226 protein-coding genes, 2 tRNA genes and 1 riboswitch (1 of these 229 only partly in view) are annotated in these 230,686 nt (G+C 52.3%); of the genes, 100 read left to right on the top strand and 128 right to left on the bottom strand.

The genetic code is table 11. The features are described 5' to 3' along the window. Window positions 1-443, top strand: partial view of an HlyC/CorC family transporter gene (locus PJE062_RS16590; RefSeq protein ID WP_008550296.1) — the 3' portion only. The gene continues 856 nt to the left of window position 1, outside the view; 443 of the gene's 1,299 nt are visible here — the last part of the coding sequence; its start codon lies beyond the left edge, outside the window; it ends in the stop codon at window positions 441-443. Window positions 444-616: 173 nt separating this feature from the next. Here PJE062_RS16590 and PJE062_RS16585 read toward each other — a convergent pair whose 3' ends face one another. After that, entirely contained in the window at window positions 617-877 is a 261-nt protein-coding gene (locus tag PJE062_RS16585) for a BolA family transcriptional regulator (protein ID WP_008550622.1), read from the bottom strand. A gap of 131 nt (window positions 878-1,008) precedes the next feature. Here PJE062_RS16585 and PJE062_RS16580 point away from each other — a divergent pair, with 131 nt between their 5' ends. The 4 genes from PJE062_RS16580 (at window position 1,009) to PJE062_RS16565 (ending at window position 5,719) form a co-directional block, all read left to right on the top strand. Next, window positions 1,009-1,629 carry a J domain-containing protein gene (locus PJE062_RS16580; RefSeq protein WP_008550542.1) on the top strand — a complete coding sequence of 207 codons (621 nt, stop codon included), beginning with the start codon at window positions 1,009-1,011 and terminating at the stop codon, window positions 1,627-1,629. A gap of 85 nt (window positions 1,630-1,714) precedes the next feature. Continuing rightward, window positions 1,715-2,701 (top strand): cobaltochelatase subunit CobS, encoded by a 987-nt coding sequence (cobS, locus tag PJE062_RS16575; protein WP_008550179.1) that lies wholly within the window; start codon window positions 1,715-1,717, stop codon window positions 2,699-2,701. A 10-nt stretch (window positions 2,702-2,711) separates the two neighbouring features. Next, window positions 2,712-4,601, top strand: a complete 1,890-nt coding sequence (gene cobT / locus PJE062_RS16570; RefSeq protein ID WP_008550628.1) for a cobaltochelatase subunit CobT — start codon at window positions 2,712-2,714, stop codon at window positions 4,599-4,601. A 110-nt stretch (window positions 4,602-4,711) separates the two neighbouring features. Next, window positions 4,712-5,719 (top strand): esterase-like activity of phytase family protein, encoded by a 1,008-nt coding sequence (locus tag PJE062_RS16565; protein WP_208982355.1) that lies wholly within the window; start codon window positions 4,712-4,714, stop codon window positions 5,717-5,719. Window positions 5,720-5,801: 82 nt separating this feature from the next. Here the strand turns inward: PJE062_RS16565 and PJE062_RS16560 are convergent, their stop codons facing one another. Together PJE062_RS16560 and rpmB are read right to left on the bottom strand one after the other, a co-directional pair. Next, window positions 5,802-6,404 carry a VUT family protein gene (locus PJE062_RS16560; protein ID WP_008550233.1) on the bottom strand — a complete coding sequence of 201 codons (603 nt, stop codon included), beginning with the start codon at window positions 6,402-6,404 and terminating at the stop codon, window positions 5,802-5,804. Window positions 6,405-6,473: 69 nt separating this feature from the next. After that, window positions 6,474-6,761 carry a 50S ribosomal protein L28 gene (gene rpmB / locus PJE062_RS16555; RefSeq protein ID WP_008550259.1) on the bottom strand — a complete coding sequence of 96 codons (288 nt, stop codon included), beginning with the start codon at window positions 6,759-6,761 and terminating at the stop codon, window positions 6,474-6,476. A gap of 339 nt (window positions 6,762-7,100) precedes the next feature. On the opposite strand from rpmB, the gene PJE062_RS16550 reads away from it, so the two are divergent. The 4 genes from PJE062_RS16550 (at window position 7,101) to PJE062_RS16535 (ending at window position 11,409) form a co-directional block, all read left to right on the top strand. Continuing rightward, window positions 7,101-7,964, top strand: coding sequence for a DUF3108 domain-containing protein (locus PJE062_RS16550; protein WP_008550147.1), 864 nt, complete (start codon window positions 7,101-7,103; stop codon window positions 7,962-7,964). Between the two features lie 177 nt (window positions 7,965-8,141). Continuing rightward, on the top strand, window positions 8,142-9,098 hold the full coding sequence (locus PJE062_RS16545) for an acetyl-CoA carboxylase carboxyltransferase subunit alpha (RefSeq protein WP_008550517.1): 957 nt from the start codon (window positions 8,142-8,144) through the stop codon (window positions 9,096-9,098). A gap of 242 nt (window positions 9,099-9,340) precedes the next feature. Then, window positions 9,341-10,510, top strand: a complete 1,170-nt coding sequence (locus tag PJE062_RS16540) for a transcriptional regulator (protein ID WP_008550308.1) — start codon at window positions 9,341-9,343, stop codon at window positions 10,508-10,510. 74 nt (window positions 10,511-10,584) lie between these two features. Beyond that, complete coding sequence (locus PJE062_RS16535) at window positions 10,585-11,409, top strand: FkbM family methyltransferase (RefSeq protein WP_083793267.1); 825 nt, start codon at window positions 10,585-10,587, stop codon at window positions 11,407-11,409. Here PJE062_RS16535 and PJE062_RS16530 read toward each other — a convergent pair. From PJE062_RS16530 to ispG, 3 genes are read right to left on the bottom strand one after another with little or no spacing between them, the layout of a single operon-like run. Then, window positions 11,406-12,152 carry a DUF429 domain-containing protein gene (locus PJE062_RS16530; RefSeq protein WP_037037319.1) on the bottom strand — a complete coding sequence of 249 codons (747 nt, stop codon included), beginning with the start codon at window positions 12,150-12,152 and terminating at the stop codon, window positions 11,406-11,408. The two genes, PJE062_RS16535 and PJE062_RS16530, sit on opposite strands and share 4 nt — an antisense overlap. After that, on the bottom strand, window positions 12,145-13,062 hold the full coding sequence (gene pdxY, locus PJE062_RS16525) for a pyridoxal kinase (protein ID WP_050773939.1): 918 nt from the start codon (window positions 13,060-13,062) through the stop codon (window positions 12,145-12,147). Before pdxY ends, PJE062_RS16530 begins: the two co-directional genes overlap by 8 nt. Next, window positions 13,063-14,340 carry a flavodoxin-dependent (E)-4-hydroxy-3-methylbut-2-enyl-diphosphate synthase gene (gene ispG / locus PJE062_RS16520; RefSeq protein ID WP_008550310.1) on the bottom strand — a complete coding sequence of 426 codons (1,278 nt, stop codon included), beginning with the start codon at window positions 14,338-14,340 and terminating at the stop codon, window positions 13,063-13,065. 371 nt (window positions 14,341-14,711) lie between these two features. On the opposite strand from ispG, the gene PJE062_RS16515 reads away from it, so the two are divergent. Together PJE062_RS16515 and PJE062_RS16510 are read left to right on the top strand one after the other, a co-directional pair. Continuing rightward, window positions 14,712-15,494, top strand: coding sequence for a 3-hydroxybutyrate dehydrogenase (locus tag PJE062_RS16515; protein ID WP_008550696.1), 783 nt, complete (start codon window positions 14,712-14,714; stop codon window positions 15,492-15,494). Between the two features lie 52 nt (window positions 15,495-15,546). After that, window positions 15,547-16,587 (top strand): patatin-like phospholipase family protein, encoded by a 1,041-nt coding sequence (locus PJE062_RS16510; RefSeq protein WP_008550652.1) that lies wholly within the window; start codon window positions 15,547-15,549, stop codon window positions 16,585-16,587. A 574-nt stretch (window positions 16,588-17,161) separates the two neighbouring features. On the opposite strand, the gene PJE062_RS16500 is transcribed toward PJE062_RS16510, so the two are convergent. Together PJE062_RS16500 and PJE062_RS16495 are read right to left on the bottom strand one after the other, a co-directional pair. Then, window positions 17,162-17,596 (bottom strand): L,D-transpeptidase, encoded by a 435-nt coding sequence (locus PJE062_RS16500; RefSeq protein ID WP_037037408.1) that lies wholly within the window; start codon window positions 17,594-17,596, stop codon window positions 17,162-17,164. A gap of 313 nt (window positions 17,597-17,909) precedes the next feature. After that, window positions 17,910-18,692: a MipA/OmpV family protein gene (locus PJE062_RS16495; RefSeq protein ID WP_037037313.1), complete on the bottom strand. Its 783-nt coding sequence runs from the start codon at window positions 18,690-18,692 to the stop codon at window positions 17,910-17,912. A gap of 445 nt (window positions 18,693-19,137) precedes the next feature. Between PJE062_RS16495 and PJE062_RS16490 the strand changes: the two genes are divergently transcribed. Then, a complete protein-coding gene (locus PJE062_RS16490; protein WP_008550566.1) occupies window positions 19,138-20,553 on the top strand; it encodes an L-serine ammonia-lyase in 1,416 nt (471 codons plus the stop codon). Window positions 20,554-20,557: 4 nt separating this feature from the next. Here the strand turns inward: PJE062_RS16490 and mnmD are convergent, their stop codons facing one another. Continuing rightward, window positions 20,558-21,259 (bottom strand): tRNA (5-methylaminomethyl-2-thiouridine)(34)-methyltransferase MnmD, encoded by a 702-nt coding sequence (gene mnmD, locus PJE062_RS16485; RefSeq protein ID WP_008550725.1) that lies wholly within the window; start codon window positions 21,257-21,259, stop codon window positions 20,558-20,560. A gap of 68 nt (window positions 21,260-21,327) precedes the next feature. On the opposite strand from mnmD, the gene PJE062_RS16480 reads away from it, so the two are divergent. The 3 genes from PJE062_RS16480 to PJE062_RS16470 all read left to right on the top strand — a co-directional run bounded on the left by PJE062_RS16480 (window position 21,328) and on the right by PJE062_RS16470 (window position 23,303). Further along, window positions 21,328-22,446: an FAD-binding oxidoreductase gene (locus PJE062_RS16480; protein WP_008550596.1), complete on the top strand. Its 1,119-nt coding sequence runs from the start codon at window positions 21,328-21,330 to the stop codon at window positions 22,444-22,446. A gap of 245 nt (window positions 22,447-22,691) precedes the next feature. Next, on the top strand, window positions 22,692-22,982 hold the full coding sequence (locus PJE062_RS16475; RefSeq protein ID WP_008550528.1) for a YggT family protein: 291 nt from the start codon (window positions 22,692-22,694) through the stop codon (window positions 22,980-22,982). Window positions 22,983-22,985: 3 nt separating this feature from the next. After that, window positions 22,986-23,303 (top strand): DUF167 family protein, encoded by a 318-nt coding sequence (locus PJE062_RS16470; RefSeq protein ID WP_008550648.1) that lies wholly within the window; start codon window positions 22,986-22,988, stop codon window positions 23,301-23,303. A gap of 12 nt (window positions 23,304-23,315) precedes the next feature. Here PJE062_RS16470 and PJE062_RS16465 read toward each other — a convergent pair whose 3' ends face one another. The 5 genes from PJE062_RS16465 to PJE062_RS16445 all read right to left on the bottom strand — a co-directional run bounded on the left by PJE062_RS16465 (window position 23,316) and on the right by PJE062_RS16445 (window position 27,115). Continuing rightward, window positions 23,316-23,507, bottom strand: a complete 192-nt coding sequence (locus PJE062_RS16465; RefSeq protein WP_008550557.1) for a Trm112 family protein — start codon at window positions 23,505-23,507, stop codon at window positions 23,316-23,318. 33 nt (window positions 23,508-23,540) lie between these two features. Beyond that, the gene (locus PJE062_RS16460) at window positions 23,541-24,221 is read right to left on the bottom strand and encodes an LON peptidase substrate-binding domain-containing protein (protein ID WP_008550327.1); all 681 of its coding nucleotides are present in this window, start codon (window positions 24,219-24,221) and stop codon (window positions 23,541-23,543) included. Between the two features lie 43 nt (window positions 24,222-24,264). After that, entirely contained in the window at window positions 24,265-25,260 is a 996-nt protein-coding gene (trxA, locus tag PJE062_RS16455; protein ID WP_008550693.1) for a thioredoxin, read from the bottom strand. 121 nt (window positions 25,261-25,381) lie between these two features. Further along, on the bottom strand, window positions 25,382-25,909 hold the full coding sequence (locus PJE062_RS16450) for a prolyl-tRNA synthetase associated domain-containing protein (RefSeq protein ID WP_008550710.1): 528 nt from the start codon (window positions 25,907-25,909) through the stop codon (window positions 25,382-25,384). 141 nt (window positions 25,910-26,050) lie between these two features. After that, window positions 26,051-27,115 (bottom strand): cytochrome-c peroxidase, encoded by a 1,065-nt coding sequence (locus PJE062_RS16445; protein WP_008550521.1) that lies wholly within the window; start codon window positions 27,113-27,115, stop codon window positions 26,051-26,053. 777 nt (window positions 27,116-27,892) lie between these two features. On the opposite strand from PJE062_RS16445, the gene PJE062_RS16440 reads away from it, so the two are divergent. Both PJE062_RS16440 and PJE062_RS16435 read left to right on the top strand, forming a co-directional pair. Then, window positions 27,893-27,967, top strand: a tRNA-Gly gene (locus tag PJE062_RS16440). Between the two features lie 48 nt (window positions 27,968-28,015). Further along, window positions 28,016-28,090 (top strand) — tRNA-Gly (locus tag PJE062_RS16435). Between the two features lie 64 nt (window positions 28,091-28,154). On the opposite strand, the gene PJE062_RS16430 is transcribed toward PJE062_RS16435, so the two are convergent. Further along, window positions 28,155-29,258 (bottom strand): NAD(P)/FAD-dependent oxidoreductase, encoded by a 1,104-nt coding sequence (locus PJE062_RS16430; RefSeq protein WP_008550655.1) that lies wholly within the window; start codon window positions 29,256-29,258, stop codon window positions 28,155-28,157. Window positions 29,259-29,463: 205 nt separating this feature from the next. Here PJE062_RS16430 and PJE062_RS16425 point away from each other — a divergent pair, with 205 nt between their 5' ends. Next, window positions 29,464-29,871, top strand: a complete 408-nt coding sequence (locus PJE062_RS16425) for a YchJ family protein (RefSeq protein WP_008550584.1) — start codon at window positions 29,464-29,466, stop codon at window positions 29,869-29,871. Window positions 29,872-30,347: 476 nt separating this feature from the next. Further along, window positions 30,348-30,743 carry a hypothetical protein gene (locus PJE062_RS26390; RefSeq protein WP_128647530.1) on the top strand — a complete coding sequence of 132 codons (396 nt, stop codon included), beginning with the start codon at window positions 30,348-30,350 and terminating at the stop codon, window positions 30,741-30,743. 179 nt (window positions 30,744-30,922) lie between these two features. Here PJE062_RS26390 and PJE062_RS16420 read toward each other — a convergent pair whose 3' ends face one another. The 4 genes from PJE062_RS16420 to PJE062_RS26920 form a co-directional block, all read right to left on the bottom strand. Further along, window positions 30,923-31,276 carry a TfoX/Sxy family protein gene (locus PJE062_RS16420; RefSeq protein ID WP_008550339.1) on the bottom strand — a complete coding sequence of 118 codons (354 nt, stop codon included), beginning with the start codon at window positions 31,274-31,276 and terminating at the stop codon, window positions 30,923-30,925. Between the two features lie 103 nt (window positions 31,277-31,379). Continuing rightward, complete coding sequence (locus PJE062_RS16415; protein WP_008550161.1) at window positions 31,380-34,733, bottom strand: error-prone DNA polymerase; 3,354 nt, start codon at window positions 34,731-34,733, stop codon at window positions 31,380-31,382. A gap of 68 nt (window positions 34,734-34,801) precedes the next feature. Further along, window positions 34,802-36,247: a DNA polymerase Y family protein gene (locus tag PJE062_RS16410; protein WP_083793271.1), complete on the bottom strand. Its 1,446-nt coding sequence runs from the start codon at window positions 36,245-36,247 to the stop codon at window positions 34,802-34,804. 7 nt (window positions 36,248-36,254) lie between these two features. After that, on the bottom strand, window positions 36,255-37,232 hold the full coding sequence (locus PJE062_RS26920; RefSeq protein WP_083793266.1) for an ImuA family protein: 978 nt from the start codon (window positions 37,230-37,232) through the stop codon (window positions 36,255-36,257). Between the two features lie 202 nt (window positions 37,233-37,434). Between PJE062_RS26920 and PJE062_RS16405 the strand changes: the two genes are divergently transcribed. Further along, window positions 37,435-38,856: a lipopolysaccharide biosynthesis protein gene (locus tag PJE062_RS16405; RefSeq protein ID WP_008550158.1), complete on the top strand. Its 1,422-nt coding sequence runs from the start codon at window positions 37,435-37,437 to the stop codon at window positions 38,854-38,856. Further along, entirely contained in the window at window positions 38,843-39,970 is a 1,128-nt protein-coding gene (locus PJE062_RS16400; RefSeq protein WP_008550320.1) for a GNAT family N-acetyltransferase, read from the top strand. Before PJE062_RS16405 ends, PJE062_RS16400 begins: the two co-directional genes overlap by 14 nt. A gap of 3 nt (window positions 39,971-39,973) precedes the next feature. Here PJE062_RS16400 and PJE062_RS16395 read toward each other — a convergent pair whose 3' ends face one another. From PJE062_RS16395 to ccrA, 6 genes are all read right to left on the bottom strand, one after another. Further along, entirely contained in the window at window positions 39,974-41,617 is a 1,644-nt protein-coding gene (locus PJE062_RS16395) for an AMP-binding protein (RefSeq protein WP_008550678.1), read from the bottom strand. A gap of 108 nt (window positions 41,618-41,725) precedes the next feature. Further along, the gene (locus tag PJE062_RS16390) at window positions 41,726-42,238 is read right to left on the bottom strand and encodes a CAP domain-containing protein (RefSeq protein ID WP_008550633.1); all 513 of its coding nucleotides are present in this window, start codon (window positions 42,236-42,238) and stop codon (window positions 41,726-41,728) included. Window positions 42,239-42,383: 145 nt separating this feature from the next. Continuing rightward, window positions 42,384-43,658 carry a glycine betaine/L-proline ABC transporter ATP-binding protein gene (locus tag PJE062_RS16385; RefSeq protein WP_008550735.1) on the bottom strand — a complete coding sequence of 425 codons (1,275 nt, stop codon included), beginning with the start codon at window positions 43,656-43,658 and terminating at the stop codon, window positions 42,384-42,386. A 9-nt stretch (window positions 43,659-43,667) separates the two neighbouring features. After that, on the bottom strand, window positions 43,668-44,525 hold the full coding sequence (locus tag PJE062_RS16380; RefSeq protein WP_083416910.1) for a proline/glycine betaine ABC transporter permease: 858 nt from the start codon (window positions 44,523-44,525) through the stop codon (window positions 43,668-43,670). A gap of 107 nt (window positions 44,526-44,632) precedes the next feature. Further along, window positions 44,633-45,658 carry an ABC transporter substrate-binding protein gene (locus tag PJE062_RS16375; RefSeq protein ID WP_008550338.1) on the bottom strand — a complete coding sequence of 342 codons (1,026 nt, stop codon included), beginning with the start codon at window positions 45,656-45,658 and terminating at the stop codon, window positions 44,633-44,635. A gap of 577 nt (window positions 45,659-46,235) precedes the next feature. Then, window positions 46,236-47,531 (bottom strand): crotonyl-CoA carboxylase/reductase, encoded by a 1,296-nt coding sequence (gene ccrA / locus PJE062_RS16370; protein WP_008550587.1) that lies wholly within the window; start codon window positions 47,529-47,531, stop codon window positions 46,236-46,238. 300 nt (window positions 47,532-47,831) lie between these two features. On the opposite strand from ccrA, the gene PJE062_RS16365 reads away from it, so the two are divergent. After that, on the top strand, window positions 47,832-49,829 hold the full coding sequence (locus PJE062_RS16365; protein WP_008550213.1) for a protein meaA: 1,998 nt from the start codon (window positions 47,832-47,834) through the stop codon (window positions 49,827-49,829). An 11-nt stretch (window positions 49,830-49,840) separates the two neighbouring features. Here the strand turns inward: PJE062_RS16365 and PJE062_RS16360 are convergent, their stop codons facing one another. Then, entirely contained in the window at window positions 49,841-50,779 is a 939-nt protein-coding gene (locus tag PJE062_RS16360) for a LysR family transcriptional regulator (RefSeq protein WP_208982352.1), read from the bottom strand. A gap of 108 nt (window positions 50,780-50,887) precedes the next feature. Between PJE062_RS16360 and PJE062_RS16355 the strand changes: the two genes are divergently transcribed. Next, window positions 50,888-51,868, top strand: coding sequence for an MBL fold metallo-hydrolase (locus PJE062_RS16355; protein ID WP_008550638.1), 981 nt, complete (start codon window positions 50,888-50,890; stop codon window positions 51,866-51,868). A 36-nt stretch (window positions 51,869-51,904) separates the two neighbouring features. On the opposite strand, the gene PJE062_RS16350 is transcribed toward PJE062_RS16355, so the two are convergent. Together PJE062_RS16350 and PJE062_RS26385 are read right to left on the bottom strand one after the other, a co-directional pair. Next, window positions 51,905-52,474 (bottom strand): SH3 domain-containing protein, encoded by a 570-nt coding sequence (locus tag PJE062_RS16350; protein WP_208982351.1) that lies wholly within the window; start codon window positions 52,472-52,474, stop codon window positions 51,905-51,907. A 28-nt stretch (window positions 52,475-52,502) separates the two neighbouring features. Then, the gene (locus tag PJE062_RS26385; RefSeq protein ID WP_008550576.1) at window positions 52,503-52,943 is read right to left on the bottom strand and encodes a hypothetical protein; all 441 of its coding nucleotides are present in this window, start codon (window positions 52,941-52,943) and stop codon (window positions 52,503-52,505) included. A 240-nt stretch (window positions 52,944-53,183) separates the two neighbouring features. On the opposite strand from PJE062_RS26385, the gene xth reads away from it, so the two are divergent. Then, window positions 53,184-53,987: an exodeoxyribonuclease III gene (xth, locus tag PJE062_RS16345; RefSeq protein WP_198136873.1), complete on the top strand. Its 804-nt coding sequence runs from the start codon at window positions 53,184-53,186 to the stop codon at window positions 53,985-53,987. A gap of 68 nt (window positions 53,988-54,055) precedes the next feature. Here the strand turns inward: xth and PJE062_RS16340 are convergent, their stop codons facing one another. Next, entirely contained in the window at window positions 54,056-55,030 is a 975-nt protein-coding gene (locus PJE062_RS16340) for an NADPH:quinone oxidoreductase family protein (RefSeq protein WP_008550577.1), read from the bottom strand. 170 nt (window positions 55,031-55,200) lie between these two features. Between PJE062_RS16340 and PJE062_RS16335 the strand changes: the two genes are divergently transcribed. The 6 genes from PJE062_RS16335 (at window position 55,201) to PJE062_RS16310 (ending at window position 60,826) form a co-directional block, all read left to right on the top strand. Further along, window positions 55,201-55,761, top strand: coding sequence for an RNA methyltransferase (locus tag PJE062_RS16335; RefSeq protein WP_008550159.1), 561 nt, complete (start codon window positions 55,201-55,203; stop codon window positions 55,759-55,761). A gap of 612 nt (window positions 55,762-56,373) precedes the next feature. Beyond that, window positions 56,374-56,853 (top strand): invasion associated locus B family protein, encoded by a 480-nt coding sequence (locus PJE062_RS16330; RefSeq protein WP_008550537.1) that lies wholly within the window; start codon window positions 56,374-56,376, stop codon window positions 56,851-56,853. A 301-nt stretch (window positions 56,854-57,154) separates the two neighbouring features. After that, window positions 57,155-58,411 (top strand): 23S rRNA (adenine(2503)-C(2))-methyltransferase RlmN, encoded by a 1,257-nt coding sequence (rlmN, locus tag PJE062_RS16325; RefSeq protein ID WP_037037405.1) that lies wholly within the window; start codon window positions 57,155-57,157, stop codon window positions 58,409-58,411. Between the two features lie 136 nt (window positions 58,412-58,547). After that, entirely contained in the window at window positions 58,548-59,666 is a 1,119-nt protein-coding gene (locus tag PJE062_RS16320) for a hypothetical protein (protein ID WP_008550488.1), read from the top strand. Between the two features lie 108 nt (window positions 59,667-59,774). After that, a complete protein-coding gene (locus tag PJE062_RS16315) occupies window positions 59,775-60,275 on the top strand; it encodes a metal-dependent hydrolase (RefSeq protein ID WP_037037402.1) in 501 nt (166 codons plus the stop codon). Between the two features lie 11 nt (window positions 60,276-60,286). Then, window positions 60,287-60,826, top strand: a complete 540-nt coding sequence (locus tag PJE062_RS16310) for a hypothetical protein (RefSeq protein WP_008550163.1) — start codon at window positions 60,287-60,289, stop codon at window positions 60,824-60,826. Window positions 60,827-60,870: 44 nt separating this feature from the next. Here the strand turns inward: PJE062_RS16310 and PJE062_RS16305 are convergent, their stop codons facing one another. Continuing rightward, a complete protein-coding gene (locus PJE062_RS16305; RefSeq protein WP_208982350.1) occupies window positions 60,871-63,333 on the bottom strand; it encodes a cation-translocating P-type ATPase in 2,463 nt (820 codons plus the stop codon). Window positions 63,334-63,479: 146 nt separating this feature from the next. Then, on the bottom strand, window positions 63,480-63,926 hold the full coding sequence (locus tag PJE062_RS16300) for a MarR family winged helix-turn-helix transcriptional regulator (RefSeq protein ID WP_008550726.1): 447 nt from the start codon (window positions 63,924-63,926) through the stop codon (window positions 63,480-63,482). 94 nt (window positions 63,927-64,020) lie between these two features. Here PJE062_RS16300 and PJE062_RS16295 point away from each other — a divergent pair, with 94 nt between their 5' ends. Further along, window positions 64,021-64,542: a cytochrome b gene (locus PJE062_RS16295; RefSeq protein ID WP_008550669.1), complete on the top strand. Its 522-nt coding sequence runs from the start codon at window positions 64,021-64,023 to the stop codon at window positions 64,540-64,542. Between the two features lie 115 nt (window positions 64,543-64,657). Here PJE062_RS16295 and folK read toward each other — a convergent pair whose 3' ends face one another. The 6 genes from folK to PJE062_RS16265 all read right to left on the bottom strand — a co-directional run bounded on the left by folK (window position 64,658) and on the right by PJE062_RS16265 (window position 69,685). Next, window positions 64,658-65,149: a 2-amino-4-hydroxy-6-hydroxymethyldihydropteridine diphosphokinase gene (gene folK, locus PJE062_RS16290; RefSeq protein WP_008550687.1), complete on the bottom strand. Its 492-nt coding sequence runs from the start codon at window positions 65,147-65,149 to the stop codon at window positions 64,658-64,660. Beyond that, window positions 65,149-65,970 carry a dihydropteroate synthase gene (gene folP, locus PJE062_RS16285; protein ID WP_008550501.1) on the bottom strand — a complete coding sequence of 274 codons (822 nt, stop codon included), beginning with the start codon at window positions 65,968-65,970 and terminating at the stop codon, window positions 65,149-65,151. The genes folK and folP overlap by 1 nt, the downstream gene beginning before the upstream one ends. Before the next feature lie 156 nt (window positions 65,971-66,126). After that, a complete protein-coding gene (locus PJE062_RS16280; RefSeq protein WP_208982348.1) occupies window positions 66,127-66,453 on the bottom strand; it encodes a putative quinol monooxygenase in 327 nt (108 codons plus the stop codon). A 56-nt stretch (window positions 66,454-66,509) separates the two neighbouring features. After that, the gene (locus PJE062_RS16275) at window positions 66,510-67,427 is read right to left on the bottom strand and encodes a helix-turn-helix transcriptional regulator (RefSeq protein ID WP_208982347.1); all 918 of its coding nucleotides are present in this window, start codon (window positions 67,425-67,427) and stop codon (window positions 66,510-66,512) included. A 23-nt stretch (window positions 67,428-67,450) separates the two neighbouring features. Beyond that, window positions 67,451-68,683 carry a multidrug effflux MFS transporter gene (locus tag PJE062_RS16270; RefSeq protein WP_008550489.1) on the bottom strand — a complete coding sequence of 411 codons (1,233 nt, stop codon included), beginning with the start codon at window positions 68,681-68,683 and terminating at the stop codon, window positions 67,451-67,453. Window positions 68,684-68,857: 174 nt separating this feature from the next. After that, the gene (locus PJE062_RS16265) at window positions 68,858-69,685 is read right to left on the bottom strand and encodes an AraC family transcriptional regulator N-terminal domain-containing protein (protein WP_371256337.1); all 828 of its coding nucleotides are present in this window, start codon (window positions 69,683-69,685) and stop codon (window positions 68,858-68,860) included. 291 nt (window positions 69,686-69,976) lie between these two features. Between PJE062_RS16265 and PJE062_RS16260 the strand changes: the two genes are divergently transcribed. Then, the gene (locus PJE062_RS16260) at window positions 69,977-70,357 is read left to right on the top strand and encodes a hypothetical protein (protein ID WP_008550598.1); all 381 of its coding nucleotides are present in this window, start codon (window positions 69,977-69,979) and stop codon (window positions 70,355-70,357) included. A 319-nt stretch (window positions 70,358-70,676) separates the two neighbouring features. Next, entirely contained in the window at window positions 70,677-72,494 is a 1,818-nt protein-coding gene (gene typA, locus PJE062_RS16255; RefSeq protein ID WP_008550498.1) for a translational GTPase TypA, read from the top strand. A gap of 65 nt (window positions 72,495-72,559) precedes the next feature. Here the strand turns inward: typA and PJE062_RS16250 are convergent, their stop codons facing one another. From PJE062_RS16250 to PJE062_RS16230, 5 genes are all read right to left on the bottom strand, one after another. After that, the gene (locus PJE062_RS16250) at window positions 72,560-73,522 is read right to left on the bottom strand and encodes a sterol desaturase family protein (RefSeq protein WP_008550134.1); all 963 of its coding nucleotides are present in this window, start codon (window positions 73,520-73,522) and stop codon (window positions 72,560-72,562) included. 604 nt (window positions 73,523-74,126) lie between these two features. Then, complete coding sequence (locus PJE062_RS16245) at window positions 74,127-74,732, bottom strand: superoxide dismutase family protein (protein WP_008550681.1); 606 nt, start codon at window positions 74,730-74,732, stop codon at window positions 74,127-74,129. A 200-nt stretch (window positions 74,733-74,932) separates the two neighbouring features. Beyond that, window positions 74,933-75,868 carry a prephenate/arogenate dehydrogenase family protein gene (locus PJE062_RS16240; RefSeq protein WP_008550117.1) on the bottom strand — a complete coding sequence of 312 codons (936 nt, stop codon included), beginning with the start codon at window positions 75,866-75,868 and terminating at the stop codon, window positions 74,933-74,935. An 18-nt stretch (window positions 75,869-75,886) separates the two neighbouring features. Continuing rightward, complete coding sequence (hisC, locus tag PJE062_RS16235; RefSeq protein WP_008550351.1) at window positions 75,887-76,984, bottom strand: histidinol-phosphate transaminase; 1,098 nt, start codon at window positions 76,982-76,984, stop codon at window positions 75,887-75,889. Window positions 76,985-77,016: 32 nt separating this feature from the next. Then, window positions 77,017-77,865 (bottom strand): chorismate mutase, encoded by an 849-nt coding sequence (locus tag PJE062_RS16230; protein WP_008550578.1) that lies wholly within the window; start codon window positions 77,863-77,865, stop codon window positions 77,017-77,019. Between the two features lie 191 nt (window positions 77,866-78,056). On the opposite strand from PJE062_RS16230, the gene PJE062_RS16225 reads away from it, so the two are divergent. Both PJE062_RS16225 and metW read left to right on the top strand, forming a co-directional pair. Beyond that, window positions 78,057-79,298, top strand: a complete 1,242-nt coding sequence (locus tag PJE062_RS16225) for a homoserine O-acetyltransferase (protein ID WP_008550115.1) — start codon at window positions 78,057-78,059, stop codon at window positions 79,296-79,298. A gap of 43 nt (window positions 79,299-79,341) precedes the next feature. Then, the gene (gene metW / locus PJE062_RS16220; protein ID WP_008550705.1) at window positions 79,342-79,965 is read left to right on the top strand and encodes a methionine biosynthesis protein MetW; all 624 of its coding nucleotides are present in this window, start codon (window positions 79,342-79,344) and stop codon (window positions 79,963-79,965) included. 6 nt (window positions 79,966-79,971) lie between these two features. Here the strand turns inward: metW and PJE062_RS16215 are convergent, their stop codons facing one another. Next, complete coding sequence (locus tag PJE062_RS16215) at window positions 79,972-80,772, bottom strand: class I SAM-dependent methyltransferase (protein WP_008550409.1); 801 nt, start codon at window positions 80,770-80,772, stop codon at window positions 79,972-79,974. Between the two features lie 186 nt (window positions 80,773-80,958). On the opposite strand from PJE062_RS16215, the gene gloB reads away from it, so the two are divergent. The 4 genes from gloB to PJE062_RS16195 all read left to right on the top strand — a co-directional run bounded on the left by gloB (window position 80,959) and on the right by PJE062_RS16195 (window position 84,969). Beyond that, on the top strand, window positions 80,959-81,729 hold the full coding sequence (gloB, locus tag PJE062_RS16210; protein WP_208608950.1) for a hydroxyacylglutathione hydrolase: 771 nt from the start codon (window positions 80,959-80,961) through the stop codon (window positions 81,727-81,729). Further along, window positions 81,729-82,169 carry a cupin domain-containing protein gene (locus PJE062_RS16205; protein WP_008550400.1) on the top strand — a complete coding sequence of 147 codons (441 nt, stop codon included), beginning with the start codon at window positions 81,729-81,731 and terminating at the stop codon, window positions 82,167-82,169. Before gloB ends, PJE062_RS16205 begins: the two co-directional genes overlap by 1 nt. A gap of 496 nt (window positions 82,170-82,665) precedes the next feature. Further along, the gene (locus tag PJE062_RS16200) at window positions 82,666-83,910 is read left to right on the top strand and encodes an argininosuccinate synthase (RefSeq protein WP_008550711.1); all 1,245 of its coding nucleotides are present in this window, start codon (window positions 82,666-82,668) and stop codon (window positions 83,908-83,910) included. A 207-nt stretch (window positions 83,911-84,117) separates the two neighbouring features. Next, window positions 84,118-84,969, top strand: coding sequence for a class I SAM-dependent methyltransferase (locus PJE062_RS16195; protein ID WP_008550642.1), 852 nt, complete (start codon window positions 84,118-84,120; stop codon window positions 84,967-84,969). A 19-nt stretch (window positions 84,970-84,988) separates the two neighbouring features. Here PJE062_RS16195 and PJE062_RS16190 read toward each other — a convergent pair whose 3' ends face one another. Then, a complete protein-coding gene (locus tag PJE062_RS16190; RefSeq protein WP_008550410.1) occupies window positions 84,989-85,522 on the bottom strand; it encodes an MAPEG family protein in 534 nt (177 codons plus the stop codon). A 124-nt stretch (window positions 85,523-85,646) separates the two neighbouring features. Here PJE062_RS16190 and PJE062_RS16185 point away from each other — a divergent pair, with 124 nt between their 5' ends. From PJE062_RS16185 to PJE062_RS16175, 3 genes are all read left to right on the top strand, one after another. Further along, complete coding sequence (locus PJE062_RS16185) at window positions 85,647-86,858, top strand: winged helix-turn-helix domain-containing protein (protein ID WP_008550666.1); 1,212 nt, start codon at window positions 85,647-85,649, stop codon at window positions 86,856-86,858. Between the two features lie 87 nt (window positions 86,859-86,945). Next, window positions 86,946-87,839: a hypothetical protein gene (locus PJE062_RS16180; RefSeq protein WP_208982346.1), complete on the top strand. Its 894-nt coding sequence runs from the start codon at window positions 86,946-86,948 to the stop codon at window positions 87,837-87,839. Window positions 87,840-87,980: 141 nt separating this feature from the next. Then, window positions 87,981-88,418, top strand: a complete 438-nt coding sequence (locus PJE062_RS16175) for a hypothetical protein (protein WP_037037293.1) — start codon at window positions 87,981-87,983, stop codon at window positions 88,416-88,418. Between the two features lie 3 nt (window positions 88,419-88,421). On the opposite strand, the gene PJE062_RS16170 is transcribed toward PJE062_RS16175, so the two are convergent. Continuing rightward, complete coding sequence (locus PJE062_RS16170) at window positions 88,422-89,651, bottom strand: hypothetical protein (RefSeq protein WP_008550621.1); 1,230 nt, start codon at window positions 89,649-89,651, stop codon at window positions 88,422-88,424. A gap of 109 nt (window positions 89,652-89,760) precedes the next feature. Beyond that, window positions 89,761-90,951 (bottom strand): O-succinylhomoserine sulfhydrylase, encoded by a 1,191-nt coding sequence (locus tag PJE062_RS16165; RefSeq protein WP_008550496.1) that lies wholly within the window; start codon window positions 90,949-90,951, stop codon window positions 89,761-89,763. 67 nt (window positions 90,952-91,018) lie between these two features. Then, a riboswitch (SAM riboswitch) is annotated at window positions 91,019-91,096 on the bottom strand. A 123-nt stretch (window positions 91,097-91,219) separates the two neighbouring features. Here PJE062_RS16165 and PJE062_RS16160 point away from each other — a divergent pair. From PJE062_RS16160 to PJE062_RS16150, 3 genes are all read left to right on the top strand, one after another. Beyond that, entirely contained in the window at window positions 91,220-92,326 is a 1,107-nt protein-coding gene (locus tag PJE062_RS16160) for a 2'-deoxycytidine 5'-triphosphate deaminase (protein ID WP_008550719.1), read from the top strand. Between the two features lie 5 nt (window positions 92,327-92,331). After that, window positions 92,332-92,880, top strand: a complete 549-nt coding sequence (locus PJE062_RS16155; RefSeq protein WP_008550198.1) for a YigZ family protein — start codon at window positions 92,332-92,334, stop codon at window positions 92,878-92,880. 158 nt (window positions 92,881-93,038) lie between these two features. Then, window positions 93,039-93,449 (top strand): hypothetical protein, encoded by a 411-nt coding sequence (locus tag PJE062_RS16150; protein ID WP_008550271.1) that lies wholly within the window; start codon window positions 93,039-93,041, stop codon window positions 93,447-93,449. Between the two features lie 725 nt (window positions 93,450-94,174). On the opposite strand, the gene ggt is transcribed toward PJE062_RS16150, so the two are convergent. Continuing rightward, a complete protein-coding gene (ggt, locus tag PJE062_RS16145; RefSeq protein ID WP_083793265.1) occupies window positions 94,175-95,842 on the bottom strand; it encodes a gamma-glutamyltransferase in 1,668 nt (555 codons plus the stop codon). 47 nt (window positions 95,843-95,889) lie between these two features. Here ggt and PJE062_RS16140 point away from each other — a divergent pair, with 47 nt between their 5' ends. The 3 genes from PJE062_RS16140 to PJE062_RS16130 all read left to right on the top strand — a co-directional run bounded on the left by PJE062_RS16140 (window position 95,890) and on the right by PJE062_RS16130 (window position 97,844). Beyond that, on the top strand, window positions 95,890-96,321 hold the full coding sequence (locus PJE062_RS16140; RefSeq protein ID WP_008550174.1) for a heme-binding protein: 432 nt from the start codon (window positions 95,890-95,892) through the stop codon (window positions 96,319-96,321). An 83-nt stretch (window positions 96,322-96,404) separates the two neighbouring features. After that, the gene (locus PJE062_RS16135; RefSeq protein ID WP_037037290.1) at window positions 96,405-97,019 is read left to right on the top strand and encodes an HAD family phosphatase; all 615 of its coding nucleotides are present in this window, start codon (window positions 96,405-96,407) and stop codon (window positions 97,017-97,019) included. 120 nt (window positions 97,020-97,139) lie between these two features. Continuing rightward, the gene (locus PJE062_RS16130; protein ID WP_208982345.1) at window positions 97,140-97,844 is read left to right on the top strand and encodes an isoprenylcysteine carboxylmethyltransferase family protein; all 705 of its coding nucleotides are present in this window, start codon (window positions 97,140-97,142) and stop codon (window positions 97,842-97,844) included. A gap of 53 nt (window positions 97,845-97,897) precedes the next feature. Here the strand turns inward: PJE062_RS16130 and phaR are convergent, their stop codons facing one another. Next, a complete protein-coding gene (gene phaR, locus PJE062_RS16125; RefSeq protein ID WP_198136872.1) occupies window positions 97,898-98,515 on the bottom strand; it encodes a polyhydroxyalkanoate synthesis repressor PhaR in 618 nt (205 codons plus the stop codon). 352 nt (window positions 98,516-98,867) lie between these two features. On the opposite strand from phaR, the gene PJE062_RS16120 reads away from it, so the two are divergent. From PJE062_RS16120 to PJE062_RS16110, 3 genes are all read left to right on the top strand, one after another. Next, window positions 98,868-100,052: an acetyl-CoA C-acetyltransferase gene (locus PJE062_RS16120; protein WP_008550599.1), complete on the top strand. Its 1,185-nt coding sequence runs from the start codon at window positions 98,868-98,870 to the stop codon at window positions 100,050-100,052. A gap of 169 nt (window positions 100,053-100,221) precedes the next feature. Continuing rightward, window positions 100,222-100,950 (top strand): acetoacetyl-CoA reductase, encoded by a 729-nt coding sequence (gene phbB / locus PJE062_RS16115; RefSeq protein ID WP_008550593.1) that lies wholly within the window; start codon window positions 100,222-100,224, stop codon window positions 100,948-100,950. Window positions 100,951-101,117: 167 nt separating this feature from the next. Further along, on the top strand, window positions 101,118-101,750 hold the full coding sequence (locus PJE062_RS16110; RefSeq protein ID WP_008550282.1) for a LysE family translocator: 633 nt from the start codon (window positions 101,118-101,120) through the stop codon (window positions 101,748-101,750). Between the two features lie 123 nt (window positions 101,751-101,873). Here PJE062_RS16110 and rpmF read toward each other — a convergent pair whose 3' ends face one another. The 3 genes from rpmF to PJE062_RS16095 form a co-directional block, all read right to left on the bottom strand. Further along, window positions 101,874-102,059, bottom strand: a complete 186-nt coding sequence (rpmF, locus tag PJE062_RS16105) for a 50S ribosomal protein L32 (RefSeq protein WP_008550278.1) — start codon at window positions 102,057-102,059, stop codon at window positions 101,874-101,876. A 140-nt stretch (window positions 102,060-102,199) separates the two neighbouring features. Continuing rightward, window positions 102,200-102,916, bottom strand: a complete 717-nt coding sequence (gene mtgA / locus PJE062_RS16100) for a monofunctional biosynthetic peptidoglycan transglycosylase (protein ID WP_037037287.1) — start codon at window positions 102,914-102,916, stop codon at window positions 102,200-102,202. Beyond that, window positions 102,913-103,857, bottom strand: a complete 945-nt coding sequence (locus PJE062_RS16095; protein WP_037037283.1) for a hydrogen peroxide-inducible genes activator — start codon at window positions 103,855-103,857, stop codon at window positions 102,913-102,915. Before PJE062_RS16095 ends, mtgA begins: the two co-directional genes overlap by 4 nt. A gap of 247 nt (window positions 103,858-104,104) precedes the next feature. On the opposite strand from PJE062_RS16095, the gene PJE062_RS16090 reads away from it, so the two are divergent. After that, window positions 104,105-104,656, top strand: coding sequence for a peroxiredoxin (locus PJE062_RS16090; RefSeq protein WP_008550709.1), 552 nt, complete (start codon window positions 104,105-104,107; stop codon window positions 104,654-104,656). A gap of 169 nt (window positions 104,657-104,825) precedes the next feature. Further along, on the top strand, window positions 104,826-105,368 hold the full coding sequence (locus PJE062_RS16085) for a carboxymuconolactone decarboxylase family protein (protein ID WP_008550462.1): 543 nt from the start codon (window positions 104,826-104,828) through the stop codon (window positions 105,366-105,368). A gap of 139 nt (window positions 105,369-105,507) precedes the next feature. Here the strand turns inward: PJE062_RS16085 and PJE062_RS16080 are convergent, their stop codons facing one another. The 3 genes from PJE062_RS16080 to PJE062_RS16070 form a co-directional block, all read right to left on the bottom strand. Then, window positions 105,508-105,867 (bottom strand): TM2 domain-containing protein, encoded by a 360-nt coding sequence (locus PJE062_RS16080; protein WP_008550429.1) that lies wholly within the window; start codon window positions 105,865-105,867, stop codon window positions 105,508-105,510. A 132-nt stretch (window positions 105,868-105,999) separates the two neighbouring features. Continuing rightward, window positions 106,000-106,362, bottom strand: a complete 363-nt coding sequence (locus PJE062_RS16075; RefSeq protein ID WP_008550659.1) for an NINE protein — start codon at window positions 106,360-106,362, stop codon at window positions 106,000-106,002. A 127-nt stretch (window positions 106,363-106,489) separates the two neighbouring features. Then, on the bottom strand, window positions 106,490-107,731 hold the full coding sequence (locus PJE062_RS16070) for a cyclopropane-fatty-acyl-phospholipid synthase family protein (RefSeq protein WP_008550129.1): 1,242 nt from the start codon (window positions 107,729-107,731) through the stop codon (window positions 106,490-106,492). Between the two features lie 298 nt (window positions 107,732-108,029). Here PJE062_RS16070 and PJE062_RS16065 point away from each other — a divergent pair, with 298 nt between their 5' ends. Then, complete coding sequence (locus PJE062_RS16065; protein ID WP_008550402.1) at window positions 108,030-108,935, top strand: polyprenyl synthetase family protein; 906 nt, start codon at window positions 108,030-108,032, stop codon at window positions 108,933-108,935. Here the strand turns inward: PJE062_RS16065 and PJE062_RS16060 are convergent. Further along, window positions 108,932-109,483 carry a cysteine hydrolase family protein gene (locus PJE062_RS16060; protein ID WP_008550502.1) on the bottom strand — a complete coding sequence of 184 codons (552 nt, stop codon included), beginning with the start codon at window positions 109,481-109,483 and terminating at the stop codon, window positions 108,932-108,934. The two genes, PJE062_RS16065 and PJE062_RS16060, sit on opposite strands and share 4 nt — an antisense overlap. Window positions 109,484-109,642: 159 nt before the next feature. Between PJE062_RS16060 and PJE062_RS16055 the strand changes: the two genes are divergently transcribed. Further along, the gene (locus PJE062_RS16055) at window positions 109,643-109,855 is read left to right on the top strand and encodes a hypothetical protein (protein WP_008550503.1); all 213 of its coding nucleotides are present in this window, start codon (window positions 109,643-109,645) and stop codon (window positions 109,853-109,855) included. Between the two features lie 4 nt (window positions 109,856-109,859). On the opposite strand, the gene PJE062_RS16050 is transcribed toward PJE062_RS16055, so the two are convergent. From PJE062_RS16050 to PJE062_RS16040, 3 genes are read right to left on the bottom strand one after another with little or no spacing between them, the layout of a single operon-like run. Then, the gene (locus PJE062_RS16050; protein ID WP_008550559.1) at window positions 109,860-110,333 is read right to left on the bottom strand and encodes a YbaK/EbsC family protein; all 474 of its coding nucleotides are present in this window, start codon (window positions 110,331-110,333) and stop codon (window positions 109,860-109,862) included. Window positions 110,334-110,360: 27 nt separating this feature from the next. After that, entirely contained in the window at window positions 110,361-111,032 is a 672-nt protein-coding gene (locus PJE062_RS16045; RefSeq protein WP_008550286.1) for an alpha/beta hydrolase, read from the bottom strand. Window positions 111,033-111,042: 10 nt separating this feature from the next. After that, complete coding sequence (locus PJE062_RS16040) at window positions 111,043-111,684, bottom strand: DNA-3-methyladenine glycosylase (RefSeq protein WP_008550690.1); 642 nt, start codon at window positions 111,682-111,684, stop codon at window positions 111,043-111,045. Between the two features lie 71 nt (window positions 111,685-111,755). Here PJE062_RS16040 and gluQRS point away from each other — a divergent pair, with 71 nt between their 5' ends. Then, window positions 111,756-112,622 carry a tRNA glutamyl-Q(34) synthetase GluQRS gene (gluQRS, locus tag PJE062_RS16035; RefSeq protein WP_008550110.1) on the top strand — a complete coding sequence of 289 codons (867 nt, stop codon included), beginning with the start codon at window positions 111,756-111,758 and terminating at the stop codon, window positions 112,620-112,622. Window positions 112,623-112,632: 10 nt separating this feature from the next. Here the strand turns inward: gluQRS and PJE062_RS16030 are convergent, their stop codons facing one another. Genes PJE062_RS16030 through PJE062_RS16020 form a run of 3 tightly spaced genes read right to left on the bottom strand, consistent with a single transcriptional unit; the run spans window position 112,633 to window position 115,245 of the window. Next, complete coding sequence (locus tag PJE062_RS16030) at window positions 112,633-113,256, bottom strand: HAD-IA family hydrolase (RefSeq protein WP_008550223.1); 624 nt, start codon at window positions 113,254-113,256, stop codon at window positions 112,633-112,635. A gap of 33 nt (window positions 113,257-113,289) precedes the next feature. Then, on the bottom strand, window positions 113,290-114,252 hold the full coding sequence (locus PJE062_RS16025) for an AEC family transporter (protein WP_008550215.1): 963 nt from the start codon (window positions 114,250-114,252) through the stop codon (window positions 113,290-113,292). Window positions 114,253-114,282: 30 nt separating this feature from the next. Beyond that, the gene (locus PJE062_RS16020; protein WP_008550672.1) at window positions 114,283-115,245 is read right to left on the bottom strand and encodes an AEC family transporter; all 963 of its coding nucleotides are present in this window, start codon (window positions 115,243-115,245) and stop codon (window positions 114,283-114,285) included. Between the two features lie 165 nt (window positions 115,246-115,410). Here PJE062_RS16020 and PJE062_RS16015 point away from each other — a divergent pair, with 165 nt between their 5' ends. After that, on the top strand, window positions 115,411-116,538 hold the full coding sequence (locus PJE062_RS16015) for a hybrid sensor histidine kinase/response regulator (RefSeq protein WP_008550707.1): 1,128 nt from the start codon (window positions 115,411-115,413) through the stop codon (window positions 116,536-116,538). On the opposite strand, the gene PJE062_RS16010 is transcribed toward PJE062_RS16015, so the two are convergent. Further along, on the bottom strand, window positions 116,535-117,137 hold the full coding sequence (locus tag PJE062_RS16010) for a 2-hydroxychromene-2-carboxylate isomerase (protein ID WP_008550511.1): 603 nt from the start codon (window positions 117,135-117,137) through the stop codon (window positions 116,535-116,537). The genes PJE062_RS16015 and PJE062_RS16010 overlap by 4 nt on opposite strands. 211 nt (window positions 117,138-117,348) lie before the next feature. Between PJE062_RS16010 and PJE062_RS16005 the strand changes: the two genes are divergently transcribed. Then, a complete protein-coding gene (locus PJE062_RS16005; protein WP_008550500.1) occupies window positions 117,349-118,188 on the top strand; it encodes a phosphatase PAP2 family protein in 840 nt (279 codons plus the stop codon). 66 nt (window positions 118,189-118,254) lie between these two features. Here the strand turns inward: PJE062_RS16005 and PJE062_RS16000 are convergent, their stop codons facing one another. Next, on the bottom strand, window positions 118,255-118,740 hold the full coding sequence (locus tag PJE062_RS16000) for a low molecular weight protein-tyrosine-phosphatase (RefSeq protein WP_008550626.1): 486 nt from the start codon (window positions 118,738-118,740) through the stop codon (window positions 118,255-118,257). A gap of 155 nt (window positions 118,741-118,895) precedes the next feature. Here PJE062_RS16000 and PJE062_RS15995 point away from each other — a divergent pair, with 155 nt between their 5' ends. Beyond that, window positions 118,896-119,189, top strand: coding sequence for a 4a-hydroxytetrahydrobiopterin dehydratase (locus PJE062_RS15995; protein WP_014283165.1), 294 nt, complete (start codon window positions 118,896-118,898; stop codon window positions 119,187-119,189). Between the two features lie 21 nt (window positions 119,190-119,210). On the opposite strand, the gene PJE062_RS26915 is transcribed toward PJE062_RS15995, so the two are convergent. After that, window positions 119,211-119,435 carry a sulfurtransferase TusA family protein gene (locus PJE062_RS26915; RefSeq protein WP_014283166.1) on the bottom strand — a complete coding sequence of 75 codons (225 nt, stop codon included), beginning with the start codon at window positions 119,433-119,435 and terminating at the stop codon, window positions 119,211-119,213. Window positions 119,436-119,529: 94 nt separating this feature from the next. Between PJE062_RS26915 and PJE062_RS15985 the strand changes: the two genes are divergently transcribed. The 4 genes from PJE062_RS15985 to PJE062_RS15970 all read left to right on the top strand — a co-directional run bounded on the left by PJE062_RS15985 (window position 119,530) and on the right by PJE062_RS15970 (window position 122,874). After that, window positions 119,530-120,102, top strand: coding sequence for a DUF924 family protein (locus PJE062_RS15985; RefSeq protein WP_008550359.1), 573 nt, complete (start codon window positions 119,530-119,532; stop codon window positions 120,100-120,102). 365 nt (window positions 120,103-120,467) lie between these two features. Next, window positions 120,468-120,806 carry a P-II family nitrogen regulator gene (locus PJE062_RS15980; RefSeq protein ID WP_037037275.1) on the top strand — a complete coding sequence of 113 codons (339 nt, stop codon included), beginning with the start codon at window positions 120,468-120,470 and terminating at the stop codon, window positions 120,804-120,806. 22 nt (window positions 120,807-120,828) lie between these two features. Continuing rightward, window positions 120,829-122,145, top strand: coding sequence for an ammonium transporter (locus PJE062_RS15975; protein WP_008550424.1), 1,317 nt, complete (start codon window positions 120,829-120,831; stop codon window positions 122,143-122,145). Between the two features lie 363 nt (window positions 122,146-122,508). Next, window positions 122,509-122,874, top strand: coding sequence for a nuclear transport factor 2 family protein (locus PJE062_RS15970; RefSeq protein WP_008550341.1), 366 nt, complete (start codon window positions 122,509-122,511; stop codon window positions 122,872-122,874). A 58-nt stretch (window positions 122,875-122,932) separates the two neighbouring features. On the opposite strand, the gene PJE062_RS15965 is transcribed toward PJE062_RS15970, so the two are convergent. The 10 genes from PJE062_RS15965 to PJE062_RS15920 form a co-directional block, all read right to left on the bottom strand. After that, window positions 122,933-123,340 carry a hypothetical protein gene (locus tag PJE062_RS15965; protein WP_008550468.1) on the bottom strand — a complete coding sequence of 136 codons (408 nt, stop codon included), beginning with the start codon at window positions 123,338-123,340 and terminating at the stop codon, window positions 122,933-122,935. A 103-nt stretch (window positions 123,341-123,443) separates the two neighbouring features. Next, a complete protein-coding gene (locus PJE062_RS15960; protein WP_037037272.1) occupies window positions 123,444-124,262 on the bottom strand; it encodes a carbohydrate ABC transporter permease in 819 nt (272 codons plus the stop codon). A 212-nt stretch (window positions 124,263-124,474) separates the two neighbouring features. Beyond that, window positions 124,475-125,362: a cation diffusion facilitator family transporter gene (locus PJE062_RS15955; RefSeq protein ID WP_008550623.1), complete on the bottom strand. Its 888-nt coding sequence runs from the start codon at window positions 125,360-125,362 to the stop codon at window positions 124,475-124,477. 168 nt (window positions 125,363-125,530) lie between these two features. Continuing rightward, window positions 125,531-126,274, bottom strand: a complete 744-nt coding sequence (locus PJE062_RS15950; RefSeq protein ID WP_008550708.1) for a thioredoxin family protein — start codon at window positions 126,272-126,274, stop codon at window positions 125,531-125,533. Between the two features lie 122 nt (window positions 126,275-126,396). Further along, window positions 126,397-126,990: a DsbE family thiol:disulfide interchange protein gene (locus PJE062_RS15945; protein WP_008550575.1), complete on the bottom strand. Its 594-nt coding sequence runs from the start codon at window positions 126,988-126,990 to the stop codon at window positions 126,397-126,399. Between the two features lie 5 nt (window positions 126,991-126,995). After that, the gene (gene ccmD / locus PJE062_RS15940; protein ID WP_008550536.1) at window positions 126,996-127,226 is read right to left on the bottom strand and encodes a heme exporter protein CcmD; all 231 of its coding nucleotides are present in this window, start codon (window positions 127,224-127,226) and stop codon (window positions 126,996-126,998) included. A gap of 5 nt (window positions 127,227-127,231) precedes the next feature. Next, window positions 127,232-128,011: a heme ABC transporter permease gene (locus tag PJE062_RS15935; protein WP_008550314.1), complete on the bottom strand. Its 780-nt coding sequence runs from the start codon at window positions 128,009-128,011 to the stop codon at window positions 127,232-127,234. 178 nt (window positions 128,012-128,189) lie between these two features. Continuing rightward, on the bottom strand, window positions 128,190-128,849 hold the full coding sequence (gene ccmB, locus PJE062_RS15930) for a heme exporter protein CcmB (RefSeq protein ID WP_037037391.1): 660 nt from the start codon (window positions 128,847-128,849) through the stop codon (window positions 128,190-128,192). A gap of 11 nt (window positions 128,850-128,860) precedes the next feature. Further along, window positions 128,861-129,565, bottom strand: a complete 705-nt coding sequence (gene ccmA, locus PJE062_RS15925; RefSeq protein WP_083793269.1) for a heme ABC exporter ATP-binding protein CcmA — start codon at window positions 129,563-129,565, stop codon at window positions 128,861-128,863. Between the two features lie 150 nt (window positions 129,566-129,715). Beyond that, window positions 129,716-130,156, bottom strand: a complete 441-nt coding sequence (locus PJE062_RS15920; protein ID WP_008550446.1) for a cupin domain-containing protein — start codon at window positions 130,154-130,156, stop codon at window positions 129,716-129,718. Between the two features lie 467 nt (window positions 130,157-130,623). On the opposite strand from PJE062_RS15920, the gene acnA reads away from it, so the two are divergent. Then, complete coding sequence (gene acnA / locus PJE062_RS15915; protein WP_008550162.1) at window positions 130,624-133,299, top strand: aconitate hydratase AcnA; 2,676 nt, start codon at window positions 130,624-130,626, stop codon at window positions 133,297-133,299. Between the two features lie 309 nt (window positions 133,300-133,608). Here acnA and PJE062_RS15905 read toward each other — a convergent pair whose 3' ends face one another. Next, window positions 133,609-135,045: a PIN domain-containing protein gene (locus PJE062_RS15905; RefSeq protein ID WP_008550547.1), complete on the bottom strand. Its 1,437-nt coding sequence runs from the start codon at window positions 135,043-135,045 to the stop codon at window positions 133,609-133,611. Between the two features lie 295 nt (window positions 135,046-135,340). On the opposite strand from PJE062_RS15905, the gene PJE062_RS15900 reads away from it, so the two are divergent. After that, entirely contained in the window at window positions 135,341-136,288 is a 948-nt protein-coding gene (locus PJE062_RS15900; RefSeq protein WP_008550281.1) for an IS110 family transposase, read from the top strand. Between the two features lie 413 nt (window positions 136,289-136,701). Continuing rightward, entirely contained in the window at window positions 136,702-136,974 is a 273-nt protein-coding gene (locus PJE062_RS15895; protein WP_008550570.1) for a hypothetical protein, read from the top strand. 178 nt (window positions 136,975-137,152) lie between these two features. On the opposite strand, the gene PJE062_RS15890 is transcribed toward PJE062_RS15895, so the two are convergent. Together PJE062_RS15890 and PJE062_RS15885 are read right to left on the bottom strand one after the other, a co-directional pair. Continuing rightward, window positions 137,153-137,731 carry a hypothetical protein gene (locus tag PJE062_RS15890; protein ID WP_208982344.1) on the bottom strand — a complete coding sequence of 193 codons (579 nt, stop codon included), beginning with the start codon at window positions 137,729-137,731 and terminating at the stop codon, window positions 137,153-137,155. Between the two features lie 135 nt (window positions 137,732-137,866). Further along, the gene (locus PJE062_RS15885) at window positions 137,867-138,796 is read right to left on the bottom strand and encodes a LysR family transcriptional regulator (protein ID WP_008550355.1); all 930 of its coding nucleotides are present in this window, start codon (window positions 138,794-138,796) and stop codon (window positions 137,867-137,869) included. 101 nt (window positions 138,797-138,897) lie between these two features. Here PJE062_RS15885 and PJE062_RS15880 point away from each other — a divergent pair, with 101 nt between their 5' ends. Then, window positions 138,898-139,731 (top strand): NAD(P)H-binding protein, encoded by an 834-nt coding sequence (locus PJE062_RS15880; RefSeq protein WP_008550574.1) that lies wholly within the window; start codon window positions 138,898-138,900, stop codon window positions 139,729-139,731. A 562-nt stretch (window positions 139,732-140,293) separates the two neighbouring features. Here PJE062_RS15880 and PJE062_RS15875 read toward each other — a convergent pair. The 8 genes from PJE062_RS15875 to htpX all read right to left on the bottom strand — a co-directional run bounded on the left by PJE062_RS15875 (window position 140,294) and on the right by htpX (window position 150,375). Then, the gene (locus PJE062_RS15875) at window positions 140,294-140,746 is read right to left on the bottom strand and encodes a GNAT family N-acetyltransferase (RefSeq protein WP_008550120.1); all 453 of its coding nucleotides are present in this window, start codon (window positions 140,744-140,746) and stop codon (window positions 140,294-140,296) included. Window positions 140,747-140,757: 11 nt separating this feature from the next. After that, window positions 140,758-141,501: a carbonic anhydrase gene (locus PJE062_RS15870; protein WP_235861646.1), complete on the bottom strand. Its 744-nt coding sequence runs from the start codon at window positions 141,499-141,501 to the stop codon at window positions 140,758-140,760. A gap of 114 nt (window positions 141,502-141,615) precedes the next feature. Further along, the gene (locus PJE062_RS15865; protein WP_014283183.1) at window positions 141,616-142,083 is read right to left on the bottom strand and encodes a GNAT family N-acetyltransferase; all 468 of its coding nucleotides are present in this window, start codon (window positions 142,081-142,083) and stop codon (window positions 141,616-141,618) included. Window positions 142,084-142,182: 99 nt separating this feature from the next. Continuing rightward, window positions 142,183-143,709 (bottom strand): glycosyltransferase family 39 protein, encoded by a 1,527-nt coding sequence (locus PJE062_RS15860; protein ID WP_008550132.1) that lies wholly within the window; start codon window positions 143,707-143,709, stop codon window positions 142,183-142,185. 159 nt (window positions 143,710-143,868) lie between these two features. Further along, a complete protein-coding gene (purH, locus tag PJE062_RS15855) occupies window positions 143,869-145,485 on the bottom strand; it encodes a bifunctional phosphoribosylaminoimidazolecarboxamide formyltransferase/IMP cyclohydrolase (RefSeq protein ID WP_008550346.1) in 1,617 nt (538 codons plus the stop codon). Between the two features lie 165 nt (window positions 145,486-145,650). Further along, the gene (locus PJE062_RS15850; RefSeq protein ID WP_050773936.1) at window positions 145,651-147,309 is read right to left on the bottom strand and encodes a heparinase II/III family protein; all 1,659 of its coding nucleotides are present in this window, start codon (window positions 147,307-147,309) and stop codon (window positions 145,651-145,653) included. Window positions 147,310-147,582: 273 nt separating this feature from the next. After that, window positions 147,583-149,031: a 16S rRNA (cytosine(967)-C(5))-methyltransferase RsmB gene (rsmB, locus tag PJE062_RS15845; RefSeq protein ID WP_037037263.1), complete on the bottom strand. Its 1,449-nt coding sequence runs from the start codon at window positions 149,029-149,031 to the stop codon at window positions 147,583-147,585. A gap of 318 nt (window positions 149,032-149,349) precedes the next feature. Beyond that, window positions 149,350-150,375 (bottom strand): zinc metalloprotease HtpX, encoded by a 1,026-nt coding sequence (gene htpX / locus PJE062_RS15840; protein ID WP_008550435.1) that lies wholly within the window; start codon window positions 150,373-150,375, stop codon window positions 149,350-149,352. A gap of 265 nt (window positions 150,376-150,640) precedes the next feature. Between htpX and PJE062_RS15835 the strand changes: the two genes are divergently transcribed. After that, window positions 150,641-150,850: a DUF1674 domain-containing protein gene (locus PJE062_RS15835; RefSeq protein WP_208982369.1), complete on the top strand. Its 210-nt coding sequence runs from the start codon at window positions 150,641-150,643 to the stop codon at window positions 150,848-150,850. Here the strand turns inward: PJE062_RS15835 and PJE062_RS15830 are convergent. After that, complete coding sequence (locus PJE062_RS15830; protein ID WP_008550239.1) at window positions 150,847-151,851, bottom strand: CorA family divalent cation transporter; 1,005 nt, start codon at window positions 151,849-151,851, stop codon at window positions 150,847-150,849. The genes PJE062_RS15835 and PJE062_RS15830 overlap by 4 nt on opposite strands. Window positions 151,852-152,053: 202 nt before the next feature. Here PJE062_RS15830 and PJE062_RS15825 point away from each other — a divergent pair, with 202 nt between their 5' ends. The 5 genes from PJE062_RS15825 to folE all read left to right on the top strand — a co-directional run bounded on the left by PJE062_RS15825 (window position 152,054) and on the right by folE (window position 158,875). After that, window positions 152,054-153,250: an aminotransferase class I/II-fold pyridoxal phosphate-dependent enzyme gene (locus tag PJE062_RS15825; RefSeq protein ID WP_008550251.1), complete on the top strand. Its 1,197-nt coding sequence runs from the start codon at window positions 152,054-152,056 to the stop codon at window positions 153,248-153,250. 4 nt (window positions 153,251-153,254) lie between these two features. Further along, window positions 153,255-156,167, top strand: coding sequence for a DNA translocase FtsK (locus PJE062_RS15820; RefSeq protein WP_008550591.1), 2,913 nt, complete (start codon window positions 153,255-153,257; stop codon window positions 156,165-156,167). Between the two features lie 209 nt (window positions 156,168-156,376). Next, the gene (locus PJE062_RS15815) at window positions 156,377-157,066 is read left to right on the top strand and encodes an outer-membrane lipoprotein carrier protein LolA (protein WP_008550309.1); all 690 of its coding nucleotides are present in this window, start codon (window positions 156,377-156,379) and stop codon (window positions 157,064-157,066) included. 72 nt (window positions 157,067-157,138) lie between these two features. Then, window positions 157,139-158,191 carry a cyanophycin synthetase gene (locus tag PJE062_RS15810; RefSeq protein ID WP_008550635.1) on the top strand — a complete coding sequence of 351 codons (1,053 nt, stop codon included), beginning with the start codon at window positions 157,139-157,141 and terminating at the stop codon, window positions 158,189-158,191. Window positions 158,192-158,251: 60 nt separating this feature from the next. Beyond that, window positions 158,252-158,875: a GTP cyclohydrolase I FolE gene (gene folE, locus PJE062_RS15805; RefSeq protein ID WP_008550607.1), complete on the top strand. Its 624-nt coding sequence runs from the start codon at window positions 158,252-158,254 to the stop codon at window positions 158,873-158,875. Between the two features lie 58 nt (window positions 158,876-158,933). Here folE and PJE062_RS15800 read toward each other — a convergent pair whose 3' ends face one another. Together PJE062_RS15800 and PJE062_RS15795 are read right to left on the bottom strand one after the other, a co-directional pair. Next, window positions 158,934-159,140 (bottom strand): DUF1737 domain-containing protein, encoded by a 207-nt coding sequence (locus tag PJE062_RS15800; RefSeq protein ID WP_008550451.1) that lies wholly within the window; start codon window positions 159,138-159,140, stop codon window positions 158,934-158,936. A gap of 90 nt (window positions 159,141-159,230) precedes the next feature. Beyond that, window positions 159,231-160,133 (bottom strand): CoA ester lyase, encoded by a 903-nt coding sequence (locus PJE062_RS15795; protein ID WP_008550356.1) that lies wholly within the window; start codon window positions 160,131-160,133, stop codon window positions 159,231-159,233. Window positions 160,134-160,457: 324 nt separating this feature from the next. On the opposite strand from PJE062_RS15795, the gene PJE062_RS15790 reads away from it, so the two are divergent. Further along, window positions 160,458-160,919 carry a GNAT family N-acetyltransferase gene (locus PJE062_RS15790; RefSeq protein ID WP_008550746.1) on the top strand — a complete coding sequence of 154 codons (462 nt, stop codon included), beginning with the start codon at window positions 160,458-160,460 and terminating at the stop codon, window positions 160,917-160,919. A 14-nt stretch (window positions 160,920-160,933) separates the two neighbouring features. Here PJE062_RS15790 and PJE062_RS15785 read toward each other — a convergent pair whose 3' ends face one another. Next, entirely contained in the window at window positions 160,934-161,977 is a 1,044-nt protein-coding gene (locus PJE062_RS15785) for a DUF2125 domain-containing protein (protein WP_008550581.1), read from the bottom strand. A gap of 37 nt (window positions 161,978-162,014) precedes the next feature. Here PJE062_RS15785 and PJE062_RS26120 point away from each other — a divergent pair, with 37 nt between their 5' ends. Continuing rightward, window positions 162,015-162,596 carry a gamma-glutamylcyclotransferase gene (locus PJE062_RS26120; RefSeq protein ID WP_306303373.1) on the top strand — a complete coding sequence of 194 codons (582 nt, stop codon included), beginning with the start codon at window positions 162,015-162,017 and terminating at the stop codon, window positions 162,594-162,596. A 13-nt stretch (window positions 162,597-162,609) separates the two neighbouring features. On the opposite strand, the gene PJE062_RS15775 is transcribed toward PJE062_RS26120, so the two are convergent. The 5 genes from PJE062_RS15775 to ftsE form a co-directional block, all read right to left on the bottom strand. Beyond that, window positions 162,610-162,981, bottom strand: coding sequence for a hypothetical protein (locus tag PJE062_RS15775; protein WP_208608887.1), 372 nt, complete (start codon window positions 162,979-162,981; stop codon window positions 162,610-162,612). 157 nt (window positions 162,982-163,138) lie between these two features. Then, window positions 163,139-163,918: a 1-acyl-sn-glycerol-3-phosphate acyltransferase gene (locus tag PJE062_RS15770; RefSeq protein ID WP_008550395.1), complete on the bottom strand. Its 780-nt coding sequence runs from the start codon at window positions 163,916-163,918 to the stop codon at window positions 163,139-163,141. 64 nt (window positions 163,919-163,982) lie between these two features. Then, on the bottom strand, window positions 163,983-164,690 hold the full coding sequence (locus PJE062_RS15765; RefSeq protein ID WP_208608888.1) for a YdcF family protein: 708 nt from the start codon (window positions 164,688-164,690) through the stop codon (window positions 163,983-163,985). Window positions 164,691-164,791: 101 nt separating this feature from the next. Then, window positions 164,792-165,832 (bottom strand): ABC transporter permease, encoded by a 1,041-nt coding sequence (locus PJE062_RS15760; protein ID WP_037037258.1) that lies wholly within the window; start codon window positions 165,830-165,832, stop codon window positions 164,792-164,794. Window positions 165,833-165,857: 25 nt separating this feature from the next. Continuing rightward, complete coding sequence (gene ftsE / locus PJE062_RS15755; RefSeq protein WP_037037255.1) at window positions 165,858-166,517, bottom strand: cell division ATP-binding protein FtsE; 660 nt, start codon at window positions 166,515-166,517, stop codon at window positions 165,858-165,860. 269 nt (window positions 166,518-166,786) lie between these two features. Here ftsE and PJE062_RS25835 point away from each other — a divergent pair, with 269 nt between their 5' ends. The 4 genes from PJE062_RS25835 (at window position 166,787) to PJE062_RS15735 (ending at window position 170,370) form a co-directional block, all read left to right on the top strand. Then, a complete protein-coding gene (locus PJE062_RS25835) occupies window positions 166,787-167,902 on the top strand; it encodes a zinc-ribbon domain-containing protein (protein ID WP_157039193.1) in 1,116 nt (371 codons plus the stop codon). Further along, window positions 167,899-168,444 carry a hypoxanthine phosphoribosyltransferase gene (gene hpt / locus PJE062_RS15745; RefSeq protein ID WP_008550534.1) on the top strand — a complete coding sequence of 182 codons (546 nt, stop codon included), beginning with the start codon at window positions 167,899-167,901 and terminating at the stop codon, window positions 168,442-168,444. Before PJE062_RS25835 ends, hpt begins: the two co-directional genes overlap by 4 nt. 15 nt (window positions 168,445-168,459) lie before the next feature. Continuing rightward, on the top strand, window positions 168,460-168,858 hold the full coding sequence (locus tag PJE062_RS15740) for a response regulator (protein ID WP_008550372.1): 399 nt from the start codon (window positions 168,460-168,462) through the stop codon (window positions 168,856-168,858). 183 nt (window positions 168,859-169,041) lie between these two features. Further along, window positions 169,042-170,370 carry a S41 family peptidase gene (locus PJE062_RS15735; RefSeq protein WP_008550604.1) on the top strand — a complete coding sequence of 443 codons (1,329 nt, stop codon included), beginning with the start codon at window positions 169,042-169,044 and terminating at the stop codon, window positions 170,368-170,370. On the opposite strand, the gene PJE062_RS15730 is transcribed toward PJE062_RS15735, so the two are convergent. From PJE062_RS15730 to argH, 5 genes are all read right to left on the bottom strand, one after another. Then, window positions 170,367-170,990 carry a TetR/AcrR family transcriptional regulator gene (locus PJE062_RS15730; protein ID WP_008550357.1) on the bottom strand — a complete coding sequence of 208 codons (624 nt, stop codon included), beginning with the start codon at window positions 170,988-170,990 and terminating at the stop codon, window positions 170,367-170,369. The genes PJE062_RS15735 and PJE062_RS15730 overlap by 4 nt on opposite strands. 131 nt (window positions 170,991-171,121) lie before the next feature. Continuing rightward, a complete protein-coding gene (locus PJE062_RS15725; RefSeq protein WP_008550318.1) occupies window positions 171,122-173,767 on the bottom strand; it encodes a TIGR02302 family protein in 2,646 nt (881 codons plus the stop codon). A 96-nt stretch (window positions 173,768-173,863) separates the two neighbouring features. Beyond that, window positions 173,864-175,135, bottom strand: coding sequence for a diaminopimelate decarboxylase (lysA, locus tag PJE062_RS15720; protein WP_008550368.1), 1,272 nt, complete (start codon window positions 175,133-175,135; stop codon window positions 173,864-173,866). A gap of 48 nt (window positions 175,136-175,183) precedes the next feature. Next, window positions 175,184-175,453, bottom strand: coding sequence for a lipoprotein (locus PJE062_RS15715; RefSeq protein WP_008550189.1), 270 nt, complete (start codon window positions 175,451-175,453; stop codon window positions 175,184-175,186). Between the two features lie 139 nt (window positions 175,454-175,592). Beyond that, window positions 175,593-176,993: an argininosuccinate lyase gene (gene argH / locus PJE062_RS15710; protein ID WP_008550290.1), complete on the bottom strand. Its 1,401-nt coding sequence runs from the start codon at window positions 176,991-176,993 to the stop codon at window positions 175,593-175,595. Between the two features lie 29 nt (window positions 176,994-177,022). Here argH and PJE062_RS15705 point away from each other — a divergent pair, with 29 nt between their 5' ends. After that, a complete protein-coding gene (locus PJE062_RS15705; RefSeq protein WP_008550307.1) occupies window positions 177,023-177,706 on the top strand; it encodes a TlpA disulfide reductase family protein in 684 nt (227 codons plus the stop codon). A gap of 86 nt (window positions 177,707-177,792) precedes the next feature. Here PJE062_RS15705 and PJE062_RS15700 read toward each other — a convergent pair whose 3' ends face one another. Both PJE062_RS15700 and tesB read right to left on the bottom strand, forming a co-directional pair. Beyond that, on the bottom strand, window positions 177,793-178,173 hold the full coding sequence (locus tag PJE062_RS15700) for a VOC family protein (protein WP_008550624.1): 381 nt from the start codon (window positions 178,171-178,173) through the stop codon (window positions 177,793-177,795). 88 nt (window positions 178,174-178,261) lie between these two features. After that, the gene (gene tesB, locus PJE062_RS15695; RefSeq protein WP_008550619.1) at window positions 178,262-179,143 is read right to left on the bottom strand and encodes an acyl-CoA thioesterase II; all 882 of its coding nucleotides are present in this window, start codon (window positions 179,141-179,143) and stop codon (window positions 178,262-178,264) included. A 127-nt stretch (window positions 179,144-179,270) separates the two neighbouring features. On the opposite strand from tesB, the gene PJE062_RS15690 reads away from it, so the two are divergent. The 4 genes from PJE062_RS15690 to PJE062_RS15675 all read left to right on the top strand — a co-directional run bounded on the left by PJE062_RS15690 (window position 179,271) and on the right by PJE062_RS15675 (window position 184,399). Then, window positions 179,271-180,512 (top strand): ubiquinone biosynthesis hydroxylase, encoded by a 1,242-nt coding sequence (locus PJE062_RS15690; RefSeq protein ID WP_008550227.1) that lies wholly within the window; start codon window positions 179,271-179,273, stop codon window positions 180,510-180,512. A 20-nt stretch (window positions 180,513-180,532) separates the two neighbouring features. After that, a complete protein-coding gene (locus PJE062_RS15685; protein WP_008550477.1) occupies window positions 180,533-181,384 on the top strand; it encodes an SDR family oxidoreductase in 852 nt (283 codons plus the stop codon). A gap of 152 nt (window positions 181,385-181,536) precedes the next feature. Further along, window positions 181,537-182,496, top strand: a complete 960-nt coding sequence (locus PJE062_RS15680; RefSeq protein WP_008550497.1) for an SEL1-like repeat protein — start codon at window positions 181,537-181,539, stop codon at window positions 182,494-182,496. A gap of 97 nt (window positions 182,497-182,593) precedes the next feature. After that, window positions 182,594-184,399 carry an SEL1-like repeat protein gene (locus PJE062_RS15675; protein ID WP_008550733.1) on the top strand — a complete coding sequence of 602 codons (1,806 nt, stop codon included), beginning with the start codon at window positions 182,594-182,596 and terminating at the stop codon, window positions 184,397-184,399. A 36-nt stretch (window positions 184,400-184,435) separates the two neighbouring features. Here the strand turns inward: PJE062_RS15675 and PJE062_RS15670 are convergent, their stop codons facing one another. The 3 genes from PJE062_RS15670 to PJE062_RS15660 are packed head-to-tail and all read right to left on the bottom strand — an operon-like array spanning window position 184,436 to window position 188,841. Then, window positions 184,436-187,204 (bottom strand): DEAD/DEAH box helicase family protein, encoded by a 2,769-nt coding sequence (locus PJE062_RS15670; RefSeq protein ID WP_008550119.1) that lies wholly within the window; start codon window positions 187,202-187,204, stop codon window positions 184,436-184,438. A 19-nt stretch (window positions 187,205-187,223) separates the two neighbouring features. Next, window positions 187,224-187,667 carry a GNAT family N-acetyltransferase gene (locus PJE062_RS15665; RefSeq protein ID WP_008550280.1) on the bottom strand — a complete coding sequence of 148 codons (444 nt, stop codon included), beginning with the start codon at window positions 187,665-187,667 and terminating at the stop codon, window positions 187,224-187,226. Between the two features lie 19 nt (window positions 187,668-187,686). After that, a complete protein-coding gene (locus tag PJE062_RS15660) occupies window positions 187,687-188,841 on the bottom strand; it encodes an MFS transporter (RefSeq protein WP_008550686.1) in 1,155 nt (384 codons plus the stop codon). A 184-nt stretch (window positions 188,842-189,025) separates the two neighbouring features. Here PJE062_RS15660 and PJE062_RS15655 point away from each other — a divergent pair, with 184 nt between their 5' ends. The 6 genes from PJE062_RS15655 to PJE062_RS15630 all read left to right on the top strand — a co-directional run bounded on the left by PJE062_RS15655 (window position 189,026) and on the right by PJE062_RS15630 (window position 193,413). Beyond that, window positions 189,026-189,556 (top strand): TspO/MBR family protein, encoded by a 531-nt coding sequence (locus PJE062_RS15655; RefSeq protein WP_208982343.1) that lies wholly within the window; start codon window positions 189,026-189,028, stop codon window positions 189,554-189,556. A 41-nt stretch (window positions 189,557-189,597) separates the two neighbouring features. Beyond that, the gene (locus PJE062_RS15650; protein ID WP_014283219.1) at window positions 189,598-189,792 is read left to right on the top strand and encodes a twin transmembrane helix small protein; all 195 of its coding nucleotides are present in this window, start codon (window positions 189,598-189,600) and stop codon (window positions 189,790-189,792) included. A 24-nt stretch (window positions 189,793-189,816) separates the two neighbouring features. Further along, window positions 189,817-190,392, top strand: coding sequence for a cob(I)yrinic acid a,c-diamide adenosyltransferase (locus PJE062_RS15645; RefSeq protein WP_008550399.1), 576 nt, complete (start codon window positions 189,817-189,819; stop codon window positions 190,390-190,392). A gap of 290 nt (window positions 190,393-190,682) precedes the next feature. Then, the gene (locus PJE062_RS15640) at window positions 190,683-191,432 is read left to right on the top strand and encodes an electron transfer flavoprotein subunit beta/FixA family protein (protein WP_008550195.1); all 750 of its coding nucleotides are present in this window, start codon (window positions 190,683-190,685) and stop codon (window positions 191,430-191,432) included. A 23-nt stretch (window positions 191,433-191,455) separates the two neighbouring features. Further along, a complete protein-coding gene (locus PJE062_RS15635) occupies window positions 191,456-192,385 on the top strand; it encodes an electron transfer flavoprotein subunit alpha/FixB family protein (RefSeq protein ID WP_008550538.1) in 930 nt (309 codons plus the stop codon). Between the two features lie 146 nt (window positions 192,386-192,531). Then, window positions 192,532-193,413, top strand: a complete 882-nt coding sequence (locus tag PJE062_RS15630) for a 3-hydroxybutyryl-CoA dehydrogenase (RefSeq protein ID WP_037037379.1) — start codon at window positions 192,532-192,534, stop codon at window positions 193,411-193,413. A gap of 67 nt (window positions 193,414-193,480) precedes the next feature. On the opposite strand, the gene PJE062_RS15625 is transcribed toward PJE062_RS15630, so the two are convergent. Then, window positions 193,481-194,581, bottom strand: a complete 1,101-nt coding sequence (locus PJE062_RS15625; protein WP_008550214.1) for a GTP-binding protein — start codon at window positions 194,579-194,581, stop codon at window positions 193,481-193,483. A gap of 70 nt (window positions 194,582-194,651) precedes the next feature. After that, window positions 194,652-195,995 carry a D-alanyl-D-alanine carboxypeptidase family protein gene (locus PJE062_RS15620; RefSeq protein ID WP_008550617.1) on the bottom strand — a complete coding sequence of 448 codons (1,344 nt, stop codon included), beginning with the start codon at window positions 195,993-195,995 and terminating at the stop codon, window positions 194,652-194,654. 486 nt (window positions 195,996-196,481) lie between these two features. Between PJE062_RS15620 and PJE062_RS15615 the strand changes: the two genes are divergently transcribed. The 3 genes from PJE062_RS15615 to acs all read left to right on the top strand — a co-directional run bounded on the left by PJE062_RS15615 (window position 196,482) and on the right by acs (window position 199,769). After that, on the top strand, window positions 196,482-197,084 hold the full coding sequence (locus tag PJE062_RS15615) for a glutathione S-transferase family protein (protein ID WP_008550553.1): 603 nt from the start codon (window positions 196,482-196,484) through the stop codon (window positions 197,082-197,084). 160 nt (window positions 197,085-197,244) lie between these two features. Then, a complete protein-coding gene (locus PJE062_RS15610) occupies window positions 197,245-197,643 on the top strand; it encodes a DUF1761 domain-containing protein (RefSeq protein ID WP_083416806.1) in 399 nt (132 codons plus the stop codon). Window positions 197,644-197,819: 176 nt separating this feature from the next. After that, the gene (acs, locus tag PJE062_RS15605; RefSeq protein WP_037037237.1) at window positions 197,820-199,769 is read left to right on the top strand and encodes an acetate--CoA ligase; all 1,950 of its coding nucleotides are present in this window, start codon (window positions 197,820-197,822) and stop codon (window positions 199,767-199,769) included. Between the two features lie 78 nt (window positions 199,770-199,847). Here acs and PJE062_RS15600 read toward each other — a convergent pair whose 3' ends face one another. The 10 genes from PJE062_RS15600 to ffh all read right to left on the bottom strand — a co-directional run bounded on the left by PJE062_RS15600 (window position 199,848) and on the right by ffh (window position 209,927). Further along, entirely contained in the window at window positions 199,848-201,272 is a 1,425-nt protein-coding gene (locus tag PJE062_RS15600; protein WP_198136871.1) for a TadE/TadG family type IV pilus assembly protein, read from the bottom strand. 126 nt (window positions 201,273-201,398) lie between these two features. Next, complete coding sequence (locus PJE062_RS15595) at window positions 201,399-202,004, bottom strand: HNH endonuclease (RefSeq protein ID WP_008550319.1); 606 nt, start codon at window positions 202,002-202,004, stop codon at window positions 201,399-201,401. A gap of 224 nt (window positions 202,005-202,228) precedes the next feature. Further along, on the bottom strand, window positions 202,229-203,635 hold the full coding sequence (gene leuC / locus PJE062_RS15590) for a 3-isopropylmalate dehydratase large subunit (RefSeq protein WP_008550589.1): 1,407 nt from the start codon (window positions 203,633-203,635) through the stop codon (window positions 202,229-202,231). A 304-nt stretch (window positions 203,636-203,939) separates the two neighbouring features. Next, window positions 203,940-204,800 (bottom strand): metallophosphoesterase, encoded by an 861-nt coding sequence (locus PJE062_RS15585; protein ID WP_008550293.1) that lies wholly within the window; start codon window positions 204,798-204,800, stop codon window positions 203,940-203,942. Window positions 204,801-205,571: 771 nt separating this feature from the next. Beyond that, window positions 205,572-206,033 (bottom strand): 50S ribosomal protein L19, encoded by a 462-nt coding sequence (gene rplS, locus PJE062_RS15580; RefSeq protein ID WP_037037373.1) that lies wholly within the window; start codon window positions 206,031-206,033, stop codon window positions 205,572-205,574. Window positions 206,034-206,234: 201 nt separating this feature from the next. Beyond that, entirely contained in the window at window positions 206,235-206,939 is a 705-nt protein-coding gene (gene trmD / locus PJE062_RS15575; RefSeq protein WP_008550267.1) for a tRNA (guanosine(37)-N1)-methyltransferase TrmD, read from the bottom strand. A 105-nt stretch (window positions 206,940-207,044) separates the two neighbouring features. After that, window positions 207,045-207,602, bottom strand: coding sequence for a ribosome maturation factor RimM (rimM, locus tag PJE062_RS15570; RefSeq protein WP_008550221.1), 558 nt, complete (start codon window positions 207,600-207,602; stop codon window positions 207,045-207,047). A 36-nt stretch (window positions 207,603-207,638) separates the two neighbouring features. Further along, window positions 207,639-208,031 (bottom strand): 30S ribosomal protein S16, encoded by a 393-nt coding sequence (gene rpsP / locus PJE062_RS15565; RefSeq protein ID WP_008550428.1) that lies wholly within the window; start codon window positions 208,029-208,031, stop codon window positions 207,639-207,641. Window positions 208,032-208,052: 21 nt separating this feature from the next. Next, window positions 208,053-208,370: a chorismate mutase gene (locus tag PJE062_RS15560; RefSeq protein ID WP_014283236.1), complete on the bottom strand. Its 318-nt coding sequence runs from the start codon at window positions 208,368-208,370 to the stop codon at window positions 208,053-208,055. Next, complete coding sequence (gene ffh, locus PJE062_RS15555) at window positions 208,371-209,927, bottom strand: signal recognition particle protein (RefSeq protein WP_008550724.1); 1,557 nt, start codon at window positions 209,925-209,927, stop codon at window positions 208,371-208,373. A gap of 387 nt (window positions 209,928-210,314) precedes the next feature. Here ffh and PJE062_RS15550 point away from each other — a divergent pair, with 387 nt between their 5' ends. Next, the gene (locus tag PJE062_RS15550; protein WP_008550156.1) at window positions 210,315-211,313 is read left to right on the top strand and encodes a carboxylesterase; all 999 of its coding nucleotides are present in this window, start codon (window positions 210,315-210,317) and stop codon (window positions 211,311-211,313) included. 79 nt (window positions 211,314-211,392) lie between these two features. Beyond that, the gene (locus tag PJE062_RS15545) at window positions 211,393-212,376 is read left to right on the top strand and encodes a carboxylesterase (protein ID WP_008550461.1); all 984 of its coding nucleotides are present in this window, start codon (window positions 211,393-211,395) and stop codon (window positions 212,374-212,376) included. Window positions 212,377-212,440: 64 nt separating this feature from the next. On the opposite strand, the gene PJE062_RS15540 is transcribed toward PJE062_RS15545, so the two are convergent. Further along, entirely contained in the window at window positions 212,441-213,118 is a 678-nt protein-coding gene (locus PJE062_RS15540; RefSeq protein ID WP_008550315.1) for a YggS family pyridoxal phosphate-dependent enzyme, read from the bottom strand. Window positions 213,119-213,330: 212 nt separating this feature from the next. On the opposite strand from PJE062_RS15540, the gene leuS reads away from it, so the two are divergent. The 4 genes from leuS to PJE062_RS15520 all read left to right on the top strand — a co-directional run bounded on the left by leuS (window position 213,331) and on the right by PJE062_RS15520 (window position 218,023). Then, entirely contained in the window at window positions 213,331-215,943 is a 2,613-nt protein-coding gene (gene leuS, locus PJE062_RS15535; RefSeq protein WP_037037227.1) for a leucine--tRNA ligase, read from the top strand. Next, window positions 215,930-216,541 (top strand): LPS assembly lipoprotein LptE, encoded by a 612-nt coding sequence (gene lptE / locus PJE062_RS15530; RefSeq protein ID WP_008550682.1) that lies wholly within the window; start codon window positions 215,930-215,932, stop codon window positions 216,539-216,541. The genes leuS and lptE overlap by 14 nt, the downstream gene beginning before the upstream one ends. Window positions 216,542-216,548: 7 nt before the next feature. Next, on the top strand, window positions 216,549-217,589 hold the full coding sequence (holA, locus tag PJE062_RS15525; RefSeq protein WP_008550720.1) for a DNA polymerase III subunit delta: 1,041 nt from the start codon (window positions 216,549-216,551) through the stop codon (window positions 217,587-217,589). Between the two features lie 77 nt (window positions 217,590-217,666). After that, the gene (locus tag PJE062_RS15520; protein ID WP_008550217.1) at window positions 217,667-218,023 is read left to right on the top strand and encodes a hypothetical protein; all 357 of its coding nucleotides are present in this window, start codon (window positions 217,667-217,669) and stop codon (window positions 218,021-218,023) included. 125 nt (window positions 218,024-218,148) lie between these two features. On the opposite strand, the gene PJE062_RS15515 is transcribed toward PJE062_RS15520, so the two are convergent. The 5 genes from PJE062_RS15515 to mnmE all read right to left on the bottom strand — a co-directional run bounded on the left by PJE062_RS15515 (window position 218,149) and on the right by mnmE (window position 224,181). Continuing rightward, window positions 218,149-219,048: a ParB/RepB/Spo0J family partition protein gene (locus PJE062_RS15515; protein ID WP_008550316.1), complete on the bottom strand. Its 900-nt coding sequence runs from the start codon at window positions 219,046-219,048 to the stop codon at window positions 218,149-218,151. Between the two features lie 107 nt (window positions 219,049-219,155). After that, window positions 219,156-219,983, bottom strand: coding sequence for a ParA family protein (locus PJE062_RS15510; RefSeq protein ID WP_008550276.1), 828 nt, complete (start codon window positions 219,981-219,983; stop codon window positions 219,156-219,158). Window positions 219,984-219,994: 11 nt separating this feature from the next. Further along, window positions 219,995-220,660, bottom strand: a complete 666-nt coding sequence (gene rsmG, locus PJE062_RS15505) for a 16S rRNA (guanine(527)-N(7))-methyltransferase RsmG (protein ID WP_247643127.1) — start codon at window positions 220,658-220,660, stop codon at window positions 219,995-219,997. 1 nt (window position 220,661) lies between these two features. Then, window positions 220,662-222,545 (bottom strand): tRNA uridine-5-carboxymethylaminomethyl(34) synthesis enzyme MnmG, encoded by a 1,884-nt coding sequence (gene mnmG, locus PJE062_RS15500; protein WP_008550252.1) that lies wholly within the window; start codon window positions 222,543-222,545, stop codon window positions 220,662-220,664. Between the two features lie 286 nt (window positions 222,546-222,831). Next, window positions 222,832-224,181, bottom strand: coding sequence for a tRNA uridine-5-carboxymethylaminomethyl(34) synthesis GTPase MnmE (gene mnmE, locus PJE062_RS15495; RefSeq protein WP_008550470.1), 1,350 nt, complete (start codon window positions 224,179-224,181; stop codon window positions 222,832-222,834). 98 nt (window positions 224,182-224,279) lie between these two features. Between mnmE and PJE062_RS15490 the strand changes: the two genes are divergently transcribed. Then, window positions 224,280-226,286 (top strand): thioredoxin domain-containing protein, encoded by a 2,007-nt coding sequence (locus PJE062_RS15490; protein ID WP_008550444.1) that lies wholly within the window; start codon window positions 224,280-224,282, stop codon window positions 226,284-226,286. A 114-nt stretch (window positions 226,287-226,400) separates the two neighbouring features. On the opposite strand, the gene PJE062_RS15485 is transcribed toward PJE062_RS15490, so the two are convergent. From PJE062_RS15485 to rho, 6 genes are all read right to left on the bottom strand, one after another. Next, window positions 226,401-227,009, bottom strand: coding sequence for a GNAT family N-acetyltransferase (locus PJE062_RS15485; protein WP_008550445.1), 609 nt, complete (start codon window positions 227,007-227,009; stop codon window positions 226,401-226,403). Continuing rightward, entirely contained in the window at window positions 227,002-227,592 is a 591-nt protein-coding gene (locus PJE062_RS15480; protein WP_008550703.1) for a GNAT family N-acetyltransferase, read from the bottom strand. The genes PJE062_RS15485 and PJE062_RS15480 overlap by 8 nt, the downstream gene beginning before the upstream one ends. Next, window positions 227,585-228,175 (bottom strand): GNAT family N-acetyltransferase, encoded by a 591-nt coding sequence (locus tag PJE062_RS15475; protein ID WP_008550588.1) that lies wholly within the window; start codon window positions 228,173-228,175, stop codon window positions 227,585-227,587. Before PJE062_RS15475 ends, PJE062_RS15480 begins: the two co-directional genes overlap by 8 nt. Beyond that, the gene (locus PJE062_RS15470; protein WP_157039191.1) at window positions 228,168-228,752 is read right to left on the bottom strand and encodes a GNAT family N-acetyltransferase; all 585 of its coding nucleotides are present in this window, start codon (window positions 228,750-228,752) and stop codon (window positions 228,168-228,170) included. The genes PJE062_RS15475 and PJE062_RS15470 overlap by 8 nt, the downstream gene beginning before the upstream one ends. Next, the gene (locus tag PJE062_RS15465) at window positions 228,745-229,335 is read right to left on the bottom strand and encodes a GNAT family N-acetyltransferase (protein ID WP_008550474.1); all 591 of its coding nucleotides are present in this window, start codon (window positions 229,333-229,335) and stop codon (window positions 228,745-228,747) included. The genes PJE062_RS15470 and PJE062_RS15465 overlap by 8 nt, the downstream gene beginning before the upstream one ends. Before the next feature lie 118 nt (window positions 229,336-229,453). After that, on the bottom strand, window positions 229,454-230,686 hold a 1,233-nt coding region (gene rho, locus PJE062_RS15460), incomplete at its 5' end, for a transcription termination factor Rho (protein WP_037037222.1).

Below are 230,686 nucleotides of genomic sequence, written 5' to 3'. Positions count from 1 at the left end.
CGGACACCACCAGCCTCCAGAACCAGCTCAACGCCTTCCTGAAGCGCAAAACTCACTTTGCCCTCGTCGTAGACGAGTACGGCGAAGTGATGGGCCTCGTCACGCTGGAAGACATTCTGGAAGAGATCGTCGGTGAAATCGCAGACGAACACGATATCGAACTGCCAGGCCTCAAACCTCAGGCAGATGGTTCCGTCATCGTCGAAGGCTCAGTCCCGATTCGAGATCTCAACCGCGCAACCGATTGGAACCTGCCAGACGACGAAGCAACCACCATCGCTGGTCTGGTTATTCACGAAGCCAAGATGATCCCTGAAGAGCGTCAGATCTTCACCTTCCACGGCTTCCGCTTCACAGTTCTGAGCCGGGAAAAGAACCGCATCACGCGTCTGCGCATGATGGCGCTCAACCCACTTCAGGACGCGAAGAAAGCATCCAAATAAAAATGGGCCCTGCGGGGCCCATTTCTGTCTCTGCGGTTCAATAAAGAACGCAGAAATAACGCAAAGCGCTCAAATCAACGCACACAACAACGCAAACGCGTGAAAGGCTAATGTCTACAATGTACTAGCCATTTGCCGCATTGATTTAGTGCCGCCAATATACCAAATATGACTTAGTGAGATTTGGCCTCAATGGCGAGCGCATGAATGCCTCCGGCGATCTCCTCAGCCACGCATTCGTTTACTGCACGATGCATAGCGACGCGGGACATACCCTCAAAGGCTGTGGATATGATCTTGATCCGGAAGTGGGTTTGTCCCCCTTCGCGCCAGCCGCCATGGCCGCGGTGGCTCTCGGATTCGTCGGTGACTTCAAGAAGCTGCGGCTTGAACGCGGCTTCCAGTTTAGTGATCATGATGTCTCTTGTGCTCATGTTTTCTGTATCTCTCACGAAGGAAACCGTCGTCAAGGCCTTGCCTAACAGGGTCACTTTTTTCTATTTATACCGGCTACCTGCTTTAAGGCAGGTGCTGTTCCAATCGCAAGGCAACTGAAAACCGAAAAATGAAGCAAACTTCCTCCATTTTCGACAGCATTCGCGTTAAGTCAAACAAAGACCGCACTCAGAACACCGACGGGCCTAAGTGCGAATGGGACGGCTGTGACAAGCCTGGCACCCACAAAGCACCGAAAGGTCGCGACCGGGAAGGCCAATACTTTCACTTCTGCGTAGACCACGTAAAGGCCTACAACAAATCATATAATTACTTTTCTGGAATGGATGACGACAGCGTTCGCCAATATCAGCGCGAAGGCATGACCGGCCACCGTCCAACCTGGAAAATGGGTGTTAACTCCAAAGCAGACGCCGCCAACGCCCGCGATGGCAGCCGTTCCAGCATTGGTGGAGACAACGTCAACGACCCGCACGACTTCTTTGCCGGAGCCGCCGGAGGCCGCCGCCAACCACAAGAGCCGCAACGTAAGGTGCTGGCACTTGAGAAAAGGTCATTTGAAACTTTGAACCTTAGGGTAACTGCCCGTGGCGCCGAGATAAAAACCCGCTATAAAGAGCTGGTAAAGATTCATCACCCTGATGCCAACGGCGGAGACCGCTCCTCGGAAGACCGCCTACGCGAGATTATTCAGGCCTACAACGTGCTCAAGAAATCCGGTTACTGCTAGGTCATCCGTTCGACTAGTTCCCAGATCTCTTATGATTTTCTAGATTTTCATTACCCCGATTTCGACGTGGGGCCGCGGAGGAAAAATGATAGATACGATGCAGACCGCTCAAACCCTGCCGACCGAAACTATTTCTGTACGTGAAGTCTTTGGCATCGACAGCGACATGGAAGTGAAAGCATTCGCTGAACCGAATGAGCACGTCCCTGAAGTTGATCCGGACTACCTCTTTGATAAAGCGACAACTCTCGCAATTCTGGCAGGTTTCGCAAAAAACCGTCGCGTGATGGTCTCCGGCTACCATGGTACTGGTAAATCAACCCACATCGAGCAGGTCGCTGCCCGCCTTAACTGGCCTTGTGTGCGCGTAAACCTCGATAGCCATGTCTCTCGTATCGACCTGGTTGGTAAAGACGCCATCGTCGTAAAAGACGGCCACACCGTAACCGAGTTCAAAGACGGCATCCTGCCATGGGCGCTGCAGAACAACGTTGCCCTCGTCTTCGACGAATACGATGCAGGCCGCCCAGACGTGATGTTCGTGATCCAGCGCGTTCTAGAGGTTTCCGGTCGCTTGACCCTCCTCGATCAGAACCGCGTGATCCACCCTCACCCGGCTTTCCGCCTGTTCGCGACAGCAAACACCGTCGGTCTTGGCGATACATCCGGCCTCTACCACGGTACACAGCAGATCAACCAGGGCCAGATGGACCGCTGGTCTATTGTGACCACCCTGAACTACCTGCCTCACGACAACGAGGTAGAGATCGTTCTGGCGAAATCTCCGCACTACAGCGGCGCAGAAGGCCGTTCCATCGTTTCCAAGATGGTCCGCGTGGCAGACATGACGCGCAGCGCCTTCATCAACGGTGAACTGTCTACCGTGATGAGCCCGCGTACAGTGATCACATGGTCAGAAAACGCTGAAATCTTTGGCGATATCGGCTTTGCCTTCCGCCTGACCTTCCTGAACAAGTGTGACGATACCGAGCAAGCGCTGGTTTCTGAGTTCTACCAGCGTTGTTTCGGGGAAGACCTTCCTGAATCAGCGGCAAACATCGTCATGAGCTAAGGGGAGTTATATGGCAGGTACCAGCAACTCCTCTAGTAAGAACAAACCTGCCAGCCAGCCATTCAAGCAAGCGATGGGCTCTACAGTCAGAGCCATCGCAGGCGAACCTGAGCTGGAGGTTGTTTTCTCACCGGATAAACCGGGCATGACCAGCGGGCGCGTACGCCTGCCGGAACCATCCCGTACGATGACAAAGGAAGAAGTCGCGATCACCCGTGGTCTCGGCGACTCCATGGCATTGCGCCTTGCTTGTCACGATCCGGCAGTGCACTCCAAGCACGTCCCACAGGGCGAAAATGCGCGCGCCATCTTCAACGCAGTCGAGCAGGCGCGCGTTGAAGCTCTTGGCGCTGTCCGCATGCCGGGCGCTGGCGACAACATCGACGCCATGCTCGAAGACCGCTACTTCAAAGGCAACTTCGCTGAAATCACCGCCAAAGACGAAGCTCCTATGCAAGATGCGATCGCTTTGCTGGTGCGCGAACGCCTGACAGGACGCGAAGTCCCGAAAAGCGCTCAGCGTATGGTCGATCTCTGGCGTCCTTTCGTTGAGGAAAAAGCTGATCACGAGCTGAACAAACTCGTTACTCGCATGGATGATCAGATCGCATTTGCCAAGCAGATGCGCGATCTCCTCACCTCTCTCGATATGGCCGATGAACTCGGCGAAGAGCCAGAGGACGACGACGAGAACAACGACGAAAGCCAGCAGGATCAGGAAGATCGCTCCGATACGTCCGGTGACATGCAGGAAGATCAGGGTGATCAGGAAGGCGCTCCTGAAGAGATGGAGCTTTCCGGTGAAGAGCAGGAAAGCGGCGAAACCGAAGGCGTGGACAGCGAGATGCAGGACATATCCGAAGAGGATATGTCCGATCAAGCTGAAGAGCCGGGCGAACAGGAACGCCGGGATCATCCGTTCTCCAACCAGCCTTCTGCTGACGAGTACCGCGTCTTCACACAGGCCTTCGATGAGATCATCGCTGCCGAAGATCTCTGCGATCAGGAAGAGCTGGATCGCCTCCGTGGTTTCCTGGATAAACAGCTGGCATCCTTGTCCGGTGCAGTCTCCCGTCTGGCCAACCGCCTACAGCGTAAGCTTATGGCGCAGCAGAGCCGGTCCTGGGACTTCGATCTGGAAGAAGGCATCATCGACAGTGCCCGTCTCCATCGCGTCGTAATCGACCCATTACAACCTCTTGCGTTCAAATGGGAAAACGACACCGAGTTCCGCGATACCGTTGTGACACTGGTGCTCGATAACTCCGGTTCCATGCGTGGTCGCCCGATCACCGTTGCAGCCACATGCGCAGATATTCTAGCGCGTACGCTGGAACGTTGCGGCGTGAAAGTGGAGATCCTCGGCTTCACCACGAAGGCGTGGAAAGGTGGTCAGTCACGTGAGGCTTGGCTCAAGGATGGCAAACCATCCAACCCAGGTCGCCTGAACGACCTGCGCCACATCATCTACAAGTCCGCAGATGCTCCTTGGCGCCGCGCCAAGCGCAATCTAGGCCTGATGATGCGTGAGGGCCTTCTGAAGGAAAACATCGACGGTGAAGCTCTGGATTGGGCACACAAGCGCTTGCTTGCTCGTCCGGAACGTCGCCGCATCCTGATGATGATCTCAGACGGTGCTCCGGTAGATGACTGCACACTCTCTGTGAACCCAGGCAACTATCTGGAAAAGCACCTGCGCAATGTGATCGCCGAGATTGAGAACAGATCTCCGGTCGAACTGATCGCAATCGGCATCGGCCACGACGTGACCCGCTATTACAAACGCGCAGTAACAATCGTGGACGCTGAAGAGCTGGCAGGCGCTATGACAGATCAGCTTGCTGATTTGTTTGACGAACACAGCAGCCAAGATCACGGCAGACGTCGCGGACGCCGATGAAGCTATCTCGACGTATATTTTTGACAGGAGCAGCGGCCGCAGCAACAACTGCAGTCGCTGCTTCTTTGCCTTTTAGCGAGAGTGAAGCTCAACAAAGCGGTTTTCAGCCAATGAAAATCCGCTCCAAGGAGATCAAACGCTTCAAGTTCTCTGGTGGCCAATCAGAGCAATATGGCCCTCTCCTGTTTCTGGGTGGACTTGAGCTGAGTAGCTCCAATGGGCGTTTCGGCGGCTACTCCGGTCTGCTGACACTCAACAATGGCACAGACATCATCGCCGTGTCTGATCGCGGGCACTGGCTGCGTGGCCAGCTCTCACAGTCATCTCGCGGAAAGCCTATAAGGCTCCTCAACGTTGAAACAGCTACTTTGCTGGACAGCAAGGGCAGAAAACTCAAAAAAACCTCCAGAGCCGATACAGAAGGCCTGAGCATTGGCGGCTCCGCCAGCGCACCTCGCATCTTCGTAAGTCACGAAGGCAAAGGTGGTATCATGACGTACCCTCTGAACCTGAAAACAGGCGAAGAGCGCGCAAAACATCTGCTAATCCCGAAAGAGATCAGAGGCCTTGCCAGAAACAAAAGCCTTGAGTCCGTCGCAGTTGGCCCACCAAACTCTCCTTTATCAGGATCGATTATCACCATCGCTGAACGTGGAAAGTCGCTGGGTCACCACAGACCCGCATGGATCATCGGCGGCCCTAAGGAAGGCAAGTTCTGGATTAAAAAGCAAGGCAACTACGATGTCACGGACGCAGCATTCCTGCCCAACGGCGACCTGTTGATCCTTGAGCGCCTGTTCAACCTCTCAGAAGGCCTTGGGATGCGCATCAGGCAACTGGATGGCTCTAACCTGAGGCCGAACCACCTCCATACAGGAAAGACGCTCCTGACCGCTGATTTCAGCTATCAGATTGACAACATGGAGGCTCTGAGCGTTCACAAGAACGCCTTCGGAGAAACTGTTCTCTCCCTCATGTCAGATGACAACAGATCATTCCTGCAACGCACAGTCCTCCTGCGCTTTGTTCTGACAGACAATGATCCTTTCAGAGAACCTTTTAAACGCGCACCCAAAGACGCGAAGATCGTTCCTAAGCCCAAGTCCAAGCCAAGGTAAGCAGGCTTTAACCGCACCCTGAAAACAAAAAAGGCACCGGAGCAAATCCGATGCCTTCTCAAATTCTTTTAAAACGATCAGCTTATCCGCGCTGCGGAGCAGGTACCGCGCCGATTACTCCCAAAGCGATGCGGTAAGGAACAAGCATGCTCATCGCTACGAGGATCTTCACGCTGAAGTCGCCAACTGCCCAGGAAACCCAACGAGGAACTTCCAGAGCGAACACACCAAACAATGGCGCAACCTCTACCGCAAACGCATCGTGATAACCCAGAAACGCAAACTGTGTTGCAAAAGCAAGGCTAAAGAACAGCGCTGTATCGAGCATGGTGCCGAGCGTGGAGGAGACTACAGGAGCCTTCCACCAGCGACCATCACGAAGACGATGGAACACAGTCACGTCTAGCAACTGAGCAATCAAGAATGCACTTCCTGATGCAATTGCAATGCGTGGCGTTGCCAGAACGATAGAGAGAGCAACAGCAACAGCGAAGCCCGCATACACGACTTTGCGCGCAGCAGCAGGACCAAACTGTCGGTTAATCAAATCAGTTACAAGGAATGCCACCGGATAGGTGAAAGCACCCCATGTAAGCAGGTCTGCCAGATTAACAGCCCCGAGCATTCCCTGAACAGGAAATTGAACGAGGTAGTTCGAAGCGACGACCACTGCGGTCATTGCCATAATGGCAAGAGCCAGTGGTCGAGCAGTATTCGACTTAGTCACGCTCAATCCCTTTCAAGAATGATGTGATTAAGCAGCTGCCTGACGACGCTTGATTTCAGTGCGCAGCAGACGTGCTTTTGGAGAAAGTTCAGCTTCTGCAGCTTTCATCAAGAATGCGTCCAGACCACCTCGGTGCTCAACAGAACGAAGAGCGTGTGCAGAGATACGCAGCTTGTAGGTTTCGCCGAGAGTATCGCTCATCAGAGAAACGTTGCAGAGGTTTGGCAAGAACCGACGACGGCTCTTGTTGTTTGCGTGAGACACGTTGTTGCCGGTCATCACGTCTTTACCGGTAAGTTCGCAGCGGCGTGCCATGAGGGTCACCCTTTTAATTTGTAGGCGCCCTCATTTTTGGGCGCATTCTGTTAAAACCGGCAGGTCGCGGACGACATAGTCACGCGGAACCACCTCCGGCCCTGTACGGAAAAGTTGGCTTGCTATAATTAGTACAGCAGAATTCGTCAAGGCTTTGCTGCCTATTTGCCTGTTCGAAGCCCATATTTCAATCAAAACTCGAACAAACTCACATCTCTTAACCACCGTGTTACCATGTTTAGGTAGTTTCATATTTCAATGACTTTGAATTTTTTGTTCAGTTTCCTGAGTTCTCAGGCTGTCAGGCGCCAATGTCTGCGGCTGCGGAGGTACAGTATCGTGCGAGTATCAGTTTCTAAGATTTGCAGTTTTGCAGGCAAATCGAGCGTAATAGCCGTCGCAGCACTTTCATTTGGCACACTATCCACAGCTGCACTGGGGAAAACAGAACGCCTCGGCGGTGTCTACAATATTTCTTATGCAGGTTTCACTGTGGGAAAAGGGTCTTTCTCACTCATCCTCCGAGACAACGCCTACTCCGCAAAAGTCGGCATGGAACCAGCAGGCATCGGAACTCTCTTCTCCACAGGCAAAGGTGGAGCGCAGGCCACAGGCTGGATGAAGGGCGGTAAAATTCTGCCAAGCACCTACACCATGGCCTCCCGCGCATCTAACCGTGACTTCTATGTAAACCTCGGTCAGGGCTCAGGTCACGTCCGCACTACTCAGGTCACTCCGAAATACAAACCTTCCAAGACCCGCGTTAAGGTTACCGGCCAGCACAAACTCAATGCGATAGACCCATTGAGCGCAGCAATCGTTCGCGCACCGTCCCGCTCTAAAGTGCTTGATCCATCAGTATGTAATCGCAAACTGCCAATCTATGATGGCTGGGCACGCTTCAACATCAACATGAAGTTCAAGGAAGTACGCGAGGTCTCCGGCAACGGATACAACGGCCCTGTCGTCGTCTGCTCTGCACGCTGGGAGCCGATTGCCGGGCACCGCCCGGAAAGAAAGTCAGTTCAGTATCTGGCCAACAACGCCAATATTGAGACATGGCTGGCACCGATTGGAAACACGCGCGTTCTCATTCCTTATAAGGTCTCTATTCCAACTGCAACGGGCACACTCGTTCTGGAGGCTTCAAAGCTGAACATGCCGCAAACGTCAGGACTCCGCAAAAAAACAGCTTCCCGCTAGGATTTGCACTTTAATCCAAGATCTTCTTGTTTGAAGGGGTTCAAACACCCACATTTGTGCTGCAAAGCCTTGACAGATGACCCAGCTGTCGCCAGTGTCGCGCCAAAATTATAGCGCGGTCCAACGCCTTTTAGTCGGCGGGTCAAGCCCGCTGATTGTTACGAGTGAATATCCAATATGCGCAGTTACCTCGAATTCGAAAAACCAGTTGCTGACCTTGAAGGCAAAGTACAGGAGTTGAAGATCCTGGCTGAAGGTGGGGAAGCGGTTGATGTGGAAGACGAGATTGCCCGTCTCCAGGAAAAAGCAGATCAGGCACTCAGCGACATCTACTCTCGCTTGACGCCTTGGCAGAAAACTCTGGTGGCCCGCCACCCAGATCGTCCACATTCACTGGACTACATCAACGCTCTGATCACAGACTTCACACCTCTTGCCGGTGACCGTAAATTCTCCGAGGATTGCGCAATTATTGCAGGCTTTGGTCGTTTCCGCGGTCAGTCCGTTGCAATTCTTGGCCAGGAAAAAGGTAACGACACCGAAAGCCGCCTGAAGCACAACTTCGGCATGGCTCGTCCGGAAGGTTACCGCAAAGCCGTCCGTATCATGGAACTGGCTGACCGCTTCAACATCCCTGTTGTCTCCTTCGTAGACACCGCAGGCGCATACCCAGGCATCGGCGCTGAAGAGCGCGGTCAGGCGGAAGCAATCGCTCGCTCTACCGATATGTGCCTTGGCCTTGGCGTTCCAAACATCTCCATCGTCATTGGTGAAGGCGGCTCCGGCGGCGCGATCGCGATCGCAACCACCAACCACGTGGCAATGCTGGAACACTCCATTTATTCTGTGATCTCTCCGGAAGCAGGCGCATCCATTCTGTGGCGCGACAGCACCCGGGCGCAGGACGCAGCCACTAACATGAAGATCACTGCTGAAGACCTCTCCGGCTTCCGCATCATCGACGAGATCATCAAGGAACCAATCGGTGGTGCACACCGCGCAAAAGAGATCGTTATCGATCGCGCAGGATCCAGCATTGAGAACGCCCTGAGCAAGATGGCTGGTCAGTCTGCAGACGACCTTAAGAAGCAGCGTCGGGAGAAGTTCTTACGCATAGGTCGTGAACTCGGCTGATTCGAACCTACGATTTATTGTGGGTATCCACTAAATTTTTTATAAAAGGCATCAGATATACGTCTGATGCCTTTTTTGTTTGATCCAATCAAACTCGGGGGAAAGTGCATCTTGGGGAATACCCCTCAATCTCAGAGAGAATGATCTGTGGTAAGATTCGATCAACCTTAACCCAGATAGTCTAAGTGTAGAGTCGAGATTGGGGTTCGGGCAAACTAGCCCCAGCATGGTGGGTCAAGCACATGATTAAAGTGTTTCAGGGAGAGTCTGGCAAGAACGTAAAGCGTGCCGCTGCGCTTGCGCTGGCACTAACGCTAGCCGCTTGTCAGGGAACAGAGTTTGGCGCTGAAAAGCACCAGCAGCCTGTCAGCAAAAGCCTTTCCAACCGCATGAAGTCCAAGGACATGGAGCTCAAGTCTCCAATCATGGTCCGACTGTTCAAGCAAGAGTCCGAGCTGGAAGTCTGGAAGCAGACCAAATCTGGCGAGTATGCACTGCTTGAAACATTCGATATCTGCAAATGGTCAGGCAAACTCGGCCCGAAATTCAAAGAAGGTGACCGTCAAGCCCCTGAAGGCTTCTATGAAGTCACTCCGGGCCTGATGAACCCGTTCTCTTCTTACTATCTGTCATTCAACCTTGGCTTCCCAAACAAGTTTGACCGTGCACACGATCGCACTGGCTCAAACCTGATGGTCCATGGTGCCTGCTCTTCTCGTGGCTGTTACGCCATGACCGATGAACAAATCGCCGATATCTACGCTCTTGGCCGCGACAGCTTCCTGGGTGGTCAGAGAAAGTTTCAGGTGCAGGCATTCCCGTTCCGCATGACACCAGAAAACATGGCAAAGAACGCAAGTTCCGAGCACTACGAGTTCTGGCGCATGCTGAAGCGTGGTTACGACCACTTTGAGGTCACGAAACGCCCACCAGCCATTGAAGTCTGCGATAAGAAGTATGTCTTCAACGCGAAAGCAGACCGTCGTGGCACCAAGTTCAATTCCCGCGCAGCCTGCCCGGCTTACACAGTGCCTGAACACATCGCAGTCGCAGTTGCTGAAAAGCAGGCCAGAGACGCGCGTAAGACAGCTGAAATCCAGATCGCAATGGAAAACAGCAAACGCCGCAAAGAGAAGATTGCAGCATTCTTTGGTGGTACCTCCACAACCGATGTTGCAAAGGCAGAAGCACCAAATGCAACACCTGTGAATGTTGAAGCCGCAAAAGTTCTAGCACTTGCAGCTGAAGAGCCATCCCCGGTTCCAAAGAAAGCATCTGAGACAGAGCGTGCCTTCAACTACTTCACATCCCTGTTCTCAAATAGCCGTATTGGCGAAGAGAACAAGGTTGTTGCAGAGGTCAAGGATCCGTTCCCGGCTGCCCCTGCACCACGCATCAAACCACAATTGTGACGCTGCGTTAATCGAAACCTAGCCTGGCTCATGTACGCTGATCTCAACGAAGATCAACAAGTCAGGTTAGGCAGATGCCAGGCTCAAAAACCTTCTTTGGCAAGTATCACAGCAAAGAGTACATCAACGAACGCCGCCATTTGCGCGGCCTTCTGGGCTATTACATCAAGTACATCCCCATGTCGTGGGGTGTCCGGCTTGGCCTCTCCTCCGGCATCCTGACCAGATATGGGGTTGAATTCACCCCCAACGTCTTCGACGCAACCTTCCGCATGTGCTGCGAAGGCGGTTACGGCACATTTCTCTCCAGCTATATGGTGGACTACGAAAAGCCTTTCATCATGCTGGACATCGGTGCCAATCAAGGCCTCTTTAGCCTGCTTGCCGCTCAAAACACCAAATGCCAGCAAGTCATAGCCTTTGAACCTGTTGCCACCACATTTCAGCTGCTGGAACAAAACATCGAACTCAACCTTGCCGCCTCTCGCATTAAGGCAGTGCAGGCAGCAGTTTCTGACCATGCCGGACAAGCCCGGATCTTCCTCAGCAAAACCCACAGCGGCGGCGCATCACTCAGCCAAAGCACAGTTCACTCCTCCGGCAAAACAGAAGAGATCGAAACCGTATCAGCGCAGCAACTCAATGATATGGTCACGGATGACGTTGATGTGGTGGTTAAGCTGAACGCAGAAGGCCACGAAGAAACCGTCGTCAAAGAACTCATAAAGACGAACTTCTTCCCACAGGTTCAGGCGATCTTCTATGAAAGAGATGTTCGGTGGGCTGATCCCAACATGCTCAAGAACCTGTTGGAGGAACAAGGTTTCAAGAGCTTCAAACGCGTTGGTAAGGAGCCGCGCCTTGATGTCCTTGCAAGTCGGGAAGCTGACGAAGCTTAAGCCCAGATAGCCATCCGCAGCCCGCGCTCATCACGCCCAAAGTCAGTGGGAAATGGCTCCGCTTGCCCAGTCAACAACCGCTCTGCAATCACTGAATTAACAGCAGCATCCATCAGATCATCTCGTGCTGCCCCTTTAGGTGGCTTCTGATCCAGAAAGCTGGCGGTATAGCCATACTGCACAAGCAAGTCCCGCCGTGCATCTAAGCCCGCAGGATAGCTGCTTCCTTTGACCTTCTTAGGGATCGCAATCGCTTCCTGGCCGTTTAAACGCCAGAAGGCCACCTCGGGATGAACTTCAAACACCCGCTCTTCCAGCTCAGGTGTCATCAACTGATCAATCTCGCGGATTTTCGGAAAGATATGGAATGCCTGTTTGGAGACCTTCTTCGGCGGCGTGGAATGCGCCAAAGCAGCTGAACATGCCTCGCGATAATCTTCGCAATAGATCGCAGCTCGTGCGGGAATGGAAAATACCGTTGATTGCCGCATCCCAAGAAGCGGGCGAACCGCCTTCTCCGGTCCACGCCCAACACTGCCAATCTGCTCAGGCAGTCCAATCGGCATATCGACTGCTATCTTTTGAGGCTTAAACTCTGAAGCCAGCAAATCAGCAAAATGCGGGAAGATTTTCACTTCAGAAGGTCTGTCAGAACCAACCCACCGGAAAACAGCAATCCACCCGGCTTTGCAACCATCAACTCCAGCCACACAGGCTGGCGTAGATTGAGCTGTCTCAGGCACGCTCAGGCGCCTCAACCACGCGGCGACTATTCACCAAAGCCATAGGCTGGATCAGTGGATCCTGATGCTCAGAATAAAGCAAATCGTCCGAACCGACTTTTACAGAGCGAGCAACCAGCTCAAATGTTGAAGCAGTCGCTTTCTTCAGCGCCTCTTCATCACTCTGGCCACTCAAACTGCGCGCCAGATAAAGCGCTGCCAGCAAATCGCCAGTCCCATGCGGAGCGCCCTGCACTTCTGCATGCTCAATCGCCAGACTTCCGCGCGGGCCAACCAACAAGTTGGAAATGGAATTACGCCGGATCGCAGGAGAAGACGTCACAATCGTCCGCTCCACCTGCAGTGTACGCGCTGCAGCAACAGCTTCATTTTCCATCTCAGTACCAAACCCACTCAGCCACGCAAGCTCATAGCGGTTTGGCGTGATGACATCTGCCAGAGGCAGCAGCTGATCACGAATAGCTTCAGCGATAGGCTCAGCAACATAAAGCCCGCCCTTGTCACCGATCACAGGATCGCAGAGATAAACCGCATCATCATTACGGCTCTTCACTTCTTCCACGATCTTCGCCACCTCAGTAACCTGAGCGGCGTTTGCCATGTAACCAGAGATGACACCTTTGACGGAGCTGAGCCGGTCACTGGTACAAATCTGCTGGGCAATCTGCGTAAACGCTTCTTCACTGGCAGAAATCCGCTCACCAGCTCCTTGTCCCGGATGCCACGGCAGCAAAATCGTAGGCAACATCCAGACATTGAAGCCCATGCGCTCCAGTGCAAACACAGCGCTACGCGTGCCAACACAGCCACTGACGACCTGCGAGGAGATCACCAGAACCGAAGGCTTTTCCTTCGGGGCATTATCTCTGATTTTGTGCTCTACTTTTCTGACAAACCGCTCAAGCGACATCTAGGAAATCTCGTGTTCTGAAGAAACGCCGGTACCATAGCGCTTCTCGATATAATCCAGAACCATCGCTTTAAATTCATTAGCGATGTTCGGCCCACGCAGGGTAACAGTTTTAACACCGTCAACAAACACAGGTGCAGCAGGTGTTTCACCCGTACCCGGCAGCGAAATACCAATGTCAGCATGCTTGGATTCACCTGGACCATTCACGATACAGCCCATAACCGCAACGTTGAGCTCTTCGACACCCGGATACTGCTCACGCCACTTCGGCATGCTCTCGCGAATATGTTCCTGAATGTCCTGCGCCAACTCCTGAAAGACGGTGGAAGTTGTACGGCCACAGCCCGGACATGCCGCAACAATCGGCACAAAGCTGCGGAAACCCATAGTCTGCAACAGTTCTTGAGAAACCTGAACCTCACGGGTACGATCTCCACCCGGCTCAGGTGTGAGAGAAATACGAATAGTATCACCAATACCCTGCTGCAGCAGAATGCCCATGGAGGCAGAAGAAGCCACAATACCCTTCGTTCCCATGCCAGCTTCAGTCAGGCCAAGGTGAAGCGCATAATCACAGCGCTGCGCCAGATCGGTGTAAACAGCAATCAGATCCTGAACCTGAGACACCTTCGCAGACAAGATGATCTTGTCACGACCAAGTCCCAGCTCTTCAGCACGTTGAGCAGACAGCAAACCAGACTGACAAATCGCTTCGCGCATCACTTCCTGCGCAGTCAGCGGAGAGCCCTCTTCCTGGTTCTTATCCATCAGATGGGTCAGCAGCTCCTGATCAAGAGAGCCCCAGTTCACGCCGATGCGCACAGGCTTATCGTGCTTCATCGCCATTTCGATGATCTGACCGAACTGCTTATCCTTCTTGGTTTTGAAACCAACGTTCCCCGGATTGATCCGGTACTTGTCGAGCGCCTCAGCACAATCAGGATGATCTGCGAGCAGCTTGTGCCCGATGTAATGGAAGTCTCCGACCAGCGGAACATTGACGCCGATGCGCTGCAAACGCTCTTTAATGCGTGGCACAGCAGCGGCAGCTTCATCACGGTCAACCGTAATACGCACCAGCTCAGAGCCAGCACGTGCCAATGCAGACACCTGCGCGACAGTGGAGTCCACGTCTGCAGTATCGGTATTGGTCATGGACTGAACAACAACAGGCGCTTCACCGCCAACAATCACCCCACCAACGTCGACAGCCACAGAACGACGGCGCGGAAACGGGGAAGAAATATAGGTTTGGCTCTTGTTAGTCATGATCATTCCACTGGGATAAATCTTTAGGCAAGCAAGTGCAGCATGCAGCCCGCCCTGTCAACTTTTTAGCGCACTCTCAACTCAGTTTGATGTCATCTTCAGACACCATCATGCTCCCCAAGATTTCACAGTAAACCTCTCCTCGGATTGATGCTAGGTCCTCAGCATCATCGGGAAACACAAAATGCCAGAGAGCTTTTGACGCAACGCACGCATCTCTAACCTTACATTAAGGACAAAAGACAGATTGGCGGTCACTTCTGACCTTTTTGCACTGCACGCTAGATAACTATGCTTTTTGCTAATGCAACCAGACTAAAAAGTGGCGCAAGCTCACACCAACTCATTTTTCAATACATTTGGTCAGGAGACTCAAAATGCTCTCAGGGAAAACCGCTGTAATCACTGGCTCCACCTCCGGCATCGGCCTTGCCTATGCCCGTGCAATGGCGGAGCAAGGCGCCAACATCATGATCAACGGCTTTGGGGATGCAGACGCAATCGAGAAAGAGCGCGCAGGTATCGAAGCCGACTTTGGCGTGAAATGCGTTTATTCTTCAGCAGACATGACCAAGCCTGACGAAATTCACGCTATGATCCACGAGGCCCACAAAACCCTTGGCTCTGTCGATGTTCTCGTCAACAACGCAGGTATTCAGCACGTTGAAGCGATTGAACATTTCCCGGTCGAAAAATGGGACGCCATCATCGCGATCAACCTGTCTTCCGCATTCCACACCATCCGCACGGCAGTGCCTTACATGCGCGAAGCAGGCTGGGGCCGTATCATCAACACCGCCTCCGCACATGCTCTCGTCGCGTCTCCGTTCAAGGCAGCTTACGTCTCAGCCAAACACGGCATCGCAGGTCTGACCAAAACAGTTGCGCTGGAAGTGGCAGAAAACAACATCACAGTGAATGCCATCTGCCCGGGCTATGTCTGGACCCCTCTCGTCGAGAAGCAGATCCCAGACACTATGAAAGCACGCAATATGACTGAGGAGCAGGTGAAAAAGGAAGTCCTGCTGGCCGCTCAGCCAACCAAAGAGTTCGTAACAGTAGATCAGGTTGCTGGTCTTGCCGTGTTCTTGTGCTCTGATACGGCAGCTTCAATCACTGGCACATTGTTGCCAATCGATGGTGGCTGGACAGCTCAATAACCAAACCTACGATTTCCCAGCTGTTCTAATCTGGCGACCCACGGAGGTCCATATGGCAACGCCTCGGAAGACTGCGAAGAAAGAACGGAAGAAAATCAATCTGGCCTTACAAGGTGGAGGAGCCCATGGCGCCTTCACCTGGGGCGTTCTGGATTGGCTCCTGGAAAACGAAGACTGGGAAATCATCGGCATTTCTGGCACCAGCGCCGGAGCCATGAACGCCGTTGTAATGGCAGATGGCCTCGTGGAAGGCGGTCAGGAAGGTGCTCGCAAAGCCCTCACTCGCTTCTGGAAGTCTGTCAGCGCCGCGGGTGAAACCAGCCCGTTCCAGCGTAACCCGCTGGATGTGTTCATGGGAAACTGGAGCTTGGACAACTCTCCCATGTATCTCGCTTGGGACCTCGCTTCACGCGTTGTCTCGCCATACCAGCTCAATCCCATGAATTACAATCCGCTCCGTGATCTAGTCGAACAGCAGATCAACTTCGAACGTGTTCGTAGCTGTAAAGAAGTGGATGTCTACGTCGCTGCCACCAATGTGCGCACAGGTAAGATCAAAATCTTCGCTAATGAAGAGCTGACACTCGACGCTGTTATGGCCTCCTCTGCCTTGCCACACATGTATCAGGCCGTCGAAATTGGAGACGAAGCGTATTGGGACGGCGGTTTCATGGGCAACCCACCACTCTTTCCTCTGTTCAAGCAAGGCGGACACACGGACGTTCTGCTCATCCAGATCAATCCGGTTGAAAGAAACGAGCTGCCGCACACGGCCCAGGAAATCTCAGAGCGCCTGAACGAGATCACATTCAACTCCACCTTGTTACGCGAGCTGCGTGCGATCGAGTTTGTGACACGACTGATTCAGGAAGGACGTCTGGACACGGACAAATATACCCGCGTGTTCATGCATCGCATCGAAGCAACAAAGGATTTAGCCCCATTTGGCGCCTCATCAAAATTAAATCCACAATGGGAATTTGTGGAACTGCTCCACGACATCGGCAGGCAGGCAGCTAAAAAATGGGCCCACGATAACTACGACCATATCGGCAAACAAAGCACGCTCAACCTCGATCACGAGTTTAACTGAGCGTAAATGTAATGGTTAACACCCCCAAACCGCGTTGCAAATTGCGAAGCGGCAAAGGTAATCAAGCTGTAAAATTAACCTGCATTTTGGATGAAAACGACGCAGTCACCCCAGATCTTGTGCCAAATTTTTCTCGCAAAACTGGCACAGCTTTTGCTCTTAAATAAGCAGCTGATATCAAGGTACTGCGTAATCAGCTTTAGAGAATATAGAGAGGGTTTTTGAGCGTTCTTTCAAAGCCCTCTTTTTCTTTGGCCAATGCATCCACGCTACACACAGGCCTATTCGAAAAAAATCGTTTTATCCCTAAAAAACTCTTTCAAAAAAATCAGCGTGCCAACCTTTTGGCAAGATTTTGGCGTTAGGAAAGACACGCTGATTGTTGAGTTATGCGTATTCAGCGCTACGGCGGGAGAAGCAGGCGTTTGCGACCCGACTTGCTTCTTCCGCTCACAAGCCTTCAAGCACATCTCTTAGCCCTTGATTTAGTAAGGAACCCTCGCTCTAGCAAGGGCAAAGGGCCTTATTCGACGGATATCACACCACGATCCGCGTTGCACGTAAAGCGTGTTCACTATTTCACGATTACAATCCTGGCGTTTGAAGGCCCATTCGCCTGAATCAAACTGAACAGCCTCTTCGCATTTTTCGGGTGCAACCGAACACAACCATGCGACGCAGGCGCACCCAACCGCTTGACCACATCCGTTCCATGAATGGCATAGCCTTTGTAGAAGAACACTGAGTAAGGCATCGGAGCGCCGTTGTATTTCCTGGAGAAATAACGCTTGTGCATCCGGGTTGGTTTGAAGGTTCCAACTGGCGTCCTGTACCCACGCCGCGCAGTCGAGACAGGCCATGAATGACGCACCTTCCCATCGACAAAAATCCGCATGGTCTGTTCGGAGATATCAATTTTGGCCAGCACTTTGGAAGACGAAGCCTTCGCTGGAACCATAAGAAGTAAGCAAATAAACAATAGTCCAGAAATAGTAATTATTGTACGCATACTGAAGCCCCCCTCACTCAACGCAATACTCATCGTGAACTAACACGAGCCCTAACCTGAGTCTTTCATTAAGTTATTCTAAGGGGATTATTACCGACGGCGACAAAGCTGATACTTCAATAATGAGGTAATACAACTCTCAATATCAATACTGCATGCATGCTTATATTTTCATGAATATACACCCAGCTTCACTTCAAGCAGCGTTTTATTTTTAGATAGCTAGATGAAAACTCACCACGGGCAGCAAAAAGAAAAGCCCGGAACCAAGTCCGGGCTTAATTCGTAAATCGATCTATATGCGCTAGTCGCTCTAGAACATGTCCCAGGCAAAGCGATAGGTTGCACCAAATCCAACGGACCACATGTTGTCGTTCTGCGTGATCGGGCTATCCGCAGCCTCACCAATCAAACGGTCATATCCACCCTGCAGGTGCAGACCAATTGTGTCGGTAAGCGCATAGCTGGCACGAACAACACCGCCAACGCTCTTAAAGCCACCTTCAGCAGTAAATGGACCGCCAGCTGCTCCAGCCGGTACGCTGAAATAAGTGTTCATGTAAGAACCGTCCGCCGCATCAACACGCGGACCGAACACAAATGTCAGGCGGTCAGTTACCTCAGTAATCACATCGATACCGGCACGGCCAACAAAACCGCGGTGACCGTTAAAGCCATGGCGCACTTCAATAAAGGCACGGAACCAATCATGACGGAAACCACCACCAAGACCAATTTCACCGGCCCAAGGCACTCGGCTCGTACCATCCAAAGATCTGGAATCTGAAGGATTACGCTCCCCTACAAAGCCAAAGGATGGGTAGATGAAGACACCCTGCGTTTCCCCTTCCTTCACCTGACCAAATCCTGGCAAATAAAATCTGGAGAAAGCAATCAACGGCAACGGGTAGATGATGTACTCATCGGCGCCGTCATATTTTGGATTAACAAATCCAGCAACGCCGATATCCATTACGTATCTCTTGCTGGCTTGCTCGTCAGTCAGGTCGCCCGGCGTGAAATTATCTTCTGCCAGCGCGTGACTGGAAACGGAAGCAAGCGCTAAGCCTGCAAGAATACGAAATGAGGCGGTCATAGGTGCAGCCTTGATCGGAAGAAACAATTACCACCTATGATATACGTTTTGCCCCGATTTGCAGACCTGTAGTTTCAGGAGTTTTCTACAGACTGTTGCGCATAGGCACCACAAAAATGAACCAGAGACAGTTTTTTCATCTCAATTCACATTGGGTGAGTAAAACATGGTCATCAATTCCACGTGAAGCTGGCGTATTTTCTTCAAAATCTTCAGTAAACACCTCGATAAAAAGCCCAGTTGAATCAACAGGCACACGATCTTTGTAGATATTTTCCTAGGCTTCTGGACAAACGCAACGTCAATTTCAAATATCGGGAAAAATAATCCGCTTGGTTTCAGAGCCTTTGCCGATTATTCCTAGAAAATTCAGTGATAGTGGCTGTTTCTCTATCCAACACGAAACAAAAACAAAGCCCCCAGCCATTTGAAAGGTGCCAAACACATGTTTCTCAGCGTCTTTGAAATTTTCAAGATCGGCATTGGCCCGTCATCATCCCATACCATGGGCCCGATGACCGCCGCTGCACGTTTTCTGGATGAACTGAGAGACGGTCGACGGATATGGCCCGGTGCCGGCGCACCAAAGCGCCTCCGCTGCACGCTTCACGGTTCCCTGGCATGGACCGGCAAAGGCCACGCAACCGACAGAGCCGTTGTGCTGGGTTTAGCAGGCTGCACCCCAGAAACATTGGATCCGGATGAGGCTGAAGCCCTTGAGAAGAAGATCGCCGAGGAAAAGAAAGTCCATCTGCCAGACCTGCCTGAGCTGGACTTCGATCCCGACAAAGACGTGATCTTTGACTTCGAAAAGAACCTACCCGGCCACGCAAACGGCATGGTGATCGAAGCGTACGATGCGCAGGATCGCCTCCACCTGCAGGAAACCTTCTACTCCATCGGCGGTGGTTTCGTTCTGACGGAAGAAGAGCTTGACCGCATGAAAGCAGCGGAAACTGCTGGCAATGACGCTCCCGATGAAATAAAAGGCATGCCTTATCCATTTGCCACAGCAAAAGAAATGCTGGAGATGGGTCAGAATTCCGGCAAGACCATCGCTCAGATGAAACGCGCCAACGAGATCACCTCGCTTGATCCACAAGAGTTGGACAACAAGCTCTGGCAAATCTGGGAAGTTATGGACGGCTGCATGGAGCGCGGCCTCAACACCGAAGGCGAGCTACCGGGTGGCCTGACCGTGAAACGCCGTGCAGCAGCCATCAAGCAGCAGTTGGAAGATGAACGCGGCAACAACATGAGCATGCCGCACGTCGCCAACGACTGGCTCTCCGTTTACGCTATGGCGGTGAATGAAGAAAACGCAGCAGGTGGCAAAGTCGTCACCGCACCAACAAACGGTGCAGCAGGCGTAATCCCAGCAACCGTCAAATATTATCGCGAACACTGCCCGGGTAGCAACGACGAAGGTATCAAAACCTTTCTGCTCACCGCAGCAGCAGTCGGTGGCATCATCAAACACAACGCCTCTATTTCCGGTGCAGAAGTGGGCTGTCAGGGCGAAGTCGGCTCAGCAGCAGCCATGGCAGCAGCAGGTCTCTGTGCAGCTCTTGGCGGCACCAATGAGCAGATTGAAAACGCTGCAGAAATTGCTCTGGAGCACCACCTCGGCATGACCTGCGATCCAGTTGGTGGCCTCGTTCAGGTGCCATGCATTGAGCGCAATGGCCTTGGTGCCATCAAAGCAGTTTCAGCTGCCTCACTGGCACTGCGCGGCGACGGCTCTCACTACATGCCACTCGACAATTGCGTTGAAGCCATGCGCCAGACCGGCGTTGAAATGAACGACAAGTACAAAGAAACCAGTAAAGGCGGTCTGGCAGTCAACCTGCCAGAATGCTGATCGATCAGGTTTCGGTGGCGGCAGGTTTCTGCCCCACCATCATCTGGCGTTTTGTGCCATAGCCTTTGATGCGCTCAACATCAAAACCCGCGGTTTGCAAATTGCGGCGCACCCATCCAGCAGCTGTATAGGTGCCAAACGTACCGCCAACAGCAGTTTTCTCACCAACAGCCAACATCAGATCTCTGCCCCAAAGTTCCGGGTTCCGTGCTGGATTGAAGCCATCCAGGAACCAGGCATCCACCGGGAATGACAGAGTAGGCAGCATCTCGCGCGCATCACCAACACCCAACAGCAACCGCACCCCATCAATGGTAATCGGGTTCCAACCCGGCTGAGGGTTCCAGGCTGCCAGCAGCTTGTCTTTGAGAGTTTTAAGCTCAGGCCATTGAGAAAGCGCTTTGTCAATCTCTGCCGCATCCATCGGATAGAGCTCAAACGAAACATAAGTCAGTTTCGTCCGCTCCGCCTCAGGCAAGCTTAGCAAAAGCTCCAGAGTGGCCAGAAAATTAAGTCCGGTTCCAAATCCCAACTCAGCAATGGTAAATGACGGGGCACTCTTCCAGCGTTCTGGAAGCTTGTTACCCTGCAGAAATACGTAGCGCGTTTCGCCTAATCCACCGGCTTTGGAGTAATAAGTATCTCCAAACTGCGACGCATACGGCACATTCGCATCATCCCATTCCAATTTTGGGCGCTCTGTCATATGTCTAAGCCAAATCTCTAACGTACAAATCGGTTGGGCTTATACCCCAACCTGGGAAATAAAAAAACATGACCTACGATATAGTTGTTGTTGGTGGGGGAATTTTCGGACTCAGCGTCGCTAAAGCCGCACTCGGAAAAGGCTTGAAAGTCGCTCTTCTGGAAAAGAACACGATTGCTTCAGGTGCAAGTGCTGGTCTCGTCGGCGCTTTGATGCCTCACGTTCCTAGTCAATGGAACGATAAGAAGCAGTTTCAGTTAGACGCCCTAATCGAACTCTCCGATATCGTAGCAGAGCTTGAAGAAGCCACAGGCATGTCCGTCGGCTACAGCCGCGCAGGCCGATTGATCCCGCTCTACACCGAACACAAGCTCGAACATGCCCTCTCCCGCGTTGAAGAAAGCAAGCAGCGCTGGAGAAGCGATGAAACCGGCTTCACCTTCAACGTGGTGAAAGAAACACCGTTCAGCGACTGGCTCACACCGGACGCAGCCCCCCTCGGCATCATCTGGGATACTCTGGCAGCACGCGCCAATCCGCGCCTCGTATCAGCTGGCCTCAAAGCTTTCCTCGAAACTCGCATCGATATCATGGAACACACTGAGTTCCTCGGCTTTGATGAAACCACCGGCACAGTCTCTCTCGGCAACGGCGAGACCCTGACAGCAGATCGCATCGTTCATTCCGCAGGCTATGAAGGATTTGGGCCGCTCAGCGAAATAGCAGGCAAAACCATCGGCATGGGCGTAAAGGGACAATCCCTTCTGCTGGAATACAAAGCTGAAAAGCCTCTGCCGGTAATCTACGATGATGGTATCTACGTTGTCTCCCACGCCAACGGAACTGTCGCAATCGGCTCTACTTCTGAGCAAGAGTGGACCAGCAAAGAGCCTATAGAAGCTGACATCCAGACTATGCTCAAAAAAGCAACTGGCTTCTGCCCGACCCTCAAAGGCGCTCCAATCATCACCCGTTGGGCTGGCATCCGTCCAAAATGCAAAAAACGTGATCCATTGGTTGGCCTCATTCCGGGGACTGAAAAAACTTGGGTGGCAACCGGAGGCTTCAAAATTTCCTATGCCATCTCCCACCGCATCGCAGCTTGTCTGATGCAGGAAATGTTCCCGGAACAGGGCAAACCAATTCACCTGCCAGAGAGCTTCAAGCCTACCTTCCACTTTGGCTAAAGCAACTCACCATAACCCGTAAGCGGTTTCCCCCTCTATTTCAGGGGCATACCGCTACCGGCAATTGGCATTTTTTCATGGGCTCATTGCGGAAATTAGCTCTAAATATAGAAAAATGAGGCATACTGGATCTTGCAGGTGCCTCAGTTCAAAGTTACATGAAGAACAACTCTGTTTCCTGAGCTCTGTCTTAAAGGAAGCAATTTAGAAAGTTCATCTCCGCAAACTTGGAGTTTAACCAGTCCATGCGCGCTATTCTTGATGTCGTTTTCATCATCTTAAATCTTTACACGTGGGTCATTATTGCAAACGTGATCTTCTCGTGGCTCTACGCGTTCAACGTGGTGAACTCGAACAATCAGTTCATCGCCATGATCGGACAGACGCTCTACAATCTGACTGAGCCGCTCCTGCGCCCAATCCGCCGGTTCCTGCCTGCAATGGGTGGACTGGATCTTTCACCGATTGTGCTGCTGCTCGGCATCTTTCTCATCGAGCGCGTCATTGGCCTCTACATCTACCCCTACGTATTCTAAGTAGTGGCAGACGAACACCCTTGGAAACTGCAGGCTGACGGAATTCTCATTACCGTCCGCCTCACCCCCAAATCCTCCAAAGATCAGATTGAGAAAATCGGCGCACAGTCTGACGGACGTCCGCTTGTTTTGGCGAAAGTTCGCGCAGTGCCGGAAAAGGGCGCAGCCAACAAAGCCGTTGCAGCCCTGTTTGCAAAAGCACTCTCTGTTCCAAAATCTTCAGCTGAATTAATTGCAGGCTCCACGGCCCGTATAAAAACGCTGCGCGTTCTGGGTGAACCGCAGGATCTGGCAAAAAGGCTAGAAGATCATCTCTCCTAGCCTTTAAAGCATTTAGTCTTCTAGCTTACGTGCTTCTTCTTCCAACATGATCGGAATGCCGTTCCGAATTGGGTAAGCCAGCTTAGCAGCGCGAGAAATCAACTCCTGGTTCTCAGCGTTGTACTCAAGCGTTGTCTTCGTCACAGGGCAGACCAACAACTCCAGAAGGCGTCGGTCCAGCTGTGGCGCTTCAAATTCGCTCATAGAGCCCTCATTCATCTCTTATCATTACTTGCATTACTGAAGAGTGCTACCAGCACCACCGTTGCCTCGTGCCAGCTCCACTTCAGCCAGCGCAATCAGCGTATCCGCACGCACTTTCAGATTCTCTGTTTCCAACAGAGCCTGCTTCTCTTTAGGTCCATAAGGACTCATCATGCACAGTGCATTGACCAATACCTCGGTCGAAGCAGAATTCACGCTATCCCAGTCCGCTTCCAGATCATTCACGCTCAAATACTCCTTGAGCGTTGAAAGCAGCAGCTCGCGGTCTACATCGTCTTCACCAAGACCTGTCTTCAGGTCACTGGCAAATCGGGTCGGATCCACATGCCCACGACGAAACGGCGCACGTTCTTCCAACTCACCACGAAGCTCAAAGCGGGAAACACCGGAAAGCGTAATCAGATAGCGGCCATCACCACTCTCCTGGAAACCGGTAATACGCCCCATACAGCCAACGGTGCAAAGCTTTGGCCGTCCGGCCAACTCTTCATCGCTTGTATCAAACTGCGGCTGAATAACACCAATCATCCGGTCAGTGCGCAAAGCACTGTCGATCATCGCGGTGTAGCGCGGCTCAAAAACATTGAGAGGCATATGGGAGCGCGGGAGCAAGATAGCTCCCGGCAAAACAAACAACGGCACAACCTGCGGCAGATCATCCAGACCTGCGTAGGTCGCATTTCCAACAGTCATCGAGGCCACTTAAGTGCTCTCCGCTCTTATCATTAGGCCAAGATTACGAGAATAAAATTGAGGAGAGTTTACGGCGACCGTAAACAGCACCTGCATCTTTGAAGCCCCAGGCCTCAAAAAACTGCAGCAACTGTTTGCGTGCACCATCTTCATTCCACTCGCGGTCACGGCGAATAATTTCAATCAGCTCATCAACAGCACCGGTCTTGTCGCCTTTACCGCTCAATGCAAGCGCAAGGTCAAAACGGGCCTGATGATCATCTGCATTTGCTTCCACGCGCTCACGCAGTTCAGCAAGGTCGTCCAGTCCTTCTGACTGTTCAGCAAGTTCCAGCGCAGCCTTAGCCGCAATAAACTGCTGAGAATCCTGCTTGTCTTCCGGAACCATGTCGAGCATCTGCTTGGCATGTTCCTTCTCACCAAGAGCGAGATAGCACATAGCAAGGCCACTCAGTGCATGCACGTTACCAGCATCAATAGAAAGCGCTCCGCCGTAAAGCTGCGCTGCTTCCGGATAACCTTCCGCATCGCGAAGCTCATCAGCCTTCTCAAGCATCACTTCCAGATCGCTTGGACCAATCTTCACGCCGATGCGGTCGAGGAACTTTTTAACTTCACCCTCGGTCTGCGCGCCCATGAAGCCATCAACAGGCTGGCCACCTTTAAACGCAAATACAGCCGGAATCGACTGAACACCCATCTGACCCGCAACTTCCGGGTACTCTTCGATGTTCATCTTCACCAGCTTAACAGCGCCATTCGCTTCCTTGACCACTTTCTCAAGCGTCGGAGTAAGCTGCTTACACGGACCACACCAAGGTGCCCAGAAATCAACGAGAACAACCTGATTACGGGAGCCCTCGATTACGTCCTGCACAAAGGTCTGAGTGGTCGTATCTACAATCAAGTCAGCCGCAGCTGCAGGAGCAGCGGTTGGGGAAGCCGCACCAGCCTGCGTGTTGGTCTGGTAACCACCGCCATATCCACCACCAAGGGAGCCTCCAAAGCTGCCACCTACGGAATAACCGGATCCACTCATTATCTTGACCCTTTACCTGAACTGGGAGCTGCTTTTATCAGCGCTCCGCATATCAAAACCTTTAACTGCTGCCTAAAATGGTCTTAGACGAGACCAATTACAATTGGCGATCACTCAGTTTTTATAGATCTTCAGTGACTTTCTGCGCCTCAGCAGACACCGCAAGCACTCTGGCATCATGCCCACACGCCTTTGCAAAAGCCATCAGCCCATCTGCCGAAATCGCTGTCGAAGCGTTGTTCAGCAGCGGATGGAAGTTCAGAATCTCCTGCTCCATCATGTTCGCGTCAAACACAACAGAAACCCGCTGCTCCTCGCGATCATTGATCAGAGAAAACGGTGTCACAGATCCCGGCGTTACACCCAGAACCTCTTCCAACAGATCAGCCTTACCAAAAGAAACACGACCAGATGCACCAATGATGCCGGAGATCTTCTTCAGATCAATCGTAGCATCATGAAGCGCAACAACCAAAAAGAGATTCCCCTTCTTGTCTTTCAAAAAGAGGTTCTTGGTGTGCCCGCCAGGAATACGATCATGCAAGTCAGCAGACTCAGCAACCGTGAAAACCGGTTCATGATCAATGGTAGAAACCGGAATGTTCAGTTCTTCCAAAAAGGATATCAGTTGCGAACGGCTTGCTGGCATATAGAAGAACCTCCCCCAAGTCTCTGAGATAAACCAAATGTTTGCTACACAATTGCTGCACCGTTTTAAGCCACCCATAAAAAAAGGCAAGCAGTCCATAAGAACTGCCTGCCTCTCGCAAACCGGGGGCGAATAGTTTGCTTAGTGAGCCGTCATGACAGACGGATCAGGGAGTGGTGTAGAATCTGTCCGAACTGGAAGGATCGGATACTCAACAACCGGCTGCTCACCTGTAAGGGTCTTCAGGAAAGCAGTGATTGCATCAATATCTTCTTCAGTCAGTTCCGCACCCAGCTGAGAGCTGGCCATAATGGCAACTGCCTGTTTCAGATCCCAAACTTTACCTGAATGGAAGTAAGGGGCTGTCAGATCGATGTTACGCAGTGGAGATGCACGGAAAACGTATTCTTCCTCTGCGGTTTGAGTGACAGCAAAGCGGCCTTTGTCGTTTGCCGGAAGAACATCAGCACCAGGTTTCTCAACCACACCAAATGGATAGTACCCTTCACCACCAATGTTCACACCGCCATGACAAGCAGCACAACCGGTGTCCATAAACGCCTGAAGTCCCTGCTTCTCCTGAGCACTGAGCGCGTTTTCATTGCCCTCAAGGAACAGGTCAAACTTAGACGCAGGCGTGATCAGAGTGGCCTCATAAGCTTCGATAGCCTTCGCCATATTGTCGAAGTTCGTCGCTTTATCTTCACCGGGGAATGCTCTCGCAAACTGCTCGGTGTAGCCAGGCATACTGTTCAGCACAGCTTCAACCCGCTCTGGCGTGCTGGCCATTTCAACACCAGCCTGCACAGGGCCTTTTGCTTGTTCCTTCAGGTCTTCAGCACGACCATCCCAGAACTGAGCAAGGTTGAATACAGCATTCAGAACGGTAGGCGCATTGCGCGGCCCCTTCTGCCATCCATGGCCGATGGATGTTTCCAGATTGTCATCCCCACCCATGCCAAGGTTGTGACAACTGTTGCACGACAACAAACCAGAGAGCGATAGCCGCGGATCAAAAAACAGCTTGCGCCCCAGATCGATTTTTTCGCGGGTGATTGTGTTGCCTTTTACAGTAGGTACAGCGTGCGGGATCGGCTTGAAGTAAGAGCGCGCCTCTTCCAACAACTCAGACTGAGCCAAGGCTCCTCCCTGAGCAGCTAAGCTGAGAACAGATGCGCCAATCAATGTCTTAATTATGGCTCGCATGAATTCCTCCATCATCACGAGATAATGGATTTTAGAATCACTACAAACAAAAGCACATTGATGCAACCGCTTGACATTTACTATAGCATTCTCAAAACTAAAACCCCAACACAACACCAACTCTATCGATGCAGTATTTAGATTTATAAAAAATATTCAGAATATGAATTGAAGATATACTTACAAATACATTAATATTAGAAAATACTAATCATACAGCATGTACAGTTTATCTCTTTTTGGATTTAGAATAACTCTAATATAGTATTCTAATTGAGTACTCTCAAAACCTGCAACTTGCGTTTCCTAAGGGCAGCACTGGATCGCTGAAAAAGTTCTCAGCTAGTATACAAATCTGTATGTGCGACATACTGCCCCCACTTACAAAATGTGATCTCGCCCCTCTCTGCTAAAGATTTCTCAGCCATGATCTCACAGACAATTTTCCCAGTCAGACAAAAAAATTCCTGATCCCATTGAGATATATGAGATAACTAAATTCTTTTTTGCAGCTTGCCACCTCAACTTCCGACAAAATCACATAGGTTATTTTGCGCAGATGCAATTATTTCCACAACGGGAAAAACACCTTATAATTTAGCATAAAGCATTGTATTTAAACACCTTATAAGATCAGCCTCACAACAGTTACGTCCACAAACGCTTGGAAATCCCACAATGAATTTCAAATTCCTTGTTGCATTCACCCCGAGCTTTTGTCATATAGCTCCCACCTCACCGACGGGGCCGCAACAAACGGTCCTAGCGAAACAGAATGCGGGCGTAGCTCAGGGGTAGAGCATAACCTTGCCAAGGTTAGGGTCGTGAGTTCGAATCTCATCGCCCGCTCCAGTTTCTCTTAGAAGCTGAGTTTTCGCGAAGTTGGAATTTTTTGGATATGCGGGCGTAGCTCAGGGGTAGAGCATAACCTTGCCAAGGTTAGGGTCGGGCGTTCGAATCGCCTCGCCCGCTCCAAAAAACAAAAGAACCGCCGCAAGGCGGTTTTTTGTTATCTAGACTTCTTTTCCCAAACAAAGCTTTACACGGTTTCTTCCTCTTCCAGCCAAGGAGGGAATGGCGTGTTCTCAGCTGACATGATGTTCATGAACTGCGATTGAAAGTAATTCGTTCGCCCCAACACAGGCAAGAACTTCTGCCGGAAAAGGCGAATAGCAGTATTGTTGGAAGCCAAAAACCGCGTCCCAGAATCCACTGTCTTCAAAACGTCCGCAGCAACTGGCCTGCGATCTAACATATATTGATGCGTATGGCCGGTAGAAACCTGCCACGCCAGCCACGCTGCATCCTCAATCCCTAAATTCATTCCTCTCCCACCAAAGGGTGAGTGCACATGCGCTGCATCCCCAACCAGAAACACACGGCCCTTCTGGTATAGGTTCACCAGCCTGTGCGAGATGCGGAAGGTTGATTTCCAGTTGACCTTATTGACCTTCAGGATCGGCGGCATGTTCTCCAACGGATCAACATGATCCGCAACAATCCTTGCCCGCGTCGCAGAAAACGGGATGACCCCAAAGATGTTTGGCGACCGGTCAAACATAGTCGGCCCATCCATGGAAAGCGTCGGCTCCAACTCCACATCCGCCAGCCCCCAATCCTGCAGATAAGAACTACCTGAGAATGTCAGCCCCATCTGCGAGCGCACAACAGAGTGAGCCCCATCTGCACCAATCACCATCGGCGGATGAAGCACTTCCTCTTTACCGCTGCTTGTTTCAAGCACAGCAGTAACCTTGTCATCCTTCTGCTCCAACCGCAGCAACTCGCATTCCCGTTCAACTGGAACGCCTTGTTCAGTCAAATGCCGCTCCAAAATAGTCTCAGTCTCATACTGTGGCAGAGCCAGCATGAAGTTGAACGGCTCACCCAACTCAGAAAGGTCCACTTCCAACAGCTCATCACTTGGCCCACGAAAATGGACATGGTTCATCCGCCAGCCCTTCTCCAGCAGCCTTCCGGTCACGCCAGAAGGCTTCAGAATTTGCATTGTTCTGGGATTGATCGCGAGTGCGCGAGACTGAGCATGAGGACGCGAGTTCTTATCAATGATACGGGGCGTGAACCCACGCCGCTTCAACTCAATTGCAGCAGTCAGCCCACTGGGCCCTGCTCCAACAATCAAAATGCGTCCTCTTTGCATTGCAATCCTACCGTACAGAAGGCTTTACACAGCAAGCTTATGCAAAAGACGCTGTAGGAGCGTTGAACCAGTAACGCGAACTTTAATCACTCTTGGAGGAGCTTGTTTGCCCTTCTTGACCAGGCACAGGATTTAGCGTTTACCTGCGCCATCAAGCTCTCGAGAATGCCCTAAAGGATAGTAATTGATGACGACGCCCTGCCCGTGCCAATCAGGAAAAGACTTCGAAGTCTGCTGCCAGCCTTTTCTCGAAGGCAAAGTCCTGCCTGAAACGGCAGAGCAACTTATGCGCTCCCGCTACAGCGCTTATGCGACACAGAACGTTGACTATCTGAAAGAAACACTCTGGCCGCGTTATCAGAAAACCTTCAGTACCATCGAAGTTGCTGAGTACGCCCGTCAAACCCAATGGGTTGGCCTCGATATTTTGGCAACCGAAAAGGGTCAGGCAGAAGATGCAAAAGGCAGCGTCCTGTTCTGCGCCAAATATCTGGCTCACGGACAATTTGGAGAGCAGCGTGAACTCAGCCTCTTCAAAAAACGCAAAGGCCGCTGGTACTACGTTGAACCTTTAGAAGAAGGTGCTCGCCTCTAAAGGCACTTTTCTCATTATATAGACGCAATTTCTGACGAAGACCCACACTAAAGCGAGGTCTTCGTTTTACTTGATGCAGATAGCTGGCTCCCAGCAGCCAATGCCCCTCCCAGCACCAACTGAAATTCCAAAACTAGGCCCAAAGTGGGAGGCATGACCGAGGGTAATCCTCACTTAATCAGGCCTATTCCGTCTATTTCAGCTCATTTCAGAGTGCATTTCCTAAGCCAGCTATGAGTTTCCCACACCTTTAGGTTGCACGCCTCAGCACCCCTCTTTTTCCGATAAACATACCTTAGCGTAACGACTTAGCAGAATCGCTACAAGGTTCGCACCAGCTCCACTGCATCCAATCTTATTAAAATTCGAAAAAAAACTATTTCAAAATATCAGATTCTATGTGTATGACGCACAAATACAAACACACACCGGGCATCTTATAAATGAACGTGATTCACGCTAATAGAATGGAATTCATGAAGTGGAGATCATTAATACAAAGCACACCGAATACAGTAGGATCAGGATGTGAAATCTACGAGTCTACTAAAGAACTACATTTAAACGACGGATCACTCGCTCTCATAAGTAAACCTAATCATGAATGCATAGAATTACTACAAAACTTTTCTCACAAAGAACTTACAGAAACTCAGTACCTTCAGTTCCGTGCCTACAAACTTGTCGAGACAGGTTTTGGAGGCCGCCGATTTTGGGCAGTTAAGATCGTTGCAGGCAAACATCCAAAAAATCCTGGCTTACGATTGGCAACTGTTGGATGGGTCAAAGGCACCACAATGAAACGCGCGTTCACCGAAATAAAAAAAGTACTCAAAGGTGACGCACAAATCTGCAAAGACCCACGTCATTAAACATCAAAATAAGCTGGCAAATAGCCATTGCTGAACACATCACTCCAAATCACTGAAATGCACGCGCTAACATAACTTTCTTCAGCCTCAAGTCCGAAAGTTCCCTGCGAACGGCCCCCGACCACACCAAACAACAAATCAAAATTGATGGCTCATAAAACAGGCCACCATCGCAGCGCCTACCCTTTTAACTCCTTAGCAGGCAAACCAGCCACAAAGCTCATGCTTAAAGAAATCCACTCCCGAAGCGCCGCCTGATCACACACCTCAGCTGCAACAAACACCAGTCCACCCATTCGCCGACCACCAAGCTCCACAATCTCGGCCCCTTCACGCCCGAGAGCCTCTGCTTCATTGTCTTTGCCAACCCGAAACATAAAGCGAGGTTCTTCACTCTTAATACGATGCGCACCAGCCAGCATGTTCCCATCCAGAAAGAAACAAAGACCACCCATCATCCGCTTCTCCGAAATCCCCATGATCCCCTCCAACTCCACCCGAAGCCGATCACTCAATTCCTCATCATAAGCCATGGAATCTCTACTCCTGAGCCACAACAGACAATTCTTAAGACACCGCACAAGAGAACAGCCTGAATTACAAAATAACTCATCCCGAACTGGAGGGGATAAATCGCTAGTGGAAGTTTCGCCCTCGCGGCAAACTATGACGCGCCTTTTGGGCGAGTTCAGCATAATCTTTTGCTACTTCCGGAACTTCCTGCACCAACTTCGCTAATCCTTGCCCAGGCTGGATTTTCGCAGCTAACTCAATAACTGGACGACGCACTTCATCTGCATGAGCCAAACCGGCATCTGCAAACTCAGCAACTGACAACTGACCAAGCAGATCTGTCATATCTTCCAAATGCTCGGCGACCACATGGATGACACCTTCAGCACTCTGAAGCCGCCCTGTTACCTTGATAAAACGGGTGCCAAGTACCAGCGCACGATATTTTTCAAAACATTTTGGCCAGACGATCACGTTCGCAATACCGCTCTCGTCTTCCAGCGTCATGAAAATCACTCCCTTCGCAGATCCCGGCCTCTGCCTCACAAGAACAAGCCCAGCCACCGAAACTTTGCGTCCAGCACGCAAATCTTTCAAATCATCGCACAAAATAACGCAAGACTGCGCGAGAGACTTTCGCACGAACCCAACAGGGTGACCTTTCAGAGAAAGCGTTAAGCTTTGATAGTCTGCCATAACATGCTCACCAGGCAACATTGGAGGCAAGTGAACATCTGGTTCTGGCCGCAATTCATGCAAGTTAGCTTGATCAAAAAGAGGTAGTCTTTCAGCCGCCCCACCAGCCTCCAAGCCTTGTGCAGCCCACAATGCTGCTCGCCGATCCAAACCAAGTGACCGAAACGCATCAGCTTCTGCAAGCTTGGCAATAACAGAACGCGACAATCCCGTTCTCAGCCAGAGGTCGCGAACAGAGTCATACCCACGACCACGCACAGCAACGAGTTTTTCCATATCAGCTTCAGCTAAACCTTTGACACTCCTGAATCCCAGCCGTACAGCATGGTCAGATTTAATCGTGCCCTGCATTTCCTTATGCCGAGGATGCAAGCGCCGCCACGCCTGCGCATCAGGCTCCAATACAGCATCCCAACTGGAGAGATTGATATCCACTTCCCGAACATCAACACCGTGCTCCCGCGCATCCCTCACCAGTTGCGCAGGGGCATAAAATCCCAGAGGTTGAGAATTAAGCATGGCAGCACAAAACACATCAGGATACCGTGCCTTTAGCCAGCAAGAGGCATAAACCAGCAGAGCAAAACTCGCTGCATGGCTCTCAGGGAAACCATACTCCCCAAACCCCTCAATCTGCTTAAAGCATCGTTCTGCGAAGTCTTTTTCATATCCACGAGCAACCATCCCATTGACCATTTTGTCCTGAAACGTCTTGATGGTTCCAACACGACGAAAAGTCGCCATAGCACGCCGTAAACGATCAGCTTCACCGGGAGTAAATCCGGCAGCTACGATAGCAATCTTCATCGCCTGTTCTTGAAACAGCGGGACCCCAAGTGTCTTACCCAGCACGTCTCGAAGTTCTTCTTTAGGAAAGTTGACCGCTTCTTTCTTTTGCCGACGCCGCAAATACGGATGCACCATGTCACCTTGAATAGGGCCAGGCCGCACAATCGCAACTTCAATCACCAGATCATAAAAAGAACGCGGTCTTAGCCTCGGCAACATGCTCATTTGAGCGCGGCTCTCAATCTGAAACACCCCTAACGTATCAGCCCGGCAAATCATATCGTAAACTTCAGCTTCTTCCTCTGGTAAGCTTGCAATCGTCCAATCTTGATTATAGCCTTTTCTTAATAAAACCAAAGCCTTACGAATAGCCGTCAACATCCCGAGAGCAAGCACATCAATCTTCAAAAGCCCAAGAGACTCCAGATCATCTTTGTCCCACTCAATTGTAGTGCGATCCTCCATCGCAGCATTCATCACCGGCACGACTTCATCCAGTCGCCCCTGAGTAATGACAAAACCACCAACATGCTGAGAGAGATGGCGAGGAAAGCCAATCAACTCCTTGGCATACTTAAGAACTTGAGCAACCACGGCTTCCTGAGGATCTAAACCGGCATCTCGTACCTGCTCCGCATTCCCACCTCCAGAAGAACGTCCCCAAATCGTTCCCGACAAGGCCCCCGCCGCATCCTCCGACAGACCAAACACCTTGGCAACTTCCCGCAGGGCGGAACGAGATCGATAGGTAATGACTGTCGCAGCAAGCCCTGCCCGTTCTCTTCCATATTTCTGATAGATATACTGAATAACCTCTTCCCGCCGCTCATGTTCAAAATCGACATCAATATCAGGAGGCTCTTTACGTTCAGGAGAGATAAAACGCTCAAACAGCAAACCGGCTCGTTTAGGGTCAACCTCTGTAATGCCAATGCAAAAGCAAACAACAGAGTTCGCTGCGGATCCACGCCCTTGGCACAAAATGTTTCTGGATCGCGCAAACCTAACAATGTCATGCACTGTCAAAAAGTATGGAGCGTAGTCCAACTCTTCAATTAAGTTCAGCTCATAGGCGATCGACTCTCTTACACTTTCAGGAACCCCTTCAGGATATCTGATCTGCGCTCCTTCTTCCGCCAATCGAGCAAGTTCTTGTTGAGGAGATAAACCCGACGCTATTTCCTCCTGAGGATAGTCATATCGCAATTCTGAAAGACTAAAATTTATCTCATCCAGAATTCTCAAGGATTCAGTCAATGCCTCAGGGCAATCATGAAATAGCTGCTCCATCTCCTCATAAGTTTTCAGGTACCGCTCAGCATTAGCCCCCAGCTTACGCCCAGCACTTTCAAGTGTTTCATGCAGACGAATGCAGCTCACAATATCCTGCAATGGACGCCGCGCAGCTTCATGATAGAGCACGTCATTTACAGCCAGAATGTTGAGGCCACATGCATCCGCCAACTCCATCATTTGCAGCAGGAAGCGTCTATCACTAGCCCCATACGTCAAGGCTACAGCCAAACGCACCTGCTGTCCGAATACTGCAACCAATGCTTCTAATGTCGTTTTGAGTGCTGAGAGATTGGTTCTATTTTCCAAGCGGCTCATAATTGGAGCTACAACAAATCCCGGTCCCTGTGCCAATAGGTCTTCAAGACGCAAATGACACTCTCCTTTAGGTGCCCGGCGATTACCAATTGTAAGCAATCTTGTCAGACGACCATAAGCTTCCCGATCAATGGGCCAACACAGAATTTCAGGAGAACCATCGACGAAGCAGAGTCGCACTCCAGTCACCATACGCAGCTCTGCAGTATCAGCAGCAACATGAGCACGCACAACGCCAGCAAGCGAATTGCGATCACAGACACCCAGTCCACTTAAACCAATGTTTTTCGCTGTAAAAACAATCTCTTCCGGCTGCGAAGCACCCCGCAGAAATGAGAAGTTAGTTGCGCAGCAAAGCTCCGCATAACCGGAGCCGCGCATCAAAGGCGATCTCATGGTAGCTCCATTTGAAGTGTGCTTTTTAAAGCGGCAATTCAAGTCCGCATATGTCAGGCATACAAACCTTGCAGATACCAGCGAGGCACTTCATTTTGCGCCCCATACAAGCCTTCCCGATAGAGCCAGAAACGTCTACCTTCCCGGTCCTCTACACGGTAATAATCACGAACACCTGCTGCACTGCGCCACCAGGGAGGAGCAATTCTTTGCGGCCCCTCGCTCGAGGAAATCTCGTAAGATGCCTTTCGCCAACGAAACCGTAATGGAGGCCCTTCAGGTACCATCGCCACAGCTTCGACAGGCTCTCCACGTGGTAACATTCTTAAGGGATACTCCAAGGGAGCTTCCTCTTCTCGCTCACCATCAACGTCAGCCCAATAAAGAGCGTTTTCACGAACGGTAGCGGCAGGTACCAATGCACTTTGCACTTCAGGTAAATGCTCATCACATGGCAGGAATCGACTGACTTGAGCCAAGCCCAAACGCGCGCCTAGACGATCGACCAGCTCAGCTAAATCATCTTCATGATGACTATTACCTTCCAGATTCAATTGGGCAGCAGAACAACACTGTGCCTCAAGCACCGCCAAACGAATTAAGTCATAACCAAAACCGGCATCTAGCTCATCACCAACTGTTTTCAGCCTCTCTCTGAAAAGCTGCAAAACAAGATTGGGTGCACGTATTGGACCACTGGTCCCTACTGCAAGGCGATTTACGACTCCATCAACCCGAAACAGCACCAACTCAAAGGCCCTGCCGCCTTCCTGGCGTTTCTCGAGCTCTTTCTGTAAGTTTTCTGAGAGGGACTGAATAACAGCAACAACATCATCCTCTCGTGCAATTGGCTCAAAAAAGCGCCTTTCGACAACAAGAGCAGGCGTATAAAGCCTGGGAGAAATCGGCTCCCCCTCCATTCCCAAGGCCTGATCCAATCGCCTAACAAGATCCTCACCAAACCGGTTTGCCAAGGGGGCACGTGGCCTGTCTAACAGATCACCAATCACTGTGAGACCAACACGCATGAGGGAAGTTACAATATTCTCTTCAACCCTCAATAACTCAATGCTTAACGGCTCCAAAGCATCACGTTGTTCTCTGGGGGCAATAACACCACCATCACTTCTAGCGACAGCCCATGCAGCGCCAACAGTATCAGCAACTGCCCCAGACACGTGAAAGCCTTGCAGTTTAAGACGATTAAGGCAGTCATCGAGCATTGCCTTCTCACCACCGAAGAGATGAGCACAACCTGAGATATCCAGCAATAAAGTGTCATCACCAACAACAGCAACAAGCGGCGTATAACGGTCACACCAATCAGCTAATGCAGCCAATAATGATTCATTAGCCTCTGGAATGTCCTCTTCAGATTGCACATCTGGTACCCGTGCCCGTGCATCACTCAGAGCTTCTCCTAGAGATAGTCCCTCTTCTTTTGCCGCACCATTGACGCAGCTTAAACGGTAAGCATTGTTGACTTTGCGATAAACGATGATCGGCTTAACGGTATGCTCGCAAAGCCACGACTTGCCCTGTTCTCTCCGGCAAACTCGATCCGTTGCCAGTTCGGCGAACCATAGGCATAGAATACGTTGGCGCTTCTTTGAAACAGCGTTTTGCATGGTTCCACTCCAAGTCACAGAAGCCTGGTCGGCCATCTCTGTTTTTCTCCAAGGTCACCCGCCATCCTGGATTACCAACAAAAGCACGAGAAGGCATGAACCTTCGTGCACGAACTGCCCCTGAAAAGCGTGAAGTTTTGGGTGCAATACGCCAACGACTTAAAGCCGCACTCGGATGTGCCTGCGCACCATGACGCGCAAGAAGCACCGGCACACCCGATTGCTCTGCACGTAAAACCAATCTCCGTGTAACCGTCAGATCAAAATTCCGAAAAGAACCAGCAATTTCCCCCACAACAGCACAAAGCGTAGAGCACTGTGCACCTTCCTCCATCGCCCATAAAACCTCTTCAGTTTTATTAGGTTGAACGAAAACAATTCGTGCCGGATCTACACCAAACTGCGCCAAGCCAGGTGGATAAGGAATTCCGGTTTCTTGCTGCACAGTTCTGTCTGTAATCCAAAGTACCGCACCAGCTCGCTGCTTACTTATTAAGCTCAAAAGTGCGCATAAGAACCCAGACAATGCACCTGAAAGACGCATCTCACTGGCATAGAATTCATGGAGCGATGCACCATTGAGGCCATCTCTGGCAAATAATCTGTCTAACTTAGAGACACCAAGCACAATCCTCGAAGAGAGTTCGTTGCTTTCTGATGCGCGCGTACATTGCACCTCGCCAAGAGGAGCCGGTCCCTGCTCAGTTTGGGCGGACGCAGGGACCGGCGCAAGCTGAACTGCTGAGGGGAGGCGTCCCTCTAACACCGCTAGGCGGTGGCGCAGCTCTGCAATTTGCGATTTTTTCGCGTTCATATCACTCTCGGCAACTTTATTTTGTTCTCTATATGTTCTCATATTGATTCCGCCAAATTGCGCAAGAGTCAAGCACCAAAAACCATCAAGATATCAGCATAAAAATTTCACAGCGCTACGACTTCAGCTAAGCCTCTGTTTTCATTTGGAGACAGATCGAGGCAGCAATCCCGGCATCTCACATTCTGAAAATATTAATTTTCATACTAGTAATAATTGACCAGAAATAATTAGGGCATATCGCGTGCAAGAACTCCTCCTCAAATGGGCAGCGGTGCTTTTACCCCACAGCACCCATGCAAAACTGCTGCCGATTCTGGAAAAAATACTCAGCACTCTCTTCAGCAAAGGCGAAGCTGGAGGAGCGCAGCGATCTGCCTTACTCGTCTTTGCGCTGCGTGTCGCCAGTGCTGCGCTCGCTTACATCATGCAGGTCATTCTGGCCCGCTGGATGGGAGCCTCAGAGTACGGCATCTTCATTGTTGTCTGGACGGTCGTCATCATTTTGAGCGTCTTTTCAGGGCTCGGCTTCTCAGTCTCCCTCCTCCGCTTCATCCCGGAGTATCTGGAAAAGAAACAATACGACCTCCTCAACGGCCTACTCTTTAGCGCCCGCTTCCTTGTTCTGCTCAGCTCAACAACCATCGCCGTCATTGGCGTTGCGATTGCCTGGCTCTTTTCTGATTTCATCAGCAACACTTACATCCTGCCGCTTTATCTGATCGCCATCTGCCTGCCCATGCACACCTACACAGGCATGCTGGAAGGCATTGCCAGAGCGCAAGATTGGCAACTCAAAGCCATGGTGCCAGACTTCATTGGACGGCCCTTGCTAGTGCTCGCATTTATGCTGATTGCACTCTGGATGGATTACCCACCAACTGCGGTAACAGCTTGCATTGTCACCATCGCAGCTGTCTGGGCCATCACCTTTGTCCAGACAATCATGATGGAAGTATCCCTGCATAAGGTCCGTCACCCTGCTCCACGCAAACTGCAGATTAAGTCGTGGCTGCTGGTGTCCGTGCCAATGCTGGCGGTAGATGGCTTCTTTCAGCTCATCACCAGCTCTGATGTAATCCTGATCGGCCTCTGGCTGTCTCCAGATCAAGTCGGCATCTATTTTGCTGCATCACGCACCCTCGCATTGATGCATTTTGTTTATTATGCCGTCCGCGCCGCCAGCGCTCCACGCATGGCGCGGCTCTACCATTCCAACGACAGAGCTGGTCTCAAAGACTTTGTGGGCAGCGCTGCTAAAATGACCTTCTGGCCAACACTGCTGATGGCTAGTTTCATCATGATTGTCGGGCCTTTCCTCCTCTCCCTGTTTGGTGAAGATTTCGCCCAAGGCACACCAATTCTCTACATTCTCATTATCGGAGTGCTTGCTCGTGCAGCTGTCGGCCCCGTAGATGCATTGTTGACCCTCTCAGGTCACCAAAACACCTGCGCTAAGATCTACGCCACAGTCTTCGTTGTGAACCTCATTCTCAACTCTGCACTCATTCCGGTACTAGGCCTTTACGGGGCTGCTCTGGCAACCACCCTGGTCATCATTTTTGAAGCATGTGTTCTTTATCGCAGCGCCTACAGACTTCTGGGCCTGCACACATTCATTTTGCCATTGAAGAGACGGGAAACTCCAGTCAATGAAGCAGGATAGCGCCACCATCAAACTGCTGATACCCGGCAAGGACGAAGCCGCAGACCATCTGTGGCAAGACCTCTCCCAACATGCGCTGGAGCCCAACCCGTTCTTCTCCAGAAGCTTCGTAACGGCCTTCAACAAACATAAGGCAAACCACTCTATCAAGCTGCTATTGGCATTGGATCCTTCCGGCACAAAAGCCCTTGCAGCTCTACCGATCATGAAGGTTAGGCGCGGTCTTCTCTTTAAACTGCCCAGTGCACTGGCTGGAGATTATGGCCCACTCAGCACCTTGCTCCTCTCTGAAGAAGTAACACCAGCAGTCCTGAACAACTTACTCGAAGCAGCCTGTAATCTGAGCCCAGCAAAAACATTGCTACTTCCGTTCCATGGAACAGAGGGCGCTACCTATAAGCAGCTGCAGAGCACCCTGAGCATGCACGACTGGCAGCAACACGTTGCTACTCAGGAAACCCGTGCATTCCAGCCAGCTGGCCCTGAAGGACAAGTCGCGTTTGACGCTTTGAAAAAACGCTCATCATGGAAGGGTGCCTTTAAGAACCAACGTCGACTGGAAAAGCAAGGCACACTCTCCTTCTCCATGCTGGAAACTGCAGAAGATACTCAAAGAGGTCTTGAGGAGTTCCTGAATCTTGAAGCTGCAGGATGGAAGGGCAAGCAAGGCACGGCCCTGCTCTCCAGAGATCCTGACGCAGCCTTCACGCGCGAGATGGTCATAAACTCAGGCAAATCTGATGGCATTCGCATTGGTCAGTTGCACTTGGATGACAAGCTAATCGCAACCAACATCCTGCTCCGCGAGCAAGGCCGCGTCTTTGGCTGGAAAACAACGTTTGACGAAAGCCTCGCCAAGTTCTCTCCCGGACAACTGCTCATCTACTACAGCACACAGAAGCTCCTGGAAGACCCGGATTTTTCCGGCGCGGACTCTCTTTCGACACCAGACAACCAAATGGCCAACAAAGCCTGGACGGCAAGGTTCTCCTACACCACGCTCCTCATAGGCAAAGGCCCACTGGCCCGCTTAGCAATGCGGGAAGCAGAAACCGGCGCTCGCATAAAACAAGCATTGAAGAGCAAACTGAAGAAGCTGCTGGGTCGCAAGTAAACGCTAGCCTTCCACCAACTCAGCTTCTTCCTGCGCTCTGCTGCGCAAGATCCGGCGAATAACCTTCCCGCTGGTCGTCAAAGGCATCTCGGAGACGAACTCAATCTCACGCGGATACTCGTGGGCAGAAAGGCTCACACGCACATACTGTCGAATATCATCCACCAAGCCCTCGCTCGGCTCATAGCCATCTTTCAGCACAACATAGGCCTTCACGATCTCAGTGCGCACAGGGTCAGGCTTGCCGACCACGGCGGCCAATCCGACAGCCTCATGTTTGATCAGGCAGTCCTCAATCTCTGTCGGCCCAATGCGGTATCCCGCAGAGGTGATCACATCATCATTTCGCCCGACAAAGTGGAAATAGCCGTCAGCATCAACGACGCCCTGATCACCTGTCAGCATCCAGTCACCCAGAAACTTCGTCTCATCCGCATCTGGACGCTGCCAATAGCCGAGGAACATAACCGGCGTACCACGGCGAACCGCAATCTCACCCTGCTCTTCGGGTTCACAAATAGAACCATCTGGGCGAATGACAGCAACCTCATGCCCCGGCACTGGCTTACCGATCGCACCAGCACGAGACACGCCTAAGCCAGCTCCGGACCCAAGAACGAGATTACATTCCGTCTGGCCATACATCTCGTTTGGAGCGACACCAAGAGCTTCCTGACACCAGACAAACGCCTCACGCCCCAAAGCTTCACCAGCCGAGCAAACCGAACGCAATTGAAGCTGATCTGAGTACTTACGATGATCCACGCTGCGCATCATCTTTAAGGCCGTCGGGGGAATAAACGCATTGCGAACACCGTGACGCGCCATCAGGTCAAAAGCACCTTCTGGATCAAACTTATCAATCCGCGCCGTTACAACAGGCACCCCGAACTTCAACGAGGGCAGAAGGGCATTCAACAAGCCGCCAGCCCACGCCCAATCAGCAGGTGTCCAGAACAAATCACCAGCTTGCGGCAGCATTTCATGGGCCATCTGAATGCCCGGCAGATGCCCAAGCAGCACACGATGAGCAAGCAGAGCGCCTTTCGGCTGTCCTGTCGTGCCTGAGGTATAAATCATCAATGCAGGATCATCAGGCCCTGTCGCACAGCCCTCAAACTGATCAGAACCTCGCTCTAACAAGCTCCAGAACTCAAGAGCACCGTCACCAGCTCCATCAACGCAGAGCACGTGCTCAAGAAACGGCAGTTGCTCACGAAGTGCAGAGAGCTTTTCAAGCCCAGCCTGATTAGTGATCACCACCTTCGCACCAGCATTCTCTAACCGATACCGCAGCGCTTCTGGCCCAAACAAGGCAGCCAGTGGCACAGCAATCGCGCCAAGCCGATAAATGGCAAGATGAGAGACAGCCGTTTCAGGGGCCTGTGGCAACAGCAAAGCCACACGGTCTTGCGAAGCGACGCCTAGAGACTCGAGCGCATTTGCAAGCTGGCAGGAGTTTCTTTTAAGGCGGCCATAACTCCACTTTTCTACATCGCCAGAAGGCAGCACATGCAGCAATGCGGTGCGATCCGGCTCAACATCAGCCCAACGATCACACGCATCCTGAGCAATGTTATAGTGCGTAGGAACATTCCAACGAAACGCCGCGCGCAATTCCTCGTATGAAGTCAGTGGTGGCAGCACACCAGAATTCCTCTAGGCCCAAAATAAATAGTGAGGAGAGTGTACCGCTGCAGCGCACAATGAGAAACTGGCCTTTGGTCGTTCTTTTAGCAAGAACCCGAAAGGGGGTTAACGCGGTCCGGCGACAACCAAACTCCAGAAAACCTTATACTTTGAGCGCGGGGCATAAGCCGTTGCAATGCCAATACGAGTTCCCTCAGCATCCAGCATAACCGCATTGTGCTTTTGAGAGTCACGCCAACCAGAGAAGGCTTCTGCCCATCTGCGATAACCTGCGCTCAGGTTATTGACCGCATGCACATCACCCAGCCCGGCATTCTTCATCAGAACAGAAAGCTTTAGATCACCCTTACGGGCCGCATTTACATCCTCAGCTCGGGCCATACCATCAGCCTGAGCCTGCGCAACTCGCATCAATTCAGGATCAACAGTGACAGGAGGCAGGTCTTTTTGCGAGCGATAGCTGGAGATCATCGAAGCGACGGTGCTCGCATCAATTTGGGCAGAATGGCTCTCCAGATTTTGATAGTAGCTAGGCGTTTCTTCGGTACTGACACAACCAGAAAGCGTCACACCAACGGCAAGAAAGAGAGCAATGCCCGCACCACGAAACATCTTCATGCAAAATCACTTTTCGGCAAAATTCGAATCTCAGAGCCACACTACCTACTAAATAAGGCAAACCAAGCTCAAACTAAAAACACACGCATAAGTGAATAAAAAAGGCCGGGCGAACCCGACCTTTCAAAACAAAAAGAGAGAATGCTCAGGAAGCTTCTTTCAAAGCATGAGGCTTAGCTGGCGCTTCCGCCTGCTCATCCTTGGCTTTCTCTTCAGTACCGTCATCCGCTTCCTCAGAATGCTCTTCTGGCGGCGTCAGTACACTGCCCATCTCTTCAGGGCTTAGAACACCCATGAGGCGTCCATCCTCGCACACAACAGGAACCGGATAATCCGCTTCCAGAGTGGTCGGCAGAGCTTCTTCCAAAGTGCTTTCCAGCTCCACTGCATTGCTGTCATCAGCAAAGGCATAAAGAGATGGACTATCACCGGGCTTAGCAACCTCCTCAGCGAGGGCTTCCTGCGTAACGATACCGCGGAACTCTTTGTCCTCAATCACATAGCCGAAGTCTTCATCATGACGACGCATATCAGCCAGTGCTTTTTCCATATTGTCATGGGTAATGCGCAAGGCTGGCGGCTGCATAACGGTATCAACTGTCAGCACCCGGGCACGGTTCACATCACGAACAAACGCACGCACATAATCATCGGCAGGCTCAAGCAGAATTTCAGGCGGCGTACCAACCTGAGACAAGACCCCATCCTTCAGGATCGCAATCTTGTCACCAATACGCAGCGCTTCATCCAGATCATGCGTGATGAACACGATGGTCTTATGAAGCTTTTCCTGTAGCTCAACCAACTGATCCTGCATCTGAGAGCGGATCAACGGATCAAGCGCGGAGAACGCCTCATCCATCAGCAGAATGTCAGCATCAGTCGCAAGCGCGCGGGCAAGGCCCACACGTTGCTGCATGCCGCCAGAGAGCTGGCTTGGATACTGATCTTCAAAACCAGCAAGCCCTACCGTCTCAATCCATTCACGAGCAGTCTGTTCCCGATCCGCCTTCGCAATGCCCTGCACTTCCAGACCATAAGCCACGTTCTGCAAAACAGTACGGTGCGGCATTAGGCCAAAGCGCTGGAATACCATGGACATGCGATGACGGCGGAAGTCTTCCAGCTCTTTCATGGAAAGGCCCATAACATCCTCGCCATCCACCAGAATGTGCCCGTCAGTAGGCTCAATCAGGCGGTTAAAGTGGCGGATAAGCGTGGACTTACCAGAACCGGAAAGGCCCATGATCACAAAGATCTCGCCCTTCTCAATGCTGAGAGAGACATCATGCAAACCAAGGGTGTGGCCAGTTTCAGCCAGCAGCTGATCTTTGCCCATACCATCTTTGACTTTGGCAAGCTCTCTATCGGGAGCGCTACCAAAAATCTTGGTAATGTTTTGTACTTCGATCAATGCCATGTCAGCGCCTCACCCTGTTACCTTGCGATGCGCCTGCATCCGTTGTCCGGCAGACTGTGTGATACGGTCAAACACAACAGCAAGAACAACAATTGCCAAGCCGCCAAGCAAACCCTGCCCTGCATCATTGCGCTGCAATCCAAGCAGAACGGTTTCACCAACGCCACGTGCACCAATCATGGACGCAATCACGACCATAGCCAACGCCATCATCATAGTCTGGTTAATGCCCTGCATGATGGATGGAAGCGCAAGTGGGATCTGAACACCCTTCAGGATCTGCCAACGCGTGGCACCAAAGGCCCGGCTCGCCTCAACAACCTCAGCATCAACATAGCGAATGCCAAGATCAGTCAGGCGGATGAGCGGCGGAGCGGCATAGATAACGGTCGCCAGAATAGCTGGAACCTTACCCAGACCGAACAACATCGCCGCCGGAATGAGATAAACAAAGCTCGGGATTGTCTGCATCAGGTCCAGCACCGGATTGAGCAAAGCTCTGAAACGGTTTGAACGGGCGGAGATAACACCAAGCGGCACGCCGATAATCACCGAAATGAACACAGCAACCAGCAGAATTGCCACTGTCTGCATCGCCTTTTCCCAAAGGCCGAGCGTACCAATAAACCACATCGCGGCCACCATCACCGCGCTAAGCCCCCAACGGCGGCTAGCAGCAAAGGTGATCAGCCCGATGCACACCAGAATGATAACCGGGTCAGCCCCACGCAGGAGCCGCTCCAGCCTCACCAGCAAAAACAGGATGGAGTTGGAAAAGGCTTCAAATCCATCGCCGTAGTTCACGACGAGAAAGTCAACCAGATCGTTTGTGGAAGTTCGGATAGGCTTCCCAAAGTTGGGAAACACGTCGAAAGCCATGTGATCCTCTTATTCTTAGCAAGGATCACGGAACCAGGTCCCGTGATCGTTTTCTTATTCGCTAATTCTCAAAAAGCACTCAGGTCTCTTTGAAATTACAGAGCAGATTTCACACGCTCAGCGACATCAGCCGGAACCCAGCCTGTCCAGATTTCTTCGTTGTTTTTCAGGAACTCAACTGCAGCATCGTCAGTGGTGCCACCGGTGTCCTGCATGTAGGCCAGCGCCTTGGAAACGTCGTTACTGGTAGTCTCATAAGCAGTCAGGAACTCAACCAGTTTAGGCGCTTTCGTATGGAACTCGGTGTTTACAAAGACGTGCGTTGCAGAAAGCGGATACGCAACAGCTTTGGTCACCTTGGACGGGTCAGTCTCAGCAGAGAGCTCATCCCAGACTTCCTTGTTGTATGCAGGCTCTTCCAGCTGGATTAGATCATCAGCAACCTTACCCATCACCCAGGTTGGCCCCCAGTAGTAGAACAGGATCGGCTTCTTACGGCGGATGTTGGATTCAATCGCAGCAGCCAGCGCAGCACCTGTGCCCGGACGGAAGTTCACGAAAGTATCGTTCAGCTTGTAAGCATTCAGCTTCTTGGAGTTGATGACCTCACAACCCCAACCAGCAATACAGTTGTAGAAGCGGCCCTTCTCTGGCTCTTCCGGATCAGAGAACACGTCTTTGAACTTTGGAAGGTCAGCAACGGACTTCAGGCCCTTTGCAGGCGCATCATCACCCTCAACCAAATACTTCGGCACAAACCATGCCTGTGTTGCATCCGGGAAGTTCACGCCAAGATCAACAAACTGCTTCTTTGCCTGACCTTCAGCAAGTGCTTCAGTTACGTTGTCTGGCCAGATTTCCATGGTCACGTCGATATCGCCGCGTGCCATACCGTTCAGAAGCGGAATGGTGGAGCCTGGAATTACGTCAGTCTGGCAACCGTACCCCTTCTCAGCGATGAACTGAGCAACGGAGTTATGAAACGCATTGGAGTCCCAGTCCAAACCAGCAAAAACGATAGGACGGTCCAGTTCACAAACAGGATCTGCAGCTTCTGCTGAAGACACAGCAAAAGGTAGTGCAACTACGCACGCAGCGAGAGCAGATTTAAAATTCAACACGGATGCCTCCAAACAACCAAAACATATTTTTTGTTCGGTCAGAGAGAAAAGCCGCCAAAGACAGCTTGTCGTTCTGGCCGTAATGCTAAGTCAAAAACTCAGCAATTGCAGGACACGCTAGGTTGAGCACATCAACTGCACGATTAAAAATAGATATATTCAAATTTCTGTCAACTTAGACATCTGCTCAAGATATTTTTGCAAAATAAATCAAAAAAGAAATACTTTATAAATACAACGAATATGAAGTTATAAACCTTATATAACGCCTTACTACCACCAATTAAAACGCAAAATAAGAGAAAAAAAATTTACCGAAGCAAAACAACTATTTTAAACTTTCTTTTACAGAAAATTCCCACGGAAAATTCAGGTAATTTCACAGTAAATCCAAATAAAAAAACGGCTCCAAACAGAACCGTTTAATCGCACAAATTACAAAAAGAAAAATACAGAGAAATTCTGCTTTGAATTGCTAATATTGAATGGTCATTCAATAAAAAAATATAAGAGAGAAACTTATAAGAAAAAAGGAAGTTGGCAGCACATGCACACCAACTTCCTTTGTTAAGCCTGCTTAGCTTTGCGTGGCTTCCATAACATCCTCAAGAGACCGCAAACCGGTCTTAGGGGAACATACCAAAACCGACATGTTTCCAGGGGCATGTTGGTTCTTCCACATTTTCATATGAGCCTGCGGAATCTGCTCCCATGAGAATACTTCACTCATGCAAGGGTCGATACGACGATCAATCACGAACTTGTTCGCCTCACTCGCCTGCTTCAGGTGCGCAAAGTGAGAACCCTGAATACGCTTCTGACGCATCCATACGTAACGTGCATCAAAAGTGATGTTAAAGCCGGTCGTACCCGCACAAAACACCACCATACCGCCACGCTTAACCACCAGCGCGGATACTGGGAAAGTCGCTTCACCCGGGTGCTCGAACACCATGTCGACGTCGTTGCCCTTGCCGGTAATCTCCCAGATGGCCTTACCAAACTTACGGGCTTCCTTCGTCCAAGCGTCAAACTCAGGCGAGTTTACCTTCGGCAACTGGCCCCAGCAATTGAAGTCTTTTCGGTTGATGACGGCCTTTGCGCCAAGCGACATCACGTACTCGCGCTTGCTCTCATCCGATATCACCCCGATCGCATTCGCCCCTGCAGCTGCAATCAACTGCACCGCAAACACACCAAGACCACCGGAGGCACCCCAAACCAGAACGTTCTGGCCCGGCTTCAGCTCATGCGGAGCATGGCCAAACAGCATGCGGAAAGCAGTCGCCAATGTCAGCGTGTAACAAGCGCTTTCTTCCCAGGTCAGATGCTTCGGACGATGCATCAACTGCTGAGACTGAACGCGAGCAAACTGCGCAAAGGAACCATCAGGTGTCTCATAACCCCAGATCCGTTGGGAGCTGGAGAACATTGGATCACCACCGTTACATTCCTCATCGTCGCCGTTGTCCTGATTACAGTGAACAACAACTTCATCGCCGACTTTCCAGCGCGTGACCTTGGAACCAACGGCCCATACGATGCCGGAAGCATCAGATCCTGCAATGTGATATGGCAATTTATGAACGTTCAACGGAGAAATCGGCTCTCCAAGAGCAGCCCAAACGCCGTTGTAGTTCACGCCAGCAGCCATCACCAGAATGAGCACTTCGTGGCTGTCCAACTCCCATGTTGGCACCACTTCTTTGACCATTGCTGTATCAGGGGAACCATGACGATCCTGGCGAATGGCCCACGCCCACATGTTCTTTGGAACATGTCCCAGCGGTGGAATTTCACCGATCTCATAAAGGTCCTTGAACTCAGAGCCTCCCTCTGACCCAGCTTCGACAACCCGTGCAACGGAACTCATGATATTCTCCTCCAAGTTTGCGTTGCGCCCTTCCCTCATGAGAGTGAAAGCATGTCCTTCTGCTAACGCTTCCAATCCACTATTTGCTGCAACGCAAAACAATACAACCTGTCAATATCGGCTATTTGGGAATTATCATTACAAAGAACTCACAAAATATATACAACTATTGCTTAACTTGCGAAGAATACTTCTTCTAATGTTGCATTGCACCAACCACTAAAACCTATGCAAAGGTGTGGGCAGAATAGAGATCTTGTCCCTTATAAAATGCAGGGAGGATCAGGGAGGCAATAGACTATGAGTACCGGTTCACCTAAAGGTGCAATTAAAGACCGTCCGTGGATGTTCCGCACATACGCAGGGCACTCAAACGCTGCAGACAGCAACCGGCTCTACCGCACGAACCTGGCGAAGGGGCAGACGGGCCTTTCTATCGCGTTCGATCTCCCGACACAGACAGGCTACGATCCGGACCATCCGCTTTCGCGCGGTGAAGTCGGCAAAGTAGGCGTGCCAGTCTCACATCTCGGTGACATGCGTACGCTCTTCAATGAGATCCCATTGGAGCGCATGAACACCTCCATGACGATCAATGCGACAGCCCCTTGGCTTCTGGCGCTCTACGCGGCTGCCGCAGATGAACAGGGCGCAGACCGCTCTTTGCTTGCAGGCACCACGCAGAATGATCTGATCAAGGAATACCTCTCCCGCGGAACTTACGTCTTCCCACCTGCCCCGTCCATGCGCCTCACAACCGATGTGATATCATGGACATACACGAACATGCCTAAATGGAACCCGATGAACGTGTGTTCCTACCACCTGCAGGAAGCGGGAGCGACGCCCGTGCAGGAACTCTCCTTCGCCCTCGCCACAGCGATCGCCATTCTGGATAATGTCCGCGCTTCTGGCGTGGTTTCCCAAAGCGATTTCCCTAAGCTCGTGGGCCGCATCTCCTTCTTCGTGAACGCAGGCATGCGCTTCATCACCGAGATGTGCAAAATGCGTGCGTTTACAGAGCTCTGGGACGAAATCTGCCGCGAGCGCTACGGCGTTGAGGAAGAGCGTTACCGCCGCTTCCGCTATGGCGTTCAGGTCAACTCTCTGGGCCTGACAGAGCAGCAGCCAGAAAACAACGTCTACCGCATTCTCGTGGAAATGCTCGCCGTTGTGCTTTCCAAGAATGCCCGTGCCCGCGCTGTCCAGCTGCCGGCATGGAACGAAGCCCTTGGCCTGCCACGCCCGTTCGACCAGCAATGGTCCCTGCGCATGCAGCAGATCATGGCCTATGAGACTGACCTGCTGGAATATGCAGATATCTTCGACGGCTCCAAGGAAATTGAAGCCAAAGTCGAACTGCTCAAAGAACAAGCCCGGGAAGAACTCGCTCGCATCGCAGAGATGGGCGGAGCAGTTGCAGCCGTTGAATCCAGCTACATGAAACAGAAGCTTGTGGAGTCCAACTCCAAGCGTTTGGCAGGCATCGAGTCTGGCGACCAGATCGTTGTCGGCGTCAACAAATGGACCGAAACCGAACCTTCACCACTTGCCTCAGATGAAGACGGCGGCATCCTCACCGTGCCTGAACATGTGGAAGAAGAAGCAATCCAGCGCATTCAGGCATGGCGCGAAGAGCGTGATGATAATGCGGTTCAGGCAGCCCTTCAGGAGCTATGCGCTGCGGCCTCATCCGACAACAACATCATGGAAGCCTCCATTAAAGCCGCAAAAGCAGGAGCAACCACAGGCGAATGGGGTGCAGCCCTGCGCGAAGTCTTCGGCGAATACCGCGCACCAACCGGCGTTGGTAAAGCAGCGCCTGATGACAATGAGAATCTCACAGAGGTTCAGCAAAAAGTCACCAATCTCTCCAAGAAACTGGGACGCCGCCTCAAATTCCTAGTCGGCAAACCAGGCTTAGACGGACACTCAAACGGCGCAGAGCAAATCGCGGTACGCGCTCGTGATTGTGGCATGGAAGTCGTCTATGAGGGGATCCGCCTGACACCAGCTCAGATCGTCAACGCAGCATTGGAAGAAGGCGTCCACGTCATCGGTCTTTCCATCCTGTCCGGTTCACATCTGGCACTGGTTCATGATGTACTCGATAAGATGAAGGAGAGCGGTCTGGAAGACATCCCGATCATCCTGGGCGGCATCATTCCTTCCGAAGATGCAGAAGAGTTGAAACAAGCTGGCGTTGCAGCCGTTTACACACCAAAGGACTTCCACCTGACGGAAATCATGTCAGACATCGTCCGCATCGTGGATGAGCAGGTCAACGAAACCGTCTGACCCCAATGTAATCACGCAGGTTGGGCAAGCTGAACAGGCTTCTGCCCAACCAACCGGATGCCAGCAACATCCTTGAACCGCTCTATCATCGCCTCAATAAAAATCTCAGCCTTCCGCGTCATCGCCTCGCGGGATGGATAAACGAGATAGACCGGCTTTTCCTCGCATTGATAATCAGGAAGCAACCGTTGCAGTTGGCCGGTGTCCTCATAATCCTGCATCATAAACAATGGCATGCGCGTAAAACCAACCGAGTTCAAAAGCGCCTGCACCATTACCTGCGGATGCCCAGCGACAAACTCAGAATTTACGCAAACCTCATGCCGTTTCCCGTGCCTGAAGAGCTCCAGAGAATCGACCAGTTTCTCGTTCCTATATTGGATGTAATTCAGCTCTGACAAAGCCTCAGGAATCTGCGGTACACCATGCCTGGCAAGATAGTCCGGACTTGCCGCCATACAGGTCTCAACAATCGCAATTTTTCTGGAAAAACCAGAGGTATCACCCGTTGCACCTGTGCGAATGGCCAGATCAATCCCATCCTCAACAACATCAATGAACTGATCTTCCATCCTGATAGAAACTGAAAGATCCGGATAATCCTTCCGAAGATCAAAGATCAGCGGCGTGATGATATCACCACCCATAGGCTGAGACACAGAAACCACCAGCGATCCGCTCTCTGCTGCCACTTGCTCCTGAACATCCTCAAACATCTGAGCACTCTGGCGCAGCATCTTTTGTGCATGCTCATAAACAATCTTGCCAGCAGCCGTGGGCTTAACACCTTTGTTCGTTCGAAAGACCAGTTCCTGTCCAACCTGCCCTTCCAGCAGGTTCAACTGCTGACTCATCGCAGGCTGACTGATGTGGCGCTGACGAGCACCGCCGCTCAGCGACCCGTTGTCGATGACGCGAACGAAACTCTCCAGTAAATTCAGAAGATCCATGATCTGCCCCATAAGCACTGCTTATATCCAAGATAAGGCTTGGCCCTCTGCACTTCCAGCATCAACCCAACAATATTGCTCCCATCGCTTGTAGATGAGGAGCCTTTCATGACACTTTCACGCCGATCTTTTTTATCCGCAGCCGCCTCTGTTGCAGGCGCAGGCGCAATTGCCCCTGCAATGTCGAGCATCGCATTGGCAGCAGCACCCAAAATTGGCGCACAAGTTCCTGGCATCTATCGTTTCTCGGTAGGAGACATTGAAGTAACGGCAATTCTTGACGGACACTTGGGATTAGATCCGTCATTGGTCGTGGGATTTGACCAGAAGGTAGCGGAAGAAACTCTAAAGCAGAACTTTCGTAGCCCCAATACAGGGGACATGTCTATCTCTGTAAACGGATATCTCATTAATACGGGGGAACATCTTGTCGTTGTCGATACCGGCACTGCCGACTTGATGGGCCCAACTCTGGGCCGCTTCCACCAAAACCTGAAGAACGCAGGATACGATACCGCTGATGTGGACGCAGTTGTTCTGACACATTTGCACATCGACCACATCGGCGGGCTTGTCTCCAAATCAGGAGAAAAACTCTTCCCCAATGCAGAGTTCATCGTTCATGAAGTTGAACACACGTTCTGGAATGACGAAAACACACGCGCACGCTTTCCAAAAGACCTACAGAATTTCGTAGACCTCGCCCAAAACGCTTCCAAGCCTTACGACAACAACAAAACACTCATCAGTAAGGATGGTGAGTTCATCAAGGGACTGGATGCCGTTCTTCTCCCCGGCCACACACCGGGTCACATGGGCATCCGCATTCATTCCAACAATGAGGAAGTGCTGATCTGGGGCGATACCGTTCACTCCTCAGCCCTCCAGTTTGCCAATCCGGACTGGACCATTGCCTTCGACATCGATCAGGACATGGCTCGCAAAACACGTCGGACGATACTGGATCGCGTCTCTGCCGACAGAACTCCGGTGATTGGCATTCACCACGACTTCCCCGGCCTTGGCCACGTCCGCAGAGTTGGTAATGCCTACGCCTATGTCGAAACCAGCTGGCAGCATAAGCTCTGAAAACAAAAGCTCACGAGACACCTCGTGAGCTTTTTCTCATTGAGCTGGCGACAATGGCGTCGCTGGCACCGATGGCGGCGCAATTGGTTGCGCTGGCGTCAGCGGGATAGAGGGCGTGACCGGCGGAGCAATCGGCTGCGCTGGCGTCAGGGGGGCAGCTGGCACTTCAATTGGTCGTGATGGCTGCAACGGATAAGCCGGAATCTCACGCCGTGGATGTGGGTAAGGACGCCAATGCGGATAGCGTGGGTAGATCGGATAACGCCGATAGATAAACGGCAGTCCCACATAAGGCGCTACATAGGGAAGCGTACGGGAGTAATGCGGCCCTTCTACGCCATAACGGATATACCGCGCAGAAACCCACCCCGGAGCACCACGGAAGGTCAGATCACACCATGAGCCATTCTTGGTGCAATAGTTGATGAACACCACACCCCCTGCCGGAATGGTCGTAATCACAGGATACTTGGTTCCCGGTCCCGTTCTCATGTTCACACCAGTTGTCGTGTAACCAGCATGACCACTCTGAGCAAAGGCGGCGTTGGAATAGATGATAACAGCCAGAAGAACGAGGCCAGCCAGCACCCAGGCTATAATCTTCATGATGACCCCTTCCTGTTGCTCTGAACAATCAACGGCCATAAGCCGGACCTCCATAAGAAGGCCCTCCAAATCCCGGCCCAGCGGGAGCACCACCAGCAGGCGGCAAACCAGTTATCGGTGGAGCGGGAGGCAACGGACCGGATGGCCCCGGTAGTGGCGGTGGCAATGAGCCCGGACGCGCCGAACCAGCAGGATAAGCACCGGGAGGCGGATTGAACGATGGATGATCAGCACCCCGATCCGTTGGCAGATACGGCTGCGCCTGCCCTGGCCTCAGGCTATCACCCGGCTCAACGGGCCGATCCAGAGGCTTGATGGGTGGGATGATATTGCTGCGCTCACTGAACTGAACCTGCCGGAAACCCGGATAATCAACGGAACCCGAGCGTGTCGACAAACTGCTGGCACTCACAGATTGAGCCACCATACCCGCTGCAAGACAACAGCCTACAAACATTGCGTATTTCATTTGACCCTGATCCTAACTGCAGGCTGGCCAAAACTTACAGCCAGCATAATTAGGAGAAGAGTGCCACCAAGGGGCTAACAACGTGCCCTGACAAAACATCGGGTTTTAGAAGCAATTTATGTCTTGCTTTGAAGAATATAACGTGAACAAACTCACAGTTCATATCAGTTTTTCTGGCCAGAACCGCACCTAACCCTTAGGTTTAGGCCATGATTCTCCAAAGCAGGTAAGAACGCCCCCATGACGAAGCGCCTCAAAATTGTAACGTGGAACATTAACTCAGTCCGTCTCCGTCTTCCAATCGTCGAGAAAATGTTACTGGACCACGCCCCGGATGTGTTGTGCCTGCAGGAAACAAAATGCCCGGATGGTAGCTTCCCGTCAGCAGCGATCAACAAACTGGGCTACCGCTACGTAGAGGTGCACGGTCAAAAGGGCTACCACGGCGTTGCTCTGCTCTCACGCGTGCCGTTGGAAAACGTTGAACGCAAAGAGTTCTGTGAAATGGGCGACACCCGCCACATCGCAGCTGATGTTGCATTCAATGGCGGCAAGGTCCGCATCCATAACTTCTACGTCCCAGCAGGCGGTGATGTGCCGGACCCAGAGGTCAACGACAAGTTCGCCCACAAGCTCAAGTTCCTTGATGAGATGGAAAGCTGGTTCAAAGGCTTCGACGGCCAGTCCATCGTTGTTGGTGATCTGAACATCGCCCCTTATGAAAACGACGTATGGTCCCACAAACAGCTCATCAAAGTGGTGTCCCATACCCCGCTGGAATGTCAGCGCCTTGAAGATGTGCGCGAAGCTGGCAACTACGTCGACACCATGCGCAAGCACATGCCAATGGATCAGAAGATCTACACCTGGTGGAGCTACCGCGCCAAAGACTGGTCTGCATCTGACAAAGGCCGCCGCCTTGACCACGTCTGGATGACACCAGAAACAGCGCAGCACACCAAAGACGTCCAGATCATGCGTGATGCCCGCGGCTGGGAAAAGCCATCCGACCACGCCCCAGTCATGGCTGTGCTGGAAGCTTAATCTTCCAACACACAATACGATGTGAGTAAGAAGCGGGAGCAACCTCCCGCTTTTTCTGTATCTACGCCTTACGGAATAAGCAGAACTTTGCCCTTGGCTCTGCGACTGGAGATCTCCTCCAGACCTAGAGCGATATCCTCAAACGGATACTCAGCGTGGATATGCGGCTTCAATTTGCCCTCAGCCACCCATTGGAACAGCTGCTCACAATCTTTGTGATGCTCCTCAGGTTCCCGAACCACCGCATCTCCCCAGAACACACCGAGGATGTCACAGCCCTTCAGCAGCGCCAGATTTGCCGGGATCCTCTGAATAGTGCCAGACGCAAACCCAACAACCAGATAGCGTCCGCGCCAACCTGTGGCCCGCAAAGCATCATCCGCATAGTCGCCGCCAATCACATCATAAACGACCTCAAGCCCTTTGCCGTCTGTCAGATCCTTCAGCTTCTGCTTCAATCCACCTTGAGAGTAATCAACCAGCTCATCAGCACCACAAGCTTTTGCATGAGCAAGCTTGTCTTCAGAAGAAGCACAGGCAATCACGCGCGCGCCCATCAGCTTGGCAACCTCAACAGCCGCCTGCCCGGCCCCACCAGAGGCACCCAGCACAGCAACACTTTCGCCCGGCTGCAAATGCGCCCTGCTTCGCAGCCCATGGATTGCCGTACCATACGTGATCAAAAGCCCCGCCGCATGCTTTAGCGAAACGGCATCAGGCACCAGAACCACTTCATCCTCAGGAGCAACATAAAGCTCTCGTGCTGCGCCCCATTTCGCATAGGACGCCACACGATCCCCAACCTTGAAGCGGGTCACACCTTCCCCCACAGCTTCAACAATACCGGCCATCTCACCTGATGGAGAAAACGGAAGCTCTGGCTTGAACTGGTATTTGCCCTGAATGATCAGCGTATCAAAATAGTTGAGTGCCGCTGCCTTCACGCGAACCAACACCTCTCCCGGCCCTGCACTTGGATCTTCCAGTTCCCGGACAACCAGATCACTCGGCCCACCAAGTTTTTCGCAGATAACAGCTTTCATGAAATACAGCCCTCTCTCTTACCCGCAAAATTACACGCGCAATCGCCAAACCTCAAAACCGCCATTGGTGTCACTTTACGATTAAAACACCCCTGAGCCCTCACAGGCTTGCAGGAACACCGCAGTTGGAGGTATGAAGCGCACAACATCAACAACGAGAACAACTGGGCATGCGCGGTTATTTTGCTATTGGCTCTGAAGGGCTTTCCAAATCCATGAATGTTGGCACGCTGATGCGTACAGGTCATGCATTCGGAGCAAGTTACTTTTTTACAGTCGATGCACACATCAAAGGGCTTGGAGCTGCCATGAAGGCCGACACCTCCAAAAGCCCCGACCACCTGCCATACTTTGCCTGGAACTCGGTTGATGAAATGCAGTTCCCACGCGGCTGTAAACTCGTTGGCGTCGAACTCACCGATGATGCGATCGAACTGCCAAGCTTCGGTCATCCGCTGCAAGCAGCCTACATCCTTGGCCCTGAGCGCGGCTCCCTCTCCAAAGAGATGCAGGAACGCTGTGACTACATCGTCAAAATCCCAACCAAGTTCTGCTTGAACGTTGGCGTCGCTGCTGCTCTGGTTTTGTATGACCGCTACATGGCGCACGGAAAATACGCCGAACGCTCGATAACCGCTGGGGCACCTAAAGATCCGCTACTGGAACACGTTCATGGCGCTCCGATCTTCCGAACTGGTCGAAAAGTTCCGGGCTTCGACAGCAACCCCTGAGTGATTCGAGATCAGGTTGCCATTTCTGATATGCATTCTCGAAAGGCAACCTTTAATTCTCACCATGGCAAATGCCTTGCGTAAATTTTTAAGTTATAGCGCTTGGCCCGACACAGCCTCTCCACATTACAAATTCGTAATTCTTAACGGCTCTTTGCTTCGCATTTTCTCTCAATCTGTGAACACTATGTGGAAAGACGCCCATATTTTTTACTGGGTGAAATGCTGCCAATTAATTTGAAAAGACATCGGAAAATCTGAGCTTTTAAAGGCAATTAGCGCTTATTTACTAGCGCGTTAAATACAGCAAATAATCAACTTGCATATCTACTGTCTTCCGTCACTTAAAACGGAAATTCATTAGTGGCTTTACGCTTGATATTATGGCTGTGCATGCCACACTCCCGCCAGATTTCTGTTGCCAGCATTCATGGAGCGGTTCAAAGGCAAATATTTTTTTGCCTCTGTAAAAACAGGGTATCAACCCTTTTGTAACCATCTTTAAAGTAACCCTAACATTAAGTTTTATGGGTTTTCGCACAGAATCTCAGATTTTGTCGTACGCAACGCGGTTTGGAGAAGATGCAAGCACGTATCCTGATAACTGCCTTAATGGCTCTTGGTATCTCGGGCGCGACTGCAAATGCGCAGTCTCCTGCCCTCTTGAAAGAAAACAAGGATTGGGCAACCTACACCTTCAACACCCAGAGCGGTGGCAAGGTGTGTTATGCTATTTCCGCACCAACACAATCACTGCCGACAGATAGAAACCACGGTGAAGTCTTCTTCTTCGTTTCTACCCGTCCAAGTGAAGGCGTATCCAATGAGCCAAGCTTTATAGTGGGTTATCCATTTAAAGAAGGCTCTCTGGTCACGACCAATGTTGATGGTCAGCAGTTCACCATGTTCACCAAAGGTGACGGCGCATGGGTTCAGAACGCTGCGGAAGAGAAGCGTTTGGTTGACGCTATGAAAGCAGGCAGTTCCATGTCTATTTCTGGCGAGTCCGCTCGCGGCACCAAAACTTCCTACAAGTTTTCCTTGAGCGGCATCACTGCTGCTGTAAGGGATGCTACCAGCGCCTGCCAATAAGGCGCTGACACTCAGAATTGTTTGAGAGCATAGAGATCTCTTGCCTGCGCCAGCTTGCCGCCACGCAATTTGAGATCTGGGATTTTCAAACTACGCGATTTCGGCTATAAGCGTGCCGAATACGTAGGCGGTTGCTGCTGGCGACCGCCTCTTCGCATTTTTAGCAGCGAGCAATGGGCACTCATTTCCCGCTTTTTCCTGCTAAACCGTATTGCTGAAGAGTGAGGCACATTCTTCGGGCTTGAATACGCAAAGAACATAAGCTTAAAGCCGAGCATCTAAGAACAACTGGTGAATGACCATGGCGGTATCGTTAGACATCGCGCACAAATCCGCTGATCCGGCGGCGACCAGCGCAGCAAATTCCACTCCTGCAACAGATCCTGTGCAGGAAGAAAAGCCATCCCTTATCGGCCTCAGCCGTGAAGAGTTGGGCAATGCCCTTGCTGCAGTAGGTGTCCCAGAACGTCAGATCCGCATGCGCGTGAACCAGCTGTGGCACTGGCTCTACGTTCGCGGCATCTCTGACTTCAGCAAGATGAGCAACGTCTCCAAAGACCTGCGCACCAAGCTGGACTTCGCATTCACCATCGCCCGTCCGGAAATCGTCACCGAACAGATCTCCGTAGACGGCACCCGCAAATGGCTGTTCCGCTTCCCGTCCCGCGGCGCTGGTAAACCGGTTGAGGTAGAAACCGTCTACATCCCGGAAGAAGACCGTGGAACGCTCTGCATTTCCTCTCAGGTTGGCTGTACCCTCACCTGCACCTTCTGCCACACCGGCACGCAAAAAATGGTTCGCAACCTGACCGCAGAAGAGATCCTCGCACAGCTGATGCTCGCGAAAGACCGTCTCAACGACTTCCCGGATGCAGATGCACCAGAAGGTGGTTTGGACGCATCCACATCCAACCGCCGCCGCATCACCAACATCGTGATGATGGGCATGGGCGAGCCGCTCTACAATTTCGAGAACGTCAAGAAAGCGCTTCTGATCGCTTCAGACGGTGATGGCCTGTCCCTTTCCAAGCGCCGCATCACTCTGTCAACATCTGGCGTAACTCCAGAAATTGCACGCACCGGTGACGAAATCGGCTGTATGCTGGCAATCTCCCTGCACGCAGTGAATGACGAGCTCCGTAACGTACTTGTTCCAATCAACAAGAAGTACAATCTGGAAACGCTGCTTCAGGCATGCCGTGACTATCCGGGCCTGTCCAACGCAAAGCGCATCACCTTCGAATACGTGATGCTGAAAGGCGTCAACGACAGCCTTGAAGATGCGAAGAAGCTTGTACAGCTGCTCAAAGGCATTCCGGCAAAGATCAACCTGCTGCCATTCAACCCATGGCCCGGCTCTCCATATGAGTGCTCCGATTGGGAACAGATCGAAGAGTTTGCAGATGTTGTGAACCGCGCAGGCTACGCTTCCCCAATCCGTACCCCACGTGGCCGCGATATCTTCGCCGCTTGTGGTCAGCTGAAGTCAGCTTCTGAGCGTCTCCGCAAATCAGAGCGTGAAGCTCTTGAGAAAGCGCAGACCCAAGGCGACGCTTAACCACGGCAAAGCAATAACCATTCAAAAGGCCGGTGCTTGAGATAAGCACCGGCCTTTTTCTTTGCGTTCACTCCATGTGCACAGACTTCAGATATCGTGATCCTCAGGACAGATGCGATAACTGGACATCAACCCCATGACCGATAAAGCACATCCATCACAAAAGAACGCCACAACCACAGGCATGAAAGGCAAAGGGTTCTACAATAAGAACTCCGCCACACAACAAGCCACCATCGCCTACGTGTACCCATGGCTACACGAAGCCGTCGGCAACTTGCCAATGCCAACAAATGGATCACCACTCCGATTTATCGATTACGGATGTTCTGAGGGAGCTAATTCCATGCAGATCATGGCTCAGCTCACTGAAGCCACAAGACAGCATGGCACCAATCCTGTTCAGGCAATCCATAGCGATCTGCCCAGCAACGATTACTCCACCCTGCTCGACGCCATCGGTAATCGCACTCAGCCTCCCTACACTGATCCAACTGTCTTTGGCGGCATCGTCGGCGGTTCTATGTTCAACCAGTTGCTCCCTCCCGGCTCTGTGCATCTGGCAACATCTTTCAATGCCACGGTGTTCCTCTCAGAACGCCCGCTGGAACGCTTACCCGACTACGTGATGCCCAACGGCCCAAGCCTCTCAACTGAGAGTGGTTCTATCTCAGCAAAAGATAAGGAAGTCTGCGAGAAACAAGCCGCCCATGATTTGGAAACATTTCTCAAAGCACGTGCAAACGAACTCGAGCCAGGCGGCAAACTCCTGCTGCAAACTGTTGGCAGAAATGAACATGTCTCGACAGCAGACGGGATCGTAAACTTATTCAACCTGTCTCTGCTCGATCACGTTGCCGACGGCTCAATCTCTCAAGACACCTACGAGCGCTACTACCATCCCGTCTACATACGCAGCCTGGAACAGCTTACAGCACCCGTAAAACCTGAGAGTGGCTCGTTATCTCACCTGTTCACCATAGACAAAGCAGAATGCTACGAAACGCCTGTCCCCTTCGTAGAGCAATACAAGCAAGACAACGATGCCTCCGCCTATGCTCGGCAAATGGTGAACTTTTACCGGGCCTTCACCGAAGCTCCCCTCAAAGCAGCCCTCTCGCACCTCCCAAACACCACAGAGCTCCTTGACAGCATCTACACCCGCGGCGAACGCCGCGTCCGCGAAGCCCCCCACCTCTACGACTTCCACTTCATCAGCGTAGCCATGCTGCTGACGAGAACGGAAAGAGGGTGATGTGATCGGCTAGTTGCAAAACCAAGAGCAAACATGTGAGCATTACTAACTCTCGCCATAGTCATGATGAATGGTGCTAGCCAATCTCATATCCTATTGGCTTTAATCATGTTTATCGCGCACTTGCCTGCGGGCTACCTGCTTGGAAAAGCAGCTACGAGACAGCTGAACCTGAAGTCCCGGCAACTCGTTCTTTGGACCTCAATCGGTAGCATTCTTCCTGATGCTGACATGCTCTATTTCTACCTTATAGACAATCAGAGCACCCATCACAGACACTACTTTTCTCATTGGCCAATAACCTGGCTCATGCTCCTTGCGCTATCAGCTATTCTGTTGTCGAGAAAGTCTCGCTTGGGCGTTGCCTTGTTTGGAGTCAGTATTGGCGGTTTGCTGCACATGGTTTTAGATAGTGTCGCAGCACCTGTCTTCTGGCTTGCGCCATTCTCCAAACTCCAGGTCGAATTCATAGAAATCCCAGCTATCTACGAGAATTACATCTGGAGCTTCGTCCTGCACTGGACATTTGCAATTGAAATCCTCATTTGCTCAATAGCTATTGGTGTATTCTTGAAAAGCAGAAGATCGCCACATCAGACACCGATATAAAGGATTGCACAATGATCGACGGAACCAAGCTCTTTTTTCAGCTGCTCCGTATCGCGTTAGGCTTCTCATTGGCAATCATCGCAGCCGGTCTGTTCTTGTCCTGGGGCTTCTTCAGAACCCTCAGTGTTCATGGTGGGCCTGAGGCAGATATCATTCAGCTCATCGCGATCACATGGAGCACGATTATCTCCGCAAGCGTGATTGGAGCTCTGTCACTCATCCCAAGTGGCTTCGCTATCGGCTTTGCGGAGCTGATGAAATGGCGAGGCGTCATCTACCACGTTTCCGCAGGTGGCCTCATCGCCCTCGTCCTCTGGGGCATCGGCGGCGCACTACCCGCTGACTTGTTCTACGCCTCAAACGAAGCAGGCAGCATCATTGCCTACTCTGCACCCGGAACCCCAACACCACCAACCGAAGGCCTCCGCCCCGGCTCATCCGTTGCAGCCTCCGCAGGCTTCATCGCCGGTTTCATCTACTGGCTCATCGCCGGCAAAGCATCCGGCAGCTGGTGGATTAGCAAGCGATCTTCAAACGAAGATCCGAGATAAAGCCCTAAGAAAAAGCCGAGGCACTGACCTCGGCTTTTCTTTTGCTATTCTGCACGATCTTTCAGCAATCGCAGGGCGTTGGTCACCACGATCAGCGTAGCCCCCACATCCCCCAGGATCGCTGCCCAGAGGCTGGCGAAGCCGAGGGCGGTCAGGATCACCAGCAGGCCTTTCACGACAAACGCAAAAGCGATGTTCTGGTGGATGATCTGAAGCGTCCGCTTTGAATGATGGATGAGCCACGGCAGACAGGAGAGGTCATCTTTCATCAACGCAATGTCTGCGGTCTCAATCGCAGCATCTGAGCCAATCGCTCCCATTGCCACGCCGAAGCTCGCCCGGGCCATCGCTGGTGCATCGTTCACACCATCACCGATCATTGCCACAGTCTCATATTCATGAGAGAGCTGCTCAACAGCGGCAACCTTATCTTCCGGCAGCAACTCAGCACGCACCTCGTCGATCCCAACAGAAGCCGCAACCCGCTCCGCCGTTGCCTTGTTATCACCCGTCAGCATCACCAACTTCTCAACACCAGCATTGTGCAGCTGAGAAACCAGCTCTTCTGCCGTGTCGCGAACGGTATCGGCCAGTGCGATCAGGCCACATACGTGGGCATCGGTGCCAACCGCGACAACCGTCTTGCCTTCAGCTTCCAGCTCACGAGCCTTGGCATCTGCTTCGCCAATATCAAAGTCCTTTTCATTCAAGAACCGGCGAGATCCGAGCCAATAGCTCTTGCCGTTACGCTGACCGGAAAGGCCACGCCCCGGCAGCAACTCAACGTTTTCAGCAGGCTGATACGCGACGCCATCTTCCTTCGCACGTGTTAGGATCGCTTCTGCAAGAGGGTGAGAACTGCGAGCTTCCAGAGAAGCCGCACGTACAAGAAGCTCTTCCACGCTATGGCCGGACAGCGGGTAAACATCTGTCACTGTTGGCAGACCATTGGTGATGGTCCCGGTCTTGTCAAAAGCCAGCGCTTTCAAGCGAGCAGGCAGTTCAAGGAACACACCGCCTTTGATCAGCACGCCATTGCGAGCGGCAGAGGTTAAACCAGCAACAATGGAGACAGGCGTGGAGATCACCAGCGCACAGGGGCAGGCAATGACCAGCAGAACCAACGCGCGATAGAACCAGTCCATCCAGGCCGCACCAAACAGCAGTGGCGGGATAACAGCCAGCAACACAGCCAGAACCATCACAGCTGGCGTATAAACACGAGCAAACTTCTCAACCCACTGCTCAGCAGCAGCGCGACGTGCCTGCGCTTCGCTCACCATACGGATGATACGGGCCAGCATGGTGTCATCAGCGCCCTTGGTCGCCTCTACCTCAAAGCTGCCTTCACCATTGATGGTACCGGCATAAACATCATCACCGGCCTCTTTCATCACGGGGACGCTTTCACCCGTAATCGGAGCCTGATCGACACTGCCAACACCTTTGCGCACCACGCCATCCAGCGGAATGCGATCACCACCGCGCACAACAAACACTGCACCCGGCTTCACGCTGTTGGCAGCAACTTCCTCTTCGCCGCCATCGGGCTTGAGCAAGCGCACGACAGTTGGTGCAATATCCATAAGCGCGGCCACAGCCTTGCGAGCGCGCCCAACACTCCAGCTTTCCAGATAAAGCGAAAGAGAAAACAGGAAGGCAACCGTCGCCCCTTCAAACCACTCTCCGATGCCAATCGCGCCAGCAACCGCCACCAGCATCAGCAGGTTCATGTCAGGTCGCAAAGTCCTCAGTGCATACCAGCCCTTTGGAGCGACCAGCCGCAGACCAGCAACAATGGCCAGCATGTACAGCACTTCAACCGGCCCAGAAGGAACGGAGTCAAAGACGCTGAACACATCTGTGGAACTGGTGCTTGAGAAGAACAGCGTTGCCTGAACAATAATGGCAGCCGCCCAGAACAAGCCGCTGGCAATGGTAAAAGTGCCCAACCGCCGATGCTGTTTTGCACGTGCATCAGCCGCTTCCTGCTCAATGAACAGAGCAGCTTTCATCCCCGTGCTATCAACCGCCTTCATAATCTGCTCGTCGGTGACATCACGGGCGACAGGAGAAACGATCATCTTCCCGTTCAGCACATCAAACGCTAGGTATTCAGGATCGCCAACAACGGGGCCAACCACACGGCGAAGAATACCCATCTCCTCCGCACAGCACAGTCCTTCAACGCGGAACGAACGCGCACCTTTCCAGTTGGTTACATCGGGGATAGCAACTTCATTTTCGCTGGCACAGCCACATCCGGTATGAGCGTGAACATGCATGTGCTTGTGCTCGTGGGCAGAACCACAGCACTCATCTGCAGAAGTCTCAGACTTAGAAGAACAGCAAGAGCTCTCTTTCTCTTGCGCATCATCTTTTCCAGAACAACAGGAACTCTCTGCCTTTTGAGGCTGCTCAGCCTTATTGGAGCAGCAGCTTTTTGTAGCGTGATCCTGTGGCTCTTCTGGAGAGATGTTTTGGCTTCGATCTTCCGCGTTGGACATGATCTGCTCCATGCAATTTTGTCATTGCAAGAGAAGATAAGACCTCTAGTCGCTGTAGCTTCAAGGGTAAAAATGCAATTTCTATGAATTTTCTTTTCGAAGACACGATCGGTTTTGATCAAGCCGAATAGCTAAGGCTTCAGATCTCATGGCTTTCCATGTTTTGTCTGAACGCTCTGCAGCATGCGTTCCAGCATCGGAAGCAGCATCTTCTGCTCTTCCTCAGTCAGATCAGCCAGCAAAACCCCATTCACATGCCTATACATATCAATGAGATGAGAAAGCCCCTGCCCTTTTTCCGTCAGATGGATTTTCACAGAGCGCTTATCATCTTCAACCGCTGACCGTCGCACCAGTTCTTTGCTTTCCATCCGATCGAGTAAACGCGAAAGCGCGGCAGTTTTCTTGCCAGAGTAATCAGAGAGCTCCGAAACACTCAGTCCATCATGACGCCATAGCGCAGAAAGCACCACCCATTGTGCCAGAGAAAGGTCATGAGGACGCAGATAATCTTCAGCCAAACTACAAGCCGCCTCAGACAAGGTGTTCAGCAGTCTACCCATGGACGGCAGGTATGAAATCGTCACGGTCATCGAATTCCTGAAATTATTGCTTCTATTATATTATTGACATCTAATTTACATGTAAACTAAAATCAGATCATTCCTATTGCCAAAGGTAATTCTAATGTCTTCGCCACAAAAATATAGTCGCCCGACAATCATCCTGCACTGGCTGTTTGCCGCCACCATCATTGCTGTCTTCATTCTGGGCAAAGTCCTTGAAGGAACAGCCGTCTCGCCTGAAAAGCTCAATATCTTCATGGCACACGCAGGCCTTGGAGCTCTTACAGGGCTGTTTCTGATCTACCGCATCGTGCTGCTCATCAAACACGCACGGCCAAAACCAGATCCAGATTGGGGTGTTGTGATGATCAGCCTGTCAAAGCTGGTTCACCTGCTGCTCTACCTCGCCCCGCTGGCCCTCGTCATCTCAGGCATGGGCATGTCGCTGTTTGCAGGTCTGATGGAACTGGCAATCGCTGGTGACTGGCAGGCATGGCCGGAGAACATCACAATTCCACCAGCTGCACTTCATGGCTTCGCAGCGCCTGTTCTGCTCGCCTCATTCGCACTGCACGTGATCGCAGCGCTCTATCATCAGTTTGTGCTGAAGGATAATCTGGTCGCCAGAATGAAGACGGCTTAAGCAGATCACAGCGTATCGCCGAAAAGTGGGAACCGGTTTTCGGATAAAGATACGCAAAGTCAAAGCCTAAAGCAGTCCATGTGTTTCAACAAAACCAAGGACTGCTTTAAGGCATCTACAGCTTGTAGATGCCTTCCTTATCAGCGCAGGTTTCCAGCGCTTCAGCTGCAGTACGTCCATCCAGCAAAGGTGCTTCCGGCCAGATCTCGGTCAGCGGTATAAGCACGAACGCACGCTCGCCCATGCGGGGATGCGGAACCTGAAGCCCCTCTTCCTCAACGCTTGCGTGATCATAGATCAGCAGGTCGATATCAATTGTCCGCGGCCCCCAGCGCACATCACGCACTCGGCCAAGCTGCTTCTCAACATCCAGACCTGCATTCAGCAAGTCGCGCGGAGACAAAACCGTCTCCACCGTAATGCAACAGTTGCGGTAGTCATCCTGTGGCACAGGCCCCCATGGCGGAGTGCGATAGTCGGATGACTTCTTTAAAACAGATATTCCCTCGACAGCATTCAATGCGGCCACTGCACCGTCGATATTCGCTTTGGTATCGCCAAGATTTGAGCCCAAACCAAGTGCTGCAACAATCTTTTCTTGTGTCATTATTGGCGGCTGCCTAGTTCTTTCATTGCTTGGAAGATCCGCACAGCATCAGCATGCGGCTTCACATCGTGCACTCGCAGAATTTGCGCTCCGTGTTGTAGCGAAAGCGTGTGGACTGCAAGCGATCCAGCCATACGCTCTGGCGCTTCATTATTCAACACATATCCAATCATACGTTTGCGAGATGCTCCCGCAAGGATTGGCCGGTTAAACTTACGAAGCTCAGAAAGCCGGTTCAGGATCTGATAGTTCTGCTGAAGGGTTTTGCCAAAGCCAAAGCCCGGATCGAGGATCTGATGCTCTTCCGGAATGCCAGCATCTGTGGCCAGCTTGAGTGACTTTTCAAAAAAGCGCTCAATGTCAGCCATGATATCCAGCTGCTCATCAACCTCGATGCGGTTATGCATCATGATGACAGGCACACCGGCATCCGCCACGACACCAGCCATGTCAGGGTCTTTCTGCAAACCCCAAACATCATTGACGATGTGCGCACCAGCCTTGCAAGCCGCTGCTGCAACCTTGGCCTTATAGGTATCGATGGAAATCAGAACCGGCAGCTCTTTGATGAGATCCAGCACCGGCAGAACCCGCTCCAGCTCATCCAGCTCCTCAACCACAGTCGCGCCGGGCCGCGTGCTTTCGCCGCCAACATCGATGATATCCGCCCCTTCGGCGATCATCTCAATCGCATGCGCAAGCGCTGCAGCGGGCGCATCAAACTGCCCACCATCAGAAAAGCTATCCGGGGTCACGTTCAAGATGCCCATGACAAGCGGCCGCTGAGAGCTTTCCAGCACTCGATGATCAAACTCTGCCATAAGGGTCCCTCCCACTTTCTGGTCCCTCATAGCCTCCCACTGCGTACGTTTCCAGCAAAAATCGAGAGATCCGAGAACAGTTCACCATCCTCAGACCAATCGTTAGTCAGCAAAAGCAAAGAGTGATCGGTCCCCCACCACTCAGCTCAGTGCTCTTTACAGGACTTCCCGCCCGTAATAGGTGATCACCGGCGCATCCTGCATGAAGGAGAGCAACTGGCTCATGACGCCATTTTCTGAGATGAACTGAATGTAGGCTTGGTGATGCTCTTGAGATAGCCATTCTTCAAAGAGCATCAAATCCTGCTGCTCAGCATTATAAAAAACTCCAACACTCAGAGCGCCGGCAAACCCGCGTACATTGGGAAGGTTGGCCTGCAGAAATTGCTGCAGCTCCGCATAGCGTGCCTCTTTAACCTTCATTTGCAATGTAACAGTGATAGACATGTTTTTCTCCTTTAAAAACAAGGAGAAATTATCCATTCATCTCATTCGCCTATACGCCCAAAACACCAAAAATGCCGTTTTCAGCTCACGAATTATCCAGCAAAACTATCTTGGTAAGTCAGCCGCGCCTGCTTCGGCGTCTCATCATATCGCCCTTTGAAGGCTTTGATGAAATGAGAGGTGCTCGCAAAGCCAATCTGCATCGCAATCTCTGTCACGCTAAGCTTACCCTCAAAAACAAGCTCCCGCGCCTTTTCTAAACGAGTATCCAACAGCCACTTGCTCGGCGTCACACCATTGAGCCGCTTGAAGTCTCGGTTAAAGCTGGAAACTGAACGTCCCGATAGCTTGGCAAAGTCTTTCACTGAAAGATTGTAGGCGTTCCCGTTCCGCATCAGATGCTTGATGTTGCGACGTTTCCCGGCAGCGCTTGCCCCGACCAAAAAACTGAGCAACCGTTGCTCATGCCCCAGCAAATCCACCAGATACAGCAGTTCAAGCAGCTTCATGCGCACCAGATCCGAAGGTGCCTTATTGAGATCTTTATAGATAGATTTCAGGCCAGCCACGTATTCGCTTATGGAAGCATTAGCCTCAACTTTGAACGGCTGGTGCGCTGCTGCCTTATCACCTTCGGCAACGCGCTTGCGCCTCAGGAACTCTGAAATAACAGCAGTATCAAAGAAAAAGAGGACAGCCTCCAAAGGCCCGTCTTCATTGGTGAAGTCCGAAATCATATGAAGATCGCGGCCCATGAAGAGCATCTCACCATCATGCAAAATGAACTCATCATGTTCAGCTGAAGAAAAACTCTCCCGCCCTGAGATCACGAAAGCCAGGCAAGGTGTGCTCGTAAAGAACTCGATATCCCGCATGTCCTCGCGGATAAACTTATGAAAAACAGAGGCCTTCCCGTCCGACATGATCAAACGCGCATCGGCCATATCATGAAGCGATTCCGGAATGAGCAAAGTGTTGGCCGAGCAATATTCGGCAATCAGCTGGTTCATAATCATCTCATAAATTCAACCCGTTACGAACTGACAGGCTCTTCCACGCCTCGTTTCTTAACCGGCAAAATCAGCAAGAACAACGCAATGAACGCCATCCCCGGCATAACAACGCCAAGCGCAGTCACAGGATCAGGCACCACAACAGCCGTGACAAGGCTGCCAAAGAACCCGCCCGCCATCTGTATGAAACCCATCAGAGCGGAAGCAGCACCCGCAATCTCAGGAAACGGCTCCATCCCCCGCATGGAAAGCGCAGGCATCGCCATGGACGCCCCAAAAGCAAACACCCCGATTGGGATCATGATGCTCAGAAAGCTCAGATACTCAAGCTGAGTGACAACAAACAACGCCAGACCACCCAATCCGCAACAGATCAAGGCAGGCGCAAGCAGCGCTTCTGTGCTGAACCGCCGAAGCAATAGCCGTGTCACCACTCCGCCCATGAAGAATGAGCCAGACTGCAACACCATCCCCATGCCAAACTGCAAAGGCGTCAGGCCAATCCGCTCAATCAAAACAAACGGCAGCACCGTGGAGAGCGTATAAATCACCCCGATCGTGAACCCGAGGATTAGCGAGGGCTGCATAAACTCAAAAGAGCGCAGCAGCCTCCAATAAGACGCAAGGATCTGCTTCGGCCGAATAAGGCGGGCATCCCGATAGGCGTTCGTCTCCGGCAAAATAGTCAGCGTCAGCAACAGGATGAAACCGGCATACGCCACCATCAAAACAAAGATTGCCTGCCACCCAAACGCACTCAGCGTCAAAGCGCCGATGGTGGGCGAGATCGCTGGCCCGATGCCCAACATCACCGCCAGCAGGTTCATAATCCGCGCCCCAGCCTCACCGGAAAACTGATCCCGAACAATCGCCCGTGCCACAGCAATCCCGCTGGATGCACCAATCCCCTGAATCAACCGCCCCAGCAACAGCATCTCAATGTTAGGAGCCAACCAGGCGAGAAGACTGCCCAGCAGATAGCAACTGAAGAACCCGAGAATAATAGGCCGACGCCCAAACGCATCCGAGAGCGGCCCGCAGAGCAATTGAGCGAGCGTAAAGCCAGCGAAGTAAACCGTGAGTGTGAGCTTGGCGACGGCTTCCGTTGTTCCAAACACCTCAGCCAGCGTTGGCAAGGCAGGCGTGTAAAGCGCCATGGAAAGCGGACCGATTGTAACCAGCAATGCCCCGAAAACCGCAGTCCGTCCTGCAGAGAGCTGCAGCTCTGTGGGTGTACCCGTTGCCTTTTTCATTCCCGAACCCCAAGGCAAGGCACGTTGCTAACCCGAATGCGCTTCACCAGTTTTCTTGAAAATCACGTGTTGAGCGGCAACTCTAGGGAAATTGCTTAGAACGCACAACGAAAAACAGGTGCCCGATCATCCACCGGACACCTGTTCAAAATCAAAGAGCCATGACGCCAAGCCTTAGCCCACAACGCGAAACTTCGCTGCTTCCTGCGTTGGAGAGCTGCCGAAGAAGCGCTTGAACTCACGGCTGAACTGAGACGGGCTTGCATAGCCAACCCGGTAAGCAGCCTGACTGGCACTCATGTTCTGGCTCAGCATCATGGAGCGTGCCTTATGCAGGCGGATCGACTTCACATACTGCAGCGGAGACAGGCCAGTTGCGCCCTTAAAGCCGGCATGGAAAGCAGAAATGCTCATGCATGCCATCTTCGCCATTTGGTCCACGCTCAGATTTGTTGAGAAATCTTCGTGCAACACTTGAAGAACTCGCGCAATGCCCTGGGACTTCTCACTGTTCTGGAAAAGCACACGCAGGCTCGCACCGTACTCGGACTTGAGCACGTGATACAAAAACTCTCGATAATATCCATCAGCGAGAATTTTCGTTTGTTCTTCGCTATTTAGCGTCTGCATCAGACGACATACGGAAAACAACGCTTCTTCAGAAAGGTGCGCTGGACGACCAAGCATTTCGCCATACTCAAACTCGAGTGGCTCTTGCTCAATCAGCAGCATCAGTTCTGCCAATACGTTGATATCAATCGCTAAATTGACCGCGTAGAGAGGTTTCTCCGGCGAAGCTTCGACGATCTCGATCTCAAGTGGAATCGGAGACACAAGTGCCGCATAGCTCTGCTGGGAATAAAGGAAACTCTGGCTACCCAAATGGCCTCTGACCAGACCCTGAAAAACGATACGAATGCTTGGTGAATACATAACAGCGCGAGGCTTTGTCGCGGTTGTCATGCGAATCACTTCTACACATTCATGTCTGGTTGCACTCACGCCCTCGCTTGGGGCGAGAGGGGCAAACCATTCTTCTAACCACTGTTGGGTTGCAAATTGCATTGGTTTTCCAACAACTTTTGGGATTACGCGCACAGGGGGTATTCTATTGTCTTATAATCACCCACCACGAATAAGTTGGTGTAAATATTGGGGATTGCAATACCCAATATTGCGATATTGAATGGTATTAGATTGCCATATTCCTTTTTGTAGTCAAGCGACTGTCTACTGATGGTCCCGACCCATAATTTATTAGTTAGCCGAAGGTCTAAATTAAAGGAGCACTGCTTGCTTTTACCTGAACTGTCTAACCTTGAACAACAGAAACAGGAGCTTCAAGCAAGCTTTCGCGAACGTGGATACGCATTTCACCACCAAATTGACACGCCCGGACGGATCTGGAGAAATCTGTTTGCGGAGGCAGAAGAGATTTTCGTCGCCCTGACACCTGGCATGTCTATAGGGATCAATGGTCAGTTTATCAATTTAGAGCCCTTCGAAGAATTCTATATTCCTGCAGGCAAGAGCTTCGATATCGTAGGCCGTTGCCCGGATGAGTGCCAATGGATGCACGCGTATGACCTTGCTGAGATCGATGTGCGCTCAAGATTGGTGAGAAAATCCGGCCTGCTTTCTATCGACGATTACAACTTCCTCAATGAAGAGTAAGTGATCTGGCACACTTTTGCGCCGAAAGCCGCAATAAACCTCATTTTTTGATGCCTCGGTGAGAACTTGTCAGCTTATCGGAAGCTGAATTGCGTTCTTTTTCCGGCAAAATCTATCGAACCAGCCAATCTGACCTAGAAAAAAGCGTGCTCGACTAAATACTTAGCAGTTTTTTGGCGAGATGGTTTGAAATGACACAAAAATAGGATAGAAGAGCGCATCTTTCATTAGAGAAAAACCAGATTGAAGGAATGGCGTGGATCGGGCACCTCATGATCCTCCCACACGCCGCGACTTCCTATGGCCAGACGGAGCCTCCATGAAACTTCGCAATATTGCGATCATCGCCCACGTTGACCACGGCAAGACAACCCTGATCGACGTCCTGTTGAAGCAGTCCGGCGTCTTCCGCGACAACCAGCGCACCGAAGAACGCATGATGGACTCCAACGATATCGAGCGTGAGCGCGGCATCACCATTCTGGCGAAGAACACTTCGCTTGTATGGAAAGACACCCGCATCAACATCGTTGACACCCCAGGCCACGCCGACTTCGGCGGTGAAGTTGAGCGTATCCTTCACATGGTTGACGGTGTTGTCCTGCTCGTTGACGCAGCTGAAGGCCCAATGCCGCAGACCAAGTTCGTACTTGGTAAAGCACTGAAGCTTGGCCTCAAGCCAATCGTCGCGATCAACAAGATCGACAAGCCTGAGCAGCGTGCTGACGAAGTGCTGGACGAAGTGTTCGACCTCTTCGCATCTCTGGATGCAAACGAAGAGCAGCTCGACTTCCCAGTCGTCTACGGTTCTGCAAAGCAGGAATGGATGTCACTTGAACCAGCAGGTCCTCAGGACTCCATGGCTCCACTGTTCGATATGATCCTCGACAAAGTGTCCGAGCCACAGGCTGAAGAAGGTGAATTCCGCCTCCTGGCAACCACCATCGAATCCGATCCGTTCCTCGGTCGCATCCTCACAGGCCGCATCGCTTCCGGCGTTGCGAAACCAAACATGGCTGTTAAAGCCCTGTCCCGTGATGGCAAGCTGATCGAAACCGGTCGTATTTCCAAGGTTCTCGCATTCCGTGGCCTTGAGCGTCAGGCAATTGACGAAGGTGAAGCAGGCGACATCGTTTCCGTAGCAGGCCTCACAAAGGCAACTGTTGCTGACACCATTGTTGACCCGCAGGTCACTGAGCCAATTCAGGCACAGCCAATCGATCCGCCAACCCTGTCCATGATGTTCCGCGTGAACGATGGTCCTCTGGCTGGCACCGAAGGCTCCAAGGTTCAGTCCCGCGTTATCCGCGAGCGTCTGCTGAAGGAAGCTGAAGGTAACGTTGCACTGCGCGTTGAAGAAACCGACGAACCAGATGCATTCATCGTTTCTGGCCGCGGCGAACTTCTGCTCGCGATCCTGATCGAAAACATGCGCCGTGAAGGCTTCGAGCTTTGCGTTGGTCGTCCGCGCGTTGTTTATCAGGAAGACGAAGCAGGCAACCGCCTTGAGCCAATCGAAGAAGTTATCATCGACGTTGATGACGAGTTCTCCGGTGCTGTTGTTCAGAAGCTGACCGAGCGCAAAGCAGAACTGCTTGAAATGCGTCCGTCCGGCGGTGGTCGTACACGTCTCGTGTTCAACGCACCAACCCGTGGCCTCATCGGTTATCAGGCAGAACTGATGTCTGACACCCGTGGTTCAGCAATCTTCAACCGCGTATTCCACGAATACGCACCGTACAAAGGTCAGATCCAGGGTCGCCACACCGGCGTTCTGCTGTCCAACGGTCAGGGCGAAGCAGTTGCATACGCACTGTTCAACCTGGAAGATCGCGGTCCAATGATGATCGATCCGGGCACCAAGGTGTATCAGGGCATGATCGTAGGTGAGCACACCCGCGGCAACGACCTTGAAGTGAACGTTCTGAAGGGCAAGCAGCTCACCAACATCCGTTCTGCTGGTAAGGACGATGCGGTTAAGCTGACCACCCCAATGAAGCTGAGCCTTGAAGGCGCGCTCTCTTACATCTCAGAGGATGAGCTGGTGGAAGTTACTCCAGAATCCATCCGTCTGCGTAAAGCGCTGCTCTGCCCGCATGAGCGCAAACGCGCTGAGCGTGCTGCAAAAGCAAGCTAATCAGCTCACACTTAGAATTCCAAAGGGAGGGCCTAGGCTCTCCCTTTTTGTTGAGCTTCAAAGGCTCACTCAGCTGGCTCAACAGCTTTGGCAGCCGGATCTCCCTCACCGCTCTGCAACCCGTCTTCCTGCGCCTTCAAACGCTCCTGTTTTCGCTTCCAGTTCGCTTTTGCCTTCTTCGTAGTCATGCGAGACCCATCCGGTGTCCAGCCCGGCGTGCGGAACATGTAGCCATAAACATCTTTCAATGAGCGCGCGGTCTTCAGGTCCTTCACCATCGCAATCCATTCGTGAAACGCAACGATTAGCAGGTTGTTGGTTTCAAGGTTCTTGCCGATCCCATATCGCGGCGGGTCTTCAGCAACTTCCGGGCTGAACGTGCCAAACATCCGGTCCCAGATGATCAACGTCCCTGCGTAATTAGAGTCCAAATATCGCGGGTTCGTTGCATGATGCACGCGGTGATGGCTAGGCGTGTTGAAGATCCATTCCAACGGCCCCATGCGATCCACCAGTTCCGTATGAATCCAGAACTGATAAAGCAGGTTCCACGCTGCAACGAAGAAGATCATCTCCGGCGGAAACCCAAACAACGCAATCGGCAGGCCAAAGATGAAGGTAAGCGCGATGGTCCCCGTCCATGTCTGCCGTAAAGCAGTCGAGAGATTGTAACGCTGCGAAGAATGGTGGTTCACGTGGCTCGCCCAGAACCAGCGATACTCATGCCCAAACCGGTGCTGCCAATAATAGGCGAGATCATAAAGCACAAAGCAGATCAGGATCGTCCACCAGTTGACCGGCACGTTTTCGATAAGGCGATGACTATAAACCCAGCTATGCGCCGCATAAGAAACAGCCGCTCCAAACACGATCTTTACGACAAGGCTCCCAATCCCCATCGCCAGACTGAAAAACGTGTCTTTGACGTCATACCCATCAATGCCGCGCAGCTTCAAAGCCACGCCTTCGGCAATCATCAGAATAATAAAAAACGGCACCGCATACGAAATCGGATCAAAAAACTCCATTGAGATGGCCCTCCCCAACCAAACTCAATTGCCCGCAGCACTCCCAACACACACGAGCAACTTACCTTAACGGTAACATACTCCTGTATGTGTCATCAAACCCCGGCTAACGATCCCATAAAACGCCCAGAACACGCCCTTTGCAGCCCCTCTTCAAAAAACTTATTCCCCTCGCTCAAAACCTCCTTAAGCTTGTCCATGTGCCCACGCATTCGGGCAGGAGTGGACCGTCCGCTCCGTGGCGTGGGCGGGGTTGGGCTACCGGCATGAGGTAACGTATCGTGTCGGGAGGTCCGGTGAAGCGCCATACCCTATTGAGACCACAGTGGTAGTAGGGAGCTTGGGGTCGTTCCGGAGGGCGTCCGGTGGTGATAGGAAACTGTCAAAGGCATGGAAGCGCATCTGTGATGCGCAAACGTGCCTGTCGCGTCTGTCCGAGAGGGAGCCCGCGTGTTCATGAGAAAAGGCCCGGGCGAGGCGAACAGCCAATGCCGAAGAAACATTTCTAACAAGTAGCGCAGGCAGAGCCTGTTCGCCTTGCTCCACCCGTTCACACGGGAACCTTTAGCGCCAACACCGCATGGAAAACCACGCGGTGCTAAAACTACTTGGTGTCGCTCACTGGCTCTTCAGGATAGCTCTGGAAGCCATCTGCATTTTGCGTCACAGGCACAATCACCCCACAGGCAATCCGTCCACCTGCATCACCCGTTGGCTGACTGTGATAGTCATCAGGGTCCGCATGCACAATCAGCGCCCTACCCGGCCCGCCAATCAGGCTGTCCGGATCATCAGGCGCAAGGTCGAGCCTCTCCGTAAAGTACTCCACCACCAGCTTCCCGTTCTCCGGCACATGCAAGTTCGGCAAATCACCCGCATGCGGTCCACCGGCAACGCCAACGCCATGTTCATTTCCTTCTGGCGCAAAGTGTCCGCCAGCAGCTGAGAAGGTTGGCTCACAAAGACCGGTCTCATGCACATGGAAGCCATGCACCCCAGTAGGAAGCTCATCAAACGAAGCAGTGATATGAAGAAGGCCGCTCGGTGTTTCATTCAAAACCACCCGGCCAACCTGCTTGCCATCTACGTCTTTCATAACAGCAACAGCAGTGGGACCAGCGGGAACCTGATCCTCTTTCGAAGCCATCGCAGCAAAACTTGCAACAGCAAAACCAGCAGCAACAACGGCTGCCAATCCATTCAGTTTCATCAGATGAAAACTCCTGAAAGCGCTTTATTCACGCTCAGAGTATTCAGCACAGGGGCCACCTCAAAATCACTCTTGAAACCTCGGTAAACCAACACCGCCTGCCCTGATGAGAAGTTGATTGGTCTTGGTTACAACTCCAAAAGAAAACCCGGATCAGAAGCACTCCGACCCGGGTTGAATTCTCATCGATCTGGCAAAGTTTACTCTGCTGGCTCGCCCTGCTCGTTCTCACGGCCAAAGTTCGGCGCCGCAGATTCCTGACCAGCTTCAACAAGCTGATGGCGAATGCCTTTGGTGCGGGTGAACAGCTTGAACAGCGCATCCCCGTCACTCCAGCGGATCGCACGTTGCAACGCAGATAAGTCTTCGGAGAAGCGGGAAAGCATCTCCAGAATGGCCTCTTTGTTGTTCAGGCAAACATCACGCCACATGGTCGGATCAGAAGATGCCAGACGGGTGAAGTCACGGAAACCAGAAGCGGAGTACTTGATCACCTCAGACTTGGTCACAGTCTCCAGATCATCTGCCGTTCCAACAATGTTGTACGCGATGATGTGCGGAAGGTGAGACACAACAGCCAGCACCAGATCATGGTGCTCAGCATCCATTGTCTCAACCTGAGAGCCACACGCTTCCCAGAACGCAGTCAGGCGCTCAGTAGCACCCTGATCAGAGTTCGGCACAGGCGTCAGAATGCACCAGCGGTTCTCAAAGAGAGAGGCAAAGCCCGCATCAGGACCGGAGTATTCGGTACCTGCAATCGGGTGGCCCGGAACAAAATGCACACTGTCTGGCAGATGCGGCTGCATCGCAGAAATAACGGAGGCCTTAACAGAACCCACATCCGTCACGATCGCACCATCAGCCAGATGCGGCGCAATGGTTTTAGCAACGGCTCCACATGCACCAACCGGCACACAAACGATGACAAGGTCTGCCCCTTTTACGGCTTCTGCTGCGTCCAGATAATATCGGTCCCCAAGCTTCAACTCTTCCGCACGCTTCAGAGTAACTTCTGAGCGCGTGGATACAACAATTTCACCCGCCAGCTTTTCGCGGCGCATGACATGCGAAAGAGAGGAGCCGATCAGACCGATACCAATCAGTGCGACCCGGCCAAACAAGGGTTCAGACATGGAGACCTTCTATTAGAACTACTTCAGAAATTCAGTGAGAGCAGCAACAACATCCTTGTTCGCTTCCTCACTGCCGATTGACATGCGTAGCGCATTATCAAATCCATAGGCTTTCACTTGCCGCAACACACACCCGCGTTCCAGCAGGAAGGCATCAGCATCGACAGCCCGTTTGCCCTGTTCTTCAGGGAAATGGATCAAAATGAAATTGCCGACACTTGGCGTTACGTCAAGACCTAGTTTGGTCAGTTCGTTAACTACCCACGGCAACCATTCGTTATTGTGGCTAACTGCCTGCTCAATGAAAGCCTGGTCCCGCACAGCAGCAGCACCAGCTGCAATCGCAGCAGCATTCATGTTGAAAGGACCACGAATACGGTTCAGTGCATCAATAATGTGCTCAGGACCATATGCCCAGCCAACACGTAGCGCTGGCAAACCGTAAGCCTTGGAGAACGTCCGTGTCATCACCACGTTCTCGGAGTTTGCAACCAGCTCAATACCGGACTGGTAATCGTTACGACGAACATACTCAGCATACGCTGCATCAAGAACCAGAATGCAGTCCTTTGGCAGTCCGGCATGCAAGCGCTTCACTTCGTCAAACGGAATGTAAGTGCCCGTCGGGTTGTTCGGGTTCGCCACAAAGACCATTTTGGTCTTCTCAGTCACGCGCTCCAAAATAGCGTCCACATCAGTGGTCAGGTCTTTTTCTGGCGCAATAACAGGCGTTGCACCCGCAGCGTGGATCGCAATCTTATAAACAAGGAAGCCATGCGTGGTATAAATAGCTTCATCACCTTCGCCCAGATAAGCATAGGCCAGCAGGCTCAGCACTTCATCAGAACCACAGCCGCAAATGATGTGATCTGGGTTCAGGCCATAGACCTCACCAATCGCAGTGCGCAGCTCGCCGGCACTGCCATCAGGGTAATACTGAAGCTCAGAGATGGTGCGATACGCTTCCAATGCTTTCGGGCTCGCACCTAAAGGAGATTCATTGGAGGAGAGCTTATGCAGTTTATGCCCACCGTTTGCCTTCGCCTTACCGGGTACATACGGATCAATCGCCAACACACCAGCACGAGGGACAGGGCGTACTACCTGCTCTTCCATCAACTCATTCCTTCATTCAAAAAACACGCAATTTAACGGACTGCGTCTGCTTCACTATCAAATTCATCATCTAGGTCAAGCGGCGCGGGGTATCCACCGACATATCTAAGTTTATCCGGCGTCGCCTCAGCAGTTTCAAAGAAAGTCGCCAGCTCTTGCTCGGATATATTCCCCGGAACAGCTAATAGCGCATCTACGCCCTCAAAACTGCGATAAAAACTCAACACTTCTATACCTTTGTGCATCAATGAGCCCGGTATAGCCCCGGTCCAACGCACATCGTAAACGCAGATATCCGGCTTCTCCGTTTCAGCGGTCTGCGCAGCAACAACAACAGCTGGCAAATCTGCCGGACGATCCTGAACCACCAGAAACGGGAGCCGCGCAATAATCGATGGACCGCTTGAACCGTCCTCACGCAATCCCAGACCACGCCACCAGGGCGTTTCCGCACGCTCATCCAGCGCAATTACGCCAAGATCGACCTGTGAATAATCAACCTCAGCAAGCACAGCAGAAGGATCGATCTCGCGCCGCTGCTCAACCGCATATCCAAAATAGAACCGCGCCAGCTCACTCATGGCGACTCGATCTGCACTTCCATCAAGATGAACACGATAAGTTGTCTGGGCTTTGGTCAGCGAAGAGATTATCTCACGCCAGATATGTTCCAATGACATAATTGGCAGAACACCCCGGTGGTTCTCAACCAGCCGCCGCATAATGTCTGCTTCACGAGACGGACGAAAAACAGCATGCATAGAACCTTGTTCAGCTTTTGCCGCAACAATATGCTCAATCAGATCCGCCCGTTCCATGAGCAGGGCATGGAGTTTGTCATCAACTTCATCCAGTTTATCGCGGACTTGAGACAAGCTCATTTTAGTATCCGTAACTGATGAAGACCCAGACATTGCACTAACCCACTCGAATTATTGAACAGAACCTATGTAAATTCATAGGAAACAACGCGGATGAAAGCAAAAGAAAACGTTGACACACTGCCAATAGACACCTAGCAAAAACTCTCTTGCAATCCCTTAGAGGAACACCCAATTCGCTTTCACGTACCTTGGAAGAAAACATGACTGAGACTGCCAGCGCACAGCCGGAGAAAACTCCGATTACCTCGCCCTCAACACAAGCCAGTGTTGCAGCGGAGCAGATGGATATGCCTGCCAGCAAGCTCATGCGATTTGGACCTGAAAACCCTCTTCGGCTGGATGAAGGCACAGAACTTGCGCCTTGGCAGATCGCCTACGAAACGTATGGCGAGCTCAATGAAGACAAAACCAACGCCATCCTCGTCTGCCACGCTCTCACCGGCGACCAGTACGTTGCCTCCGAAAACCCGGTAACAGGCAAGCCCGGCTGGTGGTCTATGATGGTTGGTCCGGGCCAACCAGTAGACACCGACAAGTACTTCGTCATTTGCGCGAACGTGCTCGGAGGCTGCCTCGGCACCACAGGCCCTGCATGTACCAATCCGGAAACTGATGAAGTCTACGGGCTGGACCTTCCCGTCGTCACAATCGGTGACATGGTGCGCTCTCAGGCAAAACTGGTTGAAGCACTCGGCATTGAAACCCTGTTTGCAGTGGTCGGCGGCTCCATGGGTGGCATGCAGGTGCTACAATGGGCGTCCGCTTATCCGGAAAAGGTGTTCGCAGCTGTTCCAATTGCAACTGGCCCACGCCATTCCAGTCAGAACATCGCTTTCCACGAAGTCGGTCGTCAGGCTGTGATGGCAGATCCGGACTGGTGCCACGGTCAGTACGCCAAAGAAGGCAAACGTCCTTTGAAGGGCCTGTCCGTTGCCCGCATGGCAGCGCACATCACCTACATGTCTGACGAAAGCCTGCACAACAAGTTTGGCCGCAATCTGCAAGACCGCTCTGCCATCACCTTTGGCTTTGATGCGGACTTCCAGATCGAGAGCTATCTGCGTCACCAAGGTATGACTTTCGTGGACCGCTTCGATGCAAACTCATACCTCTATGTGACCCGCGCGATGGACTACTTCGATCTAGCAGCAGCACATGGCGGCAAGCTGGCCAATGCATTCTTGCACAGCGACACCCGTTTCTGCGTCATGTCCTTCACCACCGACTGGCTTTTCCCAACCTCGGAAAGCAAGGATATTGTACGCGCCCTCAACGCAGCCGGAGCAAACGTCTCCTTCGTCGAGATCGAGAGTTCTCGCGGACACGATGCATTCCTTCTTGATGAACCTGAATTGTTCAAAACAATGCGTGGCTTCCTGACTGGAGCTGCCAAAGCCAGAGGCATCCCTGCCCCCGGCAATGGTGATTGACCGAAGTCTTGAACAACCAGCTTCATCAGAAAGCAGATCTATTATGACAAAACTTGATTTGAGCGATGTGCGCGGCGACCACCGAATTCTCTGCGATTTTGTAGCACCGGGCTCTCGCGTACTGGATATCGGCTGCGGTACAGGAGAGCTGTTGGAACTCCTGATCGACACCCGCGGCGTCGATGGACGAGGCTTCGACACCTCGCAAAAGGGCGTGAACCAAGCAGTAGCACGCGGCCTTTCAGTTGTTCAGGGCGATGCAGACAACGACCTTGCAGCCTACCCGGACGACGCGTTTGATTATGCGATCCTGAGCCACACGCTACAGGCCACCATGGATCCGAAACAGGTTCTTGAACAGCTTCTGCGTATCGGCAAGAAAGTCGTCGTATCGTTCCCGAACTTCGGCCACTGGCGCAACCGTATGCAGTTGCTCTTCAAAGGCAGAATGCCGGTGACCGACTACCTACCGTATCAGTGGTACGACACCCCAAACATCCACTTCTGCACCATCCGAGACTTCGTGGCACTTTCAGAAGAAGTCCACGCAAAAGTCATCAAGGCAGAGGCACTGGACGCTAGAGGCAAGCGAATAGCCTTCAACGCGCCATGGTGGGTCTGGAACCTGATCGGCGATCAGGCTGTCTTCCTGCTTGAACGGAAATAATTGAGTTCAGCTTTCGCCTTCACTGGCGAAAGCTTCTTTCTGCTGGCGCTGATGACCATTCATCGCCTGAGCCCCAGCCGTCTTGCCGTTTGGCAGAAACACCGGACGCAGGACCCGTGTCACATGGCTCGCTTTGAGCGGAATACCACGATAAATCTGTTTCTCAGCTTCTGTGACTAAAAGCCCCGCAAACGCAGGCCAGGCCACAGCACCTAATCGCTCAAAGCTGCGCGCATTCTTCAGCACCAGCTTTGAGTTCGTCGGGGGAACGAACAGAGCTTCCTCCCGCGAAACGACCGAAAGATGATGATTACTCAGGAAGTTATCCAGCTGAGGCCGTGAGTAAGGCCGTCCATAACCAAACGGAGAAACCTCAGACCGTGCCCACGCCCCACGGCGGTTAGGCACAATCACAATCACCCGACCACCGGGAGATAAAACCCGATAGACCTCATCCAGCAACGCTCCCGGCTGCCCTGCCATCTCAAGCGAGTGCACAAGCAAAATGCGGTCAATGCAGGAATCCGGAAACGGCAACTGCCCATCTTCCATCAGGAAGGCCTTGTTCGGCACTTCCACTTCCCGCGGCCACTTCACCACACCTTGCGCAGCGGGCATACCGGCAAAGACACGATTGGTCTTTTTTAGATAAGGCCGCAGATAAGGAGCTGCATAACCAATCCCCAGCAAGCTCTGGCCACGCATTTCCGGCCACAGCATTTTCACGCGGCTTCCCACCAACACCCGGAGCATTCGTCCGAGTGGCAGATCGTAGAACTCTTTTAAGTGAGTAACATCAAGATACAACTGGTTCTCCGCGCGTTGCCTACTCTTATCATGGGGTGCCAAAGGCCCGGACGCAACGCTTCTTCAAGATGATTTGCAAGCTTAAATCAACCACTCCCAGAGTTTTGTGAGTTTGCAGTTGAATTTGACAGCGTGTCCTCCCATGATCCCACTAGGATTTATTGTGCGCTTGGGAGCTGGTTGATGATTGAAGTTGAAGTTCGGCAGTTTGTTTGTCTGAAAGATAATTTCGGCGTTCTCGTCCACCACCCAGACAGCGGCTGCACAGTTGCGATCGACGTTCCCGAAGCAGCGCCCTACTTACAGGTTCTTGAAGAAACCGGCTGGAACCTAACCGACATCCTGATCACCCACCACCACTGGGATCACGTCGGCGGCCTTGCCGAACTCGTTGAAAAAACCGGAGCCAAGGTCACCGGACCGGAGCGCTCTCGCCAACACATCACCACCATGACCCGTTTCGTGGAAGACGGTGATGACATCCTCATCGGTCCAATCGCCGTCAAAGCTATCGGCACACCGGGCCATACACTTGATCATATCTCCTGGTGGTTCCAGGAAGCAGGCATCGCCCACACCGGCGACACCCTCTTCGCCCTCGGCTGTGGTCGTGTATTTGAAGGGGATGCAGAAATGATGTGGGCCTCCCTCAGCCATCTGGCCAACACGCTTCCACCAGAGACAACAATCTATTGCGGGCACGAATACACGCTCTCAAACGCCAAGTTCGCGCTGACAATTGATCCAAACAACCAAGCTCTGCAGGAACGCACCAAGCGCATCGAAGCCCTTCGCGAAGTCGGACGTCCAACCTTGCCAACCTCCATGGCTGCTGAGCTTTCAACCAACCCGTTCCTGCGCGTTCGCGATCCGGAAGTTCAGAAGAACCTCAACATGGTCAATGCAGAACCTGCTGACATCTTTGCCGAAATCCGCCGTCGCAAGGATAACTTCTGATGTCATTGGACCAAATTACGACAACAACAGCCGACGAGATCATCGCCGAACTGCAGATGAAAGAGCATCCGGAAGGTGGCTACTACACCGAAACCTTCCGCGATACAGAAGGCCCGAAAGGCCGCGGATACTCAACCGCGATTTACTATCTGCTCAAGAAGGGTCAGAAATCCCACTGGCACCGCATCGATGCAATCGAGACCTGGCACTACTACGGCGGCGCTCCTCTCAAGCTCTCCATCAGCACCACAGAAAGCGAGCAAACAGACATCATCCTCGGCATGGATGTGTTAAATGGCCAACGCCCTCAAGGCATTGTTCCACGTGAAGCATGGCAGTCTGCACAAAGCCTCGGCGAATGGACATTGGTCGGCTGCACCGTTGCCCCCGGCTTCTTGTTTGACGGCTTCGAACTCGCCCCACCCGACTGGAATCCTTGAGCCCAAATCATCGAATCGAGCCCGTTTCGCACGACTAAGCTTGACCAAAACTCAAAGAGAACCCCACACAAGTTTAGACAAAAGGCGCATAAGTCCTGCCGGGAAATCCTCGTAGATACAGGCACTTGTTGGTTAACAACGAAAGCCCGTTAAAATTTTCTGCGCATAAACTCTACGGTTTTTCCGCAGAAACAGTTGAGAGATAATGCAGTTTAGCAAGACCTTATACGCACCCAAAACGTGCAGATTTTGGAGTATCAGGACATACTACAAAGATCATTATCCTCGCGTTTTCAAAATCTTACCTACCTAACTGTTGAGCTGAGCAGTAGCTTTCACCCACAGCACTACTCAAGACACCTGTAAGTAGCTCAACTATCCCGATTAATAACTCATCACTCAATCCTGAATCACCACTTGCGTTGCGCGCTCTGCCCGGTAGATTGCCCAGCGTAGGCGCTTTTATGCGCCCGAACACACATTTGGAAACTAATCTATGGCCCAAGGCGACATCAAAAAAGTTGTGCTTGCCTATTCTGGCGGGCTCGACACCTCGATTATTCTCAAGTGGTTGCAGGCGGAATACGGCTGCGAAGTTGTAACTTTCACTGCTGACTTAGGTCAGGGTGAAGAGTTGGAGCCAGCACGACGAAAAGCTGAACTGCTTGGTATTCGAGAAATCTACATTGATGATCTCCGCGAAGAATTCATTCGGGACTTCGTTTTCCCGATGTTCCGGGCCAACGCAGTTTACGAAGGCGTTTACCTCCTCGGCACCTCTATCGCACGTCCGCTCATTTCCAAGCGTCTCATCGAGATCGCTGAAGAAACCGGCGCTGACGCAGTTGCACATGGCGCAACCGGTAAGGGCAACGACCAGGTACGCTTTGAGCTTGCTTGCTACGCACTGAACCCAGACATCAAGGTGATCGCACCTTGGCGTGACTGGACTCTGAAGTCCCGTACCGACCTGATCGAGTTCGCAGAACAGCATCAGATCCCGGTACCAAAGGACAAGCGCGGCGAAGCTCCATTCTCCGTTGACGCAAACATGCTGCATTCCTCTTCCGAAGGTAAAGTTCTGGAAGATCCGAATGAAGAAGCACCAGACTACGTCTTCCAGCGCACAGTTGATCCAATCAACGCGCCGGACGAAGTCACCGAGATCGAAATCGGCTTTGAAAAAGGCGATGCGTGCTCCATCAATGGCGTACACATGTCTCCGGCAACTCTGTTTGCCAAGCTGAACGACCTTGGCCGTGACAACGGCATCGGTCGTCTCGATCTGGTAGAAAACCGCTTCGTCGGCATGAAGTCTCGCGGCATCTACGAAACACCAGGCGGCACCATCCTCCTGTCAGCACACCGTGCGATGGAATCCATCACACTGGACCGTGACGCAGCTCACCTCAAAGACGAGTTGATGCCGCGCTACGCAAAGCTGATCTACAACGGCTTCTGGTTCTCACCTGAGCGCGAAATGCTTCAGGCGATGATCGACAAGTCTCAGGAGTTTGTTACCGGTACGGTTAAGCTGAAGCTCTACAAAGGCAACGTGATCGTTGTTGGTCGTGCGTCCCCTTACTCTCTCTACTCAGAAGAGCTGGTGACCTTCGAAGACGACCATGGCGCTTACGACCAGAAAGACGCTGCAGGCTTCATCCGCCTCAACGCTCTGCGTTTGCGTACGCTTGCAAAGCGTGACCAGATGAACAAAGCAAAAGAACTGACAGACGCCTGAAAGGGTAAAAGCTCTTAGGCTTTACGACAGGTTACCAACCCGCAGTGGAGACACTGCGGGTTTTCTGCATCTGCACAGATATAACTCATAAAAATCAGATAATTACTATAGATGCATCCTTTTTGCCGCTAACAGAATGACTCACCGTTCCTTAATTTTTTCATGGCTCAATTATCCTAGTATTCAACGCTAAGGATACTGGCAGTCATGGATAACGATAAGAACGAAGAACAAACCAATCCACTCGAAGATATCCTCCGCCACTTCAAACTGTATGATCAGGCACTTGATCTGAAAGGGAGCAAAGAGTTCAACGCTGCCGCAGACCATCTGCTGAAAAGGCTGGAGCAAGACTCTGGAGAGGTTTCAGAACAAGAACAAGAACTCTCTCTTTATGACACGCAGGCTGCAACATCTGAGAGTTTACCAGCCGATTATGTCTCAGCCTTATTTGATCAAAAAGCGGAGCTCTTTGACCTCAAGCTCATGGAGATCTTGAAGTACAGTGTCCCGCACAAAATACATCAGTCACTTCAGTCCAATAATCTTGGCCCTTTCAAACGCCTCCTCGATCTAGGCTGCGGAACCGGCCTCGCCGCAGAAGCCCTACAGGAGCAAGTTTCTTACAAAACGGGTGTCGATATATCGAAGGAAATGCTCAAGCTTGCACAAGACAAGCACATCTACGATGAGTATCACCTGAGTGAAATCAACGCGTTTCTCTATCAAAATCACGCGTATAAATGGGACATGGTCGTCGCGGCAGAGCTGTTTCCCTACTTCGGTGCACTTGAAGAAGTTTTTGAAGGTATCACACGCAACATAGAACAAGACGGTATCTTCATATTCTCCGCAGAAGCACAGCTGGACCAAAAAGAGGAAGCACCTGAATTTCGCATGAGTGATACCCATCGCTTCTCACATACAGAACATTACCTGCGCAATGTGCTGAAGCAATTTGGTTTCACGCCTGTTGAATTCAGTCAGATCAACTTGCGCAATGAACAAGAAACCCCTGTTCCCGGGTACTTCGTCATCGCTCGCTACAAACCAACATAATCCAAACAACGGGCGGGGCTCAGAGTCCCGCCATCAGCGTAATCAGCACCACCACCAGCATGAAGATTGTGGGATAGAACGTCAGCGCAAAACCCGTTCCACGCCATGGAGCGCCTTTTTCATAACTGGCGAAAAACAGAACACGTCCTAATGCAAAAAGCAATGCAGCCAGAAGCGGTACGGACATGGTAGAGCCCGGCATGATGGCCACCCAGGCTACATAGACAAACCCAGCCAGAACAGCCTGCTCCAATGTGTTTTGGAGGATGCTTTGCAGCATCTTGGCTTCCTCACTGCCATGGGTCAGCCCTCCGCCATCAATATCATCAGCATGATAAAACCGGCGCATTGCCAAGCGGCCAATAGAGATCATCAGCAACAAGGCCGGCGAGAGGATTGAGACGGCAGCGACCCACAGCCGCTCTGAGGCATTCCAGTCCACGGCAAAGCCAAATGGATTAAGAAGCGCACCGAACAACAGAACGATTGCAGTCACCAAAGCACCAACAATCATTCGCTGAAACACACCCCGCTGTTTTTCTGCAAAGTCCAATACAACCTCCATTCAGAGAACATAATAGGAACAAGCCCACAACTATCTGCTGCTAGTTGCTTGCGGCAAGGCGTTTGCTCTCCTAGCCTACGCACATCAGACGAAGCAGGAGAAGCTGATGACTATGGAAGCGCAGTTAGTTTTAAAAGTTGATAACATCGCTGCGCGCCGCTTGTTTCTGAGCAAACACGCCCTTCTGGAAACACCAACAGGCTCCTCAAAAGGCAGTGATCTCCTCAACCTCATTCATCGTATCGGCTTCGTGCAGGTGGACAGTATCAACACGGTTGAACGTGCCCACCATATGATCCTCTGGTCACGCCGCCAGAGCTATCGCCCCAAGCATCTGAAGAAGCTCCTTGAGACCGACAGAAGCCTCTTTGAGCACTGGACACACGACGCTTCAATCATTCCCACCGAGTTCTTCCCCTACTGGAACTACCGCTTCCAGAAGAGCGCAGAGAGCCTCCAGTCACGCTGGAAGGTCTGGCGCGGTGCGGAGTATCAGGAAAAGCTCAACCTCATTCTCCGCCATATCGAGGAAAACGGCCCTGCTGGCACCTCAGATGTCGGCAAGGATGAAAAGCGCAGCAAAGGCGGTTGGTGGGAGTGGAACCCATCCAAGACAGCCCTTGAGTACCTCTGGCGTACCGGACAGATCTCAGTTTCTCGCCGCGAAAACTTCCAGAAACTCTATGACCTGACCGAGCGCGTTATTCCTTCCCAGCATCGCACCTCCAAACCATCAAAAGCTGAAACCATCGAATGGGCCTGCAACTCTGCAATCGACCGCCTCGGGTTCGCAACGCCCAGCGAAATCGCCGCCTATTGGGACAAGCTCGACCTTGCCGACGTGAAAGCATGGTGCGAGCACGCCCGGCAACGGGGTGAGCTGATCTCCGTTGAAATTGAAGCAGCCAATGATGGCAAACCCAAACTCTGTCTGGCGCGCCCACAGATCGAAGACGAACTTGCCGCTCTAGATGCCCCTTCACAACGCGTACGCATCCTCAGCCCATTTGATCCGGCCCTGAGAGATCGCAAACGCGCTGAGTTCCTCTTTAACTTCAACTACCGCATTGAAATCTTCGTCCCAGAACCAAAGAGGCTCTACGGCTATTATGTCTTCCCGGTGATGGAGGGGGACAAACTGATTGGCCGGATCGATATGAAACGCGAGAAAGCTTCCAACGCACTTGCAGTAAAGCGCTTCTGGCCTGAAGTCGGCATGCGTATGGGCAAAGGCCGCCAGCAGCGGCTGGAGGCAGAGCTGGAACGCTGCGCCCTGTTTGCAGGCTGCTCAGACCTTCAGTATCTCAAAGCTTGGCAAGGATAGCCCGCTGGATGGCAGGGCTATCAGAAACACCAGCAAGCCCTAATACTGCTGTCAGGTTTCGCTTCTTCGTCAGCTTCATGAGAGCAAATGAGCCAACTCTCTCGAACTTTACTGCATGTTCTGTTCTGCCTGTTGGCAATGCCCACTTCCACAAGCGTGGCTCAGTCTCTTTCTGATCTGGACGACCGCTTCACCTTCAACCCACAAGGCAAGTACCAGCCGCGCCTCATCGGCCTGTTTGAGACAGATCGGAACAACACATCTGATGCAGCTGAAGTCATCACTCCCGTCTTTCAGGACAGTCAGGGCATAGCCTTCGCAGATGTCCGCATAGGCAACTCATCTGAAGCAGTTTATCTCCTCAGTGCTGGCGGTGGCCTGCGCCAACTCGTAAGCCCCAACCTGATCGGCAGCACCTACATCTTCATGAACTACAAGGAAGATTACAAACGCGGCCCGGAATCCGCGATCACCACAGGCATAGAGTTTCTCGCTCACGGCTATGAAGCCCGCTTCATCGCCCAGTTCCCAACAAGCAAGGTTCGCATTTTGGAGCCAAAGCCTGGCAGCTCAGAACAGCGAGAGAGCATTCCACTTCTCAATCTCTCAGGAGAAATCGGCTACGACCTGCCCGGGACCGAAGACTTAGGCTTTGGCCTTCGCATCTACGCAGGAGGCTTTTACAGAACGGCCAACAACGTAGAAGAGATTAGCGGCGCACAAGGACGTTTCGAAGTTTCTCGAGCTGGCTGGTTTGGAGTGCCCGGTCTGAAAACCACCTTTGTCGGACAAATCCGATATCACAGCGACATCAACTATCCCCTTGGCGTCTTTCAACTCCGCGTCGGCCTCCCTCTGGTGAAGTATTGGAAAGGGATCGCAGTCGATAACTACAACACTCTCAGCCCCGTTGAACGCCGCATGACAGAGCGCGTACGCCGCCCCCTCACCATTCACAATCTCACGCGTCCTATTCCCTAGAACCCTGCTGAAAATGAAGGCACTAGAGCTCAAACCACTCGAAGCGTTACCCCTCCCGGTTTCAGGGCATCACAGACACCCAGCATTAGTGTTAATCTTTTCAGATAGGATATCGCTTCCAGCTCATCCGGGGACAACCACATGAGGACTATTCCACTCACGCTCATTCCATTCCTGCTGTACAACGCAGTGGCTTTTCGATGGTTTGAAGATCTGGAGCCAGTGCTCGACCAAGGCTACAATGTTACGCCATGGGCGGCTGTCCTCATCAACATCCCACTCCCATCAGGCCTTGTGGTTCCGCTGGACGTAGCAACTGTCCTGCTCGCAGCTTCTCTTGTCCTACTCTTCATTGAGATCATCAAGGCAACTCGCACCAGCACGCTCTCTCTGGTCGATCACAGCTTATCCCTGCTCATCCTCGTGGCCTACCTCATCGAGTTCCTCTCCGTTCAGGAAGCCGCCACCCCACTCTTCCTCCTGCTCATGACCATCACGTTTCTGGATGTCATCGCAGGCTTCATCATCACCTTGTCCGGCGCACGAAGAGACGTGGTCGTCGCCTCAGGCAACAGCTGATACTCAAGCCCCTGACGGAATACCGAAGAGAACCACCAGGGCACATAACAAACCAGTTGCGCCCGTAAACCAGAACATTCCTACCCGGTTTCGCATCCCCTTCAGTTGCCAAAGCGCTGTCAGAGCCACACAGCACTGAAGCATATAGAACAACGCAAAGGCTCTGGAAGACAGAGTGATGATATGCAGGATATCAGTGCTCCAGATGAGGGTAACAGATACGAAAGTGATAAACGGATAGGCATGTCTTATCTTCACCCGCCTGTTGGTTACATCCTCCAACAAACCAGCTGAGCCAATGGAATCCGCAACAGAAGCCCCAAACTGGCTGGCAACTGCTCCCAGTGTCAGCAGCAACGGCAACACAATCGCCACATGCCCCACCAGCGTGATGATCCCCGATACGCTCTCATCATGCTTCAAAAGCGGAAACAGAACCGTCAGCAACGCGAAGAAGCAGAGGTAAATCACAGCGGAGTACAGCTGCGCATTCCTCATCGTCTCAGCACGCATCTTGGGTGAGTATTCATCACCGATGAACTTCGAGGTCTCAAACCCCTGCACCACAATCAGCAGACCCAGCATAATCTGAACCTTCTCCAGCCCAACAGCCTTCAGACCATCCCTCACTTCCCACTGCCCACTAAAAGCAAGCTCACCATTGTAAAACAGCAGCCCCACCAGCAAACCGAAGATCACCGTCAGGTTCAGCGAAACCGCATATTTCTCCACCCGCTCCACCAGATGCAAACCGCCGGAGAAGCCCACCAACCCGATGAAGACCGTCAGCACAGTTCCGATCCAGTTGGCTATCTCCCGATGTTCATACCCAAAACCCTTGAGCAGGAAGTTCCCAAGCAGCACAAGGTAGTAGGCAATCGAGATGAAATAGGCGAACGCCAGAGTTAGCTGTGAAAGCTTCTCCAGAGACGTGGTCAGTCGAATACGCCCTTCCTGTTGCTGCTGCTCCACAATCTGCTCGGTGTGCAGAATGTTGAACCGGATCACCGCTCCTACGCAATACGCCGCCAGAATGAGCCCACTTATGCCGATAATCGCCCAGTGTCCAATCTCCTTGGCGATAATCGGCACAGAGACCAAAAAACCACTCCCGATAATCGAAGCCAGCGGTGTGACGGTTGCCTGCCATTTTTCCGAGACCCGAACGCGATACGAGAACAGCACCAGCATTCCAAGCAGCATGACAACAAACACGACAACGGAGTTGAGCATGGTTCTCTCACAGGCAGAGGAGCAGCACCCAAAGCCTGAAAGCAAAAAAGGGCACCAATTCAGGCACCCTTTCTAAATTCAGAAGCAAAATTTGCTCTTAAGCGGTCTGTTAGCCCTTTAAGCTTTCCAGCGCACGAGCAACATCTTCCAGCAGATCATCTGGATCTTCCAGACCAACAGAAAGACGAAGCGTCTTGTCTGTGATGCCTAGCTCCAGACGCGCATCTTCTGCAACACTCTGGTGCGTTGTAGTCGCCGGATGGGTAATCAGGCTCTTCGCATCACCCAGGTTGTTGGAGAGGCTGACAATGTCCAGCGCGTTGGAGAACTTGAACGCAGCCTCCTTGCCGCCTGCCAGATCAAACGCCAGCATGGTGGACCCACCACGCATCTGCTTCGCCACAATATCTGCCTGCGGGTGATCCGCACGGCCCGGATAGATCAGGCGAGACACAGCAGAATGATCCGCAAGGAACTCCGCCAGTTTACCCGCAGTCGCAGTCTGACGCTCCACGCGCAGGGACAGCGTCTCCAGACCTTTCAGCAGAACCCATGCATTGAACGGGCTCATTGCAGGACCGGTATGCTTGAACGGGTCATGGAACTCTTCCACGATCCACTTCTCATCGGAAAGCACGATACCGCCCAGACATCGTCCCTGACCGTCAATGTGCTTGGTGGCAGAATAGATCACCACATCCGCACCCAACTCCAGCGGGCTCTGCCAAATAGCAGTTGCGAACACGTTGTCTACAATAAGCCGTCCACCCGCTTCGTGAATAATATCCGCCACAGCCGGAATATCGATCACTTCCAGTGTCGGGTTGGTTGGGCTCTCAAGAAACGCTGCTGTCGTGTTCGGACGAACCGCAGCTTTCCATTGCTCAATGTCGGTGCCATCAATCAGTGTGGATTCCACACCGTAGCGTGGCAGCAGCTTTTCGATGATGTAGCGGCAGGAGCCAAACAGCGCCTTTGGTGCAATCACGTGATCGCCCGCTTTCACGCAGGCCATGATCGCAGAATTAACAGCCGCCATACCGGAAGCAGTGCCGCGTGCGGCCTCAGCGCCTTCCAGCTCACACATTCGCTGCTCGAACATTCCAACAGTCGGGTTTGCATACCGGGAATAAATATAGCCCGGATTCTCGCCAAGAAAGCGTGCTTCTGCCGCTTCTGAGCTGTCGTAAACATACCCTTGTGTAAGGAAGATAGCTTCGGATGTTTCACCAAAGCTGGAGCGCGTTGTGCCTCCATGAACAAGCCGAGTTGCTGGCTTCCAGTTCTTTGCGTCTGTCATCGCTCATTCCTGCCCGAAGAGATATTGCTCTACCCCTTCATTTAAAAACCCCGGCGCGGGCCGAGGTCTATACAAGAACCCGACCCTTTAGCTACTTGTTTAACGTGGTTGCAAGCCGGTCGACCAAATCACCACGGAATAGGCAGCGGTTTTACCGCGAAAATTCCATAGGGTCAATCAATCAGCTCTGGTTGCAGACTTGGCGTAGGATCAAACTTACGTTAATCAGTGTCAGAACGATTTGAGTACGAGTGGGGCGGGACCAACAATGACAGGCATTCTTCCGGCAAAAGCGATTGAAGCTATGTTTGCCAACAATGCAATTAAAGCAGACAGAGCGCCTGACGGGGACCAGATTCAGCCAGCGAGCCTCGACCTGAGACTGGGCGCAAAAGCGTGGCGTGTCCGTGCCTCCTTCCTGCCCGGCCCGGATGCCAGGGTTGAAGAGAAGCTGGACAAGCTGATCCTGCACGAAATCGACCTCAGCAAAAGCGCCGTTCTGGAAACCAACTGCGTTTACATCGTCCAACTTCAGGAAGCTCTCAACCTGCCGGACGACCTGTCCGCCACAGCAAACCCGAAGAGCTCCACGGGCCGCATCGACGTTTTCACCCGTGTCATCACCGATCAGGGCAAAGCCTTCGACCGCGTTGAGGCTGGATACAACGGCCCACTCTACGCAGAGATTTCGCCAAAGACCTTCCCGGTTCTGGTCCGCGAAGGCTCTCGTTTGTGCCAGATCCGCTTCCGCAATGGCGGTGGCTTCATTCCGGATGAACACCTGCTGCACATCCACAAGGAGCACACCCTTGTCTCCGGCGGCAATGATGAGCACGCCATCAGCAACGGCGTTCAGGTCTCTATTGACCTGAAAGGCAACGGCAAAGACAGCCTCATCGGCTACCGCGCCAAACGCCACACCGGTGTGATCGACGTGGACCGCAAGGATGCTCAGGACCCGGCAGACTTCTGGGAGCCAATCTACAATCGCGGTGACGCAACCCTGATCCTTGATCCAAACGAGTTCTACATTCTCGTCTCGCAGGAAGCTGTTCACGTCCCGCCAAACTACGCCGCAGAGATGGTGCCGTTTGACCCGCTCGTCGGTGAGTTCCGCGTCCACTACGCAGGTTTCTTCGATCCCGGCTTCGGTCACTCCACCGTAGGCGGCACCGGCTCCCGCGCCGTTCTGGAAGTCCGCTCACATGACGTGCCGTTCATCGTCGAACATGGCCAGACCGTTGGCCGTCTCGTCTATGAACACATGCAGGAAGTGCCGGAAACCCTCTACGGCGAAGGCATCGGCTCCAACTATCAGGGTCAGGCTCTCAAGCTGTCCAAGCACTTCAGAGCGACACAGGCAGAAGAGGCATAAGATCCATGCCTCTCTTCACCGTAGAGCGCGAGTTTTATGCAGAGCTGGAGGAGAAGAAGTCTCGCTTCCTCGCCTTTCTGCTTCCGCATGCTGACTTTGCTGAGCGCCTCGCGCAGCTACGGGATGAGCACAAAAAAGCCAATCACCACGTCACCGCCTTCCGCCGCATGCTGCCGGAAGGGCGCATCGATGAAGGCGGCAAAGACGACGGCGAACCTGCCGGCACCTCCGGCATGCCGACGCTGAAAACCCTCATCGGCGCAGATCTTGTCGATGTGGGCGTCATCATCGTGCGTTACTTCGGCGGCACCAAGCTGGGGACTGGTGGTCTGGCACGGGCTTACTCCGGTGCCTCAAACCTCGCTATTCAGGAAGCTGAGCTTGTGCCATGGCTGCGCACCAAAACCCGCTCAGTCTCCGCAAGCTTCGCCAGCAGTGCCGAACTGGAACGCCAGGTCATTCTGCTACAGCTGGAAATCCTCGAGCGCACCTTCACAGAAGACGGTGTGACCCTTCTGGTGAGCGGGCCTGAAGACCAGGTCGATCAGATCTAACCCACTGCTGTTATAAAACTTTCAGCTCTCTTAACCTCTTCTCCTGCAGCCAGATAATTAAAATCCTAATAAAAACTTAAGCGTTGGCACGCGCCTTGCGATGTGAATGTCAGGAAACGGCATTCGTCTCATTTTGAGACAGTCGGGGGAGTGAAGTCATGCGTGTCACCCGCACTGGAAAAGCGATTAACACTGGAACAGACACTGATCGTCGCTATCGCGACATCGGTTCCCGCCGTCACGCCAAAATCACCGAGCAGCGGGCAGAAAACGTCTCAAGACGAAACACCTACGGCAAAGCAGGCAAAGAGCTGCAAACCGCTGAAGATGTTACCAGCCCACACACGCCCCCCGATAACGACGCACAGTTCTACGATCTGCCAAAGCGCATCAACGTTTTCCGCTGCAACTCCGCTTTTCTCGCCCACCTCATTGGCATCAAAGAAAACGCCGCCCACCTGCGCGAACGCCGCCGCGTAGAACCCCAGGAAGGCGCCATCAGCTACACCACCACCGAAAAAGCCCCCCGCCTCATCGGCGAAGGCCGCATCATCGAATACAACGCGTAAGCTGATACCACTTCACAAACACCAACAGCACCACATGGCCTTCCATGCAGTGGTGAAGCTGGAGTTCCCGAGTTAATCGGGATGAGCAAGGCGGCAGGCAATACCTGCGCTATTTGTTAGTAATGAGTCTTCGGCATTGGCTACACGCCTTGCCCGGGCTTTCTTTTGATGAACAACGTCGCCTCTTTTGCCTATAAGGCACGATAGCCGGTTTCCCGGAAAGACAGTGGCTTATCCAGTCAGGTTTCCCTGCCCAAACAGTTCCTCCGTCTCTGACAGACACATTTGCAAAAGCAAGTCTCCTTGCCGGTGCTCGTGTATCCATCACCGCGTGATACCCTATAGTCCTGGGCCCTTCCCCTCAAACCATGCGGCCACGTTTGAAGTTCGGTTCACCGGACCACCGAAAGCTGCGTTACCTCTTCCGATAGCCCCGCCCAGCCTACGACACACTGACGGTCGCTCCGCCAGCAGCCCGTTACGTAGGCATGCGTTTAGTATGGGCAGACTTTCAAGCAAGGGGGATAAGTTTTTTGAGATCCGCCATTCGCGCCGGTGTCATCCCGGCCCCCGAGCCGGGATCCATACCCCCTAACCCTGCCATTTAACTAAGGTATTCGACCAATCTCCGGCACCGGGAGTATGGGTCCCGGGTTTACGCTACGCTTCGCCCGGGATGACGCCAAAAGGTACCGTTATCGCCTACCCCAATTAAACACCTGCGCTTAATAGCCCAGCGCGCAGCCGTCTTTGCGGGGATCGGAGCCACCAATCAGACCGCCGCCATTGGCGCGGTCGAACATGATGGCCTGACCGCCGCCGATTGGAGAGGCTACGATAGTTACCTCATGACCCAGCGCTTTCAGGGCTTCGACAGTTTCCGCCGGAACACTGGTTTCCGCCTGCAATGACAGGGACTTCTCGTCGATAAACATACGCGGACAATCAATCGCTTCCTGCATGTTCATGCCGTAGTCCAGATGGTTGGAAAGCACGTGGGCATGGCCGCATGGCTGATAGCCGCCCCCCATCACGCCAAAGCTCATGTAAGGCAGTCCATCTTTCAGCGCCATGGCCGGAATGATGGTGTGCATTGGCCGCTTGCCACCAGCAATCTGGTTGGGATGATCCGCTTCCAACGTGAAGCATGCCCCGCGGTTCTGAAGCAGAACACCAGACTTTGGCGCAGCAATGCCAGAACCAAACCCGTGATAGATGGAGTTGATGAAGGAAACGGCCAGACCATTCTCATCAACCACACTCAGATAAACCGTATCGGACTTTGGTGAGAGCACGTCTTCAGGCTGACGCGGCAAGACAGCATCCGTGCGGATGAGTTTTGCCAAACTATCAATGTAATCAGGATCAAGGAAGGCCTGCGGATCATGCTCCATGAACTCCGGATCAGCCAGAAAACGATCCCGGCCTGAGTAAGCAAGCTTGGCGATCTCCATCTGAAGATGGAAGCGCTCTGGCCCCATAGGATCCAGGTCAGCCCAGTCAAACCGCTTCATCAGCTCCAGCATAACAAGCGCGATGATGCCCTGCCCGTTCGGCGGCAATTCAGCCACCGTTACTCCACGGTAGTCCGTTGTCACCAGCATCAGGTCTACAGCTTCATGTGCAGCAAGGTCTTCAGCGGTCAGATATCCGCCCTTGGATTGCACAACTGCTGCAATCTCTTCAGCAATCGGCCCATGATAGAACGCATCTGCACCACCTTTGGCGATTGCTTCCAGCGTTTCTGCCAGTTGCGGGTTCCGCATCACCTCACCAGCAACAGGGGCACGTCCATCCTTCAGGAACAGCTCCGTTGCACCTTCATCGCGTTTGAGAAAATCAACTGCCTCTTTCCAATCAAAGGCCGCACGTGGGCTGACGGCATATCCGTCACGCGCATAACCAATGGCGCGCTGAAGCACTTGCTCAAAGGAAAACTTGCCGTGATCCTTGAGCATCTTCTCCCAGCCACGCAGAGCGCCAGGAACGGTGATGGCATGGACAGAATGCGGCTCAATATCCAGCAGACCATCCGCTATCAGCTTGTCAGCACTTACGTTTTTAGGAGCACGGCCAGAAGAGTTCATGCCCGACAGCGTTCCATCCGGCTGCGCGACAATGGCAAAGCAATCACCGCCAATACCTGTCATATGCGGCTCAGCCACAGCATACACTGCCATCGCAGCAACCGCAGCATCAGCAGCAGTGCCGCCCTCCCTTAAAATTTCGAGCGCTGCATTGGTAGCCAATGGATGGGATGTCGCTGCCATTGCATGCGGAGCATAAACAGCAGAGCGACCTGGAGCATGAAAATCTCTAAACACGAAAAATCCCTCTTTGTATTTTGGCAGAGTATTTCCGCTCCTCCAACGAAGAATACCCCGCATCATCATCCTCTGCTAAAACAGGGTGATTCAGCAAAAACTATCAGGAAATACTTATGACGCAATTCAATCTTGAGCATGCCCGCACAATCATCTCCGCAGCGCAGACAAAAGGAAGTGAGCTTGGCCTCAAACCTCTCACCGTCGCTGTACTGGATGCTGGCGGCCATCTGGTTGCTCTCGAACGTCAGGATGGTTCATCCATTTTGCGTCCACAAATCGCAATGGGCAAAGCCTACGGCGCAGTTGCTGTTGGTGCAGGGTCTCGTTGGCTCAACGAAAACGCCCAGAGCCGCCCTCACTTTGTGCAGGCCCTCAACGGCGTAGCAGGCGGCGGCATTGTGCCTGTCCCAGGCGGCGTGCTGGTGCGCAATGCTGAAGGCGACATCCTCGGCGCAGTTGGCATCACCGGCGACACTTCCGAAAACGACGAAGCATCAGCCATTGCAGGCATCGAAGCAGCAGGCTTCACCGCCGACGCAGGCTGACACAACATTACCGCAGTTGCTGGATTATATTGCCCCGGCAACTGCCCACGCTCTTAGGTTCACTTCTTTTCAGGTTGGTTCCCATGCCCATTCGCTTTGTTATTTTTGATATGGACAATGTCCTTTACGATTACGATCACCCTTACCGTCTCGGAGTCCTCTCACAAATGACCGGCAAACCGGCTGACGAAATTGACGCCATCGTCTTCAAAGGACCGGAAGAGAATGCAGCCGAGGCAGGTACACCTAACACCCCAGAGGAATATCTCTCGCAGTATCAAAAGCTTCTGGGCCATCCTATTTCACGTGAAACGTGGGTCAAAATTCGCCGCGATATGATGACCGAGTGGCCGGATATGCTCTCTCACGTTGAGGCTATCAAGCAGAACCACGAAGTCGCCCTGCTGACCAACAACGGCATGATGCTCAAAGATGCGCTCTACGAAGTCGCTCCAGCACTGGAGCCAATCTTCGGCGACCGCGGCCACGCCTCCGCAGAGTTTGGCACCCGCAAGCCTGACCCGAACATCTACCTGACAGTCTGCGAGAAATATGGCTTCCAACCGGAAGAAAGCCTCTTCGTGGATGACCGCCTTGACAATGTGGAAGGCGCCCGCGAAGCCGGTCTCACAGCGTATCAGTTCACCACAGAACCAGCTTTTGCCAGCTACATCCGCACTCTGGGTCTGATCAACTAGCCTTGTTCTGCAAATTCGAAATATCCCACTAACCGGGTATTCAGCAGCCGAGCAATCAGTTCGCCTCAAAGACGATTTCTCTCCTTAAGCTTACAACTGTTGCGACACACGCAAACCAAGTTGGAGAGAAATCTGTACCTGCGTTTGATCATAAGCTCAGCGGTTCTGGCCATATTCGTAGCACTGGCGATCATACCATCCATCGCCTTCGCAGGCTCAACCCTGGCTTGGCCACGTGGCTGGATGATCGTGGCGCTGGTCTACTTCGCTCAGGTCGGCGTCGGCCTCTGGCTCGCCCGCATCAATCCGTGGCTGTTCAAAGAGCGCACCACACTGCCCACCAAAAAGCTCAGGGCAGACAAACGCGCCACCGGCATTCTCTTCGGAGCCGTCTTCATCTACTTCTTCCTCGCAGCTTTAGACGCCCACGTCTGGCAGATCCTGCCGCAAACAGGAGACGTAAAACCAATCCTCAGAGGCCTGTTCCTCTTCCTCTGCGGTGTCGCGCTCATCGTCTGGACCTTCAGCAAAAGCCCGTTCGCACAGCCCACACCACATATCGAGATCAACAAGCAGCAATGCTTTGACAGTTGCGGCCCTTATGCGCTGGTTCGCCACCCCATGTATCTCGGCATCATGTTCTGCATCGCAGGGCTCTCCATGATACTGGGCTCAAAGCTCTTCGCCCTACTGGCCATCCCACTGGTCATCCTCGGCTTCCTGCCACTGATGAGACATGAAGAAAAAGCCCTCGCCAAAAATGTCGACGGCTACACCACCTACTCAGAAAATGTCCGCTGCCGCCTGTTCCCTTGGATCTACTAAAAAAGCCAAAGGGGATCCTCCGGCTTCTGTAATCTTGCAATGATGTCAGCAGATCAGGCGTCTTTTTTGGCCTCTGCAAGAGCTGCAATCTGCTTCTGCATTTCCGCCAGCTGCTCTTTCAGATCAGAGATATCGCCGCTGCTTGGCTGAGGTTCAGCCGGTTTCGGCGCTGGCTCTGGTTCAGGAGCCTTCTGCTGTGCTGCATCATCTGCGCCCGCCGTCCCGTCAAACGGCAGAAACATCTTCATCGCACGATCAAACATATCCGCATTGCGCTTCACCTGATCTTCCAGCACTTCAAACGCAGACGTACCAAAGTTCTGGCTCATCTGCGAACGCAGCTTCTCCTGCTCACGGGTGAGCGAAGACATGGAAAATTCCAGATAACTCGGCACCAGGTTCTGCATGCTGTCGCCATAAAAGCGGATCAGCTGCCGCAAGAAAGTGATCGGCAGCAGGTTCTGGCCCTTGCTTTCCTGCTCAAAGATAATCTGCGTCAGCACGGAACGAGTGATATCATCCCCCGACTTGGCGTCGATGACGACGAAGTCCTCTTCATCCTTCACCATCACCGCCAGATCCTCAAGAGTCACGTAAGTGCTGGTTCCAGTATTATAGAGCCGCCTGTTGGCGTACTTCTTGATGATAGTGGCTTCGCTTGTCTTAGCCATCAGATTTGAGTACCTCAATGCGCTATTACGGCTGATCAGGAACACTATCCCAATTTGCTCCAACCAGCTCCCCCCTTATCCCATATTTTTTTACATACGGGATTAACTAGTAAGCCGCAGAGTAAGCCATATCCCACCTTTCACGCCAGCAGTTTCATAGGTGAACTATGGTCTTAATTGGATTTATCGAATTCATCTGGCTTTACCCCCTACAAATTGAATAGTCTGCCCATTAGGTATTCTACGAGTTCGAAGGACGTCTTATGCTGCAATGCACCAGCATGGCTGCCCGCCCTGGTGATTTGCGTGAGAACAAGAAGTCCCGCATTGCACAAATATTGGAGAATTGCTCATGACCTCGCCTAATGATGTTGTAATTGTAAGCGCAACACGTACCCCAATCGGGTCCTTCAACGGTTCCTTCGCCAACACCCCAGCTCAGGATCTTGGCACCGCAGTTATCAAGTCAGCTCTTGATCAGGCAAAAGTGGAAGCAAACGACGTCAACGAAGTCATCTTCGGTCACGTACTCACGTCTGGTCTTGGTCAGAACCCGGCACGTCAGGCAGCACTCAACGCTGGCATGGCAGATGATTCGACTGCAATCGTCATCAACCAGGTTTGTGGCTCAGGCCTGCGCGCAGTCGCCATGGGCATGCAGCAGATCCAGTCCGGCGATGCAGACATCATCGTTGCAGGCGGTCAGGAAAACATGACCCTGTCCCCACACTGCCAGAGCCTGCGGGCGGGTGTAAAAATGGGCGACTATTCCATGACCGACACCATGCTCAAAGACGGCCTAATCGACGCGTTCCAGGGCTATCACATGGGTATCACTGCAGAAAACATCGCAGAAAAGTACCAGATCACCCGTGAAGCACAGGACGAATTCGCTGTTTCCTCTCAGAACAAAGCAGAAGCTGCACTGAAGGCTGGCAAGTTCAAAGACGAAATCACTCCAATCACCGTGAAAGAGCGCAGAGCTGAGCGTGTGGTAGAAGATGATGAATACATCCGCGTAGGCGCCAACATTGAATCCATGCAGAAACTGCGTCCGGCATTCAAAAAGGAAGGCACTGTAACCGCAGCAAACGCATCCGGCATCAACGATGGTGCAGCAGCTCTGGTTCTGATGAGCGCAGAAGCAGCTGAAAAGCGTGGCCTCACCCCGCTGGCAACCATCAAGTCCTGGGCAACCGCCGGTGTTGATCCTGCATACATGGGTCTCGGCCCGATCCCTGCTTCCAAGAAGGCACTCGAAAAAGCTGGCTGGTCCATTGAAGATCTGGATCTGGTGGAAGCAAACGAAGCATTCGCTGCACAGGCACTGGCAGTTGGTCAGGAGCTGGGAATCGACTCAGACAAGCTCAACGTCAACGGTGGCGCAATCGCTCTGGGTCATCCTATCGGAGCATCCGGCGCACGTGTACTTGTTACTCTGCTGCACGAAATGAAGCGTGAAGAGAAGAAAAAGGGCCTTGCAACTCTTTGCATTGGTGGAGGCATGGGTATCGCACTGTGTGTTGAGAGAAAATAACCTCAACATAGGTAGTATTGTCACCCAATTGGAATAATTGAGCTTTATGGTCCCTGCGTAAAGTTCAAGTCAATTCCCTAACTAATGACGGAGTTGTCTTTGCTCCGTCATTATTATTACCTGTAGAGGTGGGTTCCAATATTTTATTCCTAAGGCGGGGAGTATATCGATGAGCAGGGTAGCGATTGTAACCGGAGGAACGCGTGGCATCGGCGCAGCAATTTCCAAAGGGTTGAAGGATGCAGGTTACACAGTTGCAGCAACTTATGCAGGCAACACGGAAGCAGCTGAAAAATTCAGCGCAGAAACCGGCATCAGTGTTTTCAAATGGGATGTAGCGGACCCTAAAGCCTGCGAAGCAGGTATTGCTCAGGTGACAGAAGAACTCGGCCCGGTCGAGGTTCTTGTAAACAACGCGGGCATCACCCGCGATGGCTGGTTCCACAAAATGGATTACGACCAGTGGTCCGCAGTGATGAAAACCAATCTGGACTCCATGTTCACCATGAGCCGTCCGGTTCTGGATGGTATGCGCGAGCGTGGCGCAGGCCGCATCATCAACATTTCTTCCATCAACGGACAGAAAGGCCAGATCGGCCAGACCAACTATTCCGCAGCAAAAGCAGGCGTGATCGGCTTCACCAAAGCACTGGCGCAGGAAACCGCGCGCAAGGGCATCACAGTAAACTGCATCTGCCCGGGTTACATTGACACTGACATGGTGGCAGCTGTGCCTGAGAAGGTTCTGGAAAGCATTATTGGTCAGATCCCGGTTGGACGCCTCGGCAAGGCAGAAGAGATCGCAGGCATGGTCTGCTACCTCGCCTCCTCCGCCGCAGCCTTCGTCACAGGCTCCGTCATGACCATCAACGGCGCCCAATACGTCGCCAACGGCTAAAACGGCGTCTGGAGAGCCTTCCCGCTCTCAAAATATGAAAATTACAAAACCGCCTCTCCATGGGGCGGTTTTTTGTTTGAAACATCCTGACCAGCTCCAACATAATTGCTGCAATCAGGTAAATTCGATAAGACCCCTCGTTTGCATACCAACGGGGTGGATTCGCGATGCCAGATCTTTCAACGCTGCTTCTGTTCACAGCAGCTTCTTTTGCTCTTACCGCAACGCCCGGCCCAGACATGCTTCTGATTGCTTCTCGCAGCGCAGCACAAGGCAGACGAGCCGGACTAGCCACCTTTGCGGGAATTGCCACTGGGACCTACATCCATGCGCTGGCAGCAGCATTGGGCCTTTCTCAGCTCTTCCTCGCGGTTCCCATCGCTTACGACACTGTCCGGTTCGTTGGCGCTGCTTATTTGCTGTTTCTTGCCTGGAAAGCATTCACCGCAAAGCCAGAGAGTGCCAGCACTCCTCTCGAAAGTAAGACGCACTCTTCCGTTCAAATGTTCCGTCAGGGTCTTCTAACCAATCTGCTTAATCCGAAGATGGTTATCTTTATTCTGGCGTTGTTCCCTCAATTTGTGAAACCAGAAACGGGAAACGTCGCAATACAGATTATGATCCTCGCAACAGTCCTGAACACTGTCGGCTTCTTTATCAATGGAACAGTCATCGTCACTGCAAATCATATGATGCGAACGCTGGGAGGTAATGGAAAGCTTAAGTTTCTGGCAAACTATGTTTTAGGGGCAGTCTTTGCAGGCCTCGCCGCAAGACTGGCCTTTGAAAGCCAGCGCTAACTCCAAAGCAAAAAGGCCGCCCTTTCACAGCGCGGCCTTTTTTGCATTTGATGAGACACCACAAAAAGAAAAAGCCGCCCCAAGGGACGGCCTGATCTTTAAATCGCGATGATCGCTTCAGTCTTAGACGTCGTCTTTGGCCTGAAGGATCTGACGACCCCGGTACATACCAGTTTTCAGGTCAACATGGTGTGGGCGACGCAGTTCGCCGGAATCCTTGTCTTCCACGTATGTTGGTTGTGCCAGAGCGTCAGCAGAACGGCGGAAGCCGCGCTTCATACGCGTAACCTTTTTCTTAGGAACAGCCATCGTAGCTCTCTCTCTCGTCACATACGCACGCGCCACTCAAGCGCGGCGTCAACGTGCGAAATACACAATCTGTCAGAATGGCGGGGGTTATACAGGCAAACCGAAGGATTTGCCAGTCATAAAACGAAAATAATTTCGCACTACCTCTCCGTCGCCGAAATACAGCTAAGTACATCGCCGGCCACCTGAGCTCGGCTACGGTTTATACCGGCCAGCCTGCGATGTCCAGAGCTAGGTTTTGCGGGATTTCTGGCAATCGGATTCGGAAGCGCTGTCGCCAGCAAAGAGGCCTGAGTCGCAGAAAGTTTTGCAGCACTTTTCCCAAAGAAAGTTCGCGAGGCAGCTTCCGCTCCAAAAATCCCCGGACCCCATTCAGCCACGTTCAAGTAGATCTCCAGCACCCGCCGCTTCGACAACACCGTGTCGAGCAGCATAGCCAGCGGAACCTCCAGCACCTTGCGCACATAATCCCGGTCGTTCCAGAGAAACAGGTTCTTCGCTACTTGCATGGTGATCGTGCTGGCACCGCGCGGGCGCTTGCCTTCAAACAGTTTGCCCACCTGCCCACGCACCGCAGACCAGTCCACGCCGCCGTGTTTGCAGAAGGTAGCGTCCTCGGACACAACCACAGATCTTTGTAAATTAACGGAAATTTCTTCCAAAGGAACCCATTCACGCCAAACGGGTTGTCCAGTCACAGTACGAAGCAGCATGAGACTGGAGTAAGGAGGAACCACCGTATACAGCAGCGTCAGCACCACTGGCAAAGCCACCAGCACCCCTAAAGTACGGAGCGCCCAACGCTTTATTCTGCGCTTGAGTGGCTCTGGTTTCTCCTTTGATCGCGCTTTCTTCAAGCACTCTTCTCCGATACATCTTGAGGAACCGAGACGTCTCTTTGAGTTTCAACCATAAAGCGTTCCAGAGCCTTGCAAAGTAATTTTGCATTTCCTTCAAAAGAAGATTTGCGCCTCCAGACCATTCCAATCGTCCGGCGCGCTTTGGGATCGGCAATCTTGATCAGCTTCAAAGAGGTCCCGCGGTCGATATCTGCATCTACTGCAATACGTGGCACCAAAGTGACGCCAATACCGTTATCCACCATTTGCACAAGTGTTGATAAAGATGTGGCTTGTACATCCTCATTCGCGGTCAACATGCGCCCTCCCGCTGCGGCAAGCACGTGGTTTCGCAAACAGTGACCATCTTCCAGCAGCAACAACACCTCATTCGCAAGATCTTCCATCAGCACTTCACTCAGGCCCGCCAGCGGATGCGCACCCGGCACAGCCAGATAGAAAGCATCGCTTCCGATCTCCGCAGATTCAAACCCCGTAGTGTCATAGGGCAGCGCCATCAGGGCCGCATCAATACGCCCTTCTCGCAAAGCAATCATCAGATTGCGGGAGATGTCCTCACGCAGGAACAGCTGCAACTCTGGATAGAGATCCCGCAGCTGAGGCAAAAAACGCGGCAACAGGAACGGAGCAACCGATGGGATCACCCCAAGCCGGAACCGACCACACAACGGCTTGTTCTGCGCCTGCACACCCTGAACGAGATCCTCCGCATCCCGCAAAAGCAGCGATGCCTTCTCCAGCACACTCTCGCCCGCCTCAGTCAGCACCAGCGTGCGCCCAGAGCGATCCAGCAGCTCACATCCAAGAATGCCTTCCAACTGCTTGATTGAGGCAGAAAGCGTTGATTGCGTGATGAAACAAGCCTCCGCCGCCTTTGAAAAAGACAGGTGTTTGGCCAGAGTTTTGAAGTACTGAAGCTGTTTTAATGTGGGTAACATCGTGCGACCAGATGACACAGATCAAAGCCTGTAGATTAGAATCTCTCTAAGTTTTGGCGGAATTCGGCCAATCCCGATAGAACTTAGCATGTCCATCGAAAAAATCGATCGACTTCTTCGTTATTATCGTTTTGACCGATCAAATCAAGAGTTGCATAAAGACCCCAACGAAGACGCAGTTTTCTAGGTCTTCATGAGAATCACTAATCGACGCGCTCTGGCGTCATTCCATATTTAGGAGAGTACCATGCTCGGTATCGGCGAAAAGCTTCCAGAATTTGAAGTAGTTGGCGTTAAGCCTGGTTTCAACAACCACGAAGAAAACGGCGAAAGCGCATTTGAAGCAATCACTGAAAAGAGCTTCGAAGGTAAGTGGAAAGTAATCTTCTTCTACCCAAAAGACTTCACTTTCGTTTGCCCAACTGAAATCGCTGAATTCGCTCGCCTCGCTGGTGAGTTCGAAGACCGTGGCGCAGTTGTTCTCGGCGGTTCCTCCGACAACGAATTCTGTAAGCTGGCATGGCGCCGTGATCACCCAGATCTCGACAAGCTGCCAATCTGGGCATTCGCTGACACCAACGGTTCCCTGATCGACGGCCTCGGCGTTCGCGCTCCAGAAGGCGTTGCTTACCGCTACACCTTCATCGTCGACAACGAGAACACCATCCAGCACGTTTACGCAACCAACCTGAACGTTGGCCGTAACCCGAAAGACACCCTGCGTGTTCTGGACGCTCTGCAGACCGACGAACTCTGCCCTTGCAACCGTGAAGTAGGCGGCGACGTAATCGCAGCTTAAGTCCGGAAGGATCAGAAGCCGGAGCACATAAAGCGAAAAATCGCAGGCTCCGGCTCCTCAAACGTATTCCCGAAAAACATAAAACAGACTTCGGAAAAGAATACGCGCCAAATAAGTCAAAACATCACTTTGCACGTGGCCCATTGCCAAAATCATTAGGAGAAGCATCATGTCCATCGATACCTTGAAATCCCGCCTTGGCGACTTCGCTAAGGATGTTCGTTTGAATCTTGGTTCTATGGCAACTGATGAATCTCTGACTGCTCAACAGAAGTACGGCCTGATCGTTGCTTGCGCCATCGCCACCCGCAACAACGACGTAAAGAAGGCCCTGATCACAGAAGCTGCTCCGCACCTGTCTCCAGAAGCGATGAGCGCTGCCAAAGCTGCTGTATCAATCATGAGCATGAACAACGTCTACTACCGCTTCGTACACCTCTCCTCGAATGATCAGTACGGCACAATGCCTGCCAAACTGCGCATGAACGTGATTGGTAAGCCTGGCGTAGACAAAGTCGATTTTGAATTGTGGTCGCTTGCTGTTTCCGCCATCAACGGCTGTGGCATGTGCATCGATAGCCACGAAGCTATCCTGCGCAAAGCCGGAGTAACTGCCGAGATGGTTCAAACAGCTGTTCGTTTCGCATCAATCATCCAATCTGCTGCAGTCGCCCTTGAAGCATCAGAACTGGAATTGGAAGCAGCTGAATAATCACAAGCGCCTCTCCTAAGCGTGTCGCCCGGTCTGATCCCCTCCCAGGATTGTTCGTGCCCCGAATAACGGGCGATACCAAACTCGCTCTAAGAGCTCAGCCGAAGCCCCCCAGCTTCGGCTTTTTCTTTGCCTAACCCTAGCAAACCTCATCGTGATGGGCCGGTGCACTGAACACACCCACCAGAATAATCAGCAGATCAACCAGCGCCCAGGCAGATACAATCATCCCAAACCCCAGAGCCCCGCTAACAACCGCCAGCATCCCGTTTGGCTCCAGTGTTTCAAGTTGGTTGAGACCAGTGGCAATCAAAGCAAGCGTAACCAAAGAAAGAATGAGCATCACCGCACCGCTGAGCGGTTTGCCCAGATAAAACCGGTGCAGCCCGAAGCCACCCAGAAAAAGGGAGAGGAACACTGTCATCCCCGCAGACTTATGCGGGTTCTTGAGATAGAAAAAGCCTCTGTTGGCAGGCGAGATTGTGCTTCGATCGCTCATGACCACCTCAGCTGTGCTTCAGTCACACCCAAAGGCTGGCACGCCTTATCGATCAACACATCACTCGATATTCAGGGCACCAATCTACCAGCTGAAATTTCTACCCAAGCAAAAGCATCAAGTACTACGAGCCTAAAAGCTCTCTCGCACAAGCAGCACGATCAGCACAATCAGATCGACGAACACCCATATGTTCGCGATCATCGCCATCCCAATGGCAATGCCAAAACCAATCCATTCTCCAGTAGTGAGGCTTGTAATCAAATCACGCCCCTCCAGCCCCAGCAGAAGCGGGATGAGGATCAGAACAGCCGTGATGTTCAGGCAGTTGATGACAACGGCACTGCCCAGCTTGCGCAGATAAAACCGATGCGCTGCGAACTGCCCAAGCAAAAGCCCGAACAGAATGGCATAGGCCGTGGACTTGCCCGGTTCGGAAAAGTTGAAAATGCCTTCTCGCCGCTTTTGCGAAGGCAATGGAATATCATCAAACACCAACGACCTGCTTTCACCCATACATTTGAAACATGCGGAAAGTAGCCAATGATTTCAGCAGGAGCAATGATCCAACCCAAGAAACCCCGGAACTTATCCCAGGGTCACCTCTTGAAAGCACAGCAGCTTAAGCAGATTTTCTACGATCATCCCTATGGGAGATCATCGCCTGCTCATTGTCTCCAATAAAGTCACGAATGATCGGCACAGCATCCCGCTCTTTGGAAAGGATGAGCTGGAACACCATCAACCGGCCATGCAGAAAGTTCATTTCGCAGCCTGACAGATAGAACTCCCACATTTTGCAGAAGCGCTCATCATACAGTTCTTTGATCTTGTCACGATTGCGTTCAAAGTTCAGGCGCCAGTCCCGCAGCGTGTAATAGTAATGCAGCCGCAGGATCTCGTTGTCACAAACCCAAAGGCCTGTTTTTTCAATATCTGCAAATGTTTCGGAAAGTGCAGGACAATACCCGCCGGGGAAGATGTACTTGGTCAGGAATGGACCCGTCACACCCGGAGGACCACTGCGGCCGATCGAGTGAATGACCGCATAGCCATCCTGCTTCAGACAATCTCTGACCTTGGTGAAGTAGGCACCCAGATTGCCGTGGCCTACATGCTCCATCATGCCAACGGAAACAACGCGGTCAAACTCGCCCTCAAACTCGTTGTAATCCAAACAGACAAACTCAACCTTGCCTTCAAGGCCAGCAGCTTTCACCCGTTCTTCAGCAATCTTGATCTGCTCGGTAGAAACATTAAGAGATGTCACCTGCGCGCCAGCTTGCGCCATACGAATGGCCAGAGAGCCCCAGCCGCCACCAATTTCCAGCACAGTCATGCCCGGTTTCAGATCCAGCTTGGCAACAATATGATCCAGCTTGGCCTGTTGGGCTTCCTCAAGCGTATCTTCCGGCGTCCGGTAATAAGCACAGCTATAATTGAGCCCGTCATCAAGGAACAGACGATAGAGGTCGGTTGAAAGGTCATAGTGATGGCGCACCTGAGCTTTGTTCTTTTTCAGGTTCAGGCCAAGACGTCGCCGTGTATGACCGTCTTTCATGAAAGTGAGAATGCGCTGGAGCGGATGTTCTGTAAGCAGACCGTCGTTCGCCATGAACACGGCAACCAGATCATTCAGAGTGAACCCCGGTTCCATGGTGATCAAGCCATCCATATAAGCTTCGGCGGCTTTCAGTTCGGGATCAATCAGAAGCGTATAGGGAAGCTTCTTACTGTGAAAACGCAGAGCGGCGGAGGGACCGCTATCTTCATCACCAAAAACGTATTTTCGGTCTTTGGCATCAAAAATTGTAAGTTGCCCTTTCTGGACAAAATTCGACAAAATCTTCGAAAGTGCACGCATTTCTATTCCCCTATCATCTCTTATAGCTGACTTATTAGGGCGCCTTGTTGCGAGGCTCTTATTATATGACCTTAGGTAACTTTCGATTTAACCTAATGAAAAAAACCGTCACAAAGCAACTCCGCAGGAAATCTCACCCCAATATTCAAAGGATGAAAAACTGCAGAGCCCTTACGTAAACGCGCCATTTTGCTTGACCTTTGGCAGTTTTCAGGACAAACGAACAAACTAATATCTGCCGCTTTGGTAAGCGCTTTCAATTCTGCTGTACTTTATTGCTCGTTTAGGATGGGGTTCTGTGTCTGTTGCTTTGAAATCGGTCATCACCGAAACCGCTCAGTCTCTTGAAGAAAAGCTCACCTCTCTTCTGGGAGAGAAAGTCCTTCCTCAGGAAGTAGCCCGCCCCGAACGCCTTTTGGAAGCGATGAACTATGCAGCCTTGTCCGGTGGCAAGCGCCTGCGCCCGGTTCTGATGGTCGAAGCAGCCCGCCTGTTTGGTCATGAGGACGAAGGCACGCTGGTTGCAGCCTCTGCGTTGGAATGCATTCACTGCTACTCCCTCGCCCATGACGATCTGCCGGCAATGGACGATGATGATCTGCGCCGTGGCCGCCCGACAACGCACAAAGCGTTTGATGAAGCCACCGCGATCCTTGCAGGCGACGCCCTGCTCACCATCGCATTTGATTTCATCGCAGACGAGCAGGTCCACCCGGACGCAGCAATCCGCCTGCGCCTCTCTCAGGAACTGGCACGTGCTTCTGGCATTGGCGGCATGGCAGGTGGTCAGATGCTTGACCTTGCCTCAGAACATCGCGACAGAACCGAAGCAGAGATCCGCCAGCTTCAGGCCATGAAAACCGGCGCTTTAATCCGCTACGCCTGCCGCGCTGGCGCAATTCTGGCAAATGCCTCTGATGATGACATCGCCCGCCTCACCCGCTTTGGTGAAATCATTGGTCTGGCCTTCCAGCTGGCAGATGACCTGCTGGACCTGACCGGCGATGCTGAAGTGGTAGGGAAAGCAACGGGTAAAGATGCAGAGGCTGGCAAGGCAACCCTCGTCAGTCTGCTCGGTGAAAGCCACACCCGTCAGGAACTTTCACGTCTGATCAGCGAAGCCGATGAACTGCTGGCTCCATACGGCGCAAAGGCCAACACCCTGAAGACGCTGGCCCGCTACATCGCAGATCGCGAGAGTTAAGCAGTCTCAGCCTGCACAAACTCAACTTCAGCTTCCGGCAGAACCGCAATGCTGCCCTCATACCCACCAAGATAGATCAGCGTGTTGTTGTGATGCTCTCTGATCTGCTTGCCTGTGGCATGGTCTTTGTCGTGCGTGGTGTGCGCATCATTCACCAGCCGCAGATTATAACCGAGAGAAGCCGCACGGCGGAACGTGGTATCCACGCAGAACTCTGAGGCAAACCCACAGATCGTCAGATCTGTAATGCCGCGCTCATCCAGCAAATCCTTCAGGTTGGTTTTGTAAAAGGAATCCGGCGCAGTTTTGCGCACCTTCAGATCACTCTCCGCCACCACCAGATCATCCGGCAGTTCCCACCCTTCTGCGCCATAAGCCAGCGGATGATTTTCCCGCTCATGCTGGATAACGATGACCGGAACGCCTGCTTTACGCGCTTTCGCACTCAGGCTATTGATGCGCGTGATCGTCTCAGTCCGTTCAAACGGCTGAGGTTCCGCATCAAACAGCAGTTTTTGAACATCGATAATAATCAGCGCAGTGCTCATCGTTTCCTCATTCTGCAAGGAGAGAAAACCTCTCCCACTTCCCCTAAAAAATGCCCATGAATTAATCATAAGCATTTGTATTCAATAAGTATTTTCTTTGACCTTTGTGACCATCAAACGGATAGTCGATACCGAAGCAGACGGACAGGAGGTCACTTTATGGATCATGAAATGATGATGGAAGGCTTCGCCCTCTGGCAGGTCGTCATTATGATTGTCTGGATACTCGTCGTCGCCGTTCCACTGGCAAGGATCCTGAACCGGCTTGGCTTTTCAAGGATCTGGACCATTCTGGCCTTCGTTCCTCTGGTCAACCTGATCTTCCTTTGGATCCTTGCTTACACTCATTGGCCGATCGAAGACCGAATGTAGCCAGCTACTTCACGCAGATAACCTGATGCTCTCCCACAATGTCCGGTAAATTTCCGGGCATCATGAACACAGCATTCGGCGTGCCTGCGGCTGCCCATATTTCATCGTAGCTCAGCAGATCTTCATCCACATACACCGTCAGCTGCTGCTTATGGCCCAGCGGAGGAATGCCGCCGATGGAGAAACCGGTAACGTTCCTGACGAACTTCGCATCTGGCCGCCCGATAGGCCCACCAACAAGTGCTGAGATCGCATCTTCGTTCACACGATTGGTCCCGCTTGCCAGCACCAGAATAGCTTCTTCACTATCAAGCTTCTGGAACACCAACGATTTGACGATCTGCTCCTGCGCACAGCCCAGCGCCTGTGCCGCTTCCGCAGCAGAACGGGAGGAGTCCGGCAGCTCAACCACCTTCAGGCCAAGACCACGCTCATCCAGAAAACTCTGAAACTGCTTCGCTCGCTTACTTTGCAACATCACACCCCTCCTCTGGCATCTGTTCTTTTAGATAGCCGACTGCGCCGAAATTCCAAACCGCTCTTTCAAAAACTTCAGTGCCAACGCCTGTGCTTCACCGTTGATGGAATGATCCAGCCCAGCCAACTCATGCGCTTCCACGTCAAACCCGGCATGAGCCAAAGCATCCTCCGCAGCACCCAAATAAGCCGCAGGTACCACGTCATCCTCACTGCCATGCAGCAGCATCACCGGAGGCCGAACCACCATCTGCTCCACCAGATGCGCCGGTCCACCCAGAACACCCGAAAAGCTCAGCAATCCAGCCGCTTCAGAAAACCGACGTGGCCCAACATGCAGCGCAACCATAGCCCCTTGAGAGAAACCACCCAAAACCATATCCCGCTCCAGCAAGCCATAATGCTCCAGCTCAGCATCCAGCACCCGGTTGATCAATGGCGCAGCAGCCTGCACCCCAATCCAGACCTCCCGTGCATCAAACTCAGAAGCAGCGAACCATTGCCGTCCTTCCACCCAATGCGCGCAGGGTTCCGGGCCATTCAGGCACACCACAGCGGTTTCCGGCAGAGCATCACGCAACACCTGCGCCGTCGGCTCCATATCACCCGCATCCCCGCCATAGCCGTGCAGCAACACCACCAGCTTACGAACCGGCGCATGGCTAGGCTCCAGACGAATGCACTCAAGATCATGAGGCATAGGTATCTCCTTAAACCGGCAGGGTCTCACGCCCTTCTTTCATCACACGGTAATAGGACCAGAACAATCGCGCTGCTGTCCCACGGTGAGGAGACCACGCCTCGGCAATTTCGGCAAGCACCTTTCCTTTGGGGCGCTCTTCCAGATCAAACGCATGCTGCACAGCGGCTTGCAACGCCACATCTCCAACCGGAAACACATCCGGATGCCCAGCGCAAAACAGCAGGAAGATATCGGCAGACCATGGCCCAATGCCTTTGATCTCACAAAGCCGCTTGTGCGCCACCTCACCCGGCCAGTCCACCGCTTCGCTCAGGCACAGCCCAGCCTTCAGCTCTTCAGCTATCGCCTTCAGCGTGCGCAACTTGGCATTGGAGAGGCCAACACCCAACAGCTCTTCATCACTCTTGGAAAGCAGCACGTCCGGCTCAAACGGCACTACCAGCGCTTCCAGCCGAGCCCAGATGCTGGCGGCAGCGGCGACAGAAAGCAGCTGCGCCACAACAATATTGCAAAGCCCCGCAAAGTCCGCAGACCGGCGGCGCAAAGGCACCTCACCCGCAATGTCCACCACGCGAACCAACCGCTCATCCAGCTGCACAAGGGACGCCAACTCCCGCTCAATATCCTCAAGCGTATCTATGGGTTTCAACGCCCCCTCCTCAAGTCGGCAAAGATGCTCTAAAACAGGCTTTCCATATTCCAAGTAGAACCATTTCGCAAATGAACTTGCCTGTCTATCGCTTTGCTCCTTCTCCCAACGGCCACCTCCATCTCGGCCACGCCTATTCGGCTATCCTCAACGATGAAGCCGCAAAGCAAAACGGCGGAAGGTTCCTGCTGCGCATCGAGGATATCGACACCGTCCGCTGCACACCACAGCTGCAGGAAGATATGCTGGAAGACCTGAAATGGCTCGGCCTGCATTGGGAAACACCAGTCCGCAAGCAATCAGAACATTTCGGCAAGTACGCCAAGGCGCTGGAGAAGCTGCAGAGCATGGGCCTCGTTTACAAGGCCTACCTCACCCGCGCCCAGATCAAACGCTTCGTTGCAGAAAAAGACGCTTCAGCCACCCCATGGCCAAGAGACCCTGACGGTGCCCCGCTTTATCCCGGAGACAACAGCGTCCTCTCTAAACAAGAGCAAGAAGACCTGCAAAACTCGGATGCCCCCTACGCCCTGCGCCTCAACATGGCCAAAGCCATAGGGCTGGCAGGCACATCTCTCACCTGGGATGAGGCACATCACGGAGCAATACAGGCAGAGCCCGCCGCATGGGGCGATGTGGTGCTGGCCCGTAAAGACACGCCAACCAGCTATCACCTGTCAGTGGTCGTGGACGATGCCCTACAAGGCATCACCCATGTCTTACGCGGCAAAGACCTTTACCACGCCACCAGCGTCCACCGCCTGCTGCAAACCCTACTGGACTTGCCAGAACCTCACTACGAGCACCACGACCTCATCCTCGACAAAACAGGCCGCAAACTCGCCAAATCCGCCAAAGACACCTCCCTCCGCGAACTAAGAGCCAGCGACACCACACCAGCACAGATCAGAGAGAGATTGGGTCTCGGTACTAAATAAGGGTCAGCTTCTAAGCACTCTCAAAGATCGATTCCAATCGCTCAGCAAGCTGATTGTATGAACTGAAGCCAGTTTGAGGCTCGACTTCGGGGCAGAACTTCAAGACATGCATCCCAGCAGATTTCGCTGCACGAACGCCAACCTCACTGTCTTCAATTACAGTGCAACGCGCTGGTGCACATTGCATTTCACGGGCAGCATGAAGAAACAGTCCCGGATCAGGCTTCCAGATCCCGACATCATAGGAGCTAAATATTCGGGAACCGAAAAAGCGCTTTAGCTCTGTTTTCTCTAATGCAGACTCAATCTTTGCACGCGGTCCACTAGAAGCGATGCACATTGGAAGCGAGATTTTTGCAAGAGCTTCGGCGACACCGGGAAACGCCATCAGCTCAGTATCAAACAAATGCTCTACACGAGTTCGATAATCTCGCTCAAAGTCCTCTGGAAGAGGCCGCCCAATGATCGTCTCAATGTCACTCAAAATACCTGAGAGCTTCCGCCCTCTGAAGCGTCGCATAAGTTCATCAAGAGGCAACTCAATCTCTGGCAGCAAATCCAGAAATGCCTGCGAACACAATGGCTCACTGTCAACGAGCGTTCCATCCAGGTCAAATATCAAACAGCCATTCATGTTTCCCACCTCAATTTCATCTGGCGTATTGCCTCAATACCCCTGCACCTGAATGAACCAGAGCCAGAAGCTGACTGTGAAAACGGAGATCGCGGTGGTGATGGCGATGCCGTTGGTGGACATGGCGTGACCAGTGCCGAACTGGTTAGCCATGATGAAGGAAAACACGCCTGTTGGACATGCTGCGATCAACGTCGCAACACCCACCCAGACGGACGGCAATCCAATCACATGAGCGGCAACAACAAACACCACAAACGGCATCAGGATCGATTTGATAATCGCCAAAACGCCGCCAATCGCCAGATTACCGCGGATGCCATAGTTCACCATGCTCATCCCCACAGCTACCAGCGCAACCGGTGAGGCAGCTTTCGCCAGTGGGGCTAAAACATCATCTGCAAGCTTTGGTATTTCCAAACCCGACACATTCCAGAGCAACCCACCAACAACACCATAAAGGATCGGGTTCGCCAACAATCCCTTGCCGACAGCAATCAATAGCTCCTGCTTGGAGCGCGGCGCCTTGTGTCCATCAATCACCACAGCTCGTTCCATCAAAATGGAAGAAGTCAAAGCCGTCAGCGGGGCGTGGAACACGATGAGCAGCGAAATCAGCAGTGTACCTTCAGAGCCATAAACCGCATCGATCAAGGGAATGCCGACAAGTACGGTATTGGAGAACGATGCCGTCAGCCCGGCAATCACGGCAGCTCGTGCCTCACGCCCAAACCCGACACGAACAAGCAGGCCACCAAGAAAGGCAACCACGATCATGGACCCGTAGTAAGTGGCCCAATACCCCCATGGAGAGATGCCATTGAGATTTGCAGAGCCAAGACTACGGAATAACAGGATCGGGATCAGCAGGTTCACACAGAACTTACTGAGAATGTCGCCCAGACCGCGATCCAGATACCCAACACTGGCAACAACATAGCCAATGCCAACAAGGGCAAAGATCGGAAAGACGACAAAGAAGACCTGAACAATCATGGGAAACTCGAAAGAGATGGTAAGCCCCTCTTAGTAGCCCAGAAAGTTTAAGATCCAAAGCCAGAAGCTCATTGTGATTATTGAGAAAATGGTCGTCAGGCTGATGGAGTTCGCACTCATCGCATGTCCGGTACCAAACTGGCTGGCATAAAGATACGCCACAACACCGGTTGGACATGCCGCCGCCAAGGTCGCCACAGCCACCCAAAGCGGTGAAAGCGGAAACACATAAGCCCCCAGAGCGAAGACCATGGTTGGCATCAGCACAATCTTCAAAACACTCAACACACTGCCAATAGCAATGTTCCCACGCACCCCGTAGTTCAGCAGCGTCATGCCAACCGAAAACAGCGCAACCGGGCTCGCCGCTTTTGCCAGCGGATGCAACACACCATCCAGCAACACAGGCAGATCATAGCCTGAAAAATTCCAGCCAACACCCAGCAGAATAGCAATCACCAAAGGGCTCTTGATCAACGTGTTGAACAGCGAGTGCATCACATCTTTGAAAGGCCGCGCCTCCTGATAGCCATCCACCACCACAGCCCGTTCCATAGCCAGTACAAACACCAGCGTTACAGACGGTGCGTGAATTGAGATGATCAGCGAAATCGGAACCAGTGCCTCCTGCCCAAAGGCAGAGGTAATCACCGGAATGCCAACCAGGGACATATTGGAGAATGCCGCGGAGAACCCGCCAATGCAGGCAGCTCTGGCCTCTCGCCTAAACACCTTGCGCACCATGTAGCCACCCAACACAGCACTGGTCGTAAGCGCGGTGTAATAGGCGCCCCACAGCGCCCAAGGACTCAACCCGGCGAGGTCAGCTGTTGCAAGGGTGCGGAAAATCAGAACCGGAATAAGCACGGTGATGCAGAAGGTGCTCAGGTTATCGCCAACCTGCTTGCTCAGCAGGCCAATGTAGCCAAAGCCATACCCCACACCCACTGTCGCAAAAATTGGAAACACCACTTGCAGCGTACTAAACAGCATTCTGTGTCCGCTCTCTTTCCACCTTACAGCACTATCCCAGAGCACAAGCAGATACGCTTGCAGGCATCAAACAACAAAATCTCGGTGGATCCTTGCCAGAACTGGGCGAACTTTTACCGTCAGTGTTTTAGGCTCTTCTTCGAGGATTGATCAAGGAGTTATCTCATGCCTGCGCCCAAACCGGCCCCAAAGCAGGATATTGCGAGACTGGTGCACGACCTGAAAACACCGCTGTCCGCCATGAAAACGGCTTCTGACCTGATTGCCCAGGAGCCGCTCAGCGATCAGCAGCACCATCACCTCAACACCCTGCAGAAAGCCATTGGCTCTCTGGAAGAGCTGACAGGCATCATCCTGCAAACGCACACAGAACCAGAGACACACCAAACAGGTACGCATCCAATTGAGCCGGAAGCCAGACCACTTCTGGAACAGCTCACCTACATCGTGGATCTGTTCTCACCGCAGGCAGAAAGCTCAGGCCACACGCTCACCCATCGCTGGTCTCGTGATGCCATGTCGGCCTATCAAACACACTCAGATGAGTTGCAACGCATTCTGGCAGTGCTGGTTGATAACGCCATCCTCTACAGCAACACCGGCACCATCACGCTCAGCGCTCACATCAAGTTCTCAAACCACGAACCCAACATTGTGGTCACACTCAAAGACGCTGGCCCGGGTCTTTCTTCTGAACAAGCCTCTCATCTGGATGCAGCTCCCACACCAAAACGGAAATCAGATGGTCACGGCCTCGGTCTCTGGAGCGCGCGGCACTTGGCCTGCGAGAATGGTGGCGACCTGCGGCTCATCACAAACTCCGAACATGAAGCCAGCTTCGAACTCATCTTGCCTATTCAGGAAGTTGAAAAGAACAGACAGCAGGCCCCTGCTTCGCAGAACATCACCCGCTCAGCGCTATCCGGGTCTGTGCTGGTCGTGGATGACAATGAGCCGAACCGGGAACTGCTGGCAGCCATCTTCTCTTCATTCGGCCTGATGGTGCGCACTGCTGACAGCGGCAAACAAGCGCTGAAGATGCAGGAAGAAACACCGTCAGATCTCATCTTTCTCGATCTGAACATGCCAGAAATGAACGGCGCCGAAACCCTCACTCAGATGCAAACAAACGGTTACACCAGAGCAAAAGCTTGCTTTGCAATCACCGCCAGCATTGCACCAGAAGACCGCCCAGCCCTCTTCAAACAAGGCTTCGCGCAAATTCTGGAAAAACCCATAAACCCGTCAGCACTCTACAGCCTGCTGGAAAGCACGCTTCACAGCAACGGTTAGCCGATCCGCACGAAAGACGCGTCCAGCGCTTCATCAAGCCGGTCATTGCCCCAATAAAGCTCACCCTTCTCAGTGATCATGCTCGGCGCCCCAAACACGCCAAGAGCCTCAGCTTCCGCAACCGCAGCCCGCAAGCCGATCTTCACTTCCCTAGTCTCCGCCTGCCGCATGATCTTGTCCGCATCCAGATCTAGCTCCCGCAGCAACGCAATCATCAGCTCGGGCTTGGAAATGTCTTCATCCAGCGCAAAAGCCATATGAAACACAGCCCGGGTAAACGCCCCGATCCAAGGCTCCTTACGCCCGGCAAATGCGATGCGTGAAGCCAGCAAACTATGCTGCGGAAAGAGACGCGGCTTATTCCATGGCAAGCCGAGATTGGCAGCAATGCGCGCCACATCCCGCCACATGTAAGCGCCCTTCTTCTGGTTCGCGACAAAGGGAGAGCTCTCAAACCCCTGTCTGCGGAAGATCGGTCCCAGCAAAATCGGGCGCCAATCCACCTCAATCCCCCTGTCCTTTGCAAGCTGCTCAATACGCGCTGCAGTCAGGTAGGAGTATGGGCTGGCAAATTCATAATAAAACGCGAGCCGAGGCATTCTTTCTCTTTCTGATCCAACAGACCGGTAAGCCGCAGCCTATGGCAATGGATGCAATTTGTAATTATCTCGCAGGCCCCTATATGGGAGTTTGGCGATGCGAGACGTAATCTTGCTGAGCACCAATGGAATTTCAAGGCAGCACATTGGCGCAACGCTCAAAAACAAGTATACCGCATTGTAACTCACAAGAGAGAACTCAGGAATTCCCGTGGTACAAGACGGCCCAAAGACTTCATTCTTTAAGAAGACCATCAATTTCTGCAGTGAACGACCTTTCACAGCAGTCCTGACCTACATTCTTATCGTCTCCGCGATATTTCTGATCTTCCCGGGACTGGATGTCTGGGCTTCCAACTTCTTCTACAACGGCGAAGGCAGTTTCCCGGTCTCCAAAGACCCGTTCTGGCGCAGCGTACGTTACTTCGGCGTCTATCTCTTTCAGTGGGTCGCGGGCCTGTCGCTGCTGGTAATGCTGATCAAGCTGGCCTTCCCTAAGATCAAAGCCCTTATGGATCTGCGCCACCCGATTTTTGTGGTGTCCACGCTCATCCTCGGCCCAGGCCTTGTGGTCAACGCGTTCTTCAAGAACCTGTGGGGTCGCCCACGCCCACGGCAAACGGACATCTTTGGCGGAGACCTGCCATTCATCGGCGTCTGGCAGCCTACTAACCACTGTGATAGTAACTGCTCTTTTGTATCTGGCGAGGCGTCAGCTTCCATCTGGCTGTTCACGCTGGTCTTCATCGCCCCAAAAGCCTGGCGTATTCCACTGGCAACAGCCATTGGCGCATTGGTCTTCGTTCTCTCAGCCAACCGCGTGGCCTTTGGTGGGCACTATTTTTCAGACACCCTGCTCTCATGGGGCATCACCATGCTCGTGATCATTGGTGTCTATCACTACCTCTATCAGCGCACCCCAAACTGGGCTCAGCCGAATAATCTGGAAACCTCGTTCACCAACGGTAGCAACTGGCTGCGCACTAAGATCGGCAGTGCAGCATGCTGGTGCGCACGCGGCACAAAGAACTTCTTCCGCAAGTTCAAATAAACATTCCAAAACGAAAAAAGCTCCGCAACCGCCTGCGGAGCTTTTCTAGATGACCTGAAGAGAAGCCTAGATCTCTGTCGGCTCCATCTCCTCACGGATTTCCTGAAGCAGATTGTAGGTGCCGTCCCGCACCAGATCATACACCTCATCAAACCCTTCATTCGCCCCGTAATACGGATCCGGCACATCCTTCTGCTCATCCTGCAGCAGCAAGCGAATGTTCGCTGTGTGCAGATATGGCGCTTTGGCCTGAATGTTAGACAGGTTGCTGGCATCCATGGCGATGATGTAGTGGAACTTCTCAAAGTCCTCATCTTCCAGCTGGCGCGCTTCCTGATTGGAAACATCAACGCCATGCTTCTGCGCTGTCTGGATGCTGCGGATATCCGGCTTCTTGCCAGTGTGCCAACTCGCGGTTCCAGCAGAATCCACATAGATCTGCTCTTCCAACCCAGCCTGCTTCACATGATGACGGAAAACGCCCTCTGCCAACGGGCTTCGACAAATATTGCCAAGACACACAAACAGTACACGACGCTGCAACAAGACCACTGCTCCCTCCAAATCTGACTGCCTGGATATTTATCCCAGCCGAAATCTTTGCTCCAGAATTTCGCGCGGGTCTACCCAAATATCCATGGATTTTGCGAGTCAGAAAAACCTACTAAATCTGAGACACCCCTTGCAACAAAACCAAAGGTGGTCTTGTGCCCGAGCTGTTGTCCTCTACCGCAAAAGAATTCGCCCTTGCAGAATTACCGCATTGGACCTTGTCCGAAGATGGCAACTCCATTGAGCGCACCTTCACCTTCCGGTCCTTTGCACGCGCATTTGGCTTCATGTCCAGCGCTGCAATTCTGGCAGAAAAGCTGAACCATCACCCTACATGGACGAACACCTACAACAAAGTGGAAGTGTTACTTACCACCCATGATGCAGGTGGGCTCACTGAGTTGGATTTCAAGCTCGCCCGCAAACTGGACAAGTTGTTCGAGGCCTAGCCCCGCGAGAGTAGAGCGCAATCAGCATTCAATCTTGAACTGACGCACGTCACCTACCATCTTACTCTCAATCAACACATGGCCGTCTTCCTGGCACATATGTGGAATATCGATTGCAGACATTGGATCCGTGGCTTTCACTACAAGCTGATCCCCCTTCGCCATCCGCTTAAGGTGCTTGCGCGTCTTCATCACCGGCAATGGGCAGTTAAGACCTCTCAGGTCCAGAATGTTTGAATCGTCCACCAATGTTCCACCAGGTACTTGAATGTGCCACTGTGTTTGTTGCTGGGCTAACGGAACTTTGCGCAACAGTAAAGCAAATATTGGGGAGTGGAGCATGGCACTAATGGAACTCGACGGAAAATCAGAGACCAGTAAAGCGCTCGAAATTCTGGATTTCTGGTGGACCGCAGGCGGCCCCAAATGGTTCAACGGCGGCGAAGCGTTCGACAAAGAAATCCGCGAGAAGTTTGAAGCCGACGTAGCGGCTGCCAATCGCGGCGACTACGATGACTGGACGCAAACCCCGCATGGCACGCTGGCTCTCCTTTTGTTGCTCGACCAGTTCCCCCGCAACATCTATCGCGGCTCACCCAAAGCATTCGCTTCCGATCCAAAGGCCGTCAAAGTCGCTCTGGAGTCTCTCAACAAGAACTTCCATACCGCCTTCCCGATGGGCTATCGCATGTTCTTCTTCCTGCCTTTCGAGCATTCAGAAGAAATGGACATGCAAGATTTGAGCGTGGATCTGTTCCGCGGTCTGGGTGATCAGGACACCTATCATTACGCGCTGATCCACATGGACGTCATCCGCCGCTTTGGCCGCTTCCCACACCGCAACGAAGTGCTTGGCCGCACCTCAACACCGGAAGAAGTTGAGTTCCTCGCATCGGGTGGGTTCAGGGCATAAACGACCTGATTAAAAATTAGACACACATTTACAATGATTACAAAATAGGCAGAGTCAATTTGTGGCTCTGCCTATTTTAGTGACAGCCACTTTCTGCGCACTTCCACCCATGTCACTCTTCATCAAGAAAATTTAATTTCAATCAAGCCGCTGAATTTTCAAGATTATTCCAACACCTCCCACGCCCTAATTCTACGTAAAAATCGATATTTTCCAAAACTGGCACGCTCTTTGAAAGAGAAAGGGCAAGCGTGCCGGCCGGGCATACTGAGAAAGACCAGATAACTGGCAATTTTCCCGGTCCCAAAGAGGTCTCCAGAACTCTTTGCGGCACACTCCATGAAAGAGGGGAACGGGAATCTGACATGAAAATCGTTATGGCAATCATCAAGCCCTTTAAACTGGATGAGGTGCGCGACGCACTCACCACTCTGGGCATTCAGGGACTCACAGTCACCGAAGTCAAAGGCTATGGCCGCCAAAAGGGCCACACAGAAATCTACCGCGGCACAGAATACGCCGTCACCTTCCTCCCAAAACTAAAGGTCGAAGTCGCAATCGCATCCGACATGGCAGACAAAGTGGTCGAAGCCATCGGAAACGCAGCTCAGACCGGCCAAATCGGTGACGGCAAAATCTTCGTCTACTCCATTGATCAAGTCGTCCGCATTCGCACCGGCGAAGCAGATGCAGAAGCAATATAATCAAATGAAGGGGATAGAGAATATGAAACGCGCCTCCACCCTTGTTGCCGCAGGTTCGCTGCTGGCACTCTCCGCCGGCCCGGTTATGGCAGAAGAAAAATACGCTCTTGCTGTCGACACCGCTTACATCTTCAACACTCTGCTCTTCCTGATTGGTGGCTTTCTGGTGATGTGGATGGCAGCTGGCTTCGCCATGCTAGAAGCAGGCCTCGTCCGCACCAAAAACGTCTCCATGCAGTGCCTCAAGAACATCGCGCTGTACTCCATCGCTGGTCTGATGTTCTGGATCACCGGTTACAACCTTATGTACACCGGCGTTGACGGCGGCTTCATGGGGTCCATCGGTCCATACTCTTTTGACCCTGTCGGCGGTGACGCTCTGGATACGGGCTATTCAACGGCCTCAGACTGGTTCTTCCAGATGGTGTTCTGCGCAACCACAGCCTCCATCGTCTCAGGAACCATGGCGGAGCGCATCAAGCTCTGGGCTTTCCTCATCTTCGTTGTCGTCCTCACCGGCGTGCTCTACCCAATCACCGGCTCCTGGCAGTGGGGCGCTGGCTGGCTCTCCGAAATGGGCTTTGCTGACTTTGCTGGCTCCACCCTCGTCCACTCCGTTGGTGGCTGGGCAGCCCTGTCCGGTGCAATCATCCTGGGTGCGCGTAAAGGCAAGTACGGTAAGAACGGTCAGGTCTTCGTAATGCCGGGTTCCTCCATGCCGCTGGCAACTCTGGGCACCTTCATCCTGTGGCTCGGTTGGTTCGGCTTCAACGGTGCGTCTCAGCTGGCAATGGGCACCATTGGCGACGTCACAGACATCTCCCGCATCTTCGCAAACACCAACATGGCAGCAGCAGGCGGCGTGGTCGTAACAATCGCTCTGACACAGGCTCTCTATAAGAAGGTCGACGTCACCATGGCTCTCAACGGCGCACTGGCTGGCCTCGTCTCCATCACCGCAGAACCTCTGGCGCCGAGCGTGCTCCAGTCCGTTCTCATCGGTGGTGTCGGTGGTGCCATTGTTGTCTTCGCAGTGCCAATGCTCGACAAGCTGAAGATCGACGACGTAGTCGGTGCTATTCCGGTTCACCTGCTCTCCGGCATCTGGGGAACACTGATCGTGCCGCTGTCCAACTCAGACGCATCTTACGTCACCCAGTTCATCGGTGTTGCAGCCATTGGCATCTTCACCTTCGTAGCCTCCACCATTGTCTGGTACGCAATCCAGATGCTGGTTGGCCTGCGCGTGACAGAGGAAGACGAAGCCATGGGCCTCGACAAAGCAGAGATCGGCGTAGAAGCCTATCCTGAGTTCGGCACCGGCTCTCAGCGCCTCTGAACCTTGGCAAATCTGAGAGGCTCAAATCCCCCTCCCAGAACTGAAAGATGAAATCACAAAGCCCGGCAACCACCGCCGGGCTTTTTCTTTAAGCGCAATTGCCAGCCTATCATTTTCCTTCAACAGATAGCTCTGTGCTCAAACGCTAAACACTACAAAATCAAAGCAACCCAAAAGCTTAGGAAAGTTGATACCCCAGCTTACTAGTCGGTTCAAATCCGCCTACCACATTTGAAAGACGGACTTCACCTTTCATAGGTGGTACTTTCAGGAATGCCCTATACGTCCATTTCTAATCAAGATTCGCTCTTCATCCTACGTCCAAATAAAGAGGCGCAAACGCCCGAGCTTTGGAGTCCGACGATGAACAGTGAATTGGAAGCAGCAGTGAAAGAAGCCAGTCAACAGTGGCAAAACGCGTTCAATGCGGGTGATGCTCAAGGCTGCGCCAACTGCTACGAAGCCAACGCTGTAATGGAGGCCAAACCCTTTGGCACCTACCATGGTCGAGCCGAGATTCTCGAGTTCTGGCAAATGCTCATCCGGGAAGGCTTCTCAGAGGTCGAATACCTCAACCCCAAAATCGTCGCTTCAGGCGAAAGCTCGGCAATTCTCTCTTCCGATTGGAAGATGAACAAAGCCCACGGCAACATCTCCAAGGAGCTCTGGGTCTTGCAACCTGACGGCACTGCCCTTCTGAGAGAAGACTATTTCAGCGCAGCCTCCTGAGGCTCCAACACCACAAGCAAAAAGCCCGGCACAAGGCCGGACTTCATCAGGATATCTCTTAACAGTCACGGTCGTAAAAATAGTCGAGGCGATCGGCGATATCATCCAGAGCGAACGAATACCCGTTCCAGTCCTCATCAATCCAGGCATCTTCCAGACGATCCACAGCACGATCTAACTTGCCATCATCCTCCAGCTCAGCAAGCAAGCGTCCCACATCGATCAGATGGCCAAGAGCACCATCAACGTTGGAACCAGCCCGAACGCCGCCTTCAAAGAAAACCTCATCAGAGATATCATCGATGTCGATAATGGTCGCATTCAGCTCTGAGCAACTCAGCTCACCCCATGCATAAGCTGCATTTGGAGCCGCCAGTCCAGCAAAGCCAAGTGAAGCAACAACAGCAAGCGCCTTCAAACCACGCAACATCATACCAAACCCTTCTTCCATGAACGTATCTGCCATTGAGCAGGCAGACCTCTGTAATCCTCACATGGATATCAGCCCTACAAAGAGGCGCTGTTTCAAAGAAGACAGGTATTGTGGTTTCTTTGAGGCTTCTGAGAACCTACTGACGTCCATCCGTCAGCCCTTTCACAAAGGCTTTCTGGCAGAAGACCACCAGCAGGATCGGTGGCAACATGGCAAGCACGGCCAGCGCCAACCCTTGCGGGCTTGTGCGACCAATCAGGCTCAGCCCCTGCACCAGCGTCATCCTGGTCTCTTCGCTGGAAACCATCACCGGCCACAGATACTGGTTCCACCCTTGCACAAACATCAGCAGGCCAAGCGCTGCAATCATGGGCGCAGAGGCAGGGACCAGAATGTCCTTCAGAAACTTGATCGGCCCCGCCCCATCAATCCGCGCAGCCTCAGAAAGCTCTGTCGGCACTCCGAGAAAGAACTGACGGAAAAAAAACGTTCCAACCGCTGATGCAAGCAATGGCAGCATCAAACCCGGATAGGAGTTCACCAACCCAAGCTGACTGGTCACCGCATACGTTGGCAGAAAGCGGGACTCCAATGGCAACAGCAAACTACACAAGATCACCCAGAAGAAGAATGTGCCAAAGCGAACGCGGAAATACACCAGCGCATAGGCTGCAAGCAGCGAGATCCCCACCTTGGCCAACGCAAACCCAACTGCCAGATACAGAGAGTTCAGCGCCATGGTCATGCCCGTCACTCCCCTCGAAAACCCACGCCCCTCGAACAAAGCCTTGCTGTAAACCTCAACGCCATACGGACCCGGAAGGAACTGCAGTCCATCCTGTCCAAGTGTTGCGCCAGAGTGTGTCGAGGAAAATGCAATGATCAGCACCGGCCCGACAATAACGAACACACCAATAAGCAGGATAAGATGATCGAGGTAATGAGAGCGGGGCATAACCATCTCTGAAACACAGCGCAGCCCCGAACCACAGCAAAAGCGAAGGATCACGCAACCAAACGAAAGGCAGCCTGTGTGGCCCTGAAAACAGGCAAACTGCACTGGGAGATCATCTCTGAGAAATGGCAGACGCCATCAGACCCAATCCCCATAGGAATTAAGATGACACCGTAAAACTACGCAGGTCAGGTTTCAAGCTCTGTAAGTGCCTATAAAACCACAATTCCTGAATGCTTGGCATGATTTTCCGGTTCCACGTGGATCGTCACACGTGCACCAGGCATCTTTTCTGCGATGCCTTCCTCAATGCGATCGCAAATCGCATGAGCATCCAGAACGCTCATTTCACCCGGCACCACCAGATGAAAATCAATGAAAGTCACGTGGCCCGCATGGCGTGTCCGCAGGTCATGAGCTTCCAGCGCACCATCACCAAACTTGGAGATCAGTGCGCGGATTTCTTCCTGCTCCTCTTCCGGAGCAGCCTCATCCATCAAACCACCAACGGATTCACGCACCAGCTTCCAGCCAGACCACATGATGTTGACCGCAACGATGCCAGCAAGGATCGGGTCAAACATCTGCCAGCCGGTCACCCACACAGCCGCGATACCAACCAACACGCCAAGGGATGTATAGACATCGGTCATGATGTGCCGTGCATCCGCCTGCAAAGCCGGAGAGCGATGCGCCTTTCCAATCCGCATCAGAGCAATCGCCCAGACGCAGTTGATCACGGAAGACAGCAGGTTCAAGCCAATGCCCTGAATGTTCACATCCAGCTCATACGGCTCAGTCAAACCCATGTAGGCTTTGCGCAGAATGAGGATTGCCGCCAGAACAATCAGAACCCCTTCCAGAACAGCAGCAAAATACTCTGCTTTATAGTGGCCGTAAGGGTGGTTCTGATCAGCAGGTTTGCGCGCCAGATACAAAGCACCGGCAGCAGCAGAAGCACTCGCGATATTGATGGAGGTTTCAAGGGCGTCGGAATAGAACGCAATGGAGCCTGTCATCACAAAGGCAAAGTATTTGAGCGCAAATACCAATATGCCAATGACGATGCTGCCCAGCGCAAAGCGCATGCTCTGGTCCATGTGCCACATCCACCCTAATTCAAACTCGACGACTGCTTAGAAAGTTATCGTCCTCTATCAGGTTTCAGTGGCATATTAAACAATGGAACGCGCTCAAATAGCCAGTTTTTATGCTTATTTGCACGCAATGTTTGCAAATGAAAATCACTTGCAGAATATCGGCTATTTCTACTTGTCGTAAAAAGCGGCACCGATGATTTCACCCGGCATTTCGCCAGAGTTCGTCTGAACCAGAACAGCCCAGTTCTTGGAGTCGAACATCTTCAGCGCAGTGCGTGGCAGACGGAACACTTCAGCTGCACCAGACCACATGCCAATCGGCATAATGCTGCGCACAACATTCTTGTAGGTCTGTGTTGTGCCAGCGTTTTCACCGCGCTGGATCTCAACCACAGCTTCCTTATCGATACCAAGAAGATAAACGTCCGCCTTCTTGCCCGGCTCTTTCAGAGAGCCAGAGAGCTGAACTTCAAGCGCACTGTCATCCAGCATCGCCTCCACCTGCACGGTCATGCCGGAGGACTTGCGAATAGCATTTTTAACGGAGCGACGGTCACTGCCAACCATATGCCCACGGCCATTCACGACAACCTGAGGCGTATAGATCTGCGCATCACCGCGGCTTTTGGCATAATCCTTCTGGCGCTGGGTGAACACAGGCGAACCAAGCGTGTCCTTCCAACCGAAGTAATCCCAGTAATCAACGTGATAGGAAAGCGTCACAACGTCTTTCTGGTCAGCAACAAGCTCTTCCAGAAATTGGTCTGCAGGTGGACATGACGAACAGCCCTGGCTGGTGAACAACTCAACCACGGCCTTTGGAGTTTGTGCCTGAGCAGAGAGTGAAGTCGCAAGACCCAGCCCTGCTGCGAGAACAACACCCGTCAATCTATTTAAAGAAAACCACCGCATTTCGGCCCTTCGCAATTGTTTAAGTCATCGCTGATGCAGCGCTAACCTAAACAATAACCAGATAACTGTAGAATCACATCCCAGTGAGCCCCTGAAAACCCAAGGAATCAGGGGCGCTGGTATTATTTGGATTCATTCAGCACTTTTTCAAGCTCTGGTAGGAAGACGTCCCGATAGCTGGCCTCACTCAGTGGACCAACAAATTTGTAGCGGATCTGAGCCTTCTCATCGACGATAAAGGTCTCAGGAACCCCGTAAACGCCCCATTCAATGCCTGCGCGGCCAGTGTCGAACCCAACACGGTCATAAGGATTGCCAAGCTCTGCGAGGAACCGGTTCGCCTTCACGTCCGTGTCCTTGTAGTTCAGGCCAGCGATCTCGTAACGATCATCCTTGGCCAGATCCATCAAGTATTTGTGTTCAGCGCGGCAAGGCGCACACCAGGATGCGAAGATGTTCACAACGGTCACCTGACCAAGCAGATCACTACGCTTGAACCCCGGAACCTGCTTGCCATCACGCTCCAACCCATTCACAGGCGGCAGATCAAACTCAGGTGCTGGCTTATCGATCAGGGCAGATGGCAGCTCTTTGGAATCATGACCAGAGAGCATCATGAAACCCATCAGAACCGCAAGAGCACCAAAAACAATCAGCGGAAGAAGAAAAAGCGGAGAAATGCCTGACTTCTTCTCCTCGTCTATTTCACTACTCATTCCTGTTAGCTCTCACTCTTATCGTCTGCTGAAGAGGAAACCACCTGACTGACGGAAGGGCCAGGACGGCGGGAAGACCGGCGGCGAATGCCACTTGCTTCCAGCGCCTGCATCTCTTTTTCCAGTTGGGTTTTGTCCATACGCACCCAAACAATCAGGATGCCGATGACCAATGCAGCCATTGCATAGGCAGCAATCACATATTCAGCGTGACGACCAAACTCTGAAAAGTCCATGATCCTTACCTCGCACCTGCTGGAGCTGCTTTAGTCACTGTGCTGCTGGATGCAGCCGGTGCAACAGAAGCTGCACGCATCCGCATCGCTCTGATCCGGCGGCGCATAATCTCGTTACGCATGCTCATCAGATGCAAAGTCACAAACAGAAGCACAAAGGCCAGAGCCATCAATCCAAGCGGAATAAGAATGGAAGAGTGAATAGCAGGACCACCGCTGCGGATAATGCTCGGCGGCTGGTGCAGCGTGTTCCACCACTCAACGGAAAACTTGATAATGACCACGTTGATCACACCAACCAGCGTGATGATCGCGTTCACTTTTGCAGCCTTGATAGGATCTTCAATCGCCTTCCACAATGCAATAATGCCCAGGTACATGATGAACAACACCAGGAAGGAGGTCAGTCTTGCGTCCCAGACCCAGAAAGTACCCCACATCGGCTTACCCCAGATCGCACCGGAAAACAGCGCCAGGAAGGTAAATGCAGCACCGATTGGAGCGGAAGCTTTGGCCGAAACATCAGCCAGCGGATGCTTCCAGACCAGAGAGCCAATCGAAGACAACGCCATCATCGCATAACACATCAATGCAAGCTGGGCTGCAGGCACGTGCACGAACATAATGCGCACTGTCTGGCCTTGCTGGTAATCTTCAGGCGCAACAAAAAACGCGAAGTACAAGCCAACTGCAAGTGCAGCGACCGTCGCAACGATAAGCCATGGAAGCAGAACTTTCACAAGCTTCAGGAACCGGGTTGGGTTTGCAAGATCGTATAAGGTCATAGAGCCGTTCTAAACTGAGAATGACGAAGCATCAATGTGTACATAGTGTCACGGACCTATCAAGGTCATTGATTACGCGCAATTTGACACTTCACTTCTTCGGGAATTCACCCATTTTAGACGATTTTACATAGACTTAACGCTTCAGGGAATTTCAGAGGCCATATGGCCGCATCCATCAGTCGCCTGAAACGCGAAGCGCTGCAGCTGCTGCAAGAGGTCCAACAACAAGACCAAAAAGTGTCAGAGCACACAAAAACAGGAACGGAACGAGGAAGTTATTGGAGTCGATCGCTCCCGCTGTCGCGGCACTTACACCAAAGATCAGAATTGGAATTGCCAGCGGAATAACCAGAATGGAGAGCAGCACCCCACCCCGCCGCATGGAAACAGTAACACCAGCGCCAACTGCACCAACAAGTGTGAGTGCAGGCGCGCCAACAAGCAAGGTCAGCGTCACCAGAACAATGCTCTGGAAGTCGAGACCCACAAACAAAGATAGAACCGGCGTAGCAAGCACCAGCGGAAGACCCGTCGCCGCCCAGTGCGCCGCGCATTTGATCAGCACCACCAGCTCCAGCGAACGGCCTGACATCACCAGCAGTTCAAGGGAGCCATCTTCACGGTCGGCCTGAAACAGACGATCAAGCCCCAGCAACGTCGCCAGCAAAGCACCAATCCAAAGAATCGCAGCACCAATGCGCGACAGCAGGATCATGTCCGGGCCAACACCAAACGGAAAGATCGTCACAACAGCCAGAAAGAACAGAACGCCAATCAACGCACCACCGCCAACGCGGTTCGCCAGTTGATATTCGCGGACAAAAAGACACTTCATCCAGTTCATGATCAGCCCTCGTCCTGCTCGTCTTCGTCGAAATAGTCGTCCAGATCCTCACCCGCAAACATATGCTCGCTCTCTGTCGTCACGGGCGACAAGTTGAGGAACTTGGTGTTTGGCAGGTTCAGAGGCAGGTGGGTCGCGGCAATCACAACACCGCCAGCGTTGATGTGATCTGCAATCAGACCAAGCAACACTTCTTCAGAAGCCTTATCAAGGGCTGAAGTCGGCTCATCAAGCAACCAGATTGGGCGTGGAACCACCAGCAGGCGCGCCACGGAAAGACGGCGGCGTTGTCCAGCACTGAGATAACCAGCAGGCAAGCTGGCCGTATGCGCGATACCCAGGGTCTCTAGCGCTTCCATCTCACTCATGCTCTCACGCACTTTGCCATCGCCAAAGTCGGCAGGTTCAAAGAAGTTACGCCAGAAGCTGAGGTTCTCCAGCACGGTCTGCAGCGGCTTCAAGGCATCAAGGTGCCCAAAGTAATGGGAGTGTTCGGCAACAGAGCGCTCAGCCATGCCACCTTCCAGCTCAAGCGAACCATGTGCTTTTGCCACCAGTCCGGCGATCACGCGCAGCAGACTGGATTTACCGACACCGTTGGGACCTTGCACAATCAGAGCTTCACTGGAGCCAACTTCAAAGTCGACGTGGTTCAATACTCTGCGGCCACCACGATCACATGCAACGCCCTGGCAGACTAACTTCAATTGGTTCATCGCGCCCGAAACCACTACAGCAGCTCTCACTGCTTACCAAACTGACGGCGTATCCCGAAAAATGGATCCGATTTCCGGATAAGATACGCTCCAACAAAGAATTAAAGCAGTTTGCATGATCCCGTCTTTGCGCAAACCACTTTATTCAGGAGGCCGTATCACATTCGGCAAATCCTTCGCTCCCATAAACACGGCTAGGATTCGCGTTGGCACTGTTCCGGTATTCTTGCCGAAGTGCCAGGTGTTGACGGCCTCAATAAACGCCTCGCCCTTTTTGAAGGTCAGAGGAGCCTCTTTCTCATAGGTGATCGTCAGCTCACCATCAAGTATATATCCGTAAAGAGGAATAGGGTGCATATGCTCTTTAACAGCCTCACCCGGTGCCAGCGTAATGACCAGTGAGGTCACCTGCGCCTGCCGTCCTTCCGGGTAAACCAACGGCTGCTTCGTGATCGTCGTTTCGCTCTTATCAAGCAGAACCTCGACGTCAGAATATGCATTTCCGTTGTCCTGAGCCAGCGCACCAGCCGCAAATCCACCCAGAACCAGACAACACGTACCAACCAAAACTGCAGATTTCATAGGAATCGCCTTCCTGTTGTTTTCAGCTGTTCTCTGCGCACTTTTACGCCATACCCGGCAGTTATTCTCGTGCGAAGCAAACGCATCCTAACAGCGATCCCCTTCCGAGCCTTTAAAACCACACAGGGCCAGAAACATAGGATAGACATATTGTATACATCTGTATATAATATGTTTCATATAAACCCCATCCCGCTTGATCGGGCACCCTACTCCGGCCTAACCTCACCTATGGTAAATTATTAGCCTTCCGCTGCGGTTCAGCTGGAACCTGCGTCAGAAAGACGCTATAGGGTCGACAACTATAAGCTGATTGAATTTCAAGAAGCGCTTTTAATGCATTTGTTAAATGATCAAACCAACGCCATGACGGCGAGCCACAAAACTCCGGGAGGAACTGGAGAGGTTCGTCAGTTCAAAGCTTAGTTTCCGGTTCTGAGCGGGAAACGAAATAAGGAGATCGCCGAATGACACAATCTCTAGACAGTTTTAAGGCCAAGCAAACGCTGCAAGTCGGCGGCAAGACCTACACTTATTTTTCCATTCCTGAAGCAGAAAAGAACGGCCTGACTGGCGTTTCCAAGCTTCCATTCTCATTGAAAGTCGTTCTGGAGAACCTGCTGCGCTTTGAAGATGGCCGCACGGTGACTGCGGATGACATCAAGGCCGTTGCAGAATGGCTGACCACCCGCACCTCCACCCACGAAATCGCCTACCGCCCTGCCCGCGTTCTCATGCAGGATTTCACCGGCGTGCCAGCCGTTGTTGACCTCGCCGCCATGCGCGACGCCGCCGTCAGCCTCGGCGGTGATCCGAAAAAAGTGAACCCGCTGGTTCCCGTTGATCTCGTCATCGACCACTCCGTCATGGTCGACTATTTCGGCACCACCTCCGCCTTCGCGCTTAACGTGGAACGCGAGTATGAGCGCAACAACGAGCGCTATGAATTCCTGCGCTGGGGCCAGTCCGCGTTTGATAACTTCCGCGCAGTTCCTCCAGGCACCGGCATCTGTCACCAGGTGAACCTTGAATACCTCGCCCAGACCGTCTGGACGAAAGAGGAAGACGGCGAAACCATCGCCTATCCCGATACCCTCGTCGGCACCGATAGCCACACCACCATGGTCAACGGCCTCGCCGTGCTTGGTTGGGGCGTAGGCGGCATTGAGGCGGAAGCGGCCATGCTCGGCCAGCCAATCTCCATGCTGATCCCGGAAGTCATCGGCTTCAAACTCACCGGCGAGCTGCAGGATGGCATCACCGCCACCGACCTTGTGCTCACCGTGGTTGAGATGCTGCGTAAGAAAGGCGTTGTTGGCAAGTTCGTGGAGTTCTACGGCCCCGGCCTCGACAACATGTCTCTGGAAGACGCCGCCACCATCGCCAACATGGCACCGGAATACGGCGCCACCTGTGGCTTCTTCCCGGTGGACGACGACACGCTCCGCTATCTGAATGCCACAGGCCGCGACAAAGACCGCATCGCGCTGGTGGAAGCCTATTCCAAGGCGCAGGGCATGTACCGCGACACCCACACAGAACCAACCTTCACCGACACGCTGGAGCTGGACATCTCCACCGTTGTGCCATCCATCGCCGGACCAAAGCGCCCGCAGGATCGCATTTCCCTCGCAGATGCGGCGGAAGGCTTTGCCAAAACCATGGCGGAGGAGTTCAAGAAGGCAGGCGAAGAAACCCGCCGCGCATCGGTAGAAGGCCGCGACCATGATCTCGGCAACGGCGACGTCGTTATCGCCGCGATCACCTCATGCACCAACACCTCCAACCCGTCCGTTCTCATCGGTGCAGGCTTGGTGGCCCGCAAGGCCCGCGCCAAGGGCCTGCATGTGAAGCCATGGGTGAAGACCTCACTGGCACCCGGCTCTCAGGTGGTGACGGATTATCTGGAGAAAGCTGGCGTTCAGGAAGATCTCGACGCCCTCGGCTTCAACCTCACCGGCTACGGCTGCACCACCTGTATTGGTAACTCAGGCCCACTGCCGCCGGAAATCTCCAAGTCCATCAGTGACAACGACCTCGTGGCCTGCTCAGTCCTCTCGGGCAACCGCAACTTCGAAGGCCGCGTGAACCCGGATGTGCGTGCCAACTATCTGGCCTCCCCGCCACTGGTTGTCGCGTATGCCATCGCAGGCTCACTCAACATCAACGTGGCCAAAGACCCGCTCGGCAAGGATCAGGATGGCAACCCCGTCTACCTGAAGGATCTATGGCCAACCACGGAAGAGATCACCGACCTCATCCGCTCCTCCATCACAGAAGAGATGTTTGAAGAGCGCTACGGCGATGTGTTCAAGGGTGACGAGCACTGGCAGAACATCAAGGTGGAAGGCGGCATGACCTACGGTTGGCCACCAGCGTCCACTTACGTGCAGAACCCGCCTTACTTTGAAGGCATGACCATGGAGCCAAAACCCCTCACCGATATTGAGGGCGCGGCCGTCATGGGTCTGTTCCTGGATTCCATCACCACCGACCACATCTCGCCAGCTGGAGCGATCAAGGCAGACAGCCCGGCAGGTCAGTACCTGACCTCACACGGCGTTGAGCGCAAAGACTTCAACTCCTACGGCTCCCGCCGTGGCAACCACGAAGTCATGATGCGCGGTACCTTCGGCAACATCCGCATCAAAAACCAGATGGTGCCGGGCGTGGAAGGTGGCTACACCACCAAGGACGGCGAGCAACGCTGGATCTACGACGCCTGCATGGAATACAAGGCTGCAGGCACCCCACTTGTGGTGTTTGCTGGCAAGGAATACGGCACCGGCTCCTCCCGCGACTGGGCAGCAAAAGGCACCAAACTGCTCGGCGTACGCGCGGTGATCGCTCAAAGCTTCGAGCGCATCCACCGCTCCAACCTCGTCGGCATGGGCGTCCTGCCCTTCACGTTTAAAGAGGGCGAAAGCTGGCAGTCCCATGGCATCGATGGCACTGAGCGCGTAACCATCCTCGGCGTAGCAGACCTCAAACCCCGTCAGATGGTCGACATTCAGGTCGAATTCGCCAACGGCACCACCAAAACCATCGAAGCCCTCTGCCGCATCGATACCGAGGACGAACTCGAATACATCAAAGCCGGCGGCATCCTGCACTACGTCCTGAGAAACTTGGTCTCCGGCTAAGACACCTCAACAAGCAGACTATTCAGTCCCCCATAACCACAAAACGGGCCCTCCAAGGCCCGTTTTTCTTTGGCAGCTCCACCTTCAGAGCCCGCCAACCTCACCAGTTCCATCCCAAGCCAGCACAACACCCCACGGTCAATCCACCTCAGAGCAGCTCCCCTCGGCATCATCCCACCCAAGCAAAGCACGATGCAGGCCCCAGAGCCACACACCCAGACCTCAGCCACCCCCACACCGTCATCCCGGCCCCCGAGCCGGGATCCAGAGCGCCCTACTCAATCAAGCAGTATTGATTTCGATTAGAAGCTATAGATCCATCAACGTGAATACAGCATCTTCAGAGCTGTCATCCTCGAAATATGCAATGAACACTCGGATATTTCTAAATGTTTCGCCATTGTCATGATGCCAAACGATAAATTCTTGTTTCATTTGAGACGCCAACATTGGATCGTTCGTCATGAATACAAAGAAAATGCTCTCCAAATCATACTCAGACACAATCGCTTCGGAGTATTTGAACGCCTTATCGACAAGCATACGAAATAGCCCAATAGAATGGGTGAATTTTACCTCGTATCCAAGCTTCATCCCATCATGATCAATTATAAAATTTGGAAATCTATTCCTTGTTACAGCATCTGGAAATCTCGCATGTAGCCAACGATAAACTAAATCCTCGGCGATCCGTTCTTTCTTAAAATTATTTATTCGGTCTCGCGTAGACGATTTGTACTCAGCAACATCACGCACTTCTTCTAAAGCCTCATTAGAAACATCAGCTTCAAGAAATTTATTTGCATACCTCAAGAAATCTTCCGACTTATACATCAAGAAAGAGGAAATGTTTCCCTTAGACAGTGCCTCAGATACAAGTTCCGGCCGAGGACCAATGGTTTTCTTGCCACTGGCGTTTACCACCCACCACCAATCTTCTTTTGAGTCATCCGTTACAAAAATAACCGAAGCTTCATCGTTTGTATTTGCATGCGCAAGTAACTGGTTCCAGACTACATAGTCCCCATATTTGCGCTTGTACAAGATGTCACCATGCAGGTGTTCATCTGGCCCTTTTTTATCTTTGCTGGCATCAAGATATCCCGGAGGAGTATTTTTTGCGAAGCGCTTATCACCTTCGCTATACAAATCATCAATCTCTTTTTGATTTTTTGGAGCGTCTCCCACTCGTCCATCAAAGAGATTATCGAGTCTATTTTTAACGGGATCTTCTTCGTTTAACTTTTGTTGCTTCTTCTCTGTCTCTTCAAGGTCACGAAGAAACTTATCAGTTAACTTCTCAAAACCAGAGATCAGTGGTTTCGGATCTATCAGCGAGTGTCGTTTCTCAAGTTGCAGCAGATTAATTCCACCATTGAGTTCGCTTTTTGCTTTTTCGACAGTTTTGCGAACCTCTGCAAAACGCTTGTGCTGGTCTGCGATAACAACCAAGCGGTTCCTCTGGAACTCCAAAGCAACGTGATGCGGTATCCAAATACGAGTAGAAATCTTTTCGATCACGTCGATCAACTGATCACGCGTTTCCTTTTGATATCTATACAGATTCAGCAATACATTAGTGTCAAAAACAAATAACGCTTCTTTCCAAATCTTTTGAAAATCTTTGTCAGCACCGGGATCAAACTCAGGAAAAAGTCCCTTCATAATCGCCTCAAATAACAATCTAAAAGTGCAAAAATGATAACGTACTATCAGAACAAACGCACGCACAAATCCCCCCGTCATCCCGGCCCCCGAGCCGGGATCCAGAGCCGCCTGCACACACACTTAGCCACCGCCCAGCTGGGTCCCGCATCGCGCTTTGCTTGTGCGGGATTGTTAGTGTTGGGATGTGTTAGGGTGGAGTTGGTCTCCCGAACCGCAATTCCGGGAGACCAGTGGCAGGCGACCGCTGCGGGATCGGGCTTTCACCCGTCGTCATCAAGGTTCTCTGCCGCTTCCTTTTCCCGCTTGGAGAGTTGATTGGGCCGCTGCTTGCACGCCCGCAAACAATCCGAAGCACGATCAGGATATCACTCCTATGACCTTTCTTAAAACCATTCCTTCCTGTGTTGTCGGCATTGATGTTTCCAAGGACACACTGGCACTGTGTGAGCATGACAAACAGACAGTCCAGGTGATTGCCAATGCCTCGCGCTCCATTCGCTTGTTCATGACACACCTTAAACCAGATACATTGGTGGTGCTGGAGCCCACTGGTGGTTATGAGGCTCTGTTGGTCAGCGAGTTATGCGCAGCCGGGATTGCCTGTCACCGTGCTGACACGCTGAAAGTCAAAGCCTTTACAAGGTCTTTTGGTCGGCTTGGCAAAACTGACAATATCGATGCTAAGGCACTTGCAGCCTATGGAGCGGATCGCTGGCGGGGTCTGCCTCTTTATGAGTTGAGCGATAAACATCAAAGCGATCTTGTGGCGCTGGTGGCCCGTCGTCAGGACCTCATGGATATTCAGGTGGCGGAAAAGAACAGGGTTCAGGCCCCCGGATGTGCCAGTGTCAAACACTCCTGCGAGATTGTGCTGGCTTGTATCAGGCGTCAGCTGGAGCGGCTGGATCAACAGATCGAAAGGCTCATTCAAACAAGTGCGGACCTATCTGAGCGCATGGCGACTTATCAGTCGCTGTCCGGAGTGGGGCCGCGCACTGCCATTGCCTTACTGGCAACCATGCCGGAACTGGGAACACTCACACGCCGACAGGCGGCTTCACTGGCCGGGCTTGCACCACATCCAAATGACAGTGGGACACTGCGTGGATACCGGAAAATGCGCGGTGGGCGGCCAGAGGTCCGTAAGAGCCTGTTCATGGCAGCCTTATGTGCCTCCCGTCTCAAAGGTCCACTTCGTAATTTCTATCAACGTCTTATCACAAATGGTAAGAAGCCAATTGTCGCTATCTCAGCCCTCATGAGAAAGATCATCGTCATCCTAAACGCAAGAATGAGAGACAAAATCAGCGCAATGAGTTGATTGTTAGTGTTGGGGTGGTTGGATAAGGGCGTGGGTCGCGGGCAGTGTTGGGGACGGTGCGGGCTCTCAGGCGCGGTGTTGAAGCACCACATCCCCCACCATCCACACCCTCGTCAAAACCGACAATTTGACAACCTCAGGTTTTCATTCCACATTCATACGTGAGGCCTAGAAACCTCCTATAAGACAGCGGTTACCGCTCCCGTTAACTAGCGGATTTTTTGTGCCTGCTTTATAGGTAGCGCGCAAACCCTTTGCTATGAGCGGGAGGGCGGTGAATACAATACCTTCTTCGGAGGGGAATAAACTCGCCTGTCTGTCTTACAGGTTTCTAGCCTCCCGCTCGCCAGTGGGCCCTAGAAAGTCCGCCTGTCGCGCGGTTATTCAACACCCTCAAGACAAAGGGATTGAGAATGACCGACTCCGCATGTGCCTGTGGCACCACAAACACTTTCCAAAACGAAATTGACGAAGTCATCATCGCTGTCTCAGACCTGCAAAATCTCAGCTATATCCAGCACTTACTGCTGACTGAGAGACTGCAGCACAGCAGCGAGCGCGATGCTTTGTTCACTTTGCATCATGCCTTCCGCGACCGACTGGAAGCACTACAAAAAAGCTGCGGAACTTTAGAGCGGGTCGCTCATCCGCAGCCGGTAAATATAAACGTTCCGCTTCCTGATTAAGCCCGCCCAGCGCTCCACAAAGCAAGGGGACCTGCCCGCGTGGAGCCGTGCTGGCCCCTGAGCATTTGGCAACAGCCATCCGCTCCGGTGCCGGAAGCGAGAACGCAGCTACACCCCGCACCCTCGCCACGGCGCCCTGCTGGTCTGCGGAACATACCATCCCCCCGCAGGCCAGCATCTACTTGGCAGAACAGATACCTGTTTTGGCGAGGGAAACCTGCCATGCTTCGCTGGCGTCAAATGGTGTCACCAGCCCGTTGCCACTTTCTTTTTTAAAGCCACCCATGCCATGGGCCACCATGTATTTGGGGTAATAGTCCGGCGCGCCTGAGCCCTGCAAGAAACTGCAAGCGCCGCTGATGCCATCCTTGCTGTACGCCTCCAGCGCTTTGCCAAAGGCTTCGCTCTGTTCCTTGCTCAGCTTCTGAAAGGTCACCAGTCGCAGAACGGAGATCGCCTGATGCGCGCTCTTGTCCTTCACGCGCAGCATATCAAAATACCCACGCGCAAACGCCATCACATAAAGATCAACTGCCGTTTGGTACTGCTCTTTCTCAATGCAGGCAAAGATGGATTGATAAAGGTCTGCCGGTGTGTAGCTCGTCTTGGTCTCTTCCCGCGCCACACAACCCACATTATGGGTCACCTCAAGGTTTCCCTCACTCTGGTAATGGGTGATGGTTCCCTGCGCCTGCGCACCACTGGCAACCATAAAAGCGCCCCCGAGAAGGCCGAGGGTCAGATACGAAAGTTTCAACGAAAACACCTCTCTGTAATCCGGAGGGTACACATCCCGGCACCTCACCACTGCATTCCGCAAGCCCCAGTCATACACCCAGCAAACCGCCCATCACTTGACCTTTGCAAAACACACACCCTCTTATCCGCCGCTTCAATCCGTGAAGAAGAAAGAGCGCCCCTCCTTCGTCTCCAACAACCATTTGCGAAACTCATCCATAAATACACGGCTCCGCCGCGCCAGCTGCTTCTTGGAAGGATAGAGCAGATAAAGCTTGGCAGAACCAAAGCTCCAGTCCGGTAAAACCCGCTCAACCGTTCCCCGTTCCACCGCATCGCGCACAAGATATAAAGGCAAAAGCCCGATCCCGGAGCCAATCTCAACCATCGATAAAATACCAGATGGTGAGTTGGTCCGGCACATCGCGTGCAGCGAAATAGGTCTGCGCAGGCCCGTCTGGTCTGACAGAGAAAGAGAGTTGAGCGCAACATCCAGCGTGTCAATGCCACGGTGATTTTTCAGGTCACTCACCAAAGCTGGGCGTCCATGCTCACTCAAATAATCACAGGAGGCATAGAGCTGAAACTCAACATCACACAAAACCCGGCCAATCATGGCTGAATCAGCAGGAATGCCAATCCGCAGTGCCACATCCACTTCATCTTCAATCAGGTCCAGCTTTTGATCATCCACCAGCAACTCAAGCTTCAAGGCCGGATACCGCCGCACAAAGCCTTTGAGAAATCGCGAAAGCACCCGCTGCATAAAATCCTGCGTGCACGTCACCCGCAACGTGCCGGAAAGCTCCTCCGCTCCTTGCTCAACAGAGGCAAGCGCATCCTGCGAAAGCTGCAACAACCCTTGCGCATGCGGCAACAACCGCTCACCATCCGTTGTCAAACTCAGCTTACGGGTAGAGCGATGCAACACCCGCACGCCCAGCGCTTCCTCAAGCAAAGCCACCTGCTCGCTCACCTTGGCACGCCCCATGTTCAGCTTGCGCCCCGCTGCAGCAAACGAGCCCTGCTCCACCACACAGGCAAAGACAGCAAGCCGCCGGATATGTTTGAGCTCATCTTTCAAATTACTGATCCCTTTTTCGGAACAATATATATCAAATATAGCTCCTAATAAGGAAACAAAATCCACGCCATATTGCTCTGAACAACACAGGGAGCACCCTCATGGAAACAATCTTCATCACCGGCGCAACAGGCACCCTGGCCACCGAAATCATCCGCCAGCTTGCAGAAAAGCCGGTCAAAGTTCTCGGCGGCAGCCGCCAGCCCAAACCAGACACCACCTATGAAGTCGTTGAGTTTGACTACGCCCGCCCCGAAACGTTCACCAGTTTTAAGCGGGCAGACCGAGTTGTGATGATCCCGCGCCCGGTAGATATGGAAGCAGATCAGGTCATGATCCCTGCAATTGAAGCGGCAAAGGCAAGCGGCGTGAAGCAAATCGTGCTAATCACCGGCATGGGCATCAATCACATCCCGCAAGCCCCGCTCTTCCTCGTGGAACAAGCTTTGATCACCAGCGGAGTGGATTACACCATCGTCCGCCCAAGCTTTTTCTACGACAACTTCACCAAGGCAGACGCCCAGACAATCGCCATTGGAAAGCTGTATGCCCCGGCAGGCGATGGTCGCATCAACTTCATTTCCGCAAAAGATGTTGCAGCCGTTAGCGTCGCAGCCCTGCTCAACCCACAAAATGCCAACAAAGCCTTCGACATCACCGGCAGCGAAGCACCAAACTACAGCGAAGTCGCAAAGGAGTTGAGCACAGCACTCGGCAAACCCGTGGCCTACAAAAACATCTCAGAGGAACAGTTCGCTCAGGGATTGAAAGCAGCAGGCTTTGCGGACACAGCCATCGCTTTCTTCCAACAAGTCTATGTTTCCGTCCGCGCCGGACAGAATGCAGCTCTTACAAACGACGTAGAAGCTGCAACAGGCAGCAAACCAGAAGGCCTGAAAGAGTTCATCAGCCGCAATATCCAAGCGTGGGCTTAACGTCTCTGCCCCGTTGCCCGTGCACCTCGTCAGGCAATGGGGCATTCAAAAACTTATCCCCCTTGGCGAAAGATGGCCCCATACTCATTGCATGCCCACGTAACGGGCAGCTGGCGGGCCGTCCGTCGGCGTGTCGTGGGCTGGGTGGGGCTTTTGTGAGGGGTAACGCATCTTGCAAAGGTCCGGTGGCACCGATTTTCAGGCGTGACTGCATGGCCTGAGAGGAAGGGCCCAAGCCTGAAGGGCATCACGCAGTGGCATTTGTCGGTCAGAGAGATAAATGTCAGGGGTAATGGACCTATCAGAGCAAGGAAACCTGCTCAGATACAGCCATTGTCCTTCCGGGAAACCGGCTATCGTGTCTTTCAGGATAAGAGGCGATGTTGGCCATACCAAAATGCCCGGGCAAGGCGAATAGCCGATGCCGAAGACTCGTAACTAACAAATAGCGCAGGCACCGCCTGCTCGCCTTGCCCTCCCCGTAACGGGAGTTTCACGTGAAAACACCGCCGGAAATTTCCAGCGGTGCTAAAGCTGCTTGCAGAACGGGATGAAGCGTGTCTCACGCCGCCGCTTTCCCCTTCATCATGTGAAGCCGGTCCGCATCTTCCCGCAAAAGTTTATAGCCAAGCTGCTCAATGAACACCTTCGCCGGATGCGTCCTGATGGGATTGAACGTCCAATGGCTGAAGCCCTTTTTCCGAATATCCTCCTCCGTACGCTCAAGCAGATACTTCGCTAATCCGTAGCGGCGAAAATCCGGATGCACATACACGTTGAAGATATGAGCACCGTCATTCTGGAGCCCCCAATAGCAATAGCCTCTGATCTCATCGGCCATTTCAGCCGCAAAAGTACGCGCCAGAACCTCTTCCATCCGCTTACGGTGCACGGCCTCACACGCCTTCCACCGCTCAAAGTTCTGCGGTTCCAGCTCCGCCATGTAATGAGCCTCAAGCTCCAGCAAAGCCGGAAGATCCTTTGCTTCAGATACCCTGACTATGGGAACAACCATCTGCGATCCTCTTATGTCACCAGCGTTACCTTGCCCGTATCAAGGTCATACACCCCGCCAACAACCTTCAGCGTTCCCGCCTTGAAGTGCTTGTCCAATATAGGTGATGCCTGCTGCAGAGCGGTCGTCCCCCACTGCACATTCGCCTTGATCGCATTGACGAGGATATCCCCCTTCTCCGCCTGCGCCTGTTGCACAGGAGGCCGAAGAAGCTCAACAAGCGTCTGGATATGTCCGGGGAACTGGTTGCCACTCTGCACGGAGGAAATCGCCGCTTTCACCGCACCACACTTCTCGTGGCCCAGCACCATAATCAGCTGCGTGCCCAGCACATCAACACAAAACTCAAGACTGGCAAGCCCTTCTGGTGTCACGACATTACCGGCCACACGCACAACAAAGAGATCTCCGCGCCCCGTATCAAACGCCAGCTCCGGCGCCACACGGGAATCCGCACACCCAAGGATCGCCGCAAACGGGTTCTGCCCAGCGGCCAATGCAGCACGTGTGCTCTGGAAATCAGCGGGAGAGATATTCCCCTCAACGTAGCGCTTGTTACCATCCATCAGACGCTTAAGCGCATCATCACCACCAATCTCGTTTTTAGGGATAGGCGGTTCCTGCGCCCCGGCAGAAGAAACAGCACCAACACCACCCGTTGCCAGGGCAGCACCAAATACACCTGCCGTTTTCAGGAACTTGCGACGCTCCGGTGATCCAACCAGACCCGCTTTTTCATTGCACATCCAACACATAGGCTTCTCCTGGCCAAACAAACAAAAGTTGCCGCCAGCCTAAAAGCCCATTCTGGACATTCTGTTGTTGAATTGAGGGAAACAGCCCTAAACGAAAAGAACTCGCAATCGCACCTAAATTTCTCTTTCCAGCCGCGGCCCAATTTCTCTGAATTCGTTATTAAGATAAAAACTCAGAGTGGTCTTCCAGGCCGGCTGATGCGGCGCCCCTACTTCTAAGTAAGGCCAGTCCATCTCCTGCCCCTTCAACACCGCATGCTGCAACAGGCACTTGCCAACACCAGCACACCTGCCAGAAGGCACAACGTAAAATTCAACGATCTCACCAAAGCGCCCACCAGCATAAATGGCTTTCTTCTCCGCCAGCGTAATCAACCCCAGCAGCTCCCCATGGGATCTGGCCAGATACGCCCAATAGCGGGAGCCATCATCGGTCAGAATATCCTCCGCCGTGCTGCGGAACTCCCTCACATCCAGCTCATCATCAGGCCAAAGCTCACTCTCCATCGCAAAGACAAGTTCCCCCAAGCGATGGGCATCTGCTTCTCGGGCAGGCTCAACGGTAATCTCATCGAATATCACGGACCAATCTCCCTGATCTCAAATCGCCAGCAAGAGCCTAGCAATTTTGAGAGAGCCTACCCATTCTCAAAACTGGGAGAACCTGAACGCAAAAAGGCATCACTTTAGGGAGGCCTGATCACTCCCCTCCACAATGATGAAGCTATAATCAAACGGATACTTGGACCAGTGATGATAAGGCGCGGCTTCTATATGGATCTCACTGGAAGGAAGCGGTTTGCCCTTCAGCTTCTCATAAAGCGCTTTCATATTCTCCGGCACAACCTTCGTATGCCCCTTCCAAAGCACCGCAACAGGATAGGCATAGTTGATATCGATGCCGGAGTACTCAGGAATAGTCACCGCCCAGTTCGGTTTCAGATCCCCGATGTTACCGGCAATACTGTGCGAGGTCGTAAGCACACTGCGCACCCCATACTGCGCAAGCGTATCAACAATGGCCTGCGACGGCAGCGAATGTGCACTCGGCTTCTTGAAGCTGCCATAAGCGAAGTTGAAAGGAATAAGCACAACAATCACCACAGCCAAGATACAGGCTGTTCCCAGCACAATCTTTGCCTGTCGTATGGAAACTTCAGCAAACAGCCATAGCGAAGCAACGAGCGGTGCCAGGAATAGGATCGGCTGAAGCCACCTGTCCTTCACATTGGTCGCCCCACTGGCAATCACCGAGACCGCCGCAATAATGAGCCCAAACACCACCACAAGCGTCAGCAGTTTCCGGAGAGGTTCATTCACATACTGATCATGCTGCTCCTCATCCTTCCAATAAAAGCTCGTCGCCCATGCACAGAAGAACAGGACAACGGCCACTATGACGAACTGAAGCGCAGCATTGATCAGAGAGAAGAACCCGGTCAGGAAATGCCGCTCAACCTTATCAATCCCAAACTTATGAACGCGCGCGTAAATCAAATCCTGATTATCAAACATCCAAAATACTGGCGGAACCAGCAGAACCAAAGCAACACCAGCAGAAACAGCGATGTACTTGGAGCAAAGAAAGCGCCGCCCCTGCTCAATGCAAAACCCCGCCGCAATCAAAGCCGCAAACAGAAAGAGGTAATTGTATTTGGAAAGCGCTCCAACCGCGATCACAACCCCAAACACAGCAGCCCGCCACCAGCTCGGCTTTTGAATGCAGGAGATGAAGAGATAAACGGTCCACGCTGAACAGGCGAACATCAAAACCGAATGGCTCAAAGCCCGCTGTGACTCCCAGGAGATCTGCGGCAAAAACAGCAACGCCGCCGTCCCAATCGCTGCCAGTGTCTTATCCGAGACTTTCCGAGCAGTCAGCCAAACACCCAGATATCCAAAGAACAACAAAGAGTTCTTCAGCAAAGCCGTAGCAAAAAGCCCTTTGCCAAACACCGAAAAGAAAATGATCGTCAACCAAGTATAAAGCGGCGGCTGCGGCCCATACCCAAGCTGAAAACTCTGCGCCGCAATAATCTGCTCCGCTTCATCCAGGCCAAGGATAGGTGAGGCAAAATATCGGACTATAGTTTGGACAACAAAATATCCTGCAAGAAGCCAAACAAAGTTATCTGTAATGAACTCGGCCCAATCATTCGATTTACAAAACTGCTTGGTTCTCGAAAAGGCTGCCTGAAATTGCTGCATCTGTTCCGCTTTGTTATTGGGGCTTAGAATATGCCGCTCACCTGTAACATATTGCCCCTAAGTAGATGCTTGTTGATTTAAGTAAAATAGTAAAAACAATAAAAAAGCCCTCGCAAGCATTACCTGCGAAGGCTCAGAACAATTAAATTGTATCGCTTGTTAGTGGCGGAAGTGACGCATTCCGGTGACGACCATTGCCAGACCAGCTTCATCAGCTGCTTTGATCACTTCGTCATCTCGCATGGAACCACCCGGCTGAATAACAGCCGTCGCGCCAGCTTCAGCGGCAGAAAGGAGACCGTCAGCGAACGGGAAGAACGCATCAGACGCAACCACACAACCTTTGGTGAGAGGCTCAGCAAGACCAGCGGCCTCTGCAGCATCCTCAGCTTTGCGAGCTGCAATCCGAGCACTGTCCACGCGGCTCATCTGCCCTGCACCGATACCAACGGTAGCGCCGTCTTTCACATAAACGATCGCATTGGACTTCACATGCTTGCCAACACGGAAGGCCATTTTCAGATCTGCTAGCTCCTGTTCAGATGGCGCACGCTTTGTCACCACTTTCAGATCCAGATCATCAACAACACCGCTGTCACGATCCTGCACCAGCAAGCCACCGGAAACAGTCTTCACATAAAGACCCTTTGCGCGTGGATCAGAAAGACCACCGGTCAGAAGCAGACGTAGGTTCTTCTTCTTGGCAACCAGTGCAATCGCTTCCTCAGTCGCATCAGGAGCGATGATAACCTCGGTGAAGATCTTGGTGATCTCAGCCGCAGCATCTGCATCCAGAGTTCCGTTCAGAGCAACAATGCCACCAAACGCAGAAACCGGATCACAAGCCAGTGCCTTCTCATAGGCTTCTTTCAGCGTAGGCGCTTCAGCAACACCGCATGGGTTCGCATGTTTGATGATAGCAACAGCCGCTGTACGCGCAGGATCAAACTCGGAAACCAGCTCAAACGCGGCATCCGTATCATTGATGTTGTTGTAAGAAAGCTGCTTACCCTGCACCTGTCGAGCAGTCGCAACACCTGGGCGCTGCTCACTGGTTACATAGAAACCAGCTGCCTGATGCGGGTTCTCACCATAGCGCATCACTTCATTCAGCTTGCCGCCAATCGCGCGATAATCAGGAGCAGCTTCATCAATCTGCTCTGCCATCCAGTTGGAAACGGCAGCGTCATAAGCAGCGGTGCGGGCAAATGCCTTCTGCGCCAGCTTCTTACGAAGAGTAATTGGAGACTGACCGTTATGCGTATCCATCGCTACGATCACAGCAGCATAGTCAGCTGGATCAACAACAGTGGTCACATAAGCATGGTTCTTAGCCGCTGCACGGGTCATCGCTGGGCCGCCAATATCGATATTCTCGACACCATTTGCGTAATCAGCACCAGAAGCGACAGTGTCTTCAAATGGGTACAGGTTCACACAAAGGAGATCGATTCCGGTAATACCATGCTCGTCCATCGCAGCAACGTGCTCAGCATCATCACGAATGCTCAGCAGGCCGCCATGAACCATAGGATGCAGCGTCTTCACGCGGCCATCCATGATTTCAGGGAAACCAGTAACCTCAGAAATGTCTTTAACTGGAAGGCCAGCCTCAGCAATGGTTTTGCGAGTTCCGCCTGTTGAGATCAGCTCAACCCCACGTTCGGAGAGAGCTTTTGCAAATTCAACAAGACCGGTTTTATCGGAGACAGAAAGAAGCGCGCGCTTAACCGATACGAGTTCAGGTATCGGAACGCCTTTGGAGACAACGGCCATGGGTAAAAGCCTTATTCTCTGAAAGAGGAAATAGAAGGGTTTGACGCCCGCCAAATAACACTTATTCACAGCCGTGGGAACCCATTTAATAGGGTGTAAGACGGGTTTGACGGGTAACCTTTAGGAGCAGTTTACATCCCCTAAGGGGCATGGGAATAAATGACGTTAGGTCTTCCGCCGTCCCTTCGCAGATGCTGTCTTTCTCAACATCCACGTCACGCTCTGCGCTTCTTTCACACCCAGCGTAATCACGATCTGCTGCGTCTGGCGATGGCCGAACACGTCAGACAGATAGATTGATTCTTCAACGGAGAACTCCAGCCCTTCAGCTGTAAACTCCCACGCCTCACCATCAGCACATTGCAAAACAGCAGCATCGCCCATCGGCAACATGGTGCAAGTGACCTGCGGATGAAGATGGAACCGAATGGTAACCGCCTCTTCCTCACCCTTGTCAGATGTAGGCTTGAAGCGATCAATACCGTCCAGAACCGTACCATCGCGCGAAAGCGTCAGATCACGTTCGTGAGTTATTCCGTAGCGATCAACATACCCATCATGGCTCGCAATCACACGGTCAGAAAGATCCGTATCCTGCCGCTCAGCAGAAACATCTTGCGGCCCAGACAAAACCGGATTTCCCAGCATTTTATCGAAGCGAGATGATGTCAGGAAACGACAAGAGGAAGCATCACCAATGCCAGCAGTGGAATGAGCAGCGGTCGAACGCGCCACCATCTTCCACGCAACTTGCTCACGCGTAGAGACACCACAGTTCACCAAAATACGGTTGCGTTTTGAGGAGAACTCGAAAGACAAACAGCCAGCATGCGTGCTGTTAGAAAAGCGTATCGGTGGAGGAGCACCAACATCCATCACCACCAGACTGTCACCACCAGTCAGACGCTGATAGCCAGAATGAGGCGCACTCATCGGAGGCGTTCCACGTGCATCATCATAAGCGAGGATCGTTGCAACCACATCACCCGGCGTGGAAGCCATGCCGTTGAAGTGAGCGAAGGAACCGTCACCATGACGGAAGAAGCGGATCATCGGCATCATGCGGTCGATGGATTCCATCATCACCGGAGACACCGTTTGCCCTTGCATCACAAGTGCCTGGCGGATCGGCAACAGATCAACAAGGATCTCGATGATGGCACCTGGATGCCGGGAGATATGTCCACCATCTGGAAGGATCTGGCGTTTCAGCTCCTGATCAAGCCGCTTTAATGCCTGCTTGATGTGGCGCCCCTGACCGTCCATGGAAACAGTCGCACACGCATTTGCCATAGCAACGGTTAAACGCGGTAGCCCATCCGGCGCTTTGTTCATGGTCCGGCGAAGGAAGCGAACCTGTCGGAACAGCGAGCGCATGAAGGCACGATAGAAATCAGCTTCGCATCCGGTCAGCAACAACGGAGATTGCGCCATCCAGCTTAGAACACGGCGAGCAACAACTTCCTGCTTCCAGCCAATGTCATGCCAGCGACCACAGGTCTTGATCCAGTCTTCAACCAAAGCACGAGCATTTTGCTGTGCCATATTGGTTTCAGCAGCACGCAAATGACGGAGCCAGGAAAAACCGTGCAGAGCTTTCGCCCATTGCAGATTCGGAGGCTCAACATCAAACGGAGACTGACCGCCAACTTCAACCAGATGCCCTGCAAACAGGAAGCGTCCGGCATAGATATCAGCAGCATTCGTCGCGTCTGCAGTACGAAGATCCTGAGGAGCAATAAGAAGACGCGATGGCGCACTCCCGAACGAGAACATGCGGAACATTGATCCCCCGCGTGCCCAGTTCAGGCTGTTTTGAGCCATGTTTTGTGTCAAAAGGCTAAGGATTCTGAGCCTTTCGGACACCGTTGCGCCCGTCATACCCCTTCAGCTCTCCGCTATAGCGTATCCTCGAAAACCATAGGCCTTCAAATAAGGAAACGCGAAAAAACAAAGATTTAGAGCGTGATCTATAAATGCGTTTTGCAACCGCACGCTCTAAACCAAACTTAATAAATGGTTTGCGCCCAAGCTCTTTAAATCTCGTTAACCATGCTCAATTTGCGCAAATCCTTAGTGACATTCCACCACCTCTTTTTACGAGATGCGCAAACGAGCAGCGAAGAAGCCGTCCAATCCACCAGATGTTTTGCCAGAAGATAGGTTCTGACCTGGCATCGCACGGAAGTCACCTTGGGAGTTGATCGCCTCGGCAACGCCGCCGAGTTCTTCTGCCGTCACAGGCACACGCTGCACCTCTGGATGCTCCAGCAGCAAGCGTTGAATCTGCAGCTCGCCCTCTTCCTGTTCCAGTGAACAGGTGCAGTAAACCAGCGTGCCGCCCGGCTTCAGCCAACCCAATGCTTTCTCAAGCAATTCGTACTGCAAATCAGCCAGCTTAAGCACATCATCTTCACGCTTCAACCAAGCCACATCAGGGTGACGGCGAATGGTTCCGGTCGCAGAACACGGCGCATCAAGAAGGATCGCATCAAACAGATCAATCGGCACAAACTCACGAAGATCAGAGATTTCAGTCTCAGCTTCCAAACCAACGCGCTTCAGATTCTGCGTGAGACGCTGCAAACGACGCGCTGAGATATCAACAGCGGTAACATCTGCACCAGCGGCTGCCAGCTGCATGGTTTTACCGCCCGGAGCAGCACACAGATCAGCAACGACTTTGCCTTTGATGTCACCCAGCAAACGAGCAGGAACAGCTGCCGCAGCATCCTGAACCCACCATTTGCCGTCATCAAAACCCTCAAGCTTTTCAATAGGCCCATCTGGCTGAAGGCGCACAGAATAGCCAAGCTGCACTTCACCACCAAGCTTTTCAGCCCACGCTTCACGATCAGCAGGGACAGTCAGGTCCAGATACGGCTCAGTCATATGCGCAGCGGACATCGCGCGCGCGGCCTCTTCACCATAAACTTCGCACCAACGCGCAAACATCCACTCAGGCGCATTCAGCTTCTCAGCATCCTGCTCTGCAATAATAGCAGCGCCTTCACGAGTTGCCCGGCGCAGAACTGCATTGACGAGGTTCTTGTATGGCTTCGCACGTCCGTCACGACCCGCCAGCGTCACTGCAAGGGACACCGCTGCATGATCAGGCACAGACATAAAGAACAGCTGCGCCATAGCAACGTGCAGAATGTCGAGAACACGGCCAGTTTTCTCAGGGATTGGGCGATCAAGGAAGCGATCAATCACATCCTGAATCTGACCACGACGACGCAGCGCAGTACCGATAATCGCACGAACCAGTGCCCGATCATTCGGCTCAAGACGCTTGTAACCTGGATGGCCATTATTCAGATCAAGCTCACAATCCAGCGGCATGCGCTTGCTGAGCACTTTGCCCAACAGGTCCGTCGCTGCCTTACGCGCTGCATAACCAGGATCTTTGAAAGTACCCTCTACGCTATCCGCGTCAGAAGTTTGGTCATTACCCTTTGGAGTCTTCGGTGCTCCAGAACGCTTTCTCCCCTTGAACTTGGAGTTTTTGCCCTGAGAGGATGTGTTCTTACGCTCTGCGCTCATCGTTGATCCATGTATTCCAGAATGTGTCGCCAGATCCTCGGCGCCAGCTATTCTTGTAAAGATGCATTCTTGCGTGAAAGGCTTCTGTCAGAAACCGGAGTGGACCATCTGGTTCCACTAGAAGTTTTGGCGGATTACTGCCAATTGTCACCATAGGAGAACTGTCAAATCCCGCTCGGCTAACCACAGAACCTTTAATATTGCAAAGACAATTTGGGAAGCTCGAATAGTTATTCAGGTAAACCCGGCACAATCAACAAAGCAAATGCGGAAGACGCCCCGCATTCGCAGTTTTCTCTTGCTTTTTGGCCTTCAGGCTTAACCCCAAGGCCCTTTAGGCTTGCGTGGTTCATTGCGGTCAGATTGCTCACCACCACGGCGCTGTCCGGTGTTACCAGCAGAACCCCATGGACCGCTTGGACGACGAGTATCACGCTGCGGCTGCGCATTGGATGTTTCACGAACACCAAAATGACCGCCACCAGAACTCCGCATTTCAGAAAAACCACCTTCTGAGGCCATCTCACGAAGCGCGGCAATACGATTATCTGTGTTCGGGTGGGTGGAGAACAGGTTGTCCATGTTCTGGCCGGAGAGCGGATTGATGATGAACATATGCGCCGTCGCCGGGTTATGTTCTGCATCCTCATTCACCACACGTGCCGCACCACCTGCAATCTTGTGCAGGGCAGAAGCAAGCCACAGCGGGTTACCACAGATCTGCGCCCCCATGCGGTCAGCCGCATATTCACGCGTTCTGGAAATCGCCATCTGAACCAGAGCGGCTGCCATGGGCGCGAGGAACATCATCAGGATCGAACCAATCAAGCCAAGCGGGTTATTGCGGTTTCCGCCAAAGAAGAACGCAAAGTTTGCCAGCATGGAGATCGCACCGGCAATCGTTGCCGTAATCGTCATGATCAGCGTGTCACGGTTTTTCACGTGCGCCAGCTCGTGCGCCATCACGCCAGCAACTTCTTCTTTTGTCAGGCTGTTGAGCAAACCAGTCGTCGCAGCCACCGCTGCATTTTCAGGGTTTCGGCCTGTCGCAAATGCGTTTGGCTGCGGGTTGTTGATCACATAAACCTTCGGCATCGGCAGTTCAGCACGTGCCGCCATGGTACGAACCATACCATAAAGCTCCGGTGCCTGACGTTCATCCACCTCCTGCGCATGGTGCATGGCCAAAACCATGCGATCCGAGTTCCAGTAGGAGAAGATGTTCATGCCACCGGCGATCAGTAGCGCAATTAGCATGCCGGTTTGGCCGCCAATCATGAAGCCAATACCCATAAACAAAGCGGTCATCGCCGCAAGCAGCATGCCGGTCCGTACATAGTTCATGGTTTCAACGCTCCAATCTGTTCTCTAATTCGCCAAATTCGGCAGTCGTCCATCAATGAACGCAGTGCCCATTGCAAAACACAGGCTCTCGCGCCTATATCTAAGCCTACGCGATCATTGTGAAACTACCACTACCTGCTTAAGTGGTAGCTCCAAATGGCAAACGCAAGCTTACAGAAGCGATAAGCAGCATCAGCCAACGGGGATTGAAATGGAAAAAGAGAACAAATCAGCCGTCGAAAACTTCAAAGCACAAGAAGTTGATATGTCTGAACAGGTCGAAGAAGCACCCAAAAAACGCCGGTTCGAAGACCTGCCCCCAGCAGCACAGCGCGCTCTGAAAGAAGCTGAAGAACGTCGCACCGAAATAGATGCTGCGCAGAAGGCAATGCCAAAAGAACTTAATGGCCGCGGAGGTCTCGACCCCGCCCGCTACAGCGACTGGGAAGTCAAAGGCATCACCAGCGACTTCTAAAACATCTTAAACCATCGGACGATCATAAACAGAACCAGTCCGATCAGAACCAGCAGGGCCGTGATCACCGTAAATGCAACAGGGTCATGGCTTCCGGGAATGCCCGCCACGTTAATGCCCAGCAATCCAGTAATGAAACTGAGCGGCAGAAACACAACAGCAATCGCTGCCATCATCAACATGGAGCGATTGGTTGTCTCAGAACGTTTGAACATAATCTGATCGTGAACAATTTCAGCACGCTCACGTATAGCGTCCATCTCTTCTGCAATTCGAAGAGCGCGATCTCCAGCTTCACGCACGCGTCGTTTGTTGACGCGATTAACCCAGCTGAAGTTCTCGATCTCAAAGTTTCGAATGGTATCCAGAAACGCCAGCATGCTTCGACGAACAATCGTCGCCAGCCTTCGCACCCGGGCCAACTCACTCTCCCAAGGATGATCTCCAGTTTCCAAAACCACATCTTCCAGATGATCAATCCGGTCTTGAAGCTCCTCAACCATGTCCTCGGCACGCTCAGCAATAGCCAGAACCAATCGCGCCCAGAATTCCGCCGTACTTTCAGGTGGCAAACGTTTATTGAAGCTTTCAACCAAACTTCGAAACACCTCCAGCGGCTCATGCCAGACGCAGATGATCTTGCGTTCATCAACCCAAACATGGGCATATTCCATGTCGCCGCTTTCCTGGCTGGGCAACTCATTGAAGGAGTTGATCGCAATAAACACCCCTTTCGAACGCACATGACAATGCGGACGCACCTCCCGCTCTAGCAGCTCATCAATATCGCTGTGTTCTAGCCCGGCCTCTTCAAGAAACTCTCTGTTCTGAGCAGCAACCCGTTGCAGATAAGCCCAATAAAATTCATCGGGCTCCAGCTCATAGTCACGCAGCTCTGCTAGTGTGAGCCTGCGCATACCTTTTGTTTTGGAGAAAACGACAACAAACGAGGAATCCAAATGGATATGGCCTGCATCAATGTTTTCTGTGGTTTGCGCCATTTCGACAAATCCCGGCCCAAGTTCAATTCTAACCCAGCCAGCACATGAAAACCTACACTTCTAAAAAATCAGATGACAAACCCTAGAAGAAACACCTATTCAGCTTAGCGCACCGTAAATTGGTTAACAGCCAATTTACCAAAAAACACTAGAGTTTTGGTGCTCTGAGCAATTGTTGTAAATCATTCCTGCGAGAATTCTTGTGTCCACGAAAGAAATTGAAAAAAAATCTAGCGGAGGAAACCCGTTTCAGCGGCTGAATCAACAGCTCGCTGGCATCGAGCCGGGTCTGGATCCAATCGTCATGACCATCGGCGAACCGCGTCATGAACCTCCTAGCTACGTTATTGAAGTGCTTGAAGAAAACAAAGATGGCTTTCGCAAGTACCCAGCTATCCGTGGCACAGATGAATTCCGCGCAGCTGTTGGCAAATGGCTCAAAAACCGCTTCAGCCTGTCCGATGCCTTTAATCCGGACAAGAGCGTTATTCCGCTCAACGGATCTCGCGAAGGCCTCGTATTCGGCTGCGTCTCCGCACGCGACTATCTGAAGAAAGAGGGCAAACCGGCTGTTATTTTGCCGAACCCGTTCTACCAATCTTACGGTGCTGGCGCTCATATTGCGGGCGCAGACGAAATTCTTTTGCCAGAACCTGCTGACGGAGTTCTGCCTGATCTAGATGCAATTGATCCGGATCTGCTGGACCGCACCGTCGCATTCTATTTTGCCTCCCCTGCGAACCCTCAGGGCACCGTCGCGCCAATGGAATATTGGCAAAAACTCATCAAGCTGGCGCGCAAACACAATTTCATGCTCTTCGCGGATGAATGCTATTCCGAGATTTATCGCGAAACACCGCCAACTGGCATTCTGGAGGCAGCTGAAGCGATTGATGGCACTCTGAAAAACGTGGTGACCTTCAACTCCCTCTCCAAGCGCTCCAACCTGCCGGGCGCACGCTGTGGCTTTGCCGCTGGTGATCCTGAGTTCATCCAGTTCTTTGCCGATTTCCGCAACGTTGCCGCCCCTCAGGTTCCGATGCCAGTTCAGGCGCTGGCCGTGCGTGCATTTGGCGATGAAAAGCACGTGATCGAAAACCGCCGCCTCTACAATGAAAAGTACGATGCAGCTGAAGACATGCTTGCGCCTCTCTTCGGCTCCGTACGCAAAGATGGCGGCTTCTTCCTTTGGCTGGACGTATCCCGCTGGGGAACTGGCACCGAGATCGCTGAAAAGCTGTGGCGTGAAACCGGCGTCAAAGCTCTTCCAGGTGCTTACATCGCCTCAGACATGCCGGACGGTACCAACCCCGGTGACAAATACATCCGCCTCGCCCTCGTTGAATCTTTGGAAACCAGCAAGGAAGCGTTCCGAAGAATTTTGGACTCTCTGGAGTAATTGAATGCGTCAGGCTGCTGCAATGCAACGACCAAAAGCAAACTCTGTTTCACTGGCTGATACAGAGAGCCCGATAAAGCGCTTTATCAAAAGCAATCTGATCGTCATTGGCGGTGCGGTGATCCTTGTCATCGGCATCTGCGTGGCGGCAGCACTAGCAACATGGTCCACAGCCGACCCAAGCTTGAATCACGCAACCAATGCGGAGATCAACAACGCTTTGGGTCAAACTGGTGCCATTGTTGCTGATGTTTTGATGCAGACCATCGGGCTGGCAACAGCCGTGTTCTTGGTGCCCATCTTCATTTGGGGCTGGCGCCTGTCGCTAAAATACACCTCCGGCGTCACCCGCAAACGCTTCCTGACATGGTTTGTCGGAACAGTGCTGTTCGCGGGTGGACTGGCAGCAATTCCAGTCCCAACAAGCTGGCCACTGCCAACAGGTCTTGGCGGCTTCCTTGGTGACTGGGTGTTCTCCATCCCTTCCGCAATTCTACCTGAGCTCTCAACGGGCTTGCGCACCCTCACCGGTGCAGTTGGACTCGGCCTGCCATCCATTGCTCTGCTGGCACATGCTGCTGGCCTGATCGGTAAAGACTCCGCTCCGAAAGAGATCGCAGAGGACGAAACGGTTGAGGATGAGTACACACCTCATGAAGCCCTTCCATTCTCTGAGGATTCCGAGGACGACTACGAAGGCGAAAATAACCGCTATTACGCAGTCATTGGCGCTCTCAGCCACTGGAAGCTGATGGCAACCAGCGCAATCCAGCGCACGCTCTTCAAGCGCAAACCTGCTGCTGAACAGAACTGGCAGGAAGAAGAAGAGTACGCTCCGGCACCGCACGATCCAAACCAGCCACAACAGCAACAGGAATACTACGAGGACGACCAGTACGACCCACAAGCACCACAGCAGTGGGAAGAACAGGAAGCCTACGAGGAAGAACCTGAGCAAAAAGGTGGTCTGGTTTCCCGTCTGAGACGCAAGGTGGCAGCAAAGCTGATGCCGGACGAAGACGACGGCCTCAACGATTATTATCAGCAGGAAGCTCAGCCTGCGCGCGATGATGTGCAGTTTGATCCGCAATACGACAACACACAACAATACGCACCGCAGAATGAGCCTTACCCTGAAGAGCAGTGGGAAGCCGCACCAGCTGGCCAGCCTGCTTATGACGAGCAAGGCTACGAACTCGGACCTGATGAGTACTACGAGGACGAAGACCTCCATCGTGGACCTCAGCCAGAAGCTCCAGTTGGCCCGATTGGCATCGCCAGCCCGGACGAACCAGAGCCACAAATGCAACCGGTTCCGCAGCCACAGGCGCCACGCCCAACTCCGGGCCGAATGGTTCCACGCCCATTTGCGCAGGAAAAACAGTCTGCTGCCATCGTCAAACAGAAACCGTTTGAACTACCAAGCATCGAGTTGCTAGCAGAACCTCAGGCAGATGGCAAACAGCGCCTGAGCAAAGACGCACTGGAGCAAAACGCCCGCATTCTGGAAGGTGTTCTGGGCGACTTCGGTGTGCGCGGTGAGATCATCGCAGTTCGCCCCGGCCCTGTTGTTACCCTTTACGAACTGGAACCAGCACCGGGCATCAAGTCCTCCCGCGTGATCGGTCTGGCAGATGACATCGCCCGCTCCATGAGCGCGATCTCTGCACGTGTGGCCGTTATTCCGGGCAAGAACGCCATCGGTATCGAACTGCCGAATGCCAAGCGAGAAACCGTTTATCTTCGCGAGCTGCTGGATTCTGAGGACTTTGATGAGTCCAAGGCAAAACTGGCCATGTCACTCGGCAAAACCATTAATGGTGAAGCCGTCATCGCCGACCTTGCCCGTATGCCTCACCTGCTCGTGGCAGGTACGACCGGTTCTGGTAAGTCCGTCTCTGTGAACACCATGATCCTCTCCCTACTCTACAGGCTCACCCCTGAGCAGTGTAAGATGATCATGATCGATCCAAAGATGCTTGAACTGTCCATCTATGACGGTATCCCGCACCTTCTCACCCCGGTTGTGACTGACCCAAACAAAGCCGTTGTGGCTTTGAAGTGGACTGTTCGTGAGATGGAAGATCGCTACAAGAAAATGTCCAAGATGGGCGTGCGCAATATCGACGGGTACAACACCCGTGTTGAGCAGGCCATGAAGAAGGGCGAGAGCTTCACCCGTACGGTTCAGACCGGCTTCGATAAAAACACTGGCGAGCCAATCTTCGAAGAAGAAGAACTGCCAATGGAGAAAATGCCGTACATCGTGGTGATCGTCGATGAAATGGCGGACCTCATGATGGTTGCTGGTAAGGACATCGAAGGCGCAATCCAGCGTCTGGCACAGATGGCCCGTGCTGCTGGTATCCACCTGATCATGGCAACCCAGCGTCCATCCGTGGATGTGATCACCGGTACCATCAAGGCAAACTTCCCAACCCGTATCTCGTTCCAGGTAACCTCCAAGATCGACAGCCGTACGATCCTCGGTGAAATGGGCGCAGAGCAGCTGCTCGGCATGGGTGACATGCTCTACATGGCTGCTGGTGGTAAAACCCAGCGCGTTCACGGCCCATTCGTTTCAGATGACGAAGTGGAAGACATCGTAAAGCACCTGAAGGAACAGGGCACACCGACATATCTTTCCGACGTGACAGAAGAAACCGAGGAAGCTGGTGGTTACGATGCACTGACACAGGGTTCCGGCAACGCAACCAACGACCTGTTCGATCAGGCTGTGGCCATCGTCGCCAGAGACCGCAAGGCATCCACCTCGTACATCCAGCGTCGCCTCTCAATCGGCTACAACCGCGCTGCATCTCTCATTGAACGGATGGAACAGGAAGGCATGATCAGCCCAGCGAACCACGCCGGTAAGCGCGAAATCCTGCTTCCGGACAATGATGAGCAGTTCTGATTGAGAGCAATCCCGAAAAGTTGATCAGCCTTTTCGGAGATCACAAGGCAAATTTATGGAATTTGGGGCATATGCCCCATCTTCGCCTTATGGTAACGATAGCCTCTCAAAATGAGGGTTCACAAACAACCGCCGGCTGAAGATTTAGAGAAGAGTTAATCAACTCGCCTTACGGTTGTTCTACGAGTTTTGACAGCGGAGTTTTATTTATGATTGCATCTCAGGCGATCTCTTTTGGTAGGATTGGCAAAAGCCTCGCAATTGCTGCAGCGCTTTTTATTGGTTCTGTCCCACTGACAGCGGAACACTCCGCCGCTCAAACAACCCAGCAGGCTCAGCCGGTCGCACTCACCAACGTGCAAGCCATTGATGCGGTGAGCAAGTATTTCAACTCCGTACGCAACATGCACGGCAAGTTCGTACAGTTCGGCCCAACCGGTGGCCGCGTTGAAGGCCAGTTCTTCATCAGCCGTCCGGGCAAAGTCCGCTTCTACTACAACAAGCCGTCCACGCTCGACATCATTGCTGACGGCAGCATGGTCTCCGTGAAGGACCGTAAGTTGCAGACACAGGACATCTGGCCACTGTCTCAGACCCCGCTACGCTTCCTGCTTGCAGACAAGATCGACCTAAAAACAGATGCAAACGTCACCAACGTGGTTGTTGAGCCAGACCTCATCACAATCACCATCGACGACAAAACCCGCTTCACCTCCGGTCGCCTGACGCTGATCTTCGACGCACGCGACTACAAACTGAAGCAGTGGACCGTGCGCGATGCACAGGGTTACGACACCTCTGTTGCTATCTACGATGTGGTTGAAAACGGCGCAACCAACCCGGATCTGTTCAAGATCGACTACATCGCAAATTCCCGTCAGCGACGCGGCAACAACTAAAGCGTTGATCCAAATTCTGATGTATGAAGAGGAGTGCTTCGGCGCTCCTTTTTTATTAGCTTGAGTATGTGAATGCAGTTTATCCCGGTTTCACCCGACCAGCCGAACCTTCCTCTGGCCCCGCGCTTGCTTGCAGAGCTGTGCCAGGAGAAAGGTATCAAACTCGCTCTCGACAGCGAGTTCTTCTATTTCGGCTACATTGAAACGGAAAACGGCAAACGCTTTCCGATTAAAGGTGGCGCCTTCGCACTTAACAGCTACGCCGCCGGAGAAGCCGCCAAAGACAAAGATTTCTGCGGCCGCCTGCTACAAGATGCGAACCTGCCAACCCCGGACTTCAAGCTGATCCACTCAGACAAAGCCATCCGGCTGCTGAGCACCGCAAACCCGCATGTGGCGCAAAGCCTGAACACGCTCACCAAAGCCCCTGCAATCGCTGAGGCCCTTGGCTATCCGCTCTTCATCAAGCCCAACGAAGGCACGCAAGGTGTTGGAGTGCAAAAGATCTCTGATGAGGCAGAGCTGAACACACGCCTCACAGCCGCCCTACAAACCAATGATCGCATGTTGGTGCAGGAAGCAGTCTCAGGCCGCGATTACCGCGTCATTGTGCTGGACGGAACTATCCTAGCAATTATCGAACGCCGCCCACTCTCCATTATTGGGGATGGCACCTATACCATCGCAGAGCTATTGTCAGAGAAGATCAAAACTCTCACAACCCGCAGCGGTGGGTACAAGGTGGAATACGACGATCCACGCATCCTCAAAGCCATTCAGGACGCAGGCTATGATCTGACCAGTATTCTGAGTGATGGCCAGCTCCTTCAGCTCCTCTCCAATGCTAACCTCTCAACCGGCGGAGAAGCCGTCGACGTCACCGATATCGCCTCACAACGCTTCAAAGACCTGGCCGTGGAAGCAGCCCGCGTCTGTGGCCTGCGGTATGCCGGTGTCGATATTCTCTGCGAAGACCTGAGTATCAACAACGCTCGAGCCCATGTGCTTGAACTCAACGCAGGCCCCGGCCTTACCAACTTCTGGCAGGCCTCTCCTGAGCATCATCACCGTGTCCGTGCCATTTATCGGGGTGTACTGGAAGCCATGCTTCAACAATCAGCTTGATTGTAATGTTATACTATTACAATAATATCAGCATACCTCCATCCATCAGGAACCATAAGTATGCTGCTGAGCGAAACGCCGACCAAAGAACAGGCTCGCAAACGACCAACAAGAGAAGACGCCGAAGCCGCTGTCAGAACGCTGATTGAATGGTCGGGCGATGATCCGGAGCGCGAGGGGCTACTTGATACCCCTGCCCGCGTTGCACGCGCCTACGAGGACTTCTTTGCCGGATACGAAACCGATCCCAAGCAACTACTGACACAAACCTTCGAGGAAACAGACGGATACGATGATCTCATCGTTCTGCGCAACATGCGCCTGGAATCCCACTGTGAGCACCACATTGTTCCGATCATCGGCAAAGCCCACGTTGCCTATCTGCCTGCAGGACGCGTTGTTGGCATCAGCAAACTGGCCCGTGTTGTAGAGGCCTATTCCAAACGCCTGCAAATTCAGGAAACACTCACCGCGCAAATCGGAGACGCCATTTGGGAAGCTCTGCAGCCCCGTGGTGTCGCTGTTATCGTGGAAGCAGCGCACATGTGCATGACCACGAGAGGCATTCGCAAGCCTGGCGTTTCAATGGTCACACGGTACTTTGAGGGAGACTTCAAAACCAACACCGCAATGCGACAGGAGTTCCTCTCACTGCTGCATGCCCCCTCAGGAAGCTTTGGCTAACGAAGCAAAGCCCATAACAAAAAGGCCTGCATCTCTGCAGGCCTTGAAACTTGTTGGCTTACCAAGCGCCAAGCTTTGTCTCTGGCGTATACTTTTCGCCATCAACATGCTTGACCACAGCCTGACCGCAAATGGTGACGCCTCTGGTGGCATCGTAGGTCATGGTTGGAGAACCTTGCAGCTCCCAACCTTTGTTGAGTGCTTCAGTCACGCGGTGACAAAACTTCGCGGAATCCGGTTCGGTGATGAGGCGGTAAAGGCGCATATCCATTCCCTTAGGTTCTATAAATCTCGGCGGAACCTATCAGCCACGCCAGACAGAAGCCAGAGCTTTAAACACGCGCACTGTTCAAAATTACGCGTTCACGTGCCGCTTGATAGCTTCTGCAATCGCAACGGTTTTCCGGCCAATATCCGCATGCAGACGCTCAACCATCTTGCCGTCCACCTGCACAGCACCCTTGTCCTGGTTTTCAGGCTGTTCAAACTCGGCAATTATCTTCTTCGCCCACGCAACCTCTTCAGAACTCGGCGCAAACGCAGAGTTACAAGCAGGCAGCTGTTTTGGATGAATTAGCGTCTTGCCATCCAATCCCATGTCTGCGCCTTGCTGACATTCTTCCGCAAAGCCCTCAAGATCAGAGAAGTTGTTGTAAACGCCATCCAGAATATCCGCCCCACCAACGCGAGCCGTCGCCAGGAATGTCATCAGCCAAGGCATCAACGCTGCACGGCCCGGAAGGATCTTCGCACCACTTTCCTTGCTCAGGTCATTAGTGCCGATGATGAACACGTCGAGACGGTTATGCGGATCTTTCGCCGCTTCCGCGATCTCAGAGGCATTCAGGATTGCACCCGGTGTTTCCAGCATAGCCCAGATGCGAACGCTCTCTGCGCCCTGCTCTGCCAGATAGTCCGCAACCGGCTGAATGTCAGCAAGGCTCTCCACCTTCGGCAAAAGCACAGCATCCGGCTTGGCAGCAACAGCAGCTTTCAGATCGTCATGCCCCCACGGAGTTTTCATGCCATTGATGCGGATAACAAGCTCGCGATGGCCATACCCACCACCTGCAACAGCCTCACACACCTGCACGCGTGCCATCTCTTTGGCATCTGGTGCAACAGCATCTTCCAGATCCAGCAGAAGCACATCCACATCCAGCCCTTTGGCCTTCTCCAATGCCCGTGCATTTGAACCCGGCATATAAAGCGCACTACGACGCGGTCTGATGGTGTGAGCTTGCTCTGAGCTAGACATGGCACTTCCTGTTGCGTTGCAAAATTAAAGGAGAGTTTAGAACCAGCAATCCGCCTTAACTACTCACCATTCGGGCTAATTGCGAGTTTTGAACCGCCAAACACTAGGCCTTTGGCTGCAATTCGCCTTATGCTGCCCAGCAACATCAGCTTTTGCGGCAACGCAGAGATGCAGACACAACAAGCACTCTCTCGATAAGCCAGCCACTGGAAAGAAGCATCCCACAAATTTCGCGGTCCTATAAGACTTTCGCACCTTGATTTTAAGGGATTTTTGGGGTCACTCTATAACGCAAAATCAAACGAAGGAACGGGAAGAGGTATAATGGCTGACCTTTCTTACAGAGCCTTAACACCCGCTGATGCGCCAGACTTGGCCCCTCTCATCGCAGAGAATGCACAAGCTTTGAAGCGCGGAGCTCCACGTCGTCCTGACGAAGTCTTCGCAGAGCGTCTGATCGAAGACAAGTCAATCGAGATCATCGGTGCATTTGAAGAGGACACGCTGGTCGGATTTGCCGCTTTCTTCGATATTCCAGACCTGATCTCCGGCCTGCGCATTGGCCAGCTGGATGATATCTACGTGATGCCAGACCACCGCCACAAGGGCATTGGTCGCACACTGGTAGAGCAGATCTCCAAGATCGGTAAAGAGCGTGACTGGCTTCATGTTCGCTGGCTCGTGCCAAACAAGAACAAGGTCGACAACAGCCTCTTTGAAAATCTGGCAGAACCAGACGACAAAGACAGCTTCATTGTCCCGATTGACCGTCTGGCACTCGCTTAAACCAAAAGCGGCTCTTACGAGCCGCTTTCTTTTATGATCAGCTGAGGCACCGGCCCCAGATCAAAGAAGGCGATACGGGCACGCCCGTTTTCAATCGTCACTGGGATCTTGAGCGTCGGAACACCATTCACCGCACTTCCCTGCCCAATACTCATCGCAGTCTTCTGCAGTGATTCAAGTGTCTTAGAACCCTGCGGGAACAGTGGGCGCAACACATCTTCCAACTGATGAATGCCGGTAATCACCAAAGGCAGAGTGCCGTTCAGACGGCCCTGACGGTCAATCACCAGATCACCACCTGTTTTGACGGAAAACTCTCCGCTTTTCAGATGCAGATTGGAAACGTTGACCTTTAGCTCTTCATCAACCATCAAATCAGCAATGTTGCGAACTTTGCCGTCCAGAAGCTTAGAACCCTCCGGCAGCTGCATCACAAGACTGATATCGAGCGGCACATCATCAGACACCTGACCCGCTGTCAGACCAGTCACCAGTAGTGATAGGTCCAGCGCATCTTCATTGCCTTCCACGCGGCGCATATGCGCTTCAGTCAGTTCCGCATCGAACTCAACGGACTGATCACCAATGGTGTAAGTCAGCTTTGGCTCTTTGAAGACAGCATCCAGCTTCGCCGGTTTGCTGTCTTTCGCAATCACGCTTGCCTGTGCCGTTTTCCAGTGTGCGGAGTATGCCGGACCAGCCTGACCAAAGGTCGCCTCTGCCGGGCCAGTAGCTTCAAAGATCACGTGAGTTGGATTGTAGGCCAACGCAACACCGCGTAACTCATTGATAAAGTACCATTCTCCGTTCTTGTCCATACGGAACGGAGTACAGGTCAACTCAAAGCGGAACGGGTAGCCACCCAGCTGCTGGTTGCCACACTCAAGGCTTCCACCATCTGCTTCAGCAACCTTCACACCATTGCGAATAACGTCCGAAACAATACCGCGTCCAACTGCCCAATAGGCGGACCAGCCGCCAATAATCAAGGCGACTAGGATCGCCAAAACGAAATACGCCGACTTTCTTGGAGGCCGGGATACTTTTGGTTCAGTCATCTACTCTCCGTTACCCTCACACGTCGCTGTGAGTTGCATGCTGATTACGAGCCTGATAGGCGTGTCACTCAAAGAATTCTACGAGAAAATAGTTATGCGAGATTTATGGATATTTGGCTACGGCTCACTAATTTGGCGTCCTGGCTTTACCTATGAGCAAGCTGTCCCGGCAATCTTGCATGGTGTCCATAGATCTCTCTGTGTGTATTCATGGGTTCATCGAGGAACTCAAGACAACCCTGGACTGGTATTTGGGCTGGATAAAGGCGGTGCCTGCATCGGCATGGCATTTCGGGTCGCACCGGAAAACTGGCATCACACACTGGAATACCTCCGCGAGCGCGAACAGCAGACCATGGTGTATCTGGAAACCCACCGCCGCATCCGTTTGCTGGATGAAGACGGCACCAAAGTCCGCGCCGTGACATTCGTTGCCGACCAGAAACACGAGCAATATGCAGGTGCGTTACCGCTAGAAGACCAATTGCAGATTGTAAAGGGGGCTGTGGGGCAGTCTGGCGCAAATCCGGAGTATGTACTCAACACTCACGCGCATATGAAGGAAATGGGTATTAAAGACCAGAACGTCGAATGGCTGGCACGGCAGCTTTCTTTATAAAGCGCGGATCGGACTATTCGTCTTCCGGCTTGATATAAGAAAAGATCCCCGTACGCAGATCATTATGAGCGCGATCCCTCTCCGCGCTGTCTTCAGCCAAAAGATGTACGTATGCATCCTGCGAAGGTTTCAGCGCTGGCATCGGGGTCTTGTCATTCGACATACCCTGGTGGCCAAGCCAAAGAACCGCTTCGCTCTTCTTGTCTGTGATCAGAACCAGGTTCTCCGCGTAGTCAGCAACCTCCTCCGGAGAGATCCGGGTAAAGAGGTAACGATGGCCAGAGGCGCCAGACCAGTACTTGAACTGACTGCCCGCTCCTAACTCTTCTGACACCCGTGGAGACGTTCCACTCGGCAAGTGATCATCAAACAACGAGTACTGCAACGCACTCTCCTGATTTCTCCTGCTACTTCCCATAGTACTTTATAGAACAAACTGCGAACATATTACAAGTTGAGCCAGAGCATTGTCAAAAAAGAAGCCGCCTTTAAGGCAAAGGCGGCCTTCTTCCTTTGAAACATCTGATTTCCACGCAAAATCTTTATTTTTTCTTATATTCTGCCTGTCGTGCACGGGCTTCTTTAATGATGATGTTATCTGGCGTCGCTTTTTCAGCCTCATCCAGCAAACGATCCGAAGCACCTTCGATGCGTTCCTGCAAAGTTTTGAAGAACTCATCAGGCTGCAAGCCCGGCTGGATCGGCTCAAGGAACTCACCTGTGATCGTACCAGGGAAACGGAAGAACCGGCGGCGCGGCCAATACACACCAGAGTTAAGCGCAACTGGAACAACCGGACAGTTCAGCGTCTTGTAAAGGTGCACAATGCCGTACTTGTACTGCGGCTCAGCCCCTGCAGGGCGGCGCGTACCTTCTGGATAGATAACGATGTTCCGGCCTTCAGCAATCGCCTCAGCAGCCTTCTTGGACATCTCTGAGAGCGCTTTGCCCTTCTTACCGCGATCAACTGGGATCTGGCGGAACTTCATCAGGTACCAACCAAAGAACGGAACGTAGCGCAGTTCCTTCTTCAGAATATAAGTCGGCTGACGGTAATACTCTGCAAGCGCAAAAGTTTCCCAGGCAGATTGGTGTTTGGAAACAATGATACAGCCTGTGTCAGGGATGTTTTCCAATCCCTTCACTTCAGACTTTACCCCTGCAACCCAACGCAGCAAGAACTTTTCTGTCCGTGCCCAGAACGGAATAAGCCACCAGCAATACCGAACAGGAAGCACAAACAGGAACATACATGCCAGCATGATGATCAAGGTGCTGATGTAAAACAGCACGTTGAAGAGAATAGAACGCAGGACGATCATAATACCTTCACAACCATATCCGCATGGCCCCCGCCAAAGCGAATTCAGAGTTTACTTTACGAAGTTAAGAGGAGTGTTTTACCGGAAAGACAGTATCCAGCTCAACTCGCAGCCGAACGAGGATATACTTCACATATTCGCGCAGGAGAAGCTTTGTTATTGAAGAACTTTCATACCAATGCTCCAAATCCAGCTCTTTATGGTAGACAGGACTTGGATAAAGGTCAGCTTCTGGCAGGCGAACCTGCAATTCTGCCAATGCTCTAGGCATGTGATAGGCGCTGGTTACCACCAGCAGCGAGTTGAACTGATTTTTTCTGACCCAGCTCGCCGTTTCCTCAGCATTTCCGATCGTGTTAAGCGCTTTCCGGTCCAGATCAACGCAGCAATCAAACAGCCACATACGCTTGGAGTTAAGCCGAGCAATCTGCTTAGCACTCGTCGACGGATGCACACCGGAGATCAAAAGCCGCTTTGCGCTACCGGTCTCTAGCAGATCCAGACTCTGCGAAATCCGGTCACGACCACCCGTCAAAACAACAATGCCATCCGCGTGCTTCGGAACAACAGCCTGAACAGCAGGCTGCAAAACTTCCACAAACCACAGGAAGCCAGCGGCAAATGCAACGGAGCAAATCAGAAACAACAGAAAGAAGAAACGGACTGCGCGCCGCACAAACGACTTCCGGCCAGAACGCTTCCCAGCGCTGGCTGATACCGGTTCTTGCTCACCGGGTGCTTTAAAATTGGCCGCAGTATCGCGCGTATTCAAAGAATGCTCCATGATGTGGCTACATGCTTATAGCCACAAACCTGAACGAATTATTTCCTGACTACATATCAGAACTGGCGAAAATGGGAAGAAAACGGCGCTTAATCCATATTTGCCAAATGTCTGTGGACAGCGAGACGGGATGTGAGCGCAGTCAACACCGCCACCAGAGCCACAACGGCAACAACGCCAAGATAACCAATCGTGCCCACCTGAGCCGATCCAAACAACGCCTGCACCTGGTTTCCGCTTACTGAGGTCACATCGGAACTTCCAAAGAAACCGATGATCAGGAAACTGACAGCCGCAATCGTGCCGCCAATGATTCCGCCTTTAAGCCCAAGCCACAGGAAGTGCCGCTGAAACTCAGAAGCAATAAAGCTGACTTCTGCCCCAACAAAGTGGAGCACTTCCACCACATCCTTGTTGCCGGACATCGCTGCCTGCGTCGCAAAAATGACGGAGAGCACCATAGAAAACAGCACGAGCACCAGAATACCAAAGCCCACCAAAACCGCAGTGTTTGCCATGGCTGACAGCTGACGGTTCCAGACGCGGTGGTCATCAACCGATGCAGCCCGGATGTCCTGCTCAATCTGCGCTTTCATCTCGGCAAGATCCAGCAGTTCAGGATCATTGATCTCAACCAGAACCAATCGCGGAACCGGCAGTTCCTCAAGCTCCAACCCGGCGCCCAGCCATGGTTGAAGCAATCCTTTGGTTTCCTCATCAGAGAGAGCACGCGCTTCCCCGACACCCGGAAACTCTCGAACCAGCGCCAATGTGCGATCAATCTCCTGCAGCATGTTTACGCCATCAGCAGGACGGATCTGCACCGTCACTTCACGCACCAGATCATTGGTCCAGTCATTGGCCGCATCATTGACGATGGCCACAAAACCAACCGTCAGACACGCCAAAAAGCTCATGATCGCTACAACGAGCATGAGCGCCTGACCAGATATCGCCTGCGGAGGAACAATCGGAGCTGGCTTTTCTCGGGAACGAAACTTCAGCGGAGAGGGTTTAGCGGGAGCAGCCTTTTTGACCGGACGCCCACCTTTGCCCTTGCCTTTCGGCGGCCCTTTGCGAGGCGGTCCAGGTCTTTTCTGACCAGCTGGCGCTCTCTTGGGGCCTGACATAGGCGGCTCTCGTCTTTGCTGAGTATCAGTCATGAACAGCCAACCGCCCGTCGTTGAGAATAAGATGTCGAGCTTCCACCTGCTCCAGCAGATGGAAATCGTGGGTCGCAATCACCACGGAGGTGCCAAGCCGGTTCAGCTCAATGAACAAACGCAGCAAACGACGCGCCAGTGGCGGATCCACGTTACCCGTCGGCTCATCCGCCAACAGAACTTCTGGCCGCGTAATCAACGCCCGCGCAATCGCAGCACGCTGCTTTTCACCGCCAGAAAGCACCGGTGGCAGCACATGCATACGGTCACCCAGCCCCACCCACTTCAGCAGATCAATCACGTCCGGACGATACTCTGCATCGGACTTCCCTGCCACGCGATGCGGCAGAGCCACGTTTTCGTAGGTGGTCAGATGGTCCAGCAAGCGGAAATCCTGAAACACCACACCAATCCGCCGACGCATCGAAGGCAGCTCTGACTTGGTGATTTTGGTGGTGTCCTTACCAAAAACGGAGATCAGCCCGCGTGTCGGGCGCATGGAGAGAAACAGCAGACGCAGCAAACTGGTTTTGCCAGCACCTGAAGGACCAGTGAGAAACTGAAAAGATTGCGGCTCAATGGAAAAGGTCAGATCCCGAAGCACTTCAGGGCCCATTCCATACCGAAGTCCCACATTCTCAAAGCGTATCACCGAAAATTCCCCTAGCAGACGTGAGGTTCCGCCTTATCAGAACAATGAGGCCAAACTCGTGCAAATCACTCTAAAAAATAATTTTCTCGCGTTCAATTTTAGAGTGAGATTACCCCTGCAAATTTATGCGAGCCTGTTCCTTTGGATATCCCTTGAATAAATTAACACTTCATTAAGCATATAAATGCCCTGATAGGTTCAAGAGAATTAGTTTAGGCACTCAATCTAACTCCAAGCCCCTGTATTTAGGCTAGTCAAAGCCTGCCCTTTTGAGTACTTGTGAGTATATTGCATATCTGGTGGCTCTGAGACGTATTCCCAGCCTGCTCTGCGGAGAGAATACGCTAGAAAATGAAGGATTTAAGCGGTTTAGCCAATCCATATTAATGGCAAATCGCTTTGGACCACGCTCGATGAAAATTATCTGCCCTCAATGTAATACTGCCTATGAGATCCCCGCTGACAAGGTTGGAGACACTGGCCGCAAAGTTAAATGCGCCAGCTGCAACCACATCTGGCATGTCTCACGCGAGGAAGAAACAGCAGACGACTGGGCTGAAGCCCTGGGCGCACAGAGCGAAGTACACAACAATTCAACACCCGATGACGACCGCAAAGAACCCTCCTTTTCCGAAGGTTTCGACGAAACCGATTGGGCCGGTATCGGAGAGAAAGCAGAGCGTCACGAAGCATTCTCTGAAGAAGATCTTGCCGTAAAACCCAAAGAAGACTCTTCAGATTCAAATGGTTCTAAGGATGAGGACACCAGCGAAAAGTCCGCAGCCGGTGCCAGCAATTCCTATGAAGCCTCTGAAGATCCAGCAGGTTCTGACGAGGACAAAGCAGAAGACAAGAAGAAATCTGAGGGCAAATCCCAAAAGCCCAACGGAAGATCTAGAAAAAAAACTAAGTCATCCCGCAAATCAGGTGTTATAAGCGCGAAAGGCCTGCTGGGAGCGAGCCTTCTTGCTGCTTCACTCGCACTCTGTTTTGCAGCGGTGCAATACCGTGAATCTGTAGTAAGAACCTTCCCCGATTTGGCTGGTCTTTACCAGTTGGCTGGTATGACCGTAAATCTGCGTGGTCTTGTATTTAAGGATCTGAGAACCTTCCGTGAGGTTGAGGACGGCTCTGTCGTGCTTGTTGTGGAAGGCTCTGTAGAGAATATTACAAGAAGCGAGACGTACATTCCGGCGATCAAGCTGGCCTTACGCTCTCAGGATACGCAAGAGATACACTCCTGGATTGTTGAGCCAAGAGAAGATTGGCTTGCACCAGGTGATAAAACACGGTTCAGAGCTCGGTTGAATAATCCGCCAGAGCGAGCCGCCGACATTCAATTGCGCTTTGTTGAGCGCCAAAAGAAAAGAGCGAGCATTAGATGACCGGTAACCCGGAAATCCGCGTGCTGTTTGATGAAGAAGCTATTGCTGGTCGCGTAAAAGCGATCGCAGAAGCTATCGCACAGGACAACCCTCACAACCTCCTCCTCGTAGCAGTCTTGAAAGGGAGCTTCATTTTTGCAGCTGACCTTGCTCGTGCTTTGCACAGAGTAGGTTCCGTTCCGGAAATGGAATTTTTACACCTTTCAAGTTATGGAAGTGGGACGGTGTCGTCAGGAGAGATCAAAGTCCTCCGCGATATCCAAAGCGATGTAACCGGACGCGACGTCATTTTGATTGATGACATTCTCGAATCTGGTCGCACACTCAAGTTTGCACGCGACATGATCGCCGATCGTGGAGCCAAGTCTGTCCGGATAGCTGCATTCCTGGACAAGCCTGGTCACAGAAAAGCCGATATCCAATCGGATTACACGGGCTTCGATTGCCCGGACAAATTCGTTGTCGGCTATGGCATGGACATGGGGCATGCATGGAGACAGTTGCCATTCATCGGCTACGTGCCGCAGGAAGGTGACGAGTAAACGAGGGGGGCTATAATGGCTCACATACTTCTGACGGAAGACGATGATGCGGTCCGCGCCTTTGTAAAACGTGCATTGGAGCTGGACGGGCACAAAGTGACCGCCGTGGAAGATGGCGCCGAAGCCGCTCTTGTGCTGCTGCAACAGCAGGGCAAGTTTGACCTTCTGCTCTCCGACATCAGAATGCCGGAGATGGATGGGATCGAACTTGCTATGCAAAGCAGCGCTCGCTATCCGGGCCTGCCAATCCTTTTGATGACCGGTTACGCAGACCAGCGTGAACGCTCTGAAGAAGTCGGCAAATGCGTGAAGGACGTTCTGACCAAACCATTTTCATTGGTAGAAGTTAGAAAAGCCGTCACCACAGCTTTGGCAGGTGAGGAAGAAAGCTCTCCGCAATCCGCTTTTGCATAACGCTGAAAAGCGTCATCCGGTTTTCGGATAAAGAGCCCAATAAAGTTTCTGAAACGCGATCCCTCCCCGAGCGATCGCGTTTTGTGTATCTACGCTTAGCTTTGAGCCTGAAAGCTGTACAAATCTACAGTTTCCTGATCTTCTATCTGCATACTTTATCTCTGATTTTGAGCGAGCTTTTCCATGGAAGATGCATCAGCAGATAGTGCTGAACCTCCAGTGCTATCCCAGGCATTAGAAGAGCTGGATGACCCGGCAGCACCAATCTCACATGCCTTAAAGCACTACGCGGCAAGCCGGATTTATCAGGCTATTGAAAGCTGTTTCGCACATTGGGAAAACGTTCCGGACTTATGCAACGCTGATCTCTATTTTGATTACCTCAACGCCTTGGAAGAATTGCAGGACCGTCGAGACTTCCTGCTGGCAACCCAAGGCTATCTTGCCCACTTGCAAAACGCTCATACGCTCTTCATCGACTTCACGCTTCAAAAGAACGCCAGCTTTGGCTTCTGGGCCCGCCCTCTGCCAACTTCAGCAGCAGAACCTCATAATCTGGTCTGGACAGTTTACAGCACCACAAGAGCAGATCTGCACCTCGGAGATGTGATCAAAGAGGTCAACGCACTCCCTGCAGATGAGTTCTTCTTGCACTACACAAAGTTCGTCAGTGCTTCAAAACCAGAAGCGGCCACCTATAATCTCTTGCGGGGGTACAGCTTTCTCTTTCCAGATCAGCTTGATCTCACCCTTGCTGATGGCAGAAAACTGCAGGTCTCCCGCAAAGAAGCAACAAATCCGTCCCAGCACCAGAACAAGGCTAAGCTCGACACCACAGGTAAGCATCCACGTCTGATCATCGGCAGCTTCGCAAAGCCAGAGTTTGAAGAACAGGCCCTCACCTTCCTCAGTCAGCTCGACAACCACTCACCTCTGATCCTCGACCTGCGCGGCAATGGTGGTGGAGATACACCTATGAGGCTGATGAAGAAACTTTGCCTTGCGCCAATCCCGATCTGGCAGGAACGCACACCTCAGTTCACAGCACTGGAAAAAGCACAGCAAAGCTTGGCTGCATTCCAAAACGGTAAACTCTCTGCACACCACAAACAGCCCAACGCCCAAACCACGACCATGAACCAGCTCACAAACGGTGAAACCATCCCGGTCGATACCGAGCCCTTCCGAGGACAACTGATTGTTTTGATTGATATTGGCAGCTGCTCAGCAACCGAGGACCTTCTGATCCCACTCAAACATTCCGGCCGCGCAACAATCATCGGCGAGGCATCCGCAGGCTCAACCGGCCAGCCCTACTTCGAAGCCCCCTTGCCCCACACTCAACTGATGGTCTCCACCAAACGAACAGCCTTTCCGGATGGCACCCAGTTCGAAGGCATTGGCGTCCAGCCAGACCACCCGGTCATGCCCACCGCAGAAGATATCCAGCAAGGCAAAGACCCGGTACTGGCACTTGCACAGCAGCTAGCGGCAAATACCATTAGCGCCTAACTCGGATCACTTGGCCGCTTCTCATAAAACTCGAGAGTATGCAGGCTCATGTCGGCGTATTCGAAGAGCATCTCGCGGGAGAAGCCACGGCGCACGAGCACGTAGAGCCCTTCAATGATCATCACATAGAAGATCAGCAGCTTTTCGATGTCATCAGGGTCTTTCAGCTCGCTTTTCAGATCAACGAACTTCAGCCGGAAGTGCTTGACGCCTTCCTGATAATACATCGCGAACTTGGCCAGCAGCTCCTCGTCAAACAACGTCATGTTGTCCAGCACGCAGAACTTATCAGCATGCCTGCTCTCACGATGGTTTATGCAGATATCGATGAACTCATAAAGCACCGCCTCAACAGCAGCACGCAGGTTGGAATGCAGGGAGATGGTGCTCTTCAGCTCAGCAAACACGCTGTTAAGCCACCACATCAGCATCGCCGCACAGAAGTCATGCTTGGTGGTGAAATGCTCCTCCACATAAGCCCGATGCGGACCGCACGCCTGATAGAAGTCCTCCATGGAACACGCTTCCAGCCCCTTGAGCACAAACACCCGGATGCAGTCGTCCATCACGTCTTCGATGATGTGCGCCAGAACTTCAGGTTTGCATGGGTCTGTGCTCATGGAGCGAAGTATAGGAACTAAAGCAGGCACCACAATGAAGGAGCCGCCAAATGGCAAAGAAAACCAGAAGGAGCAGTATCGAGGTCAATCCAGTTTTCTAAGCATTCATTAAAGCATCCCGAAGCCGCCGATCAGTAGCGCTTCATCAGCCGTTCCAGATACTCCAGCTCAAGCTGCGGACGGTCAGGATCAGAAAGTCGGCGGCGCAGTTCTTCCAGAATACGTCGCGCCCGCTGAACCTCAATCTCATCAGGCACTTTCACCTGACTGCCAAACTCAGGTCCTTCCACACGGCGCATACGCCCCAGTGGGTCTTCATTAAGCGGAGAGTTGGTTGCCTGCCCTCGCCCACCAGATTGTCCGGCAAGCTGCTCTGCGAGCTGCTGAGCGCCTTTGCGCAGGGATTCCAGCGCCTGACTCTGCTCAGAAACAGCCTCTTCAGCCTGTTGAGCCCCCAGCGCCTCTCCAGCATCCTCCATGGAGTTGCCTGCGCTATCCAGATCCTTGCTCGGCTTGGCGCCACTATTGGCCATCTTATCGAGCAGTTTCTGCAGGTCATCAGAAAGGTTGCGCTGCTGCTGCTGCAAATCACGGAAGGCTTGCTGCGCCTCCTCATTGGTCATCTCACCGCCCTGACCACGCTTGTTCTGCTGCTCATTACGCTGACCGGGCCGACGCTGCTGGCTGTCCGGATCAAACCGATGCGTCTCATCCATCAGATTGCGCTGTTTCTGGATCATCTCACCAAGGTCTTCCAGCGCCTGCAACATCTCCTGCTGCTGTTGGCTTGGGGCCTGTTGCTGCTGCTGCGCGTTCTGCATGTTCTCCAGCATCTGCTGCATTTGCGCCAACAGTTCACGAGCCGCTTCCAAAGAGCCAGTTTTCGCCAGCTCTTCCATGCGTCGCAGCATATCATCCAGATCGCGAGGTGTGATCTGCTGGGAGTTCTCATCCATCGGCATCTGGCCAAGCTGCTGCGGGTTCTCGCGCATCTGTTGAGCCATGGATTTCAGATAATCATCCAGCGCCTTGCGCAGATCACTCATCAGCTCAGCAATTTCCTGCTCCGAAGCACCCTGCTCCAAAGCGCGCCGCAAGGCTTCCTGCGCCTCACGCAAAGCTCGCTCAGCGGCAGACAAGCCACCATCCTCAATGGTCAGCGCCACATTCCAAAGCACGTCCAGCATATCCGTCAGCTGCTCATCCGTCTTGGCGGCAACCAACTCGGCATAGGCAAAGCGCAGCGGCAGATAAGAACCTGCATCATCGATGAACCGCTCCGGTGCAATCATCAGCACGTCCAGCGCATCCACCACCTGAGGGTAGCTTTCAACATTCATTGCCAAGTTACGGCGCTGCTCCACAACAGCACGGGCCAAAGGCTTGTTGAACCGGCGCTCCGGCAGCTTGATGTAAACCGGCTGCGAGCGACCTTCCTGTTCAGCCTCATCCCGGGCAACCAACACAAGCGCCACTTCAGACCCAGCCCACGGATGCGCAGTCAGATCCTGAAAAGTCTGCCCAACCGCCATCTTGGAATCTTTAGGCGGCAGGCTCAGATTGAACCGCGGCGCCTCCACCAGAGAGCGCCCCTGTTCTTCATCATCCCCGCGCTGAACCTTCTCCATGATCGCTTCGGCAGAGACCACGCGGTAATCATCCTGCACCAGATAGGTCAGCTTCAAACTGCCGGAAAGCTGTTCTTCGGGATCATCAAACAACCGAATGCGCGGTGGCAAATCCGGACGAATGGCGATCTTCCAGGAGTAAGTCGGCGAGTCATCCTGCAAAATCTGCAGACGTCCACTGGAGTTCAGCGGAAAGCGCCATTCCGTCGTTGTCAGCTCTTCAGAACCTTCACCAGCACCGGATTGCACCCGTTCCGGTTCCAAAACTTCATGACCACGAGAGGAGAAATAGATAACCGAGAAATCGCCCGTTCCCTGCGCCCGAACCAGCACCTCACTGCCACTGGCAATGGAAAGTGCGTCTCGGGAATCCCTCAGCTGATTGGCATCCCCACTTAGGAACACAGGCGCTTCACCCGTATAAGCCGGCGGCGTCACCCACGCATCGATACGCGCAGGCAGAACGCTGCCCACGCCCTGAGACTGGAACGGCGCCAACAGGCTGGACCAACGGTTCGCATCCGAAACAGAATAGCCAACCACCAGTAACATAACGGCAAAAACCCGCAGAGCGTAAGGATCTTTGGTAAAGCCACGCGGATTAACACCTCCAACGCGCAGGTTCTTCAATCGCTCACGCAGCCGCTTTTGATGGGCAGACCAAAGCGCCAGCGCTTCCTCGTCATCCATCCCGGTTGCCTGCTCATCTTTGTAGGAGAGCAAAGGTCGGTGCGGCAGATCACTGGCAAGCTCAACCTTGCGCAATCCCTCCGCCTCACTGGGCAGTCTGAGACGTAAAAGCGGGTAGCAACTCCAGATGAAAACAGCGAGAAACAGGATGGAAACAAAAGCAGAGCCATAAAACCCAAGCAGCTGCCACAGCCCTAAGAAGCTGACAGCCACATACAGACAGGCAACAATAAGCGGCATCTGAATGGCAGGCCAGAACCGCTCCCAAAACAAATAAAGCCGCGCTTTAAAAGCCAGCCTTTTCAATCGATAGGGTAATCTTTGAGAAAACAGGGACTGCCACAGGCCGGATGCCACGGAGCCATCGCCATAATGCTTCTTATGCTCTCGCAATTCACTTGCTGAAGCTATGGCATTCTTTAGGTTTTTATTGCCGCCATTCTCATTCTGATGGGTCACATAGGCCTCGCTAACCGCCGCCTGCTTTTTCTTTTAAGCATACGGCGATTAACGTAGATCAGCAATCTGGCAAACCTAAGGGGCTTTCAAACAGAGTTAAGCCTTTTCAACCCAGTTCGGCACAACGTCTTGATTTAGTAACTCATCGTAGCTCGGGCGCTGACGGATGATCGCAAACTTGTCGCCATCAACCAGAACTTCAGGCACCAGAAGACGCGTGTTGTACGTGCCAGATTGGGTCGCACCATAAGCACCGCAGGAATAAACCGCCAGAAGATCACCTTCCTCAAACTTCGGCAATTCCCGGTCACGAGCAATGTAGTCACCGGTTTCACAAACTGGCCCAACAACATCCGCCAGCATCTGCTCACCATTTTGGCGCTCTTCGCTCACCGCACCAATGTCATGGTGTGCCTCATAAAGGGTTGGACGGATCAGATCGTTCATCGCAGCATCCACGATGACGAAGTTCTTCGGTTCACCTTCTTTGCGGTAGATCGTTTCGGTTACGAGAATACCGGCGTTTCCTGCAATCAGGCGGCCAGGCTCAGTAATCAGCGTAACGCCAAGACGCTCAATGTGTTTACGAACGATCTTTGCGTATTCCGTTGGCAGCGGCGCTTCAATTCCGCCTCCATAAGGAATGCCAAGACCACCACCTACATCAAGGTGCTCGATCTCAATGCCATCTTCCTTCAGCATGCCAATCAGCACACCAAGGCGTTCCAAAGCATCATCAAACGGACCCAACTCAGTGATCTGAGAACCGATATGCATGTCCATACCGGTCACTTTCAGGCCCGGCAGCTGCGCAGCTTCATTGTAAACAGCACGCGCACGGTCCCAAGCAATGCCAAACTTGTTCGCAGCCAGACCAGTAGAGATCTTAGCATGGGTCTTCGCGTCAACGTCCGGATTGATGCGCAGAGAAATTGGCGCAGTCTTGCCCATCTCAGAAGCAACTTCAGAAAGACGCTTCAGCTCAGGCTCGGATTCCACGTTAAAGCACAGGATGCCTGCGTTCAGCGCAAAGCGCATTTCCTGACGGGTCTTGCCAACGCCAGAGAACACGATCTTGTTCGCAGGAATGCCCGCTTTCAGCGCCCGACGCAGTTCCCCTTCAGAAACAACGTCCGCACCAGCGCCAAGCTTAGCCAACACCGTCAGAATGGCGATGTTGGAATTCGCCTTCATTGCATAACAGGTCAGATGATCTATCCCATCAAACGCACCGTCAAAAACCTTGAAGTGACGCTCAAAGGTTGCGCGGGAATAGCAGTAAAATGGGGTTCCAACTTCCGCTGCAATTTCAGTCAGCGCAACGTCTTCAGCGTGAAGCACGCCATCCTTGAACTCAAAGTAATGCAATGTAGGTCCTCTGCGCTGGCTCTGCCCAGACGGGCTTAACGAACCAGTCTAAAAATTGAAGTCTGGATCATCTTCGTCCGCACCGATCAGCGGATCAAGAAACAGACTTTCGTCCTTCTCATCCGGAATCTGCGGCGCAGGAGCATCATTCAGGGGTGGCGGTGCACCATCTGCAGTCGCCCGAGCTTGGCTTGGCGTTTCCAAACTGCCTTTACGCCCACAAGCGGAAACACTCAGACCGAGTGCAACAATTGTGAGGCCAATCAAAAGCTTGGAACTACGGCTTTTTGTAATGTCTTTCATGCCTTGCGAGCTCATGTTTTCTCTGCTCCAATCTGGATGATTTTACCAAACCAGAAATTCGACCTAATGACTGACTCGGACGAACCCGAGCCCACTCTAAGTTTTATTTCTGCACCGTAACAACGGTGACTGCAAGATCATCCATGGAACAGACTTACTTTTCCGTCTTCTGCTCACGCTCAAGCTGCTTCAGCCAACGGCGGGATTGCTTGCGCACATTCACCGGGCTGGTGCCGCCATAAGAGACACGGCTGCGAACAGATTTATCAACGGAAAGAACGCTGTAGACATCGTCAGTGATCTTCGGCTCAACGCTCTGCATCTCTTCCAATGTCAGGCGATGCAGGTCTACGCCCTTATCGACAGCCATCTTAACAAGTGCACCAGTCACATGGTGAGCGTCACGGAATGGCATGCCAACCACACGCACACACCAGTCAGCCAGATCAGTCGCAGTGGAGTAGCCAGAACCCGCCGCTTTCTTCAGCGTTTTCACATTCGGCTCAAGGTCACGCATCATGCCGGTCATGGCTGCAAGCGCCAGAGACAGGTTTGGCAGAGCGTCAAACGCCTGCTCTTTGTCTTCCTGCATGTCCTTGGAGTAAGTCAGCGGCAGCCCCTTCATCATCACGAGAAGAGAGTTCAGCGCGCCATAGATACGGCCCGTTTTCGCACGGATCAGCTCAGCTGCATCCGGGTTCTTCTTCTGTGGCATGATGGAAGAACCGGTCGAAAACTTGTCGGAAAGCTTGATGAAACCGAACTGCGCAGAACACCAAATCACGATTTCTTCTGCCAGACGAGACAGGTGCATCGCACAGATGGAAGCATCTGCCAGCGCCTCAATCGCAAAGTCACGATCGGAAACACCATCCAGAGAGTTCGCTGTTGGGCGGTCAAACCCAAGTGAAGCCGCAGTCATCTCACGATCGATCGGGAAGGATGTACCAGCCAGCGCCGCACAGCCCAGCGGGCTCTCATTCATACGCGCACGCGCATCCTGCAAGCGGGAGCGGTCACGAGAGAACATTTCTACATATGCCATCAAGTGATGGCCGAATGTCACCGGCTGCGCAGATTGCAAGTGTGTAAAGCCCGGCATCACAACGGCAGCGTGCTCTTCAGCCTTTTCAACAAGAGCCTGCATCAGGTCTGTCACCTGTGCCTCAAGATCGTCCAAAGAGTCGCGTACCCAAAGACGGAAATCTGTGGCAACTTGGTCGTTACGTGAACGAGCTGTATGAAGACGGCCAGCGGTCGGGCCAATCAGTTCTGCCAGACGCGCTTCGATATTCATGTGAATGTCTTCAAGCGCACGGGAGAAGGTAAAGGTGCCTTCCTCGATCTCTGACAGAATTGTGTCTAGACCCTGAGCTATCTTTTCGGCATCTTCTGCGCTAACGATGCCCTGTGCAGCCAACATGCTAACATGAGCCTTGGATCCGGCTATGTCTTGTCGGTAGAGCTTACGATCAAAATCGATGGAAGCATTAATCTCTTCCATGATTGCATCTGGCCCTTCCGCAAAACGGCCCCCCCACATGCGGTTGCTCATGTCTAGCCTCATTATGATTTGGGTTTAATATGAAGAAACTGACAGTTACCGGAAAGTTCGGCCTCGGAAAAGGGCTTATTGCAGCATTAGCTGGATTTGTCGTCGTAGGCGGAGCTGTATGGGCGCTTAATCAGCAAAAAAGTGAGGATCCACAAGCCCTCGCCTGCTCTTCTTCAATGAATACCGCAAAAAATCTCAAGGGTTTGACCACAGGCGAAGTCGCCGCTTTTCTGCCTGCTGAGAAGCCTCTGAATCTGTCTGAGCTGAAATTCAACGATGCAGACGGCAACCTCATCACCATGGCGGATCTGAAAGGCACCAAACTGCTCAACCTCTGGGCCACGTGGTGCGCCCCTTGCCGCAAAGAAATGCCTCATCTGGACAAACTGCAGCGTGAAGCCGGCAACGAAGAGTTCAACGTCATCGCTGTGAACATGGATCGCGGCGAAAACAATCCAAAACCGCTGAAGTTCCTGAATGATATCGGGGTGAAGGATCTGGCCTACTTCTCAGACCACACCATGAAGACCTTCAACGACCTGCGCACCAAGGGCAAAGCTCCAGGCCTGCCAAGCACAATCATGATCGGTGAAGACGGCTGCGAAATCGGCACCATGTTCGGCCCTGCCGACTGGGCAGCGCCAGAAGCCTTCACCCTCGTTAACGCCGCACTGGCCGGACAAAAAGAACACAAAACCGCTCAGGCAAATTAAAGAGCTGAAGAGCTTGCCTCAAATTCTCTGAAGCAGGCTCTATCGCATATTGCCAAAAGGCAGACATCGCTTTTCGGTTAGAGATACTAACTCACGTTTGTCGTATCAGTCGCGCAGACCCGCAACCGATGCCCATCAGGATCGGTTGCAACAAACGTGTAGCCAAAATCCAGATCGACAGGTTCCATGAGGATAGGAATGCCCTTCTCTTTCCAAAGGGCATAAACCTGATCTACCTCTTCCCGGCTCACATCACTCAGCGAAAGCTCAAACCCTCCAAAGGATGGTTGAGGTTTCGGATCAATCCCTTCCGCGGATTGTAGCCCGAGAGTGACATCCTCTCCCAAAGAGAACAGAGAAAACTCCTGAAACCTCTCAATCGGGCCACTTTGCAGGACGTCCGTATAAAACTCGGTGCTTTTCTCAACGTCATCGACATAGAGAATAACGCTATTGGGCTTAAACATGCTCACACCCCGTTATCTTGAAAATCAAAGAAACAAACAGATTGCTGCAACCTCAGAATAGCCTTTGCACCGAGCAATATCTTTGATCTTACCCCTTACCCGGCACCGGACGATCCCTCATCCGCATCAGGCCTTCCTGAACGGCAGAAGCCACCAGAACGCCATCCCGCGTATAAAGGCTGCCACGGCTGAAACCACGGCCACCAGCTGAGCGTGGGCTATCCTGCGTGTAAAGCAGCCACTCATCAAAGCGGAAATCGCTGTGGAACCACATGGCATGGTCCAAACTCGCCACCTGCAGATTTGGCACAAACACGTTGATGCCATGCGGGAACAGGGCCGTATCCAACAGCGTCATATCCGAAGCATACGCCAGCACGCACTGGTGAATACGTGGATCATCCGGCAGCTTGGAGGCCGCACGTACCCAAACATGCTGCACCGGCTCCTGCTTCTTGCGAGAGAAATACTGCCCGAGATCCAACGGACGCAGCTCAATCGGGCGCTCCCGCTTCCAGTATTTCTGAACCGGCTCCGGCGCCTTGGAGATCAACTCATCGGAGATTTCGGAGATAGGCATCAGGTCTTCCGGCATTGGCACATCCGGCATCTCAATCTGATGCTCCATGCCCGTCTCAACGCGCTGGAAGGAAGCGGACATGGAGAAGATCGCATGGCCATGCTGGATCGCCACAACGCGCCGCGTGGTAAAGCTGCCACCATCGCGAATACGGTCCACTTCATAGATGATCGGCACCTTCGGATCACCCGGACGCAGAAAATACCCATGCAGCGAGTTTGCCTGCCGCTCTGCGCCAACCGTACGGGAGGCTGCAACGAGGGCCTGACCAATCACCTGTCCACCAAATACACGCTGCCAGCCGCTTTGTGGACTTGTCCCGCGAAACAGATTTTCCTCTAATTTCTCCAGATCCAAAAGGTCCAGTAGATTTTCAACAGCCTTCGTCATTGCAGACAAACCTATTTTTGTAGTGATTTCGATTGCATGTGAGTAGTGTGGCGCTATATCGATAGTGTCAACGATCAATTGGGCTAACCTAATGGTTATCGGGCAAACGATTACAGGAAACAGTTCTATGAGCAAGAAGCAAACCGCCACTGAAGAGCTTTATGACGTCACCATTGGCGGCGGCGGTTATGTTGGCCTCTCGCTCGCACTTGCTTTGAAGCAATCAGAACCTTCCATGAAAGTCGCCCTCGTCGACCTTCGCCCACGTTCAGCAATTGAGAACGATCCACGCTCCTCCGCCATCGCGGCAGGCGCCGTTCGTATGCTCGATCAGCTCGGCATCTGGTACCAGCTGGAAGACGAAGCCCAGCCAATCACCGAAATGATCGTCACAGACAGCAAGCTGCACGACAGCGTGCGCCCTGTCTTCCTGACATTTGCAGGCGATGTTGATGAAGGCGAACCCTTCGCTCACATGGTGCAGAACAACCACATGGTCGGCGCATTGCATGATGCAGCCACAGATGCTGGTGTTCACATCTTCGCACCAGACAGCGTCAAAGACTTCGCCGTCGAACCGGCTCACGTCAACATCACGCTTGGTAGCGGCAAAACCATCCAGTCCCGCCTCATCGTGGCAGCAGATGGCGTGCGCTCCAAACTCCGAGACCTGGCAGGTATCCACTGCAACCGCTGGAGCTATAACCAGAGCGGCATCGTCACCACTGTCGCGCATGAACGCCCACACAATGGCCGCGCAGAAGAACACTTCCTGCCATCCGGCCCATTCGCAATCCTGCCACTGAAGCGCAACCGCTCTTCCATCGTCTGGACCGAAAAAACCAACGAAGCCAACCGTCTGGTCAATGGCGATGAGTTCACCTTCGAGATCGAGCTGGAACGCCGTTTCGGTCATCATCTGGGTGAAATCAAACTGGATGGCCCACGTCAGGCCTTCCCGCTCAACCTCGTGCTGGCCCGCTCCTTCGTCACCAACCGCTTCGCTCTGGCAGGCGACGCTGCCCACGGCATCCACCCAATTGCAGGACAGGGCCTCAACTTCGGTTTCAAGGACGTTGCAGCCCTTTCAGAGGTGCTCGTAGACGCCCACCGTCTCGGCCTCGATATCGGTGCAGCACACATTCTGGAACGCTACCAGAGCTGGCGCCGCTTCGACACTTGGCAGATGGGCATGACCACCGATGTGCTGAACCGACTGTTCTCCAACAACATCGATCCTGTCCGCGCTGTCCGCGATCTCGGCCTTGGTCTTGTTGAGCGTATGCCATTCCTGAAAAAGCACTTCATCGGCGAAGCAGCAGGCATGGCCGGCCCTTCCCCAAAACTGCTCCTCGGCAACCCGCTTTAATCCTGTTTTAGGTCATACACGTGAAAGACAAACGCTCCATCCTCATCACCGGATGTTCCACCGGCATTGGCTATGCCGCCGCGCACATTTTGAGAGACAGAGGATGGCAGGTCTTTCCCACCTGTCGCAAACCCGAGGACGCAGACCGCCTGCGCTCAGAAGGCTTTGACGCCTTCCATTTGGATTATTGCGATACCGAATCTATTCAGTCCGCCGTTGAGTCAGTTCTGGAAATCACAGGCGGCCGCCTGGATGCCCTCTTCAACAACGGCGCCTACGGCCTTCCCGGCGCTGTTGAGGATCTTCCAACAGATGCCCTGCGCCGACAGTTTGAAACCAACTTCTTCGGCTGGCACGAGCTGACACGCCTCGTCATTCCGATGATGCGCAAACAAGGCCATGGCCGCATCGTACAATGCTCTTCCATTCTTGGTCTCGTCGCAATGGACTACCGCGGCGCCTACAACGCCACCAAGTTCGCTCTGGAAGGCTACACCGACACCCTACGGCTGGAACTACATGGCTCAGGCATACAGGTTTCCTTGATCGAACCGGGTCCGATTCAATCCGAGTTCTCCAAAACCGCCGTCAAAATGTTCTTCAAGGAGATCGGCGAGGACGCCAAAAACGCCTCTCATTTCCGCGAAAGCTACAACCGCCGCCTCACCATGCTCGCCAAAGGCGGCACCACAAAGTTCAAGCTCCAACCCGATGCCGTAGTCAAAAAACTCACCCACGCCATCGAGGCTCCCACTGCAAAGGCCCGCTACTACGTCACCACCCCAACCCACATCATGGCCTTCCTCCGCCGCATCCTGCCAACATCACTGGTAGACGTAATCCTGAGAAGCTCAGCGAAGTCGGAGGAGTGAATAGTGCCGGCAAAGGCAAGTAGCTCTCAAAGTTTTCAGAAGTTGAACTTTGCCTAACTTTAGGCGGAGCGCGCAATTTTACCTGGTGATTGTCGTCACAATGTTTCATTGTAGAAACAATAATTTACTGTGTTTGTTTTGCAGGTTTGCGGATGAAAACTGTTCCATCACGGTCCAAGTACACGAGCCTTAAGGCTTTACTGCTTCTCATGTCGTATTTCATATCTAATCCAACTTACGGTTTTGATATTAAAACCGTAATGGAAGCTGCCCAGCAAGGTGATGCGGTAGCACAGTTCAATTTGGGGCAGATATACAGAAATGGACTAGGCATCCCTCAAAACCTCACAGAAGCAGCTGAGTGGTATCGCCGCTCAGCTAAGCAGGGCCATGCTGAGGCCCAATATAACATTGGGCGAATGTACGAAGTTGGAAGAGGTGTACGTCAAAACTATACCGACGCTCTTAAATGGTATCGACTTGCAGCAAAACAGAACATTGCCGAAGCTCAGCATAACCTCGCAGTAATGTACTCTTCGGGAAAAGGAGTGCCACAAGACTACGCCAAAGCAGCAGAATTCTTCATTCTGGCTGCAGAGCAAAGTTTGGTTGGCTCTCAGTTCAACCTAGGACGCATGTACGACAAAGGTGTCGGCGTACCACAGGATTACACAGAAGCGGCTGCTTGGTACCAATTTGCAGCAAAGCAAGGAGATGCTGAAGCTCAGCAGTTTCTCGGGCACAGATACGAAACAGGCAAAGGTGTTCAGCAAGATTACAAGAAAGCGGCAGAATGGTACCGGCTTGCAGCCGGACGAGGTCAGGCTATCGCTCAGCACAATCTAGCCTCGTTATATGTCAGCGGAAATGGCGTTCTACAAGACTATACTGAGGCAGCAAACTTGTTCCGCCTTGCCGCGAACCAAAGCTTTGTTGATTCACAGTTCAATCTTGGACGGCTCTACTACACAGGAAAAGGCGTAGAACAAAACTACGCTCTTGCGGCCAAATGGTTCAGACTTGCAGCGCAGCAGGGTGACGCTGAGGCCAAGTTTTTCCTTGAGCAGATGTACGCAAAAAGCCAAGGCCTGCCGTCGCTTAGTCATAGATAATAGCACTTTCCGCTTACCCCCTGAAACGGCAGCTATAATCAAATTTTAAAATTGTAATTTCTGCTATTGTTTAAGCCACGCAGATTCGGGGGGAAGTATGCAATTGCGGCAGTTGAAGTTAGCTCTGGCAACTTTGGTCATCTTATTGCCCGGCCAAGTCATTCTCCCGGCCTATGCAGAGGACTTCAAAACCATCTCGGCATCCGCCGAGCAAGGTGACTTTCATTCTCAATACAAACTTGGAATTCTCTACGAAGAGGCACAAGGTGTCCCTCAGGACTATACCAAGGCTGCAAATTGGTTTCGCTTAGCCGCTGAGCAAGGTCACGTCAGCGCTCAATACCGCCTTGCCGACTTGTATCACAAAGGACGAGGCGTCCCTCAAAGCTTCAAAGAAGCCGAAAAATGGTATCAGCTCGCAGCTGACAAAGGGCATCCAAAAGCGCTAAGTGAGTTGGAGTACCTCTTCAATAAAGGACTAATCGGACCGCAAAGCGATGACAAAGTCACGATGTGGACTTTGCATAAGGCCAAACAAGGTTATGCCTCGGCCCAATATAGACTTGCACTCCTGTTTCACGACGGAAAAGGTGTACCAAAAGACTATAGTGAAGCTGAAAAATGGTACCGTCGCGCCGCATCAAATGGCCATAGCGGAGCACAGCTGGAACTTGGCTACATGTACGCTAATGGACAAGGTGTCCAACAAGACTATCAGGAAGCTGAAAAATGGTATCTCAAAGCAGCAAAACAGGGAAACGCTGACGCCCAACTTGAGCTGGGCCATATATATGCCGACGGAAGAGGAGTATCACGAGATTACGAAAAAGCCAAAGAATGGTACGTTCTAGCAGCCTCACAAGGGAATATGGGTGCACACCGAAGTCTGGACCAAATTTCCAATCTTGGCGAAGATCTGAAGCAGCATTATGCCGATATCGCGAAGGACTATCGTAAAGCTGCAGAGAAACACCTCGCCGGGTTCCATTATAGCCTAGGTCGCACTTTCACCAACGGCATAGGAACCTCGCAGAACTACCCCAAAGCTGCAGAAAAGTTCCGTCTGGCCGCAGAGCAAGGGCATGCCAACGCTCAGTTCAATCTAGGCCGCATATACGAAATCGGTCTGGGCGTAGACCAGGACTACAATGAAGCTTTGAAGTGGTATATTCGTGCGGCAGAGCAAGGGGTGGTTGATGCGCAGTATAACCTCGCAGTTATGTACGCTAATGGGACAGGAATATCCCAAGACCTGGCAGAAGCCGCGGCGTGGTATCACTTCGCCGCAAAGCAAGGCCACCCAGACGCACAGTATAACCTCGGGTTCCTTTATGCCACTGGACAAGGGGTAGAGCAGGACGAAGCCACAGCTGCAAGGTGGGTCCGTCTCGCCGCTAATCAAGGCCATGCAGAGGCTCAATATCGGATCGGGAGAGCCTACGAAGATGGAGTTGGTGTAGAGCAAAACCACACTGAAGCTGCAAACTGGTATTACCTCGCCGCAACGCAAAACCATGCCAAAGCACAGTTCGCCTTAGGGAGAGTTTACGCCATCGGTCTGGGCGTACCACAGGACGAAGTTGAAGCTGCAAAATGGGTCTTGCATGCCGCAGAACGGGGCTATTTAGAAGCCCAGTATCGTATCGGTCTTGCTTTTTACAAAGGCAGCGGAGTTAAGCAAAACATTGAACGTGCCTATATCTGGTTTTACATCGCAGCAGAGAACGGCAGTAAACCTGCACTCAAGGTCCAAAAAGAAGCAGCAGATCACCTGAATGCAAATGAGATAGAACAAGCCGAACGCAAAGCCAAAAACCTCATGAAGAATCTCAAAACCAACACTCAATCAGACCCAACCAAAGCACCAATAAGGTTCAAATTCCTTCCCGTCGTGCCCACTTAAACCACAACTAAGAAAAAGACGGAGGAGTAAGAGCAACTACTCCCAAACACTTCGTCGATCTGTTTTCTTTTGAAAGCCGGAAGCAAAGGATTTCATTCGTGCTTTTAGAAGCACATGGCGTCCCTCAGAACTGCGAGTGTAAACAAGGTCCGAACGACCCACGTTGTGCTCCCACCTCTGCGCAAAATACTCGGCATTCTTTTTTGATTGCCCGATCAGCTTGGGAACTGGATGATAATCCGTTCGGGAAAGGCCAAAAAGTCTGGATGGGCGAACAAGCAAATAGCGCGGATTATCTGACGGGCCCAGAACCTCCTGCATTGCCTCTAGAAACTGGCGGGTTTCCGATGTGGTGGCTCCCTCCAGCCGACAATATACAATCCCTGAGCCTTTCTGAACTGATTGAAAACGTAGGTGTTTGGGGTTGGTCCTCACGACGCCCATGAACCTCAAGGTCTCCAACACACTCTGCCCTACCTGCTCAACAGAGTTCTCAATTGTTCCATTTCGAACTGTGAGGCGAAGAGCCTTCATAAGCTCAGGACCAATATAATAGGCTAATAGTAATGCACCTACGATAAGCATCACTGGCAAGCTCATCCCATCTCGATACCCCGCCAAGATTTGAGCAATCAAGAATATAACAATCCAAAACGTTGAAAACAGCAGAAACCTTAGGGTATTCAGAAGCATAAAGCCTTCAGGCCCAGAGTTTGTGACTACATTCTCACGCATTTCAGGGCGTGGACTCGACCCAACAAGCGCTGCCTTCCATTTGTCATGAAGGGATGCTCTCGCCGCCGCCCTACTTAGCATTAGCTGATTAAGCTCATCGACTGAACCGGCGCGCCATTTTACCTTCGCAAGATCGAGCCGCCGTACCCCATTTTCAATCACCGGGGGCTCACTGTAAGTCACCCCTTCAAAGGCACGAAATCGTCTCTTTAAGAGATTTATGTCTTCTCCCAGATCTTGTGACAGATCATCAAACGGGTCTGGAGCATATTGCTTGGACGCTTCTTTATCTTCGTCGCTCAGATTGAGCTGCTCCCTCAAACTTTTCAGATCAACTGAAGCAAGGTGCCAGATATTTGCAGTCTTGTCTGGTTGTTTCGGATCAATACGAATTGCTCGCCCTCTCATCTGAGTAGAGAGCATGAATGATCCGACAAAGCTGGCAAGTATGAGCGCATTAACTGAGGGTGCATCCCATCCCTCACCTAGCAAGGCTTGTGTGCCCACAAGCGTCGTTATTCCACCTGCGTTAAAAACCTCTGTTATCAAGTGGACGATGCGTTGTTTCTGCTCGCCGGAGATATGCACCTGAACGAAAGCCGTATCATGGGCCAACTCAGAAAACCGGATATGTGTGGGGTCTATATGACTTTCCTGTGCCACTCTCTCCAATATTGAGACGGCACTTTTCGGGATGATGATCAGGGATCCAGTCAACACACCAAGCTTAATCTTGGAAATTCCCTCACGCCGCAGGTACTCAAAAATCGGAACAACTCCGATTTTCTTAATCGGGCGAATAGTTTCTGCGCTGGATGGAAGCTCAGCAGCCCGAATATAGTCCGCCAGAATAACCAATCGCAGATTATTCCCAAGACTGGTTGCTTCCGCTCGTGTGATCTTTTCTATGCCTTCCATCTTACCCATACTTGAGGCAAGCAGCTTCTTAATTTCCTTGGTGTTGCTGATCCTGATCTTCTTGCGCTCAATAGCACCTAAGCTCTTCAGTTCTCGGCGCATTCCGGCCAACAGATCTTCGTATTCTGAAAAGTCATCGGCATGCGTGTAAAGAACGTTCGTGAGCAACACTTCCAGCCAAACATGATCGAACTCAGGGATATTGGAACTCTGTGCACCCAAAATCTGCAAGGCAGCATCAGGAGGTGGAAAACCGATCGCATTCAGGAAAATGATAATGGATGAGAAGTACTGCGGTTCTTCCAGAATATCGTCTACACATTGATCCGTATCGCGCACCCAGGGGTGCTTAGAGATTGCTTCCAGAAAGCGTTTGCTGGTTACAAGCTTCCGATAAAACTCGGAGATACCTCGCTTGAACTCCCACAGTTTGCGGGCTTCATTCTGTGTTGGCAGAGCAAAATAGACATAATCCTGATGGGGGCACAGATCACCACGCTTAACCAGTTCAGGAACGGAGATTTCTGCATCGATTGGACCGCACAGTTCCTCATATTTTTGCCATTCCCTGTAGTCCACATCATAGGGAGGAGAAGCTGTTAGCGAGACTATCTTTGGTTTAGATAAGGTACCTTTCAGCTTGATAAGCGCCTTCCACCATTCATTCCGCAAATGATGTGCTTCATCAAGCACCAGAACCTGAATGTTTTGTGCTGCAAGAAGAGCGTTTATATCAACAGACTTGGAGCATTTGATCTGCGGTTTATCATCTGCTTCGTCTTCAACATCCTGAAGCTCTTCATCAATGTCTTGGTTTGAAAATGCAGCGTGAAGCGCTTGATAGGTAATAACAGTCAGAAATCTAGGGTTCCTGATATCCTTAGAAATCCAACTTGGCTTCTCAACACCGTCAGGCAAGAACATGGATGTCAGACGGTCTATCCATTGGTTGCGGATTGTTATTGTTGGAGCAAGGATAATAGCAGGCTGCCCTATCCGCCTCATAACTTCTAAACCAAGAACAGTTTTGCCTGATCCCGGTGCAGCAACAACATGCAAATGATCATCATCCAGGTGAGTATCCAGTTCAGCAAGAACACGCTCTTGATACTCACGCCATGATGCTTGGAATTTCAGTTCATTAAACGACATGTAATCAGTTGAATTATATCTAAAAAGAAAGCGCCACTTCCCCAGTAAGCTCAGCAATCTTGGTGCGGGCGCGTAGGTAACTTACACCAAACTTCTCGAAGGTATCTCCTTCAATCTGAAAACCAAGGCGTTGGTAGAATGAAGCGGCGTCTTTTCTTGCGTCGCACCAGATGTAATCTGCCTTTTGCAATTCGGGTTGGCTTGCTGCAAAACGGATGAGGTTGCTTCCGATACCACACCCTTGTTTTTCTGGCAGAACAGCCAGCTTTCGCAGCCTCACGGACGGGAGATCAAAGAAGAAAGACCCGACGCCAATCAGGTTCTCCTCTTCAAAGGCGCCGATATGAAGAGCCTGGTGATCTTCCGGCACCATAACGCGCTCAATCGGTGAGTCCGGCCAAAGCACCTGCTGACGAAGCTGATAGGTGAGCTTTGCCGGAATGCTTTGGAAACTAATCTCCATCGCTCGCATCTCGTCTCCCTCACCCACGCTTAATCAGAGACCGGCTCATAAACAGGCTCAGCACAAGAGCAGGAAGCATCAGCATGAAGCCCCCCTGAATGCCAAGATGATCAGCCGCATAACCGATGACGAGCGGACCAACGAGGAAACCACCGAGCGCGATCTGAGTCATCAGGCCCACATTGGCGGCAGCAGAACGGCCCGACTTTTCAGCAGCAGCGGTCACTGCCAGCGGAAAGCCGCCGGAAACACCAAGGCCAACCAGACCAAAACCAAGCAGAGACACAGCGTAGTTCGGTGAGAACACCAGAATGCCGACACCAATGAGCGCGAGAACAACAATGCCTGCGGCAGCAACCTGAACCTCAACACGGGACCGCAACCAGTCACCCGTCAGGCGGCCAAAGGTCAGCATCATCGCAAAGGTGCTGTAGGCAATACCTGCATATCCTGCGGAAAGATCGAACAGATCAGTCACATAAATCGCAGACCAGTCCGCAATCGCACCTTCGGTCATGGTGATGCCAAACGCGAAGAAGCAAACGGCAACCAGCGCGCCACTTGGCATCTGGAAGCCATCCTCGGACTTCTCAGCGACATCAGGCTCCCGCCCTTCTGTCAGACTGTAGGAAGTAAACAGCGCAGGCAGCAACGCCATCCCGCTCACCATCAGGATGCTCTCAGACGGCCCATAGCCAACCCAGGAGAACCCGGAGCTAATCAGGCTACCCACCAACACGCCCAAGCTCCACAAGCCATGACAGCCAGACATAATCAGCTGCCCACTCTTCCGCTCCGTCTTATCCGCAATCACGTTCATGCAGAGCTCAACAAACGCCAGCGAACTACCAACAACCGCCAGATAAACAAACAACTCCAGAATGGAACCCGCATGAGTCGGCAGCGGCATCAGGCAGATGAACGCAAACAAGCCAATGATCAGAAGCTGGCGCGCACCAAACTTCTCGGTCAACCGACCAGCAAACATCAGCATGATCAGCAGGCCCACCGGCATACCGACAAGAGCCAGCGCAAACTCCCCTTCACTCACCTGAAGTCTTTGCTGAATTTCTGCGATACGTGGAAACCAGGCGCCAAGCGCTATAGGTTGAAGAAAGAAGACGCCGCGAATAAGATTCACATCGCGCGCACCGAGCACTGCTTGTTGTGTCATGGGGAAAGCTTTGAAGAGAGAGAAACGACTAATATAAATATCTAGCGTGATATTTTAGAAAAATGCAAGCTGTGTAGAGCACCTAATACATCGTTATGCTGCCCGCTGACGTAACAACGCAAACCAACGCGGAAATAAGCGTAAAAAACGCAATTTCGCACAAAACCTTTCAAAAGGAATGTCCGTGCCCTTAAGCGACACCACAAAAGCCAAGTTAAAGAACAGAGTTGTCTGGAGTCGTCTCGTTGGATGGGGACTTTTGTGTTACGCCACAGCAGCTTACGGCGGCATCGTCACCGCACCGGCCATTCCGGAGTGGTATGCCTCCCTCACCAAGCCATCCTTCAATCCACCAGACTGGCTTTTCGCACCGGTTTGGTCTGTTCTTTACACACTTCTTGCCATCAGCATCTGGCTGGCCACTGAGTTTCAACAGACTGGTACCAATGATGCAGCCGGGAGACCGGCAAAAACGAGCCTTCAGATAACTTTCGTTATTCTGTTGTTTTTAAACGGAATTTGGTCCTGGGCTTTCTTTGGGCAACAAAACCCCACTTTAGGTCTCGTTGTCCTTATCATCTTGCTCGCGCTAAGTTTTTTCACTTTCCGCCTGTTTTATAGAGCGCAAACCTTTGCAGCATGGCTATATCTGCCCTATCTCCTTTGGGTTAGCTTTGCAGCCATCCTTAATGTCTCTATTGTGGTTCTGAATTAATCCGACGCCTCAACAGAGGTGTTCAATGATTGGAGATTTTAATGAGCGGTATTGTTGCCACTCTGGTTCCTATTGCCCTTCTCGCCGTCGCTCTGGTCCTCGCTCTCGGCCTCTGGAACATGATGCGCGGCGGAGATCCTAATCGCTCGCAAAAGCTGATGAGATATCGCGTTCTGCTGCAGTTCGCGGCTATCATATTGATTATGCTCTCTGTTTATCTGGCAAGCACATCCTGATTTTTTGGTTTGAAACGGTAGAAAATGGTCACCCTCAATAAGATCTATACAAAAACTGGCGATGACGGCACCACTGCTCTGGGTAGCGGCGAGCGCAGACAAAAGCACGATCTGCGTATCGAAGCCTATGGAACCGTTGACGAAACCAACTCTATTGTCGGCATTGTTCGCCTGCATGCATCCAAAGAGATGCCCGTGCTGGACGAACTTCTCGGCCGCATTCAGAACGACCTGTTCGATCTCGGCGCCGATCTGGCAACCCCGGATACCGGCGAAGACCTCGGATACGAGCCGCTGCGCATTACAGTAAATCAGGTCAGCGCTCTGGAAGACGCAATTGACCAGATGAATGTTGAGCTTACCCCGTTGAAATCATTCGTCTTACCGGGTGGAACACCGCTGGCGACATACCTGCATCAGGCTAGAACGGTTTCTCGCCGTGCAGAACGCCTCGTTGCCGCGCTCTACCAAAAAGAGAAGGTCAACAAGCAAGCCCTGCAATACCTCAATCGCCTCTCTGACCTCTTCTTTGTTGCGTCTCGCTACGCAAATCTGAAGGGTGAAGGCGATGTTTTGTGGGTGGCAGGCAAAAACAGATAGCGATTTTTTGATTAAGAAATCGACCAAAGGTGCTTGACGAATAGGTAAACTATCAACACTTATGGACAACTATCTTCACCTTAAGGCCACTAGGCCTTATACATTGGTTGAAACCCAATACCTATTTACCCTAGGCGATCGTTGACAGCCCCAAAATAGCTCATTACGGTCGCCGCAATTGCAATGCAATATGCATTCCCTTTTGGCTCTGGTAGCCCGGCGGAAAGAGTGTCTGAACAACTAGGTTACGACGCAAACTCCCCTGTTTTTCTAGTGGAGGTTCTAGGAACATGAAAATTCTCGTGCCCGTAAAACGGGTCGTTGACTATAACGTAAAAGTTCGCGTGAAGGCGGACGGCTCTGGCGTTGAACTGGCAAACGTCAAAATGTCCATGAACCCATTCGACGAAATCGCCGTTGAAGAGGCACTCCGACTAAAAGAAGCCGGCAAAGCAACTGAGATCATTGTTGTTTCCATCGGCCCTAAGCAGGCAACTGAAACCATCCGCACCGGCCTCGCAATGGGCGCTGACCGCGGTATTCTGGTTCAGACTGACGACACAGTTGAGCCGCTTGCTGTTGCAAAAGTTCTCAAAGGCATCGTTGAGGAAGAAGAGCCAGGTCTCGTCATCCTCGGCAAACAGGCCATCGATGATGACTGCAACCAGACTGGCCAGATGCTTGCTGCACTTCTGGGCTGGGCACAGGGCACCTTTGCATCCAAGGTTGACCTCGGCGACAACACTGTAGACGTCACCCGCGAAATCGATGGCGGCCTGCAGACTGTTAAGCTGAACATGCCAGCTATTGTTACCACCGATCTGCGTCTGAACGAGCCTCGCTACGCTTCTCTGCCAAACATCATGAAGGCAAAGAAGAAGCCGATTGCTGAGAAAACTCTCGCAGACTTCGGTGTAGACGCAACCCCTCGCCTAAAGGTTCTGAACACTGCTGAACCTGAAGCACGTAAGGCAGGCGTCAAAGTAGGTTCCGTTGAAGAGCTGGTCGACAAGCTCAAAAACGAAGCTGGCGTTCTCTAAGACAGGTCAAAGGAGTTAGTAATATGACCACGCTTCTTGTGGCTGAACATTCAAATTCTGCATTGAACGAAGCAACCGCTAAAGCGCTGACTGCAGCTGCTGAAATGGGCGGCGACGTTCACATCCTCGTTGCTGGTAAAGACTGTGGTGCAGCAGCAGAAGCTGCTTCCAAACTGTCCGGCGTTGCTAAAGTTCTCGTCGCTGACGATGCAGCTTACGAGCATCAGCTTGCTGAACCAGTTGGCGATCTGATTGTTGCTCTCGCAGGTGACTACGATGCAATCGTTTCTGCTGCGACAACCAACGGCAAGAACACTCTGCCACGCGTTGCTGCAAAGCTCGACGTAATGCAGATCTCTGACATCATCGCCGTTGAATCTGCGGACACTTTCAAGCGTCCAATCTACGCAGGCAACGCAATCCAGACCGTACAATCTGCTGATGCAAAGAAGGTTCTGACTGTTCGTACAGCATCCTTCGCAGCAACTGCTGAAGGTGGTTCCGCACCAGTTGAAGCTGCTGCAGCTTCTGCTGATCCGGCAATCTCCTCTTTCGTAGGTGAAGAAATCGCTGCTTCCGATCGTCCTGAACTGGCTGGCGCTAAGATCATCATCTCCGGTGGTCGTGCTCTCGGTTCTGAAGAGAAGTTCAACGAAGTCATCACTCCAGTTGCTGACAAGCTCGGCGCAGCAATCGGCGCATCCCGCGCTGCTGTTGATGCTGGTTACGCACCAAACGATTGGCAGGTTGGTCAGACCGGTAAGGTCGTCGCACCTGATCTTTACATTGCCTGTGGCATCTCCGGTGCAATTCAGCACCTTGCAGGTATGAAAGATTCCAAGATCATCGTCGCAATCAACAAAGACGAAGAGGCACCAATCTTCCAGGTTGCTGATTATGGACTGGTCGCAGACTTGTTCGAGGCTCTTCCTGAACTGGAAAAAGCCCTCTAATCATATTTGATTAGCTTTTCAGGAACCCCGGGATGTTAATATTTCATTCTGGGGTTCTTGCTGTTTGAAGCAAGACTTGCGATGTATGTTGTTACGAGAACGTCAAAGCACGTTTAGAGAGTGCTTGTAAGAATTTGGATCTGACAATGGTGGTCGAAGTAAAGAAAGTCGGTGTAATTGGCGCCGGTCAAATGGGCAATGGCATCGCACACGTTAGTGCTTTGGCTGGTTATGATGTAATCCTTCACGATATCGATCAGGATCGTATCGACAATGGTCTTGCCAGCATCAACGGCAATATGGCCCGTCAGATCTCTAAGGGTACCATCACCGAAGAAGAGCGTGATCTTGCTCTTACCCGCATCAAAACCTCTGAAGATGTCTCCGCTCTTGGCGATGCAGACCTCGTGGTTGAAGCGGTGAGCGAGAACGAACAGATCAAACGCAAGGTTTACCAGAGCGTTTGTCCGGTTCTGAAACCAGATGCTATCCTTGGCTCAAACACCTCTTCCATTTCCATCACGCGTCTTGCATCCGCAACAGACCGCCCGGAAAAGTTCATCGGCATCCACTTCATGAACCCGGTTCCAGTGATGGAACTCGTAGAGCTCGTGCGTGGTATTGCAACAAGCGATGAAACCTTTGAAATTTCCAAGGGCTACACCCTTGGCCTGAACAAGACCATTGCAGTTTCAGAAGACTTCCCAGCATTCATGGTGAACCGTATTCTGCTGCCAATGATCAACGAAGCGATCTACACCCTCTATGAAGGTGTCGGCTCTGTTGAAGCAATCGACACAGCAATGCGTCTGGGTGCAAATCACCCAATGGGTCCACTGCAGCTGGCTGACTTTATTGGCCTCGACACCTGCCTCTCCATCATGCAGGTGCTCTACGAAGGCCTGGCAGACACCAAATATCGCCCATGCCCACTGCTGGTGAAGTACGTTGAGGCTGGCTGGCTTGGCCGCAAAACCCAGCGTGGTTTCTACGACTACCGCGGTGAAGTGCCTGTTCCAACCCGCTAAGAGCGCACTGCAGAAACACAAAAGCCCGCCAAATGAGCGGGCTTTTTTATTAGGTCAAATCAGTCGTTTATTTAAACGTACCGCTGAACCCGCCGATAGAAAGCGGATTGTCCATCATCGCAGTCTGATCCGGCGTGTCTGCAGCCACACCACCGGTGAAGGCATCAAACATCTTCTTCACAAAGCCCTCAGACAAGCCCTTGGTGATGAACACAAGACGCGTTCTCTGATCCTCATCAGGCCACTCAGCAAGCCGTGCAGGTGGATGGAACACATGCTGCACCCCATGGATCACCAAAGGCTGTTCTGGATGCTCTACAGTTTTTATAATCCCTTTAACGCGCAACAACTTAGGGCCATGCGCAGAACGAAGCAGATCCAGAAACATCTCCAGCGCCGCATTTGAAACGGCACGATCCGTTTCCAACGTGAATGCACGCACATCCTTGCCGTGGCGGTTCGGATCATGATCGTGCCCGTCACCATGATGATGGTGACGACCGTGAGAGCTATGCTCTTCCTTATAAGCTTCTTCTTTGAGCCACTTCTGCACATCAGGGATTTTGGTCTCAGGATTGTAAAGACCACAATTGATGAGGGCTGCCGCAGTTGCAGACCCATCCTGCGCTTTCAGCACAGTTGCACCCGGGTTCAGATGCTTCAGCTCCGCCATCAGCCCGTCAGAAGGCTCTTCCAAATCGGTTTTGGTCAGAACAATACGATCCGCAACAGCAACCTGCTTCACCGCCTCTTCGTGAGAGTGAATGGTATCAAGACCATTGACCGAATCCACAAGCGTCACCACTCCATCAAGGCGATATCGCATAACGAGATAAGGATGTAGCATCACAGTATGAAGCACGGGTGCAGGATCAGCCAAGCCGGTGGTTTCAATTATCACACGGTCGATCTTCTTCATCCGACCATTATCAATACGGCGCAGAATATCTTCCAGCGTGTTGATCAGATCACCACGAATAGTGCAGCACAAACAACCGGATGAGAGCTCAATAATGCCATCATCAATGGTGTCGACCAGCAGATGATCCAGTCCAATCTCACCAAACTCATTGATGATAACGGCAGTATTCTCCAGAACTGGCTCTTTGAGAATGCGGTTAAGAAGCGTTGTTTTGCCTGCTCCCAAAAAGCCGGTAATGACGCTCATCGGGATTGGTGTTGGCGGACTCCGCCTCTCTTGGGTACTAGCCATAATTCTGCACTGCCTGTAGCTACGGTTACTGCGTTTTACCGAAGACAGGCGTATTAGCATAGAGCCCACCCGGGCTGCCAAACAAATCTCGTTTAGAGCTGGACTTTAATGGCTGCAGCGAAGCCCCCTTACCCACTGGCACATTCAGAACAGGCTGCTGAATACCGCCAATCGGCTGTCTCTCCAAACTACCCTTTGATCCTGGCTTCGGTGTCGGCATCGGTACTGCGTTGCCCATTTTCTTAAGCGCAACAACAGGATGCTCATTACCAACACGAACGGTCACCGGTGCATAGGACTTCAGCTGAGGTCCCAAGATCTCTTCAAAAACCAGCCCCCAGTTCACCTTCTTTTTGGAAAGGCGAATGGATTTTCCTTTCGGGCTCGGGCTGCCAGCATCCGCATAGGCCATCATGCTTGCAGAGCCACGATTACTGCCAAATCGATCCACCAGCTGCTGAGCCGTTGGTTTGGCATTACGCTTGCAATATCTGTCTTTAGGCGGGGCTTGTTTACCGCTACCCCGGAAGACTCCAATGTTCGTTCCAGTAGTCTTCTTAAAACCGGAATCAATCAGCTTCTTGGCAAAAGCAGACCGTTCTAGGCTGGAAGCTGCCCCCAAAACAATCGCAATAACAGTCCTGCCATTTCGCGTGGCCGAGGTCGCAACATTGAAGCCGGAGTTACAAATATAGCCGGTTTTCATACCGTTCGCGCCAGCTGTCCGCAGCAGAAAGTCTCTATTACCTGACCGAAACGTTCTGCGTCCAAAGCGAATTCCCGGATGGCTCATGTAAGAACGATACTGCGGAAACTTGTTCCAAAGCTCTCGCGCAAGAATAGCCATATCCCGCGCAGTGGTGACCTGACGATTGTCTGGCAAACCATGCGGGTTCACGAAGTTGGTGTGCAACATGCCCATACGACGCGCATTAGCATTCATCATGGTGATGAAGTTTTCTTCAGTCCCCCCAACCCGCTCAGCAACAGCAACCGCGATATCATTAGCAGACTTCACAAGAATCATCTTCAACGCATTATCAAGCGTGATAGTAGTTCCAACCTTGAAACCCATCTTGCTCGGCGGCTGATTGAGTGCATTTTGAGAGACCATCACCATATCGCTCATCGCCATATCCCCTCGGGAGATATGCTGAAAAGCCACATAAGCAGTCATCATTTTGGTGAGAGAAGCAGGATACCAGCGATCAAAAGCAGCATTATGCTCAAGCACTTGTCCATTATCAGCATCCATCAGCAACCAGGCAGCGATATCAGCACGAGCCGTTGAGAGCAATGAGCCCAGAGCTACCGCGAAAACAGCAAGAAATCGAACCTTCTGCGTAATCCAATAAACTGAAAAATTCACGATATTGTCGCTCCACGCCTACCAATATTTGCAGCAAGCACCCTTTGCATCGCTGACGTCGATAGCTTCGTTGCCAGTTTAATTCCATGAACGGCCCAAGCTATCGATGGGCAACACTGTAACGGTAAACAATAAAAACTATGTCACCAGACACCGGGAATAGAATTTGGTGTCTCTCCTGAAATATTGGGGGCGACATTATCAGCAAAAGACCGCCATTTCCAAACATTTCAGAGGAATTTCTTCTGATGGTTATTTTATGAAATCAGGCTATCAAAGAGACACTGTAGCAATCACCCCTTCAGTTGTGAGGGGTAACCTATGCAGAGAGCAAGGAAAGCCATAACTTTCAGTCTAACTGTCAATCAACTATCCAGATTAACTGCTTCTCCGTTCAAATCATCCGCTCTTATCCTCAAGTCTCAAACAACGAGGCTTCCCTTTTCGTCAAAGCCCACCGATGATCAGGGAAATGAGGAGGATTTCATGTACAAAGTTATTGGACACCCGCAATCAAGAACCATGCGGGTTTTGTGGCTCTTGGAAGAGCTGGGTCTGCCTTACGAGGTCGTTCCAAGTAAACCGCACCATGAAAATGTTTATGCCGTAAATCCTTCAGGCAAAATTCCTGCCCTGATCATCGGCGATGAAACCATTTACGATTCAACAGCCATCTGCACATATCTGGCAGACAAACATTCAGGCCTTTCCTTCCCTGCTGGAACTCTGGAACGTGCCCAACAGGACAGTTTCACAAACTTTGCACTGGATGAGATGGACTCAATCCTTTGGATGGCTGCAAAACACTCATTCATTCACCCGGAAGATCAGCGCGTCCCCGACATCAAACCAGCCTGTCGCTTCGAATGGGCGAGGTCGATGAAATACCTGGAAGCACGCCTAAATGGAAACACATGGGCGATGGGAGACACCTTCACCATTGCCGACATCATCATTGGACACTGCGCATTCTGGGCCAAAGTTTCCAAGTTCGAGTGGCCTGAAGGCCCAGTAAGCGACTATTTCTCAAGAGTTTTAGCCCGACCTGCTCTGGCAAAAGCCAACGAAAAAGCACTTGCTCAACTCTGATTATCGTAAAAAAGAGGGTGGAGCTCACCACCCTCTCCCAAAGCATTCAAAGGCTAATTCATTTCACCTGCCCTTGATGCCTCCCAATATTTTCAATACATTTCCCAGATAAGAAATACTAAATCATGTGCACACCATATCTTATACAGGGTGTATTGATATGATTGAAGGAATTTACTTACCGGGTGTGCTTGCCGCTGGAATCGCCTCATATATTTTCGGTTCTATTTGGTACTATGTACTTTCATATTCATGGATGAAAGCTGTCGGCATCTCTGAAGAAGATGTTCAGATGTCGCCTTCTACCTACGTCGTCACTTTTCTCTGCGAAATGATCATGGCCTTCGTACTGGCCGGAATTCTTGTTTATTCAGGATCAGTCACCATCATCAGCGGCATCACTGCAGCTATCGTGATTTGGGGCGGGTTTGTTCTGACTGGCCTTATCGTCAATCACAAGTTTCAACGCGCTTCATGGATGCTGACCTTTATCGATGCTGGCCACTGGCTTGGCGTCCTCATGGTTCAAGGCGCTGTTTACGCTCTGATTTCCGGATAAAACACCACTTCGACCAATCGCCTATTGCTGAATTTTCGTAGGTCAAACGAACCTAGAGAGAACGGGACCTACGAAAGTTCGAAGCATAAGCGCTAGACGCCCCAACGGCAGCTGCCCATAATACGCCACAGGAGTTGGGTATGTGATTACCCGTGGAGGAAATGGGGAGATTGACCATGACTGGTGATGTGTATCCAGTACCGGCTGAGATTGCCGAAAACGCCCTGCTCAACAACGAGCAGTACTTGGAGATGTACAACAAGTCCGTTGAAGATCCCGACGGATTCTGGGGGGAGCACGGAAAGCGGATTGATTGGATCAAACCCTACAAAACCGTTAAAAACACCTCCTATGACTATCACAATGTTTCCATCAAATGGTTTGAAGACGGCACGCTGAACGTAGCAGCAAACTGTATTGACCGTCATCTGGCAGAACGCGGCGATCAGCCTGCAATCATCTGGGAGGGTGATGAGCCGGATCAAAGCAAAACCATCACCTATAAGCAGCTTTCTGAAGCCGTAAATCGCTTCGCAAATGTTTTGCTGGCCAATGGCGTCAAAAAAGGTGACCGCGTCACTGTCTACATGCCAATGATCCCTGAAGCAGCCTACGCAATGCTCGCCTGTGCCCGCATCGGTGCCGTGCATTCAGTTGTGTTCGGTGGTTTCTCACCAGACAGCCTTGCAGGCCGTATTGAGGACTGTTCCTCTCGCTTCGTGATCACCGCTGACGAAGGCGTTCGCGGTGGCAGAACCGTGCCGCTGAAGGAAAACACCGACCGCGCAATCGAGAAATGCGGAAACGTCGACAAAGTGTTCGTCGCGAAACGCACCGGTGGCAACATCAACATGACTGAAGGCCGTGACCTTTGGTACCACGAAGAGATCGAAAAAGTCTCAGCAGACTGCCCGCCAGCTGAAATGAATGCTGAAGACCCACTCTTCATCCTCTACACCTCTGGCTCCACAGGGCAGCCCAAAGGCGTCATGCACACCTCGGGCGGTTACCTCGTCTACGCATCCATGACGCACCAATACGTCTTCGACTATCATCCGGGCGAAGTCTACTGGTGTACAGCTGACGTTGGCTGGGTCACAGGCCACAGCTACATTCTCTACGGCCCACTCGCAAACGGCGCCACAACCCTGATGTTCGAAGGTGTGCCAACCTACCCAACTGCAGGTCGCTTCTGGGAAGTTTGTGACAAGCACAACGTCAACATCTTCTACACTGCCCCAACTGCAATTCGCGCATTGATGGGTGCAGGCGATGAGCACGTCACCAACACATCCCGCAAGTCCCTCCGTATTCTTGGCTCCGTTGGTGAACCGATCAATCCAGAAGCATGGATGTGGTACCACAACGTGGTTGGTGAGCAGCGCTGCCCAATCGTGGATACATGGTGGCAAACGGAAACCGGCGGCATCCTGATCACGCCACTGCCGGGTGCAACAGACCTCAAACCAGGCTCTGCAACCCGACCATTCTTTGGAATCCAACCTGCAATCGTTGATGCAGAAGGCAACTTCCAGGAAGGCGCCACCGAAGGTAACCTCGTCATCACAGACAGCTGGCCAGGCCAGATGCGTACGGTCTACGGAGATCACGAGCGCTTCGTCCAGACCTACTTCGCAACCTACAAAGGCCTGTACTTCACTGGTGACGGCTGCCGCCGTGACGAAGACGGTTACTACTGGATCACAGGCCGCGTAGATGATGTAATCAACGTTTCCGGCCACCGTATGGGCACCGCGGAAGTAGAAAGCGCTCTCGTCGCTCACCCAGACGTCTCAGAAGCCGCTGTAGTGGGCTACCCGCACGATGTGAAGGGTCAGGGCATCTACGCTTATGTCACCCTCATGGAAGGCCTTGAGCCGTCTGAAGAACTGAAAAAGAAACTGGTGAAGCACGTTCGCGCCGAAATCGGCCCAATTGCATCCCCTGACCTTATTCAGTTCGCCCCAGGTCTACCAAAGACTCGAAGCGGTAAAATCATGCGCCGCATCCTTCGCAAAATCGCAGAGGACAGCTTCGAAAACCTAGGCGACACCTCAACCCTCGCCGACCCAACCGTAGTAGGCGACCTAATCGACAACCGCCAAAACCGGGCTGAAACGGTATAGGTTTGTCAGATAGCAGACTGAAAACACAAAACCCCGCCGAACTGGCGGGGTTTTTCGTTGCTGAATGAGCATCAAACTTTACTGAGACAAATAAATACTTTTAATGTCGTTCGCGATACTTGAGAACGCCTGAATTAGAGCAGATTGATTGGTTGCATGGTAAAATGTCTCGGAATTTGATGCACATTCTTCCATGATTTTCTTACCTTTGTAATCACTCCCAAAGAATACTGTATAAATTACGATGTCTTCTTTTTTCATATTCTTACATAAGTTGGATGCAGTCTTAAAAGGAACACCACTCAAACTTGAGCTGTAATCATACTCCCATTTAACTTTACTTGCTATTTTCTTATGATCATCGGCATCTAACTTGCCGCTATCCATAGGATCTTGCGAATTCTGCACATCACTTTTGTTTTTGATTAACTTCTTATGTTCTGCATCTGCCTTGGAGTAATCAGCAGCATAGTATGCATTAAAAGAACCATCAGTCATCAAAACAGCATACTTTCTGACGCCGTTATTGTCATAAAAGTCCGGCTTGCTTTCAGTAGGCCAGAAACCTCTCCACTCGGGAGATAGAGTATACCATCCCCACGCAATGCCTATTTGACCGGCAGTTGCACTACTCGCTCTAAGTGCATTGATCGAACTCTCAATCTTCGTTCGGTCATTTGTCAAAGGAACCATTTGAGCATTTGGGCACCAGCTATAGTTGGTCCCAATATAGTCGACACGCTCATCATCATCTTCGTCTTCGTAATCGTGATTTTCACCGCTATAGGCTAGATCACGCACACGAGCATGAACACATCCGTACTGACTTTTTTCGAACGTTGCTTTTCTTGCCAGAGTTTTATCAAGCTTTACACCCACATTGTAAGGCACATACGATATTCGAACTCGACTTTGTAATCGCGTATTGTCATCCGGTAATAAAGTGTCCAGCATATCCCTGGAAGCAGTCTTAAGACTTCCTATAGAACCTGACATTGACCCAGTAACATCAACAACAACAGCCACTTCAACCTTTGTTTTTGGGAAGCGAGCTGTAGAACTACTGGTGACTGTTAACTCACCAAAATCACCAGATTCAGAGTTCAACAGCTTTAGAACGGGCAAGAAGCTAGTTTTCACTGTTGCTGTTGCCGTAGCAGCTACAGTGTCTCCTTTAGGGTCATATGTAACAACCGGCTTGGTATGTACTACATCTCCACCGACTGAGTTTTTAAGATTCTCTTCAAAGTACTGATCAATCAAACTATCAACCGTATTCGAACTCAGTTCTGTAGTTGAAAGTTTGTTCGCGACTGCAAGAACAGCCGCATCCAAAGCCTGGTTAACTGCCCTTCGGGTGTTGAACCCCAAACCAAAGTCAATTGCCATTCCAGCAAAAACAATAAGCAGCACCATGAGAAATGCCACAAGCACTGCAACCACTCCATCTTCGGAGCGATTGAACTTCTTGAATTGATCGGAGAATTGCTTGAAGTAACCCATCGTGATGCCCACCATCGATGCCCATGTAATTATGCCTAGCATAATATAAGGGAGGTATCGCGGGTATTAATCACTCAACTTTATCGGAAGTTTTGAGGCAGATGGCTAACAAACCATTAACTGCAATCACGGCTCCAATTCGCTGTCCCAGTAAAGGAAATCCAGCCAGCTTTCGTGGAGGTAGTTTGGCGGGAACAAGCGACCGTTGTTATGCAGGTCCTGAACGCGTGGGATGAACGGCATTTGCATAGGGCGCATGTTCATTTCCTGCCAGGATTTATTCGCTTTCCGCAAGTTACAAGGCGAGCAGGCTGTTATGACATTATCCCATGTCGTCAGTCCGCCTTTGCTACGCGGAATAAGGTGATCAAACGTCAGATCTCTCTCAGAACCGCAATACTGGCACTGAAACTTATCTCTCAGGAACACGTTAAACCGCGTAAAAGCCGGATTTCTCTCAGTCTCGACAAATGACTTGAGCGCTACAACGCTCGGGAGCTGAAACTCGAAGCTTGGGCTGCGGACAACCTGATCATACTCTGAGACGATGTTCACCCGGTCTAAAAACACAGCCTTCACCGCTTCCTGCCATCCCCAGAGCGACAAGGGATAGTAAGAGAGGGGCCGATAATCTGCATTCAACACAAGCGCTGGGAAAGCGCCTTCTGAAACGACTGCGTTCACAACATACTCCGGAGTTTCGTCTGGCTTAGAGTACCAAACGGAAATCATCTTGAGATGCTGTGATATTGTAGGCCCCAAATGACAGCTATGTGAAGTCTGACACTGCCTCTTACCCTAAGGAATTCAAAACGCGGTACCTGCCCGCTCAGACAGAGCGTAAGCAGATCAGAGGCTTAGCTCGGCAAAATCCATCAGGTCGCTGCCAATCCCGCAAAATAAAAAAAGCGGGAATAGTCGCCTACTCCCGCTTCTCTTTGAATTCTTAGCAGTGATTACTTCCAGTCGCGCACGTCAACAAAGTGACCTGCGATCGCCGCTGCGGCAGCCATGCCAGGAGAAACAAGGTGCGTACGGCCCTTGAAGCCCTGACGGCCTTCGAAGTTACGGTTGGACGTAGAAGCACAACGCTCACCCGGCTTCAGCTTGTCGGCATTCATCGCCAGACACATGGAACAGCCCGGCTCACGCCATTCAAAGCCTGCATCCTTGAAGATCTCATCCAGACCTTCCGCTTCCGCCTGTGCTTTCACCAGACCGGAACCCGGTACGATCATCGCGCTCACAGTGTCAGCAACCTTCTTGCCCTTAACAACCGCTGCTGCTTCGCGCAGATCTTCGATGCGGCCATTGGTACAGGAACCAACAAACACACGATCAACCTTGATGTCAGTGATCTTCTGACCCGCTTCAACGCCCATATATTCCAGAGCACGTTCTTTAGAAGCACGGCGGTTATCGTCTTCGATATCAGCAGGGTTTGGAACAACACCAGTCACTGAAACAACGTCTTCAGGAGAAGAACCCCAAGTCACGATTGGAGGCAAGTTCGCTGCGTCCAGAACGATTTCCTTATCGAATTCAGCATTCTCGTCAGTGAACAGGGTTTCCCAGTAAGAAACAGCCTGCTCCCATGCTGCGCCTTTTGGAGACTTCGGACGACCCTTCAGGTACTCATAGGTCTTCTCATCCGGAGCAATCAGACCAGCACGTGCGCCAGCCTCAATAGACATGTTACAAACGGTCATACGACCTTCCATGGAAAGACCACGGATTGCTTCACCAGCATATTCGATCACGTAGCCAGTGCCACCAGCAGTGCCCAACTCACCGATGATCGCCAGAACGATATCTTTCGCGGTAACACCTTCAGGCAGCTGACCATTTACGGTCACACGCAGGTTTTTCGCCTTCTTCTGGATCAGCGTCTGGGTTGCCAGAACGTGCTCCACTTCAGAAGTACCAATACCGTGAGCGAGGGAGCCGAATGCACCGTGTGTGGACGTATGACTATCACCACAAACAATCGTCATGCCTGGCAGAGTAAAGCCCTGCTCCGGGCCAACGATGTGCACGACGCCCTGACGCTGGTCGAGCTCAGAGTAGTACTCAACGCCAAACTCAGCAGCGTTGTCTGCTAGTGTCTGAACCTGCAGCGCGCTCTCAGGGTCATCGATGCCCTTGGAACGGTCAGTGGTTGGAACGTTGTGGTCAACAACAGCCAGTGTACGCTTAGGGTGACGAACCTGACGTCCAGCCATGCGCAGGCCTTCAAATGCCTGCGGGCTTGTTACTTCGTGTACCAGGTGGCGGTCAATGTAAAGCAGGCAAGTACCGTCTTCTTGCGTGCTGACCACGTGGTGGTCCCAGATCTTATCGTAAAGAGTTTTGGCCTGCGACATTGCGCTTGTCTCCTGGAAACGACTAATCCTTGTTTTTCTCGCAGTTCTGATCGCACCTACCAAGCGCTCAAGATCCGAGAAAACAGGATCATTCACTTTTTACCTGCAGCTCTCTGCGGCCGCATAAATCTTGAAAATGCAAAGGCGTCACAACAGAAGCCTCCGCTATACTGGCTCTATTAATCCTCTCAGATCGCCAAAATATCAAGCTTCTTTGCCTTGAGATTCTCTCAAGACCAGGAGGTAATCATAGCAAATTGAAGGCCTTCAAAGGGTCCACCACATCGCTGCAATACATTGCGATCTAAGCATATATTTCTATGAGCAAAAGTTCTGGTGGGCACATAAATCGAATGGGAAGTCCAGAGCATCCCAAACCGCTACTCACAATGAGAGTGCTTCCATTTTCCTCAAAAGCACCCTTTGCGTACTTCCGGTCCAGACGCGATGGTATTGTCAAAGCACCAATAAACGGCAGGCGAACCTGCCCCCCATGCGTATGCCCACTCAATGTCAAATCTACGGATTTCTTAGCTTTCAGAAAGATATCCGGCTCATGGGCGAGCAAAATCCGCGGGGCCATGTCATCTTCAACCTGACTTAAGGCCACCTCAAGATCATCGCGTCGGCCTTTGCCATGCAGCTGGCAGGCTTCTCCATACTGATCATCCAGCCCGATAATCCAGACATGGGAGTTCCCACGTGTCGACACGCGCTGTGCCTTATTCTCAAGAACAGTCACACCGAAGGCTTCCAGCGCCTCTCTGGCTTCTTCACCACCTTCCAGCCAATCGTGATTGCCTAACACACCAAACACGCCCAGAGGGGCTTTTAAACGCTCCATAGGCTGTGCCCAGTCGGCAGCTGTAGCCAACGGTTTTGCAAAGGGAGGATGCATGGCGGTATGAAAATCGCCCAAAAGCGTAATGAGATCGGGCTCCAGACTGTTCGCTCGTTCAACGATGCGTTTAATCCGCTCTGGCCGCATCCATGGCCAGCAGGCATGCAAATCAGTCAGCACCACAAGCCGCAAAGGTTTCTGGCCAAGAGCATCAGGAGAGACAACAACTTTATGCCGCGTGATTTTGGGAGGAAGCCAAGGCTCAACGAAAACGGCATAGATGCCGAGTAACACGACGAAAAGGATGATGAGTGCAATCACCATTCTGTTTCAAATCCCCTGCTCAGCCATCAACCAAAACCAGCTTAACCCACGTTGATTAATTGTATTCTGACAGACATCTCGCCTGCCCCCCCCAAAAACTACGTGAAGTTCTCTGCAAACAGTTGGTTGAACACTATTAGAAACACCAATGGCACCACATGGCATCCCATGCAGTGGTGAAGCTGGAGTTCCCGAGTTAATCGGGGTGAGCAAGGCGGCAGGCAATACCTGCGCTACTTATTGAAACTAATTCTTCGGCATTGGCTACACGCCTTGCCCGGACGTTTTTGCAGGAGGCTAAAGCCAAGCTCCAAAAGACACTTGGAAGCGTTGCAGCTGTTGGAAAGCCTCAACGCTCAGTGTTGGCGCCCGTTGGTTTGGCCGGACATCCGCTATCCCTCAACACTGTTGGCGAAAGGGGAACCTCCACGGACCCGCCTGAAGATGCGTTAAGTCTTCAGATAGCCCCGCCCTGCCCACACCGTACCGACGGACGCTCCGCCAGCTGCCCGAATGCGCAGGCATGGCTTTAGTATGGGCATGGTTTCGAGCGATGGGGATAAGTTTTTTGAGGCAATAAGCCATCCACTCGGTGTCATCCCGGGTCTACGCTACGCTTCGCCCGGGATGACACCGCAAGCGACTGAACCCAAGACCAATCAAACAACAAAACCCAAGAGCAACAGAGCAAAAAGATCCAGCCCAAAACGCAAAAAACCCCGCCGATTTCTCAGCGGGGTTTTTGAAACCAGTACGGTCCGAGAGTAAATCTTACTCTGCAGAACCTTTAGCTTCAGCAGCCTTTTCAGCAGCTTTTGCAGCTTTTGCTTCAGCAGCAGCAGCACGAGCTTCTTCGTTAAGGCGCTTTGCGCGTACGTTGGTTGCTTCAACGATACGTGCGGACTTACCGCGACGCTCACGCAGGTAGTAAAGCTTCGCACGACGGACTTTACCGCGACGTACTACTTCCACACCTTCAACCATTGGGCTGTAGATTGGGAATACACGCTCTACACCTTCGCCGTAAGAAATCTTACGAACGGTGAAGCTTTCGTTGATGCCGCCGCCGGAGCGTGCGATGCAAACGCCTTCATAAGCCTGCACACGAGTACGAGTACCTTCAGTAACGCGTACGAGAACACGTACGGTGTCACCTGGAGAGAACTCAGGAAGCGTACGCTTCTCTTCGATGCGCGCCATTTCTTCGGCGTTGAGCTGCTCAATGATATTCATGGCAGTTTCTTCCATTATACAATTGGTCAGAGCGTCCCTAATGGTCCAGCCACCGGTACGTATTCACCAAACCTTGGCATTATGCCGGGAAGTGAAGTGGAACTAAGACCCTAACGGTAAACGCCAGACAGAATCCACTCCAGTCGGCGCGGGTTTAGCCGATTTTTCTATGTTTGTCATGAAAAAAGTGTAGAAAACAGCCTATCCACGGCTATTTTTTAAGTATTCCTGCCAGAGGTCTGGGCGACGTTCTTCAGTAATCTTTTCAGAGATCTCCAAACGCCACTGGTCAATCAGTTTATGATTGCCGCTTTTAAGAACAGCAGGAATCTCTCGGCCTTCAAATTCTACCGGGCGTGTGTAATGCGGATGTTCCAATAAGCCATTCTCAAAGCTTTCGGTTTCACCGCTCTCTTTATTGCCCATCACACCCGGGATCAGGCGCACAATACTGTCCAGAACCACATGTGCAGCCACTTCACCACCAGAAAGGATGTAGTCGCCAATGGAAACTTCCTCGAGCTGACGGCCTTCAATCACACGCTCGTCCACACCCTCGAAGCGACCACAGACGATAATAACACCCGGCCCATCAGCCAACTCTCGCGCTTTTGCCTGCGTAAACGGCTTGCCACGTGGGCTCATGAGCAGACGTGGTCGGGTATCACCCTCTTCCGTCACATCATCAATCGCTTTGCCAAGAATATCCGGACGCAGAACCATGCCGGCCCCGCCGCCTGCCGGTGTATCATCAACAGAGCGATGCTTATCAGTGGCATAGTCACGAATGTTCTTCGCATCCAGAGACCAGTCCCCACGCTCCATCGCACGCCCGGACATGCTCATACCCAGATTTCCCGGAAACATCTCAGGGTACAACGTCAAAATGGATGCACGAAAGCTCATGATGGTCCTGCTTCAGCAATCAATGGAGTGGTCTAAATGCAAAACGAGCAAAAATCACCGTAATGATCTCAGCTCGTCCTGCGTATCGGGATATATGCCAACCAGTTAGGAAGGCTCTGAGCCGTCTTCCGGTTCTTTCTCACCTTCCTCGTAAAAGCCTTCAGGAGCATGAACTTCCACGAAGCCTTCTTTAAGGTTGATGACAGGAACAACTGCTTTGGTGAACGGGAACAGCAGAGATTTACCGCTCTTAGGTGCGATTTCGATGAGATCGCCAGCACCAAAGTCCAGAAGAGCCAGAACTGTACCAATCTGCTCTTTGTTCTCATCAAGCGCCTTCAGGCCGATAAGGTCAGAGTGGTAGAATTCATCCTCATCTTCCGTTTCAGGAAGACGCTCGCGAGGAATGTAAAGCTTCAACCCATTCAGAGCTTCAGCTTCGTTGCGGTCATTCACGCCTTCAAACTTGGTCACCACCACGTTTTTCTGGACGCGTGCCCGCTTCACTTTAAATTTGCGACTGCCGTCTTCGCTTTCCAGCTTGCCATAATCGCCAAAAGAAAGCGGGTCATCACCAAATGGCTTGACCCGCACTTCTCCACGTATGCCGTGAGCAGCCCCGATCTGAGCCATTAGAATGCGGTCTTCAGGCTTGTTTGCCATAGCCGGCGTCTCCTTATCAGATCGGGTATGCTTATCTTATTCGGAAGCTTCTGCTGCTTCTGCCGCTGCTTCTTCAGCAGCTGCTTTTGCTTCAGCTTCTGCAGCAAGTTTCTCGTCAAGACGCTCCTGAGCTTTCTTGCCGAGTTTTGCTTTGTTAGGGTTGTTGCGTGGCTCACGCTTCAGCAGGCCAGCAGCGTCCAGGAAGCGGTGTACGCGGTCGGTTGGCTTCGCGCCGTGACCGAGCCAGTGCTTGATGCGCTCTTCGTTCAGCTCAACGCGGTTTTCAGCGTCTTTTGGCAGCATTGGGTTGTAGCGACCTACAACTTCAATGAAACGGCCGTCACGTGGGGAACGAACGTCTGCGATAACGATGCGGTAGAAAGGACGCTTTTTAGCACCACCGCGTGCCAGGCGAATTTTTGTAGCCATTGTTTAGTTACTCCTAGGTATTCAGTCTGTGCTGTGTTCAGCAGCAATAGCTTCATGATGCCGAATGACTTCCTTCACGATGAAGTTCAGGAACTTTTCAGCAAAGTCAGGATCAAGATTGGCCTCAGCCGCTAAACGGCGCAGACGCTCAATCTGAAGTTTTTCACGGGCCGGGTCAGCCGGTGGAAGACCATGGGTCGCTTTCAGCTCCCCAACAGCCTGTGTGCAGCGAAACCGTTCAGCCAACATGTGCACCAGAGCAGCGTCAATGTTGTCGATGCTGGAACGAAGTCCACCAAGGATCACCTTGGCTTCTTCTGTTTTATCGATCTCGCTCAATTACTTTTTCCCCTTGCCAAGCCCTGGCAAACCAGGCGCTCCACCAAGACCGGGCAATTTAGGGCCGCCAGCACCTGGCAATCCCCCGGGAAGCCCACCACCCGGTAATCCTTTAGGCAATTCCATGCCGCCTGGCAGCTGACCAGACTTAGCCATCTGCTCCAGCGCTTTAGGGTCAATGTTCGGCATTCCGCCGCCCATGCCTGGCATGCCGCCACCCATGGCGCCCATCATCTTGCCAAGCATACCCTTGCCTTTGCCCTTACCCATGGCCTTCATCATGTCGGCCATCTGGCGGTGCATTTTCAAAAGCTTATTAACTTCAGCAACCTGTACACCAGAACCCGCCGCAATACGCTTCTTGCGGCTTGCTTTCAGCAGGTCCGGCTTCGCACGTTCCTGCGCAGTCATGGAAGAGATGATCGCCATCTGGCGCTTGAACATGTTCTCATCAAGGTTGGCCGCAGCAAGCTGCTTCTTCATTTTGCCAACACCTGGAAGCATGCCCATCATGCCGGACATTCCGCCCATCTTTTCCATCTGCTTCAGCTGTTCAGAAAGATCGTTCAGGTCAAAGTGACCCTTCTGCATCTTCCGAGCCATCTCTGCGGCTTTTTCCGCATCAATCGCTTCAGCAGCCTTTTCAACGAGGGAGACAATGTCACCCATGCCGAGGATGCGATCAGCAATACGCTTTGGATGGAAGTCTTCAAGAGCGTCAGATTTTTCACCGGTACCAATCAGCTTGATCGGCTTGCCGGTTACAGCACGCATGGAAAGAGCCGCACCACCGCGACCATCACCATCCATACGGGTCAGCATGATACCTGTGATGGAGCAACGCTCATCAAAGCTCTTCGCCAGATTTACAGCGTCCTGACCAGTCAGAGCATCAGCAACAAGCAGAACTTCATGCGGGTTGGATGCAGCTTTGATCTGCTCCATTTCCACCATGAGAGGCTCATCAATGTGGCCGCGACCTGCGGTATCGAGCATGACAACGTCATAACCGCCCAGCTTCGCTGCGTTCAGCGCACGCTTGGCGATATCGACTGGCTGCTGCCCTTCAATGATAGGAAGTGTGTCGATTTCGTTCTGCTCACCCAGAACTTTCAGCTGCTCCTGCGCTGCCGGACGGCGCGTATCAAGAGAAGCCATCAAAACTTTGCGCTTGTCGCGCTGTGTCAGACGACGAGCAATCTTGCCGGTTGCAGTGGTTTTACCTGCACCCTGCAGACCAACCATCATGATACAAACCGGAGCCGGGGCATTCAGGTCGATCGGATGAGATTCCTCACCCAGCATTTCCACCAGCTGGTCATGAACGATCTTGACGACCATCTGACCCGGCTTAATGGACTTAACAACCTCTGCACCAACAGCGCGATGCTTCACCTTATCGGTGAAAGAACGCACGATCGGCAACGCCACATCAGCCTCGATGAGCGCGCGGCGGACTTCGCGCAGCGCTTCACTAACATCGGATTCAGAAAGCGCACCACGTTTTGTGAGCTTATCTAGAATACCGCCTAGGCGATCTGACAGATTATCGAACATGTCGTTCCTTTAAAATCTCGTTTCGGCACAAGCACCTAAAGAAAACTCCTCGGCGCTGTACACTCGTTCCTCAATGAATTTGGTGTCACCGCAGTCAATTTGCCATGCCAAATCAAGTGCACATAGCAAAAAATCACCCGAGGGCGCATCGCGCTGTCGGGTGTTGACCTCTGGGATCTCTTTATACCTTTTCGGGTCCCAGTCAGTGGCTCCAGAATTCAAATCGAAGGAGTTAACTCGGGTATCTACGAGAAAGCAGGTGCCGAGTCAAGCAAAACTGCCATTTCCTAGAGATTGTATAAGCTTGGATAAAAAGGAAAACTGACAGACACGCTCCGTTTCCAGTCAGGCTGGCACTCAATCAGCGAAAAAAGAGGCGATGTAACGATGCTGTTCCGAAATAAGTATCTGTTTTTATTGTCTCTTATCATCCTCATCGCCGGGTTTCTGGTCTACTGGGCCAACACCTACGTTTCTCCCTCCATAACCTTCAACCCAAGCGACATTGGTGAAGACCCGGAAGCTTACATTGCGCGGGTGGAAAGCCGGTTTAAGGATATTAAGCCGGGATTGGAGAAACAAATCATCTGGCAGAACCCGGATACCAAAGCCAAAACCGACTACGCCGTCGTCTACATTCACGGCTTTTCAGCCAGTAAAGACGAGATCAGACCTGTCCCGGATCTGGTCGCCAGCTCCATTCAGGCCAACCTTTACTACACACGCCTGCCCGGCCACGCCCGCACCCCGGCAGCAATGGGAGAACCCGGAGTTGATGACTACTTCAACGCGCTGGCAGAAGCTCTGGCAATCGCAAAGGCCATCGGCAACAAAGTCATCGTCATCAGCACCTCCTTCGGAGGAACACTATCCGCCTGGACGGATCTGACAGACCATGCTCTCAAGGAAGACATTGAAGCCATCGTGCTGGTGTCTCCGGTTTTTGAGCTAGCAGCGGCTGGAACCTCCCTGCTTACATATCCACTCGCAGAGTTCTATACGCCCATCATTGTGGGCAAGTACCGTGTCGCAGATCCCAATGCCAACTTTGAAGAGATCTACGCGTGGACCAACGCCTACCCATCAACCGCCCTGCTTCCACTGGCTGAAACAGTCAAACTGGTCGGCAGTCTGGATGCCGCAAACGCAACCATTCCCACCATGTTCATCTACGATATTCGCGATGAAACTTCATATGAGAAAGCCACAGCCAGATTCTTCGAGAACTGGGGCGCTCCAAAGCATCGCCTTCTCATCACAGAATCTTCGGGCAACCATCATGTCATCGCAGGCGACATCACCAATCCCGAAAATAATCTGCTGGTTTCCAACGGTATCATCGAATGGCTAGACTCCCTGGGCGTGCCAACCATCTACTCGCAATAACACCTTCAAAGTGCTCAGATTTGATATTTCAACCCAAGCTGGAATATGCTGGTGCCATTAAGGAACAAAGGCACCCCATATGCTATTTCGTTATTTTATTTTTGTAGTGCTGATTTTGCTCGTAGGTGGCACAATTGCCTTCATGGTAGGCCCAAGAGAACCACGCGATACAGAGATCACCTTCAAGCCCGAAATTATGGGTGACGATCTCGAACTGTATCTGTCAGACAACGAAGCCAAATTTCAGGATATCCGCGCTGACACCGCCAAAGAAATAATCTGGTTCAATGGCGAGAAGAACAGCAAAACGCCGCTTTCAATCATTTACATCCATGGCTTTTCCGCCAGCAAACACGAGATCCGCCCAGTTCCGGATCGTGTTGCTAACGAGATGGGTGCCAATCTCTTCTACACCCGCCTGACTGGTCACGGACGTTCCGGCGATGCAATGGCAGAAGCCACATTGAACGACTGGATCAATGATCTGGCAGAGGCCATTGAGATTGGACGCCGCATTGGCGAAAAGACAATCATCATGTCCACCTCAACAGGCGGCTCACTGGCAGCATGGCTGGCTATGCAAGACCATCCGCTGAAAGAAGACATCGCCGCAATGGTGTTCGTCTCACCAAACTTCGGCGTCAAAGCTGCAGGCGGCTTCCTGCTCGATATGCCATATGCGCGGCACTATGTACCTCTGATCATTGGCAAAACCCGTTCATCCTCCAAAGCCCCTTCCAAGGAAGAGCAGATGGGCTGGACCATCAGCTATCCAAGCGTAGCCCTGCTGCCAATGGCAACCGCGATCTCTGTTCTGCAGGAGCAAGACCCAGCAAAGGCCAGCGTCCCTGCTCTGTTCATCTACAGCGAGAAAGACGAGACCATCGACGCAGCGCTAACCAATGTCGCCTATGACAAATGGGGCGCCCCAAAACAGCGTCTGCTCATTGAAAGCTCAGGGGATGACAACAACCACGTCATCGCAGGCGATATCATCAGCCCGCAGAACAACGACCTCGTGGTCTCCACCACAGTCCAGTGGCTGAGCGACCAACTGCTCTAAGCCCAAAAGCAAAACGGGCGAGAAATCCCTCGCCCGTTCCAAAACTCAAAACTCTCAGAAAAACTTACTGCGAATAGTCGCGCGCACCAAACACGGCGGAGCCAACACGCACATGCGTTGCGCCATGCTGCACGGCGATTGGATAATCCGAGGACATGCCCATAGAGAGCTTCTCAAGGCCGTTTCGCTTTGCGATTTTCTCAAGCAACGCGAAATGCATACCTGGCGCTTCATCAACAGGTGGAATGCACATCAGGCCTTCAATCTCCAGCCCATACTCATCACGGCATTTCGCGATAAACGCATCCGCTTCCTTTGGAGGAATGCCAGCCTTCTGCTCTTCTTCCCCGGTATTAACCTGAATGAACAGCTTTGGCGTCTTACCTTGCTTATCCATCTCAGCTTTCAGCGCTTTAGCGATTTTATCGCGATCCACAGTATGGATAACGTCAAACGTCTGGATAGCTTCTTTGGCCTTGTTGGATTGCAGCGGGCCAATCAGATGCAGCTCAACACCTTCAAACTCTTCACGAAGCCCCGGCCATTTGCCCATTGCTTCCTGCACACGGTTTTCACCAAACACACGCTGTCCAGCTTCCAGAACCGGCTTAATCGCTGAAGCTTCAAAGGTTTTTGAAACTGCAATCAAAGTAACAGAACCATTCGGACGCTCAGCATCCTTCTCTGCTTTCCCGATGTTTTCCTTGACTTCTTTAAGGCGAAGTGCAGCAGCGTCGCTCATTCCTAACTCCAGCGAAAAATCCATATTCGAGACATGAAATGCGCTCCCTAAGGTCCAAAAGCAAGAGTAGTTGCACTTCATTGAGAAATTTCTGACAAATCTTCTCGGTTTTTCCTCTGTCTACCGCTTGACCAAACTGGCAATTTCTGGTGACAGTCCGAGCAAACCTAATTTGCTTGTTCAAGGCAAAAATCAAACACACGGCGGAATAAATGGCTACGGATAGGTATAATGCACGCGCTACGGAAGCGCGCTGGCAAAAAGTATGGGACGAAAAGAAGATCTTCGAGACGGACAACGATGATCCGCGCGAGAAGTACTACGTACTAGAGATGTTCCCTTACCCATCCGGTCGTCTACACATGGGGCACGTCCGCAACTATTCCATGGGTGACGTGGTTGCACGTTTCAAACGCGCACGCGGCTTCAACGTTCTGCACCCAATGGGCTGGGATGCATTCGGTATGCCTGCGGAAAACGCAGCGGCTGAAAAGAAGGTGCACCCAAAGGGCTGGACTTACGACAACATCGCAGCAATGCGCGGTCAGCTGAAGACAATCGGCCTGTCTTTTGACTGGAGCCGCGAGTTCGCAACCTGCGATGAAAGTTACTACGCACAGCAGCAGGCACTGTTCCTGGACTTCCTGGAAGCTGGCTTGGTTTACCGCAAAAACGCAAAGGTAAACTGGGATCCGGTCGATATGACCGTTCTGGCAAACGAACAGGTGATCGACGGCAAAGGCTGGCGCTCTGGCGCAGTTGTTGAACAGAAAGACCTGACCCAGTGGTTCTTCAAGATCTCTGATCATTCCGAAGAACTGTTGGAAGCAATCGATACGCTGACCGAATGGCCTGAAAAAGTTCGTCTCATGCAGAAGAACTGGATCGGCAAATCTGTTGGTCTGAAGGTCAACTTCGAGTTCACCGAAACCGCTCCAACCGGCGACGAAACTCTGGAGATCTTCACCACCCGTCCAGATACGCTGTACGGCGCATCCTTCATGGGCCTATCTCCAGATCACCCAATCACGCAGAAGCTCGCTGAAAACAACGCAGAACTGCAGGAGTTCATTGCTGAATGTCGCCGTATCGGTACCACAGCTGAAGCAATTGAAACCGCAGAAAAGCTTGGCTTCGACACTGGCCTGCGCGTAAAGCACCCACTGGATCCGTCTTGGGAGCTGCCAGTTTACGTGGCAAACTTCATCCTGATGGACTACGGCACAGGCGCGATCTTCGCATGTCCTGCACACGACCAGCGCGATCTGGACTTCGCTCACAAGTACAAGCTGCCAGTGAAAGCAGTTGTGCTGCCAGCAGGCGAAGATGCAGCAACTTTCGAAGTTGGCACCGAAGCTTACACCGGTGAAGGTTCCATCTTTAACTCCGACTTCATGAACGGCATGTCCATCGAAGATGCGAAGAACGCTGTTTCTGACAAGCTGGAAGCACAGGAAGTTAAAGGCAAGCAACAGGCTCACCGCGAGACCAACTACCGTCTGCGCGACTGGGGTATTTCCCGTCAGCGTTACTGGGGTTGTCCGATCCCTGTCATCCACTGTGATGACTGTGGTGTTCAGCCTGCGCCAAAAGAAAGCCTGCCAATCGTTCTGCCGGAAGACGTCACATTCGATCGTCCGGGCAACCCGCTGGATCGTCACCCAACATGGCGTGATGTGAAATGCCCATGCTGTGGCAAGGACGCTCAGCGTGAAACCGATACCATGGACACCTTCGTGGATTCCTCCTGGTACTTCGCACGCTTCACCGATCCTAAGAACAGCAACCCAACCGATCCAAAGGTCGCTTCCGAATGGCTGCCAGTTGATCAGTACATCGGCGGCATTGAGCACGCGATCCTGCACCTGCTCTACTCCCGCTTCTTTGCTCGTGCCATGCAGATCACCAAGCATCTGGACGTGAAAGAGCCATTCAAAGGCCTCTTCACACAGGGCATGGTGAACCACGAGACCTATAAAGACGCAGATGGCAAATGGGTCACTCCAGCTGAGATCAACATCATCAGCACCGAAGGCGACAGAAAAGCGGTTCATGCAGAAACCGGCGCTCCAGTCACCATCGGTTCCATCGAGAAGATGTCCAAGTCGAAGAAGAACGTTGTTGACCCAACCGACATCATCGACACCTACGGCGCTGACACCGCACGTCTCTTCGTGCTCTCCGATAGCCCGCCAGAGCGTGACATCATCTGGACTGAAGATGGCGTAATCGGCGCATGGCGTCACGTACAGCGCGTATGGCGTATCATCGGTGAAGTTGCTGAGAAGACTGACGCAAACACTGCCCGTCCTGCTGAGTTCAGCGACGAAGCAACTGCTCTGCGCCGTGTCTCTCATAAAACTCTGGCGGCGATCACCAAGGACTTTGATGGCCTCGGCTTCAACCGCGCTGTTGCTCGTCTTTATGAGTTCACCAACGCCATCAGCAAAGCGCTTCAGGCAGACCTGTCCAAGCCGGACATGGCTTTTGCTCTGCGCGAAGCAGCTGGCTTCATTCTGCAGCTCATGGAACCAATCACACCTCACCTTTCTGAGGAATGCTGGTCCATGCTCGGCAACGAAGGACTGGTATCCACATCAAACTGGCCAGTTCTGGAAGAAGATCTGCTGGTAGAAAACACCATTACGCTTCCGATTCAAATCAACGGCAAGAAAAAAGGTGAGCTTTCTGTAGCAAGAGACTCTTCCAAAGAGCAGGTAGAAGAAGCTACTCTGGCTCATGAGGCTGTTCAGAAGGCTCTGGATGGCAAGGCCCCACGTAAAATCATCGTGGTACCTCAGAGGATTGTAAATGTCGTTGTTTGATCGCCCTGCTAAATCAGGTCGCCCTTCCCGCCGGGTTCTACTCGGCGGGGCAACAATTGTTGCAGGCGCCCTTCTCCTTTCTGGCTGCCAGTTCCACCCGCTCTACGGTGTTAGCCCAACACTGACCGGTGACGGCTCAGAGCAGACCCAGACCGTCCAGGCACAAATGGCGGCAGTTTCTCTGAACTTTCCTTCCTATGGAGATTCAGGGTCCATCAAGCGCATCAACCAGGTTCTGCGTAATCAGCTGATTTTCGCATTCACCCGCGGTGGCGACGCATTGCCTCCGAAGTACCGCTTGGAGATCCTGACAGACAGACGCCGTGCTGAAGTGGGTGTTGAGCAGCTGGCTGACGTGCCAACCGCATACAACATCACCATCAATACCAGCTTCGTTCTCTCTGACATTCAGAGTGATCGCACGCTCTACACTGGCCGCTCTTTTGCCTCTGCATCCTTTGACTTCTCCAGTCAGCGCTTTGCAAACCTGAGAGCAGAAAGAGACGCTGAAGACCGCGCTGCCAAGGTTGTCGCTGCAGACATCAACACCCGCATCGCAAGCTTCTTCGCAACAAATCCTGTAGAGCCTGTAGAATAGGACCACTATGGTAGCCCTCAAAGCTGCTGAAATTGACCGGTACATCGCCAACCCGCCAGACTCTGTAAACCTCATCCTTGTTTATGGACCAGACACCGGGTTGGTGAACGAGCGGGCACAAGCCCTCATCTCAAAAGCAGCAGCTGAGAATGATGATCCATTCTCACAAGTCAAACTAGACGCTGCTGACATCGCTGCAGATCCCAGCCGACTTGTCGACGAAGCCCTTACCATTCCTCTTTTTGGTGGCCGTCGAACAATCTGGGTGCGTGAAAACGGCACCAAGAGCGTGCTTCCTGCAGTCGAACCTCTTCTGAAAAACAACGACTTTACGGCCTTCATTGTCATCGAAGCCGGAGACCTGAAAAAGACCTCAGGCCTGCGCAAGAAGATCGAAGCCAGCAAAACCGCTGTAGCGATCCCTTGCTTCGCAGACACTGCGCGCGATGTAGATCGTCTGGTTGATGAAGAAACCCAGTCAGCAGGCCTGCAGATCAGTAAAGAAGCCCGTATGGCGCTTCACACCCTGCTGGGTGCAGACCGCATTGCCAGCCGTGGTGAACTCAAAAAGCTTTGCCTCTACGCGATGAATGACAATCGCATTGAGGTCCACCATGTCGAAGAGATCATCGGCGATGCCTCCGCCTTCGCTATGGATGAGCTGATCGACGCGGCAGCCCTGGGTGATACTGTCACGCTGGACCATGGTCTGGAGCGCTTGTCAGCCTCAGGGACGGACGTAGGCGTCATTGCCTCTCAAGCTCTCAGACACTTCCAAATGCTGCACCTGTGCCGCTTAAAAGCCAATCAACGCATTGCTGTAGAAGATGTTATCGGTGGTATCCGCCCACCAATCTTCTGGAAGCGCCGCTCAAAGATTGTCCGGCAGGTCGAGATCTGGAATGAGGATTTCCTTGAACGCGCGCTGATCCGTCTCAATGACGCGGTCAAAGAAGCACGCTTTAATGCCAACCTCTCAACCGCAATTGTCTCACACACGCTGCTGGCAATTGCTCAGGTTGCAAAGGCCTCAAACCGTCGCCGCTAAACATCAGGAAGGTGGCCTATCACCTTCCTCTCAAGAACAACAATATTCGCACAAGCGAAATCGCAGGCTAAAACGTCATGCTCAAATCATATGTCTTATGGGTTGCCTTGAAGTTCACCCAACATGAACTCTGGGCGATTAATTTCGCTCTTCTCCGCCCTCAGCTTTCCCTCTTTGGAGCTGCCTCTCTCTGGGTCTGGATCTTCCCACCACTGCTCAGCCTCGGGCTTTTGCTTGGCTATATGATGGAGAACTTTCCGGCTGCAGGTTCTGTCGTGAACCTCGTTATCGGCCTCCCAGGTCTCCTCATCCTCGCCTATTGGGTATTCCGCTGGTACTTCATCTGCCTCACTTTGATGTTCGGCCGTCGAACAATGGCAGAAAAGAAGAGAGCAGAAGTCAACGCACGCATCCAGAAACTGCTGTCAGCCTAAGGCAGGTTCCAGCTGCTTGTGGTTTGTTTCTCTTCCGAATCTAATTCAGTTTCAGATCCGAATCTAAAAAGGCCGCGCCTCAGTTAAGAGACGCGGCCTTTTGTTAATTCTGGAAATAAGATCAGTTAGTTTTGGATGCCCAGCAAGCGACAGACTTCGTCGAGCTGCTCAACATTCTTGTACTTGATCTTAAGCTCACCAGTGCCCTTTTCGGTCTTGTGAGCGATAGCCACCTTAAGACCCAAACCGTCCGTCAGGCGCTTCTCCAGAGCCCGTGTATCCGCATCCTTTTCAGGCTTTGGAGCAGCTTCCTTTTTCTGGAACAGATCCGGGTTTTGAGCTAGACGTTCTGCATCACGAACGGTAAGACCCTTCTCAACGATGAGCTCAGCCAAAGCAGCTGGATCTTCCGCTGTGATCAGCGCACGCGCATGACCAGCGGTGAGAAGGCCTTCCGCCAGATAATCCTTCACGGAGTTTGGCAGCTTCAGCAGGCGCAGAGTGTTCGCCACATGGCTACGGCTCTTGCCGATCACCTTGGAGAGCTCAACCTGACTGTAAGAGAACTCTTCGATCAGCTGATCATAACCCAATGCTTCTTCGATCGGGTTCAGGTCCGCACGCTGCACGTTTTCGATGATCGCGAGCTCAAGCGCTTCCTGATCAGTCACCTCACGGATAACAACAGGTGCCTCATGGAGACCAGCTTTCTGTGCAGCACGCCAACGACGTTCACCAGCAATAATCTCAAAATGACCCGGCTTGTTCGGACGAGGACGCACCAGAATTGGCTGCACAATCCCCTTCTCACGAACGGATTCGGTCAGGTTATTGAGATCATCTTCTACAAATGATTTCCGAGGGTTACGTGGGTTTGGCTGCAGGTACTCAATCGGCACCTTGCGCACATCACGGTTACGTTCTGGTGTGGAGACAACTGGCTCTGAGTTTACGTCACCCAACAGCGTTGCAAGGCCGCGCCCTAGTCGCTTATTGGTTCGCCCTGCTTCCTCAGTTTTCGCCATTTTAATTCCACCTATTCACATTCTTGGAGCGTCGGAGTCGGCAGCCCCTTCCCGCACGGTTGCGGGTCAAATAACAAAATTCTTGTCTTTAAGAAGCGACAGCCAGATCAGGCAGCCGCCATCCGCATGTCACGCTCACGCTGAATAATTTCGGAAGCGAGTCGTAAATAAGCCTGCGAACCGGAACACTTCAAATCATAAAGCAAAGCTGGCTTACCATAAGATGGAGCCTCAGAAACGCGAACGTTCCGTGGGATCACAGTTTCATAAACCGCATCACCCATGGTTTCACGCACGTCCTGCACAACCTGACTGGAGAGGTTGTTACGGCTGTCATACATGGTCAGCACAATACCGTGGATGCTCAGCTCTGGATTCAGCGACTGCTTCACCTGCTCAACGGTGCTCAGCAGCTGGCTGAGACCTTCCAGAGCAAAGAACTCGCACTGCAACGGCACCAAAATGCTGTGAGATGCGGCCAAGGCATTGATAGTTAACAGGTTTAGAGATGGTGGACAGTCCACCAACACGTAGGAATAACCCTGCGCTCTACCCATTTCAGCAGCCTGTGCCATACCAGAAATCGCGTTGCGAAGACGGAATGTACGATCAGGTGCGGATGAAATCTCCAGCTCTACCCCAAGCAAATCCATCGTTGATGGAGCGATCCATAAGCGCGGAACAGCCGTTTCAAGAACAGTCTGCTCAAGCGTAGAATCTCCGCTCAAAACATCATAGGTGGAATACTCGCGATCGACACGATCAATACCAAGACCAGTCGAGGCATTGCCCTGCGGATCAAGGTCAATAATCAGGACACGCTCGCCAATAGCGGCAAGTGCGGTGCCAAGATTAATGGCTGTTGTCGTTTTGCCTACGCCACCCTTCTGGTTAGCGATAGTCAAGACGCGAGGAGATTGCGGCAGTAAGCTCATCCGACAGCACCCTAGTTAGCGGTTTTCGGGTCAATTTTCGTAAGGACCAAAACGCGACTTAGCGGATCTACTAGACTTACTTTTTCTACCAGATCAATTGACCAGTCGGCAGATGCTTCTTCAATTTCGCGGCGAAAATCTTGGCCTTTGTGGAAAACAGCCGTCGCTCCACGCTGCACAAATTGCGAAGAAAACCCGCAAAGAACCTGCAAAGAAGCCAATGCACGAGCTGAAACACCCTCAATTGGAGCTTCCCAGCCTTTCGTAACGGCTTCGATTCTACCCGCATGAACTTTGACGTTACAGCCTGCTTCGCGCGCTACAGTGCGAAGGAACGCAGCTTTGCGCTGGTTGCTCTCAACCATATGCACGATGCCATCGTCCCCTTCTTGCTTCAGCAGCATGGCTGTCACAAGACCTGGGAAACCTGCACCACTTCCGAAATCAATCCAGGAGCGCGCATCCGGCAAACTACGCTGAATCTGAATAGAATCGGCCACATGACGCATCCAGATGTCGTTCATGGTGGAAGGCGCGATCAGATTCTGTGCTGGCTGCCACTTACGAACAAGGTCTACATAGATACTTAGACGCTCAAACGTTTCACGTGAAACATCCTCATACATACGCATGACAGGTGTAATCTGGCTGTAATCAGCCCTTTTTTCGAATGACATACTAAACAGCACCAGCAATGTTTTTGCCTGAGCGGCGAATATACGCAAGCAGCAAAGTTAGCGCAGCAGGAGTAATCCCGTCCATGCGCGAAGCCTGCCCGATGGTTGAAGGACGCACAGCTTCAAGCTTCTGGCGTACTTCGTTGGAAAGTCCGGTCAAAGCCGCATAGTCAATCCATTCAGGAATAACCAGGTCTTCGTCCCGTTTCAGAGCCTCAATATCAGCTGCCTGCCGCTCCAGATAAACCGCGTACATCGCGTCAATGGAAACCTGCTCGGCAACCTTGAGATCAAGATCCTTCAGCTCATCAAAGATGCCCATAAGGTCTTTGAGAGTGATGTTTGGATACGCCAGCAAATCAAAGGCAGAACGCTTCACGCCATCCTGATTTATCGGCAACCCCTTCTTACGACCCTCATTGGGTGTAATTTTGACGGACTGCATCAAATCCTTTGTTTTCCGCAGTTTTTCCATCTTCGTTTCGAAAGCGACTCGACGCGTATCGCCAATACATCCCCACTCAATACCAAGCGGCGTGAGGCGCTGGTCAGCATTGTCTGCACGTAGTGTGAGACGATACTCCGCGCGGGATGTGAACATGCGATACGGCTCAGAAACGCCCCGTGTGATGAGATCATCCACCATCACACCAATGTACCCGTCAGCACGTCCAACAGTCACAGGAGCCCCGTCCTGAGCGGTTCTGGCAGCGTTAAGACCAGCAAGCAGACCTTGTGCTCCAGCCTCTTCATAACCCGTTGTGCCGTTGATCTGACCCGCGAGGTAAAGGCCCTTCTGCTTCTTCACCTCAAGCGTGTTGGTCAGTTCAGTCGGATCAATGTGGTCATACTCAATCGCATAAGCTGGTTTGAAGTACTCAACCTTCTCCAGACCCGGAATGGTCCGCAGGAATTCGATCTGCACATCTTCCGGCAGAGAGGTCGAAATCCCGTTCGGATAGACCGTCGGATCACCCAGCCCTTCCGGCTCAAGGAAGACCTGATGGCCATCACGATCACCAAAGCGAACGATCTTATCTTCGATGGATGGACAATACCGAGGGCCCCTGCCCTTGATCTCACCGGAATACATCGCTGAGCGCTTGATGTTGTCGCGGATGATCTTGTGCGTCTCAGGTGTGGTCCGCGTGATGTAGCACGGCACCTGACGGATCTGGATTTCATCAGTCAGCGTGGAGAATGGAATAGGTTCTTCATCACCTGGCTGTTGCTGAAGGATATCCCAGTTGATCGTACGGCCATCCAGACGAGCCGGAGTACCTGTCTTCAAACGTCCAAGACGCAGACCGATTTCTTCCAGAGATACTGACAGTCCAAGCGCAGGAGCTTCCCCATCACGACCTGCCGGAATCTGCTTGTCACCAATATGGATCAGCCCACGCAGGAACGTGCCAGTCGTGATAACAACGGCCTTCGCTGAAACCTGACGCCCGTCACCAAGCACAATACCCTTCAGGATGTCGCCCTCACGGATCAGCTTATCAGCCTCACCTTCAACCACTTCCAGATTTGCAATCGCCTTGATCTCAGCCTGCATCGCTTCACGGTAGAGCTTGCGGTCTGCCTGAGAACGCGGCCCCTGCACAGCTGGACCTTTACGACGGTTGAGCATGCGGAACTGAATACCGGAGGCATCAGCAACGCGGCCCATCAGCCCGTCCAGCGCATCGATCTCACGCACCAGATGCCCCTTCCCCAAACCACCGATGGCCGGGTTACAAGACATCACACCAATGGTGTCGAAGCGATGCGTAATGAGCGCGGTATGAGCACCCATGCGCGCAGCCGCGGCTGCAGCTTCACAGCCTGCATGGCCGCCGCCAATTACGACAACGTCAAACTCAAGATCAAAATTATCAGACATTTCGGTCCTGCATTTCGCCCATCCAAATACAGAGAAAGCACAAGCCACACTCTCTGTGAGCCTCTGGACCATATGAAGGCCGCAGATAAAACTTGGGGGAATTAGAAGGGCAACTACCTATTTTCTTGGAGACTTGATACAACAGGTCACGCGCTGGGTCAAAGAAAACAGCGCAGTGAGTCGCCAATGCCGCAGCATTAGTTATCCACGGGACTCACGTATTTTTCCCCACTGACTCACGATTCCCAATAAATGTTTCACGTGAAACATGGGCATTCTACATCTTTTATTTACCTACGCAGAAGTCGCGGAAGATGACATCCAGCAAGTCCTCAACGTCGATTCGACCTGTGATACGACCCAGCTGATCTGCCGCTCGGCGCAGGTCTTCTCCCCTCAACTCAATCGGAAAACCTTCTGCCTGAATGCCGCGATCTAGATCTTCCACGCACTGGGTGAGATGAGAACGATGACGTTCACGGGTGATGAGCGGGTTTTCGATCAGCCCGATATTTCGTTCCGCAAACGACTCGAGGCTTGATAGCAGTGTGTTCATGCCACCCTCTTCACGAACAGAGACGTTGATCTCTTCTGTCGTTTCGAAGGAGTCATGATCAGCAATCGGGCCCAAATCGCTCTTCGTATTTAGACGCCAGATCTCCGCACCACTCTGCAGCAAGCTCTCCGGCAACTCCTCTGCTTCCACATTCGGAGCATGGGTCCAGAGAATGAGATCAGCCTTTTCAGCATGGACGAGAGCACGGCGAATACCCTCTTTCTCGATCATGCCAGCACTCTCACGAATGCCCGCGGTATCAATCAGCGTGACCGGATAACCACCCAGATCCAGATGCACCTCCAGCACATCACGAGTGGTGCCTGCCTCAGGTGTAACGATCGCCACATCACGCTGAGCCAGTTTGTTCATCAAACTGGACTTGCCCGCATTAGGTGGTCCAAGCAGAACAACCTGCAGACCAGAACGCAAACGCTCCCCTCTTCGTGCATCGGAAAGGTGGGCGATAATCTGGTCCCGGAGCTTCGCCAGCTCCACCCAGATTTCATCGGCAACGGAATCTGGGATGTCGTCTTCATCAGAAAAGTCGAGCTCAGCTTCGATCATCGCACGGCTGCGGATCAGCGTTTCGCGCCACTGCGAATAGAGATCACCAAGTGCTCCGTCCATCTGACGCTGAGCCTGCCGACGCTGTGCATCGGTCTCTGCATCAATCAGATCAGCAAGACCTTCAACCTCAGTCAGGTCGAGTTTGTTGTTATGAAATGCCCGGCGTGTGAACTCACCTTGCTCTGCCGGACGTGTCTTTTCAAAGGTAGAAAGCGCCCGCAGCACCGCAGCCACAACAGCGCGGCCACCATGGCAATGCAGCTCGACGGTGTCCTCACCGGTGAAACTGCCTGGTCCTTCGAACCACAAAATCAACGCATGATCGAGAACAGAACCATCTACAGGGTCCCATAATTTCTTAAGGCATGATTCACGTGAAACAGGGAATTTGCCCTTAATCAGCGTTCTCAGGATTGGCCCGGACTGAGGACCTGATAAACGGATAACAGCAACACCTGAAGGAAGTGCGCCGCTAGAAACTGCATAGATGGTTTCCTGTTGTGTATTCATTCCACGTCCGGTTCTTAATTCGCTATGTTATCACGCAGAGACTGCGTTAAACCTACCCTATTCGCCAAGCAATACCTTGAACTCAGGATCACCTCTTTATGAGCAGAAATCGCTTAACGAACGCTTCAAGCCCTTACCTTCTTCAACACCAAAACAACCCTGTCCACTGGTGGGAATGGAGCAAGGAAGCACTGGAAGAAGCACAAAAAACAAACAAGCCAATTCTGCTGTCTGTTGGCTACTCCGCCTGCCACTGGTGCCATGTGATGGCTCATGAAAGTTTTGAGGATGAAGCAACAGCCGCTCTCATGAATGAGCATTTCGTCAACATCAAGGTAGACCGCGAAGAACGCCCTGACATCGACCAGATCTATATGCAGGCTCTTCATATGCTTGGTCAACAGGGTGGTTGGCCGCTGACCATGTTCCTCACTCCAGAAGGTGATCCGTTCTGGGGCGGCACTTATTTCCCGAAAGAAGCACGACACGGCTCTCCTGCATTCAAGGATATTCTGACTGCCATCTCTCAAAGTTTCATCGCTGACCGGGACACCATTGAAGAGAACCGACAGGCCATCAGTCAGGCTCTCAACAAACCACCATCAGAGGCCTCCCCTCTTTCAAGCTTCCTGATCACAGCTGCTGGCAAGCAACTCTTCAACATGCAGGACGATGTTGAAGGCGGCATGAAGGGTGCACCAAAGTTCCCTCAAGCCTCCGTTCAGGAGCTCATCTTCAGAACCTCCAAAGCGCAGAAGAACACTTTCATGCGCGATCAGTTTTTGAAAACCACAGCAGCCATTTCTCAGGGCGGCATCTACGATCATGTGGGAGGTGGCCTGGCTCGTTACGCAGTCGACTCTATTTGGCTGGTGCCTCATTTTGAAAAGATGCTCTACGACAACGCACAGTTCATCGAGCACCTGAGCTGGGCCTATCAGGAAACAAGTGACGAACTGTTTCACATCCGAATCCAAGAAGTGGTCGATTGGCTTGAGCGCGACATGAAGCTGCCTGAAGGTGGCTTTGCTTCTTCCATGGATGCAGACAGTGAAGGCGTCGAAGGCAAGTACTATGTCTGGAGCTATGATGAGCTGAAGGGCCTCCTCCCAGCAGAACACTTCGATCTGTTCATCACCACCTATGACGTCACACCCGATGGCAACTGGGAAGGCAAGGTCATCCTCAACCGACACCACTCCCCTGCTCTGCTCAACTCAGCTGAAGAGGAAGCTCTGGCAACCTGCAGATCGATCCTGCTTGAACACAGAGCAACACGCATTCCACCTCACAAAGACGACAAGGTGCTGGCCGACTGGAACGCCATGCTCATCTGTGCGCTGGTAAAAGCAAGTGCTCTTGTTTCACGTGAATCTATGCGCACTTCTGCCAAGGACGCTTTTGCCTTCATCACAGAGCACATGTTCGTGGATGGAAAGCTCAACCACTCCTGGCGACAAGGCCAGCGACTGGAAGTCGGCTTCGCCTCTGACTACGCATGGGCCGCAAGAGCAGCGCTCGCCTTGTACAGATCGGAACCGAATCCTTCCGAGAAGCAGAGCTATCTGAAACAGGCCGAAGAATTCCTGAGCATCCTGGAGAAGCGCTTTGCTCACTCCAATGGCGGCTTCTTCATGACAGATAAGGATGCTGATGATCTCATCCTCCGTCCATATCACGCCTATGATGAGGCAACGCCAAACTACAATGCAGTGGCCGCCCTCGCCTTCTCAGAGCATTGGATCCTGACAGGTGATGCATCTTCCCGTGATGTTGCCGATGGAACTTTGAACGCATTCGCAGCGGATGTTCCAAACAACATCTTCGGTACTGCATCTCTGCTCACAGCACTTGATGCACGTACCCGCTTCAAGAAAGCACTTGTTGTTCTGGGAACCGGTTCGGACTCGAATCCAATGATGCAGGCCCTGTACTCACAAGCTGACCCTGCCCTCTATGTGGATGTCATCCCAGCAGGATCATCCAAGCCTGTAGAGTTGGAAAACTCATCCTGGAACACAGATGAAACGACCGTCTTCATCTGCTCTGAAAAAGGATGTTCTCTGCCGACAACCACACCTGAACAAGTGAAGGATCAGATTTGATCTGCAGATAAGTTAAACGCTGACTCACAGTTTCACGTGAGTCAGCGTGCTATTTAGACTTCTGAAAGTATGGGTGATTCACGTGAAACATCACAGATTTCACAGGAAGCCTGTTTAAGCTTTCCAATCACCCCAGCTCTTGGATACGCTTTCAAAACGATCCTTGTTCAAGCGATAAAGCACATGCCGTAGCAGAGGGTGTCCCTCCTCCAGCATTGGATGATCAAAATCATCAGCTGGGTTTCTCTCCATACCCAGACGCTGCATCAGCTTTTGTGACCGCCAGTTCGTCTCAGTGGTGAAAGCAACAATCTCATCAGTCTCAAGAGTTTCGAACCCGAATCCAAGCCAGATCTTCGCAGCTTCCTGCGCAACGCCCTTCCCCCATGCATCAGGGATAAGTCGCCAGCCCATCTCAACACATGGATCAAACGGAAGCGGCTTTGGATAGGTTGGGATGTTCAAACCACAAAAGCCAAGAAACCGTCCTGATGCTCGGTCTTCGACAACCGGACACGCGAACCCCAACTCATCCTGCTTAGCCATCAACCGCTCATGCATATGGGCACTCTCATCGCGAGACATCACATCCGGGAAAAATTCCATCACACGTGGATCAGAGTTCATCTCGATCAATCCGTCCAGATCCCGCTCTTCCCACTTCCGCAACACAAGTCGCTCAGTCTCAATGCGTGGGCACTTATCAATTAATGTCTCAACCATTTTCACATTCCAAATACATCTTCTTTGAAAGCCGATACAAAACATGTCGGCATAACGGATGCTCAACAGGCACACCCGGAAAATCAAAATCCTCGGCTGGATCATAACCCATGCCAAGCTTCTCCATCACACGCCGTGACTTGTGATTTTGAACAACAGTGAAAGCCACAACTTCATCTAGCTGAAGAGTTTCGAATCCAAATCCAAGCCAGAAATTTGCCGCTTCAACTGCAATCCCCTTCCCCCATGTCTCTGGGATCAGCTGCCAACCAATCTCGACACAAGGATCACATGGCAACGGTCCGCCATAAGCAGGGATGGCTAAACCGCAGTAGCCGAGGAAGACACCTGTCTCTTTATCCTCAACAACCGGAAAACAAAACCCATCTTCTTCCTGCCGTTGAAGGGCACGCTTTAAAGCACTCTCACTTTCTTCAGCATTAGGCCTTTTACGAAAGAACTCCATGACTCTCGGATCAGTGTTCAGCTTGATCAGCCCATCCAGATCACTCATTTGCCATTTGCGAAGAACAAGGCGCTCAGTCTCAACACGCGGACATTTATCTATCAGTGTCTCAACCATGACCCTGCTCTCTAAACTGATCCTCTGAAATGCGATACAAAACATGCGGCTTCAATGGATGCCCGTCCTCGATCAGCGGGTGATCAAAGTCTCCTGAAGCATCCCGCAACATGCCCAGCCTCTGCATAACCTTTTCAGAGCGCCAGTTGATGCTGGACGTGAAGCTTACAATTTCATTGAGCCGAAGAGTTTCGAATCCGAATCTAAGCCAGATCCTTGCCGCTTCCTGAGCAACTCCCCTCCCCCATGCATCTGGTATCAAACGCCATCCAATCTCCACACAGGGGTCGAATGGCAGCGGTTCTGGATAGGTTGGCACCCCAAGCCCACACAGCCCCAGAAACCTCCCTGTGGCCTTCTCCTCGACCACAGGCGTGCCAAAGCCAAACTCCTCCTGCTTGAATAAGAGACGCTCAAACATCCGCTCACTGTCCTGCCTGGACATCACTGCAGGAAAGAACTCCATGACCTTCGGATCTGCGTTCATCTCGATGAGCCCCTCCAGATCCCGAGGCTCCCACTTCCGCAACACCAAACGCTCAGTCTCAATGCGCGGAGATTTATCGATGACGTCTTCAATCATGGCCCTGCCCCAAGTACCGTTGCCTTGTCATTTTGTAGAGCACTTGCCTTTTGAGCCTGTGCCCATCCTCAAGCATAGGATGTTCAAACTCTCCAACGCACTCCATCCCAAGACGCTGCATTACCTTCTCAGAGCGATAGTTCTGTATGGGAGTAAAGCTGACAATCTCGTTGAGCTGAAGAGTTTCGAGTCCGAATCCAAGCCACGTTCCTGCGGCTTCTGTCGCGATCCCTTTTCCCCACGCACTGTGCAGAAGCCGCCAACCGATTTCAACGCAGGGACCAAATGAGAGATGATCCTGATACCCGGGAACCTTCAACCCGCAATATCCCAGAAAGCGCTCACTCCCTTTTTCAGAGATAACCGAAAAGCAAAACCCATCCCGTTGCTGCGCATCTATATAGCGCGCCAGCATGCTCTCACTCTCAGCATAAGACAGCACCGATGGGTAAAACTCCATCACCCGCGGATCGGCATTCATCTCAGCCAGGTCATCCAGATCGCGCGCTTCCCACTTCCGCAAAACAAGTCGCTCTGTTGTAAGGCGCGGACAACAGTCAATCTCACCCTCAACCATTGGCTTGCGTCAGAAACTGTTCTGCAGAAATCCGATAAAGCGCATGTCGGCACAAGGGATCATCAGCGGGCACATTGGGAAAGTCGAAGTCCTCAGCAGGATCATGCATCATGCCAAGCTTCTCCATCACCCGTCGCGACTTATGATTTTGCACGACGACAATGGCGACAATTTCATCAAGCTGAAGTGTTTCGAACCCGAATCCAAGCCAGAACCTAGCCGCTTCAACAGCAATGCCCTTTCCCCACGCCTCAGGGATAAGACGCCAACCAATCTCAACACAAGGCTCACATGGAAGAGGATCACTGTAGCCCGGAACATTAAGACCACAGAACCCAAGGAAGGCACCCGTCTCTTTATCTTCCACCACGGGAAAACAAAACCCATGCTTCTCTTGCTGTTGAAGACTAATCTCAAGATACCGACGAGCTTCCTCCGGAGAATGCAGCGATGGGAAAAACTCCATCACCCTCGGATCCCCATTCATACGGATCACCCCATCCAAATCCCGCTCCTCCCACTTCCGCAGAACAAGCCTCTCAGTCTCAATCCGCGGGCATTTATCTAGCAGCACCTCTTCCATCATTCCCTCCCCTCATTTCGTAATCGAATCCAATCAATAAAAATACGGCTTTAAAAACGAAAAAAGCCCCGCTCACCGAATTGGCGAGCGGGGCCGATAAATTCGGTTTCCAATAAACTTATGTGTTCATGGAGTCGAAGAAATCATCGTTGGACTTGGTCTGACGCAGCTTGTCGAGCAGGAACTCAACGGCATCAACAGTACCCATCTGGCTGAGAATACGACGCAGAACGAAAGTCTTCTTGAGCTTATCAGCAGGAACAAGAAGTTCTTCCTTACGAGTACCGGAGCGCTGAATATCAACGGCTGGGAACACGCGCTTATCAGAGATCTTACGATCCAGGATAATTTCGGAGTTACCAGTACCTTTAAATTCTTCGAAGATAACCTCATCCATACGGCTGCCGGTATCGATCAGAGCCGTTGCGATGATGGTCAAAGAGCCACCCTCTTCAATGTTACGGGCAGCACCAAAGAAGCGCTTAGGACGCTGCAAGGCGTTTGCATCAACACCACCAGTCAGAACCTTACCGGAGGAAGGCACAACAGTGTTGTAAGCGCGGCCAAGGCGCGTAATGGAGTCCAGAAGGATAACAACATCACGACCATGTTCAGTCAGACGTTTTGCCTTCTCAATCACCATTTCAGCAACCTGAACGTGACGCGAAGCTGGCTCATCAAAGGTGGAAGACACAACTTCACCATTCACGGTGCGCTGCATATCCGTCACCTCTTCCGGGCGTTCGTCGATCAGAAGAACGATCAGATAACACTCTGGGTGATTGGTTGTGATGGAATTCGCGATATTCTGCAGGAATACTGTCTTACCGGTACGAGGCGGTGCAGTAATCAGTGCGCGCTGACCTTTACCAAGCGGCGCAACCAGATCAATGATGCGAGCAGAGATATCTTTTGATGTGTTGTTTTCAATCTCAAGATTGAAACGTTCATCAGGGTAAAGCGGTGTGAGGTTGTCAAAATGAACTTTGTGACGCGCCTTTTCAGGGTCTTCAAAGTTGATTTTGTTGACCTTCAGAAGGGCGAAGTAACGCTCACCTTCTTTAGGACTACGGATCTGACCTTCTACAGTATCACCGGTACGCAGAGAAAAGCGTCGGATCTGTGAAGGAGAAACGTAAATATCATCGGGGCCCGGCAAGTAGTTTGCATCTGGTGAACGGAGGAATCCAAATCCATCTTGGAGGACCTCTACGACACCTTCGCCGATGATTTCAATATCTTGTTCTGCAAGTCTTTTAAGAATGGCAAACAGAAGCTCCTGTTTACGCATGGTGCTTGCATTTTCAACTTCATGCTCCTCAGCGAATGCAAGGAGTTCAGTTGGGGTTTG

The organism is Pseudovibrio sp. JE062, from assembly GCF_000156235.1.
In the GTDB taxonomy this organism is placed as follows: Bacteria; Pseudomonadota; Alphaproteobacteria; order Rhizobiales; family Stappiaceae; genus Pseudovibrio.
The sequence above is the reverse complement of the archived record's forward strand: the minus strand, read 5'-3'. Positions and strand labels throughout refer to the sequence as shown.

Bases quoted from the DNA above. Each gene is read 5' to 3' on its own strand.
- ispG (WP_008550310.1), bottom strand. From the start codon at position 14,340: ATGATCATGACTAACAAGAGCCAAACCTATATTTCTTCCCCGTTTCCG.
- htpX (WP_008550435.1), bottom strand. From the start codon at position 150,375: ATGAACTATGTACGGACCGGCATGCTGCTTGCGGCGATGACCGCTTTG.
- PJE062_RS16230 (WP_008550578.1), bottom strand. From the start codon at position 77,865: ATGAGCTTGTCTCAAGTCCGCGATAAACTGGATGAAGTTGATGACAAA.
- PJE062_RS16490 (WP_008550566.1), top strand. From the start codon at position 19,138: ATGTTTCTCAGCGTCTTTGAAATTTTCAAGATCGGCATTGGCCCGTCA.
- PJE062_RS16055 (WP_008550503.1), top strand. From the start codon at position 109,643: ATGGATCATGAAATGATGATGGAAGGCTTCGCCCTCTGGCAGGTCGTC.
- PJE062_RS16450 (WP_008550710.1), bottom strand. From the start codon at position 25,909: ATGCCAGCAAGCCGTTCGCAACTGATATCCTTTTTGGAAGAACTGAAC.
- PJE062_RS16390 (WP_008550633.1), bottom strand. From the start codon at position 42,238: ATGAAGATGTTTCGTGGTGCGGGCATTGCTCTCTTTCTTGCCGTTGGT.
- PJE062_RS16355 (WP_008550638.1), top strand. From the start codon at position 50,888: ATGACACTTTCACGCCGATCTTTTTTATCCGCAGCCGCCTCTGTTGCA.
- PJE062_RS15795 (WP_008550356.1), bottom strand. From the start codon at position 160,133: ATGTCTAGCTCAGAGCAAGCTCACACCATCAGACCGCGTCGTAGTGCG.
- PJE062_RS15625 (WP_008550214.1), bottom strand. From the start codon at position 194,581: ATGAGCGTCATTACCGGCTTTTTGGGAGCAGGCAAAACAACGCTTCTT.
- PJE062_RS15985 (WP_008550359.1), top strand. From the start codon at position 119,530: ATGGCACTAATGGAACTCGACGGAAAATCAGAGACCAGTAAAGCGCTC.
- rsmB (WP_037037263.1), bottom strand. From the start codon at position 149,031: ATGAGCGCAGAGCGTAAGAACACATCCTCTCAGGGCAAAAACTCCAAG.
- leuC (WP_008550589.1), bottom strand. From the start codon at position 203,635: ATGTCGCAGGCCAAAACTCTTTACGATAAGATCTGGGACCACCACGTG.
- PJE062_RS16185 (WP_008550666.1), top strand. From the start codon at position 85,647: ATGGAAGCGCAGTTAGTTTTAAAAGTTGATAACATCGCTGCGCGCCGC.
- PJE062_RS16010 (WP_008550511.1), bottom strand. From the start codon at position 117,137: ATGCCTCGGCTCGCGTTTTATTATGAATTTGCCAGCCCATACTCCTAC.
- PJE062_RS15870 (WP_235861646.1), bottom strand. From the start codon at position 141,501: ATGTGTTGGATGTGCAATGAAAAAGCGGGTCTGGTTGGATCACCGGAG.
- PJE062_RS16500 (WP_037037408.1), bottom strand. From the start codon at position 17,596: ATGCGTACAATAATTACTATTTCTGGACTATTGTTTATTTGCTTACTT.
- PJE062_RS15610 (WP_083416806.1), top strand. From the start codon at position 197,245: ATGATTGAAGGAATTTACTTACCGGGTGTGCTTGCCGCTGGAATCGCC.
- rimM (WP_008550221.1), bottom strand. From the start codon at position 207,602: ATGGCAAACAAGCCTGAAGACCGCATTCTAATGGCTCAGATCGGGGCT.
- PJE062_RS15700 (WP_008550624.1), bottom strand. From the start codon at position 178,173: ATGTTTAAGCCCAATAGCGTTATTCTCTATGTCGATGACGTTGAGAAA.
- rsmG (WP_247643127.1), bottom strand. From the start codon at position 220,660: ATGTCATTCGAAAAAAGGGCTGATTACAGCCAGATTACACCTGTCATG.
- PJE062_RS15675 (WP_008550733.1), top strand. From the start codon at position 182,594: ATGCAATTGCGGCAGTTGAAGTTAGCTCTGGCAACTTTGGTCATCTTA.
- PJE062_RS16135 (WP_037037290.1), top strand. From the start codon at position 96,405: ATGCCCATTCGCTTTGTTATTTTTGATATGGACAATGTCCTTTACGAT.
- xth (WP_198136873.1), top strand. From the start codon at position 53,184: ATGACGAAGCGCCTCAAAATTGTAACGTGGAACATTAACTCAGTCCGT.
- PJE062_RS15600 (WP_198136871.1), bottom strand. From the start codon at position 201,272: ATGGGTTACTTCAAGCAATTCTCCGATCAATTCAAGAAGTTCAATCGC.
- rpsP (WP_008550428.1), bottom strand. From the start codon at position 208,031: ATGGCTACAAAAATTCGCCTGGCACGCGGTGGTGCTAAAAAGCGTCCT.
- phbB (WP_008550593.1), top strand. From the start codon at position 100,222: ATGAGCAGGGTAGCGATTGTAACCGGAGGAACGCGTGGCATCGGCGCA.
- PJE062_RS16360 (WP_208982352.1), bottom strand. From the start codon at position 50,779: ATGGATCTTCTGAATTTACTGGAGAGTTTCGTTCGCGTCATCGACAAC.
- PJE062_RS16335 (WP_008550159.1), top strand. From the start codon at position 55,201: ATGCGCGGTTATTTTGCTATTGGCTCTGAAGGGCTTTCCAAATCCATG.
- PJE062_RS15880 (WP_008550574.1), top strand. From the start codon at position 138,898: ATGGAAACAATCTTCATCACCGGCGCAACAGGCACCCTGGCCACCGAA.
- PJE062_RS16280 (WP_208982348.1), bottom strand. From the start codon at position 66,453: ATGGATAATTTCTCCTTGTTTTTAAAGGAGAAAAACATGTCTATCACT.
- PJE062_RS16330 (WP_008550537.1), top strand. From the start codon at position 56,374: ATGGCTCTTGGTATCTCGGGCGCGACTGCAAATGCGCAGTCTCCTGCC.
- PJE062_RS15835 (WP_208982369.1), top strand. From the start codon at position 150,641: ATGTCTGAACAGGTCGAAGAAGCACCCAAAAAACGCCGGTTCGAAGAC.
- PJE062_RS16170 (WP_008550621.1), bottom strand. From the start codon at position 89,651: ATGCTCAACTCCGTTGTCGTGTTTGTTGTCATGCTGCTTGGAATGCTG.
- ccmB (WP_037037391.1), bottom strand. From the start codon at position 128,849: ATGAAGTGTCTTTTTGTCCGCGAATATCAACTGGCGAACCGCGTTGGC.
- PJE062_RS16515 (WP_008550696.1), top strand. From the start codon at position 14,712: ATGCTCTCAGGGAAAACCGCTGTAATCACTGGCTCCACCTCCGGCATC.
- PJE062_RS16445 (WP_008550521.1), bottom strand. From the start codon at position 27,115: ATGCGAGCCATAATTAAGACATTGATTGGCGCATCTGTTCTCAGCTTA.
- hpt (WP_008550534.1), top strand. From the start codon at position 167,899: ATGACCGGTAACCCGGAAATCCGCGTGCTGTTTGATGAAGAAGCTATT.
- PJE062_RS16275 (WP_208982347.1), bottom strand. From the start codon at position 67,427: ATGAACCAGCTGATTGCCGAATATTGCTCGGCCAACACTTTGCTCATT.
- PJE062_RS15730 (WP_008550357.1), bottom strand. From the start codon at position 170,990: ATGAGCACAGACCCATGCAAACCTGAAGTTCTGGCGCACATCATCGAA.
- PJE062_RS16365 (WP_008550213.1), top strand. From the start codon at position 47,832: ATGAGTACCGGTTCACCTAAAGGTGCAATTAAAGACCGTCCGTGGATG.
- tesB (WP_008550619.1), bottom strand. From the start codon at position 179,143: ATGACGAAGGCTGTTGAAAATCTACTGGACCTTTTGGATCTGGAGAAA.
- PJE062_RS16300 (WP_008550726.1), bottom strand. From the start codon at position 63,926: ATGACCGTGACGATTTCATACCTGCCGTCCATGGGTAGACTGCTGAAC.
- PJE062_RS15485 (WP_008550445.1), bottom strand. From the start codon at position 227,009: ATGGTTGAGACATTAATTGATAAGTGCCCACGCATTGAGACTGAGCGA.
- PJE062_RS16475 (WP_008550528.1), top strand. From the start codon at position 22,692: ATGCGCGCTATTCTTGATGTCGTTTTCATCATCTTAAATCTTTACACG.
- PJE062_RS15705 (WP_008550307.1), top strand. From the start codon at position 177,023: ATGAAGAAACTGACAGTTACCGGAAAGTTCGGCCTCGGAAAAGGGCTT.
- lptE (WP_008550682.1), top strand. From the start codon at position 215,930: ATGTCGTTGTTTGATCGCCCTGCTAAATCAGGTCGCCCTTCCCGCCGG.
- PJE062_RS15680 (WP_008550497.1), top strand. From the start codon at position 181,537: ATGAAAACTGTTCCATCACGGTCCAAGTACACGAGCCTTAAGGCTTTA.
- PJE062_RS16510 (WP_008550652.1), top strand. From the start codon at position 15,547: ATGGCAACGCCTCGGAAGACTGCGAAGAAAGAACGGAAGAAAATCAAT.
- PJE062_RS16385 (WP_008550735.1), bottom strand. From the start codon at position 43,658: ATGGCATTGATCGAAGTACAAAACATTACCAAGATTTTTGGTAGCGCT.
- PJE062_RS15515 (WP_008550316.1), bottom strand. From the start codon at position 219,048: ATGGCGAAAACTGAGGAAGCAGGGCGAACCAATAAGCGACTAGGGCGC.
- PJE062_RS15850 (WP_050773936.1), bottom strand. From the start codon at position 147,309: ATGGCTCAAAACAGCCTGAACTGGGCACGCGGGGGATCAATGTTCCGC.
- PJE062_RS15815 (WP_008550309.1), top strand. From the start codon at position 156,377: ATGATTGCATCTCAGGCGATCTCTTTTGGTAGGATTGGCAAAAGCCTC.
- mnmD (WP_008550725.1), bottom strand. From the start codon at position 21,259: ATGACAGAGCGCCCAAAATTGGAATGGGATGATGCGAATGTGCCGTAT.
- PJE062_RS16160 (WP_008550719.1), top strand. From the start codon at position 91,220: ATGACAGGCATTCTTCCGGCAAAAGCGATTGAAGCTATGTTTGCCAAC.
- argH (WP_008550290.1), bottom strand. From the start codon at position 176,993: ATGAGCAACCGCATGTGGGGGGGCCGTTTTGCGGAAGGGCCAGATGCA.
- PJE062_RS15785 (WP_008550581.1), bottom strand. From the start codon at position 161,977: ATGACTGAACCAAAAGTATCCCGGCCTCCAAGAAAGTCGGCGTATTTC.
- PJE062_RS16585 (WP_008550622.1), bottom strand. From the start codon at position 877: ATGAGCACAAGAGACATCATGATCACTAAACTGGAAGCCGCGTTCAAG.
- PJE062_RS15480 (WP_008550703.1), bottom strand. From the start codon at position 227,592: ATGGTTGAGACACTGATAGATAAATGTCCGCGTGTTGAGACTGAGCGC.
- acs (WP_037037237.1), top strand. From the start codon at position 197,820: ATGACTGGTGATGTGTATCCAGTACCGGCTGAGATTGCCGAAAACGCC.
- PJE062_RS15810 (WP_008550635.1), top strand. From the start codon at position 157,139: ATGCAGTTTATCCCGGTTTCACCCGACCAGCCGAACCTTCCTCTGGCC.
- PJE062_RS15510 (WP_008550276.1), bottom strand. From the start codon at position 219,983: ATGAGCTTACTGCCGCAATCTCCTCGCGTCTTGACTATCGCTAACCAG.
- PJE062_RS16350 (WP_208982351.1), bottom strand. From the start codon at position 52,474: ATGAAGATTATAGCCTGGGTGCTGGCTGGCCTCGTTCTTCTGGCTGTT.
- PJE062_RS15630 (WP_037037379.1), top strand. From the start codon at position 192,532: ATGGTGGTCGAAGTAAAGAAAGTCGGTGTAATTGGCGCCGGTCAAATG.
- PJE062_RS15635 (WP_008550538.1), top strand. From the start codon at position 191,456: ATGACCACGCTTCTTGTGGCTGAACATTCAAATTCTGCATTGAACGAA.
- PJE062_RS15895 (WP_008550570.1), top strand. From the start codon at position 136,702: ATGACCGACTCCGCATGTGCCTGTGGCACCACAAACACTTTCCAAAAC.
- cobS (WP_008550179.1), top strand. From the start codon at position 1,715: ATGATAGATACGATGCAGACCGCTCAAACCCTGCCGACCGAAACTATT.
- PJE062_RS15645 (WP_008550399.1), top strand. From the start codon at position 189,817: ATGGTCACCCTCAATAAGATCTATACAAAAACTGGCGATGACGGCACC.
- PJE062_RS15690 (WP_008550227.1), top strand. From the start codon at position 179,271: ATGAGCAAGAAGCAAACCGCCACTGAAGAGCTTTATGACGTCACCATT.
- PJE062_RS16150 (WP_008550271.1), top strand. From the start codon at position 93,039: ATGCGTGTCACCCGCACTGGAAAAGCGATTAACACTGGAACAGACACT.
- PJE062_RS15800 (WP_008550451.1), bottom strand. From the start codon at position 159,140: ATGCGCCTTTACCGCCTCATCACCGAACCGGATTCCGCGAAGTTTTGT.
- PJE062_RS16310 (WP_008550163.1), top strand. From the start codon at position 60,287: ATGATCGACGGAACCAAGCTCTTTTTTCAGCTGCTCCGTATCGCGTTA.
- PJE062_RS15945 (WP_008550575.1), bottom strand. From the start codon at position 126,990: ATGAGTAGTGAAATAGACGAGGAGAAGAAGTCAGGCATTTCTCCGCTT.
- PJE062_RS15470 (WP_157039191.1), bottom strand. From the start codon at position 228,752: ATGGTTGAGGGTGAGATTGACTGTTGTCCGCGCCTTACAACAGAGCGA.
- gluQRS (WP_008550110.1), top strand. From the start codon at position 111,756: ATGAACTTGCCTGTCTATCGCTTTGCTCCTTCTCCCAACGGCCACCTC.
- PJE062_RS15980 (WP_037037275.1), top strand. From the start codon at position 120,468: ATGAAAATCGTTATGGCAATCATCAAGCCCTTTAAACTGGATGAGGTG.
- PJE062_RS15715 (WP_008550189.1), bottom strand. From the start codon at position 175,453: ATGAGCTCGCAAGGCATGAAAGACATTACAAAAAGCCGTAGTTCCAAG.
- ggt (WP_083793265.1), bottom strand. From the start codon at position 95,842: ATGATGATGCGGGGTATTCTTCGTTGGAGGAGCGGAAATACTCTGCCA.
- mnmE (WP_008550470.1), bottom strand. From the start codon at position 224,181: ATGAATACACAACAGGAAACCATCTATGCAGTTTCTAGCGGCGCACTT.
- PJE062_RS15585 (WP_008550293.1), bottom strand. From the start codon at position 204,800: ATGGTGATTGCACTCATCATCCTTTTCGTCGTGTTACTCGGCATCTAT.
- PJE062_RS15595 (WP_008550319.1), bottom strand. From the start codon at position 202,004: ATGATTTCCGTTTGGTACTCTAAGCCAGACGAAACTCCGGAGTATGTT.
- PJE062_RS16085 (WP_008550462.1), top strand. From the start codon at position 104,826: ATGTCCATCGATACCTTGAAATCCCGCCTTGGCGACTTCGCTAAGGAT.
- PJE062_RS15640 (WP_008550195.1), top strand. From the start codon at position 190,683: ATGAAAATTCTCGTGCCCGTAAAACGGGTCGTTGACTATAACGTAAAA.
- PJE062_RS15950 (WP_008550708.1), bottom strand. From the start codon at position 126,274: ATGCGGTGGTTTTCTTTAAATAGATTGACGGGTGTTGTTCTCGCAGCA.
- leuS (WP_037037227.1), top strand. From the start codon at position 213,331: ATGGCTACGGATAGGTATAATGCACGCGCTACGGAAGCGCGCTGGCAA.
- PJE062_RS15875 (WP_008550120.1), bottom strand. From the start codon at position 140,746: ATGGTTGTTCCCATAGTCAGGGTATCTGAAGCAAAGGATCTTCCGGCT.
- PJE062_RS16415 (WP_008550161.1), bottom strand. From the start codon at position 34,733: ATGCGCGGCTCCGGTTATGCGGAGCTTTGCTGCGCAACTAACTTCTCA.
- PJE062_RS16495 (WP_037037313.1), bottom strand. From the start codon at position 18,692: ATGACCGCCTCATTTCGTATTCTTGCAGGCTTAGCGCTTGCTTCCGTT.
- cobT (WP_008550628.1), top strand. From the start codon at position 2,712: ATGGCAGGTACCAGCAACTCCTCTAGTAAGAACAAACCTGCCAGCCAG.
- hisC (WP_008550351.1), bottom strand. From the start codon at position 76,984: ATGGAAGAGCAGGTAGTACGCCCTGTCCCTCGTGCTGGTGTGTTGGCG.
- PJE062_RS16050 (WP_008550559.1), bottom strand. From the start codon at position 110,333: ATGTTGCAAAGTAAGCGAGCGAAGCAGTTTCAGAGTTTTCTGGATGAG.
- pdxY (WP_050773939.1), bottom strand. From the start codon at position 13,062: ATGTCGCTTGAGCGGTTTGTCAGAAAAGTAGAGCACAAAATCAGAGAT.
- PJE062_RS15740 (WP_008550372.1), top strand. From the start codon at position 168,460: ATGGCTCACATACTTCTGACGGAAGACGATGATGCGGTCCGCGCCTTT.
- trxA (WP_008550693.1), bottom strand. From the start codon at position 25,260: ATGAGTGGATCCGGTTATTCCGTAGGTGGCAGCTTTGGAGGCTCCCTT.
- ccrA (WP_008550587.1), bottom strand. From the start codon at position 47,531: ATGAGTTCCGTTGCACGGGTTGTCGAAGCTGGGTCAGAGGGAGGCTCT.
- PJE062_RS16205 (WP_008550400.1), top strand. From the start codon at position 81,729: ATGTCATTGGACCAAATTACGACAACAACAGCCGACGAGATCATCGCC.
- PJE062_RS15770 (WP_008550395.1), bottom strand. From the start codon at position 163,918: ATGATCGTCCTGCGTTCTATTCTCTTCAACGTGCTGTTTTACATCAGC.
- PJE062_RS15550 (WP_008550156.1), top strand. From the start codon at position 210,315: ATGCTGTTCCGAAATAAGTATCTGTTTTTATTGTCTCTTATCATCCTC.
- PJE062_RS16090 (WP_008550709.1), top strand. From the start codon at position 104,105: ATGCTCGGTATCGGCGAAAAGCTTCCAGAATTTGAAGTAGTTGGCGTT.
- PJE062_RS15490 (WP_008550444.1), top strand. From the start codon at position 224,280: ATGAGCAGAAATCGCTTAACGAACGCTTCAAGCCCTTACCTTCTTCAA.
- PJE062_RS15665 (WP_008550280.1), bottom strand. From the start codon at position 187,667: ATGGAGATTAGTTTCCAAAGCATTCCGGCAAAGCTCACCTATCAGCTT.
- PJE062_RS15970 (WP_008550341.1), top strand. From the start codon at position 122,509: ATGAACAGTGAATTGGAAGCAGCAGTGAAAGAAGCCAGTCAACAGTGG.
- phaR (WP_198136872.1), bottom strand. From the start codon at position 98,515: ATGGCTAAGACAAGCGAAGCCACTATCATCAAGAAGTACGCCAACAGG.
- PJE062_RS15735 (WP_008550604.1), top strand. From the start codon at position 169,042: ATGGAAGATGCATCAGCAGATAGTGCTGAACCTCCAGTGCTATCCCAG.
- PJE062_RS15520 (WP_008550217.1), top strand. From the start codon at position 217,667: ATGCTCAAATCATATGTCTTATGGGTTGCCTTGAAGTTCACCCAACAT.
- PJE062_RS15660 (WP_008550686.1), bottom strand. From the start codon at position 188,841: ATGACACAACAAGCAGTGCTCGGTGCGCGCGATGTGAATCTTATTCGC.
- PJE062_RS26390 (WP_128647530.1), top strand. From the start codon at position 30,348: ATGAAGTGGAGATCATTAATACAAAGCACACCGAATACAGTAGGATCA.
- PJE062_RS15545 (WP_008550461.1), top strand. From the start codon at position 211,393: ATGCTATTTCGTTATTTTATTTTTGTAGTGCTGATTTTGCTCGTAGGT.
- PJE062_RS16315 (WP_037037402.1), top strand. From the start codon at position 59,775: ATGTTTATCGCGCACTTGCCTGCGGGCTACCTGCTTGGAAAAGCAGCT.
- PJE062_RS15650 (WP_014283219.1), top strand. From the start codon at position 189,598: ATGAGCGGTATTGTTGCCACTCTGGTTCCTATTGCCCTTCTCGCCGTC.
- PJE062_RS16175 (WP_037037293.1), top strand. From the start codon at position 87,981: ATGAGGACTATTCCACTCACGCTCATTCCATTCCTGCTGTACAACGCA.
- PJE062_RS16270 (WP_008550489.1), bottom strand. From the start codon at position 68,683: ATGAAAAAGGCAACGGGTACACCCACAGAGCTGCAGCTCTCTGCAGGA.
- PJE062_RS15830 (WP_008550239.1), bottom strand. From the start codon at position 151,851: ATGGCGCAAACCACAGAAAACATTGATGCAGGCCATATCCATTTGGAT.
- PJE062_RS16540 (WP_008550308.1), top strand. From the start codon at position 9,341: ATGATTAAAGTGTTTCAGGGAGAGTCTGGCAAGAACGTAAAGCGTGCC.
- PJE062_RS26120 (WP_306303373.1), top strand. From the start codon at position 162,015: ATGCTGATTACGAGCCTGATAGGCGTGTCACTCAAAGAATTCTACGAG.
- mnmG (WP_008550252.1), bottom strand. From the start codon at position 222,545: ATGTCTGATAATTTTGATCTTGAGTTTGACGTTGTCGTAATTGGCGGC.
- folK (WP_008550687.1), bottom strand. From the start codon at position 65,149: ATGACACAAGAAAAGATTGTTGCAGCACTTGGTTTGGGCTCAAATCTT.
- rpmF (WP_008550278.1), bottom strand. From the start codon at position 102,059: ATGGCTGTTCCTAAGAAAAAGGTTACGCGTATGAAGCGCGGCTTCCGC.
- PJE062_RS15670 (WP_008550119.1), bottom strand. From the start codon at position 187,204: ATGTCGTTTAATGAACTGAAATTCCAAGCATCATGGCGTGAGTATCAA.
- PJE062_RS15615 (WP_008550553.1), top strand. From the start codon at position 196,482: ATGTACAAAGTTATTGGACACCCGCAATCAAGAACCATGCGGGTTTTG.
- PJE062_RS16155 (WP_008550198.1), top strand. From the start codon at position 92,332: ATGCCTCTCTTCACCGTAGAGCGCGAGTTTTATGCAGAGCTGGAGGAG.
- folE (WP_008550607.1), top strand. From the start codon at position 158,252: ATGCTGCTGAGCGAAACGCCGACCAAAGAACAGGCTCGCAAACGACCA.
- PJE062_RS15475 (WP_008550588.1), bottom strand. From the start codon at position 228,175: ATGATTGAAGACGTCATCGATAAATCTCCGCGCATTGAGACTGAGCGT.
- PJE062_RS15860 (WP_008550132.1), bottom strand. From the start codon at position 143,709: ATGCAGCAATTTCAGGCAGCCTTTTCGAGAACCAAGCAGTTTTGTAAA.
- PJE062_RS16200 (WP_008550711.1), top strand. From the start codon at position 82,666: ATGGCCCAAGGCGACATCAAAAAAGTTGTGCTTGCCTATTCTGGCGGG.
- holA (WP_008550720.1), top strand. From the start codon at position 216,549: ATGGTAGCCCTCAAAGCTGCTGAAATTGACCGGTACATCGCCAACCCG.
- PJE062_RS16305 (WP_208982350.1), bottom strand. From the start codon at position 63,333: ATGTCCAACGCGGAAGATCGAAGCCAAAACATCTCTCCAGAAGAGCCA.
- PJE062_RS16240 (WP_008550117.1), bottom strand. From the start codon at position 75,868: ATGTCTGAACCCTTGTTTGGCCGGGTCGCACTGATTGGTATCGGTCTG.
- PJE062_RS16110 (WP_008550282.1), top strand. From the start codon at position 101,118: ATGCCAGATCTTTCAACGCTGCTTCTGTTCACAGCAGCTTCTTTTGCT.
- acnA (WP_008550162.1), top strand. From the start codon at position 130,624: ATGACACAATCTCTAGACAGTTTTAAGGCCAAGCAAACGCTGCAAGTC.
- metW (WP_008550705.1), top strand. From the start codon at position 79,342: ATGACAAAACTTGATTTGAGCGATGTGCGCGGCGACCACCGAATTCTC.
- PJE062_RS16140 (WP_008550174.1), top strand. From the start codon at position 95,890: ATGACGCAATTCAATCTTGAGCATGCCCGCACAATCATCTCCGCAGCG.
- PJE062_RS16580 (WP_008550542.1), top strand. From the start codon at position 1,009: ATGAAGCAAACTTCCTCCATTTTCGACAGCATTCGCGTTAAGTCAAAC.
- PJE062_RS16425 (WP_008550584.1), top strand. From the start codon at position 29,464: ATGACGACGCCCTGCCCGTGCCAATCAGGAAAAGACTTCGAAGTCTGC.
- PJE062_RS16070 (WP_008550129.1), bottom strand. From the start codon at position 107,731: ATGCGTGCACTTTCGAAGATTTTGTCGAATTTTGTCCAGAAAGGGCAA.
- PJE062_RS16420 (WP_008550339.1), bottom strand. From the start codon at position 31,276: ATGGCTTATGATGAGGAATTGAGTGATCGGCTTCGGGTGGAGTTGGAG.
- PJE062_RS15935 (WP_008550314.1), bottom strand. From the start codon at position 128,011: ATGACCTTATACGATCTTGCAAACCCAACCCGGTTCCTGAAGCTTGTG.
- PJE062_RS15975 (WP_008550424.1), top strand. From the start codon at position 120,829: ATGAAACGCGCCTCCACCCTTGTTGCCGCAGGTTCGCTGCTGGCACTC.
- PJE062_RS16465 (WP_008550557.1), bottom strand. From the start codon at position 23,507: ATGAGCGAATTTGAAGCGCCACAGCTGGACCGACGCCTTCTGGAGTTG.
- PJE062_RS16095 (WP_037037283.1), bottom strand. From the start codon at position 103,857: ATGTTACCCACATTAAAACAGCTTCAGTACTTCAAAACTCTGGCCAAA.
- PJE062_RS15465 (WP_008550474.1), bottom strand. From the start codon at position 229,335: ATGGAAGAGGTGCTGCTAGATAAATGCCCGCGGATTGAGACTGAGAGG.
- PJE062_RS16400 (WP_008550320.1), top strand. From the start codon at position 38,843: ATGAAGCAGGATAGCGCCACCATCAAACTGCTGATACCCGGCAAGGAC.
- ffh (WP_008550724.1), bottom strand. From the start codon at position 209,927: ATGTTCGATAATCTGTCAGATCGCCTAGGCGGTATTCTAGATAAGCTC.
- PJE062_RS16025 (WP_008550215.1), bottom strand. From the start codon at position 114,252: ATGATTGTTCAGGTCTTCTTTGTCGTCTTTCCGATCTTTGCCCTTGTT.
- PJE062_RS26385 (WP_008550576.1), bottom strand. From the start codon at position 52,943: ATGAAATACGCAATGTTTGTAGGCTGTTGTCTTGCAGCGGGTATGGTG.
- PJE062_RS15905 (WP_008550547.1), bottom strand. From the start codon at position 135,045: ATGACGGGGGGATTTGTGCGTGCGTTTGTTCTGATAGTACGTTATCAT.
- PJE062_RS16060 (WP_008550502.1), bottom strand. From the start codon at position 109,483: ATGAGCACTGCGCTGATTATTATCGATGTTCAAAAACTGCTGTTTGAT.
- rlmN (WP_037037405.1), top strand. From the start codon at position 57,155: ATGGCGGTATCGTTAGACATCGCGCACAAATCCGCTGATCCGGCGGCG.
- PJE062_RS15540 (WP_008550315.1), bottom strand. From the start codon at position 213,118: ATGAGCGACGCTGCTGCACTTCGCCTTAAAGAAGTCAAGGAAAACATC.
- PJE062_RS16320 (WP_008550488.1), top strand. From the start codon at position 58,548: ATGACCGATAAAGCACATCCATCACAAAAGAACGCCACAACCACAGGC.
- PJE062_RS16545 (WP_008550517.1), top strand. From the start codon at position 8,142: ATGCGCAGTTACCTCGAATTCGAAAAACCAGTTGCTGACCTTGAAGGC.
- PJE062_RS15955 (WP_008550623.1), bottom strand. From the start codon at position 125,362: ATGGACCAGAGCATGCGCTTTGCGCTGGGCAGCATCGTCATTGGCATA.
- rpmB (WP_008550259.1), bottom strand. From the start codon at position 6,761: ATGGCACGCCGCTGCGAACTTACCGGTAAAGACGTGATGACCGGCAAC.
- PJE062_RS16460 (WP_008550327.1), bottom strand. From the start codon at position 24,221: ATGACTGTTGGAAATGCGACCTACGCAGGTCTGGATGATCTGCCGCAG.
- folP (WP_008550501.1), bottom strand. From the start codon at position 65,970: ATGGCAGAGTTTGATCATCGAGTGCTGGAAAGCTCTCAGCGGCCGCTT.
- PJE062_RS16560 (WP_008550233.1), bottom strand. From the start codon at position 6,404: ATGGCAATGACCGCAGTGGTCGTCGCTTCGAACTACCTCGTTCAATTT.
- PJE062_RS16565 (WP_208982355.1), top strand. From the start codon at position 4,712: ATGAAAATCCGCTCCAAGGAGATCAAACGCTTCAAGTTCTCTGGTGGC.
- PJE062_RS15900 (WP_008550281.1), top strand. From the start codon at position 135,341: ATGACCTTTCTTAAAACCATTCCTTCCTGTGTTGTCGGCATTGATGTT.
- PJE062_RS16080 (WP_008550429.1), bottom strand. From the start codon at position 105,867: ATGAGCGATCGAAGCACAATCTCGCCTGCCAACAGAGGCTTTTTCTAT.
- PJE062_RS16535 (WP_083793267.1), top strand. From the start codon at position 10,585: ATGCCAGGCTCAAAAACCTTCTTTGGCAAGTATCACAGCAAAGAGTAC.
- PJE062_RS16295 (WP_008550669.1), top strand. From the start codon at position 64,021: ATGTCTTCGCCACAAAAATATAGTCGCCCGACAATCATCCTGCACTGG.
- typA (WP_008550498.1), top strand. From the start codon at position 70,677: ATGAAACTTCGCAATATTGCGATCATCGCCCACGTTGACCACGGCAAG.
- PJE062_RS16015 (WP_008550707.1), top strand. From the start codon at position 115,411: ATGCCTGCGCCCAAACCGGCCCCAAAGCAGGATATTGCGAGACTGGTG.
- PJE062_RS16250 (WP_008550134.1), bottom strand. From the start codon at position 73,522: ATGGAGTTTTTTGATCCGATTTCGTATGCGGTGCCGTTTTTTATTATT.
- purH (WP_008550346.1), bottom strand. From the start codon at position 145,485: ATGGCCGTTGTCTCCAAAGGCGTTCCGATACCTGAACTCGTATCGGTT.
- PJE062_RS16340 (WP_008550577.1), bottom strand. From the start codon at position 55,030: ATGAAAGCTGTTATCTGCGAAAAACTTGGTGGGCCGAGTGATCTGGTT.
- PJE062_RS15820 (WP_008550591.1), top strand. From the start codon at position 153,255: ATGCGTCAGGCTGCTGCAATGCAACGACCAAAAGCAAACTCTGTTTCA.
- PJE062_RS16480 (WP_008550596.1), top strand. From the start codon at position 21,328: ATGACCTACGATATAGTTGTTGTTGGTGGGGGAATTTTCGGACTCAGC.
- PJE062_RS15790 (WP_008550746.1), top strand. From the start codon at position 160,458: ATGGCTGACCTTTCTTACAGAGCCTTAACACCCGCTGATGCGCCAGAC.
- PJE062_RS15960 (WP_037037272.1), bottom strand. From the start codon at position 124,262: ATGCCCCGCTCTCATTACCTCGATCATCTTATCCTGCTTATTGGTGTG.
- PJE062_RS15965 (WP_008550468.1), bottom strand. From the start codon at position 123,340: ATGGCAGATACGTTCATGGAAGAAGGGTTTGGTATGATGTTGCGTGGT.
- PJE062_RS16030 (WP_008550223.1), bottom strand. From the start codon at position 113,256: ATGAATGGCTGTTTGATATTTGACCTGGATGGAACGCTCGTTGACAGT.
- rplS (WP_037037373.1), bottom strand. From the start codon at position 206,033: ATGAATATCATTGAGCAGCTCAACGCCGAAGAAATGGCGCGCATCGAA.
- PJE062_RS26920 (WP_083793266.1), bottom strand. From the start codon at position 37,232: ATGAGAACATATAGAGAACAAAATAAAGTTGCCGAGAGTGATATGAAC.
- ccmD (WP_008550536.1), bottom strand. From the start codon at position 127,226: ATGGACTTTTCAGAGTTTGGTCGTCACGCTGAATATGTGATTGCTGCC.
- PJE062_RS16180 (WP_208982346.1), top strand. From the start codon at position 86,946: ATGAGCCAACTCTCTCGAACTTTACTGCATGTTCTGTTCTGCCTGTTG.
- PJE062_RS16245 (WP_008550681.1), bottom strand. From the start codon at position 74,732: ATGAAACTGAATGGATTGGCAGCCGTTGTTGCTGCTGGTTTTGCTGTT.
- trmD (WP_008550267.1), bottom strand. From the start codon at position 206,939: ATGAGCTTTCGTGCATCCATTTTGACGTTGTACCCTGAGATGTTTCCG.
- PJE062_RS15920 (WP_008550446.1), bottom strand. From the start codon at position 130,156: ATGAAATCTGCAGTTTTGGTTGGTACGTGTTGTCTGGTTCTGGGTGGA.
- PJE062_RS16045 (WP_008550286.1), bottom strand. From the start codon at position 111,032: ATGCCTCATGATCTTGAGTGCATTCGTCTGGAGCCTAGCCATGCGCCG.
- PJE062_RS16165 (WP_008550496.1), bottom strand. From the start codon at position 90,951: ATGACAGACGCAAAGAACTGGAAGCCAGCAACTCGGCTTGTTCATGGA.
- PJE062_RS16120 (WP_008550599.1), top strand. From the start codon at position 98,868: ATGACCTCGCCTAATGATGTTGTAATTGTAAGCGCAACACGTACCCCA.
- PJE062_RS16195 (WP_008550642.1), top strand. From the start codon at position 84,118: ATGGATAACGATAAGAACGAAGAACAAACCAATCCACTCGAAGATATC.
- PJE062_RS16020 (WP_008550672.1), bottom strand. From the start codon at position 115,245: ATGCTGTTTAGTACGCTGCAAGTGGTGTTTCCAATTTTTGCGACAGTG.
- PJE062_RS15760 (WP_037037258.1), bottom strand. From the start codon at position 165,832: ATGTCAGGCCCCAAGAGAGCGCCAGCTGGTCAGAAAAGACCTGGACCG.